The sequence below is a fragment of the Paenibacillus sp. NAIST15-1 genome, assembly GCF_001894745.1.
Classification (GTDB): Bacteria; Bacillota; Bacilli; order Paenibacillales; family Paenibacillaceae; genus Paenibacillus_B; species Paenibacillus_B suaedae.
In genome coordinates this window covers 57,672-288,357 of record NZ_BBYF01000004.1, presented here as the reverse complement: position 1 = coordinate 288,357, position 230,686 = coordinate 57,672, and the positions used below count along the sequence as shown (strand labels likewise).

The 230,686-nt window shown below is 47.9% G+C and carries 188 protein-coding genes, 3 riboswitches and 1 other annotated feature (1 of these 192 running past the window's edge); of the genes, 156 read left to right on the top strand and 32 right to left on the bottom strand.

Features of this window, described 5'->3' with window-relative positions; translation table 11 throughout:
* Nucleotides 1–201 precede the first annotated feature (201 nt).
* Nucleotides 202–1,179 carry an aromatic ring-hydroxylating oxygenase subunit alpha gene (locus PBN151_RS12180; protein WP_072729137.1) on the bottom strand — a complete coding sequence of 326 codons (978 nt, stop codon included), beginning with the start codon at nucleotides 1,177–1,179 and terminating at the stop codon, nucleotides 202–204.
* Nucleotides 1,180–1,466: 287 nt separating this feature from the next.
* Here PBN151_RS12180 and PBN151_RS12175 point away from each other — a divergent pair, with 287 nt between their 5' ends.
* Nucleotides 1,467–2,828, top strand: a complete 1,362-nt coding sequence (locus tag PBN151_RS12175) for a nucleobase:cation symporter-2 family protein (protein ID WP_072729136.1) — start codon at nucleotides 1,467–1,469, stop codon at nucleotides 2,826–2,828.
* Between the two features lie 120 nt (nucleotides 2,829–2,948).
* On the opposite strand, the gene PBN151_RS12170 is transcribed toward PBN151_RS12175, so the two are convergent.
* The 4 genes from PBN151_RS12170 to PBN151_RS12155 form a co-directional block, all read right to left on the bottom strand.
* A complete protein-coding gene (locus PBN151_RS12170) occupies nucleotides 2,949–4,286 on the bottom strand; it encodes a TrkH family potassium uptake protein (protein WP_028533357.1) in 1,338 nt (445 codons plus the stop codon).
* 473 nt (nucleotides 4,287–4,759) lie between these two features.
* The gene (locus tag PBN151_RS12165; protein WP_072729135.1) at nucleotides 4,760–5,716 is read right to left on the bottom strand and encodes a tetratricopeptide repeat protein; all 957 of its coding nucleotides are present in this window, start codon (nucleotides 5,714–5,716) and stop codon (nucleotides 4,760–4,762) included.
* A 405-nt stretch (nucleotides 5,717–6,121) separates the two neighbouring features.
* Entirely contained in the window at nucleotides 6,122–7,417 is a 1,296-nt protein-coding gene (locus PBN151_RS12160) for an MFS transporter (protein ID WP_139295328.1), read from the bottom strand.
* Between the two features lie 283 nt (nucleotides 7,418–7,700).
* A complete protein-coding gene (locus tag PBN151_RS12155) occupies nucleotides 7,701–9,086 on the bottom strand; it encodes a YjiH family protein (RefSeq protein WP_021257277.1) in 1,386 nt (461 codons plus the stop codon).
* Between the two features lie 284 nt (nucleotides 9,087–9,370).
* Between PBN151_RS12155 and PBN151_RS12150 the strand changes: the two genes are divergently transcribed.
* The gene (locus PBN151_RS12150) at nucleotides 9,371–9,664 is read left to right on the top strand and encodes a YciI family protein (protein WP_072729134.1); all 294 of its coding nucleotides are present in this window, start codon (nucleotides 9,371–9,373) and stop codon (nucleotides 9,662–9,664) included.
* Between the two features lie 80 nt (nucleotides 9,665–9,744).
* On the opposite strand, the gene PBN151_RS12145 is transcribed toward PBN151_RS12150, so the two are convergent.
* The gene (locus PBN151_RS12145) at nucleotides 9,745–9,957 is read right to left on the bottom strand and encodes a hypothetical protein (protein ID WP_021257275.1); all 213 of its coding nucleotides are present in this window, start codon (nucleotides 9,955–9,957) and stop codon (nucleotides 9,745–9,747) included.
* 581 nt (nucleotides 9,958–10,538) lie between these two features.
* Here PBN151_RS12145 and PBN151_RS12140 point away from each other — a divergent pair.
* Together PBN151_RS12140 and PBN151_RS12135 are read left to right on the top strand one after the other, a co-directional pair.
* The gene (locus PBN151_RS12140; RefSeq protein ID WP_072729133.1) at nucleotides 10,539–10,817 is read left to right on the top strand and encodes a hypothetical protein; all 279 of its coding nucleotides are present in this window, start codon (nucleotides 10,539–10,541) and stop codon (nucleotides 10,815–10,817) included.
* A 333-nt stretch (nucleotides 10,818–11,150) separates the two neighbouring features.
* Nucleotides 11,151–12,014: an MgtC/SapB family protein gene (locus PBN151_RS12135; RefSeq protein ID WP_072729132.1), complete on the top strand. Its 864-nt coding sequence runs from the start codon at nucleotides 11,151–11,153 to the stop codon at nucleotides 12,012–12,014.
* Nucleotides 12,015–12,147: 133 nt separating this feature from the next.
* On the opposite strand, the gene PBN151_RS12130 is transcribed toward PBN151_RS12135, so the two are convergent.
* The 3 genes from PBN151_RS12130 to PBN151_RS12120 form a co-directional block, all read right to left on the bottom strand.
* The gene (locus PBN151_RS12130; protein ID WP_072729131.1) at nucleotides 12,148–12,861 is read right to left on the bottom strand and encodes an ABC transporter permease; all 714 of its coding nucleotides are present in this window, start codon (nucleotides 12,859–12,861) and stop codon (nucleotides 12,148–12,150) included.
* Nucleotides 12,858–13,712, bottom strand: coding sequence for an ABC transporter ATP-binding protein (locus PBN151_RS12125; RefSeq protein WP_072729130.1), 855 nt, complete (start codon nucleotides 13,710–13,712; stop codon nucleotides 12,858–12,860). The genes PBN151_RS12130 and PBN151_RS12125 overlap by 4 nt, the downstream gene beginning before the upstream one ends.
* 263 nt (nucleotides 13,713–13,975) lie before the next feature.
* Nucleotides 13,976–15,235 carry a LytTR family transcriptional regulator DNA-binding domain-containing protein gene (locus PBN151_RS12120; RefSeq protein ID WP_072729129.1) on the bottom strand — a complete coding sequence of 420 codons (1,260 nt, stop codon included), beginning with the start codon at nucleotides 15,233–15,235 and terminating at the stop codon, nucleotides 13,976–13,978.
* A 314-nt stretch (nucleotides 15,236–15,549) separates the two neighbouring features.
* A riboswitch (purine riboswitch) is annotated at nucleotides 15,550–15,648 on the top strand.
* Nucleotides 15,649–15,748: 100 nt separating this feature from the next.
* Between PBN151_RS12120 and PBN151_RS12115 the strand changes: the two genes are divergently transcribed.
* The 4 genes from PBN151_RS12115 to PBN151_RS12095 all read left to right on the top strand — a co-directional run bounded on the left by PBN151_RS12115 (nucleotide 15,749) and on the right by PBN151_RS12095 (nucleotide 21,646).
* A complete protein-coding gene (locus tag PBN151_RS12115) occupies nucleotides 15,749–17,185 on the top strand; it encodes an NAD(P)/FAD-dependent oxidoreductase (protein ID WP_072729128.1) in 1,437 nt (478 codons plus the stop codon).
* Between the two features lie 299 nt (nucleotides 17,186–17,484).
* A complete protein-coding gene (locus PBN151_RS12110) occupies nucleotides 17,485–18,372 on the top strand; it encodes a formate/nitrite transporter family protein (protein ID WP_072729127.1) in 888 nt (295 codons plus the stop codon).
* Nucleotides 18,373–18,625: 253 nt separating this feature from the next.
* The gene (locus PBN151_RS12105) at nucleotides 18,626–20,536 is read left to right on the top strand and encodes a beta-N-acetylhexosaminidase (RefSeq protein ID WP_072729126.1); all 1,911 of its coding nucleotides are present in this window, start codon (nucleotides 18,626–18,628) and stop codon (nucleotides 20,534–20,536) included.
* Between the two features lie 255 nt (nucleotides 20,537–20,791).
* Nucleotides 20,792–21,646, top strand: a complete 855-nt coding sequence (locus PBN151_RS12095) for a DMT family transporter (protein ID WP_072729124.1) — start codon at nucleotides 20,792–20,794, stop codon at nucleotides 21,644–21,646.
* A gap of 178 nt (nucleotides 21,647–21,824) precedes the next feature.
* Here PBN151_RS12095 and PBN151_RS12090 read toward each other — a convergent pair whose 3' ends face one another.
* Complete coding sequence (locus tag PBN151_RS12090; RefSeq protein WP_072729123.1) at nucleotides 21,825–22,904, bottom strand: FAD:protein FMN transferase; 1,080 nt, start codon at nucleotides 22,902–22,904, stop codon at nucleotides 21,825–21,827.
* A 265-nt stretch (nucleotides 22,905–23,169) separates the two neighbouring features.
* Between PBN151_RS12090 and PBN151_RS12085 the strand changes: the two genes are divergently transcribed.
* From PBN151_RS12085 to PBN151_RS12050, 8 genes are all read left to right on the top strand, one after another.
* A complete protein-coding gene (locus PBN151_RS12085) occupies nucleotides 23,170–23,568 on the top strand; it encodes a NusG domain II-containing protein (protein WP_021257263.1) in 399 nt (132 codons plus the stop codon).
* Nucleotides 23,552–25,051 carry an energy-coupling factor transporter ATPase gene (locus tag PBN151_RS12080; RefSeq protein WP_072729122.1) on the top strand — a complete coding sequence of 500 codons (1,500 nt, stop codon included), beginning with the start codon at nucleotides 23,552–23,554 and terminating at the stop codon, nucleotides 25,049–25,051. The genes PBN151_RS12085 and PBN151_RS12080 overlap by 17 nt, the downstream gene beginning before the upstream one ends.
* Nucleotides 25,039–25,977 carry an ATP-binding cassette domain-containing protein gene (locus PBN151_RS12075; RefSeq protein ID WP_072729121.1) on the top strand — a complete coding sequence of 313 codons (939 nt, stop codon included), beginning with the start codon at nucleotides 25,039–25,041 and terminating at the stop codon, nucleotides 25,975–25,977. Before PBN151_RS12080 ends, PBN151_RS12075 begins: the two co-directional genes overlap by 13 nt.
* Before the next feature lie 4 nt (nucleotides 25,978–25,981).
* Nucleotides 25,982–26,773 carry an energy-coupling factor transporter transmembrane component T family protein gene (locus tag PBN151_RS12070; protein WP_021257260.1) on the top strand — a complete coding sequence of 264 codons (792 nt, stop codon included), beginning with the start codon at nucleotides 25,982–25,984 and terminating at the stop codon, nucleotides 26,771–26,773.
* Between the two features lie 208 nt (nucleotides 26,774–26,981).
* Nucleotides 26,982–28,955, top strand: coding sequence for a peptidase U32 family protein (locus tag PBN151_RS12065; protein WP_072729120.1), 1,974 nt, complete (start codon nucleotides 26,982–26,984; stop codon nucleotides 28,953–28,955).
* A 312-nt stretch (nucleotides 28,956–29,267) separates the two neighbouring features.
* Nucleotides 29,268–30,560, top strand: coding sequence for an aspartate aminotransferase family protein (locus PBN151_RS12060; protein WP_370510416.1), 1,293 nt, complete (start codon nucleotides 29,268–29,270; stop codon nucleotides 30,558–30,560).
* 151 nt (nucleotides 30,561–30,711) lie between these two features.
* On the top strand, nucleotides 30,712–31,584 hold the full coding sequence (locus PBN151_RS12055) for a UbiA-like polyprenyltransferase (RefSeq protein ID WP_072729118.1): 873 nt from the start codon (nucleotides 30,712–30,714) through the stop codon (nucleotides 31,582–31,584).
* Between the two features lie 351 nt (nucleotides 31,585–31,935).
* On the top strand, nucleotides 31,936–32,196 hold the full coding sequence (locus PBN151_RS12050) for a hypothetical protein (protein WP_072729117.1): 261 nt from the start codon (nucleotides 31,936–31,938) through the stop codon (nucleotides 32,194–32,196).
* A gap of 133 nt (nucleotides 32,197–32,329) precedes the next feature.
* On the opposite strand, the gene PBN151_RS12045 is transcribed toward PBN151_RS12050, so the two are convergent.
* The 6 genes from PBN151_RS12045 to PBN151_RS12020 form a co-directional block, all read right to left on the bottom strand.
* Nucleotides 32,330–33,820: a peptide MFS transporter gene (locus PBN151_RS12045; RefSeq protein ID WP_065291503.1), complete on the bottom strand. Its 1,491-nt coding sequence runs from the start codon at nucleotides 33,818–33,820 to the stop codon at nucleotides 32,330–32,332.
* A gap of 435 nt (nucleotides 33,821–34,255) precedes the next feature.
* Nucleotides 34,256–34,783, bottom strand: a complete 528-nt coding sequence (locus PBN151_RS12040) for an ADP-heptose synthase (protein WP_072729116.1) — start codon at nucleotides 34,781–34,783, stop codon at nucleotides 34,256–34,258.
* 365 nt (nucleotides 34,784–35,148) lie between these two features.
* On the bottom strand, nucleotides 35,149–36,144 hold the full coding sequence (locus PBN151_RS12035) for a polyprenyl synthetase family protein (protein WP_072729115.1): 996 nt from the start codon (nucleotides 36,142–36,144) through the stop codon (nucleotides 35,149–35,151).
* Entirely contained in the window at nucleotides 36,131–36,583 is a 453-nt protein-coding gene (locus tag PBN151_RS12030; RefSeq protein WP_021257251.1) for a hypothetical protein, read from the bottom strand. Before PBN151_RS12030 ends, PBN151_RS12035 begins: the two co-directional genes overlap by 14 nt.
* A 97-nt stretch (nucleotides 36,584–36,680) precedes the next feature.
* A complete protein-coding gene (locus PBN151_RS12025) occupies nucleotides 36,681–38,552 on the bottom strand; it encodes an FAD-dependent oxidoreductase (RefSeq protein ID WP_028533364.1) in 1,872 nt (623 codons plus the stop codon).
* A gap of 192 nt (nucleotides 38,553–38,744) precedes the next feature.
* Nucleotides 38,745–39,254 (bottom strand): FMN-binding protein, encoded by a 510-nt coding sequence (locus PBN151_RS12020; RefSeq protein WP_072729114.1) that lies wholly within the window; start codon nucleotides 39,252–39,254, stop codon nucleotides 38,745–38,747.
* Nucleotides 39,255–39,679: 425 nt separating this feature from the next.
* Here PBN151_RS12020 and PBN151_RS12015 point away from each other — a divergent pair, with 425 nt between their 5' ends.
* Nucleotides 39,680–40,390: a queuosine precursor transporter gene (locus PBN151_RS12015; RefSeq protein ID WP_021257248.1), complete on the top strand. Its 711-nt coding sequence runs from the start codon at nucleotides 39,680–39,682 to the stop codon at nucleotides 40,388–40,390.
* Between the two features lie 169 nt (nucleotides 40,391–40,559).
* Here PBN151_RS12015 and PBN151_RS12010 read toward each other — a convergent pair whose 3' ends face one another.
* Nucleotides 40,560–41,621, bottom strand: coding sequence for a sensor histidine kinase (locus PBN151_RS12010; RefSeq protein ID WP_072729113.1), 1,062 nt, complete (start codon nucleotides 41,619–41,621; stop codon nucleotides 40,560–40,562).
* Between the two features lie 3 nt (nucleotides 41,622–41,624).
* Nucleotides 41,625–42,362 carry a response regulator transcription factor gene (locus tag PBN151_RS12005; RefSeq protein WP_227774594.1) on the bottom strand — a complete coding sequence of 246 codons (738 nt, stop codon included), beginning with the start codon at nucleotides 42,360–42,362 and terminating at the stop codon, nucleotides 41,625–41,627.
* A 115-nt stretch (nucleotides 42,363–42,477) separates the two neighbouring features.
* On the opposite strand from PBN151_RS12005, the gene PBN151_RS12000 reads away from it, so the two are divergent.
* From PBN151_RS12000 to PBN151_RS11965, 8 genes are all read left to right on the top strand, one after another.
* Nucleotides 42,478–43,887, top strand: a complete 1,410-nt coding sequence (locus PBN151_RS12000; protein ID WP_072729111.1) for a stalk domain-containing protein — start codon at nucleotides 42,478–42,480, stop codon at nucleotides 43,885–43,887.
* 316 nt (nucleotides 43,888–44,203) lie between these two features.
* A riboswitch (TPP riboswitch) is annotated at nucleotides 44,204–44,317 on the top strand.
* 196 nt (nucleotides 44,318–44,513) lie between these two features.
* Nucleotides 44,514–44,714: a hypothetical protein gene (locus PBN151_RS11995; protein WP_072729110.1), complete on the top strand. Its 201-nt coding sequence runs from the start codon at nucleotides 44,514–44,516 to the stop codon at nucleotides 44,712–44,714.
* Nucleotides 44,684–45,742, top strand: a complete 1,059-nt coding sequence (locus PBN151_RS11990) for an ABC transporter substrate-binding protein (RefSeq protein ID WP_072729109.1) — start codon at nucleotides 44,684–44,686, stop codon at nucleotides 45,740–45,742. Before PBN151_RS11995 ends, PBN151_RS11990 begins: the two co-directional genes overlap by 31 nt.
* Before the next feature lie 162 nt (nucleotides 45,743–45,904).
* The gene (locus PBN151_RS11985; RefSeq protein WP_021258968.1) at nucleotides 45,905–46,198 is read left to right on the top strand and encodes a thiamine-binding protein; all 294 of its coding nucleotides are present in this window, start codon (nucleotides 45,905–45,907) and stop codon (nucleotides 46,196–46,198) included.
* On the top strand, nucleotides 46,195–46,962 hold the full coding sequence (locus PBN151_RS11980) for an ABC transporter permease (RefSeq protein ID WP_072729108.1): 768 nt from the start codon (nucleotides 46,195–46,197) through the stop codon (nucleotides 46,960–46,962). Before PBN151_RS11985 ends, PBN151_RS11980 begins: the two co-directional genes overlap by 4 nt.
* A 16-nt stretch (nucleotides 46,963–46,978) precedes the next feature.
* Nucleotides 46,979–47,833 carry an ABC transporter ATP-binding protein gene (locus PBN151_RS11975; protein WP_072729107.1) on the top strand — a complete coding sequence of 285 codons (855 nt, stop codon included), beginning with the start codon at nucleotides 46,979–46,981 and terminating at the stop codon, nucleotides 47,831–47,833.
* 266 nt (nucleotides 47,834–48,099) lie between these two features.
* Nucleotides 48,100–49,644 (top strand): MDR family MFS transporter, encoded by a 1,545-nt coding sequence (locus tag PBN151_RS11970; protein ID WP_072729106.1) that lies wholly within the window; start codon nucleotides 48,100–48,102, stop codon nucleotides 49,642–49,644.
* A 95-nt stretch (nucleotides 49,645–49,739) separates the two neighbouring features.
* Nucleotides 49,740–50,540: a TatD family hydrolase gene (locus PBN151_RS11965; protein ID WP_072729105.1), complete on the top strand. Its 801-nt coding sequence runs from the start codon at nucleotides 49,740–49,742 to the stop codon at nucleotides 50,538–50,540.
* 225 nt (nucleotides 50,541–50,765) lie between these two features.
* On the opposite strand, the gene PBN151_RS11960 is transcribed toward PBN151_RS11965, so the two are convergent.
* Entirely contained in the window at nucleotides 50,766–52,106 is a 1,341-nt protein-coding gene (locus PBN151_RS11960) for a Na+/H+ antiporter family protein (protein WP_072729104.1), read from the bottom strand.
* 272 nt (nucleotides 52,107–52,378) lie between these two features.
* Here PBN151_RS11960 and PBN151_RS11955 point away from each other — a divergent pair, with 272 nt between their 5' ends.
* The 5 genes from PBN151_RS11955 (at nucleotide 52,379) to PBN151_RS11935 (ending at nucleotide 58,373) form a co-directional block, all read left to right on the top strand.
* Nucleotides 52,379–53,665, top strand: coding sequence for an MFS transporter (locus PBN151_RS11955; protein ID WP_072729103.1), 1,287 nt, complete (start codon nucleotides 52,379–52,381; stop codon nucleotides 53,663–53,665).
* A gap of 151 nt (nucleotides 53,666–53,816) precedes the next feature.
* Nucleotides 53,817–54,127, top strand: a binding site (T-box leader).
* A 91-nt stretch (nucleotides 54,128–54,218) separates the two neighbouring features.
* On the top strand, nucleotides 54,219–55,484 hold the full coding sequence (gene ilvA, locus PBN151_RS11950) for a threonine ammonia-lyase IlvA (RefSeq protein WP_072729102.1): 1,266 nt from the start codon (nucleotides 54,219–54,221) through the stop codon (nucleotides 55,482–55,484).
* Nucleotides 55,485–55,632: 148 nt separating this feature from the next.
* On the top strand, nucleotides 55,633–57,306 hold the full coding sequence (locus tag PBN151_RS11945) for a glutamine--tRNA ligase/YqeY domain fusion protein (protein WP_072729101.1): 1,674 nt from the start codon (nucleotides 55,633–55,635) through the stop codon (nucleotides 57,304–57,306).
* Nucleotides 57,307–57,434: 128 nt separating this feature from the next.
* Entirely contained in the window at nucleotides 57,435–57,773 is a 339-nt protein-coding gene (locus tag PBN151_RS11940) for a DsrE family protein (protein WP_021257232.1), read from the top strand.
* A 228-nt stretch (nucleotides 57,774–58,001) separates the two neighbouring features.
* Nucleotides 58,002–58,373 carry a cytochrome-c oxidase gene (locus PBN151_RS11935; protein ID WP_072729100.1) on the top strand — a complete coding sequence of 124 codons (372 nt, stop codon included), beginning with the start codon at nucleotides 58,002–58,004 and terminating at the stop codon, nucleotides 58,371–58,373.
* A 217-nt stretch (nucleotides 58,374–58,590) separates the two neighbouring features.
* Here the strand turns inward: PBN151_RS11935 and PBN151_RS11930 are convergent, their stop codons facing one another.
* The 3 genes from PBN151_RS11930 to PBN151_RS11920 form a co-directional block, all read right to left on the bottom strand.
* Complete coding sequence (locus tag PBN151_RS11930; RefSeq protein ID WP_072729099.1) at nucleotides 58,591–59,715, bottom strand: Gfo/Idh/MocA family protein; 1,125 nt, start codon at nucleotides 59,713–59,715, stop codon at nucleotides 58,591–58,593.
* A 105-nt stretch (nucleotides 59,716–59,820) separates the two neighbouring features.
* Entirely contained in the window at nucleotides 59,821–60,666 is an 846-nt protein-coding gene (locus PBN151_RS11925; protein WP_072729098.1) for a sugar phosphate isomerase/epimerase family protein, read from the bottom strand.
* Nucleotides 60,667–60,962: 296 nt separating this feature from the next.
* Nucleotides 60,963–61,838, bottom strand: a complete 876-nt coding sequence (locus PBN151_RS11920) for a C40 family peptidase (RefSeq protein WP_072729097.1) — start codon at nucleotides 61,836–61,838, stop codon at nucleotides 60,963–60,965.
* A gap of 401 nt (nucleotides 61,839–62,239) precedes the next feature.
* On the opposite strand from PBN151_RS11920, the gene PBN151_RS11915 reads away from it, so the two are divergent.
* The 10 genes from PBN151_RS11915 to PBN151_RS11870 all read left to right on the top strand — a co-directional run bounded on the left by PBN151_RS11915 (nucleotide 62,240) and on the right by PBN151_RS11870 (nucleotide 76,625).
* Nucleotides 62,240–62,572: an OsmC family protein gene (locus PBN151_RS11915; protein ID WP_175560693.1), complete on the top strand. Its 333-nt coding sequence runs from the start codon at nucleotides 62,240–62,242 to the stop codon at nucleotides 62,570–62,572.
* 324 nt (nucleotides 62,573–62,896) lie between these two features.
* Nucleotides 62,897–64,858, top strand: a complete 1,962-nt coding sequence (locus tag PBN151_RS11910) for a sensor histidine kinase (protein WP_072729095.1) — start codon at nucleotides 62,897–62,899, stop codon at nucleotides 64,856–64,858.
* Between the two features lie 81 nt (nucleotides 64,859–64,939).
* The gene (locus tag PBN151_RS11905; RefSeq protein WP_021257225.1) at nucleotides 64,940–66,511 is read left to right on the top strand and encodes a response regulator transcription factor; all 1,572 of its coding nucleotides are present in this window, start codon (nucleotides 64,940–64,942) and stop codon (nucleotides 66,509–66,511) included.
* A 149-nt stretch (nucleotides 66,512–66,660) separates the two neighbouring features.
* On the top strand, nucleotides 66,661–67,599 hold the full coding sequence (locus tag PBN151_RS11900; protein ID WP_065293760.1) for an ABC transporter permease: 939 nt from the start codon (nucleotides 66,661–66,663) through the stop codon (nucleotides 67,597–67,599).
* A gap of 11 nt (nucleotides 67,600–67,610) precedes the next feature.
* On the top strand, nucleotides 67,611–68,534 hold the full coding sequence (locus PBN151_RS11895; protein ID WP_028533372.1) for a carbohydrate ABC transporter permease: 924 nt from the start codon (nucleotides 67,611–67,613) through the stop codon (nucleotides 68,532–68,534).
* 100 nt (nucleotides 68,535–68,634) lie between these two features.
* Nucleotides 68,635–70,119: an ABC transporter substrate-binding protein gene (locus PBN151_RS11890; protein ID WP_072729094.1), complete on the top strand. Its 1,485-nt coding sequence runs from the start codon at nucleotides 68,635–68,637 to the stop codon at nucleotides 70,117–70,119.
* 271 nt (nucleotides 70,120–70,390) lie between these two features.
* Nucleotides 70,391–71,677, top strand: a complete 1,287-nt coding sequence (locus tag PBN151_RS11885; RefSeq protein WP_021257221.1) for a glycoside hydrolase family 125 protein — start codon at nucleotides 70,391–70,393, stop codon at nucleotides 71,675–71,677.
* A 93-nt stretch (nucleotides 71,678–71,770) separates the two neighbouring features.
* Complete coding sequence (locus tag PBN151_RS11880; protein WP_072729093.1) at nucleotides 71,771–74,488, top strand: alpha-mannosidase; 2,718 nt, start codon at nucleotides 71,771–71,773, stop codon at nucleotides 74,486–74,488.
* Nucleotides 74,489–74,666: 178 nt separating this feature from the next.
* The gene (locus tag PBN151_RS11875; protein WP_072729092.1) at nucleotides 74,667–75,974 is read left to right on the top strand and encodes an MFS transporter; all 1,308 of its coding nucleotides are present in this window, start codon (nucleotides 74,667–74,669) and stop codon (nucleotides 75,972–75,974) included.
* A 12-nt stretch (nucleotides 75,975–75,986) separates the two neighbouring features.
* On the top strand, nucleotides 75,987–76,625 hold the full coding sequence (locus tag PBN151_RS11870) for an ArsR/SmtB family transcription factor (protein ID WP_072729091.1): 639 nt from the start codon (nucleotides 75,987–75,989) through the stop codon (nucleotides 76,623–76,625).
* A gap of 171 nt (nucleotides 76,626–76,796) precedes the next feature.
* On the opposite strand, the gene PBN151_RS11865 is transcribed toward PBN151_RS11870, so the two are convergent.
* A complete protein-coding gene (locus tag PBN151_RS11865; RefSeq protein WP_065293757.1) occupies nucleotides 76,797–77,888 on the bottom strand; it encodes a M24 family metallopeptidase in 1,092 nt (363 codons plus the stop codon).
* 318 nt (nucleotides 77,889–78,206) lie between these two features.
* Between PBN151_RS11865 and alsS the strand changes: the two genes are divergently transcribed.
* Nucleotides 78,207–79,856 carry an acetolactate synthase AlsS gene (gene alsS / locus PBN151_RS11860; RefSeq protein WP_072729277.1) on the top strand — a complete coding sequence of 550 codons (1,650 nt, stop codon included), beginning with the start codon at nucleotides 78,207–78,209 and terminating at the stop codon, nucleotides 79,854–79,856.
* Nucleotides 79,857–79,911: 55 nt separating this feature from the next.
* Nucleotides 79,912–80,712 (top strand): acetolactate decarboxylase, encoded by an 801-nt coding sequence (gene budA, locus PBN151_RS11855; protein WP_083545112.1) that lies wholly within the window; start codon nucleotides 79,912–79,914, stop codon nucleotides 80,710–80,712.
* A 317-nt stretch (nucleotides 80,713–81,029) separates the two neighbouring features.
* On the opposite strand, the gene PBN151_RS11850 is transcribed toward budA, so the two are convergent.
* The 3 genes from PBN151_RS11850 to PBN151_RS11840 form a co-directional block, all read right to left on the bottom strand.
* Entirely contained in the window at nucleotides 81,030–83,597 is a 2,568-nt protein-coding gene (locus PBN151_RS11850; RefSeq protein WP_227774592.1) for a glycoside hydrolase family 38 N-terminal domain-containing protein, read from the bottom strand.
* Nucleotides 83,598–83,803: 206 nt separating this feature from the next.
* The gene (locus PBN151_RS11845; protein ID WP_072729090.1) at nucleotides 83,804–84,763 is read right to left on the bottom strand and encodes an AraC family transcriptional regulator; all 960 of its coding nucleotides are present in this window, start codon (nucleotides 84,761–84,763) and stop codon (nucleotides 83,804–83,806) included.
* A gap of 102 nt (nucleotides 84,764–84,865) precedes the next feature.
* Nucleotides 84,866–85,606, bottom strand: a complete 741-nt coding sequence (locus tag PBN151_RS11840) for a hypothetical protein (RefSeq protein WP_072729089.1) — start codon at nucleotides 85,604–85,606, stop codon at nucleotides 84,866–84,868.
* Between the two features lie 322 nt (nucleotides 85,607–85,928).
* Between PBN151_RS11840 and PBN151_RS11835 the strand changes: the two genes are divergently transcribed.
* The gene (locus PBN151_RS11835; protein WP_021257210.1) at nucleotides 85,929–86,609 is read left to right on the top strand and encodes a TorD/DmsD family molecular chaperone; all 681 of its coding nucleotides are present in this window, start codon (nucleotides 85,929–85,931) and stop codon (nucleotides 86,607–86,609) included.
* 97 nt (nucleotides 86,610–86,706) lie between these two features.
* On the opposite strand, the gene PBN151_RS11830 is transcribed toward PBN151_RS11835, so the two are convergent.
* Complete coding sequence (locus PBN151_RS11830; RefSeq protein ID WP_021257209.1) at nucleotides 86,707–87,291, bottom strand: TetR/AcrR family transcriptional regulator; 585 nt, start codon at nucleotides 87,289–87,291, stop codon at nucleotides 86,707–86,709.
* A gap of 244 nt (nucleotides 87,292–87,535) precedes the next feature.
* Here PBN151_RS11830 and cls point away from each other — a divergent pair, with 244 nt between their 5' ends.
* From cls to PBN151_RS11750, 16 genes are all read left to right on the top strand, one after another.
* Nucleotides 87,536–89,047: a cardiolipin synthase gene (gene cls, locus PBN151_RS11825; RefSeq protein WP_021257208.1), complete on the top strand. Its 1,512-nt coding sequence runs from the start codon at nucleotides 87,536–87,538 to the stop codon at nucleotides 89,045–89,047.
* A 121-nt stretch (nucleotides 89,048–89,168) separates the two neighbouring features.
* The gene (locus PBN151_RS11820; RefSeq protein ID WP_072729088.1) at nucleotides 89,169–90,023 is read left to right on the top strand and encodes an ABC transporter ATP-binding protein; all 855 of its coding nucleotides are present in this window, start codon (nucleotides 89,169–89,171) and stop codon (nucleotides 90,021–90,023) included.
* Nucleotides 90,024–90,179: 156 nt separating this feature from the next.
* Entirely contained in the window at nucleotides 90,180–91,397 is a 1,218-nt protein-coding gene (locus PBN151_RS11815) for an MFS transporter (protein WP_072729087.1), read from the top strand.
* Between the two features lie 161 nt (nucleotides 91,398–91,558).
* Nucleotides 91,559–92,767: an ornithine--oxo-acid transaminase gene (locus tag PBN151_RS11810; protein ID WP_072729086.1), complete on the top strand. Its 1,209-nt coding sequence runs from the start codon at nucleotides 91,559–91,561 to the stop codon at nucleotides 92,765–92,767.
* Between the two features lie 160 nt (nucleotides 92,768–92,927).
* Nucleotides 92,928–93,866: an arginase gene (gene rocF, locus PBN151_RS11805; RefSeq protein WP_083545111.1), complete on the top strand. Its 939-nt coding sequence runs from the start codon at nucleotides 92,928–92,930 to the stop codon at nucleotides 93,864–93,866.
* A 423-nt stretch (nucleotides 93,867–94,289) separates the two neighbouring features.
* Nucleotides 94,290–94,952, top strand: coding sequence for an L-serine ammonia-lyase, iron-sulfur-dependent subunit beta (gene sdaAB / locus PBN151_RS11800; RefSeq protein ID WP_021257203.1), 663 nt, complete (start codon nucleotides 94,290–94,292; stop codon nucleotides 94,950–94,952).
* Between the two features lie 27 nt (nucleotides 94,953–94,979).
* The gene (gene sdaAA, locus PBN151_RS11795; protein ID WP_072729085.1) at nucleotides 94,980–95,870 is read left to right on the top strand and encodes an L-serine ammonia-lyase, iron-sulfur-dependent, subunit alpha; all 891 of its coding nucleotides are present in this window, start codon (nucleotides 94,980–94,982) and stop codon (nucleotides 95,868–95,870) included.
* 88 nt (nucleotides 95,871–95,958) lie between these two features.
* Entirely contained in the window at nucleotides 95,959–97,011 is a 1,053-nt protein-coding gene (fni, locus tag PBN151_RS11790) for a type 2 isopentenyl-diphosphate Delta-isomerase (RefSeq protein WP_021257201.1), read from the top strand.
* Nucleotides 97,012–97,313: 302 nt separating this feature from the next.
* Entirely contained in the window at nucleotides 97,314–97,877 is a 564-nt protein-coding gene (locus PBN151_RS11785) for an ECF-type riboflavin transporter substrate-binding protein (RefSeq protein WP_072729084.1), read from the top strand.
* Between the two features lie 38 nt (nucleotides 97,878–97,915).
* Nucleotides 97,916–99,628 carry an ABC transporter ATP-binding protein gene (locus PBN151_RS11780; protein ID WP_072729083.1) on the top strand — a complete coding sequence of 571 codons (1,713 nt, stop codon included), beginning with the start codon at nucleotides 97,916–97,918 and terminating at the stop codon, nucleotides 99,626–99,628.
* Nucleotides 99,621–100,448, top strand: coding sequence for an energy-coupling factor transporter transmembrane component T family protein (locus PBN151_RS11775; RefSeq protein ID WP_072729082.1), 828 nt, complete (start codon nucleotides 99,621–99,623; stop codon nucleotides 100,446–100,448). The genes PBN151_RS11780 and PBN151_RS11775 overlap by 8 nt, the downstream gene beginning before the upstream one ends.
* A gap of 293 nt (nucleotides 100,449–100,741) precedes the next feature.
* Nucleotides 100,742–102,115, top strand: coding sequence for an ABC transporter substrate-binding protein (locus PBN151_RS11770; protein WP_072729081.1), 1,374 nt, complete (start codon nucleotides 100,742–100,744; stop codon nucleotides 102,113–102,115).
* A 119-nt stretch (nucleotides 102,116–102,234) separates the two neighbouring features.
* Nucleotides 102,235–103,128: a carbohydrate ABC transporter permease gene (locus tag PBN151_RS11765; RefSeq protein WP_028533385.1), complete on the top strand. Its 894-nt coding sequence runs from the start codon at nucleotides 102,235–102,237 to the stop codon at nucleotides 103,126–103,128.
* A gap of 117 nt (nucleotides 103,129–103,245) precedes the next feature.
* Nucleotides 103,246–104,049: a carbohydrate ABC transporter permease gene (locus PBN151_RS11760; protein ID WP_028533386.1), complete on the top strand. Its 804-nt coding sequence runs from the start codon at nucleotides 103,246–103,248 to the stop codon at nucleotides 104,047–104,049.
* Nucleotides 104,050–104,295: 246 nt separating this feature from the next.
* The gene (locus PBN151_RS11755; RefSeq protein WP_072729080.1) at nucleotides 104,296–105,648 is read left to right on the top strand and encodes a sodium-dependent transporter; all 1,353 of its coding nucleotides are present in this window, start codon (nucleotides 104,296–104,298) and stop codon (nucleotides 105,646–105,648) included.
* Between the two features lie 249 nt (nucleotides 105,649–105,897).
* Nucleotides 105,898–107,133 carry a hypothetical protein gene (locus PBN151_RS11750; RefSeq protein ID WP_227774590.1) on the top strand — a complete coding sequence of 412 codons (1,236 nt, stop codon included), beginning with the start codon at nucleotides 105,898–105,900 and terminating at the stop codon, nucleotides 107,131–107,133.
* Nucleotides 107,134–107,238: 105 nt separating this feature from the next.
* Here the strand turns inward: PBN151_RS11750 and PBN151_RS31240 are convergent, their stop codons facing one another.
* On the bottom strand, nucleotides 107,239–107,382 hold the full coding sequence (locus PBN151_RS31240; RefSeq protein WP_021257192.1) for a hypothetical protein: 144 nt from the start codon (nucleotides 107,380–107,382) through the stop codon (nucleotides 107,239–107,241).
* Between the two features lie 505 nt (nucleotides 107,383–107,887).
* Between PBN151_RS31240 and ychF the strand changes: the two genes are divergently transcribed.
* The 22 genes from ychF (at nucleotide 107,888) to PBN151_RS11640 (ending at nucleotide 128,234) form a co-directional block, all read left to right on the top strand.
* Nucleotides 107,888–108,988 (top strand): redox-regulated ATPase YchF, encoded by a 1,101-nt coding sequence (ychF, locus tag PBN151_RS11745; protein WP_021257191.1) that lies wholly within the window; start codon nucleotides 107,888–107,890, stop codon nucleotides 108,986–108,988.
* A gap of 206 nt (nucleotides 108,989–109,194) precedes the next feature.
* Entirely contained in the window at nucleotides 109,195–110,268 is a 1,074-nt protein-coding gene (gene prfA, locus PBN151_RS11740; protein ID WP_021257190.1) for a peptide chain release factor 1, read from the top strand.
* Nucleotides 110,265–111,206: a peptide chain release factor N(5)-glutamine methyltransferase gene (gene prmC / locus PBN151_RS11735; protein ID WP_083545110.1), complete on the top strand. Its 942-nt coding sequence runs from the start codon at nucleotides 110,265–110,267 to the stop codon at nucleotides 111,204–111,206. The genes prfA and prmC overlap by 4 nt, the downstream gene beginning before the upstream one ends.
* A gap of 350 nt (nucleotides 111,207–111,556) precedes the next feature.
* Nucleotides 111,557–112,321 carry a stage II sporulation protein R gene (gene spoIIR, locus PBN151_RS11730; RefSeq protein ID WP_072729078.1) on the top strand — a complete coding sequence of 255 codons (765 nt, stop codon included), beginning with the start codon at nucleotides 111,557–111,559 and terminating at the stop codon, nucleotides 112,319–112,321.
* A 251-nt stretch (nucleotides 112,322–112,572) separates the two neighbouring features.
* Nucleotides 112,573–113,895, top strand: a complete 1,323-nt coding sequence (locus PBN151_RS11725; protein WP_072729077.1) for an L-threonylcarbamoyladenylate synthase — start codon at nucleotides 112,573–112,575, stop codon at nucleotides 113,893–113,895.
* 121 nt (nucleotides 113,896–114,016) lie between these two features.
* Nucleotides 114,017–114,583 carry a manganese efflux pump MntP gene (locus tag PBN151_RS11720; protein ID WP_072729076.1) on the top strand — a complete coding sequence of 189 codons (567 nt, stop codon included), beginning with the start codon at nucleotides 114,017–114,019 and terminating at the stop codon, nucleotides 114,581–114,583.
* A gap of 101 nt (nucleotides 114,584–114,684) precedes the next feature.
* Nucleotides 114,685–115,266 (top strand): low molecular weight protein arginine phosphatase, encoded by a 582-nt coding sequence (locus PBN151_RS11715; protein ID WP_072729075.1) that lies wholly within the window; start codon nucleotides 114,685–114,687, stop codon nucleotides 115,264–115,266.
* 121 nt (nucleotides 115,267–115,387) lie between these two features.
* A riboswitch (ZMP/ZTP riboswitch) is annotated at nucleotides 115,388–115,468 on the top strand.
* A gap of 184 nt (nucleotides 115,469–115,652) precedes the next feature.
* Nucleotides 115,653–116,111 carry a ribose 5-phosphate isomerase B gene (rpiB, locus tag PBN151_RS11710; RefSeq protein WP_021257184.1) on the top strand — a complete coding sequence of 153 codons (459 nt, stop codon included), beginning with the start codon at nucleotides 115,653–115,655 and terminating at the stop codon, nucleotides 116,109–116,111.
* A 76-nt stretch (nucleotides 116,112–116,187) separates the two neighbouring features.
* Nucleotides 116,188–116,757: a TIGR01440 family protein gene (locus PBN151_RS11705; RefSeq protein ID WP_072729272.1), complete on the top strand. Its 570-nt coding sequence runs from the start codon at nucleotides 116,188–116,190 to the stop codon at nucleotides 116,755–116,757.
* Between the two features lie 151 nt (nucleotides 116,758–116,908).
* Nucleotides 116,909–118,159 (top strand): serine hydroxymethyltransferase, encoded by a 1,251-nt coding sequence (locus tag PBN151_RS11700; RefSeq protein ID WP_044353147.1) that lies wholly within the window; start codon nucleotides 116,909–116,911, stop codon nucleotides 118,157–118,159.
* Between the two features lie 472 nt (nucleotides 118,160–118,631).
* The gene (gene upp, locus PBN151_RS11695; protein WP_005544846.1) at nucleotides 118,632–119,261 is read left to right on the top strand and encodes a uracil phosphoribosyltransferase; all 630 of its coding nucleotides are present in this window, start codon (nucleotides 118,632–118,634) and stop codon (nucleotides 119,259–119,261) included.
* Between the two features lie 307 nt (nucleotides 119,262–119,568).
* Complete coding sequence (gene wecB, locus PBN151_RS11690; RefSeq protein ID WP_021257181.1) at nucleotides 119,569–120,723, top strand: non-hydrolyzing UDP-N-acetylglucosamine 2-epimerase; 1,155 nt, start codon at nucleotides 119,569–119,571, stop codon at nucleotides 120,721–120,723.
* A 174-nt stretch (nucleotides 120,724–120,897) separates the two neighbouring features.
* Nucleotides 120,898–121,131 carry an AtpZ/AtpI family protein gene (locus PBN151_RS11685; RefSeq protein ID WP_044353145.1) on the top strand — a complete coding sequence of 78 codons (234 nt, stop codon included), beginning with the start codon at nucleotides 120,898–120,900 and terminating at the stop codon, nucleotides 121,129–121,131.
* Nucleotides 121,124–121,504, top strand: coding sequence for an ATP synthase subunit I (locus tag PBN151_RS11680; protein ID WP_021257179.1), 381 nt, complete (start codon nucleotides 121,124–121,126; stop codon nucleotides 121,502–121,504). The genes PBN151_RS11685 and PBN151_RS11680 overlap by 8 nt, the downstream gene beginning before the upstream one ends.
* A 30-nt stretch (nucleotides 121,505–121,534) precedes the next feature.
* On the top strand, nucleotides 121,535–122,320 hold the full coding sequence (gene atpB / locus PBN151_RS11675; protein ID WP_021257178.1) for a F0F1 ATP synthase subunit A: 786 nt from the start codon (nucleotides 121,535–121,537) through the stop codon (nucleotides 122,318–122,320).
* Between the two features lie 98 nt (nucleotides 122,321–122,418).
* On the top strand, nucleotides 122,419–122,631 hold the full coding sequence (atpE, locus tag PBN151_RS11670; RefSeq protein ID WP_021257177.1) for a F0F1 ATP synthase subunit C: 213 nt from the start codon (nucleotides 122,419–122,421) through the stop codon (nucleotides 122,629–122,631).
* A gap of 90 nt (nucleotides 122,632–122,721) precedes the next feature.
* A complete protein-coding gene (gene atpF / locus PBN151_RS11665) occupies nucleotides 122,722–123,207 on the top strand; it encodes a F0F1 ATP synthase subunit B (protein ID WP_005544831.1) in 486 nt (161 codons plus the stop codon).
* Nucleotides 123,204–123,752: a F0F1 ATP synthase subunit delta gene (locus PBN151_RS11660; protein WP_072729074.1), complete on the top strand. Its 549-nt coding sequence runs from the start codon at nucleotides 123,204–123,206 to the stop codon at nucleotides 123,750–123,752. Before atpF ends, PBN151_RS11660 begins: the two co-directional genes overlap by 4 nt.
* Nucleotides 123,753–123,830: 78 nt before the next feature.
* A complete protein-coding gene (gene atpA / locus PBN151_RS11655; RefSeq protein ID WP_021257175.1) occupies nucleotides 123,831–125,345 on the top strand; it encodes a F0F1 ATP synthase subunit alpha in 1,515 nt (504 codons plus the stop codon).
* A 103-nt stretch (nucleotides 125,346–125,448) separates the two neighbouring features.
* The gene (gene atpG, locus PBN151_RS11650) at nucleotides 125,449–126,309 is read left to right on the top strand and encodes an ATP synthase F1 subunit gamma (protein ID WP_028533393.1); all 861 of its coding nucleotides are present in this window, start codon (nucleotides 125,449–125,451) and stop codon (nucleotides 126,307–126,309) included.
* A 35-nt stretch (nucleotides 126,310–126,344) separates the two neighbouring features.
* A complete protein-coding gene (gene atpD, locus PBN151_RS11645; RefSeq protein ID WP_072729073.1) occupies nucleotides 126,345–127,751 on the top strand; it encodes a F0F1 ATP synthase subunit beta in 1,407 nt (468 codons plus the stop codon).
* A gap of 66 nt (nucleotides 127,752–127,817) precedes the next feature.
* Nucleotides 127,818–128,234, top strand: coding sequence for a F0F1 ATP synthase subunit epsilon (locus tag PBN151_RS11640; RefSeq protein ID WP_005544821.1), 417 nt, complete (start codon nucleotides 127,818–127,820; stop codon nucleotides 128,232–128,234).
* A 100-nt stretch (nucleotides 128,235–128,334) separates the two neighbouring features.
* Here PBN151_RS11640 and PBN151_RS11635 read toward each other — a convergent pair whose 3' ends face one another.
* Nucleotides 128,335–128,988 carry an SDR family NAD(P)-dependent oxidoreductase gene (locus PBN151_RS11635; protein ID WP_072729072.1) on the bottom strand — a complete coding sequence of 218 codons (654 nt, stop codon included), beginning with the start codon at nucleotides 128,986–128,988 and terminating at the stop codon, nucleotides 128,335–128,337.
* A gap of 670 nt (nucleotides 128,989–129,658) precedes the next feature.
* On the opposite strand from PBN151_RS11635, the gene PBN151_RS11630 reads away from it, so the two are divergent.
* From PBN151_RS11630 to PBN151_RS11285, 69 genes are all read left to right on the top strand, one after another.
* Nucleotides 129,659–131,740 carry a serine hydrolase domain-containing protein gene (locus PBN151_RS11630; RefSeq protein WP_072729071.1) on the top strand — a complete coding sequence of 694 codons (2,082 nt, stop codon included), beginning with the start codon at nucleotides 129,659–129,661 and terminating at the stop codon, nucleotides 131,738–131,740.
* Nucleotides 131,741–132,233: 493 nt separating this feature from the next.
* Entirely contained in the window at nucleotides 132,234–132,605 is a 372-nt protein-coding gene (locus PBN151_RS11625) for an NADH-quinone oxidoreductase subunit A (protein WP_005544817.1), read from the top strand.
* Entirely contained in the window at nucleotides 132,590–133,108 is a 519-nt protein-coding gene (locus PBN151_RS11620) for a NuoB/complex I 20 kDa subunit family protein (RefSeq protein ID WP_021257170.1), read from the top strand. The genes PBN151_RS11625 and PBN151_RS11620 overlap by 16 nt, the downstream gene beginning before the upstream one ends.
* Nucleotides 133,105–134,244, top strand: coding sequence for an NADH-quinone oxidoreductase subunit C (locus PBN151_RS11615; protein WP_083545109.1), 1,140 nt, complete (start codon nucleotides 133,105–133,107; stop codon nucleotides 134,242–134,244). The genes PBN151_RS11620 and PBN151_RS11615 overlap by 4 nt, the downstream gene beginning before the upstream one ends.
* A 4-nt stretch (nucleotides 134,245–134,248) precedes the next feature.
* Nucleotides 134,249–135,349, top strand: a complete 1,101-nt coding sequence (locus PBN151_RS11610) for an NADH-quinone oxidoreductase subunit D (protein ID WP_072729070.1) — start codon at nucleotides 134,249–134,251, stop codon at nucleotides 135,347–135,349.
* A complete protein-coding gene (nuoH, locus tag PBN151_RS11605) occupies nucleotides 135,349–136,359 on the top strand; it encodes an NADH-quinone oxidoreductase subunit NuoH (protein ID WP_021257167.1) in 1,011 nt (336 codons plus the stop codon). Before PBN151_RS11610 ends, nuoH begins: the two co-directional genes overlap by 1 nt.
* A gap of 16 nt (nucleotides 136,360–136,375) precedes the next feature.
* On the top strand, nucleotides 136,376–136,828 hold the full coding sequence (gene nuoI / locus PBN151_RS11600; protein WP_021257166.1) for an NADH-quinone oxidoreductase subunit NuoI: 453 nt from the start codon (nucleotides 136,376–136,378) through the stop codon (nucleotides 136,826–136,828).
* The gene (locus tag PBN151_RS11595; protein WP_021258896.1) at nucleotides 136,821–137,348 is read left to right on the top strand and encodes an NADH-quinone oxidoreductase subunit J; all 528 of its coding nucleotides are present in this window, start codon (nucleotides 136,821–136,823) and stop codon (nucleotides 137,346–137,348) included. The genes nuoI and PBN151_RS11595 overlap by 8 nt, the downstream gene beginning before the upstream one ends.
* Nucleotides 137,345–137,656 (top strand): NADH-quinone oxidoreductase subunit NuoK, encoded by a 312-nt coding sequence (nuoK, locus tag PBN151_RS11590; RefSeq protein ID WP_021257164.1) that lies wholly within the window; start codon nucleotides 137,345–137,347, stop codon nucleotides 137,654–137,656. The genes PBN151_RS11595 and nuoK overlap by 4 nt, the downstream gene beginning before the upstream one ends.
* A 20-nt stretch (nucleotides 137,657–137,676) precedes the next feature.
* On the top strand, nucleotides 137,677–139,575 hold the full coding sequence (nuoL, locus tag PBN151_RS11585; RefSeq protein ID WP_072729069.1) for an NADH-quinone oxidoreductase subunit L: 1,899 nt from the start codon (nucleotides 137,677–137,679) through the stop codon (nucleotides 139,573–139,575).
* Entirely contained in the window at nucleotides 139,576–141,186 is a 1,611-nt protein-coding gene (locus tag PBN151_RS11580; protein WP_072729068.1) for a complex I subunit 4 family protein, read from the top strand.
* A gap of 4 nt (nucleotides 141,187–141,190) precedes the next feature.
* Nucleotides 141,191–142,744 carry an NADH-quinone oxidoreductase subunit N gene (locus PBN151_RS11575; protein WP_072729067.1) on the top strand — a complete coding sequence of 518 codons (1,554 nt, stop codon included), beginning with the start codon at nucleotides 141,191–141,193 and terminating at the stop codon, nucleotides 142,742–142,744.
* A 372-nt stretch (nucleotides 142,745–143,116) separates the two neighbouring features.
* On the top strand, nucleotides 143,117–146,002 hold the full coding sequence (locus PBN151_RS11570; protein WP_072729066.1) for a S8 family serine peptidase: 2,886 nt from the start codon (nucleotides 143,117–143,119) through the stop codon (nucleotides 146,000–146,002).
* A 12-nt stretch (nucleotides 146,003–146,014) separates the two neighbouring features.
* A complete protein-coding gene (locus PBN151_RS11565; protein WP_021257159.1) occupies nucleotides 146,015–146,275 on the top strand; it encodes a DUF1146 family protein in 261 nt (86 codons plus the stop codon).
* 296 nt (nucleotides 146,276–146,571) lie between these two features.
* Nucleotides 146,572–147,900 (top strand): UDP-N-acetylglucosamine 1-carboxyvinyltransferase, encoded by a 1,329-nt coding sequence (gene murA / locus PBN151_RS11560; RefSeq protein WP_021257158.1) that lies wholly within the window; start codon nucleotides 146,572–146,574, stop codon nucleotides 147,898–147,900.
* Between the two features lie 419 nt (nucleotides 147,901–148,319).
* The gene (gene spoIID, locus PBN151_RS11550; protein WP_083545108.1) at nucleotides 148,320–149,501 is read left to right on the top strand and encodes a stage II sporulation protein D; all 1,182 of its coding nucleotides are present in this window, start codon (nucleotides 148,320–148,322) and stop codon (nucleotides 149,499–149,501) included.
* Nucleotides 149,502–149,665: 164 nt separating this feature from the next.
* Nucleotides 149,666–150,460, top strand: coding sequence for a M23 family metallopeptidase (locus PBN151_RS11545; RefSeq protein ID WP_021257155.1), 795 nt, complete (start codon nucleotides 149,666–149,668; stop codon nucleotides 150,458–150,460).
* Nucleotides 150,461–150,809: 349 nt separating this feature from the next.
* A complete protein-coding gene (gene spoIIID / locus PBN151_RS11540; RefSeq protein ID WP_021257153.1) occupies nucleotides 150,810–151,097 on the top strand; it encodes a sporulation transcriptional regulator SpoIIID in 288 nt (95 codons plus the stop codon).
* Nucleotides 151,098–151,265: 168 nt separating this feature from the next.
* On the top strand, nucleotides 151,266–152,264 hold the full coding sequence (gene mreB, locus PBN151_RS11535) for a rod shape-determining protein (RefSeq protein WP_021257152.1): 999 nt from the start codon (nucleotides 151,266–151,268) through the stop codon (nucleotides 152,262–152,264).
* A 45-nt stretch (nucleotides 152,265–152,309) separates the two neighbouring features.
* Complete coding sequence (locus PBN151_RS11530; protein ID WP_021257151.1) at nucleotides 152,310–153,191, top strand: flagellar hook-basal body protein; 882 nt, start codon at nucleotides 152,310–152,312, stop codon at nucleotides 153,189–153,191.
* A gap of 23 nt (nucleotides 153,192–153,214) precedes the next feature.
* The gene (locus tag PBN151_RS11525; RefSeq protein ID WP_072729064.1) at nucleotides 153,215–154,039 is read left to right on the top strand and encodes a flagellar hook-basal body protein; all 825 of its coding nucleotides are present in this window, start codon (nucleotides 153,215–153,217) and stop codon (nucleotides 154,037–154,039) included.
* Nucleotides 154,040–154,056: 17 nt separating this feature from the next.
* Nucleotides 154,057–154,530: a DNA-directed RNA polymerase subunit beta gene (locus PBN151_RS30410; protein WP_083545107.1), complete on the top strand. Its 474-nt coding sequence runs from the start codon at nucleotides 154,057–154,059 to the stop codon at nucleotides 154,528–154,530.
* Nucleotides 154,531–154,712: 182 nt separating this feature from the next.
* Complete coding sequence (locus PBN151_RS11515) at nucleotides 154,713–155,246, top strand: CDP-alcohol phosphatidyltransferase family protein (RefSeq protein WP_072729063.1); 534 nt, start codon at nucleotides 154,713–154,715, stop codon at nucleotides 155,244–155,246.
* A 285-nt stretch (nucleotides 155,247–155,531) separates the two neighbouring features.
* Nucleotides 155,532–155,963 (top strand): 3-hydroxyacyl-ACP dehydratase FabZ, encoded by a 432-nt coding sequence (gene fabZ, locus PBN151_RS11510; RefSeq protein WP_021257147.1) that lies wholly within the window; start codon nucleotides 155,532–155,534, stop codon nucleotides 155,961–155,963.
* Nucleotides 155,964–156,152: 189 nt separating this feature from the next.
* The gene (locus PBN151_RS11505; RefSeq protein ID WP_072729062.1) at nucleotides 156,153–158,159 is read left to right on the top strand and encodes a DUF5693 family protein; all 2,007 of its coding nucleotides are present in this window, start codon (nucleotides 156,153–156,155) and stop codon (nucleotides 158,157–158,159) included.
* Nucleotides 158,135–159,325, top strand: a complete 1,191-nt coding sequence (csaB, locus tag PBN151_RS11500; RefSeq protein WP_139295327.1) for a polysaccharide pyruvyl transferase CsaB — start codon at nucleotides 158,135–158,137, stop codon at nucleotides 159,323–159,325. Before PBN151_RS11505 ends, csaB begins: the two co-directional genes overlap by 25 nt.
* Nucleotides 159,326–159,338: 13 nt before the next feature.
* The gene (locus PBN151_RS11495; RefSeq protein WP_072729061.1) at nucleotides 159,339–160,097 is read left to right on the top strand and encodes a WecB/TagA/CpsF family glycosyltransferase; all 759 of its coding nucleotides are present in this window, start codon (nucleotides 159,339–159,341) and stop codon (nucleotides 160,095–160,097) included.
* A gap of 114 nt (nucleotides 160,098–160,211) precedes the next feature.
* Complete coding sequence (locus tag PBN151_RS11490) at nucleotides 160,212–161,345, top strand: MraY family glycosyltransferase (RefSeq protein WP_072729060.1); 1,134 nt, start codon at nucleotides 160,212–160,214, stop codon at nucleotides 161,343–161,345.
* Between the two features lie 643 nt (nucleotides 161,346–161,988).
* Nucleotides 161,989–165,996 carry an S-layer homology domain-containing protein gene (locus PBN151_RS11485; RefSeq protein WP_072729059.1) on the top strand — a complete coding sequence of 1,336 codons (4,008 nt, stop codon included), beginning with the start codon at nucleotides 161,989–161,991 and terminating at the stop codon, nucleotides 165,994–165,996.
* A 612-nt stretch (nucleotides 165,997–166,608) separates the two neighbouring features.
* A complete protein-coding gene (locus tag PBN151_RS11480) occupies nucleotides 166,609–169,635 on the top strand; it encodes an Ig-like domain-containing domain (RefSeq protein ID WP_072729058.1) in 3,027 nt (1,008 codons plus the stop codon).
* Nucleotides 169,636–169,782: 147 nt separating this feature from the next.
* Complete coding sequence (locus PBN151_RS11475) at nucleotides 169,783–172,359, top strand: hypothetical protein (protein WP_083545106.1); 2,577 nt, start codon at nucleotides 169,783–169,785, stop codon at nucleotides 172,357–172,359.
* Nucleotides 172,360–172,423: 64 nt separating this feature from the next.
* On the top strand, nucleotides 172,424–172,975 hold the full coding sequence (locus tag PBN151_RS11470) for a hypothetical protein (protein WP_072729057.1): 552 nt from the start codon (nucleotides 172,424–172,426) through the stop codon (nucleotides 172,973–172,975).
* A 104-nt stretch (nucleotides 172,976–173,079) separates the two neighbouring features.
* Nucleotides 173,080–173,343 carry an alpha/beta-type small acid-soluble spore protein gene (locus tag PBN151_RS11465; RefSeq protein WP_021258874.1) on the top strand — a complete coding sequence of 88 codons (264 nt, stop codon included), beginning with the start codon at nucleotides 173,080–173,082 and terminating at the stop codon, nucleotides 173,341–173,343.
* A 159-nt stretch (nucleotides 173,344–173,502) separates the two neighbouring features.
* Complete coding sequence (metK, locus tag PBN151_RS11460; RefSeq protein WP_005544758.1) at nucleotides 173,503–174,702, top strand: methionine adenosyltransferase; 1,200 nt, start codon at nucleotides 173,503–173,505, stop codon at nucleotides 174,700–174,702.
* 163 nt (nucleotides 174,703–174,865) lie between these two features.
* Nucleotides 174,866–178,816, top strand: coding sequence for an Ig-like domain-containing protein (locus tag PBN151_RS11455; protein WP_072729056.1), 3,951 nt, complete (start codon nucleotides 174,866–174,868; stop codon nucleotides 178,814–178,816).
* Between the two features lie 220 nt (nucleotides 178,817–179,036).
* Nucleotides 179,037–181,769 carry a stalk domain-containing protein gene (locus tag PBN151_RS11450; RefSeq protein ID WP_072729055.1) on the top strand — a complete coding sequence of 911 codons (2,733 nt, stop codon included), beginning with the start codon at nucleotides 179,037–179,039 and terminating at the stop codon, nucleotides 181,767–181,769.
* A 61-nt stretch (nucleotides 181,770–181,830) separates the two neighbouring features.
* Nucleotides 181,831–182,991, top strand: coding sequence for a sensor histidine kinase (locus PBN151_RS11445; RefSeq protein ID WP_021257134.1), 1,161 nt, complete (start codon nucleotides 181,831–181,833; stop codon nucleotides 182,989–182,991).
* 8 nt (nucleotides 182,992–182,999) lie between these two features.
* Nucleotides 183,000–183,719, top strand: coding sequence for a response regulator (locus PBN151_RS11440; protein WP_021257133.1), 720 nt, complete (start codon nucleotides 183,000–183,002; stop codon nucleotides 183,717–183,719).
* Between the two features lie 97 nt (nucleotides 183,720–183,816).
* Entirely contained in the window at nucleotides 183,817–184,254 is a 438-nt protein-coding gene (locus PBN151_RS11435) for a glycosyltransferase (RefSeq protein WP_072729054.1), read from the top strand.
* Nucleotides 184,255–184,527: 273 nt separating this feature from the next.
* A complete protein-coding gene (locus tag PBN151_RS11430) occupies nucleotides 184,528–186,669 on the top strand; it encodes a helicase-related protein (RefSeq protein ID WP_072729053.1) in 2,142 nt (713 codons plus the stop codon).
* On the top strand, nucleotides 186,662–187,564 hold the full coding sequence (locus tag PBN151_RS11425; protein ID WP_072729052.1) for a ComF family protein: 903 nt from the start codon (nucleotides 186,662–186,664) through the stop codon (nucleotides 187,562–187,564). Before PBN151_RS11430 ends, PBN151_RS11425 begins: the two co-directional genes overlap by 8 nt.
* Nucleotides 187,565–187,772: 208 nt before the next feature.
* Nucleotides 187,773–188,186 carry a TIGR03826 family flagellar region protein gene (locus PBN151_RS11420; RefSeq protein ID WP_072729051.1) on the top strand — a complete coding sequence of 138 codons (414 nt, stop codon included), beginning with the start codon at nucleotides 187,773–187,775 and terminating at the stop codon, nucleotides 188,184–188,186.
* 259 nt (nucleotides 188,187–188,445) lie between these two features.
* A complete protein-coding gene (flgM, locus tag PBN151_RS11415; RefSeq protein WP_072729050.1) occupies nucleotides 188,446–188,721 on the top strand; it encodes a flagellar biosynthesis anti-sigma factor FlgM in 276 nt (91 codons plus the stop codon).
* A complete protein-coding gene (locus PBN151_RS11410) occupies nucleotides 188,718–189,233 on the top strand; it encodes a flagellar protein FlgN (protein WP_139295326.1) in 516 nt (171 codons plus the stop codon). Before flgM ends, PBN151_RS11410 begins: the two co-directional genes overlap by 4 nt.
* A 101-nt stretch (nucleotides 189,234–189,334) precedes the next feature.
* Nucleotides 189,335–190,900, top strand: coding sequence for a flagellar hook-associated protein FlgK (gene flgK, locus PBN151_RS11405; RefSeq protein WP_072729049.1), 1,566 nt, complete (start codon nucleotides 189,335–189,337; stop codon nucleotides 190,898–190,900).
* Nucleotides 190,901–190,914: 14 nt separating this feature from the next.
* On the top strand, nucleotides 190,915–191,808 hold the full coding sequence (flgL, locus tag PBN151_RS11400; protein WP_072729048.1) for a flagellar hook-associated protein FlgL: 894 nt from the start codon (nucleotides 190,915–190,917) through the stop codon (nucleotides 191,806–191,808).
* Between the two features lie 11 nt (nucleotides 191,809–191,819).
* Nucleotides 191,820–192,392 carry a DUF6470 family protein gene (locus PBN151_RS11395; protein WP_072729047.1) on the top strand — a complete coding sequence of 191 codons (573 nt, stop codon included), beginning with the start codon at nucleotides 191,820–191,822 and terminating at the stop codon, nucleotides 192,390–192,392.
* Nucleotides 192,393–192,460: 68 nt separating this feature from the next.
* Nucleotides 192,461–192,886 carry a flagellar assembly protein FliW gene (gene fliW, locus PBN151_RS11390; RefSeq protein WP_072729046.1) on the top strand — a complete coding sequence of 142 codons (426 nt, stop codon included), beginning with the start codon at nucleotides 192,461–192,463 and terminating at the stop codon, nucleotides 192,884–192,886.
* A 2-nt stretch (nucleotides 192,887–192,888) separates the two neighbouring features.
* On the top strand, nucleotides 192,889–193,128 hold the full coding sequence (csrA, locus tag PBN151_RS11385) for a carbon storage regulator CsrA (RefSeq protein ID WP_072729045.1): 240 nt from the start codon (nucleotides 192,889–192,891) through the stop codon (nucleotides 193,126–193,128).
* Between the two features lie 158 nt (nucleotides 193,129–193,286).
* Complete coding sequence (locus PBN151_RS11380) at nucleotides 193,287–194,108, top strand: flagellin N-terminal helical domain-containing protein (protein ID WP_072729044.1); 822 nt, start codon at nucleotides 193,287–193,289, stop codon at nucleotides 194,106–194,108.
* Between the two features lie 52 nt (nucleotides 194,109–194,160).
* Nucleotides 194,161–194,523, top strand: coding sequence for a flagellar protein FlaG (locus PBN151_RS11375; RefSeq protein WP_083545105.1), 363 nt, complete (start codon nucleotides 194,161–194,163; stop codon nucleotides 194,521–194,523).
* 14 nt (nucleotides 194,524–194,537) lie between these two features.
* On the top strand, nucleotides 194,538–196,025 hold the full coding sequence (fliD, locus tag PBN151_RS11370; protein WP_072729042.1) for a flagellar filament capping protein FliD: 1,488 nt from the start codon (nucleotides 194,538–194,540) through the stop codon (nucleotides 196,023–196,025).
* A 42-nt stretch (nucleotides 196,026–196,067) separates the two neighbouring features.
* Nucleotides 196,068–196,451: a flagellar export chaperone FliS gene (gene fliS, locus PBN151_RS11365; RefSeq protein WP_083545104.1), complete on the top strand. Its 384-nt coding sequence runs from the start codon at nucleotides 196,068–196,070 to the stop codon at nucleotides 196,449–196,451.
* Entirely contained in the window at nucleotides 196,451–196,750 is a 300-nt protein-coding gene (locus tag PBN151_RS11360) for a hypothetical protein (RefSeq protein ID WP_072729041.1), read from the top strand. Before fliS ends, PBN151_RS11360 begins: the two co-directional genes overlap by 1 nt.
* Before the next feature lie 65 nt (nucleotides 196,751–196,815).
* The gene (locus tag PBN151_RS11355) at nucleotides 196,816–199,980 is read left to right on the top strand and encodes an IPT/TIG domain-containing protein (RefSeq protein ID WP_227774614.1); all 3,165 of its coding nucleotides are present in this window, start codon (nucleotides 196,816–196,818) and stop codon (nucleotides 199,978–199,980) included.
* 68 nt (nucleotides 199,981–200,048) lie between these two features.
* On the top strand, nucleotides 200,049–201,311 hold the full coding sequence (gene fliB, locus PBN151_RS11350; protein ID WP_072729039.1) for a flagellin lysine-N-methylase: 1,263 nt from the start codon (nucleotides 200,049–200,051) through the stop codon (nucleotides 201,309–201,311).
* A 141-nt stretch (nucleotides 201,312–201,452) separates the two neighbouring features.
* A complete protein-coding gene (locus tag PBN151_RS11345) occupies nucleotides 201,453–201,650 on the top strand; it encodes a cold shock domain-containing protein (RefSeq protein ID WP_021257113.1) in 198 nt (65 codons plus the stop codon).
* A gap of 381 nt (nucleotides 201,651–202,031) precedes the next feature.
* Nucleotides 202,032–202,583, top strand: a complete 552-nt coding sequence (gene hpf / locus PBN151_RS11340; RefSeq protein ID WP_021257112.1) for a ribosome hibernation-promoting factor, HPF/YfiA family — start codon at nucleotides 202,032–202,034, stop codon at nucleotides 202,581–202,583.
* Nucleotides 202,584–202,994: 411 nt separating this feature from the next.
* The gene (gene secA / locus PBN151_RS11335; RefSeq protein ID WP_072729038.1) at nucleotides 202,995–205,505 is read left to right on the top strand and encodes a preprotein translocase subunit SecA; all 2,511 of its coding nucleotides are present in this window, start codon (nucleotides 202,995–202,997) and stop codon (nucleotides 205,503–205,505) included.
* Nucleotides 205,506–205,727: 222 nt separating this feature from the next.
* A protein-coding gene (gene prfB / locus PBN151_RS11330; RefSeq protein ID WP_139295337.1) for a peptide chain release factor 2 occupies nucleotides 205,728–206,844 on the top strand; the annotation gives its coding sequence in 2 pieces (ribosomal slippage) (nucleotides 205,728–205,799 and nucleotides 205,801–206,844; 1,116 coding nt in all).
* 338 nt (nucleotides 206,845–207,182) lie between these two features.
* Nucleotides 207,183–208,100: a YitT family protein gene (locus PBN151_RS11325; RefSeq protein WP_021257108.1), complete on the top strand. Its 918-nt coding sequence runs from the start codon at nucleotides 207,183–207,185 to the stop codon at nucleotides 208,098–208,100.
* Between the two features lie 479 nt (nucleotides 208,101–208,579).
* Complete coding sequence (argC, locus tag PBN151_RS11320) at nucleotides 208,580–209,641, top strand: N-acetyl-gamma-glutamyl-phosphate reductase (protein WP_072729037.1); 1,062 nt, start codon at nucleotides 208,580–208,582, stop codon at nucleotides 209,639–209,641.
* A gap of 79 nt (nucleotides 209,642–209,720) precedes the next feature.
* The gene (argJ, locus tag PBN151_RS11315; protein ID WP_072729036.1) at nucleotides 209,721–210,968 is read left to right on the top strand and encodes a bifunctional glutamate N-acetyltransferase/amino-acid acetyltransferase ArgJ; all 1,248 of its coding nucleotides are present in this window, start codon (nucleotides 209,721–209,723) and stop codon (nucleotides 210,966–210,968) included.
* A gap of 209 nt (nucleotides 210,969–211,177) precedes the next feature.
* Nucleotides 211,178–212,014, top strand: coding sequence for an acetylglutamate kinase (gene argB, locus PBN151_RS11310; protein ID WP_072729035.1), 837 nt, complete (start codon nucleotides 211,178–211,180; stop codon nucleotides 212,012–212,014).
* Nucleotides 212,015–212,124: 110 nt separating this feature from the next.
* Complete coding sequence (locus PBN151_RS11305) at nucleotides 212,125–213,336, top strand: acetylornithine transaminase (protein ID WP_072729034.1); 1,212 nt, start codon at nucleotides 212,125–212,127, stop codon at nucleotides 213,334–213,336.
* A gap of 65 nt (nucleotides 213,337–213,401) precedes the next feature.
* Complete coding sequence (gene argF / locus PBN151_RS11300) at nucleotides 213,402–214,355, top strand: ornithine carbamoyltransferase (protein WP_072729033.1); 954 nt, start codon at nucleotides 213,402–213,404, stop codon at nucleotides 214,353–214,355.
* Between the two features lie 40 nt (nucleotides 214,356–214,395).
* Entirely contained in the window at nucleotides 214,396–215,661 is a 1,266-nt protein-coding gene (locus tag PBN151_RS11295) for an argininosuccinate synthase (RefSeq protein WP_072729032.1), read from the top strand.
* Nucleotides 215,662–215,681: 20 nt separating this feature from the next.
* Complete coding sequence (argH, locus tag PBN151_RS11290) at nucleotides 215,682–217,100, top strand: argininosuccinate lyase (RefSeq protein ID WP_072729031.1); 1,419 nt, start codon at nucleotides 215,682–215,684, stop codon at nucleotides 217,098–217,100.
* 268 nt (nucleotides 217,101–217,368) lie between these two features.
* Nucleotides 217,369–218,544 (top strand): KamA family radical SAM protein, encoded by a 1,176-nt coding sequence (locus PBN151_RS11285; protein WP_072729030.1) that lies wholly within the window; start codon nucleotides 217,369–217,371, stop codon nucleotides 218,542–218,544.
* A gap of 286 nt (nucleotides 218,545–218,830) precedes the next feature.
* Here the strand turns inward: PBN151_RS11285 and PBN151_RS11280 are convergent, their stop codons facing one another.
* Nucleotides 218,831–220,258: a VanW family protein gene (locus tag PBN151_RS11280; protein ID WP_072729029.1), complete on the bottom strand. Its 1,428-nt coding sequence runs from the start codon at nucleotides 220,256–220,258 to the stop codon at nucleotides 218,831–218,833.
* Nucleotides 220,259–220,607: 349 nt separating this feature from the next.
* On the opposite strand from PBN151_RS11280, the gene ftsE reads away from it, so the two are divergent.
* The 5 genes from ftsE (at nucleotide 220,608) to PBN151_RS11255 (ending at nucleotide 226,681) form a co-directional block, all read left to right on the top strand.
* Complete coding sequence (gene ftsE / locus PBN151_RS11275) at nucleotides 220,608–221,294, top strand: cell division ATP-binding protein FtsE (protein WP_021257098.1); 687 nt, start codon at nucleotides 220,608–220,610, stop codon at nucleotides 221,292–221,294.
* A complete protein-coding gene (ftsX, locus tag PBN151_RS11270) occupies nucleotides 221,284–222,195 on the top strand; it encodes a permease-like cell division protein FtsX (protein WP_072729028.1) in 912 nt (303 codons plus the stop codon). The genes ftsE and ftsX overlap by 11 nt, the downstream gene beginning before the upstream one ends.
* Before the next feature lie 61 nt (nucleotides 222,196–222,256).
* Complete coding sequence (locus PBN151_RS11265; RefSeq protein WP_083545102.1) at nucleotides 222,257–223,507, top strand: murein hydrolase activator EnvC family protein; 1,251 nt, start codon at nucleotides 222,257–222,259, stop codon at nucleotides 223,505–223,507.
* An 82-nt stretch (nucleotides 223,508–223,589) separates the two neighbouring features.
* Nucleotides 223,590–225,026: a S41 family peptidase gene (locus PBN151_RS11260; RefSeq protein WP_072729027.1), complete on the top strand. Its 1,437-nt coding sequence runs from the start codon at nucleotides 223,590–223,592 to the stop codon at nucleotides 225,024–225,026.
* Between the two features lie 275 nt (nucleotides 225,027–225,301).
* Entirely contained in the window at nucleotides 225,302–226,681 is a 1,380-nt protein-coding gene (locus PBN151_RS11255) for a PDZ domain-containing protein (RefSeq protein WP_072729026.1), read from the top strand.
* Nucleotides 226,682–227,011: 330 nt separating this feature from the next.
* On the opposite strand, the gene PBN151_RS11250 is transcribed toward PBN151_RS11255, so the two are convergent.
* Both PBN151_RS11250 and PBN151_RS11245 read right to left on the bottom strand, forming a co-directional pair.
* Nucleotides 227,012–227,824 carry a flagellar motor protein MotB gene (locus tag PBN151_RS11250; protein ID WP_072729025.1) on the bottom strand — a complete coding sequence of 271 codons (813 nt, stop codon included), beginning with the start codon at nucleotides 227,822–227,824 and terminating at the stop codon, nucleotides 227,012–227,014.
* The gene (locus tag PBN151_RS11245; RefSeq protein ID WP_072729024.1) at nucleotides 227,808–228,620 is read right to left on the bottom strand and encodes a flagellar motor protein; all 813 of its coding nucleotides are present in this window, start codon (nucleotides 228,618–228,620) and stop codon (nucleotides 227,808–227,810) included. The genes PBN151_RS11250 and PBN151_RS11245 overlap by 17 nt, the downstream gene beginning before the upstream one ends.
* A gap of 492 nt (nucleotides 228,621–229,112) precedes the next feature.
* On the opposite strand from PBN151_RS11245, the gene uvrB reads away from it, so the two are divergent.
* Nucleotides 229,113–230,686: the 5' portion of an excinuclease ABC subunit UvrB gene (gene uvrB, locus PBN151_RS11240; protein WP_072729023.1), read on the top strand. 424 nt of this gene lie beyond the right edge of the window; only the first 1,574 of its 1,998 coding nucleotides appear in the window; it begins with the start codon at nucleotides 229,113–229,115; its stop codon lies off the right edge, out of view.

The following is a 230,686-nucleotide window of genomic DNA, read 5'->3' as shown; positions in this document are numbered from 1 at the left end:
CTTGTCCAAGTCTGTACCTGGAAGCTTGAGCTAATCCATATTCATATGTCTAAGCTTATGTTTGTCACAGCAGAAATGATGCGATTGTATGTAACGCTAAAAGCCTGGGAACCCCACTCCCAGGCTTTTCTCTATTTCCCTGCAACAGGAATTAACCGCAACAAGGAATGATAGGATAGGCATCTCAACATTCCGGTTACATTACGCCGTTCCCCACACAACACCAAGCTCTTTCAGGTATTGGCGGTAGGCGATGCTGACACGGTCGCATTTCAGTGACAGCTCGACTTGCAAATCAAGCGGCAGATCCTCTGGTTTCTGATTTTCTACGATTGGCTTGTCCTGTGCGAATATCATGTCTTGGAACTTTACGATCTCTTCGTCTGATAGGCCCGGATCATAACTGAAGGACAGAATCCCGTAAGCTACAGAGGTCGTTGCATCCTTCGGCTGCACCGTAAGAAGAATAGACATGAGATGTCCGGTCTCCTTATCGCGCTTCGTGAACTTCACTGTAAGCGGACGGGCAATCTCGTACGTATAATAGACATTCTTCGCTTGACCGGAACCGTCTGGATCGGGCTGAAATACTTCAATCTCCTCGGAACGGATGCCCTCCGGTACACGATGAACCCGGTAATCTCCAATCTCTGTGTGCGTTTCTACGCCTAAGTAGCCCTCATGGACGACAGCGAGATGACCAACATCTAGGAAGTTTTCTACAATGCGCGGCGGCTTGGCTTCTACGGATTGCGGTCCCCATATCACATTGCGCCAGCCTTCGGCACCGAACTCTTCAAATGGGAACCATGGTGTCTCCGTGTTGCCAAGGTTTACCCAAATAAGGCCATAACGCTCCTCACAACCGTACGTAATCGCATGCGCCTTCTTCGGAATGGCTTGATCCGTTGGCAGCTGTGGAATGCGTGAACAAGCGCCGGAGCCCTCGAACTCCCATGCATGATACGGACAGACAAGCTTCCCATCCTTCACACAGCCTAGCGACAGCGCAGCCCCGCGATGCACACACAAATCCTTGAACGCATGCACGCCTTCTTCTGTCCGAAAAATGACGACACGTTCTCCCATTATCAGCACCTGCTGCGGCTTCTCCTGCACATCCTGTGCACGGCAAGCAACAATCCATTCATTACGCAATACGGCATCATTTACGATCATGATGTAGACAGTCTCCTTTTTAAAGATCCGGGTAATCCATAGCTGAATCCGAATGTAATGTTCTTAATCTATTGGATGAAATAAATGCAATCTTCGTATTATTGCTATTTACACATCTATTTTAGGAAATATATTGGGATGAGTCAACACAAAACACGAACAATAATTAAATATAAATAATAAACATTCGTAATTTATCTATACAAAATGAAATGTTCCCTCTATAATCAGGGTGTGATCAAAATCATAACGAACGTTACAGCATACGTGGGGGGAAATGAGCACACATGGAACAATCAGCGAAGTCGAACACGCTTGTCGTTGGGGTGGATGATAAGATTGGTGCCGGGAAGGCCTTTCTATTAGGACTCCAGCACGTGTTGGCTATGGATTTGTACATCGCACCGATCATTATTGCAGGCTTGCTGTCACTAAATGCAACTGACACATCATTCTTTATTCAAATGTGCTTTATCGGAACAGGAATTGCGACCTTAATCCAAACGGGCTTCGGCTTGCGGCTGCCAGTCGTACAGGGGCCGTCCTATGTGCCTATCGGCGCGATGGGGGCGATTGGAAGCAAGCTTGGATTAGGGGCCATGACAGGGAGCTTAATACCGGGGGCATTGCTCATGATGCTGCTCGGCATGCCGATGAAATGGTTCGCGAAGGCTGTACGCCGTATGATTCCCCCGCTGGTAGGGGGAACCGTAATACTGATTGTCGGTATTTCTTTGATGCCAACGGGAATGAACAATATTTATCGTGCAGAAGGAGACTTGTGGACGAATATTCTCATCGCTGCTGTATCAGCGGGGATTCTTATTGTTTGTATGCTTCTTGGACGGCAATCAAAGAAGCTGGGTACGGTATCGCGCCTCATTTCGGTCATTGTGGCTATTGTCTCGGGTACGCTGTTTGCATCCATGTTTGGCAAGGTTGATTTCTCACGGGTAGCAGAGGCTGACGCATTTTCGATTCCTAGCTTTTTCCCATTCGGTGCGCCTGAATTCAATCTCAGTGCGATTATGACGATGATGTTCGTCTACTTCATCATTCTGATTGAAACAACAGGAACGTGGTTCGTTATTTCTTCCATTACAGGCAAGGAGCTCACGGATGAGCGCTTGAACCGTGCTGCGGCTGGGGAAGGCCTAGGCTGCTTCGTTGGGGCATTGTTCGGAGGAACGCCAATGACAGGCTATTCTTCCAATGCAGGACTGATCGCGGTTACAGGCGTAGGAAGCCGGATGGCAATTATGGCAGGCGGCGGTATCTTGATAGCGCTTGGTCTGATGCCGAAGCTGTCTGCAGCGATTACATGCATTCCAGAGCCAGTTATTAACGGCATATTCGGTGTTGTCTGTGTAGCCATTGTCGTGAATGGATTGAAGGTCATTCAATTCGTTGACTTGGATGAGCGTGCGATGATGATTATTGGCGTGCCAATCCTGCTTACGATGGCTGTAACTGTACTTCCTGAGGGCGCCTTGACGGGTCTGCCTGATTTCGCGGTATACGTATTGTCCTCCGGTATTACTGTCGGGGCGCTGGCGGCATTGATTCTGAATTTGGTTATCCCAAGCGGCAAGAGGAAAGGTATGTCGGAATCCACTGTGGTGGGTTCTGGCGGGGAACAGACGGCCTAGTAGAACCTTGTGTGCTTATGGTTCAATCTGAAGTACGTTTTGCGTAATTCAATAGTAGTCATATATACAGAGAAATAAAGAAGGCAGCAAGCGATGCTTGCTGCCTTTTGCTGTGTTGTTCTATCCAATCATGATCTTGCCCTCTGGGTAACGATACAGAGACTGTTCCTTGCGGTTGCCGAGCGCATAGGCGAGTGTCATTGGACCAATCCGGCCGATGAACATGGTGGCACAGATGACGAACTTGCCGAATGCCGACATTTCAGGTGTAAGCCCCATAGACAATCCTACTGTTGCTACAGCGGACACTGTCTCGAAGAGCAAGGTGATAAACGGCTGGTCTTCCGTTATCGCCAGCAGCATGGATACACCGAGCACCATGAAGATGGCAAGGAAGATAATCGTCAACGCCTTGATGATCTGATCCTTAGCAAGCCGATGACGGAACAGCACCGCATCTTCTCGTCCGCGCAGCATCGCATATACGGCGGCCAAGAGGATAGCGAACGTCGTCGTCTTAATTCCGCCACCTGCAGAGCCTGGAGAGGCGCCGATGAACATAAGAATAATAAGACCGAACTGTGTGACCTGCTTCATATGAGACACATCTACCGTTGTCGTTCCCGAGGAACGAGCGGAGATGGACTGGAAGAAGGAAGCGTATATTTTGCCGTCCCAATTGAGCGATCCTAGCGTGTATGCATTTTGGAACTCGAAGATAAAGATGAAGATGGCTCCTGCGACGACCAGAATACCGGTCATGGATAAAACCACCTTCGAGTGCAGCGTCAATCGTCGCGATTTCGGAAATTCATACAATTCTGCAAGTACGATGAAGCCAAGTCCGCCAGATAGCACGAGGAAGATGGCAACTACATTCGTTACGAAATCATCCACATGCAATTGGAAGCTGGAACCGAACAGATCGAATCCCCCGTTGTTGAACAGGGAGATCGAATGGAACAGTCCGTAATAGAAGGATTGCAGCAGCGGCATGTCGAATGCCCAGCGCAATGTCAGTATAATGGTTCCTGTTCCCTGGATGATAAAAACAAATATAATCACGCGGCGAATGGTCCGCACAATGCCTTCCATGCTATTTGCGTTGATCGACTCCTGCAAAATAAGTCGCTCCCGCAAGGAAATGCGCTTGCCGAGCATGAGATAGAAGAGCAGGGCCACGGACATGAAGCCGATGCCGCCAATTTGTACGAGTGATATAATTACGCCTTGTCCAAATGCAGAGTAGGTTGTCCCAATATCAACAACAACCAGACCGGTTACGCATACCGCAGAAGTAGCGGTGAACAAGGCATCAATGAAGGAAAGGGAGTGTCCAGCTGCCAATGATATCGGCAGCATCAAGATGCATGTCCCAATTGTGATAATGGATAAAAAGCCAAGAACCAGCACACGGGCAGGCGTCCAATGCATCGTCCGTTTTCTCCATGAAGTCATGTGAACGTCTCCTTTAGCCATAAATAAGTAGTGAGGAAGGATCGAATCCTGTTTCAATATCTTGCGTACGTTGGATCATCATTCGGGTCGATCATTTTCCAAAACGTTCACTAGTATATCGTTCCCCAGAGTGGATGTAAATGGTCGATTTTCATTTACGAACATTTTCCTATTTTATAAAGAACATTGCAAGGGCAGTTGAACAGTCGGCGAAGTGAGTTCATAAGGGGTCGAGATGTGATAGATCTGAATGGGAAAGTGGAGAGAAGTTGACGCTGTGGAGAGGCACTGGGAGAGTGCTTATCGAGTCAAAGAAAAATGAGGAACCGGGTTGCATTCGGACTAACATTTTAAATCGAGCCGCTTGAGTTATGAGCTTGTACTTAGGTGTGGAGCGTTGTTCGGATGTTATCTTATGTGCTCAAATGATGGGATGGCATGCTGTCGAGACTTTGAGAAGAGTAGGGTGCCGTTCAAGACACCCATAACTTTCCATATACCTTCCAATTTACGAATCCGCGGCTAATCCAATATGTCGATACATGAAGCACGATAAATGCGATAAGCAATGTGGGTTGAATAATTGCAAATGCAGCCCATAATATGACTAAAATCCATGGAGACAGCTTCTGCAGCATCTGCGCAGGCCACCATACGAAGCGGAACCAAGGGTGAGATTTCTGCAGGGCATCCATATATTCTACTCTTACCTGATTATCTTCAGGATTAAGACGTATGGCATCTTGCATGAATTGCATGGCGCGTTCGGGCTCACCGCGCTGATCCGCTGCCCAAGCAAGCTGCATAAGCGTGTAGGAATGTCTTTCCTGCCATGCTAATGCATTGCGTTCTGCTTCGCGGGATTCTGGATAACGCTTTAATTGCGCCAGTACATAACTATAGGTAGCGTAAGCAATGCCAGCAGGCTCAATGTCAATGCTGCGTTCCAGCGACAGGAGCGCTTGATCCAGTGCGCCTTTGCGCAGCTGGTACTGTGCAAGCAGCAGATGAGGCGTAGGATCTTCCTCAGTTACCGCAGCAAGCTGCCTCGCAGCAGTCTCGAAGGCTGGCCATTCTTGACGCTCGTAATAGATGGACATGCGCACGCGCCAGGCGTCAGGCAGTCTTGTATCGCGTTTCAACGCTTCAGAGGCCCAATAGAGCGCTTGATCGGGTGCGACAGGCTTATGGACGACTGCTGTCAGCGCCATGACGGTCGGGTGCTCTGGATACTGCTGCTGCAGACGCATTGCTTCCTCCAATGCTTCTTTGTATCTCTGCTTCTGATATAATTCATTCACGTGATGAATCGCCTCTTGGAGACGGACTCTAGCCTCTACTTCCTCAGCTGTGGCTTGCTCTTCAGCGGTCTCACTCGGCTGTTCATTCACCGTGGCTTGTTCTCGTTCCTCATTTTCTACTTGTGGCATCCTCCATCACCTCCATGATGTATTCCATTGTTGTCTGTATTGCATTGCAAATCCATGATTGTTGAAATGATGGATTGACGTGTATACCTTATCAGTCCTCATCGTTATGTGTCCGGTTTTGGGTTCATTCCTTCACTTATCTATGGGAGGACATCGTCTCTTAGACTGCAATGAATGGCATTAACCCCTCAAGTGAAGTTGACAATATTGTAGACCTACATCGCGTCTGGGGCAAGGGGAAGCGGGCTTCCATTTTCTAATAATATTCAATTCGATATGCTGCAGGGGAAGGTTCAAGGGTGAATTTGCACGAATAGCCGATGCTACCCAGCACCTGTTCAATCAAGTGCCGGATAGCATCGGGACATAAGAGGTGTGTTGTTCATTGGAGCTGACAACGACATGCTACGATATTTCTTTTGCCCATTGATGGAGCGTGTTGTCGTTTGGCAGCATCCAAGTGAGGAGGCCGATTAAGGGGAGAAATCCACACACGATCATTACAGCTTCAATCCCCCATGTATCAATGAAATAACCAAGTGCCAATGCGCCAATCCCGCCCATTCCGAAGGCAAATCCCGTAATTAGCCCCGATACGGTTCCGATGTTGCCGGGATGCAGCAGCTGCGCGTATATGACGGTAACCGAGAAGCTGGATAAGAGGATGAATCCTGTAATCGCGAGCACAACACCGGCCCAGAACAGCGGCAGATAAGGTAGTACAAGGGCAAGGGGAGCAGTGCCGAGCATCGATGCTAGAATGAGATTGCGTCTTCCAAAACGATCAGCAAGCGGACCGCCGAAGAATGTTCCCACTGCCCCTGCTCCGAGGAATAAGAAAATATAAATTTGCGCATCATCGAGCGTCAAATGATAGGCTTCCATCAAGTAAAACGAATAATAGCTGCCGATGGCGGCAGTGTACCAAGAACGCGCGAAGACGAGCACAACTAAAATAATCGTAGCAGATTGAATACGGCTGCGCTTCGATGGATCCATCGTGCGTGCCTGGTGCCGCTTCTTGAATGCATAACCACTATCGAGCATCGCTCGATACCAGCGTGCAATATAGGTTTGTACCGCGATACCTGCCCCTGCAACGAATGTAAATACGAGTGCGCCTGATTGTCCGAAGGGGATGAATATCCACTTGGTCAGCATCGGTGCAAGGGATTGCCCTGCATTGCCGCCAACTTGGAAGATGGATTGAGCCAGCCCTTTGCGGGCGCCGGCAGCCATATGGGCTACTCTCATCCCTTCTGGATGGAAGGCGGCTGATCCGAAGCCGACGAGCACAACGGCAAGCAGCACCAGAATATAATTCGGAGCATAGGCAAGCAGCAATACACCAGCGAAGGTGAAGCACATGCCGATAGGAAGCAGTGCAGGTGTTGGTCTGCGATCCGCAGCATACCCAACCACAGGCTGAAGCAGGGAGGCAGTCACGTTAATCGCAAAGGAGATCCAACCGATCTGGGCGTATGTAAGATTCATCGATGACTTGAGGATAGGGAAGATTGCTGGAATAACAGCCTGAATCGAATCATTGAACAAGTGAACGAAGCTGATCGCAAGCAGAATGCGGAATATGGTGTCCGCTTGGAGATGTGCTTTTGGCTCCAAGCTTGGGGACTCCGTTCGTGATGGCGAGTGTCCCTGCGAGGATGCTGCAATAGATGATGAAGATGATTTGTTGTCCATGGAAGAACTCCTTTCCTGAGGCGAATCCATAGCAGAGCAGTGATCGACATTGGAAATCAGGCGAAAGAGCTGCCTTGTCGGCTCAGCTTGTGGTTCATAGTTCTAATAAGATGAAGTTTCAAGGATGAGAGAAAATCTATTTCTAAGGTGAACGTTGTCATAAGGATGGAATGATGTAACGATAATCGTTTTTGATCATTGTTGCAATATAGAAAATGGCCCTGATCTTGGAGAAAATTAGAAAATATCTCGCAAGACAGAGCCATATCTTAGATTTTCACAATCAGAACAGTAGATGTGCAGCGATTGCGATAATCGGCAATGTAATTAACGTACGGAGCAGGAAAATAATAAATAGATCCTTCATATTAACAGGCAGCTTGGAGCCTAACAGCAATCCACCTACCTCAGACATATAGATGAGCTGCGTGACGGATAGAGCGGCAATGACGAACCTGGTCATCTCACTTTCGATCCCGGAACCCAGCACCGTAGGCAGAAACATGTCCGCGAATCCAACCAATATCGTCTGCGATGCCGCCGCTGCTTCGGGGAGTCCCAACAGCTGCAAAATCGGGATGAACGGTGCGCCGAGCCATTGGAAGATTGGGGTATACTCTGCAATGGCTACGGCGATGGTGCCGATGGCCATAACAACGGGAATCACGCCAATCCATAGGTCAATCGTATTTTTACAGCCTTCCCGCATGAAGGAACCGGCTCCTTCATGTTGTCTTGCCTTGCTTACCGCTTGACGAAGTCCCCATTGCCAAGGGCTCCACGCAGATGGGATCGATTCATCCTCTGCTGGGGTTGCGCCTGGCGCATACGTGTCTGGCTTGCGCGACAACGGCGGTATGCGCGGCATAATGATGGCTGCAATCATGCCAGCTAATGTGACCGTCACATAGAACGGAAGAAACATATGCGCCAGGTTCACGTTGCTTAAAACGATGAAGCTGAAAGTTATAGATACAGCTGTGAATGTTGTGCCGATTACGGCAGCTTCACGCTTCGTATAGTACCCAGCCTCGTACTGTTTGCTTGTCATCATGACTCCGATTGTACCGTCGCCAAGCCATGATGCCATGCAGTTGATGGAAGAACGGCCCGGCAAGGTGAAGATAGGCCGCATAATCTTGGTCATAAGCGTACCGAAAAATTCAAGAAGTCCGAAATCAACCAATAGCGGCAGGAGCAAGCCAGCGAGCATAAATACGACGAACAAGCCTGGAATCAAGCTCGTAAGCAGCATGCCTCCAGTATGCTCCGACCATATCCACTCAGGTCCAATCTGGAAATAGGTGATGAAGGCAAATATCATGCCTACCGTCCGTGCGGCGAACCAGAAGGGAGAGATGGCGAACAGTGCCTTCCATAATGGAAGCTGCAGCAGATTAGCCGGCTTCCGCAAGTAAGTATAAGCCGTCCCCAGCCACGCCAATACAATGATAACTGTGGCGGCAAGCGGGAGCCACGGCGCAAGCCATTGTCCGATGAGCTTGGCCAGAAATGCAATGGGTACGGTCACTTCACCATTCCATGGAATCGGAATGACGAAGAGAAACAATCCGAGCAAGGATGGAATTGCGAAATGCAGCAGACCACCCATATTCAATTGCTGGGAATGCAAGGGATCTTGCTGATTGTTGTCGTTCTTAGCTATCATGTATGAATAAGTCTCCTTGGAGTGCGGTATATTTATGCAACATCGTTTACTTTAATACAAATAGAGTTGAATTCCAAGAGTTGAATGGTTAGCAAAAAGTGACAATAAAATAAGGTGCAGCACACCTGTATTTTCTATGTTTTGATAATCTCTTCTAAGTCATTCATTGTGAGGTATACCTAGGAGTCAACAGAGCAGTTCTTGACTTCATTCGGTTCGTGCGAAATACTTGATGCATCGGCTGCTTCTATGTTTATGAAGCAGATCAAGGGGGAGTACAAGCAATGTATGTTGTAGAGCTAAGCTATACGAAGCCGATGAGCGATGTGGATGTGCATTTGGATGCCCATCGTGCGTTTTTGGACGAGCATTATGCGAAGGGTGTATTTCTGCTATCTGGGCCGAAGGAGCCTCGTACAGGCGGAATTATCGTCGTTGATGCGCAGACAGAGGAGGAAGCTCGCTCCTATATCGAGCAGGATCCTTTCTATGTACATGGTGTGGCGGAATATCATTATATTGCCTTCCGTCCTACGAAGGCAGATGCGAGCCTGCAAGCGCGTTTATTTCAGAAGTAAGGCGGTTAAGCAGGGCTGATAACACTAAAAAAGCGAGACCGTTCGCCTTATTCGGCAGTCTCGCTTCATTTATGTACAGCTTATCCTTCTGCATGCTGTGTGCTAACTTGTCTCTGATACGTCTTCCACATGGCCTCACCGGTACATAAGCCAACAGCCACGAATGTACCCAGATTATTAGTAAGATGACCCAAAACCGCACCTAATGCGATTCCGGAATATAACCAAAATGCTCTCTTCGATTTCAATGCGCTCCAAGTCCAAGTGTTCTTTTCATTTTGCTTCTTCATCATTTGATTCAACGTCCCCTCGATTGATTTGATACCCTTATTCTATAGGCATCTATATGTTCATTCCTTATATTCCGGTTGAAAAGTACCTTTTGTCGGTTAAAAGGAGCAATAGGAGGGGGGAATGGAAACATATTTGAAATAACGAACAGCGGAGCAGTAGAGCAGAAGCGCTGAGCTGCATAGGCTATAGTAAAAGCACGAGCTGCAGGTATTCCGTATAATTATCGCCAGGAAGGCGACGATTTGTTCAGATTTTAAAACATCGATAAATGCTTCAAGTTCTTCTACGGAATTGAATTTCATTCTTTCCGAAGAATCGGTAGAGTTCAAGAATAACTGTTCTGATCCAATAGAATCAGGAAAGAAAATTTCAACATCGCCGTATACTTTTTTTCAATATCCTTCAATTGCTCCTTCTGCTCGAACGTTAAAACATTTTTTCCTTCTTCAGCAAACGCAGAACTTGCCAGTGAAAAAATCGGTACTAGTGAAAAAACAATGAAGTAAGTTTTTAGACATGTAATACTCTCCTATTTTTTTGTGTATATGTAAATTTCAATGGTAAAAAGGAGATTGTGTTGATGAAAAGTAAATTTATTTTTGTTGTTAGCTTGATCGTGCCTTTTCTTTTATTACTAATTGGAAATAATGGCAAACAATTAGGATTTCCGGTTCCCTTTGTTTTCTATGGTCCAAAGGAGCCGTTAGGTCATGCAAGTGAAGTTTTTTTATGGAGAAATGCAGTAGAATGTTCATGGAGGCTTGATTTATATGCGGTAAATGTCTTTATCGTGTATGGCATTCTACTTTTAGTACGAAATACAGTTAAACAGGTAACAACAAGAATTTTTTGTAAGTGAGAGTATAATCTCTCAAGTGTCACTTATCGAATGAAGAATAATAAACGATTCGTTCTACTTTGGTGACAAGCGCATATAATCCAGATTATATACTCGATTTTCCCGCCTTACTTATATGGAGCAGGAACTCTAAGGTTTAATCGAAGAGACGATGATGTTCAACATGGATATTGCTTGAGAAGCTGCATCCAGATGTAGTGCGGGGGTGAGAGGATTTAACAGATCTCTTACAGGAAGCGCTTACAAAAAATAATAACAATGTGCCCATACTCATTCTCCACTATTTGATCTGCGGTTGGAACCGGGCATCTACGAATGAGGCTGATACGAATTATGGAATTAGGCGTTCATCCAGAAGTATGGCAAATCGGCATGCTGGAGCTTACCCTGCGTGTCGTCACTGCCGTTGTGTTGGGCGGAGCAATTGGATTGGAGCGCGAATTTGGGGAGCATGCGGCTGGATTCCGTACGCATATTCTCGTTTGTCTTGGTTCTGCGCTCATTATGATGTTGTCGAGTTACGGCTTTTCAAGCTTTATTTATGAAACGAATGTACGCATGGACCCTGCCCGGCTAGCAGCTCAAGTGATTAGTGGGATCGGATTTCTTGGTGCGGGAACGATACTTAGGACGGGCATGACCGTATCAGGACTAACGACTGCCGCCTCTTTGTGGGTAGTTGCCGCGATAGGCTTGGCAGTTGGAGCAGGCTTCTACTACGGAGCGCTACTGACCGCATTTACCGCATTCTTCAGCTTATTCATGTTGAACAAGCTGGAGAAAAAATTCTCGCTCTTCTCGAAATCAGCCTCTGTAAGGCAGCTTGCGCTTGTTATTTCGGACGGACCGCTTCATATCGGGAAGGTTCTGTTTATTCTGAAGGAACAGAACATTGCCATATCGGACATTTCCATTGAACCTGTGGATCGAGGAGCGGAGGCTAGAGCAACCGTCTATCCACCATTAGAGGAATCAAGTGAACTAGATAGCCATTGCTGTGTGCTGCTGCAGGTAACATTGAAATGCCGTACATGGCATATCGATAAGCTGCTGGAGAAGCTGCTTTCTGAACCATGCGTGAGGGCTGTGAGGCATTTCGGGATCGATGAATCGACCGCGGAGAAGAGCAGATGGGGTCTTAATGACTTGTTCGAGCGCAAGCAGGAGGGGCAATCTGTAGAAGAGCGATCCAAGTGATACCTGCATTACACAAAGACAGCACAGCCGAGAGCGTGTACTCTTCCAGGGCTGTGCTGTCCGTGTTGCAGCTTGAGTAGAAAGCCGCCGTATATTTCTCGGGAAATAATGGTGTTCCTGTCGGACAAGCTCATTATGCGTCGTAACGCTTGCTGCGATATACAATCAATGTAATGATAATCGCTGCAGCCATCCAGATGGAGATGATGCCAGTATGGATTAAAATGGATGATATTCCTTGTCCGTCCCACAGTTTCTCGGCTGCTGCTGACAATTGAGATGTTGGCAAGTAATCCACAATCGTATTTACTAGGGTGCTATTAAAGATAGACTTGAACATTGGCCCCATCAAGAAGATGATCATCAGCGGCATACCTACAAAAGAAGTTTCCATCATCGTACGGGAAAGCAAACCGGTAAGAGTTCCGAATGCTACATACATGATCAGACTTGGTACAATCAGCATAACAAGACCGACAAGCGGAAGAGCTGGTGTATTTGCAATCAGAAATGTTGCGACAAGCGCACATACGGTCAAGAATACGGAGATTGCGCTCTTGCCCAGCAATACTTCGATCGGCTTGGCAGGGGACAGCATCAGTACGCGCAGCGTATGCTTCTCCTTCTCTTCCGCAACGATCATAGATTGAACAAATAAACAGGTCATGAGCAGCGCCATATTAACTGGCATCATCAGAAGAGTGGCGCCATCACTGGCTTCTCCTTTGCTGAACATAAAAGCGAAAATAAGCGGCAAAGCGGCAGTGATTAAAAGCATTTGATTCTTCAGAGCGTCTTTCCATTCCTTCTGAATCATTGCAGATACACGATTTATCGAAAATGTCATTGTAATACGCCTCCAGTCACTTTAATGAAAATATCGCTTAATGTCGGTTCGTTCGAATGGATCGATACTAGCTTGCCGGAAGCCATCCAGTCATGAATGCGCTTGGCTCCACTCTCGTCGCGCTCAACGGTATGGGTTCCATCTGTTGTAACAACCGTAATGCCATGATCCATATGGGCTAGCCGCAGCTGCTGCGGTGTATCCATGGCAGCAATGCATCCATTATGGAGGAATGCAATGCGATCGCACAGCGATTCTGCTTCTTCCATGTCATGTGTCGTCAGGAAAATGGTTGTGCCCATGCGGTTAAGTTCGCGCAGCGCCTCATGAATTCGTTTCGTATTTGTTGGATCAAGAGCAGATGTCGGTTCATCTAAGAACAAAACATCGGGCTTATGGAGCAAGGCGCGTGCGAGTGTTACCCGCTGCTTCATCCCTTTGGACAACTGTTTAACAGCCGTTTTGCGTTCATTCGTTAAGTTAACCTGCTCCAGCGCTTCCTGTACTCGGCTCGTTGGCACATTATACAGCTTGCAGAACAATACAAGATTGTCTTCAATGGTGAGCCGATCGTACAAGGTACTGTTATCCGTTAATATGCCGATGCGAGACAGATGCTGCTGGCGTTCCGAATCCTTCATCTTTGCGATGTCTACGCCAAATACGCGGGCTGTGCCTGACGTAGGAAGCAGTTGACCAGTCAGTATCTTAACGGTTGTCGTCTTGCCGGAGCCGCTAGGCCCCAGAAATCCGAAGATTTCACCGCGTTCAATTGTGAAGTCAATTGGCTTGATGGCTTGCTTATTGCCGAATGTCTTGGTCATTGCTCTCACTTCAATAATTGGTTCCATGTGAGTCACCCTCGCTTTATATAAATGATATTGTGTACGATATGAATGCCGGTGCCGCTATTATTCGCTTGCGGCTGAGTCGGCTCATTGCCGCGTTGCCGTCCCTGTCGACATCCTTATCGTATCGCGAAAGGGTGATCATCACCTCAAAAACCCCGCGAATAGAGTGCTCCAGAGGTTGAATGGAGCATTTCGCGGGGGGAATGGAACCAATGAGAGAGTGGATAATACAGCTTTTCCTGATGAATGGCGTAGATGACGAATTATCCGATCCCCATAATGGCCTTCATTTCCTCATATTTATTCTTGGAGAGTGGTACCTTGCTCTTATTCTCATCATCGAGGACAAGGCTGTAGCTGTTGCGCGACCAAATAATGACCTCGCGTACACGCTGCAGGTTGACCAAGTAAGAACGGTGGCAACGGAAAAATCCGAATGCCTTAAGCTTGCGCTCCAGTTCCGTCAGCGTCATTGTACAGGGGAGGGAACCCGAATGCATATAAAGTTGGGAAGCCCCGTCTTGGCTTTCAATATAATTCAGTTCCAGTGGATCGATAAGCACGATTTTGTCTTCGATGCGCGCTGGAATCTTATCGAAGCTGATTTGAGGGACGAAGCGTTGTCCAGATGCAGCGGATTCAGGCTCGTCCTCTTCGTTCTCAGCGGCTTGTAATGTGGACTTCTTGTCCTTGGTTGATGGTTGGCTGCTAACATCTTCATTCAGAGACTTCGTCGTTCCGGTACCTTCTTGTCCACCATCTTCGGCTACCGCTGCTAGCACTTGCTGAACAGCATCGGTTGTGTGCTCGTCATTTTCAATGATCTCAACTTCCGGAAGTGCCCCTGTTTCAGGTGCCTCATCCTCAATGATAACGGACTTGAAGCCCGATGGTGTTAAGCGAACGACATGGTTGGTCATCGTAAGCGCGCTTTCTAAGGAAGGCACGGTCATGAAAATTGAAGCGCCTTCTTCGCACATAGTGTTGATCCATTGCCGAAGCAGGTAGCTGCTCTCCAAGTCCATGTGAAATTCGGGATCCTCGATGACGATTAGTTCCGGACGATGAGCGGCGGCTCTCGCCAAGTGGAATCGGCGCTGCTCAGATAACGTACATTTGCCAAGCGGCGTATTCACGCACTCATGCAGACCGGTTAGCTTCAATAGCTGCTCAAGTCGATCTTTATGGTAGGCTCCATACATCTTCATATAGAAGATAAGGGCATCCTTCGGTGTTAATCGCTCGTAGAGGGGATCGCCCTGCCGAATCCAGCCGATTTTGGTGGCGAGTGAGGCAGAAGAGAGTGGCACTCCACGCCAGGTTACACTGCCGGCAGAGGGCTTAGCGCGATTCATAAGCAAATCGATAATTAACTGTCCCGTAATATGGTTGCTTTGCACTGCAATGCATTGTCCGGGATGTATTTGTACGCTCAGCGCATCTAACAGTGTGGAATTGCCCTTCGTCACATATAACTTATCAATAATAAGTCCTTCCCCGTAGGGGGGTTCCTGCGCGTTCATACGCGAACCTCCAATCAGTATGCCCATTCATTGGTGTGAGTTAGATCATATAGGTAAATGATATATCGAGAACCTAGATTTGGGTAGATGCTAACCTGACGAACGATGTATTTACCTTTCTATGGTAAGATGCTTCTCAAAGAGATAATGTTATATTGTTCGGGTTTTGCTCATATATATATCTATAATAGTGAAGTTGAATGGTATTTAAAAAATAATTTACGAACATTGGGCGAAAACGACGTTGACTTGTTCGTCAAATTCCGATACAATAAGGTTGCTCCCACAGAAGTGGGTGGCAAGGATTGATTGGCCATTTTTTTGTTTATCCTGTTCGTATATCCCAGAGATAAGGTCTAGGGGTCTCTACCAGGAGCCGTAAATTCCTGACTACGAGTAGGTATGCTTTGGCATACCTGAACGTAACGGGATATTTTTTTTGCCCAAATAGGTGCAGGCTCATCGGATAGAAGAGAAATAGACCGAGACATCGTGAGCATCGAGGAGGAAACAATGAGTAAATATGATGTAATTGTTGTAGGAGCAGGTCCGGCCGGTATTTTCACTTGTTATGAATTATCTTTGAAGGCACCGCAATTGAAGGTTTTGCTTGTAGATAAGGGACATGATATTTATCGCCGCAACTGTCCGATTTTGGAGGAGAAGATTCAGAAATGTCCTCCAGCGGCAGGGAAGAAGGACTTTGCTGGCTGTCTTCCAGCTTGTTCGATTACGAACGGCTTCGGCGGAGCAGGGGCATATAGTGATGGGAAATTTAACGTAACTACAGAGTTCGGGGGTTGGCTGACAGATTTCTTGCCAGCTTCGCAAGTACTGGACTTGATCAAATATGTAGATGCAATCAACTTGGAGCACGGAGCGACGACGGACATTACCGATCCAACGACAGAAACGGTTCGCCGTATTGAGCAGCTTGGATATTCCGCTGGCTTGAAGCTGCTGCGCGCACAAGTTCGACATCTGGGCACTGAACAGAACTTGGAGATTTTAAAATCCATTTATGAATATTTGAAGACTCGTATCGATATGGCTTATAAGACCGAAGTAGCGGATCTGATTACAGAGAAGCAGGATGGACGCCATATTGTGAAGGGGATTGAACTGAAGAGCGGCGAGAAGCATGAAGCGGATCAGGTGGTCATCGTACCAGGACGTGACGGTTCTGCATGGCTGACGGAGATATTGAAGAAGCGCCGCTTGAAAATGTACAACAACCAAGTGGACGTTGGGGTGCGTGTGGAGACATCGGATATCGTCATGCGCGAAATCAACGAGCACCTGTATGAAGGGAAATTCGTGTTCAACACGTCTGTCGGCACACAAGTGCGTACCTTCTGCAGCAATCCATCTGGCCATGTCGTGGTCGAGAACCACAGTGGGATCATGTGTGCCAATGGGCACTCCTACAAGGATCCGAAGCTTGGTTCTGCGAATACGAACTTTTCATTGCTTGTCTCGCACAAGTTCACGGAACCGTTCGACAAGCCAAATGAGTACGCTCGTGAAATCTGCAAGCGTGCGAATGATTTGTCCGGAGGCGGGATTATCGTTCAGAAGTATGGGGATATCATTCGAGGCCGCCGTTCTACAGAGAAGCGCATCCAAGAAGGATTCTTGGAGCCTACCTTGAAAGAAGCTGTTGCTGGAGATTTAGGTCTTGTTCTTCCGTATAATACGATGAAGAGTCTAATCGAGATGGTTGAAGCGCTTGATCGCGTAACACCAGGCATCGCTTCTGAGCATACGTTATTCTATGGGGTAGAGGCGAAGTTCTACTCCGCTCGCCCGAAGCTGGACACGACGTTGGAGTCTGAAATTGATGGCTTGTACTGCGGTGGAGACGGCGCGGGCATTACGCGTGGACTCGCACAAGCGGGTGCTGCAGGTGTACACATTGCACGGAGCATTGTTGCTAAGCGCGGCGCATAATTTCACATTGCAGGTCAACAACATATACAGCTTAAGGCCAGTGAGTCGATTGTGCGACTTACTGGCTTTTTTGCGTAGATCGGACATGCACGGGGTTATACGCAAAATGGACAATATTTGAAAGATACTTTGTGATAAAATGCACAACATCAGAATTGGGGCTCCGTTACAATGAATTTGCAACCTGTTCAGCTGACATTCCAACTGGAATTATTCGTATCTGAGTAGGTGCGGATGGGGTGTGGCCTTGGAAATGATGGGGCTTGCATTCGAATAAGCATAAGCAGGAGGTCATGTCGATGTCAGGTTATTTGAAGCCGCAGCAAATTGCGGAAGCGACAGTAGATACCGGAACAATTAAAGCGAAGAACCCATTGTCCGCCATGATGATTCTAGGATTCCTTGCCGGCGCATTTATTGCGCTTGGTTATCTCTTATATATACGTGTAACAGCTGGAGCACCTGCGGAATGGGGAAGCATCAATAGCCTAATTGGAGCGTCGCTGTTCCCGGTTGGTCTTATTCTGGTCTTGTTAGCAGGCGGTGAGCTATTGACAGGGAATATGATGGCTGTGCCACTTGCTCGGATGAAGGGACGCATATCTACGGTAGAGGTCATTCGCAATCTTGTCGTCATTACAATTGCCAACTTCTTAGGTGCGCTGTTCGTGGCATACTTCTTCGGTCATGTGGTCGGTTTGACTGGCTCCGGTGTTTATTTGCAGAAGACGGTAGATGTGGCTGCCCATAAGCTGGACGATAGTTTCATTCAAGCCTTTGTCAGCGGCATTGGCTGCAACTGGTTAGTTGCACTTGCGGTATGGCTCGCCTATGGAGCGAAGAGCTTCAGCGGCAAAATCATGGGAATATGGTTCCCAACGATGGCGTTCGTTGCGATTGGCTTCCAGCACGTTGTAGCGAATATGTTCGTAATTCCGGCTGCGATCTTTGAGGGCCATTTTAGCTGGGGACAATATTTGACGAACTTCGTGCCGGTATGGCTGGGCAATTTGGTTGGAGGCGTCGTGTTCGTTGCAGGGGCTTACTATATAGTATATTTGCGTTCGCAGCAAGAGCAGAAGCAGGCAGCTGCGGCAGGTGTCTCAAACACATCAACGAATGTGCAAGAAGTGGGCAATGCAAGCAAGGTGGCATCGTCAGGAAGTGCAAGTGCACCTGTCCATTAGAGGGTATTGGGATTAGAGCATATGTTGAAAAAGAAGATAGGTAAGGTCTAGTCCATCGAGGCTAGGCCTTTTTTGCGTCATCGATATGACGTTTTTTTCATAGGAATTCACGGGCTTGTCACTTTCGCAGGGGATAGATGTGGTAAACTACGGGTGACAAATTTATTTCCGCATTTCGCATTCTATAAAAAGATACCGATACCTCGCTGTATCTGTAAGCGTATCCAACTAACTCGTGGGGAGGGATCTGGCTGTGAAGTTGCATTTTACGGGCAGTATCGAACATGTATTACCAGGGATTCTCGAATTGAAGTCATTATTGAAGGTGGAAGTGGGGACAGAAGGCACTACAGTTCGCGTAGAGCAGGGAGAGGGGTCGCTTCGTGCCGCATGGGATGGTGCAGAAGGCTTGATCCGCTATGAGTCGGATATTCATTTCTTCCGTGCACTGGGCTTGTTCGTTGAGCAGCTGCGCAAGGGGCAGCCATTCGATATTATAGAGCATCCGCAATTCACGTATAACGGAACGATGATTGATGCATCTCGGAACGCAGTTCCGAATGTACATATGATGAAGCAGACGCTGCGCTCAATGGCGTTAATGGGCTTGAACGGCGCAATGATATATACCGAAGATACGTATGAGGTTCCAGGCCGTCCGTATTTCGGCTACATGCGCGGACGCTATACCGCGGAGGAACTCTATGAGATTGACCAGTATGCCGCGTTGTTCGGAATTGAGGTAGTGGCATGCATCCAGACACTTGGTCACTTGGCGCAGGCGCTGAAGTGGGACTATGCGAATGAGATGAAGGATACGGAGGACGTCCTTCTTGTAGGGGAAGAGGAGACCTATCGATTCATTGAGGATATGATTGTAGCGTCAACGAAGCCGCTGCGTTCCAAGCGTATTCACATCGGGATGGATGAAGCGTTCGGGCTTGGTCTAGGCAAATATATGCACAAGCATGGCTTCCGCGAACGATTCGATATTATGAACGAGCATTTGGCGCGCGTATTAGAGATTACGAGCAAACATGGCCTTACGCCGATGATGTGGAGTGATATGTACTTCCACCTGCTTATGAAAAACGGCGGCCACTACTATGATCTCGACATTAACTTCTCGAATGAAGTTGTTGATCAAATTCCGAAGGGTGTACAATTCGTCTACTGGGATTACTACCATGATGATCAAGGCTTCTACGAGGAATTTATCGAGAAGCATCGCCAACTGGGCTCTGATCCGGTATTCGCTGGCGGCGTCTGGGTATGGGGCGCGATGAGTCCGAACTACGGGAAGACGTGGCAGAATACGAATCCGGCGCTGCTTGCCTGCAAGTCGAAGGGCATTAAGGAAGTGTTCGCGACAGCATGGGGCGACAACGGGCAGGAGACAAATCATATGACAATTCTGCCAGGCTTGCAATTGTTCGCTGAGCACGGCTATACCGAAGGGGAAGTCGATGAAGCGAAGATGAAGGAACGCTTCCAGCTGTGCACCGGACAGAGCTTCGATGATTACTGGCAGCTCACTTACTTGGATGAGACACCGGGTGTAACGAAGAACAACATGCACGGTTCGAACGGTTCGAAGTTCCTGTTGTTCCAAGACACACTGATCGGGTTGTTTGATATCTATTTGACAGAAGAGCTGGAGTCGCAGCTGCCGAAGCATTACAGTGAGCTTGCTGAACGCCTCTTGGCTGCACGTGACAATACCGCAGGCGATCATGCGCTCGTGTTTGATATGTATGCGAAGTTGTCCAAGGCTGTTGGCGCAAAGTCGATGCTTGGCGTGCAGGTCACGCGCGCGTACCAGAATGGTGATAAGGATGAGCTTCGCCGCATTGCCGCTGATGTCATTCCGTCCGTTCGTCCGCTGGTCGATGAAGCGCGCAAGGCGCATCGTGCATTATGGATGGCGACAAGCAAGCCATTCGGCTGGGAAGTGCTCGACAGCCGCTATGGTACCGTGCTTGCACGGCTGCAGTCGGCGGAAGATCGGATTCTCGACTTCGTGGAAGGCCGCGTAGATCGCTTGGAGGAGCTTGATGCAGAACGTCTGCCATTCTACAGTGATGATCCAGTGGCAGGGGATCGCATCGCACATCAGCCGTTCTTCCATCGCATGGTGACGGGTACCGTGTTCTCGGCAATCTAATATCGTCAGGCAGCGAAGTCAATGGGATGTAAATACCTTATCGTGCTTGCAGGAGACATGTGCAAGGTTCGATGGCAAGCACGATGCTGCTACAGCGAACTATGGTAATAGGCTGCTGTATACAGCAGCGAGGGGGCCCGGTCGGTTACGACCCGGGTTTTCTTGTTGTTGTGGTGCTAGGCATGATGGAGCTTCACCTTTTATACTATGGGAAATCGGATGATGGAAGATATCTGCTGCAAAGGAGATGCTAGATTGGCTATATACGCCCTCCTGCTAGTTATTGCTTCAGCCTTCGCGCATGCAGCTTGGAATATGTTCGCGAAGCGGAGCATTCATAAGGAATCCTTTTTATTTTGCTTACATGGGTTGGCAACCGTCGTGTTCATGCCATTCTTCATCCATGATCTTGTGATCATGCACTGGACTTGGACGAATGGCTTGCTGCTGGCCGTGTCCTTACTGCTGCAAGGGATATACCTCTGGCTCGTATCCAAGGCCTATCAGATTGGGGATCTGTCCAAGGTATACCCGATGATGCGTGGAACGGCCGCACTCATTGTGCCAATTGTTAGTGTGGTGCTATACCGAGAGAGCCTGTCTCTTGTTGGCTGGCTCGGCTGGCTGCTCATTGTTGGAGGTTTGTTCGCACTTAGCGGCATGTTCTCCGCGAAGGAGCCGCGTGACAGGACATGGTGGCTTACCTTGGCAATTACGACGACGGTAGGATTGTGTACGGCCAGTTATACGCTGACGGATAAGATGGTGGTGCAGTTCTTCAGCCCCTTGGGTCTGATTCAAATTTCGAACTTAGGTGCACTCCTATTCTTAGCGCCTTCTGTCCTGAGAACGCAGCGGCTGCGCGAGGAATGGCGCATCAATTGGCGCACGATTGTACTTGGCTCCGTCGTCTCGCCAGGCTCCTATTTGCTATTCTTGTTCGCGATGACGCTTGGTCCGCTTGCACACTTGGCGCCCATTCGTGAATTCAGCATTGTGATCGGGACATTGCTAGGCATCGTTGTGTTGAAGGAACAGCAGGGCTGGACGAGAATTGCGACTTCGGGGGTCGTAGCAGCCGGTATGGCCTTGATCAGCATGTGGGGATAGCGGGGATAGCAGGAATCTTCCGGTTCGTTGTTCAGCACACGACTCGCTTGTACCTTATTTGTTTGAATGAGTGAATGTAAACCGATAAGCCCAAAAAAGCGCCCGCCCTCAATGATCGTCTGTATGCAGCAGGTCAGTTGAGACAGCGGGCGCTCTATGTTCACGAGGGACTCTCGTGTTAATTAACAATCTTATATTTATCGTTCGTCAGCTCGAAAATTTTCTTAATGCCTGATGTAACGTACACCTTATGATCCGTAGTAATGAAGATGGCTTCAATATTCGGATCTGCCTCGACGAACTTCAATCCCTTCTCTACACCGAGTGCGAATAAAGAGGTAGACAGCGCATCGGCATCCGTCGAGTTGTTCGTCACAATCGTTACACTGCTAAGACCATTGTCAACCGGATACCCGTTAGCTGGGTCAAGAATGTGGTGGTAGTGTTTGCCGTTCTCCACAAAGTAACGCTCATAGACACCTGATGTAACAATCGTCTTATCAGTTACCCTCATCTTGCCGATTTGGTTGCCGCGAGATTCATCCGGGTCTTGGACGCCAATGGTCCAGTCGGAACCGCCAGGCTTCGGTCCAACGGCAAAAATATTGCCGCCAAGATCAATAATGGCGCTAGGGAAGCCGTTCGTGCGCAAGTAGTCAGCAATACGGTCTGCAGCGTAGCCTTTGCCGATGCTGCCCATATCCAGCTCCATGCCTTCACGGTTCAGCTTAATTTCATGCTTGTCCGGGTTGAGCGTAACATCCTTATAATCAACCAGCTTCAAGGTTTCTGCGAGTTTCTTCGCATCCGGCACTTTCGCATTCTCATGGCCAATATTCCATAAGTCCACGATCGGGCCGACGGTTGGATCGAATCGCCCTTCGGTACGCTTCGCGTAATCGAGCGACTTGGCAATCAGATCATAGGATTCCGGCGTAACCGCGACAGCTTGCTTGCCGGATGCAGCATGGATCTTCGCCAGTTCGCTCGTGTCCTTCGTACGGTTCAGACGGGAGTCGATTTCTTTTAACAGGTTCTCGATATCTTTGAATTGTTTTTGATCCGCTCGCTCATCATAAATCTTGACGGTAACGATCGTATCAAAAATAAAGTAGGATTGCTGCTTAATGGCGGATTTCTGGCTTGCAGTATCGCTCGTTCCAGATGCATCTTTACTGCTGCCGCAACCACTCAAAATAAGGGCGCAAGCAGAGAACAGAACGATGGCACTGCGAAGCAGGCTGCGTGAACGTATCATAAGGCGATTCCTCCATATATATGTGTAATGAAATAGACAGGATTTGAACATCCTTGTATTAAGGAAATAGGCTCGTAACCAAGCATTTTATTATAGCAGTTCCCCAAAAAGTTGCAAACCAAGCATATCACAGAAATGCAGACTATCACGTGCATATTCCGTTGAAGTTCACGGTTATGACATGGACGAACATTGAACCTTCTTTCACGAAGAGGTATAATAAAAATAGCTTCAAAATTAAAATGTAACCCGAGGAGTCAACAAGATGAAACGTGGAGATCTGATTCTCATCGGAGTCATTATTGTCGCGGCGCTCGCATTTCTTGTGCCGAAGTGGTTCTTTCAAAACGAAAGTGAAAATTTGCACAATTCCAAGGTGGTCGCTCATATTTCCGTAGATGGGAAACCTTATAAACAAGTGGAATTAACCGAGGAAGAACAAACTATTCGCGTCGAAACCGATCATGGCTTCAACCTATTGAAGGTGCATGATAAGGGGATCGAAATGATTGATGCCGATTGCTCCGACAAGGTGTGCCTGTCGTTCGGCTTCGTATCGAGACCGAATGATACAATCGTATGCTTGCCTCATCGCGTGCTTGTCGAGCTGTTCAGCGAGGGCGATGCTGGCCAGGAGAGTGACATCGATGCCGTCGTACAATAATACGAATCGTATTGCCGTGTCCAAACAGTCCGAAGCGTTGAAGAAGGCGGTCATTATCGCCATATTCAGCGCTGTTGCTGTTGTTCTCGGCTTCGTAGAGGCCATGCTCCCGGTGCAGACGATTCTGCCTATCCCGGGGGCGAAGCTCGGATTAGCCAATGTTATGATCTTGGCATGCTTATACTTCTTGAACGGAAGGGACGCATTGACGCTCGTCATCTTGAAGACACTGCTCATGACGCTCATGCTGGGAACCTTCTCTGCCTTCCTATTTAGTTTCTTAGGATCTTTGTTCAGCTTCATGGTGATGTACGCCATCTTGAAAATTGGCCGCGATAGCGTCAGCCTGATAGGTATTAGCGTCGTAGGCGGCGCCGCGCACAACGCCGGTCAGCTGACTGCGGCGTATATTGTGTTTGGTACGGCAAATATTTTCTACTACTTGCCGGTCTTGCTTATTACGGGTGTTGTAACAGGCATCTTTATCGGCATCGCGGTGAAATATATTGTCGCAGCACTGGCGAAGCTGCCGCTGTTCGACTCGCTTGCTCCGCAAATTGGGGTGGCGCATGGCAAGGAGACAAGTGCAGATAGTGCCGCTAATGTTACTGCTGCTGGTGCGGGCACTGCCAATGATGTTGGTACTGCTCATGCCAGTTCTGCATATGAAAATGCAGTGTTTATGGAGAACATCCATTTCCAATATCCGCACCGCTCTCCGCTATTCCATGGGATATCGCTTCAAGTTCCTCAGGGGCAATGGGTCTCTGTAATTGGGCCTAACGGTTCGGGCAAGTCGACACTGTTGAAGCTTATCAATGGATTGTTCACTCCACATGCTGGGCATATTTATGTCAACGGGGAGCACCTCAATGAAGAGAACGTTGCAGATATTCGCCGCCAAGTCGGCTTTCTGTTCCAGAACCCAGACAATCAGTTCTTCGCCACAACGGTGCGCGATGATATTGCGTTCGGCATGGAAAACCGCCAACTGCCGCTTGCTGACATGGAACGCCGACTTGAGCAGGTAGCAGATGAGTACCGTGTGCGGGAATGGCTCGATCGGCATCCCGCAGAACTGTCGGGGGGACAGAAGCAGCGCGTGGCGATCGCAGGTATGATGGTATTGAATCCGGACATTTTGATATTCGATGAAGCGACCTCGATGCTGGATGAGCGCTCGAAGCGGGAGCTGACCGCTCAGCTCCAGAGCTTGCATGCGTCTGGGCGCTACACGATTCTATCGGTTACGCATGATGCGGAGGAAATACTCGCTTCGGATCGGGTTATTGTGGTTAAGGACGGAACGATAGCGGCGGATCTAACGCCATCTAAGCTGTTCGCAGACGAAGCACTCATGAAGGAGTGCCGCTTGCAGGCGCCATTTACCCTCCAATTGGCGAAGGCGCTGCAAGCAAGAGGCATGGACGTGCCGGATACGAATGACGAGAGAGAGCTGGTGAATGCACTATGGCGATCATAACTGCGGAACGGGTCACGTATCGCTATCAAGGGCAAGGGGTGCATGTTGTCCCCGCACTAGATGAATTGAATGTCGCGTTTGAGCAAGGACAATTCATTGCGCTTCTCGGTTCAACCGGCTCGGGCAAGTCAACCTTGCTTCAGCATTTGAACGGGATCTTGCAGCCGACTTCCGGAAGCTTGAAGGTAATGGAGTTCACCTTCCAAGGAGGCATGCCAGAGCGCGGCTTGAAGGAGCTTAGGCGCCGTGTTGGGCTTGTCTTTCAATTTCCGGAGCAGCAGCTGTTCGAGGAAACGGTGGAGCGGGATGTATTGTTCGGCCCCTTGCAGTTTGGACAGAGCGAGGAGGAGGCGAAGGCATCCGCTCGCAAGGCAATGATGCAGGTAGGTCTGCCTGAATCGCTGCTGCAGGTCAGTCCATTTGAGCTGAGCGGCGGACAGATTCGCAAGGTAGCGATTGCGACCGTACTCGCCTCGAATCCTGAGATTGTCGTACTTGATGAGCCGACGGCTACCCTTGATCCGGTGAGCAGAGCAGAGCTCATTGCGCTGCTGCATAAGCTCTGTAAGGAAGAGGGCAAGACGATCATTATGGTAACGCATCGTCTGGATGAGCTGTTTGCCTATGCAGATTCGTTCGCCTTAATGAAGGATGGGCAAGTAACCTTTCAAGGCACGCGCTCGCAGCTCGTGGCGCAGCCGGAACGACTAGAGGAGGCAGGAATTCTTCTGCCTGCAACGATGCGTCTAGCAGCACTTGTTATGGAGCGATCAGGTGTGCCAATGGATCAGCTTCCTTGCTCGGTAGAGGGATGGACGGAATGGCTCGCTGCCACGATTGCAGGCGTAGGGCTCGAAGGAAGATCACATTTTGCAGGCAAGCAGTTGGAACAGCAGGCCGATTCATTGGAGGAGAAGGAGGAGTAGCCTTATGCAGGCGAAAATGATGCTCGGCCGCTACGTGGCAGCCGATTCATGGATTCATCGTCTTGATCCGCGCGCCAAGCTGACTGCGATGGTCATCTATCTAATCGCGGTCATTCTTGCAGAGCAGTTCGCTGAGCTTGCGGCGCTTACGGTGTTCGCGCTGCTCATGATGATAAGCTCGCGTATCTCGCTATACCGCTACTTCCGCGCCTCCCGGCCGCTGTGGCTCATTATGGCCTTCATGTTTATTTTCTATCTTCTATTTGATTCAAGCGGCAGTGCACTTGTCCAAGTAGGCGGTTTGAAGATTACGACAGGCGGCGTTACTTATGGGGCATATGCCGTATGGAGAATGGCGCTGCTCGTGACGCTGACTGCGATATTAACGTTTACAACAGCACCCGTTGAACTGAATCTGGGTCTTGAGCGCGTACTCAAGCCAATTCGATTCGTAGGAGGCTCTCCGCAGCGCTGGTCGATGATGATAGGGATATCGCTGCGCTTCATTCCAACCATATTCGAGGAAGCGGAGAAGGTAATGAAGGCGCAGGCTTCACGTGGAGCGGATTATGCGGATTTGTCCTTCACGCAGAAGGGCAAGCTGGTCATGACGCTAATGGTGCCAGTAATCGTGAGTGCCTTCCGTCGTGCGGAGGAACTGGTACAGGCGATGGAGGCACGTGGCTATGTATTGAATGCACCGCGTACGTCGCTGCGCCAACTGCAATGGAAGCAGGCTGATACCTGGTTCATGGCGTTATTTATTGGGATGTTAGTACTTATTCTACTATGGTAGATCGGTGCGCAATCCGTTGCTTTCCTCTAAGAAAAAGAGGAGCGGCAGCGGATTGCGCGTATTTATTGTATATATTGTGAAAATTGTCACAATAACAGTTTAAATATGTTATATTTAGAATATAAATATTTGGTTATTCGAAAGAACGCAAGGCGATACCTTAGAAGTGACTACTACTTGAAACGAATGGACTTGGGGGAGAGCGACTGTGGCTAGATATTTTAATGGGAAAGAAATTGAATTGTTGGCACCTGCCGGAACGTTTGACATCTTCAAAGCTGTTATTGATATGAACTGCGATGCTGTATACTTCGGGGGACCGTCTCTGAACATGCGGATGATGCGCAAGGGCTACAATCTTAGCTATGAAGAAGTACGTGAAGCCGTGAACATGGCGCATGACCGCGGCAAGCGCGCCTATATTACTGTGAACAACTTGCTCAATGAAGGTGATCTGGACGAAGCGAAGCGTTACCTGTCGTTCTTGAACGAGGTAGGTCCAGACGCGATTATTGCGCAAGATTTGGCCGTATTCCCACTCATCCAAGACATGAATTTATCAAATGTACCGGTTCACTCTTCAGTTATGATGAACGTGCACAACTTAGAGATGATCGAGGCATTGAAGGAAATGGGCGTTACACGTGTTGTGGCATCCCGCGAGATGGATCTGCATACCGCAGAGCTGCTGCAAGCGAAGACAGGCATGGAGTTTGAATATTTTGTCCATGGGGATATGTGTACGGTGCATGGTGCAAACTGCTTCTACAGCTCGATGTTGTATGGCAATAGTGCGAATCGTGGACGCTGTATGAAGCCATGCCGCTGGGATTACCGGGTGAAGAAGGACGGCAATGTATATCCAACCGAATATCCGCTTGCGGCGAAGGATATGTACATGTATGAGCATATTCCAGAGCTGATCAAGTCGGGCATTACTTCATTCAAGCTAGAGGGACGGATGCGGGATTTGGAGTTCCTGAAGATGATCGTCAACAGCTACGGCGATGCAATTGATCGCTACATTGCGGATCCGCTCGGCTATGATCGGAAGGAGAACAGCGACACGCTGTATCAGAACCGCAAGCGGGACTTCTCGACGGCCTATGCGTTCGGCAAGCCAGGGCTTGATTATATCAACACGCGTTATGAGGGAACCGGGAAATTTTATAGCACAGGTAAAGTGTTCAGTACGCCTACAGCAGAACGTGAAGTGAAACCAGAACGGTTAGAGCAGGTGCAAGACACTTTAGCAGGCATTCGTCAGCCAGAGAAGATGGGACAACCTCAATTATCCGTTCACGTTAACAATGTGGAACAGGCGAAGACGGTGCTCGAAGCGGGTGCAGACATTGTCTATTTGACAGGAGACGTATTCCAGCCAGATATGCCATTCACATGCCATGATATTGAGATGCTGGTTGAGATGAAGGGCTCTTCGCAAATCATTCTTGGTATGCCGCGCATGATGAATGAACTGCACATGGAGCAATACAATCACTTCCTGCGGGGCGGGCAATATGGGCTTGATGGTTTGCTCGTCAGCAATATTGGGGCTATGCATAAGTTCCGTGATATGGGTCTGCCGATGATTGGCGAATTCAATCTAAACGTATATAATCATATGTCGGCGAAGCTGTACCATGAACACTTCGGTTTGGAGCGCGTACATGCGTCTCTAGAGCTTCCGCTGAACGACCTAGCGAATCTGCTGCAAGAGACAGAGCAGGTGCCGGTCGAGATGATCGTTCACGGCTCGCCAATCGCCATGTATCTGGAATTGGATCTGTATGAAAATACAGTCGCGATAGAGCCGATCATGCAGGAGGACAACAAGTACGTCGACAATCAGCACCTAGTGCTGATGACAGACAAGGGCGAGAATCCGGTGTACCGCGATTGGAGCGGACGCAACCACTTGGCATTGGCCAAGGAACTGTGTTACTTGCCGTTCTTGAAGGAGCTGCATGAAGCGGGCGTGAACCACTTCCGTATCGAGGGCAAGTCGTACACAACTGAGCAGCTGCGCAGCATCGTAGGCACGTACCGTACAGCGCTGCAGGACTTGTCGCTCTGTGGTGAATTGTATGCCGGCATGAAGCCGGAATATGCAGGCTACACACTAGGGTCGCTGCAATTCGGCGAAGCGCTGTCGATTGATTTGCAGCCAGTTCATGCTTAGTTTGCATTCTTAATAGATCTATAGCGGTGGGCTTAGGTTTCTTATTTTGCTATTACGGTGTCCTAAATAGTTTTTCTATATCGGTTCTGTACCTGTGGTAGAAAATGCGCTTCTTCTCTTTCCTAATCTCGGATGAACGAATGAGTTGGAAGTACGCATGACATCATGAATAGAGATAAAGTAATGATGGATAAATAAGAGAATAAAGGCAGTAATGGAGTAGAGAGAACAAGAAGCGGCAGGGCTTGACTTGAATGGCCAAGTTACAGCCTGTCGTTTCTTCAGTTCAAGATGAGAAAGGGTGGCTACGACGTGAGCAAGGAGCAAACAACGTATATCGGACCTGAGGGTGTTATAGAGAAGCGGAAGCAATATTTCTTCCCGTGCACGCATCATTTCTATCGCAATCCACCGCAAATTGTACGCGGCTCGATGCAGTATTTGTACGACGAGAAGGGCACACAATATACTGATTTCTTCGCAGGGGTATCAGTCGTGGCGAGCGGCCACTGCAATCCAGCCATTACGGGAGCAACGATCAAGCAGTTGGAGACGCTGCAGCATACGACAACGATTTACTTGACGCAGCCGATGGTCGATTTGGCGGAGCGGCTCGCGAACGGCATCCTGCCGGGTGATCTGAAGCGTACCTTCTTCTGCAACAGCGGCTCAGAAGCGAATGAAGGTGCGATGCTGCTTGCCAGACTGCATACGAAGCGCCGCAATTTCATTGCGCTGGAGTATGGCCTGCATGGGCGCACATTCCTGACGATGGGCGTAACGGGCATCCCGATGTGGCGTGCAGATGATTATTTGGACAGCGGAGTGACCTTCATCCCCCGTCCATATGATCCAGAGACAGACGATGAGACGGCGGCACGCCGCTCGATTGAGGCGCTGAAGCAGGTGCTGGAGGAGAAGGGAGATACATTTGCAGCGATGCTCGTGGAACCGATTCAAGGCAACGGAGGCATGATTGCGCCGCCAGATTGGTATTTCCGCGAGGTGAAGGCGCTTCTTGAGGAGCATGGCGTATTGATGATAGCCGACGAGATCCAAACTGGCTTCGGTCGTACAGGCCGCATATTTGCCATGGAGCATTACGGCGTTGTGCCGGATATTATTTCGATGGCAAAAGCACTAGGCAACGGTGTGCCAATCGGTGCATTTGCGACAACAGATGAGATCGCGGCAAGCTTCAACCGTGCGTCGGCATCGACATTTGGCGGCAACCCTGTATCTTCGGTTACGGCACTGGCTGTGCTCGATTATATTGAGCAGGAAGACTTGGTAGGCCGTGCAGAACGGCTCGGGAATCAGTTGAAGTCAGGCTTGCAGGCACTGCAGGTGAAGCATGCGATACTCGTCGATGTGCGCGGCAAGGGCATGATGCTTGGTGCGGAGCTGCACGGTATAGACGAACAAGATAGCGCAGCACTGACGGATCGCGTATTGGAAGCGATGAAGGATCGCGGCTATATTATTGGGAAGAACGGCATTGGCCGCAACGTGCTAGCCTTCCAGCCGCCGCTCGTGATGAGCGAGCAGGATATTGAGGGGATGCTGAAGGAACTGGACGCAGTATTGGCGGAGGTGGTTCAATAGGCTTCTTCGCCTCGATTCGGAAACGTCCATTTGACTCTGTTGAATAGAGAGCTCCTAGCAGGGCAACATGATCGCATCTAGCAGGTTGGAATTGTGCCTGTTAAGGACAATAGATATAGATATTTGAACACTCATGGGGTGTATGTAAGCTATGGTTATTATTCAAAAGGTTATTCGCAAAACGCGCATGTTCGGAGAACTGGTTATGTTCTCCCATACGCTGTTCTCACTGCCGTTCGCCATCATCTCGATGGTATGGGCAGCAGGAGGGGTTCCCTCCTTCCATGTCATGCTCTGGTCGCTCATCGCGCTCGTAGCAGCCCGTAATGGAGCGAATGCGTTCAATCGCTTGGCCGATTTGCCTTTCGATGCAGCGAATCCGCGCACGGCGCATAGGCATATGCCGCAGAAGCTGCTGCATGGGCGTGAAGTGACGCTGTTCGTCATCATCAACTTTGCGATCTTTATCGCAGCGGCAGGGATGCTGAACTCTCTCTGCCTATGGCTGTCGCCTGTGGCGATTGTACTTATCTGCTCGTACTCGTTTACGAAGCGGTTCACCTGGCTGTGCCACCTGTACTTGGGCTTTACGATTGCATCAGCTCCTATTGGTGCTTGGTTCGCCGTGACTGGGAAGTTCGCCGTGACGCCGTTTATATTGGGCACAATCGTCATGCTGTGGATTGCGGGATTCGATATCATCTATGCGACGCAGGATATTGAGTTCGACCGCAAGACCGGATTATGGTCGGTGCCGAGCATATTTGGCTATGAAGATTCGCTCTTCATCGCGCGTTCATTGCATACGATCATGGTTGTGCTGCTGCTCGTACTGTTCGTCATTCGGGGTCTAGGCACCGTTTACTTAATCGGCATCGGTATCGCGGTCATATTGTTGATGCTGGAGCACAACATCATCAAGCCATCCAGCCGCAAACGGATGAATGTCGCGTCGTACAACTTGAATCAAGTCATCAGTATGACCATTCTGTTCTGTACGATGGCTGACTTTTTCTTAAAATAGGAATTATAGGATATAAAAACAGGAGATTGTCTCAATGACCTTACTCCTGTTTTTTATTTAGGTCACGGTTTAAATTGTATAGAACAGAAAAAACTCCTCTAGAATTTAGTATGAAATGCTGAACGCTAGGGGAGTTTTTTTATAGGCTCCATTTATGAAGCGTCAAACATCCTTAGTGATGCTACATAAATTAGACGAATACAGATTTGAAATATTTCTTTATTGAGTTTGATCATATTCGGCACACGTTTGTTATAATAGTTGCAATAAATAGTAAATATTTGGAACGTGCGGACATCGAGATAATATGAGTAGTTACGGACACGTTTCTTGTAAAAGGGGCGTTAGAAAATGAAGATGAAAGAAGTCGCACTCTCCGTTATTATCTATGCTTTTCTAGGATATTTATGGGTGCTTTTTTCGGAGCGAATGGTCAGCATTGCAAATGCAATGGGCAATATGCTCATTGGTGGTTTGCTCCTATCTGTTGGGACGTTGTTATTCTTCGCTATTGTTAATCGAATTGCACCTTTCCACAATTATAAGCTCACCCACCCTACGAGATTAGTCGGGGCTGCATCTTTTCTAATCGTCGTATTAAGTATTGTATAGATATTCTGCCACCCCACCAGATCTAATCCAAATCTTATACAAGCAATAAGAACCCGCCCCTTTATCTTATGAGGCGGGTTTGTTGACTTTTATGTTGGAATCAACGGATACTTATTTCAAAGGATCCCGATGCTTACTTTACACCTTTCATGTAGCCCTGAATCTTAGGAGATAGCAAATAAAGCACCAGACTCAGTACGAGGGCCACCCCACCAATAACTCCGAAGTATAGCATCTCAGTCTCGGGCGTATAGAACTTCACAATCTGTGCGTTAATGGCTTGAGCAGCGGCGTTGGACAGGAACCATAAGCTCATGGTCTGAGCCGAGAAGGCCGCAGGTGCAAGCTTCGTGGTAGCCGAGAGGCCAACTGGCGACAAGCACAACTCTCCGAGTACAACGACGAAGTAGCTGAGGACGAGCCACAATGGGTTAACGAGCGAACCAGCACCGCCAAAGTAAGCCGGCAGCAAAATGATCAAGAAGGACAGACCAGCAAACAGCAATCCCAGAGAGAACTTCTGCGGTACAGTCGGTTGGCGATTGCCGAGCTTAACCCACAGCCACGCAAATACAGGTGCGAATAGGATGATGAATAGTGGATTCAACGATTGAAACCAAGCCGGTGAAAGATGAATACCCGCGAAGTCCAATTGGGTACGCTTGTCCGCGTAGTTAGCCAGAATCGTAGATCCTTGCTCCTGAATGGCCCAGAACATAATCGCAGCAATAAACAAAGGAATGTACGCAATGATTCGGGAACGCTCAACGGGCGTTGTTTTTGGACTGCGGTACATCACGACAAAATACAAGGTTGGAATCAGTATTCCCAACACGCCAACAAGCTTGATAAAGGTGTCAAACGTAAGTGCGCCTAATAGTATCGCAATCGTAATTAAAGCAGCGAGAACAACAATGCTTACACCAAGAATGGTAAATACCTTTTTCTTCTCGGCAGGTGACAGCGGGTTAACGACGACTGTACCGGCAATACCCAAATTTTTAGGACGAGTTACTACGAAAACAATTAGACCTAGCAGCATCCCGACAGCGGCAAGACCGAAGCCAAGGTGGAAATTATTCATCCCAACTGTTCCTACAACCAGAGGAGCGAGGAAGCTTCCTAGGTTAATCCCCATATAAAAAATACTGAAGCCCGCATCTCGGCGATTATCCTCTTCCTTATAAATATCCCCCACTAAACTGGATACATTGGGTTTCAACAGTCCTGTACCTAATACAATCAAGATCATAGATACAAAGAAAAGCGCGGTATTTCCCGGTATGGCTAGCACGATATGCCCGCACATAATCAAGACTCCACCATAAAAAACCGCTTTCGACGTACCGAATATTCGGTCAGCCAACCAACCTCCAATGATTCCTGACATATATACGAGTGATCCATAAATGGACATGATGGCAAGCGCGATGTCTTCCGGCAACCCAAGTCCGCCCTGCGTCACCTCATAATACATAAAGAATACAAGGATAGCCCTCATCCCATAGTAAGAAAATCGCTCCCAGAACTCAGTGAAAAAGAGGGTGAAAAGGCCCTTAGGATGTCCAAAAAACCCTTGTTGTGGGACACTTTCTATTATCTTCTTCTTATCATAATTGGGCATAACAACTCTCCTTTGATGTCGATATCCTGCTGCAGCGAATTGTATAATAATGAGTGTAAATTAATTATAATACTTGTTGTGGTTTTACAGCAACCATCCACAGATAGCAATATAAGTAAAAATAAATATGCTTCTTCCAATATTACTATTCCACATGACTGAGGTATTCATCACTCTTTTTTCGGTGCTGTTAATTGGGTGTTTTTGGAGGGTAGCTGGGATACGCTTCAGAGCAGAGAGAAGCAAGTGTATGTAAGTGGGGGTGGGATGAATATCCTGGAGTATGGGGGAAACGGATACTCAGAGAAATCGTGGAACAGGTGAGCAGGACGGTTAAGCACTTCATATTCTCAAATGCTGTGGCCATTTGCTCCGAATTGAAGAGCCATATAAAACAAGAAACCCGCCTCCTTAACAATAGGGGCAGGTTTCCTGTTATTTCGTACTTGAATCACCGGACACTTCTTCTTGCTCCATTGCATATTCAAAATCATCGATATCGTAAATGGGAATCGGGATTTCGTTCGTAATCAGGCGGTCTACATATTCGAACTGATCAGTAAGTAAGGGAGCCTGCTCACGTATAGCGGTAAGGATAAGTTCCGTTTCGACGGGGTCAAATGTCTCGCCATAGCGGGCGTTATCCATCGCATTGACGACAATGCAGGATACGTTGCCCTGCAAAATAAGCGGTGGACTGTGGCGCCAAGGGGCTGTCAGTGCACGTTCGATCTTCTTCTTGTTCAGCTCGCTCTCGAAGTAGGAGATGAGCTCCTCAATTTGCTGCTTGGCATATACGTCTTCCTCGGGATCAGGCATGACCTGGTCACCTTCCAGACGCATTTCGTACAGCTCGAGTATCGTCGTGTATGGAATTATATATTCGACTGGACGCGTCGGCACAGACAGTTGACCATAGACCGCCAGCATGACTGCTTCTATTACGAATTGGCGAGGCTTCATCGTCGTACCTCAACCTCCTTCATCTATGGTGTAAGTGACAGACAAGCAGCCTGTACATATTTATAATACCACCTTGCCCTAACGCACAAAAGAGTAAACGGTACAATTTGTAAACAATTGATACTAAAAAAATAGCCAAACCCTTATTTGAACAAGGATTCGGCCATTTAACGTGAGGCAAACTTTTCAGCACCGAGAAGGTTGCAGGAACCCGAAGCGTACGCTTTCGAAGCGAGTTTTGCTCTGCAAAACTTTTAGGGAGGAGCGCAGTGTAGTCGAAACTACATGAGCACCGGACTTCAAGGGTGAGTGCAAGATTCGACGCCGAATTACTCCTCTGATATTGCTTCGTGATCAAAAGTTTACTAGTAGGTGCGGGCTTCGAAATAATGCCACAGTGCCTTCAAATCCCGGTGGGCAGGATAAGAAGACAGCTGCTCCGTTATATTCCAAGCCTGCTTCATGAACTCATGACTCATTTGAAGTGCTTCATCCAATGTACCACTGCGATGAATAAGCGCAATGGCTTCATCGAATGCATCATCTGGTGAATCTGCCTTCAACTCATGTATCTTCGCTGCGATCGATGCGTCACGCATGGCCAGAATGACCGGCAGCGTTGCATGTCCGTTTCGCAGATCGACCCCAGCAGGCTTGCCGAGTGATTCCGAAGATTGGGTGAAGTCGAGAATGTCATCCCGTACTTGGAACGCCATCCCGAGCTGATCGCCGAATGCGTACAACTGATCGATTACGTGTTCATCAGCGCCTGCTGCCTTCGCACCTAGCTGCAGGCAAGTTGCCATCAAGAGCGCCGTCTTGTTGCGCGTCTTCTCCCAATACGCATCAAGCGACAGGTCGAAGTTGTATTTCAACTCCATCTGCTGATATTCACCCAGACACAGCTGCGTCGTTGTAATCGACGCCAGATCATGTGCGTAAGGCTCATGATCCTTGCCGCTAGCTGTTAGCAATTCGATGACACGGCACATAATGTAGTTGCCAATGTGAACTGCGTCATAGATGCCTGTCTTGCAGTGCAGCGCTGGCTGGCCTCGGCGCGTATCAGACTGATCCAGAATGTCGTCGTGAATAAGTGACGCTACATGAATAAGCTCGGCAGCAGAGGCTAGTCGGTAGACATCTTCGGATTCCACGTCTGTGCCGAAGCGGCTGCCTACGATTGTCATCATAGGTCTAAGACGCTTGCCTCCTGCACGGATGAGATCCAACACGCTCTTCGCGACAATGGATCGGGAGGGGACATCCGGATCGTGCAGAATAACGCGTTCCAAATCCCGATTAATTCGCCGTAGGGAGATGTTCAGCTGATCGCTCAGCGTACCGTTAAATGATGCCATAGGAAGCCACCTGCTTATAATGAGTGGACACGAAACGGCCCATTCGTTGATGAAGCATCATATCCGAGGCAGTGCCCTCGACACGGCGAATCTGGATGCGCTTGTTCGTCGTTGCCAAGTCTATAATGAGCTGTGTCATTCCATGGCGAACGGCGAATTGATAGTATAGGCTGAGCAGGAAATCACCGTCCAACACAGCCTTGCCCGCGAGCTGTTCATCCTGCGGGACATGTTGATGTGTACGCAGTGCCTGACGAAGCAGCCAGTAGCAGCCGAGCAGCACTTGACGTTCCTGCTGCTGCATATCGTACGCATTCAGCATGCGAGCCATGTCGAGCAGCAGATGTTCATCCGTTCCAGCCGCCAATTGAATGCCGGTGATCGGCGGGAGATGCTGTGCCAGAAGGTCACTTGTTTGATTCAATAGTTGCCGATTCATGGGAACCCCCCGCTTCCCTCAGAAATAAGGAAAGTAATGTGACACGAAGTACACATTACTTTTCCAGTACACCATACCATCTATTCTTGTTGAGCAATTAATCCGTATACAGGTACCAGCGCTTCACGAACGGAATCTTCTTCCAAATGCGCTTCAGGCGTGGATACAGGTAGTAGTCCAGACCGAACGTGCTGCCGGAACCGCCGATAAGCGCGATGCCGCCGAAGAAGTACCAGAACATTTCATAAGGAGCCATACCGGACGTGTAGATCATGACGCCCATCGCAACAGTTCCGATCGATGCGATCGCTGTGAACAAGCCCAAGATCAACATAATACCGAAGATAACCTCAGCTGCAACCATGCAGCCTTGGAAGATGTAAGCCATTGCTGTATAGCCGCCATCGTTTGTATAGAACATCAAATCCATCGACCAATCGACAATGCCCTTGACGAAATCAGGCACTGGAATCGCCTTGATAGCCGTACTTGCACCTTCAACAGCGGATGCTGCTGTTTGTGCGTCAACCGTTGTATGAACTGCATCAACCGCTTGAGAAGCTGCAGTCACACCATCCATCGCCTTAGGCGGGATGAGGAACATCTGTGAAGGATCCTTCAGCAATTTCGATGCCTTCTCCCAACCTTGGGATAACCACATGAAACCGATATAGATCCGAAGCGGAACAAGCCAGAAATTCGGGGAACGCTTAGCAAAATGTCCACCGACGAAGCTGCGGCGATTCTTCACATGGAAGAATTCGTGCATCATGTAAGACCAGATCTTATGGAAGCCAAGTACTTGCAAGAAGTACACAATATTAATCATATGCTTGAAGAACATGGCCATGAAGCCAGTGAAGTGGAACATTTTCTTCGGCGTGCCGATAGCGGCTACCCCGTAGCGTCCACCGATACATACCATCGTACCGTGGAAGGTTGGCTTATACGACTTATGTGTGCCATTCTTCAAGTCAGCCACGATATTATGTGCGATAAGACCAGCAGAGTGCTCGGCGTTCTCAACCATTTGCGGTACAGGACGCTCTTCGCCTTCCGGAATATAGAAGATGTTGTCGCCGACAACATACACATTTTTGTGATCAACGGACTGCAATTTGTCATTTGTCAAAATGCGCTTGCGTCCTTGCTGCTGAACATCGAGGTTGCCTACAAGGTCAGAACCTTCGACACCAGCAGTCCAGATAACCGTGCTCGATTTAATTTCATTATCGCCAAGGACAACGGAATTCGGCGTAACGCCGGAAATCTTCGCACCTGTGATAATTTCAACTTTCATTTTGCGGAGATACTTGTCCGCTTTGTCAATGAGCTTCTGCGGCAGGATTGGCAGGATTTTCGGAGCCATATCTGCTACGACGAGGCGAACCTCAGATTCGTCCACATGGAACTCATGGCACAGCTCTTCGCGATATTCCGCCAATTCGCCGACCATTTCGACACCAGTGAAGCCGGCGCCAACAACGACGAATGTGAGCATTTGCTTGCGCAGCTCTGGATCTGAAATCTTCGTCCCGTCCATGAACATTTGACGAATTTGTTGCTTCAGTTTAACTGCATCCTCGAACGACCAGAGGGAGAAGGAATTCTCTTCTGCACCCTCGATACCGAAGAAGGATGGCTTACAACCTGTACCGATAACAAGATGGTCGTAATTGTAGGATTTCTTTCTGCCATGCAGCTTCTGTCCGTTGAAATCAATGTTCTCGATCTCATCCAGCACAACGTCTACTTTCAGACCTGCAAAGATTTGCTTCAGGTCCATTTTGATTGCTTCTTCTTCGACGCGGCATGCTGCAACCTCGTGCAGCTCCGTCATCATCGTATGGAAAGGTTTACGGTCGATGAGCGTAATGCGAATGTCTTTGTCTTTCTTCAGACGCTTCGCCAGCTTTTTCGCTGTCAGTACGCCACCATAACCGCCGCCCAATACAACGATCTCTTTCATGGTTTCACCCCGTTGTAATGCTTATTTGTCAATATTTAAAAATTGAACTATCTAATGCGAACAAGGGAGCTCCGCGAATAAAAAAGCGATATATGGCTCTCAAGCATTCATACGCTGCTCGTGCCCATTTTGCTTTCCTACTGCGGAGCTTCCGTGTTATCTCTATGTGATCAAGGAAGGAGTAGACTTATCTTACTTCGCGTTAGCCAGTGCTTCTTGAGCAAGTTTCACGAAGCTGCCAACGTGGATGGATACGCCGGATACAGCGTCTGTTTTACCTTCGTTGTTTACAGCGATCGCAGCTGGATCTTGCTTAGCGATAAGTTCTTGCTCCATTTTTTCAGCTTGCTCGTGCCATTCAGAAGAAGCACCGCCAGCTTTCATACCGTATTTGCCGTCTTGAGATTGCTTTTTCTTGGAATCTCCGCCGTCTTTATGAACGCCATCCCAGTTTACAGCTGTGATTTTGCCGTCTTTAACTGTGATGTCCATTGTTTCTTTCCAACCGGATTTCTCATCGAAATCAGGAGATTCTGCATGGAAGTCGCCGTCTTTCAATGTTACTTGAGCAGCGTCTTTATTCGCTTCTGTTGATGTGTTTGTTTCAGGTTGTTTTGCAGCTTCTTCTTTCTTATCTCCACAACCAGCCAACATACCTACTACCAATACTGCGGATAGTAACAGTACAAGTTTCTTTTTCATAAAGAGTCCCCACCTTTTCTTTAGTTCAAAATTACTTTGTGAAAATTATAACTAACCGATTTACAATGTCATTTTAACATTAACTCCCTCTATTTAATGTGATATATGTCACACATAAAGGGTAAATCTTTAACTAAACCAAACTTTTTCCACGACTGTTTATTAGCTGCGCATTGACGATGCGGCTATGTATGACAATATATTCCCTCCATATCGCTCACAATATACGAGAGGGGCATCGGTAACGTTCATCCATCCATGTAAAATAATAGCTTCCACTTAATATAAGGGATAATTGCATCGCTGTTCAGTGATATTTTTCTATTGGCATGAACGATATGCATATGGTAAAGTTATGGCTTGCGCCTGAGCGCCGCGGTTCGTAACCATCCCGCGTAATCAAAACTAGGGAGGAATTTTATTATATGTTCAACTTTACTTGGGGCATTCTGTTCGTCCTTGCGAACTTTGCCTTCTTCTTGATTTGCTACCGGGCATTTGGCAAGTCGGGACTATATGCTTGGATTGGTGTAATGACGGTCATCGCCAATATCCAAGTTGGCAAGACGATTGAGATGTTCGGCATTGTCATGACGCTTGGCAACACGGCGAATGCAACGCTGTTCTTGACAACGGATCTATTGAATGAAAAGTTCGGCCGTAAGGAAGCGAAGCGCGCAGTGTGGTTCGGGTTCTTCACGTTGATTATGACGACGATTATTATGCAGATGGCTCTTCGCTTTACGCCTGAGGCTTCTGATATGGCGCGTACGGCACAAGCATCGCTGTCGAATATTTTTGATTTGATGCCGCGCCTTGTCGTAGCAAGCTTGACCGCGTATTTCGTCAGTCAGTTCTTAGATGTGAAGCTCTTTAGTTGGGTGAAGGAACGATACCCGAAGGCAGGCCAATTGTGGATTCGAAGCAATGGTAGTACAGGAATTAGCCAAATGGCGGATTCGCTCGTATTTTGTACGATTGCGTTTGCTGGCATGGTGCCTTGGGATGTATGGTTCCAAATCTTTATTACTACTTATGTCATTAAGCTCATCATCTCGGTGTTGTCGACACCAGTTCTATATTGGGCTAGAAGCTTCCCTGTTCGTGAAGATGTAGAAGGGCAGCAAGCGAAGTAGGGAGCGCCAATGGTTGACTTGGTAAAGCGGTTCTAGCTTTCTTAATAAATGAAGACCCCGATACCGATATGAAGTTCTCCCTGTCAAGTGATGGGAGCCTATCACGGTGTTGGGGTCTTTGTATAGGGAGTTTGTCCGAGCGGTTCGCTCCCTGAGGGATTTTCTATGATCATGATTCAGCCGGCAGTTCCGCATGTATCGTCACGGAACCATTCCCGCTTGTTGCCCACACGCGTCCGCCTGCCCGTTCCACGATGTCGCGCACGATCGAAAGCCCAATGCCCGCACCACCGTACGTGCGCGAGCGTGAAGGATCAACTCGGTAAAATCGTTCGAACAAAAGCGTCAGATGCTCGGGTGCAATCTCCGCTCCAGTATTCGTAACCTCCACGCGGAGCATTTTAGCGTTTGCTTGCATCGATAAACGAACCGAATGACCATTCGGCGTATAGCGCATCGCGTTGTCGAACAGATTCTCAAATACGCGTAGGGCGTGAACTTTGTCGATCATGACGCAGACCGGGGAGGAAGGTACATCCTCTTGAAAAACAATTGCTTTTTCCTCCCATTTCGGCATATACCTTGAAGCGGCTTCTTGGGCAACGGATCGGAGATCGACCGGATTTGAGGGAATGGCCGCTTTCAAATCGCTCTCCGCCACAGCCAGGCGGTGAATGTCCTCCACCAGATAAACGAGCCGCTCTACCTCGTGGTAACATTTATCGAGCGTTTCGGGCTTTGCGGAGAGGACGCCGTCTTTCATCGCTTCCATATAGCCCCGTACCGTAGATAGCGGATTTCTGAGCTCGTGGGCTACGTCCGCCACAAGGCTTCTTCGAAGCTGTTCGATCCTCTCAAGTTCCTTGCCCATTTGGTTGAATGAACGAGCCAAATCGCCGATTTCGTCGTTCGATCGAATCTCTGCCCTCACGGTATAATCTCCGCTCGCGACTCGTTCAGTCAGCTTCCGCATCCCGGATAAGGGGCGGACGATCGAACGGGTGAACAGCCAGTTAATCCCAATGGAGAGGGGGATGATGGCTAGACTGGTATATAGAAGATAACGCCCCGTGGCCGATTGGAACATGAGGAAATTTTGGTACACCATCAAGCGGTTTTCTTCTATCAGTTGAAGCGTGTACTGACTAAATCCAATGCTGATTCCGGCTACCAGCAAAATTAAGACTAGCGCGTTAATCGCCAGGAGCTTGTAAATGAGTTTGATTTTCACCGTTTACCCTTCCTTTAACCGGTAGCCGATGCTCCGGACGGTTTCAATGAGATCGAATCCGGGATCAGTATCACGGATCTTTTGCCGGATATTTCCGATATGCACATCCACGATGCGGTCGACAACATCTTTATCGCCCAGCGGATACAGCACGTTCAGCAAATGCTCGCGGGTACAGACTTTCCCTTGCATTTTGAGCAAGGTGATGACAATTTGAGCTTCCTGGTACGTGAATTGCAGGGGTGCTTTCTTCCAATAAAACCGATGGCTTTCGGATTCGTATAACAAATTCGCGTTATTGTTCAAAATGAGCCCCGAAGCTTTCCGCTCCGACGTACGCATCCGGCGTAGAATTGCCTGCATCCGGGCGACGAGTTCTCGCGGGCTGAACGGTTTGCACAAGTAATCGTCGGCTCCACGTTCCAAACCCCGGATTTTGTCCTCTTCCTCGATTTTAGCCGTAAGCATGACGATAGGCGCACTGCTGATTTTGCGTATTTCCCAGCATGCCGTAGTACCGTCCATGAAAGGCATCATAATATCCAGAATGATGAAAGATGGAGCCTCAGTTTTCACCAGTTCAACAGCTCGCTGCCCATCGCTCGCGGCAAGCACTCGGCAGTTCAGTGCCCCAAAGTATTCCTGCAAAAACGAGACGAGCGAAGCATCATCGTCCGCAATCAGAATAGGACCTTCAAGCTGCAGCTTATCCATCGGAACGTTCACCTCCACGGCTATCATTTTATCAGACATGATGCTTTCATGTTCTTTATATGATCTTTACAATTCTCCGTTACATTGGTCAAGAGCCCCATCTTACGTTGGCTCAAAACTTTTCCAGTGAGGCGATGAGTGAATGATGGTAAACAAAATGATAAAACCTGTACTTTTTGCCGGAATGGTACTTTCCGTTATTCAACCGGCGATTATTTTGGCTGCTGATAACAATTTGGCTTCGATCTCGGCTGCGGGAAACAACACCGCTGCGGCAATCCGCCCCTTTGACGGCGAGATTATCAATAACTCATTGGCCGTAAGTCTCGACGAGCAAACTGCGGTTGTCTCGGATAGTCGTCAGCCATGGATTCGAGTCTATGATCTTGCCAAAGGAACTTTGCGTAAGGAGATCCGCGGCTTTGTCACACCAAGAAACATTATGTTCATTAACGGCGGTACGCAGTTTGTCGTTTCGGATAGCACACTGGGCACCCTGCGATTTTACAACACGGAAGACTTGGCATTGAAGGATGAGGTTGCAGTAGGTCAAGGCGCATTTGGAACTGATGTCACCGCGGACGGAAATACCATGTATGTCAACAATGAAGCCAAAAGTACAGTAACGGTTGTAGATCTCGGGCAGCATAAGACGACCGCTGTCATTCCGGGATTCTCCCAACCTCGTCAAGGGATAAAAGTATCTCCCGACGGTCGTTATGTGTTTGTTACTAACTTCAAGGGAGACAAGGTATCGGTTGTGGATGTCAAAACCAATGCAATCATACATGAGATCTCCGGATTCTCGAAGATTCGAGCGATTTCAATATCCGCCGATGGCTCTACCATGTATGCGGCAAACAGCGGGCGTAATAGTATTGCCATAGTGGACATCTCGCAAGGCAAAATCATTGGCGAGGTAAAGGTTGGGCGCGATCCTTACGGCGCATCCCTTTCTCCTGATGGAAAGATCCTTTTTGCCAGCAACAAGCTGGATAACTCCATTAATATAATCAGCACCTCCGATAACAGCATCATCGGGAGTATAAAAGGATTTTTAGAGCCCCGGCAAGCGATCAGCTTCAGCAAGGATGGAAACTTTGCTTATGTCCTTAATCGCGATCTCTCCATTTCTCGAGTGGATGTGAAGGCTGGTATGATTCTTGATACTGTAAGCGATAAAGATGATATTTATTATGATGTCAAGGTCAATGTTAAAGGCAATCCGATTCAAAGTGAAGAGTATCCTTATTATAAATCCAAAGCCGACATCATTTATGTTCCTGTACGTTTCGTTTCAGAGGCTTTGGGTGCAACAGTGGAATGGAATAATGATTTTCAAACCATTCAAATCAACTACAACGGCACAATCAATTCAGTTAACGTGGGAGGTAAAACCGCATTGGCTGGTGATCAACAGATCCAACTCGATGATCCGGTTGAAAAAAACGGGGAACGCACCTTTGTTCCGTTAAGCTTTATTTCGAAAGTCATGGGAGCCAGCGTAAAGTGGGATAATCCAAGCAGAACAGTAAATATTACGCCGGTTTAAGTAATGATATAAAACGCTGCCTAGTCAATTGGTAGCCCTTGCATGAGCTTTGATTCTCTACGCCAAGAAATCAATGAGGTAATTATTTTGAGTTAAAATGGAAGATTGCCCCTTGTTTCACATGGAACTTTTTTCGACAGGAATCTAGTGAATATGAGCAATCTGCTGTCATAAAGCATACGAATAACGAAGTTGATGGGAGATATGAGCATTGCCCCAATGATCAGCGGACACTTTGCAATTTCTGTTTGTCACTGGACTTTCTGATGGATGAGGACTATAATTACCCGTGTAATAGGTAGCTTCGATAACTGCATATGCACGCTAGGGGTGCTGGAATTTGGCCGGCTGAGATTGTATCCCATTAAGATACCGACCCTTACACCTGATCTGGGTAATGCCAGCGTAGGAAAGACGTTGAACCGCGTCATTATTGTTATAATTAGGTTGCTTGCTTATTCGTCATGCTCTGCATGAATGTGCGCTGCTTTGGGCAGAATGGACATGATTGCAGTACGGATGAACGAATGCCGGATGACCTTATTGACGTGATTCATCGTATGATGCACATTCGCATATACGCGTAGAACGGCACACAAAGCGTCCCAGAGGGGGCGCTTTTTTTTGTGGATCTGAATCGTGTTGCAGGACGGCGGGACGGGAACTTGCTCATCCACACATATACGATCGAGCGGATCGTCCAACTGGTGAACGCGGCAGGCGTTATCGAAGCACTTTCTAATTTCATGATCGGCTCTCCACTAGTGAGGGAAGGAAGAAAAGGGGGATTCATCATATGCAACGGACACGCTTTACACGAGGGTTGATGCTGGCGCTCGTTATCATGATGACATTTGCGCTCGCTGCTTGCGGCGGCAAGGGTCAAGAAGCAGGACAAGGGAGTCAGGCAGAGGGGAACACGACTCAGGAGCAAGGAACGGATAAGTCGAAGGAGAAACGCGACATTAAGCTTGTGCTTGATTGGACGCCGAATACGAACCATACTGGCTTGTATGTCGCTAAGGAGAAGGGCTACTATGAGGAAGAAGGTCTGAATGTTGAGATATTGCAGCCGAGTACTGGCGCATCAGAGGCGATGATCGCATCGGGAGAAGCGCAATTCGGTGTTAGTGTTCAGGAAAGTATTACGATGGCTCGACAACAAAATGTTCCGATCGTGTCGATTGGTGCGATCATTCAGCATAATACATCAGGCTTTGCCGCGCCGAAGGACAAGAACATCAAGTCACCTAAGGACTTTGAAGGCAAAACGTATGGCGGCTGGGGCTCTCCGGTTGAGGAGATGATTATCCGCACGATTATGGAAAAGGACGGCGGCGACTACAGCAAGCTGAAGAGCGTCAACATGGGCAATGCCGATTACTTTACAGCCGTGAAGAAGGATATTGATTTCGCGTGGATCTTCTACGCTTGGACAGGTATCGAAGCAGAGCTTCGCGGTGAGCCGATTGATATGCTGTACGTCAATCAATATGCGAAGGAACTCGATTATTATACGCCGGTTCTTTCGACAAGCGAGAAGCTGATCAAGGAAGATCCTGAATTGATTAAGGCATTCATGCGTGCTACGTCCAAGGGATATCAATATGCGATTGACAATCCAGAAGATGCAGCCAACCTGCTGCTTAAAGCTGTGCCGGATTTGAACAAAGACCTGGTTATCGCAAGCCAGAAATGGCTGAGTCCGAAGTATAAAGACGATGCACCTCGCTGGGGCGAGCAAAAGCGTGACGTATGGGCAAATTACATGAATTGGCTCGTGGAGAACAAATTAATGGATAAGAGCATCGATGTAGACAAGGCGTTTACGAATGACTTCTTGCCAGCTTCATAAGCCTATACGGTTATAGGAATAGGCAATGGGCGCATATGCGCCCTTTTGCTGTATATCGTTACCTGTGTATATCGTTACAGGGTATCGATACGAGATAATCGTCACCAAGACCGTTACAAGTTGATCATTACATGAGGATTGAGAAAGAGGAGGAGAAGCAAGATGGCGAACAGTTTAGTAAGTATTCAGATCGTTCCGAAGACGAAAAATGGGGAAGACGTAATTCCCTATGTAGATCGTGCAATCGAAGTCATTCAAGCATCGGGTGTGAAATATCAGGTAAATCCACTGGAGACAACGATGGAAGGCGAACTTAGTGAACTCTTCCGTATTATTGAGGATATGAACAAGGCCATGATTGAGATGGGAAGCATCAATGTATTGTCGCAAGTGAAGATTGTGTATAAGCCTTCCGGCATTACGATGGATGAATTGACGGTGAAGTACCGGCCATGAGTGGACGTCGAATCGCGAAGATCGGTCCTCCGATCATTGCATTTATTCTATTCCTCGCCATATGGCAGGCAGGAGTAATGGTGTCAGGCATTGAGAAGTGGATGCTGCCCAGTCCGCTCGATATTGTACAAGAGGCCGTGAGCAATGGGGGCGGACTGCTTATGCATACATGGGCTTCCGTTCAATTGACGCTCATTGGCTTCTGTGTAGGCACCGCTGTCGGCCTGCTGCTGGCTTGTTCGCTTCATCCGATGCCGTGGCTGAAGCGGGCGATCTATCCGCTTGTCATAGTCAGTCAGAATATCCCGACAATTGCGCTGCTTCCGCTGCTCATGATCTGGTTCGGCTTCGGTCTCATGCCGAAGATTGTCACCATTACGCTGGTATGCTTCTTCCCCGTATGCGTGGCTACCCTGGATGGTCTTGCCCAGACAGACCGCACGATGATGAATTATATGCGTATGGCGGGCGCGAGCCGGTCGCAGCTGTTCTGGAAGCTGGAGCTGCCCCATGCACTTCCATCTGTCTTCTCAGGCTTGAAAATAGCAGGGACGTATAGCGTGATGAGTGCGATTATTTCCGAGTGGCTCGGGACGGACAAAGGGATCGGCTACTACATGGTACTGCAAAAAGCAGCCTATCGCACGGATCGCATGTTCGTGGCAATCGCAGTTGTCATTCTATTGAGCTTGGCCATGTTCGGCCTCGTATGTGCATTGGAACGGCTGCTCATTCATTGGCGCCGTGACAATAAGCAGGGGTGAAGGGGGAGCGTTAAAGATGATTACAACAAACGAACAACAGCCAGTTGCCCAGCGAGATGCTGATCATGTGCATCAGCATGAGGCAGTACAGAAGCAGGCCGCTCTTGAGCTGCGTGATGTCAGCATGTCATTTGACGGTCGAGCGGGACGGCTTCATGTGCTCGATCAAGTATCCATTACGGTGCAAGCAGGAGAGTTCGTCTCAATTATTGGCCCATCCGGATCGGGGAAGAGCACACTGTTCCATCTCATTGGCGGTCTGCTTCGTCCATCAGAAGGGGATATTCTCGTCCATGGGCAGAACGTGGTTGGTCAGACAGGCCATATCAGCTATATGCCGCAGCAGCCCGCGTTGTTCCCATGGAGAACGGTGGAGGACAATGTTATCCTCGCTCCAGAAATTGCAGGCAAGCCGAAGAAGGAGGCGCGGGAGCAAGCGCGCCGCTGGCTAAGCAATGTTGGATTGACGGGTTATGAACGCTCGTATCCGCATGAGCTGTCCGGTGGCATGCAGCAGCGTGTCGCCTTCCTACGCGCAATGATGAGCCCCCATGAGCTGATGCTGCTTGATGAGCCGTTCAGTGCACTTGACGCGCTAACACGCAGTGATATGCAGCGCTGGCTCATTGACCTGTGGGAACGCAATCGCCGCTCGGTGCTGTTCATTACACACAGCATTGAGGAAGCGCTGCTGTTGTCAGATACGATATATGTACTATCCAACCGCCCCGCGCAAGTGTTAGAGCGAGTGGCTGTCCCGTTCGCGCGGCCGCGAACGGAAGCGCTGGCTTCTGAGGCCGAGTTCGTCCGCATGAAGCGCGAACTGTCCGATCTGCTGCGTAGTATACAATCTTCATCTCCTATACGCTGAAGCGTGAAGCTGTCTCTTAATAAGAGGCAGCTTTTTTTGGGGAGAATATAGAGATGAGATGCAGCCCTTTCTAATCCCTTATTGTCTATCCATCTCAAATCTTATATGTGTATCCTGCCCGCTGCCTGGAATGACCCGCTGTTCATTTTCTGGTGGAAAAAGTTAGAGGCAAAGATTATAATTAAATCTCGTTAGACATGGATAGCCGCAACTCTGTGCATTGCTGTATAGAGATGACGGTGTGTCCTGAGGAGGAATGAATTCAAATGATTACGAAAGAAAGCAATCTGCGGATGGTCGTTGCCGGCCTGCTGCTTGGTATCCTGATGGCAGCCATGGACAATACGATTGTTGCAACGGCGATGCCAACGATTGTAGGCGAGATGGGCGGCTTCAATTTGTACGTGTGGGTGACGTCAGCCTACATGGTAGCGACAATGGCAGGGATGCCGATTTTCGGAAAGCTGTCCGACATGTATGGCCGCAAGCGGTTCTATGTGTTCGGTTTGCTCGTCTTCTTGGTCGGCAGTGCGCTGTGCGGAACAGCGGACAGCATGATTCAGCTTGCAATTTACCGCGCGATTCAAGGGATTGGCGGCGGTGCCGTCATGCCGATCGCGTTTACGATTATTTTCGATGTGTTCCCGCCTGAGAAGCGGGGCAAGATGACGGGGTTATTTGGTGCGGTGTTCGGAGTATCGAGTGTGGCGGGCCCTCTGCTTGGCGCATACATTACCCAATATATCGGTTGGGAGTGGGTATTCTACATCAACTTGCCGCTTGGCCTTATCTCCCTATGGTTCATTATGCAGTTCTATAAGGAGAAGACTACGACCAAGAAGCAGCGCATTGACTGGGGCGGAGCCATTACGCTCGTCGTTGCAATCGTCAGCTTTATGTTCGCGCTTGAGCTTGGAGGCAAAGAGTACGCTTGGGATTCAACAGTTATTATAAGTCTATTTGCGATATTCCTTGTGTTCTTGATCGCCTTCTTGATCATTGAGACACGGGTGCAGGAACCGATTATTTCGTTCAATCTGTTCAAGCGCCGCTTGTTTGCGGCAAGCCAGGGTGTCGGCTTCTTCTACGGGGTGTCGTTCGTGATTGCTACCGTATATATCCCGCTGTTTGTCCAATGGGTATATGGAGGCTCGGCAACAGATAGTGGTCTCGTCTTGACACCGATGATGATCGGTTCCGTTGTGACGAGTTCGATTGCCGGTATTATGGTTGCGAAGCGCAGCTACCGCAGTTTGATGATCGTATCCGGTATTTTCTTCATCGGCGGTATGTTCGCGCTCAGTACGATATCGACAGAAACACCTCGTACGTTGTTGACGCTGTATATGGTCTTAACGGGACTTGGTGTAGGCTTCTCCTTCTCCTTGCTCAGCATGTCCTCTATGCACGGCATGGAGTTTCATCAGCGTGGCGCAGCGAACTCGACCGCTTCCTTCTCACGCTCGCTTGGGATGACGATTGGTATCACCTTGTTCGGTACGATCCAGTCGCATATGTTCCAAGGGCGTTTACAGGAGGTAATGCCTGCGGGCGGTCCAGCGATGGAGCTTAAACCCGAGACACTAATGAGCGGGCAGATGGGCGATCTTCCGCCTGAAGTGGCCCGGGGTCTGACAACAGCTCTCGCGGACTCGATTGCTAGCACCTTCCAATGGGCCCTCATCCCAGTAGCATGTGCGCTTGTGTGTATTGCGCTTATGGGGAATGCTCGGATGATTCGAGGGGATCAAGGTCAGGGTCGTGGCGAAAATTCGAATGAGGCAAGTGAATTGAGAGCCGGAGAAATGTAAAGAAAGCAAGGCCGTAGCCTTTGAAGTGAATCGCCGCAGGATACTCGTCTAAGACGTGACGCCTGCGGCGTTTTTTGAGATGGGGGTTGAACACAATGAACGAATATGAAGTGCATGTTGTGGATGCACATATACATATTGATGGATATAAGCAAGCAGCAGTCGCAGAACTGGAAGCGTCACTAAACCATCCATACTTGGATTATGTGATTGCGGTGTCTATGAATCTTGCCTCTTGCCACCACACCGAGCAATGGGCGAATCGTTATCCCGGCAAGGTACTCCCTGCATACGGATTCCATCCTGAGCAAGCACTTCCAAGTGCTGACGAGCAGGAAGGGCTGCTGGCTTGGCTTGAGCTGTATAAGGAGAGCATGATTGCCATTGGTGAGGTTGGTTTGCCGTATTATATGCGGGAGGAGTCGCAGAAGCGAGGTGACTCATTTGACCGCTACCCCTATATAGAGCTGCTTGAATTGTTCGTGCAGCGGGCTGCTGCATGGGATTTGCCAATTGTGCTTCACGCCGTGTACGATGACGCTCCGATTGTCGTTGATTTACTAGAGCGATATAGTGTGCGTCGCGCGCATTTTCACTGGTTCAAAGGAGATGGGAAGACGATATCCCGCATGGCTGACAACGGTTATTTCATCTCATTTACGCCAGATATCCATTATGAGGATGAGATCCGCGCGTTGGCCAGACAGTATCCAGTGGAGCAGGTGATGACGGAAACGGATGGGCCGTGGCCATTCGAAGGGACATATACAGGCCGACATACGATGCCCATTATGGCGTACGATGTTGCCATCGAGTGGGCTGCGCTGCAAGGTATGGACATATTGGAAGCTTCGAGGCTGCTGCGTGCGAATGCGCAGCGCTGTTACGGGGTATAAAGGTAGAAAGGACACATGTTGATGCAGCAAGCATGCTGCTTGGCTTAGTCAATAAGGATAGATGATTGTAGATAGGAATTCGCTGATTTATGTAGATGGCGTATTTATGGGTACTTAACAGGGGATTGTCCATACGAGTCAATGCTCCGACGAAGAACAGACAATCCCTTGCTTTTAGAGGTTGTGGTACCGTGCAGCAGCAGTTGCATGATGCTTTACAATCAATTACAACACCATTGCAGCAATGAAACCTGCGACAAGCAGCGGTACATTGTAATGGAGGAAGGTTGGCACGCAGGTATCCCAAATATGATCGTGCTGTCCATCCGCGTTCAAGCCGGCCGTAGGACCAAGTGTACTGTCCGAGGCAGGTGAACCAGCATCACCCAGTGCACCTGCTGTTCCGATAAGGGCAACAGTGGCTAGCGGGCTGAATCCTAGTCCGATGCACAGCGGTACGAATACAGTGGCGATAATCGGAATGGTGGAGAACGAGGAACCGATGCCAAGTGTAACAAGCAGTCCGATCGCAAGCATTAACAGCGCAGCTATTGCTCGGTTGTCGCCAACTGCCTCCACAGAAGCCCGCACAAGTGTCTCAATATGTCCCGTATCTCGCAGTACAGCGCCGAAGCCAGAGGCTGACATCATGACGAAGCCAATATAGGCCATCGACCGCATGCCGTCTGTTAGGACACGATCTGCTCTGCTCCATGGAATGACACGTGATAGGATGAGGATTGCCAATCCGACGGCTGCCCCATAGATCATAGATCCTGTGCTGAGCTGTACCGTCAGCATTGCTGCGATAGCAGCGAGTCCTGACCAAGCTGCCCACTTGTTTGTCACTCCGTCTTGACCTGGGATGGGAGAAGATCCAGGCTGCGTTGTCCCTTCTATTGTTGTATATTGACGCGGCTTGCGATAAGAGATTGCAAGTGAGACAATAAGTCCGATCACCATACCAACAGCCGGAATCAGCATGGCTCGCGGGAGCAGTGATGCATCGACTGCAAGGCCATTCTTGGTTATATTGCCTGCTACGGTGTCGTGGAAGATTGCCCCGAATCCAACAGGCAGAAGCATGTATGGTGTAATAAGACCGAATGTAAGCGCGCATGCAACGGCTCTCCGATCGATGTGCAGTGAATTGAACAGCACGAGCAGCGGTGGAATGAGCACGGGAATGAAGGCGATATGCACGGGAACGGCATTTTGCGACATGCAAGCAATGAGTGCAATGGCGGCCAACACGAGATACCGTGCAGCGGCACGAGGAGCCTTCGTGCTATCCTTTCCCTGTACTAAGCTTACCGCGCCGCGCACCAGCTTGTCCGGCAATCCTGTTTCCGTCAAGCCAGCGGCGAATGCCCCCAGCAGTGCGTAGCTTAGAGCAATTCCGGCATTGTCTTTCAGTCCTTCTCCGAAGACATCGAGTACGCGAGATATGCTAAGGCCTCCTGCTAGCCCGCCTACAACAGTAGCTGTCAGCATCGCAAGTACAACATGTACGCGAAGCATACTTAATCCGAATAATATTGCCAATGATAGTAGTACTGCATTCATCGTCTGATGCCACCTTTATTTCAACTTTACGTTTGCGTCACTATGATACCTAATTAAAACATTACCACTTTACCATAGCAACGTACAATCATTTCCTGTAACGCTCAACCTCTTTGTATTTTTAATGTACGATGTGTTCTTTACAAAAATTACTAATAATATCCGTCTTCGAACTGATGTGATCTTTGCCCGATTGCTATACACTAATAAAGTTCATGTCAAATAAGAGATAAATGAACTGCTATTTGTTATATATGGAGGGAGAGTTGTCTATGACTCATGCACAATCTGGGAATGTACAGTCGGGCGAGAACAAGTCCGTCTTTAGTTTGTTCCGCAATCGCTTTGTCCAAGCGATTATGGTTGCGGGTCTATTTATGCAAATTGGGGTATGGGTACGGAACTTTGCTGTCCTTTTGTTTGTCATGGAAATGACAAATGGAGATCCGTTCGCCGTCTCAATGGTATCCGTAGCTGAGTTTGCGCCTATTTTTATTTTTTCCTTTATCGGAGGAACATTCGCAGACCGGTGGCGTCCGAAGCGGACCATGATATGGTGTGACTTCCTAAGTGCTTTGTCTGTGTTCGCCGTGATGTGGACGATCGTCTTAGGAGATTGGCATGCCGTTTTCTTCACGACCTTTATTTCAGCTATTTTGTCTCAATTCTCGCAGCCTTCATCCATGAAGCTGTTCAAGCAGCACGTACCAGAGGAGATGCTGCAGGCCGGCATGTCGATATTCCAGACGATGGTAGCCTTGTTCATGGTTCTAGGTCCAGCAATCGGCACGACCATCTTCCAACATTATGGGATACAAGTGTCGCTTGTGATTACAGGGATTGCGTTCATTCTGTCGGCAGTAGCACTTCTGTTCCTTCCTGCTGATCATGCAGAGGACAAAGAGAAGCATAAGCAAACGAATGTGATGCAGGAACTGGCGGCAGGCTTCCGCTATGTCATGAAGAGTCGCCTATTGAAGCCGCTTGGCGGTTGTTTTGCTTTTGCTGGATTGGCAATTGGATTGATTCAACCGATGGGTGCCTTCCTTGTAACGGAACGGCTTGGGTTGCCGAAGGAGAATCTTAGTTACTTGGTGATGGTTAACGGCGGTGCAATGCTTATTGGCGGTGCGCTAGCCATGGGCATTTCGAAGAAGCTGCTTCCGCAGCACATGCTGGCTGTCGGGATGCTGATGAGCAGCGGAGGCATGCTGATGGCAGGCCTCTCTACGCAGTTGTGGCTGACGCTGGTTGCTCAGTTCATCAGTGGATTGTTCTTGCCTTGCATTCAAATTGGGATTAACACGATGATTTTGCAAAATACTGAAGGTGATTTCATCGGTCGCGTTAATGGTATTCTTAGCCCGATGTTCACGGGTGCCATGGTACTGACGATGTCATTATCAGGAGGTATTAAGCAGCTTACTTCTATTGTATTTATATATGAGGTAGCAACCGTGCTCTTCATATTGGGTATTCTCGTGATGCTTCCAATCTTGCTTACGCGCAAGCCATCACCGAATGATTCGCTTCAGCGGACGACAGGTACGGAAGGCTAATGCTGTTCAATACGAGAGATGCTGATTCTATTTGTCCGTAACAGACATACACGAATCCTGCTCGAATAGAATATCGGAACAACTGCGGCGGCCCATTGACATTGGGTACGCCGCGTGTTCATAATATAGGGATAATAGTTGCAAGACAGGTCAACAATTGATGACGAGAACGAGTACGCTATGAAGCAGTCTGAAGAGAGTCGACGGGTGGTGCGAGTCGATGGCTGACATGGCCGAATATCCTCTCCGAGATTCCCTGCTGAATGCGAACTGTGCGCCTCCTATTCTTTGGGGTTGCGGGGCACAGATGTGTGAGTAAGCAAGGACGGCAGTTCCACCGTTACCCGGATTCGCGATGAATACGCGGCCAAGCGCTGCAGCAGAGCAGGTCGATTTCTGAAGAGGAAGCGATGTTCAGCTGTAGAACAAGGGTGGTACCACGAGCTCAAACTCGTCCCTTCTTAGGGATGAGTTTTTTCTATTTGTAGAGGTTGTACTTTCATTATCACTGTGTACAAAATACGTATATTCGATCGAAAGCGAGGAACCGACAATGGAAACGACCCAAGCAGCACCTGCAGTTACTATGGAACATATCGTTCGTGCACATCACGTGCTCAAAGAAGTCATCGTTCGGACACCGCTTCAGCGTGACCCCATATTGTCCGCTAAGTATGACTGCAACGTGTACTTGAAGCGTGAGGATTTGCAGATTGTCCGCTCATTCAAGATTCGCGGCGCCTATAACATGATTCGCCACCTGACGGAGGAGGAGCTTGAGCGCGGTATCGTCTGTGCAAGCGCAGGCAACCATGCGCAGGGAGTCGCCTATTCCTGCCAAGCACTGCAAATTCAAGGCACGATCGTAATGCCGAGCACGACGCCAAGCCAGAAGGTAACGCAGGTGAAGCGTTTCGGTGGATCATATGTCAATGTCGTGCTGACTGGGGATACGTATGACGATGCGTACGAGGCAGCCATGAACATCTGTGAGGAGAAGGGCAGTACGTTCATCCATCCGTTCGATGATCCTTATATCGTGGCAGGCAACGGAACGGTAGGCATGGAGATTATGGAGTCGCTGGAAGGCGCGGCAGACTATGTGTTCGTAACGATTGGCGGTGGCGGCTTGGCGGCAGGGGTAAGCACCTATGTGAAGACCGTTAGTCCAACAACTCGCATCATCGGTGTAGAGCCAGAAGGAGCAGCGTCGATGACTGCGGCATTGGAACGCAAGGAAGTACTTACGCTGGATACGATCGATAAGTTCGTCGATGGCGCTGCGGTCAAGCGGGTTGGACAACTGCCTTATGAAATTTGCTCGAATCTGCTGGATGATGTGATTCAGGTACCGGAAGGCAAGGCCTGTACGACAATTCTTCAGTTGTATAACGAGAATGCGATTGTAGTTGAACCCGCGGGTTCCCTGCCGATTGCAGCCTTGGATCTGTACCGGGAACAGATTCGCGGTAAAAATATCGTATGTGTTATTAGCGGGGGCAACAACGATATTGATCGCATGCAGGAAATTAAAGAGCGTTCTCTCATTTATGAAGGCCTGAAATACTACTTCACGGTGAACTTCCCGCAGCGGGCAGGAGCCCTTCGTGAGTTCTTGCAGGATGTGCTCGGTCCGAACGATGATATTACGCGCTTCGAGTATAATAAGAAGCATAACAAGGATAATGGGTCTGCGCTTGTCGGCATTGAGCTGAAGTATAAGGAAGATTATGAGCCGCTCATTGAGCGGATGAACAAGAGGGGCATCCAATACATTGAGGTGAACAAAGACAAGACGCTGTTCGATCTTCTGGTGTAATCGGATAGTACTTGGATGATAGAAGTGTTCGAGGGTTCAAGTTTGCACTCGCAGTACGCGAGGAGTGGACAATCGGTGTTGAACTCGCTGGACGATACGGGTATATTTATTAACAAAGTGTGTTAGGGCAAAGAAAGGTTGATGACTGGTGGACAATCCGAATCCAAATCATAGCTCCAACTTTATACGCAACATCATTGTTGATGACTTGAAGGAAGGCCGCGTAAACGATATCGTTACACGCTTTCCGCCTGAGCCGAACGGCTACTTGCATATCGGACACGCGAAGTCGATATGCTTGAACTTTGAGCTGGCGCGTGAGTTCAAAGGCCGTGCGCATCTGCGCTTCGATGATACGAATCCGCTGAAGGAAGATACTGAATACGTCGAGTCCATTAAAAAAGATGTGGAGTGGCTCGGCTTTAAGTGGGACGGACTCTTTTTCGCGTCTGACTACTTCGAAGAGATGTACAATCGTGCAGTATTGCTGATTAACAAGGGGCTTGCGTACGTAGACGATCTGTCTGCGGATCAAATTCGCGAGACACGCGGTACGCTCACAGAGCCTGGACAGAACAGCCCGTACCGGGGGCGTTCGGTAGAAGAGAATCTTGATCTGTTTGCTCGTATGCGGGCTGGCGAATTTGGCAACGGCGAGAAGGTGCTTCGTGCCAAAATCGACATGTCGTCACCGAACATTAACTTGCGTGACCCGGTTATTTACCGTATCGCGCATGCTACTCATCACAATACAGGCGATGCATGGTGCATCTACCCGATGTATGCATTCGCACATCCGCTTGAGGATGCAATTGAAGGTGTAACGCACTCGATCTGTACGGTTGAGTTCGAGGATCAACGTCCGTTGTATGACTGGGTCGTCGAGCAAAGCGAGATGGAGAAGACACCGCATCAGTATGAATTCGGGCGCTTGAACTTGACGAATACCGTGATGAGTAAGCGCAAGCTGAAGCTGCTCGTAGACGAGAATGTTGTAGACGGTTGGGACGATCCGCGCATGCCGACTGTTTCCGGTCTTCGCCGCCGTGGATTCACACCAGAGTCGATCCGCACGTTCTGTCGCGAGATCGGGGTAACGAAGTCGAGCGGTGTTATTGATTTTAAATATTTGGAGCACTTCCTGCGGGAAGACTTGAAGCTGAAGGCGCCACGGACAATGGGCGTATTGAATCCGCTTAAGGTCGTCATTACGAACTATCCAGAAGGACAAGTAGAATGGCTGGATGCGGAAGTAAATCCGGAGAACCCGGAAATGGGCGTTCGCCAGATCCCATTCTCTCGCGAGATTTACATCGAGCAAGATGACTTCATGGAGAATCCGCCGAACAAGTACTTCCGCCTGTTCCCAGGCAATGAAGTGCGCTTGAAGCATGCTTACTTCATCAAATGCAACGACTTCGTGAAGGATGAGAACGGCAATGTAGTAGAGATCCATTGTACGTACGACCCGGAGACGAAGAGCGGAAGCGGGTTTACCGGCCGCAAAGTGAAAGGGACCCTTCACTGGGTGGATGCTACACATGCAGTTCCGGCTGAGTTCCGATTGTACGAGCCGCTCATTCTTGATGAGCAAGAGGAAGAGGACGAGTCCGCGTCCTTCTTGGAGCGCATTAACCCGAACTCCCTCGTGGTGGAGCAAGGCTTCATCGAGCCGAATATGAAGGATGTGGAGCCGCATGACAAGTTCCAATTCTTCCGTCACGGGTACTTCAATGTGGATCCGAAAAGCTCAGAACCAGGCAAGCCTGTGTTCAACTTGACGGTATCCTTGAAGAGCTCTTTCGCATTACCGAAGCAGTAAGAAATAACGGGAGTGACCTTGTGTCCCCTATAGCGCCGCATCTTGACGCGATAGACACCTGCTGGTGTGCTGTTGATCGATAGTGAAACAGTGCATCTAGCAGGCGTGAAGATGAAGGAGGTCTTTCGATGAAAGGCAAAGTCGTATTACTAACATCAGATACAATTGGTGCTGCTGAGAATGGCCTTGGGGCAACGATTCTGGAGACGTTCCTGACACTTGTGAAGCAGCAGGAACAGCTTCCAGCCGCAGTGTTCTGCATGAATCGCGGAGTGCTCGCGCTGACTTCTCAATCGCTCGCATCCTTGCAGCTTGCTGAGCTGGAGAAGCTCGGCGTGCCAGTGCTTGCTTGCAAGACATGTGCTGATCATTATGGAATTGCAGACAAGCTGGCAGCAGGACAAATCTCTGGCATGGGTACGTTCGTCGAACTAGCAGCCAGTCATGAAGTGCTGACTATTGGATAGCCGTTAGGCTTAAGTTGCATAGCAACAGCTCATTGATGGAGCTGCCCACAAGACCGGATTCTCTACGGAGGGTCCGGTCTTTGCTTTTTATGTAAGGGGCAAGGATTCTATCTAGTAATGAAATCAGATGTAAAGACAGGCAGAATGAACTTATCAAAGGGTGTGGAATAATAGATTTTCTTCATTCATACGTATAATCACGAGATTATGTATAGGATGGGGATGAGGATGTCAGTCGGAGCGCGATTTATTAAGGTGGCTGCTTTTTATTTCGTTATCGGCGTACTTGCAGGACTGATTGCAGGCGCAACGAAGCAATTTCAATATGCGTCGCTTCATGCGCATATCGGCTTGCTGGGATGGGTATCGCTCGCCATCAGCGGACTTGTATACGTGAAGTTCCCGAAGGCGGGGGATAGTTCGCTTGGCAACGTGCATTTCTGGCTGCACAACATCGGACTTCCAATTTTTCTTGTTGGATTAGCATTAGCGGTTAATGAGGTAGCGGCTGCGACGGCCTTGTTGATCGGGGGCGGAGTGATTTCAGTGCTGGCGGCTTTGGTATTTGCCCTTAATGTATGGAGTAATGTGAAATCATAAGCTGCTTGTACGTGAAAGATGATGCGTGAGATGATGTCGGAGTCCTGAGAGGGAATGGAGTAGCATCTTCATCATGTATACGGAATGAACAGGAAAGGCAGGAACAGCGCTATTAACTGCACCTCCAATCGCTAGATGGTGTCTAACAATTGGGGTGCAGTTCACTACCGATCCTGCCTTTCTGCCATTTATGCAATCGATTATCCGATCCCTATTCCTATAGACGAACTGCGGTAGATACCGATTCGGCGATAATCTCATCGGCAGTGACTTCGCGTCCTAGCGCACTGGACATATAGATGCCCTGGCTGATCAGCATCGTATTCAGTGCCAGCTCTGCGGTAGGAAGCAGCGGTACAATCCCGTTCAGCGCTGCAATCCAATGACCTTGGGAAGAATCATAAGCCCATTCATTCGGATTAAGAAGGTGTCTGCGACGATTCATCGCTTGGACGTCCACTGTTGCGTTGAGATCCATATCTGACACAGTATGATGGAAGCTGAACGGATGCTGTCCTTGGCTCGTTTGGTATGGCATGCGAAGTCCGCCCTTGGAGCCCACTATGCTGCTTCCTTCGAAGCCATCCAAGTAGATTGCCCACGCTTCGATGATATCGAGCGTCAAGCCTCCCTCGAATTTTACGAGACCGAGGCCGAGCTCTTCAACGTCGAATTTGCTAGTTTCCCGGCGTTCCTGGAGCATCTCCATCTCTTGATAGGTCTGTCCGCTAATCCGTGTTACCCGAGGCATACCAAGCAAGTAAAGCAGCTGAGAGATATGGTATACGCCCATATCGTATAGGGCGCCTCCAGAAGCGATGGATTTCTGCGTGAAGGACGGAGTGCCATAGCCGTCAACATAAGGGCGTCCACGACGGCGGAAGCCCGTTGAACGAGCGTGGTACAGCTTGCCTAGCTGCCCATCCTCAATTAGCGTCTTTGCGGCCTTCGTCTCCGCGTTATATAAGGTAGCAAGCTGGATATGCAGCTTGCGTCCGGTTGCCTTAGCAGCTTCAAGCATGGCTGCACCGTCATAATAAGAACCGGCAATCGGCTTCTCGCAATATACATGCTTGCCTGCTTCCAATGCTGCTATGGTGATTGGCGCATGGAAGTTGTTGTGCAGGCATACATCAACAGCCTCGATATCATCACGCTTCAGCAGCTCGCGGAAGTCCGTATACACATGCGGGACTTGATACTGCTCGGCTACTTTCCGAGCTTCTGCTTCATTCACATCGCACACAGCAACGATTTCTGCACCGCTGACGCGGGCGTATTCATCCAGATGATGCTTGCCGATTTGTCCGACGCCAATGATGGCAATACGTCTTGATTCCATCGTTCTCCCCCTTGGTACTCTGTTCTAAGCAGCTAGGCTGCATCTGCATACGGGAGCGCTGTTGCGGGGGCGCAGCGTAACAGGAATTACACGGATCTCTCCTTGTTAAGCGGGCAATGAAGCCAGATGTCCCTTCAGCTTCCCGATAGCCTCTTCCATAGCAGTTAGCTGTTCATGTGGCGCATTGTACTCAATTGCCCAATACCCGTCATAACCAGCGTTCTTCAATGATGCCAATCGTTCCTTGGCCTGCGGTGATTCAATCAAGCGATAATCAACATGGGTATGTCGTACCCATGGCGCAGCCTGCAGGTCGCCTTCCGCGGCATAAGCGTCTAATGTGTCCGATGACGTCATGCGAAGCGAGAAGGAATCTCCCGTAGGCTTCCATCGCCCAAGATGAAGCAGAATTCCGTAGTTCGGGTGATTTACTGCTTCAGATATGCGAACCAGCGTGTCAGGTTGCAGCGCACAGCCGGTATGATTCTCAGGCCCAACCCAGTACCCTCCCTCAGCAGCGCGCTGTGCGTACTCACGGTATCGCATCGTGATGTATTCAAATGCCTCATCGCTGAGCACATCATCTCCATGGTGAACAGCATCAATACGTACAGACTGTGCCCCCATAATTTCGGCTGCGCGCAGATGGGCAAGTGCATTCTGATGCAGTGCCTCGCGTATTTCTGGATCGGGATCCCAGATGTGGGCTCGATCAACCGCAATATTCACGAGAGCCATCTCACGCTCCATAAGTGCGTCACGAATTCGCTGCAGCATATCATCATCCACAACCTGCCATAGCGGGCGTGTCGTATCTGCAAAGAAGGCGTTCCAGAAATCAATGGACTGCAATTGGTACCGTTTATGGACAGTTGCAATATAAGCGAAAATATCCATCTTGCCCTCAACTCGCAAATTATTGAACGAAAATCCGCCAATAGATAGTTTCATGCTGTTCCTCCTTATGCGAAAGGTGATGAGCTTGCTTTCGTATCTTGGGAATAATGACCTTGAAACACGGTATTTCATCTGTGAGAAGGTATGGGAAGTGAGTTTGATTCGAGAGTAGCAGATTGTGTAAGCGTGGACAATGTGCTAAATTCGCCATAATGACACCGTTTTCATATTAAATGAATACTTGAACGCACTGTATCTTCTGAATACGGACGATTGCACATATTGAGATTGGCAGCGGGAAAATAAAAAGCCCGCAAAAGCTGCGGGCTGAAGAATGTCTCGTAGGATGACTATAGAACGCGCTTGGCACCGACATACGTGCGCTTGGACCATGAAGATGACATGCTGGTCACTACGACTTGGTATGCACTGCCTGAAGAAGCATTCAAGTATTGGTTATTGCCGATATAGACACCAACGTGAGAGATTGTGCTGCCATTGTTCGCGAAGAATACGAGATCGCCAGGTATTGGATTGCTTACGCGATATCCGACATTATACATCTCTCGGGATGTCCTTGGCAGCGATACGCCGTTCTTACGGAATATATATTGAATATATCCCGAGCAGTCGAAGCCGCTAGGCGTTGATCCACCCCATACATACGGTACGCCGAGGTAACTGCGTCCGGTGTTGATGATGCGAGAAGCTGCACTTTGTACAGAAGCGGTCGTGACAGACTTCTTTTGCGGAACGCGATCAACGCGAGGAATGCTCTTCAAATAATCGGGTGTCCACTCAAAATCCAAATCAAAAGCGTTCATCAAAAAGCGAAACGGAATATATGTATTATCTCTGTATGTCCAAGGCTTGCTACCCATGTCGATCGTCTCGCCATTCACATCGGCAGAAGCGCTGTCTGTACGAAAACGGACAGTCGTCGTACCATTCGAGAATTCAATGTTGTTCACGCTGGAGTTGACAGCGGACCAAGACAGGGAGTAACCCATTTGCTCCGCGAAGGCGCGGACTGGGACATACATATTTTGATTTTCATCAATAATGGGAATAATATCGGTAAATTGTAAGGCATTACCGTTGACGTGGATCGTGGCTTGCTTAGGCGCGTCGGCAGCAAAAGCCTTCGTACCTAGTGTGCTATCTGCAAACAGCAAGCATCCGATGACTGCGCTTGCTGCAAGAGCAGTCCGTATGGCGGTTTTCACTACATCTCCTCCTCAGCTGTTAAAAATGTAAATTGATTACTAAAAAATCGACAAAACCAGACTAACATAATTTTAAAAAAGCTGGCAATAGTCTGGAAGTATTAAAAATGACAAAAATGTAACTAAACTGTAACCGAAGTGTTAACCCTTATACAGCAAGGGATTTGAGGAATTTGAATTGAATACGAACTGTGAAAAAATAATAATGGAAATGTAAGTAGATGTTATTTCTGTTGCAATTTATTCGATATTCGACTGAAAACAGGCGCAGCAAACTCAGGCCTGGCGCGGAGAACGCTGTAATAGTGAAATAGAACAGAGGAGAGGTGACAGTCTTGCAAGTCCATGTAAAAGAAATGAAACCACATGAATGGATAGGGAGTTGCGGCAACGATCAAATCATGATCAGGAAACAGGCAGAACCGTCTGGTACTACCTCATTAAATAGGCCCTTCGACCTATGGATGATGAGCTTAGCATTCGCGGTTGCGGAATCGATTCGCAGTTATGCAACGGAGAAAGCATGGGATTTACAGTCCCTTCAAGTCGATGCGGTGGATGAAGTGAGTGATCAGGGCAAGCTCCTGTACGTTACATTTCACATAACAGCAGCTGGACTTCAGAAGGAAGAACGCGACGAAGTATTCAGTGCAGTGCGGACTACTTGTACACTGCTAAGACTGGTGAACAAAGAAATTGAAATGTATTTTGCTGATCGGCTTGCGAACGAATGAATGAAGCCGCAATAAAACCCAGCACCCTCTATAGGATGCTGGGTTTCTTCATACACCCTCAATTGGAATATATTAATAATTCTAAAAGATATCGTTTGTGTCTTATATATGTAATCATAGAGGTAGGGCGAAGATCCATCTCATGCAACAATAGATTCACACTTTGAGTTATGTTCAATATATTGATTATGATATTATAAAGCTTGAAGACACGCAGCTGAATAGGGTGATTATCCTTAGCTGTGAATGTGAAGTATAGGAAAAAGAAAGCGGTACCGAACCGCTACCGTGCTCGTGTGCCGGCAAGGGATGGAGGTATAGGCCTTGTTGAAACCGTTTCACCAGATGTATCAGAAGCACTTTAAGAAGAAATTATTCAATAAATTAATTGCGATATATTCACTCATTGCAGTTGCTTCCTTAGTGACGGTATCTGTGTTTGCCTATGAGTTCTTTGCGCGTAAGGATGTCAGCAACGCACTCATGGAGCAGCAGCGCACGGTAGATACCATTAACCGATACATTGATCAGAAGAATGATCTAGCCCAGGCGATCGTCCAGCAGGTGTATCAGGATAATCTGCTCATCCAGGATACCGTCTACTTGCTGAATGAGGGATATGAACAATATATCCGCTATCGCTTGGATGCCTACAGCTCGAGCAATATGTTCTATGTGCGCAAGATGCAGGAATTCTTCATGCTCCAGTTCTGGAAGGATCCCGATTTGCAAAATATTAATCTCATCAGCCCTACGAAGCAGTTCGCTTATATGTATACAAGTGATGGAGTGAAGGGCGGGCTCTATGACTGGAGCCAAGATCCGCAGATGAATACGCAGTGGAAGATGAATCGCTATGGTGAACGCGTCTCTTCTTATACGAATCAGAGTAAAAAGGAAGAAACTTCAGCCGATATACAAGATATACCTTTACTGCGCCACTCGGATCGCTTGGTCGATATGCTTGACCAAGATGGATCCAAGCGATTAGAGAAGCAGGCTCAGGCTTCTATTCCTACAAAGACCAATGTGATTAAGTCAGAGTCGGAGAAGCTGCCGCTTATCAGCTTCACGAATCGAGTGAGCAGTCCAGAATCTTTGCTGACAGCAGGACACATTACGATTGATTTCAATGCGAACGGAATTGGGCGTCAGATTGGGTATTCCCTTCGAGGTGAGCAATGGATTGTACTGGATCAAAAAGGTGAGATCATCTATCCGGCTTCCCAATCACAGGGGACGTCGACATGGGCCGATGTTGAGGAACTGTCCAAGCTCGAGCGCAATAAGCCGCAGTCGATTCAGGTAGATGGGAAGTCCTCCTATGTAACGGTCTCTCAGACGAATAAGCTGGGGCTGTATGTTGTAGGCGCATTGCCGGAGGCAGCCATTACCGATCATTTGTCTGGACTGAAGAATACGATTGGCATTGTGACGATACTCTGTATATTTGCCGTTCTGATGGTGACCTATTTATCGGTACTCCATTTATCCCGCCGTACGCAGACGATTGTGATGGCGATGAAGAAAGTGCAGGAAGGCAATTTGAACGCAAGGTTGCCCGTTACGCGTGAAGATGAGCTCGGTCTCATCGCGGGTAGTTTCAATCAGATGTGTGAGGATTTGAAGCAGTACATTAATAAGGTGTATAAGTCCGAATTGAAGCAGAAACACGCGGAACTGATAGCGCTGCAGGCGCAAATTAAGCCGCACTTCCTATATAACACGTTAGAGGTTATCCGGATGCGGGCAGTATCCAAGGGCGCTCATGATGTCGGGGAAATGATCTACAGCCTGGCAGCGATGTTCCGTCATATGGTCAAGGACAAGACGATCATTACCGTGAACGAAGAGATTGAGAACTGCCGCCGATACTTGGAGCTGACCCGAATACGATATCGAGACAAGCTGCAATTCACCATTCATATGGATGAGCGGCTTGGCGGCTATAATACGATGAAGCTGTCGGTTCAGCCACTCATCGAGAATTATCTCGTACATGGCATTGTCTTGGATCGGAAGGATAATCATATCCGCATTGAGGTTACGCAGCACCAGGGAGATCTGATCATTCGGGTGAGCGATAATGGCAAGGGGATTGAACCAGAACGGCTGCAGGAGATTCAGAATGATCTGGAGCAGCCGCAAATCCAGGATCACGGTTCGCTTGGTCTGAAGAATGTGCAGGAGCGCCTCCGCATTCTGTATGGAAATGAATATGGATTGACGATAGACAGTACCTTGCATGTAGGTACGACGGCAACCGTTCGGGTGCCGCTGCAATAATAGCGTGGTGAACACTTCTAGTACCACTTCATAATGGAAAGCAGACAAACTTTCGTGTGACTAGGGTTGGGGGGGATATAGATGTACGATGTATTCTTAGTCGATGATGAGCCGTTTATTATTGAAGGATTGCAATCTATATTAGAGTGGAATGATTACGGTCTCCGTATTGTTGGGCAAGCGGAGAATGGAGAGGCCGCCTGGGACATTCTGAAAGATCACCCTGTCGATTTGGTTGTGACTGATATTATGATGCCGAAGATGACAGGCTTGCAGTTGATTGAGAAGGTTAAGCAGGCGCATCCGCATACACGTTTTATTATTTTGAGCGGGTACAATGAATTCGTCTACGTGAAGGAAGGCATTAAGCACGGGGTTGAGAACTACTTGTTGAAGCCAATCAACATTGATGAATTCCGCTCTACGCTGGAGAATACAGTTCAGAAGCTGGATCAATCCCGCATGCATCATATGGTGGAGCTGCACAATCGGGACATCCTGCGCGACAACGTGCTGTTCCGCTGGCTGCGTGACCGCATTCATATGGAGGAGCTGCAGCAGCGTGCGGATCTGTTGGATATTCATTTCGTGCATCCTTATTATATGGTCGTTCTTGTTCGTCCTGAGGTTCGGAAGGACAATGAAATGGACTATATGAAGCAGGATGAGGTTGCTTCTCAGGCGAAGCATCTGTTGGATGAGAAGTTCGGTGGATTTTGCGTGCGCGAGTGGGACGGAGAAACGGCGATTGTTCTTGGCTTATATAATCGTGAGGACAAGCAGGAAGCGATAGAGAAGCTGGTGCAATGGAAGGCAGAGACGGAGCAGAATCTGCAATCGGTGCTGGAAGTCACTGTCGGCAGCGTGCAGGAGGGGTATGCCAAAGCCTCTGTCAGCTTCGATCATGCGAAGCAGGTGCAGCCATACCATCTCGTTCGAGTAGATGACAGTATTATAGATTGTGATGAAATTGAGAGTTATCGATCCTCGCGTCCTTCTTCGGTACAGCCGGAGACGGAACCTTACGTGAAGTTGCTCTATGCACGAAATAAGGAAGGGCTGCGCGAACAGCTTGAAGCAGATTTCGAGCGTTTGTCGGATACGGACGGTGTCACGCCGCGCGACATGCGGAACTTCGCTGTAGAACTGCTCATCGCATGGAAACAATCTGTGAAGGGGTCAGCGGTGCTGCAATTGAATGATGAACGCGATTGGTTCGATGACGTGTATCATATTCAGACGCTTGATGCCTTGAAGGATCATGTTCTACAAGTGGCGGCACATGTGATTGAATTGATGAGTGAACCGGAGGACATGAGTCCTGTCGTCAGACAGGTGCTGCATGATATCCAAGAGCGCTACGCGGAAGAACTTTCACTTAAGACACTCAGCCAAGTGTATAATATTAACCCTGTATATCTGGGGCAGTTATTCCAGAAGGAAGTCCAGTCGACGTTCTCTGATTTTTTGAATAAGACACGGATTAACAAGGCGAAGGAAATGCTGACAGGAACAAATTATCGGATGACGGATATTGCAGCCAAGGTTGGATACTGGGATAAAAGCTACTTCTACAAGCAGTTCAAAAAGTATGTTGGCATTTCTCCAAAAGAGTATCGAGAGATCCATAGTGCAGCGAATGAATTGGCATAATAACCAGCATTGGAAAGGGCATCCATGGCGAAGTGACGCTGTGTAAGCCCTTTCTTTATTTTGTACACCAAATCTAAAGTTTATTGACTATTGGAAGCGCATCAGTTGAGTTACCCTATAAGTACAACATAGCAACGGGGGATGATGGGATGCAATTCATCAAAAATGCCTTTCGGAGCTTAAACCGCAATCGAATCTTTCTGCTAATGGTTCTTCCGGGAGCCTTGTGGTTTTTGTTCTTCTCCTACCTGCCGATGTTCGGAACTGTGATCGCTTTCAAGGACTATCGTTTCAGCCGAGACGGCTTCCTTGCCAGCTTGCAGCAAAGCGAATGGGTAGGTTTTAAAAATTTTGAATACCTTTTCAAAACGAATGATGCTTATGTCATCACAAGAAACACGATACTATACAACGTAGTTTTCATCGTTATCGGTCTTGTATGTGCCGTAGCAATGGCAATCATCTTGAGCGAAATTGTGAATAAACGGTTGGCAAAATTGTATCAAACCGGGATGTTCCTGCCTCACTTCTTGTCTTGGGTTATCGTCGGTTACTTTACATTCAGCTTCTTGAGTGTAGATAAAGGGGTAATGAACCAATTCCTTACTTGGATGGGCAAAGACCCTGTATCCTGGTACTCCGATACGACGTATTGGCCTTACATTCTCGTCTTCCTGAATATTTGGAAGGGTGTCGGTTACTCCAGTGTCGTATACTTGGCAGCCATTGTTGGTATCGACAAGACGTATTATGAAGCAGCGATGATTGACGGCGCGAACAAGTGGCAGCAAATTCGCCACATTACGCTTCCAGCGATTACACCGCTCATTACGATTTTAACGCTACTCGCCGTGGGACGTATCTTCTATGCAGACTTCGGTTTGTTCTATCAAATTCCGCGTGACTCCGGTCCATTGTATGCGGTAACGAACGTAATCGATACTTACGTATATCGCGGTTTGAAGGCGACAGGGGAAATTTCAATGAGTACGGCAGCTGGCTTGTATCAATCATTAGTCGGATTCATTCTTGTCATGACCTCGAACTGGATCGTTCGAAAATTCAACAAAGACAATGCGTTGTTCTAGGCTAGGGGGGAATGACTTTGCGTAAGACTAAACATCGCGACGTTCATGAGTTGTCCAGAGGTACGAACCTTTTGTTCAATATTATTGCTGGTGGATTCGCTCTCTTGTGTGTATACCCATTCCTTTTCGTTATCGTCATCTCGTTAACGGATGAAGAATCATTGGCACGTAAGGGATATACACTGTTTCCTGAAAAATGGAGCTTCTCGGCTTATGAGTACATTTTCAAAGCTGGGGATCAGTTGCTCAATTCCTACGGTATTACGATATTTATTACGTTAATTGGTACGTTGATTAGCTTGGTGGTTATCAGCTTGTATGCTTATGCGATATCTCGCAAAAACTTCGAGTACCGGGGATTCTTCTCCTTCATCGCATTCTTTACGATGCTGTTCAACGGTGGTCTCGTACCAACGTACATGGTCATAACGCAAGTGTTGGGGTTGAAGGATTCGATCTGGGCGCTTATCTTGCCGCTCATCATGAACGCGTTCTACGTACTCATCATGCGTACGTTCTATAATACGACGGTACCAGACGCGATTATCGAATCTGCTAAAATTGATGGTGCTGGTGAATTGCGGGCATTCATTACGATTGTACTTCCAATCTCATTACCAGGGATCGCCACAATCGGCTTGTTCGCGACACTTGGCTTCTGGAACGACTGGTTTAACGCTTTGCTCTATATCGACAATCCATCGCTCGTACCATTGCAGTCCATGTTGATGCGTATCGAGAACAGTATGCAGTTCTTGCTGTCGAACGCACAGTTGAACTCTTCCGGTCAATCGCTCGAAATGCTGCGGACATTGCCGCAGGAAGCAACTCGGATGGCGCTTGTCGTACTGGCAACATTGCCAATCGCATGTGCGTATCCATTCTTCCAACGCTACTTCGTTCAAGGCTTGACAATTGGTGCGGTAAAAGAATAACTCTTTACCCTATGGTTATTCCCGGATGGCGGCGATGATCATTGCCGCCTCTGGAAATAATATAAACATTCAGCGTGGTACAAAAAGGGGAGGTAACAAAATGGCTAAGGCAAAAAAAATGCTGATGATGACATTCTGCCTCATCATGGTCGCATCTTTGGTTCTCGCAGGTTGCGGAAATAAAAAAGATGAAGCGGCTGGCACAGCAGGAGACAAAAAAGACGAAAAGCCAGTAGAACTGATCTGGTACACGATCGGTACTCCGCAAAAAGACGTTGACAAGGTAATGGAGAAAGTCAGCGAGTACACGAAAGAAAAAATCGGCGCTACAATCAAAATGAAAATGTTCGACTGGGGCGATTACAACCAAAAGATGCAGGTAATCGCCGCTTCTGGGGAACCTTTTGATATCGCTTTCACGTCCTCATGGGCATTTGATTATGTACAGAACGCTAAAAAAGGCGCGTTCTATGAACTGGATGAGCTGTTAGACAAATACGGTCAAGATATTAAAAAGAACGTTCATCCATCCTTCTTGGAAGGTGCTAAAATCGAAGGTAAAACATACGCGATTCCTGTAAATAAAGAGCTTCCAGCTCAAAAAGTATTCCGCTTCAACAAGAAATATGTTGATAAGTACAACATCGACATCAACTCCATCAAGACTTTGGACGATTTGGAGCCAGTTCTTGCAAAAGTAAAAGCAGGCGAGCCTGGATTGTATCCAGTGTCTGCTGACAAGCAATTCAAGTTCGGTGTTCCTTACGACTTGGTTAACGAAAACTTGCCAATCGGTGTAGCATTGACGGATACGAACGACTTGAAACTCGTCAACGTTCTGGAACAACCAGACATGATGAAGAGCTTCGAGACGATGCATGAATACTACAAAAAAGGTTACGTAAAGAAAGACGCGGCTACAGCACAAAACGGCGATGAAATGAAAACGGGCAAATGGTTCGTTGACATGCCGGACACTCAACCGTTCGCAGACAACCAATGGTCACAAACGCTCGGCTATCCAGTTGTATCTACTCCTTACACAGAGCCTTATGTTTACAACTGGTCTGTAATGGGTTCGATGCACGGTATTTCCGCGAACTCCAAGTACCCAGAGAAAGCAATGGAATTCTTGAACTTGCTCAACTCTGACAAGTACTTGCGCAACCTGGTGAACAACGGTATCGAAGACGTTCACTACAAACGTATTGACGATAGCACAGTGGAATACTTGCCTGCTAAGACAGAAGGTTACGATATGCCAGCATTTACACTTGGTAACTTCTTCATCTTGGATAAGTTGCCTTCTGACCCTAAAGACAAATGGGAACAATTCGCGAAATTCAACGATTCCGCGAAAAATGCGCCGCTTCTCGGCTTCCACTTCAACGCTGACAGCGTGAAAACTGAGATTACGGCTTTGACAAACGTAAAAGAAGAGTTCTATGCATCTCTGTATACAGGTTCTGTAGACCCTAAAGTTTACGTTCCTAAAGCAGTAGAGAAGTTCAAGCAAGCTGGCTTGGACAAAGTAATGGCTGAAATGCAAAAACAATTGGATGAGTGGAAAGCATCCAAGAAGTAATCAATACCGGGGCATGATTGAATTTCGCCCAGCAGCAGATTTGACAACTAGAGCATGGCGACAACAACGTGCAGAGCGAAATGAATAGCCCTTTGTATCCAATCAGGTGGAGCGCTTCGCTTCACCTGATTGTGTACTATTTTGGACAAATAATTGGTTGTTTTTTCACATCCTAATCATTACAATATAATTGATATATTAATTATCTTATTTGCTATAATACAAATAATTCACTTGCGTTGTGATCATAAGTGAAAAGGAGAGAGCCGACATGGAACGTCTACCACAAGCCGTGCTTCGCGTGATGGAAGAAGCAAAGACGAAATTGGCCTATAACCCGAAATTGATGGAGCAGTTCCTGAACTGCTTCCCGAATACGCTGCAAACAACAACTAAGCTGCATGAAGACGGTACATCCTACGTCTTTACTGGAGATATTCCAGCCATGTGGCTGCGCGATTCCAGCGCTCAGGTACGCCAATACATGCCGCTTGCGAAGGACGATGCGGATGTGCGACGCGTCATTGCCGGATTAGTACGCAAGCAGCTGAAATATATTCAAATCGACCCTTATGCAAATGCATTTAATGAACAAGAAGTAGCACTGGATGAAATTCATCACCGTGACCAAACGAAGCTGAACGGCTGGGTATGGGAACGCAAGTATGAGATTGACTCCCTCTGCTATCCGCTTCAATTGTCCTATTTGTATTGGAAAGAGACAGGGGACACTTCCCTATTTGACGGTGAATATAAGACGGTTGCCCATATCATCATGGATCTGTGGACGACGGAACAGCGTCACTTTGCGCAATCGCCATACCGCTTCGAGCGGATGGATTGCCGCAAGACAGATACGCTCAAGAACAATGGCATGGGTATGCCGGTCAACTATACAGGCATGACATGGTCTGCATTCCGTCCAAGTGACGATGCGTGCACATTTGGCTATTTGGTTCCTTCCAACATGTTCGCGGTTGTTGTGCTGCGGTACTTGGAAGAAATCGCAACAACGGTTTATGAAGATGCGCCGTTTGCCGCGAAGGCTCGCGCACTGATGGAAGAAATCGACGAAGGCATTCAAGCGTACGGCATCTTCCACCACCCGAAATACGGCAAAATCTATGCTTATGAAACAGATGGCTTCGGCAACTATAACCTGATGGACGATGCGAACGTGCCTAGCTTGCTCGCGATTCCGTACCTTGGTTATACAACGGCAGACGATCCAATCTATCAAAATACACGCCGCTTCATTCTGAGTGAAGAGAATCCTTACTTCTACTCCGGTAAAGCAGCGAAGGGTATCGGCAGCCCGCATACGCCGGATCAATACATTTGGCATATTGCCTTGTCGATGCAAGGCTTGACAGCAAACTCGCAGGAAGAGATTGCTTCCCTGATCGAGCTACTCACAACGACAGATGCAGGCACAGGTTACATGCATGAAGGCTTCCATGTGGATGATCCTGCACAGTTCACACGTGAATGGTTCGCTTGGTCGAACAGCTTGTTCTCAGAACTGATTTTCCGCGAACATTGGCTTAAAGGGGAATAAGCAATAAGCAAGCCAATCGCTCATGCAGCAAAGTCAGATCATTAGGAATACTGGCACCTCTATCACACACATCATGGAAGAGAGGGAAACAACATGACAAAAAAGACAGCCCATATCATTTCTCATACACACTGGGATCGCGAATGGTATATGCCTTACGAGTATCATCACACTTTATTGATTGAATTGATGGATACGCTCCTTGATACACTCGATAACGATCCAGGCTTCAAGAGCTTCCATCTGGACGGACAAACGATCATGTTGGAAGACTACTTGCAGGTTCGCCCTGAAATGAAGGAGAAGCTGACGAAGTACATTCAAGAAGGCCGCATTCATATCGGCCCTTGGTACATCCTGCAGGATGAGTTCTTGACAAGCAGCGAGGCGAATGTGCGCAATATGCAAATCGGTCATCGCGATGCGAAGCAGTATGGCGGCAACATTTCCAAGGTTGGCTACTTCCCGGATTCATTCGGTAATATGGGCCAAGCGCCGCAGATTTTGAAGCAATCCGGCATTGATGTGGCTGTATTCGGCCGCGGTGTTAAGCCAACTGGATTCAACAACCAAGTATCGGAAGATGCAGCATATGAATCGCCGTTCTCCGAGATGATCTGGGAATCCCCAGACGGCTCGCGCGTCATCGGCATTTTGTTCGCGAACTGGTACTGTAACGGAATGGAAGTACCTGTTGATGAGCCGCAGGCAGTCGCTTATTGGGACAAGCAAATTCCGAATGCGGAGAAATTCGCATCTACACGCCACTTGTTGTTCATGAACGGGTGTGACCACCAGCCGATTCAAACGGATCTGTCCAAAGCGATTGAAGTGGCGAAGAAGCTGTTCCCGGATGTGGACTTCGTTCATTCCAACTTCAACGATTATGTAGATGAGCTTCGCAAGGAGCTGCCTGAGAACCTGCAGACAGTACACGGCGAATTGCGCAGCCAACGTACAGACGGCTGGTATACGCTCGTTAATACAGCGTCCTCCCGTGTGTACTTGAAGCAAATGAACGCAGAGAACCAGACGCTGCTTGAGAAGGTAGCAGAGCCGCTTGCGGCAATTGCGCACCAAGCAGGCAAGCCATACCCACACCACCTGTTCGTGTATGCGTGGAAGACATTGATGCAGAACCATCCGCATGATAGCATTTGCGGCTGCAGCGTGGACGAAGTGCACCGTGAAATGGTGACACGCTTCGAGAAGTCGAAGCATACAACAGAGACAATTATTAATGAGACGGTAGACAGCCTGCTGAAGCAGATTGATACATCCGTATATAGCGGCAAGCAAGCTGTGCCATTTACCGTATTCAACTCGACAGGATACAATCGCGACGGCGTAGTGGAAGTGACAATCGAATTGTCTCGCCGCTACTTCCGCGAAGCTCATCCGATGAAGCTGGCAGCGGAAATGAAGAAGGATCCAATCGTGCCAGGCGCAGTTGTCGACGCAGACGGCAATGTGTTGGATTGCGAATGGGAAGATGCGGGCGTAGTCTTCGGCTATGACTTGCCGAAGGATAAGTTCCGTCAGCCATATATGGCGCGTGCAGTGAAGGTGCGCTTGCAAGTACAAGACATCCCTGCATTCGGTTATAAGACGCTTGCCTGGGTGACAGGTGCATCGAAGGAGCAAGGGGCTAGCCTTGTGACAGGCGAGTTCACACTTGAAAATGATCGCTTAAAGGCAGTCGTTGCGGAAGATGGTTCGCTTACATTGACAGACAAGTCGACTGGCCATACGCATGCTGGCCTGAACGTATATGAAGATGCAGGCGACATCGGGAACGAGTACATGTTCCGCATGCCTGCAGGCTCCAAGCCGCTTACGACGGCAGGGCTGAAGGCAGAGCGCAAGGTTGTAGAAAATACGCCATACCGTGCGGTAATCGAAGTGGCGCATAACTGGAGCATTCCAGTATCCGCTGACGATAAATTGGAAGAAGAGCGCCGCGACATTGTGGACTTCAACCTTCGCAAGGCACAGCGCTCGACTGAATTGGTTACATTCCGCATCATCACTCGCTATACGCTCGATCGCGGTGCCAAGCGCGTTGATGTTCATGTAACGATGGACAACAAGTCCAAGGATCACCGCGTAAGAGCGTTGTTCCCAAGCGGCTTTGAGTCCGAAACACACTTGGCGGAATCGATCTTCGAAGCGGCACGCCGCAACAACATTCCAGCGAAGGAATGGGAGAACCCAAGCAACGATCAGCATCAGCACACATTTGTCAGCGTAAGCGACGGCAAGCTGGGCTTGACGGTTGCGAACAAGGGCTTGTTCGAATACGAAGTATCGCAAGACAACAAGAACACGATTGCAGTTACGCTGCTTCGCTCTTCCGGCGAGCTTGGCGACTGGGGCTACTTCCCGACACCAGAAGCGCAGTGCATCGGCGTTCATACGGCTGAATATGCAATCATCCCGCATGCTGGCGACGTAGTTGCTTCTGGCGCTTACGCGGAAGCACATTCGTTCCAAGTGCCTTGGGTTGTACGCCAAGTAGAAGTGCAGGAAGGCAAGTTCCCAGTGAACCATGCATTCCTGGCATGGAACGGCGAAGGCGTAGCGTTCTCCTCCTTGAAGATGGCAGAAGAGACAGGCGACATGGTCGGCCGTTGGTTCAACTTCAAGCATGAAGAAGCTGCTCTGAACGTATCGCTTCCAGAAGCTGCGAAAGGCTTCTACCGCAGCAACATCATGGAAGAAGTTCAAGAGAACATTGCTTCCACGAATAACCTTGAAGTAAGTGTTGCGTTGAGCAGTGCTGAGATCTTCTCGCTCGGTATCCAAAAATAATACGTATGATCATAGGAAAGACGCTTGCGAAGACTCGCAAGCGTCTTTTTTGTTGTCAGATGAGCTTGCACAGCAATTCATATTTATTTTGCGAACAGGGAAATAACCCCTTTACAAAAACATTTTTATCGCTAAAATAAATTTTAACGATAAAAATAACCTTAGTGGAGGGTTCCTTATGAAGCTGCTCATAAACAATCGCGCATTCCGATTTCTATGGCTTGCCCAAATCATTTCTGAGCTTGGTGACGGTATTACACGGCTCGTTGTTATCTTTCTTGTCGCTCATTTATCGAGCGATCCGCTGGCTATTAGTCTTGTCGTACTCGCTAATGTACTGCCAAGCATGCTCCTTGGAACATTCGTAGGCCCGATCGCTGATCGCTTCCAGCGTAGCCATATCATGATGGCCGCTGATATCTACCGTGCGATCATTGTCATGTTGCTTATCGCATCCCAGAACAATTTATACGGAATTTATGCTTTAGTATTGCTGCAAAATATCGGCACCGTGTTTTTTGAGCCTGCGCGCTCCGCTATAGTGCCCAGTCTTATTGGGAAAGAGAATATCCCGCAGGCCGTTTCCTTCTCGCAGGCTACTTATATGGCTATGAGGCTGGTGGGGCCATCGATTGCGGGGCTGTTAATTCCACTAGGTCATTTTGACCGGCTATTCCTTTTTAATGGACTTACGTTTATGCTGTCTGCTTTGTTTATTTATGCGATGTCCAAAGCAATACCTACTCCTGATCGAACCCATGAAGATATCCAAGATGAACGCGGGGTGCGCAAGCAGTCAGCTGCTGAGAAGGAACCGTACTGGAAATCCTTGAAGGTGGGGCTGCGCACGATTTACCGCCACGATGGATTATTCGCGCTTCTTCTGCTGCTTGTACCGATCATGCTTGTCGTGGGTGTCATCAATACAAACCTGAATGCGGCATTGCTGCAAACCTTCCGCATCCCTGCCGAGCATTTTGGCTTCATTTCCAGCATGGTGGCAATAGGCAGCATATTGGGGGCGCTCGCTGCACCTTATCTCATGAAGCGGATGGCTTCCAATGTTCTGCTGCTCGGGGCAGTCGGGGTTATCGGCCTATTCTGCTTGCTCATTGTGCCGCTGTATTCGCTGTATCAAGAGAGCGGCGTGCTGAGTGTATATGTATGGTCGATTGGTCTTGGCGTATCGACGGCCTGCGCGAACGTGCCGCTTAGCAGTTTGTTTATTACGATTATGCCAGATGAAATGAGAGGCCGCGGATCGGGCGTATTCGATTCTGTGTCGCAAGCTGGCACGGTTCTTGGCATAGGCATAGGCGGGTTATTCGCTTCTATGTTCGGCGTATTGCTTGCCACCGCGCTTGCCGGATTGCTGCTTATTATTGTCGTGGCTATTTTCCCTCTGTTAAAATATAATCAAGCACTTCGAACAACGAACGAAGCGAGTATGGCAGGAGGAGACCTAGCGATGTCTTCTTCAGACTAAGGAGGGGACAGCTTGCAAGAGCAACGAATAATTAACGATGTCGAGCTGTTGAAGATCATGCTAGATCCGCGCCGAATGCAAATATTGCGGCTTGCGCAAAACGAGCCGATTACGGTAAAGCAGATGGCAGAGATAATGGATGAGAAGCCATCCAGACTGTACTACCATGTGAAAAAGCTGGAGGAGGCCGGGCTGCTGGAGCTCATTGAGACGAAGCAGCAGGGGAATCTAATCGAGAAGTATTATCTTGCAAATCAAGAGAAGCGTAGCTATACGTTGGGGAAGGAATTATCACAGGAGCATTCCAGTCTGATTGTACAGGAGCTTCTGCGCATTACTCATCAAGGTATGGACGTAATCGAGGATGGAATGCGAAAAGGACAGTTTGGTGAGGATTTGCCTGCGGATTTGAAGATTGCCTATTCCTCAATGACGCCGATGGAATGGGCGGAGAAGGCGTATTATTTACAGCATGCGATCTCATCCAACTATGCGGCGCCCCCTTTCAATCCGGAACAATCCCTGATTGCCAATGATGAACTGCGGGAGCAGAAGACTAAGGATGAATATGTATTCGTTACGCTTAGCTATCGATTGAAGGATGTTCCGAACCGGGAATCTGTCGAGAAGAGCGAGATGATGGATGATTGACGAAAGCTTTTGTTCCAATTTGGATCTAAGTTGAGTTAATCGAATATGCAGAAGAACACCCACCCTCCATGCTTAAGATAAGCAGGAGGGTGGGTGTTTGTTTTTGGAGGTTTGTACGGTACATACAATGCTTCTCCAAGTTACGTATGGATTCTTTTAGAAGGAAATGCCTTACCCGCCGATGATCGTAAGTTCCTTTGGATAAGAAGTCAATACCTCAACACCGTCTGCGGTTACGATGACATCATCCTCGATGCGCACGCCAGCCACCTTCGGCACATAGATGCCCGGTTCAATCGTGAACAGCATGCCCGGCTCAAGCACATCCTCGTTGCGCTCATGTACAGATGGGTACTCATGGACATCGATGCCGAGGCCATGACCGAGACGATGGGTGAAATAATCGCCGTAGCCTTTGTCCGCAATGACCTTGCGTGCTGTGCGATCAAGGCTGCCGAACGTAACACCTGGCTTCACAGCTTCAATGGCTGCCATGTTCGCGGCGAGCACCGTATTGTAAATTTCCTTGCAAGTATCATTCACTTCACCTACGGCGAATGTGCGCGTAATGTCAGAGGCATACCCGTTCGCGTATACGCCCATATCGAACAAGAGAAGCTCGCCTTCCTTTATTTTGCGGGAACCTGGTACGCCGTGCGGGAGTGCTGCATTCTCTCCAGCCAGCACCATCGTGCTGAAGGATGGGCCGTCTGAACCAAGCTTCTTCATCAAATATTCAAGCTCTGCCACCATTTCGATTTCACTCATGCCCACTTTAACTCGGCTTACGCCTTCCAGCAGAACAGCTTCGACAAGTCGAACTGCTTCTTTCATGCGAACGACTTCTTCTTCCGACTTGATGACACGCATCGCCTGCAGGATTGGGCCTGCATCTACGAAGCTTTTCGCTGCTGTTGCACTCGTTAATGCTTCATAGCGCTGTACGGACATATGTCCCTTCTCGATCGCGAAGCGAGCTGCCTGCTGTGGCAGATGCTGCTTCAGGATGTCATAAGGGTTGTCTGTATCTGTATGGGTAGCAATCTGTTGCACCACAGATACAGCGGCTGCTTTGTCCCCGTCCAGTACAGGTACAATCAGTGTTGGTTCGCCCTGTTGAGGGACTACGATTCCAAGGAAGCGCTCATGCGGATCACAAGCAAAGCCAGTCAAATAATAGACATGTTTGGGATCGGTAATGAGCATCACGTCAATGCCGCTTTGCTCCATGGCGGAATGGAGCTTGTTCCATTTATCATTCATCGAAAATCTATCCTTTCGTTCGGTAGTATAAGGTAGTCTAGGATCATTAGCCAGGCATCTATTCTCGAATGTACCATGACCGATTAAAAAATGCGAATAGACAAAATACAAAAAAGGAGTATTATATATAATACAGACTGATTATTTTCATGTGTTTTCACAACATGTGTTTTATACTGTACTAGTATTATGCCAATTATCGCCATGAGGAAAGGAATGACCGTCATGAACACTACGAAGACTCGCACGAACCATCAAACAAGCGAACGCGTTGAAAACCATCGTGTCGATTCCGTTACCCATTCACAATCATCCACTATGCGTGGAGCAGACATTGTCGTAGACTGCCTGAATCGTCAAGGCGTCACTCATATATTTGGAATTCCAGGGGCTAAGGTTGACAGCGTTTTTGACGCACTTGTTGATCGTGGCCCTTCTTTAATTGTGTGTCGGCATGAACAGAACGCAGCGTTCATGGCTGCCGCGGTAGGGCGATTAACAGGCAAACCAGGGGTGTGCCTGGTGACATCTGGACCAGGGGCATCCAACTTGGCAACAGGTCTTGTTACTGCAACGGCGGAAGGAGATCCAGTGGTTGCCTTAGGTGGCGCTGTATCTCGTGCAGATCGCTTGAAGCGGACACACCAATCCATGGACAATGCAGCACTGTTCCAGCCGGTTACGAAGTACAGCGCAGAAGTGCAGCATCCAGACAACCTGCCGGAGGTGCTGACGAATGCCTTCCGTGCAGCGACCTCGCCGCGTCAGGGTGCAGCCTTCGTCAGCCTGCCGCAGGATGTAATTACTAGTCCGGTACAGGTATCGGCGATTGGGCCATTGCCTTCGCCACGGCTTGGAGCGGCTCCTTCCGAAGGAATAGCCGAGGCGGCTGAAGCATTGCGCAGTGCCCGCATCCCGGTCATTCTCCTTGGGATGCGGGCAAGCTCGCCGGAAGCAGTCTATGCGATTCGGCAGTTGGTCGCACATACCAACATTCCGGTTGTAGAGACCTTCCAAGCGGCAGGTGCCATCTCTCGCGAATTGGAGGCTCACTTCTTCGGCCGTATCGGATTGTTCCGCAATCAGCCGGGGGATGAGCTGATTGAACAATCGGATGTTGTGCTGACCATCGGGTACGATCCCGTGGAATACGATCCGAAGTTCTGGAATCATGATGGCAAGCGCCACATCATTCATCTCGATGATGTCCAAGCCGACATTGATCATGATTACCAGCCTGAGATGGAGCTGCTCGGAAGCATCGATCGTACCGTGCAGGAATTGACGAAGCACTTGGCCGGCTTGCAGCGGACGCCAGAAGCGAAGGTGCTGTGCGATTCCTTGCTTGCGAAGCTGGTAGAGGCGTGCGAGCCGCCGCAGAAGGTGAAGCCGGGAACGGTTCATCCCTTGCAAATTATTCATGGTCTGCGCAGCGTCATCGATGACAACGTTACGGTAACGTGTGACGTGGGCTCTCATTATATATGGATGGCGCGTTACTTCCGCTCTTATGAGCCGCGCCGCCTGCTGTTCAGCAATGGCATGCAGACACTTGGCGTCGCCTTGCCTTGGGCCATCGCTGCTGCCTTGGTTCGTCCGAATGAGAAGGTGGTATCCGTATCAGGGGATGGGGGCTTCTTGTTCTCTGCGATGGAGCTTGAAACAGCCGTTCGCTTGAATCTGCCGATTGTCCATCTCGTCTGGAATGACGGCACGTACGACATGGTTGCGTTCCAGCAGCAAATGAAATATGGCCGGACTGCAGGTGTCGAATTCGGCCAGCCAGACATGGTGCAGTTCGCAGAGAGCTACGGAGCCACTGGCTACCGTGTCACGGATCCTGCCGAGCTGGTGCCGACACTGAAGAAGGCGCTTGAAGCAGAAGGGCCTGTCGTTATTGACATTCCGGTCGATTACAGTGATAATATCGCGCTTGGAGATACGCTGCTCCCAGACCAATTCCACTAAGAATGCATCTGGCAGCGTGGGAAAGTACAGCTTGCAACAAGGAGGAACAGATAAGATGAATGCCGTATTGGAACATCCAGTCAACACAACATTACGTCCATCGGACTCATATACAACAACGGAACGAGAAGCGGAACACCGCTCAGAGCAGCCAAGCACCATTTTCCAGACATCTACCATGAGCGCCCTGCTCGACGGTGTATTCGAGGGAAGCATGACAATGGCTGAGCTGAGACAGCATGGCGACTTCGGTATAGGCACATTCAATGAATTGGATGGGGAATTAATCGCCTTCGATGGAGACTATTATCGCCTGCGCTCCGACAGCAGTGTAACGCCCGTGCAGCCGGAAGACGGAACTCCATTTGCTTCCGTAACGTTCTTCCAGCCAGTCAAGACATTCCGTGTGAACCAGCCAATGAGCCGCAGCCATCTAGAGCAGCTGATAGACAGCCTGCTCCCGAGCCTGAACCTGTTCTATGCGATTCGTATTGACGGGGAGTTCGAGCGTGTAGTAACACGTACCGTTGCGAAGCAGAAGCCGCCATTCCGCCCGTTCTTGGAGGCAATCGAATCTCAGCCAACATTCACATTGGAGAAGAAAAAGGGAACTGTAGCAGCGTTCCGCATGCCGGCATTTGCTCAAGGGATAGCTGTAGCAGGCTACCACCATCACTTCGTTGATGATGCACGTACAGGCGGCGGGCATGTGCTGGATTTGCAGCTCAAATCAGGCATCGTGCAGATAGGCAAGCCGTCAGAGGTGCATATGCATTTCCCTGAGACCGAAGCGTTCATGAACGCTGACCTGACGAGCCGCGATCTCGATGCAGAAATTGCGAAGGCAGAAGGTTAATTCAGGAGTCAATCATGCTGGTAAAGCATACGTAGAACCCGCACGTTGAACGAACGAATCGTACCCCCGTACAACGTACTCGTACATTCATAGTACCCGTACAGTGTGCATTTAAATTGCAGCATCAGCGTGTACACGAGTAAGTTTACAATATGCCAAGAAGGCCTGAATGGGAGAGAAAGGAGCCCGTTTGGGTCTTTTTTTGTTAAGGAGACAAGGTTGTGTGTGATGGCTAATGAAGGGTAAATCCCCTGATGCCTTGATGGGAGCGGACATCAGGGGGCGGATGATACTGCACTTTGAAAGATGCGGCAGCCTTAACTCATGCGAGCGACAGTAAACGATGTGGCAAGCGTAGAAATTTCATTGGACAATTGCGCTGCGCTTACATCATGACGCAATTCCACAGCATAACAGAATTCGTAGAAACCTCCGAGTGTGGCTTTGAAATTCGTTTCCCAATAGTTCGTCATTAACCAAGCATAGGTAGACGGCTTAGCGTCCAGCGACTGCTGGGTATGAACAAGTCTGCGGCCATGCTCAAGCGATCCCAGTTGCAGCAGCGGTGTATCGGGCATAGCGAGAAGCAGTGTAAGCTCTTCGGACTGTGAACCTGTATAGTCTGTCACTGGAGGTTTATCGCTAGGATCAGCTGAATTAGGATGCGATGCATGCGTATGATTGCACCATGCCAGACCTTCTTGAATGCACGTATAATCCAGGCACGTGCCTGGCAGCTGATCGATCCATGGACGTACGATGGCTCCTGCTTTCTCTACATACAAGGTATCTTTGTGATGTTCGCCAGTCGTGAACGGCAGTGCGACATATACGTTCTCGGGAAGCCATACGCTGTCTTTGTGAAGCCGAACAGATATCTCGACCCGATTCGATGCAGCATGTACCTTCAGGAATAGTGCGTAATAGCTCATTCCTTCGATCACGTAAGTCAGCTCTATTGTCGCATATAACGGACCATTCTCGATTGGACGTGCACGGACGAGGCGACCGGTGCTTCGCTCTACGTTTATACCCTTGCGATTGCGTCCCATCCGGCTGCGAACAGCCCAGACTTGGCTCTGATCGCTTGAATCAGCAGCCGGAGTGACCTCGTAAATGGGTGTGAATGCACCGTGCTCGCGATTGGCTGCCAGCATTTCGCATCCCGTTTGTTTATCGATCCAAGAGATAATGCCCTCGTTTTCCTTCCATTCAATCCGTACATAGGGTGATTCAATCGAATGCTGAGCAATACGAATAGGACCATGTGCAGACTCTTCTGCATGCAAGTCCTCCATATCATAGACTCGATCACTTCCCATCAGGCGGGTATTGGATGTTGTCAGATTTGTAGGGCGAGCTGATGCCTTACGAAGGTTCAGGAAGCACTCTTCACCTGGACCGAGCGTGACTTGAACGACAACGGACTGTGGGTGAGGGGACTGGTGCGGAAGCACATTCCCGGTTCCTTCATGTACGACTTCCAATCCACCTTCGAATAGAGCAGGCTCCCATCCGTCCAAGGATAGGGTGACAAGCTTGGCAGCGGGTGCAAGCTCCGTGTTCACAATGCGATAGCGGAATGGACGCTCAGGATATAGAGGTGCAGCACCTTGCGCGAACAGCACCTGATCCAGCGCTTGGTGCGCGAGGCGGCTGGCTTCGGCTGCATAGGCCTGCTTGCGTACTTCGAGCAGCTGTACGTTCGGGTGCCATGGCTCATAGATGGAGGAGTGGTAGCCCCATGTATGTTCCGCATACATGACAAGTGCTTGCTCGACTTGATTCAGCTTCGAGATGTCCACGATGCTAGCCTTAGGATCGAGGCGCTTCATCTTGCGCAGTGTGCGCTGTGCGTCACGGAACAGCTGTGTATGCATGGCAGTTGAGCTGACGCCGTCAGACCACCAATCCGGCCAATCTCCTGTATAGACCGGTAATTGGTCTACATCTTCCTGCTTCAATCTAGCAAAGAAATCATGAAGCGTCGTCATCTCAATGCGAATTGTATCGCCGTATTGGGCATTCCAGTCGCGAATGAATTCCATAATTCGGCCGTTGGGTGCAGCATTGTCTGTGCCTAAACCAGACAGCATGACCGGTGCAAAGTCATAGGGGTACCCTTCTTCCTCAAGCCGGTTTACATAACGGTGCATACGGATGCGTGCAATATCGTCATGATGCGCATCGATTAACTGGTTATCGAATTCGTCTTGGATCATATACTTGCCGAGTGCACCGGGACATAAGCCAAGCTCGTTGCCGAACATGTAGTGCTCTCCGTTCCAGACGAGCAATCTCTCGCCATTCGGCGCCTGCCACCAGAAGGGCGTTTGCTTGCGGCCAAGTGCGAACATGCCGTGGTGGGTGTGGATGCAGCTGAATAAATGCTTGATGCCATTGTCGAGGAGGCTCTGGGCATACCCCCATCCATAGCCGTTAATGTCAGCAGTCATCGCTGAGTCCACATGTTGCCCGATCGACTCTGCGTATGTCTGTGCTTTACGATGAATGCTATGCAATAAGGAATAGTCCGGCAGCTCGGTCATGTTCAAGTACGTACCGGACAGCTCGATGCTGCCACTGCGTACAGCCTCGGCGAATTGCTCGCGCTCCTGCTCCGAAGCTTGCTCCAAGAACCGTTCTACTGCCCAAAATGTCTCGCAGGTCCAACGAAATCCCTTCCATTCCGGCTTCGTTCCGTTCGATGCTTGCTGTACGATGTTCAGCGCCTGTCGAATAAATTCAACGTGATAACGCTCGATCTTCTCCTGGCGTTCCGTATATCCGATGTCCGTATGGGAATGGTGTATCGCATAAATGGTCCAAGTCCGCTTCGGGGATGGGGTTATCGCACGCGCGATATGCTGTTCGTTGTTCATCATGTAAGGCCTCCAATTCCATTTCAGCTAGGTAACAAGTAATGAAAGAAACCTTCCGCTCCATTCCGGCTTCAGAAGGTTAGTGACATGGCAGCGAAGAGCTGAGATTGTGTACCCCTGTCTTCTCTCCTGTATGCCCTCATTGTAAGGAATGGTGGGAAGGTTGTATTTGGACTGGTTGGCTTTGTTTTTGTAAAATACGGACATCATTATGCGTTCGGACGTTGACTCGGATCTGTATCGGGATGAGCGCGATGGAGATCACGGCGACGGTAACGTGCAGGAGATACTCCGAGCAGCTGAGTGAATACTCTTGTAAAATAATGCACCGACTCGAAGCCACACTGCGCAGCGATATGCTTAATGGCTGCATCAGTATCGAGTAGAAGCTCCTTCGCCAATTGGATGCGCCGTTCTTGTACATAATGGACGAACGTCTGACCGCCATGCTGCATGAACAGTCGGGATAGATGACGGGGAGAAATGTGCAAATGCTGTGCCACGATCTCAAGCGACAGCGGTTCACTAAGGTTATCCGCTAAGTATAGACAGGCTCTGCGGAACAGATCATTCGTGCCGACAGAAATGTTCGCGGCGCCTATGGACACTTCCGGGAGCTGGTAGGAATGCGGCGCGAATAGCGGCAGCATCGAATACAGCAGTGCCCCAACTGTCGATTGCAGCACCGCAATCGGGTAAGCGGCTTGTCCCTGCCCATTCGCGTTATCGAACATGTACAGCAGGGCGCCCCACAGCGCTGCTGTTGCTGACTTCTCAGCTGAAGGAATAACAGGGACGGCATCTTGCGCCAGTACTTGATAGGCACGAGCGTAAGCATCTGCCGAATCTGATTCGATGATGTCGAAGGCGACGTAACATAGCGCAAGACCCTCGTCACTGCGAATCTGATGCCAGATGCCAGGTCGGGAACAGAAGGCGGTTCCTGAGGATAGCGGATAATGCTTGCCATCGTCGATATATTCTCCGCTCCCTTCCATGACGTAGCACATTTCAAAAAAAGAATGTCGATGCAGCGTGTTATGGTAATGTTGGGGCATGAAGCCCCAGTAATGGACACGATAGCGCACAGGCCCGCAGTCGATCTGGGTGGCGTATATATTGAGCGCATGATTTGCTTTTTTGTATGCTATAGGACTCGCATTCATCATATGTACTCCTTTGTGTACCATACGTATGTCTAACATGATGCTTGGTTGAAATGCAGCTGCGTAGCGAAGTTCTGATTCTTCGCAGTATGGCCCTGATCTCTCTTAATCCTCCTTATTTGACGAAAGGATATGCTTGCCAATGGCGTAGAGGAAAATTATTGCGAAAACACCTGCCCCCACATACCACGAAAGAGTTTGATTAGCATCCTCCTCTAGCTGTGCTAGCAGGGTAGCTTGATCGGTAGAGACGAGAATGGTTTTGTTCTCCTTGAGCGGGACGAGCTGTCCCTCTTGCACGTGGACGGCAATAATTGAGCTTCTGCCGGGCCGAATGCCTCGATAGGCACATCTATTTTCTTTTGAAAAGACTCCGTCATTGCATATCAGGTATATTTCATCTTGAATCTCCGCTCCATGCACCATCGCTGGTCTTAATATAAGATGTCCAGTCAGCAGCAACCATTCATTAGAACGAATCGGGTAACCAGCTACGGCTGCATCTTTTGCGAGCCAGTAGTTAATCTCATCGGGATTACTAGGATAGTTTCTGTTTCTCCTTTTGTTGGGGACGTAAGTTTCTCTTTGCAGCAGCGCAAATTCAGGCTGAACGTAATCGGAATCTCCTGTTGGAGCCGCAGCTGTCATTTTTCCTTCAATAATTTGATAACCGTTCTGTGACAAATCAATCGTCGTTTCTGGCCTTATATTTTCCAGCTTCGAAATCAGGCTGCGAGTCTCTCTTTCTTTACCTGTTCCCAGTAGGAAAATAATGATGAGAATCAATGCTAGGGAGGCTACAACAATAAGATCAAATAGAAAGCCTTTATTACGTGTTTTTTTCATGGTTTCTCCTCTGATTTCTTCCCTGGAAAATGTGAAGATCAACTGTAAAGTGAGGCAACAATTGGAACTGTCTCTTTGGTATGACGTTTGTTACAATAAAATTTACCAGTATTTTAGTATCTAAATAAATCGGTTTTACGAACAAAGTATGTATGCAGTTGAATCGTATCAATTTACCGGGCAATTGAGTTCGAATTCACATAAGTGTCACATATAACGCTTTCAGCAGCCATGTTGTTCACAATTCGTCACAGCAATTGATCGTCCGGTTATGGGACAATATGGATGGAAGCTGGAAATCATCATATGGAGGGGACGGACGATGTTGTTAACGGCAGAACAGCTGGAACAGTGGAGTGGTGATACCGTGGAGCGAATGGAGACGCGCAAGGCAGCTTATCAATTGCTGGCTGATTTCCTGGGAGAAGTTCCAACACTAGATGTCATCATGGCATGGCGGAACGGGCAGGAGCTTAAGTTGTTGTCATCCAGTTCCGAAGGAGCCCAGAAGCTGTGCAGTATGCTCACGAACATGTCGATTAACGAAATGTACGCCGTATACTCCTCGCTGCGAGACGAGTATTTGCGCTTGTTCGGCTCTTCAGGCCAGCTGCCTGTAGCGCCTTGCGAGACCATGTATCGTGCGAGCGAGCAAATGTTGCCTAAGTCATACGCTCATGATGTGCGGCAAATGTATGCTGAATTCAGTTTATATTTCAAGAAGATGAACGGAGAGCCTGACGACCATATTTCCATAGAATTGGAATTCATGGCTGTTCTCATCGAGAAGATGATGAACAATGTGGCCTCGAAAGAGCGTTATGAGCGTTATATGAATGGCCAGCGCGAATTCGTGTTGGATCATCTGAAGAGCTGGGCGCCACGCTTCGCAGAGGACTTGGCACAGCATGCTGAACATCCAATTTATAAGGCAATTGGAATGCTGCTAAGAGAGTTCATCGCTAAAGAAGCCGCATGGGCAGAACAGATGAAGATCGCATAGTTGCACATTCTGTATCGATATTGATGCAGTGAGATAGAACGAAATCGAGATCTATGCATATGACAAGGGACCTTTCCACACAAAGGTCCCTTCTTCTCTATACGGACTTGCACGTAATGCCGCGCCAATAGATCGTCCAAGCGGCTTCAAGATTGCTCTCGAATCGGCTTACGCCTCCGTACAGAAGCTGTACGAACAGCCCGTCCAATATCGAGATGAATGCCTTGGCTGCCTGCTCGGGATGAACACCGTGAATTTCTTGTGAGCGCAGCGCCTGTGCCATGCGGGGGATGAGCCCCTTCTCCAGCCGCTCGATGAAGGAGTGCATGCGTTCAAGGACAGGCTCTTGCAGCGATGGAGGCGGGAAGAAGGCGACCCGCAGCATAAATTTGAGCACATCATACTGGCTGTACCGGTGACGGTAGGAGTCAAGCAGCAGCTTCAACTGATCGTAGAGCGGCAAATGCTCATGCTTGTGGAAAAAGTCCGTGATCCAGTTTAACTCATCGACAAATACAGATTGCAGCACGTGCAAAAACAGATCTTCCTTGCTCTTATAATGCGCATAAATAGATGGCTTCTTAATGCCGACTTCCTCGGCAACTTTGGACAAGGAAGTCCCGGCATAGCCATATTTGGCAAAATGGGATAGAGCGATAAGTTGAATGCGGTTGGCAGTCAAAGGGAAACCCTCCATTCTTCGCTGTTCCATAACTACCTATCGTTCGTTCGACGAAATTATGTCACACGGTTGAAATCGTTGTCAATGACATATTTGAAAGCGGAGAATTCGGGTATAGTAATTCAATATGGATTGTTCTTCCTTCACCTCTTGATTAAGACATATTGCAGGATTATATAGTAGGATGCTGTATAAGGATAGAAGCATGTTAGATACAGATATTTAGAGATGGGGGAGCATGCGGATGAGGAGAGCATTGCAGGTAGGTTTGTTTCTGATCTTATTGATGACGCTAGGTCTATACATAAACGATACGTTCGGGCATACCATCGCTACATCCTTAAGTATTATGACGACACTCGCGGTCATCACGCTTGCCGTTATTATTTTTATGGAAAATCGGCATCCTTCCAGCACGGTTGCATGGATTCTGGTGCTGGCACTCGTTCCTGTAGTCGGATTTATTTTCTATATGCTATTTGGTCAAAATTATCGCAAGCGGCGCCGTTATGCCCGCAAGGCTGTCCAGGATCGGCAGGGGTATGCCTTCATTGATAATGAATCGCTGACACGAAGGGAGCAGGTATTCGCTACCTTCAATCCTGATGAGCGCCAGCTTCTGCGACTGACGAGCCGACTTAGTAAGAGCCCGATATCCTTCGGCTCCGATACGCGGATTTTGAACAATGGGGAAGAGACGTTCTCTGCGCTCATTACGGAATTGAACCAAGCGCAGCATCATATTCATATGGAGTATTATATCTATCGGGATGACGACATCGGACGATCGCTTAAGCGAATACTGATTGATAAGGCAGCTGCTGGGGTTAAGGTTCGCTTCATGGTGGATGCGGTCGGAAGCATGCATCTGCCGAAGACATTCTTGGCGGATCTGCGAAATGCCGGGGTCGAGGTGGCGGTGTTTGGTGCTGTGAAATTCCCGCTGTTCTCGAATCGGGTGAATTATCGGAACCATCGCAAAATTGTTGTCGTGGACGGAAACGTCGCTTTTATCGGCGGATTGAATGTAGGAGATGAGTATTTAAGCCGCAGCAAGACGTATGGCTTCTGGCGCGATACTCATATGATCGTCCGAGGCGAAGCGGTGAAGACGATGCAGATCATTTTCCTACAAGATTGGTGCCATACGACAGGATGTAAGTTGTACGATCCAGAATACTTGACACCACAGCCAACGGAGTCGGCCTCAGGCGCGGTTCAGATGATCGCAAGTGGCCCCGATCAAGAATTCAAAACAATGAAAAATGTATTCTTCTCGATGCTGACTTCGGCCAAGAAATCAATCTGGATCGCAACGCCGTACTTTATTCCGGATGAGGATATCTTTACAGCCTTGCGTGTAGCAGCATTGTCTGGTGTGGACGTGAAGCTGCTGTTCCCGGCTAAGCCGGATAAGTGGCTGCCGTTCCTGGCATCGCACTCCTATTTCCCGGGACTCATGGAGGCGGGGGTTCGCATCTATGAATATGAGAAGGGCTTCCTGCACTCGAAGCTCATTATTGTGGACGGAAAGATGGCGACGATCGGAACGGCCAATATGGATATGCGCAGCTTCCACTTGAACTTCGAGGTGAATGCACTGCTGATGCGTACAGAGAGTGTTCAGCAGCTCGTAGAGGAGTTCGAGCTTGATCTGCAGTCGGCCGCACCGATCGTAGAAGAACAGTTCGCACGCAAAAAAGTGTTCATGCGCTTTCTTGAATCGGCCGCACGTCTATTCTCACCGCTGCTGTAGGCCTAAGTGGACTATAGTGGTAGTTGGAATAGATTGACTCCATGTGTGGTTTGTGGCATGATTAGTTAGAACTCCTTTTGAGAACGATTTTCATTATCTGTGGAATGCGGGAGGAACGATCATGTCTGTATTGAACACACGCTCTCTTACGTTATCGTACGGGGAAACCTCTATTATAGAAGATTTAACGGTAAGCATACCTGAAGGCAAGATTACGGTGCTGATTGGAAGCAACGGATGCGGCAAGTCGACGCTGCTTCGCTCCCTTGCCCGCTTGCTGAAACCTACGCTTGGTACGGTTCTTCTGGACGGTAAAGATATTCATCGTTCCAGAACGAGGGAAGTTGCGCGTAAGATGGCGATCTTGCCTCAGGGGCCAACAGCGCCAGAAGGGTTGACGGTTCATCAGCTTGTGAAGCAAGGACGTTATCCATACCAGACCTGGCTGAAGCAGTGGTCGGAAGAGGATGAGCAGCTTGTACGCCATGCGCTGAAGGTGACAGGTCTTGAGGAATTGGCTGATCGGCCAGTAGATGCCTTGTCCGGCGGTCAACGACAACGGGCGTGGATCGCCATGACGCTTGCGCAGAATACGGATATCGTTCTGCTCGATGAGCCGACAACGTATTTGGACTTGAGCCATCAGATCGAGATACTGGATTTATTGTATGATTTGAACCGGAATGAGGGCCGTACCATCGTGATGGTTCTTCATGATTTGAACTTGGCTTGCCGTTATGCCGATCATATTATAGCTGTGCGCAATAAGGGCATTCATTCACAGGGAGCTCCAGAAGATGTGCTGACGGTCGATATGGTGAGGGACGTATTCTGCATGGAGTGCATCGTATGCGATGATCCGCTGTTTGGTACACCGATGTGCGTGCCGCGCGGCAAAGGGCGCATCTGCGGCGAACGTTGTGAACGCAAGGATGAGTGCGCAGCGAACACAATGCTGCAATCAAGCGCTGTATAAAGGAAATACGGACTTTAGAAAGATGTGGATGGAGAAATCTAAGAAGCTGTTTGGCGTTGCCAGACGGCTTTTTTTGCACCCTTATTGCCCCTTCTTTTTCCAACTGATATGCTTGGACTAGCAATTATGACATATGATCATCGGAGGGAAATTCATTTGTGGAGTAATCGTAACGTATGGATTGTGCTCTGTGGCGAATTTATCGCCGGCCTGGGGCTTTGGACGTCCATTATCGCGAATTTGGAATTTATGCAGCATTATGTGCCATCAGACTTTATGAAGTCATTGATTTTATTCACTGGCCTTCTCGCAGGTGTGCTCATTGGGCCATATGCAGGGAAAGTGATCGATTCGCATCGCAAGAAGAGCGTCCTTATCTGGGCGGGTATCGGACGGATGGTAAGTGTCTGCTTCATGTTTCTCGCCATTGCACAAGGCTCGGTCTGGTGGATGATTCTATTTGCAGTGTGTCTGCAAATATCCGCGGCCTTTTATTTTCCGGCGCTTCAATCGGTCATTCCACTTATCGTTCAAGATAAAGATCTTATCGCTTTGAACGGGGTTCATATGAACGCATCTACGATTGCTCGTATTATCGGAACGGTGGCAGCCGGTATGATGCTGTCTGTCATGAGTTTGTCTGCCTTGTACACGGCATCGCTCGTCGCCTATGGACTTCTGCTTGTCTCCACATACTTCCTTGATATTGATGAGGAGGCTAAGGAAGAGCGCGGCCAGAAGCGTAAAGAGAAGCAAGGCGGCGGATTTAAGGAGATTGTCCCGATGCTCAAAGGGATGCCAGTTGCTCTTATGGCGCTCTGTCTATCGATTATTCCAGGATTCTTTATTGGGAGCTTCAACTTGATGGTCATTAATATTAGCGAAATGCATCAGGATACGCAAATTAAGGGATGGCTCTACGCAGCTGAAGGCGTTGCCTTCATACTGGCTGCATTCTTCGTGAAACGCTTATCCGGTCAGCGCGATCTATTAAAGCAATTGTTCGCGCTGTCCTTCATTATCGCAGCTGCGCAAGGGCTGCTGTTCTTCGCTCATGTGAAATGGATGACGCTTGTGGCGTTCGGACTCTTTGGCTTTGCAGCTGGATTCTTCTTCCCCTTGTTGTCTACGTATTTTCAGAAGTCGATTCCGAAAGAACTGCATGGCCGATTCTTCTCATTCAGGACGATGCTGGATCGGGTCATGTTTCAAGTGGTGCTTCTTGCGGCAGGGTTCAGTCTGGATACGATAGGCTTGCCTTACATGGTACTGATTTTCAGCGTGCTATCGCTAGCTATCCTTTTGTATGGAATGGCTCATACCGTTGGCTCGACGTCCAAGCGCAAGCAGGACACCGAGAAATCGGCGATTTGAAAGTAAGATATTCGTAAATGGGCTGTGTACAGGAGGGTTCCCAAATGTTCCGTAGAAGGAATATGATGGGAACTTTTTCTGTATGAGAAAAGGAGAGTGTACACCCCTTGTGGAATAGGATGTAGGGAAGTATCGATTTTGAGGACAGAGGAGGACGGAACATGAAACGGTCAGAGGAAATTATACAGACAGCGGAACGATTCGGAGCGAGGAACTATCATCCGCTTCCTGTCGTAATCGAGAAGGCAGAAGGAGTGTGGGTTGAAGATCCAGAAGGGCGCCAATACATGGATATGTTAAGCGCTTACTCTGCCTTGAACCATGGTCATCGCCATCCGAAGCTGATCGAAGCTCTTGTGAATCAGGCGAACCAATTGACGCTGTGCTCACGCGCCTTCCATAGCGAACCGTTATCTCGTCTGAGCGAACAGTTGGCAGCATATACAGGCAAGTCCAAGATACTGCCTATGAATACGGGTGCTGAAGCAGTTGAGACTGCTCTCAAGGCGGCACGACGCTGGGCATATCGCCATAAGAGCATTCCACGCGACCAAGCGGATATTATCGTATGCAGTGGCAATTTTCATGGTCGTACCATTACCGTTACCTCATTCTCTTCCAGTGAAGAATACAAAGAAGACTTCGGCCCCTTTACACCAGGCTTCACGATCATTCCATACGGCGATGCCGAGGCACTGGAAGGTGCAATTACGCCGAACACGGCTGCATTCCTCGTTGAACCTATTCAAGGAGAGAATGGAATTGTAATGCCGCCAGATGGGTATTTGCGCAAGGTGCGAGAGATTTGCACCCGTCATCATGTGCTGTTCATTGCAGATGAAATTCAGACGGGATTCGGGCGCACCGGCAAGCGCTTCGCCTGCGATTGGGAGCAAGTGATACCGGACATGTACATTATGGGCAAGGCACTTGGCGGAGGTGTGCTTCCGATTTCTGCTGTAGCAGCAGACGAAGCGATCTTATCCGTCTTTGAGCCAGGTTCGCATGGCTCAACCTTCGGCGGCAATCCGCTAGCTTGTGCGGTGGCCTCAGCGGCGCTTACCGTACTTGACGAAGAAAAGTTGGCAGAGCGCGCCGAACGGCTCGGGGCATATTTCGAGAAACAGCTCGCCAGCATATCCAGCCCGATTGTGAAGGAAATTCGTGGTCGTGGCCTGCTGATTGGCATGGAGCTAACGGAGGGGGCCAGACTCTACTGTGAGGCTCTTATGCGTCTTGGTCTGCTCTGTAAGGAGACGCATGGCACGGTCATTCGCTTTGCGCCGCCGCTGGTCATCACGGAGGAACAGCTGGATTGGGCAGTAGAGCGTATTCGCAGTGTGCTGGTCTCAGGGGCGATTATTGCTTGAACAACAAGAGGGTGACAACATCGCAATCTGCTTACTCGATAGAAGGTTTAAGTCATGCCTATTTAGTTAGAGAAGGTAATAGATATGATCATAGACGCAGTGAATAAGTAGAAGTTCGAACGGATATTCCAGGATTGTCATATCGAAGGGAGCGATCAGTATGACAGCACAGGACAGACAGATGAACATGCCATTATCTATTATTCAAGTACCATTCGGTCTAGGGGCAGGACGGCGTGGTGCGGAGTTGGGACCGGAATGCCTGATGCAGATTGGACTGGTGCGGCATCTCAATCAATTAGGGATTACTGTGGGTGAGGAATGCCGTGTGGGCTGTACGGCTGCCGCTATACATTCGGAGGCAGCAGCAACCGCAGCCCCGGTACGCAAGGCCAAGTATGTTGATGAAGTCATTGCGATGAGCGACGCCTTGTCCGAGCAGGTACAGGCATCTATAGAGTCGGGACGCTTCCCTCTGGTGCTGGGCGGAGATCATAGTATCGCCATTGGAACCTTGGCAGGCCTGACACAGCAATATCAGCAATTAGGTGTGATCTGGTTCGATGCACATGCAGACTTGAATACAGAAGAGACTAGTCCGTCAGGCAATGTGCATGGAATGTCACTGGCTGTGGCGCTGGGACGAGCAAGTTTGACCGAAGGTCAATGGAATTGGCCTGGCAAGTCGCTAAATCCGAAGAACATTGTACTTGTTGGCTCCCGAGATTTAGATCCTGGCGAGCGCTCCTATATTCGTGAGCAAGGAATTGCATGTTTTACGATGCATGATATTGATCGCTATGGCATGCTGCATGTGATGAAGGAGGCCATCCGAATTGCCAGTGATGGCACAGACGGGGTTCATTTAAGTTTCGATGTAGATAGTGTGGATCCTGTTGAGGCTCCGGGAACGGGTACACCGGTACGGGGTGGGGTAAGCTATCGGGAAGCCCATCTTGCGCTCGAACTTCTGCATGAGTCTGGTATTGTGACTTCCGCTGAATTCGTCGAGGTGAATCCTTCGCTGGATACAGACAATCGCACGGCACGGCTCGCGCTGGAGTTGATTGGCACCCTGCTTGGAGATCGAATCCTATAGGCTTCGACCCTATTGTTTTCGCATGACATGAACAGTTATACGATGGCATCCAAGTGAGGGCAGCATGTAGAGAAATTATCATAAACAAATTCGTGTCCACATTCTGATCCTTTATTGTTCCGAAGCAGGGTTGTCATCCGGCGATAGCCCTGCTAGGATGAGTTTTGAATAAGCTGGTATTGGATGGTTTTAGCCGTAGAGAAAGCTGCCGTGATTGCGTACAATATAGAAGGTAGTGGAACCTAATCCTAGCACGGAATGATAACGACAGCATTGCAGCGCATTAGCAGATAGGTAAGAAGCAGAAGCGGATCTTATTGCATCTCAATCCTACGCTGTTCGTGCGCTAATAGCTATGTAATGATAGATCGTGACCAAGCGTGTGCATGATGAGAAGGGGATGTCGACGAAGGGGGAAGCGCGATGAAATATCGCAGTGTATTTGACATTATCGGCCCAATCATGGTGGGGCCATCCAGCTCGCATACAGCGGGAGCAGCAAAGATTGGTCGATTGGCACGAAGTATTTTCGGCAGACAGCCGAAGCGAGTTCATATCTCCCTATACGGCTCATTCGCTGAGACTTACCGGGGGCATGCGACAGATGTTGCCATTGTTGCTGGCGTGCTCGATTACGATACGAACGATGCAAGATTGCCGGACTCATTGAAATATGCAGAAGACGCAGGAATGGAAGTCATCATCACACCTGAGGAAGCTGTACCGGAGCATCCCAACACTGCCCGCATTCGGATGACGGACGAGCACGATGAGATGGAGGTTGCAGGAATCTCAATCGGTGGCGGGAAGGTTGAAATTACAGAGCTGGACGGGTTCCGTCTGAAGCTCTCTGGACAGTGTCCTGCGATACTCGTTATGAACCATGACCGGTATGGAGTCATTGCAGGTGTGACCAATATCTTGAGCGGAGAACAGGTGAATATCGGACATATGGAAGTAAGCCGCAAGGAGAAGGGGAAGATGGCGCTCATGGTCATTGAGACGGATGAGGCGATTGCCGAACCAATCCTGCAGCAAATTCGAGAGCTCCCTGGAGTAAATCGTGTGCTTCGAATGGAAGACTAAATACGATAGAAGGAAGGAGGAGCAGTTATGTTTCGCAATGTGGCGGAATTAATCGCAATTACTGAAGAACGGCAATGTAAAATCTCCGATGTGATGATTGAGCAGGAAATGGAAATGCGTCAATGCTCGCGTGAGAAGGTGATCGAGCAGATGACGCGGAACTTGGATGTGATGGAGCAGGCAGTTGAGCGCGGCTTAGCAGGCGTTCGTTCCCATTCTGGGCTGACCGGCGGCGATGCGGTAAAGCTTCAACAATATATTCAATCTGGACAGTCCCTCTGTGGGGACACGCTGCTGGATGCCGTGAGCAAGGCGGTCGCAACGAATGAAGTCAATGCTGCGATGGGGCTTATCTGTGCCACGCCGACCGCGGGTTCGGCGGGGGTCGTTCCGGGTACCTTGTTCGCATTGAAGGACAAATTAAATCCTACCCGCGAGCAGATGGTGGAATTCCTGTTCACCTCCGGAGCGTTCGGACTTGTCGTTGCGAACAATGCATCGATCAGCGGAGCAGCTGGCGGCTGCCAGGCAGAAGTCGGATCAGCAGCTGGGATGGCTGCGGCTGCCATTGCTGAATTGGCAGGGGGAAGCCCCAAGCAATCCGCGCATGCGATGGCAATTGCGCTGAAGAACATGCTGGGGCTCGTCTGCGATCCTGTTGCAGGTCTCGTGGAAGTGCCGTGTGTGAAACGAAATGCCATGGGCGCAGCGATTGCCATGGTCGCAGCAGATATGGCACTGGCGGGTGTAGAGAGTGTCATCCCGTGCGATGAGGTGATTGAGGCGATGTTCCGCATTGGGCAGACGATGCCATCGACGATGCGGGAGACGGCGCGCGGAGGGCTTGCGGTTACGCCAACGGGAGAGCGATTGAAGCGGCAAATTTTCGGTGCAGAAGAACCGAAGGAAGAGGGTTAATCGGGGCTTGAACGGCGGATGAAGGAGAATTGCAAACTGTAGCTGACAGGCCATAACTGCACATACGATCAGGTGAGGAGGTGCGCCGATGCGGGAACGTCAGCCAGATTCGGCATCGTTGACCGAGCAGCGCAAGACAGAGCATATTCGAATATGCCTCGAACAACCAGTGAATGGAGTAGGGATAACAACAGGGCTGGAGCAATATCGCTTCGTCCATCAGGCACTGCCCGAAGTTGATTTTCGGGAGATCGAATTGAAGACAGAATGGCTTGGCAAGGAAGTTCGCACACCGCTGCTGATTAGCTCTATGACTGGAGGAAGCAGTCATGCGGCACCAATCAATCGCAGGCTGGCTGCCGTGGCTGAAGCCCGGGGCTGGGCGATGGGGGTAGGCTCCGTACGCGCTGCGGTGGAGAATCCCGAGGTCGCGGGTACGTTTCGCATCCGCGACCTAGCCCCTACCATTCCGTTATACTCCAATATTGGTGCCGTTCAGCTTAATGTTGGGATGGGAATTGAGCAGTGCCGCCGTGCGGTAGAGCTCGTCGAGGCGGACGGGCTTATTTTGCATTTGAATGCGATGCAGGAAGTGTTCCAGCCGGAGGGGGATGTCAATTTCTCCGGTCTGCTTCGCCGTATCGAGCAGCTATGCCGCGAGTTGGACGTGCCGGTCGGCGTGAAAGAGGTTGGCTGGGGCATTGCGCCGGATACAGCGAAGCAGCTTGTGGAAGCAGGCGTAGCCTTCATCGATGTTGCAGGGGCGGGTGGAACCTCATGGAGCCAGGTTGAGAAACTGCGTGCTCGCGATGCTGTCATGCAGCGTGCCGCGGAGGCCTTTGCCGATTGGGGCATTCCGACCGCAGTCAGTGTGCAGCAGGTACGCAAAGCGCTGCCGAATCAGCCTGTTATCGCGAGCGGCGGATTACATACAGGAGTCGATGCGGCCAAGTCGATTGCTCTTGGTGCCGACGTGGCTGGTTTCGGGCGCTCACTGCTTGCTGCAGCAGCAGATTCCGAAGAAGCGGTTGATCAGGTTCTGGCTCAGGTGGAAGCTGAGCTGCGGATTGCCATGTTCGGCATTGGGGTGCGTACAATACAAGAACTGCGTCATACAGAACGTTTGGTTCGGCTGCTGTAATCGTCACCGTGGATTGAATATCTGATCGGCATAATTCGGGATAAACGGAATAATATCGTTATATCTATTGCTTTTATAGATAAAATATATGGTTTCCTCCCAATAATCCCTAGTTTTCGGTGCAAAAGGCTAGAAAAACTCGGTTTTGGTAAATAAAACCTGTATCCATACTATGGAAAATCCTTTATATTATGATTGGAATCACAATCTAACGTTCGGATTTAATAAATCGTGATGAGGCCACCTCTCGAACGGGCGAGCGTCGATACCTATTTTGAGTGAGAAGGAAGGGTTGCATAAGGATGAAGCAATCAATTTTCGACTTTAACACCAAAACGGTAGTCGCCATCGGCATCGGGGCAGCATTGTACGGCTTGCTAAGCACAGTCACTATTCCGTTAGTGCCGCAGACCGGATTGCGTCCGGCAATTGCCATTCTGACCATCTTCGGTGCCATGTTTGGACCGATCGTTGGACTTTTGAGTGGAGCCATCGGGCATATCATTACTGATTTGACTTGGGGCGGCGGAACAATCTGGTGGACATGGGTGCTCGGGTCGGCTATTTCCGGCTTTGGGATGGGACTTGTGTATTTGAATTCGTCATTCAACATTAAGGAAGGACGCTCCTCGAAGGGCAGCATTGTAGCATTGGCGATAACCGGATCGCTTGCGCTTGCTGTTGGCTTTGGTGTGTCCAGTATTTTAGATGTGTATTTGTTCGGAGAGCCGGCAGATAAGATGTGGGTACAGTTCACGGCTTCCACGCTGGCGAATATTGGCGTTCACTTGGTGCTTGGATTGTTGGCTGTGCTGGCACTACTTCAAATGAATCGCAACAACTCGAATCTGCGAGTGCAGAAATAATGCAGCGCCCAAGTTTGAAGACAGGAGCTACAGATTCAATGAAAGAACCGCTTATCTCGTTTCGAGATTTTAGCTTTCAATACCGCAGTTTGTCCGAACCGACATTGCGAAATGTGAACCTGGATATTTACCCAGGAGAAAAAATATTAATTGCCGGCCCAAGCGGCTGCGGCAAATCGACTTTGGCCCATTGTATGAATGGGCTAATTCCTTTTACGTACAGTGGAACGATAACGGGAGAGTACACGCTTAAGGGGAAGCGTCCCTCAGAGCTTAGCATTTTTGAGATTAGCCGCAGCGTTGGGACGATCCTGCAGGATCAGGATGGACAGTTCATTGGTCTGTCGGTAGGGGAAGACGTAGCGTTCGCTTTTGAAAATGATTGCATGAAAACGGCGGATATGAAGCCTAAGGTGACGAAGGCATTGGAAGTCGTGGACATGCTTCCTTATATCGATCATAGTCCGCATGAACTGTCGGGCGGTCAGAAGCAGCGTGTGTCGCTGGCTGGTGTGCTGTCGATGGATGCGGATATTTTGCTGTTCGATGAGCCGCTTGCGAACCTGGATCCGGCAAGCGGCAAGCAGGCCATCGAGTTGATGGATCATATTCATAGCGAGACAAATAAGACGATTATTATTATTGAGCATCGGATTGAGGATGTACTGGAGCAGCATGTTGATCGCATTGTCCTCATGTCAGAAGGTCGTATTGTTCAGATCGGAACGCCTGATGAGATGCTGGCTTCTTCGATCATGCAGCAGCATGGATTAAGAGAGCCCTTATATGTCTCTGCGCTGAAATACGCTGGCTATGTATGCAAGCCTGAGGACAAGCCTTCTTCTCTACTTGCGATTAGCAACAATGATGAGGCAAGGGAATGCCTATCCGATTGGGTCGCTGGGGAAGGAGTTGCCTCTCGCCAGACAGAACGGACTTCGATGCTGGAGATGGATAATATTCGCTTCTCTTATGACGGCGAACGGGAAGTGATTCGGGGAGTATCGCTGACGATCGGTGCTGGCGAGCGAATTGCACTGCTCGGGAACAATGGCGCAGGCAAGTCCACGCTATCGCATTTGTTGACGGGAATAGCTGCGCCGACGGCGGGCACGATCAAGCTGAATGGGGAAGATATCCGCTCGTGGTCGATTCGGAAAAGGGGCGGACATATCGGATATGTGATGCAGAACCCGAACCACATGATTACACAGCCTATGATTCGTGAAGAAGTGGCCTTCGGACTGCGCATGCGAGGCATGAAGGAAGAAGAGGTCATGGCGCGCGTTGAGGAGACACTGCGTATATGCGGTCTATACGGATATCGGGAATGGCCGGTATCTGCGCTCAGTTATGGACAGAAGAAGCGGGTGACCATTGCTTCGATTTTAGCAATGAAGCCGAATCTTATGATTCTGGACGAGCCGACAGCAGGTCAAGATCATAAGCACTATACGGAGTTTATGAGTTTTATTTCTGAGCTGGCGAACAGCGGTATGTCCTTCCTGTTCATTACCCATGATATGCACTTAGCTTTGGAATATACGGAGCGTGCAGCTGTATTATGCAATGGGGAGCTGATTGCAATTGGCGATACCGCTCATGTGCTGACCCATATGGAGGCGATTGAACGAGCCAATGTGAAGGAGACTTCACTTGGCACGCTTGCCCGTCTGACTGGCGTGTGCGAGCCGGAGGCGCTTGTGCGCAAATTCATCGACCACGAGAAGCGGGTGAAGCATCATGAGTAAATCAGGTATGCTCTATATTGAACGGGATACGCTGTTCCATCGTATGGATGGAGCAGCGAAGATGCTTGTGCTGGCTGTGTGGACCGTAATCGTATTTTTATTTCAGGATTTGCGAATTTTCGTGCCCCTGTTTGGGATTGGTCTTGTCCTTCTTATCAATGCGCAGTTGCCATGGAAGCGAATTCGGCTGCTCGTCTGGCTGATGATCGTATTTAATATATTCAATTCTTTATTCAGTTTATTAATTACACCGGCTTATGGCAGTACATTGACAGGTACGACTACTGTGCTTCTCGATATGGGCTACAACGTATTGACATTGGAGACCGTTATCTATGTATTTACATTGTCCATGAAGTATATGTCTCTTATGCCGATAACCGTCTTGTTCATCTATACGACGCATCCGACACGGATGGCGAGCAGCTTGAATCGAATCGGCGTTCCTTACAAAATCGCCTACGCGTTCAGTATCGCATTTCGCTATATTCCAGATTTGCAGGCGGAATTCCGGCATATCTCGAATGCCATGCAGGCGCGTGGACTTGGATTCGGCAAGGGCGAGGGCACGATTGTGCAGCGGCTTAAGCATTTTGTATCCATTACGACACCGCTCGTACTCTCCTCGCTGCATCGCATTGAGACAATATCGAATGCAATGGACTTGCGCGGTTTCGGGAAGCATTCGAAGCGTACGTGGTTCTCGTCGACGGAGTGGCATCGTGAGGATTATATCGTGGTCATCGTCAGCATACTCGTGCTTGCTGCAGCGATTATATGGCGAGTGCAAGGGTTCGGGACATTTTGGTATCCATTTTAACGAATTCGTAACGAAGGAATCGTAATGTATATACACCCTCTTGGGTTCCTCTAGGATAGAGCATGCATGATGCTGTGCATGACTATCTGGGACACCTGGGAGGGTGTTTTCTTTTTTTGATACCGGATCATGGAATCAATGGAATCGTAGGAATCTACTTGAGAATCTATCATTAACAAAACATTTATATGGAATTAACACTCTCTTGCTAGAGCAAGGTTATGGTATGAAAGGGTGGTGTGAGACATACCATCTCAATAAGGACGATATTGGAAAAGGGGAGAATACGGAATATGCAAATGCGCGCTAAGTGGATGCTACTTCTGTTTATGTGTTTTACGCTGCTGGTAGGCTGCGGCCAGTCAGGGACAGCAGGAGGAACAAAGACGCCAGAGAAAGGTGCGACGCAGGAGGGGGCGACAACAGCTCCAGCCGATAACGCAACCACACCGAAGGATGAGAATGTGGAGTTGACATTCTATTTTCCTATCGCAGTTGGTGGTCCACTGACGAAAGTGGTTGAGGGTATGACGGCGAAGTTCACCGAGAAGCACCCGAACATCACAGTGAAGCCTGTTTATACAGGCAGTTATGCAGATACGACGACGAAGATTCAAGCTGGCATCCAAGCCAAGCAGCCGCCGGATGTAGCGGTTATGCTGTCTACGGAACTGTTCAGCATGCTGGATACGAATGCAATCCTTCCGCTTGATGACTTTATCGCGAAGGAAGGCAACGGTTTCCTTGATGATTTCTACCCGGCTTTCATGGCGAACTCGCAAGTTGAGAACAAGACATACAGTATCCCTTTCCAACGCAGTACTATCGTTCTTTATTACAACAAGGATGCTTTCAAAGAAGTTGGCCTAAACCCGGATCAACCGCCGAAGACTTGGGCTGAGCTTACAGAATATGCAACGAAGCTGAAAAAAGACGGCCGCCAAGGCATCGAGGTGCCAGGATCCGGATTTGCTTATTGGATGTTCCAACTGTTCTCCCTGCAGAACATGGCTGATCCAAAAGGCAACCTCATGTCCCAAGACGGCAAGAAAGTATTCTTCGATACACCAGAGAATGTAGAAGCATTGCAGTATTGGCAAGACCTGTCGAAGAAGCATAAGGTAATGCCGGAAGGTATTGTAGAATGGGCAACGGTTCCTACAGACTTCTTAGAGCAGAAGACTGCTATGATGATTCATACTACGGGCAACCTGACGAATGTGAAGAATAACGCTAAATTCGACTTCGGTGTTGCATTCCTGCCGATGAACAAGCAGTACGGTTCACCTACAGGCGGCGGCAACTTGTATATCTTCAAGGACATCGATCCGAAGAAACAAGCAGCAGCCTGGGAATTCATCAAGTTCATGACAGAGCCGGAGCAAGCTGCTCAATGGAGTATTGATACGGGCTATGTTGGCGTTCGCAAGTCAGCGTACGACACAGATGTGATGAAGAAATATGCAGCTGAGTTCCCGCAAGCAGTTGTTGCACGTGATCAATTGGAGCACGCTTACGCGGAATTGTCTACGCACAACAATGGTAAAGTCTCCAAAGCATTGACGGATCAAGTGCAAGCGGTGCTGACAGGCACGACGGATCCGGCATCTGCATTGAAGAAGGCGCAGGAAGAGGCTGATCGCGCACTGAAGCCGTTCAACAAGTAATACACGCTCAAGATGCAATCGCATGCCTTATGTGCGTGCTGTATCGGCAGGGCTTAGGCCCTGCCGATTTATATACATCATGAACTTACTAGAATTCATTGGAGAAGGAGGTCAGGATGATGACCGCCAAATGGAAAGAACGTCTATCCCGCAATACATTGGCATGGGCGCTGCTGCTCCCATCCCTGTTGTTCCTCATGCTCTTCACCTATTATCCAATGCTGAAGACAGCCTGGCTCAGTATGTATCAATCCGATCTGGCTACACCAGAGCCGATATTTGTAGGGCTTGATAACTTTACTGCACTGTTCCAAGACCCTGTATTCCAGAAAGTATTCAGCAATAATATATGGTTTGCGATTGGCACAGTGCCTACTTCCATGGCGCTTGCTTTCATTATGGCGCTGTTCGCTGATAAGGCACTAGCGGGACGTTCATTCTCTCGTGTGGCATTTTTCTATCCGAATATGATTCCAATGATCGCGGTAGCGAATATTTGGCTGTTTATATACACACCTCAGTATGGTTTGTTGGCTCAACTGGCGAAGTGGGTTGGACAGTCGGCGGACATGAATATGTTGGGGCATCCCGATACGGTCATGTGGGCTATGATCGTCATGATGATATGGAAGGAAGCAGGATACTTCATGATCTTCTACTTGGCCGGACTTCAGAATATTCCGAAGGACTTATATGAATCGGCCTCGGTAGACGGCATTGGTACTTGGAAGGTAACGACACGGATTACAATCCCATTGACGATGCCTACTACGCTGTTTGTAGCAGTTGTAGCGCTGACGAATGCATTCAAGCTTGTGGATCATTTGTGGATTATGACCAAGGGTGGTCCAGACAATGCGAGCAGCCTGCTTCTGTATCACATTTATGACACAGCCTTCAGCTTCTACGATCAAGGAATGGCGGCGACCATGACTGTCATTATGATCGCACTGCTCTTGGTACTATCATCACTACAATTTTTCGGCTGGGATCGCAAGATCCATTATCAATAAAGGAGGCGCCTTATGGACAAATCAGTTGGGATCAACACAGAATTTAGTACAGGCGCCGTAGGCCGTAGGCCGCCTTTATCGGATCGAGCCTTGAAGATCGAACGGACGAAGCGACGGATGAAGCAGTGGCTCTGGCATGCGATTATGCTCGTGGTCAGCGTCGTGTGGTTTGTGCCGCTCATCTGGATGTTATGGACGGCGTTCCGTCCCAAGGATGCGGGCATGAATTCATTCTGGTCATGGGAGTGGACGTTAGCTAACTTTGCAAAGGTATGGGAAGGTGCTCCATTTGCCCAGTATTATTTGAACACCTTCACGATTGCAGGAGGAGTGCTGCTTGCGCAGCTTCTCAGCCTAACACTGGCTGCTTACGCATTTGCACGCCTGCGCTTCTTCGGGAAAGACGCTGTATTTATGCTGTTCTTGGTACAACTTATGGTACCAGCGGATGTTCTTATTTTCTCGAACTACCATGTATTGAAGGAGTTTGGTTTGCTGGATACGAAGCTGGGCATCATGCTGCCATACTTCGCATCAGCATTCGGGATATTTCTGCTCCGCCAGACATTTAAGCAGCTGCCGCTTGAATTGGAGGAAGCAGCGATGGTGGAAGGCTGCTCTCGCCTGGGCATTTTGTGGCGCATCTTCGTGCCGTTGTCTGCGCCTGTATATATCTCATTTGCGGTTGTATCGGTCAGCTATCAGTGGAATAACTTCCTGTGGCCGCTGATTGTGACGAACTCCGTAGAGAATCGTCCGCTTACTGTAGGGCTTGCTATGTTTGCTCAGTCTTTCGAGACGGGGGCGCAGTGGGCAGAAGTAAGTGCAGCAACATTGCTTGTTGTAGGGCCGCTGATTCTTGGATTTTTGCTGTTCCAGCGCAAATTTATTAGCAGCTTCATGCACTCAGGAATTAAGTAAGAGCCACTCTTGGCTGCACGGATGTGAATAGCTCGATCTAAGGCGCTCTTTGGCTGCTCACGCAGCACAAGGGGTGCCTTTTTTCATATGGATGCTGCATGGAGGTTGGTATGCTTGAAGTAGGTTGGAGGATTTGAGAAATATTACATTCGATTCGGAGCGCATTTTTGAATAAAATGGAGTTTATCTCAGTCCTTGGGGCACCCTAGAAAATACAGCAGGAAAGAAGGAGTGGCATACCCATTTATGTCAAATAAGCAATCAAAGCAGGATCCTCAGAAGGGAAATAAGTCGGAGCAATTCAGCTCTGCAGGATTTATATTGGCCGCTATCGGCAGTTCAGTCGGGCTGGGCAACATGTGGAAGTTCCCATACGTTACGGGGCAAAATGGAGGAGGAGCATTCTTCCTATTATTCATCGCCTGTCTCTTAATTGTTGGCTTGCCAGTATTGCTTGGCGAACTGGCTGTTGGACGTGGCGGACGCGGTGACGCAGTCTCTGCTTTCACCACTTTATCACGCAAAAGAGGATGGGGCGTACTGGGATTTATCGCCGTATTGGCTGCCTTCCTGATTATGACGTATTACAGCACGATTGCGGGATGGACGCTCCATTATGCAGTTGAGTCGGTATCCGGAATCTTGTTCCAAAGCGGCGATTATGCGGAACACTTCAAGCTCTTCACCGGAGGGATGATGCCGATTGTCTGGCAGATCGTCGTGTTTGCCTTAACCGGATTCATCATTGCCAGAGGGATATCTGGTGGTATTGAGAAGTTCAATAAGATTGTTATTCCGGGCCTGCTCATCATTTTATTGGTTATGATGGTGCGTACGCTTACGCTGGACGGCGCTGCTGAAGGAATCTCTTATTTCCTGAAGCCTGACTTCTCACAGTTGACCTTCCATTCCGCACTGATGGCATTGGGGCTTGCATTTTTCTCCTTGTCGCTTGGTATGGGGGCCATGCTGACGTATGGTGCATACGTAGACAAGCATCAATCGCTGCCACTAGCGACTGTCGCAGTAGGAGCGGGTGATTTAATCTATGCGCTTATTGCAGGGTTGATCATCTTCCCAACGATATTTACATTTGGAATTGAACCGGATTCAGGGCCGGGACTTGTCTTCGTTGCTCTCCCTGCAGCATTTGCCTCGATGCCTTATGGGGCATTGTTCGGCGGCTTGTTCTTCTTGCTCCTGGCAATTGCTGCAGTTACGTCTTGTTTGGCTCTTGCGGAAGTGCCTGTAGCCTATATCATGCGCCGCTACAACTTGGGGCGTGGCAAGGCAACCTTTTATGTGATTGCTGCCATGTACATCATCGGTCTTCCGTGCACGCTGGCAGCAGGAGGGGTTCTGGAGGAAGCGACGCTGGGCGGCCGTAACTTCTTCCAATGGATTGATTTCCTGACCTCGAATGTAATGCTGCCACTGGGCGGTTTGTTCGTAACGCTGCTTGTCGGATACGCATGGAAGCAGTCCGGAGAAGAGACGGGTCTATCTCCCGTGTGGAGAAGTATATGGCTGTTCACGATGCGCATTATAGCTCCTGTGCTCATAATATTGATTTTCTTGTCGTCGATCGGCTTGGTCTAAATTAGAAATGCCGAACAACGCCCCAGATGGCTGGATGAGCCTTCCGGGGCGTTGTTTTATATTGCCTATTCATCTAAAGGGGGAGAATGTCATGCTACTTATCATTCACCAATCAGTGATGATTTGAATCATCTTTGAATATGATTTCTTAACATACACTTGCACGGCTGCGGGCTGTTTCGGCTATTGTATTCTTTTTTTTCGACATATTTCGATAAAACTATTCCAAAGTTGACATGAGATGATATAATGGAAATTAAAACCACAGCCCCTGTAACTCGGGCGGCTTATGGAGGCGTAGAGAAAATGGGCTTGGCTAATGGGGCAGGATCGGTATATTCGTTCGGCTCAGAAGACAATGTGCCGGAATTGCTCTGTGTCATGGAGAACGGATCGATGGAGCAATCGGCGGAGGCGGCTCAAGCATTATTCGAGCAGCTGTGCATGGAGCATGGTGTCCATGAAGCAACTAGTGCGCTAATCGAGCCGCTCTTGGATATTTTGACCGTACGATATAAGTCGGTTGCGAAGGCATCCATCTTGAATGGGATAGCGCAAGTACTGCGAACGGTGATGGACTGCCATCTTCCATTTGGGGTGACACCCTCTCGATATCGCCATGCTGATGATGCGGAGACTAGAGATATTGCCTCCCAGGTGGAGCAGAGCTGGCTTCACGTACTTCGTGAGCGCTATGCAGACTGGACGTCTCTCATTCACGAAGATGATCGAACAGCAGTGCAGGTGATTTATGTACTGCATTTGCTCCAATGGACAGATGAGGCTGTTGAGGATACGCTGCAGGAGGCTTCCTTCCATGGCCTTACAGCACGTGTGCGCCTTAATGGCTTGCTTGCGTTGGCAGATTATCGGCACCGTATCGGTAAGCCATTCAACCCATCCATAGCGTTCGGACAGCATCAAGACGATGAGCTTCACGAAGCGATTCGCGCTGTATGCGTAGCTGTTACCGCTCCTGAGTCACTCGGTCTTCTGGAGATGAGCAAGCTCATATCGGGGTGTACGCTGCCTCGTATGGATCGCATTCAGTTTCCGTGGGCGGACGGCGCTATTGCGTCGGTATGTGCGCAAGCTGCATGTCGCTCCTTAAGTAAGGGGACAACCTTGGACGAACGAGCTGCTTTTTGGAAAGAAGCACTGGAGAAGACGATATCTGCTCATCAGCGCCGCTCACGGCAGGTAGTATGGGAGATAGGTGAGTCAACGGTTCAGTGGGATGAGGAGTGGCTGCAATGGAACTGGAACAGCCCGATGCTTGTCGCAGATGGGATGCTGTATTCTTTATTCCAGACGCCAGGTCAAGACGGTGGCGTTATGCAGAAGCAGGAAGATGGAACGGTATCGATCCATCCTGCAGCTGCACGTGTCATTAAGGTATGCTTGCAAAATCAAGTCGATATGCCGAATGCAGAACGCTACGGAGCGGGTATGACGATTCGTTCGCTGTATCGATTCATCACATAAGAGAAGCCTTGCTAGGTTAAGCCTACCTTCGGTGAAACAGGTAGATCGATTGGACAAGTTATGATGTGAATACACAATTGGACATTTGAAGCTGGCAAGACGGAACTAGTCCGTCTTTTTCTTTTTCTCGGAGAAAGGTGTTACGGATTTTGCTCCTTCAATAGTGTCATTTACGAACGCCATATCTTGATTTTTCGCTTTCATTGCCGTGGTGCCTTTATAATTGCCACGATGCGATTTATTCTCCATAGTTGTACCCCTCACTTTACTCAAAAATGATGGAAATTGAATGTTGGATCCAGCTACAGCAATAGTATGTTCGGTGCACAGTCTCCTTATCCGAGAAGAGCCAAAGCAAGGTAAAGGAAACAGTTGACATAGATAACTAACAGACAACGCTACCTCGAAAATTTCAGATCTGGCTGCAAGTGGATGGATATGTACTTGGCTTCAGACAAGCAGCTCTTGAGTAAGGATTTATTATTCCGAACAATAAAAATTGCTAAGATCGCAGAAGTCTTTAGTGCTTTTCTGCTCTCCTGAAGTGAGCAAAAGTTGACAATACGGAAAAAATCTAGTCGATGACTAGGTTTTTTTTGCGTTGTTGGTTATAATGGTTAAGGAATTTTTGCGTGTTTTTTACACGCATCTTAACGATACATGAAACATAATTGATAGACTAGGTTTATGATAGTAAGGTAATGTTCGAAACAATGGTTATTCAAATATACGGTCTAAGGAGTTGTACTTATAAATGGCATTAAAAGCAGGTATTGTTGGGCTGCCTAACGTCGGCAAATCGACGTTGTTCAATGCGATTACACAAGCAGGGGCTGAATCGGCGAACTATCCGTTCTGTACGATCGATCCGAATGTCGGCGTGGTAGAGGTTCCAGATGAGCGCTTGGATAAGTTGACGGAGTTGGTTGTTCCAAACCGTACAGTTCCAACAGCGTTTGAATTTGTTGATATTGCCGGTCTGGTACGTGGTGCGAGCAAGGGCGAAGGGCTTGGGAACAAGTTCTTGGCTCACATTCGTGAAGTAGATGCAATCGTACACGTTGTACGCTGCTTCGAAGACGAAAATATTACGCATGTTGACGGAAAGGTTGACCCAGTTAGCGATATTCAAACGATCAACTTGGAGCTCGTTCTGGCGGATTTGGAATCGGTCGAGAAGCGTCTTGATCGCACAAAGAAGAACATGAAGAGCGGCGACAAGAAGTATGCGGCAGAGGCTGCTGTATTGGAGCGCTTGAAAGAGGCGTTGTACAATGATAAGCCAGCACGCAGCTTGGAACTGAGCGACGAAGAAAAGGTGCTTGTACGCGACATGCACTTGCTCACGATGAAGCCAGTATTGTATGCGGCGAACGTAAGCGAAGATGGCGTGAAGGATGCGGATAGCAATCCATATGTACAGCAGGTACGTGACTTTGCCGCAGCTGAGAATGCAGAAGTTGTGCCGATTAGCGCAAAGGTAGAAGCAGAAATTGCTGAGCTTGAGGGCGAAGATAAGGAGATGTTCCTTGAAGAGCTTGGACTGGATGAGTCCGGTCTGAACCGCTTGATTAAGGCAGCCTATCGCTTGCTTGGTCTGTATACGTACTTTACTGCTGGTGTACAAGAAGTACGCGCTTGGACGATTCGCAAAGGGATGAAGGCCCCGCAAGCGGCAGGTGTTATCCACTCCGACTTCGAGCGCGGCTTCATTCGTGCCGAAGTGGTCTCTTATAATGATCTAGTTGCTGGCGGTTCTATGAATGCGGTGAAGGAACAGGGTAAGCTAAGATTGGAAGGTAAGGAATACGTTGTTCAAGACGGCGATGTTATGCATTTCCGCTTCAACGTATAGCGCTTCTGCTTCTTCGCTTGCTTAGCTAATGCAGTGAGATCATCTGCGCATTGTAATGCAGGTTGAGCGAGGGAATGGTTGCGGAAATGGTTATGGTGGAATGCCGTAATCATTCATTTATTGAAGCACGAACCATGATTGCGCAAATCAAGGTTCATGAATATACGTGGTAGTATCGAATTGGAGAAGAGAGGTGAGCGTGTATGATGTTAGATAGACTGCAATCCCTTGCGGATCGCTATGAGAAGTTGAGTGAATTGCTATGTGACCCGGATGTGGCGAACGAGCCGAAGAAGCTTCGTGAGTATTCGAAGGAGCAATCCGATCTGCAGCCAGCTTATGAAGCATTTATGGAATTTAAAAATGTACTTAGCGAACTGGATGCGGCGAAGGTAATGATGCAAGAGAAGCTTGACGATGAGATGCGCGAAATGGTGAAGATGGAAATCGAGGAACTGAGTGCGCGTCAAACGGAACTTGAGGAACGTATTCGTATTTTGCTGCTGCCGAAGGATCCGAATGATGACAAGAACGTGATCGTGGAAATTCGCGGTGCGGCAGGCGGTGATGAAGCTGCGCTCTTCGCTGCTGATTTATACCGCATGTACACGCGCTATGCGGATTCACAAGGATGGCGTACAGAGCTGATGGAAGCGAACATGAGCGATCTGGGCGGATTCAAAGAAGTTATCTTCTCGGTATCCGGTAAGGGTGCTTACAGCAAGCTGAAGTATGAGAGCGGCGCGCACCGCGTTCAACGCATACCGGCAACTGAATCAGGCGGACGTATTCATACGTCAACTTCGACTGTAGCTGTAATGCCAGAGGTAGATGAAGTAGAAGTCGAAATATTCGATAAAGATATTCGTGTTGATACATTCTGCTCTTCTGGTGCGGGCGGCCAGTCCGTCAACACAACGAAGTCGGCGGTACGTGTTACACATATTCCAACAGGGATCATGGCTACGTGTCAGGACGGGAAGTCTCAGAACGATAATAAGGCGAAGGCATTGCAAGTCTTGCGTGCCCGCATCTATGAAATTAAGCGTCAAGAGGAAGAAGCCAAGTACGCTGGCGAGCGCAAAAGTAAGGTTGGAACGGGTGATCGCAGTGAACGGATTCGGACGTACAACTATCCGCAGAGCCGTGTGACAGATCATCGTATCGGCTTGACTCTGCATAAGCTTGATCAAATTATGAACGGCGATGTGGAGGAACTCATCCAAACGCTTACGTTGACTGAACAAGCGGAGCTGCTGGAAAGGGAGAATCAAGCATGAGTGAGCCTTGCGGACGGAATGAGGAGCGTAGTCAGCTAAATGCGGCAGACAGAGCTCCATATCGCCTCGCATGGCCTGCAACAATAAGAGAAGCCTGGGTACAGGCTTCTTCTTTTTTAGCAGAGAATGGAGTCGATGATGCTGCACATCATGCCGAACTGCTGCTGCGGCATGTGCTGGGTATGGAGCGAGTCGCTTACTTGGTTGCATTGACAGAGCTGATGCCTGAAGATGCAATCCATGCTTTTGAATCGGCAGTGACACGGCGATCTGCGGGTGAGCCGACCCAATATATTATTGGGGATGCTTACTTCTATGGTTTGCCGTTCGAAGTGACGTCGGATGTGCTTATCCCAAGGCCGGAGACAGAGCTCCTCGTGGAGGCAATTCTGACTGAAGCTGACCGGATCTGGTCGCAAGATGAATCACTTCATGTTGTGGATATTGGTACCGGCAGCGGTGCAATTGCTTGTACATTGGCACATGAGCGTCCACATTGGCATATCACGGCTGGCGATATCTCGCCAGCGGCGCTTGCTGTCGCGAAGCGAAATGCGGGGCGGCTTGGCGTTGCAGAGCGGATGTCGTGGAAACAGGGGGATCTGCTGGCGCCGTTCGCTGGTAGTGAATTGGACATTCTCGTATCCAATCCACCTTATATTCCGGCTGGTGATATCGCGGATCTGATGCGTGAGGTGCGCGACTATGAGCCGCGTACGGCGCTGGATGGTGGAGCGGATGGCTTGGATCCGTATCGACGGCTTGTCACCATGCTGTCCGAGCTTGGCAAGGCTCCACGAATGATTGGCTTTGAAGTGGGTCAAGGACAAGCGCAAGATGTGGCGGCAATGCTCGCGCAAGCTGGTTATGATGAGAAGCTTATCATTGTGCCTGATCTCGCAGGGATAGAGCGTCATGTGATCGGTGTACGACGCTAAGACAAGCGGCATGCTAATTCAGGAAGCATCGGGGATTGTGAGCGTGCGCGGATATAAAGTAGATAAACCGACGATACGGAACAAATAGGTGAATCGAATCTATAAGGACTGTTCTATGAAGCAGAATGCATCTGCGGATAGACGGTCCTTTTTTATTGGAATGATACAGTTCGAACATGATGGAGAAGCAAAGGAGTTGTTGTATTCAGATGGTTCTTAGAGACTATCAGCTCCCTAAGACTTTGACGAATCTATCTATCAAAAAAACCTATTGATAGGTTTAAGGATCCTGTTCGCGGACATACTGATAGACAAGAGGCGCGCCCAACCTCACAAGGAGCAGGATGAACATGAACTTACGCGTGTTCGTACTCGGTCTCGCGATTGCCGTACTGGCGGCGGGAGCTTTGATGCGTTGGGAAAATGGCCATGCGGAGGCCATTGATAATCAAAATATTCAGAAGCAAAAGATAGAGAAGCAGGATCATATTCCCGAGGATGCGATTCGGCTGCGAATATTGGCCAACTCAGACGTTGATAACGATCAGCGTGTGAAGCGCATGGTCCGGGATCGGATTGTGGAGCAGATTAACGGCTGGCTTAAGACAGAAGAGAAGCCGGATACTCGTGAAAAGGCACGCGAGCTGATAGCAGGGCATTTGGACGAACTGAAGCAGACGGCAGAGCAAGTGTTAAACGAAAAAGGACTGGCGTATGGAGTCAAGGTGAAGCTTGGAGAAGTATCCTTCCCGGCCAAGTGGTATGGAGGCGAAGTATATCCTGCCGGGATGTATGAAGCATTGCTCGTTACATTAGGCGAGGGAAGCGGACAGAATTGGTGGTGTGTCCTGTTCCCGCCGCTCTGCTTCGTCGATGGGAGTACGGCTCAAGCACAAACTGGTGATGCGAGGTCCAAGTCATCTGCGCCATCTAAGAGTGGAGAACAAGACAAGGGCGCTCTATCAGCTGAGGGAGATGCTCAGGCTGCAGACGGGAAGGCTCAAGCCCATGCCGCGATGGAATCAGGCGAGACAGAAGTGAAGTTCTTCCTGTGGGAGGCTCTAGAGGCATTGTTTCGTTTGATTGGTTCCATTTTCAGTGCAATATTTGGGTAATCTAATCGAGTAGTTGTATGCACTAGGTGTGCCTTCCACTCGTCTGGACGTGTTGCCGTCATTATGGTACAACTAAAATAAGCAACAGTTATTTATAGATTTGAATTAAGTACGAATACGTGTGAAACTTCAATTTATGAAGATGCCGAAGCTCCTTCGGCATCTTTCTTGCGTTGCTTCCGCCTTTTCTTTTTTTAGTGTCGATGTCGGCATCGGGGCGGGAGAGCATACACTCTATATCGAAGTAAGGGATGTACTCAATGAATACTCGACATGAACGGGAACAGAAGGACAGCGCGACTGCCGTGACGGAAGGAAGCGCTCAACGATTGCACACGAAGTGGTGGTCGGTAGACGAACATATGCCGCTCGAACAGCAGCATGGAATAACAGAGGGGGCGGCAATTCTAGCTGCCGGCGGCACCGTTGCCTTCCCAACGGAGACGGTATACGGGCTTGGCGCGGATGCCCGTGATACGAAGGCAGTTGAACGTATATTTGCTGCCAAGGGGCGTCCATCCGACAACCCGTTAATCGTTCATATTGCTGAACGGAACCAGCTTGATGAGCTTGTCCTGCCTTATAGTGATATCGCTGCTCGTCTTATGGAACGCTTTTGGCCGGGTCCGTTGACGATCGTGCTGCCGGTGCGAATGGGGGCTGTATCCCCTCGCGTGACGGCGGGACTGGATACGGTTGGTGTACGGATGCCGGGTCACGATACAGCTTTGGCTCTTATACGTGCTTCTGGATGTCCCGTGGCAGCTCCAAGCGCCAACCGTTCAGGACGTCCTAGTCCGACGCGTGCGGAGCATGTACGGGAGGATTTGGACGGTCTTATCGACGGTATTGTCGATGGCGGTGCGACAGGCGTAGGGGTAGAGTCTACTGTTGTAGAATTAATAGGCAGTCGTGTGCATGTCCTCCGCCCGGGTGGGATAACAACAGCGATGCTGCAAGAGGTGGCCTCCGAGGTAACGATTGATCCAGCGGTCGATCCCAATGGGGGAATGATCCATGCACAGGTTCCACAAACTCCAGAATCTGCGCTGGGGGATCGAGATTCCTTGTCTACGCCGCTGGTGAACAAGGAAGCAGATCCTTCGGCAGCAGCGAGCGGCATGATTAGCGAGGAGTCGTTATCTCCTCAAGCTGCTTCGGGGCATACGGGGCAAGCGAAAGACATCCAGATGAACGCGCCTCGCTCACCTGGAATGAAATATACCCATTATGCTCCCCAAGGTCAGCTGCATATCGTGCAAGGGAAGTCTGCGGAACAAGTGACCGAATGCATGAAGCGTATGCTGCATGAAGCGCAGCAGCGTGGGGAGACAACGGGTGTCCTTGCCTTCGCAGAGCATGCAGAACAATACCGAGCTGATATTGTAGCAACGATTGGCAGTGTGCATGCATTGGAAGAGGCAGCCGCACTGCTATATGATGCCCTGCGGCATTTCGATGAAGCGGGCGCAACTTATATACTGGCAGAAGCTTGCACTACAGAAGGCATCGGTCTTGCAGTGATGAACCGTATGATGAAGGCAGCAGGTCATCGTATCATTTGGTGTGAATGAACCTTGTTTGGGTAATGTAGCTTATAAGAGACAAGCCTTGTTATCTCTTTGCTGCTTGTCATGAAACTATCCTTGTCCGCATACGTTGGATACAGACGCTATGGGACGAGGAGTGGGGGCAATGTGGGAAACGGCAGCGCCAATCGGCCAATGGATCACGATTTTTTTGATGGCGGCAGCATTGGGCTCAGATGCCTTTTCACTGTGTCTAGGTATCGGTATGAGAGGGGTACGGCGAAGAGATGCAGTTCGCATTAGCGGGGTTATCGCATTGTTCCATGTACTGATGCCGCTGGCGGGTGTTGCAACAGGCATGTATATGAGCATGCTGCTCGGTGAAGTAACCACATGGGCAGCGGGAGGCCTTCTTATTTTGCTAGGAGGGCATATGATATACAGCTCATTGAAGGGTGAATCCTCGCAAATGATTAATACTTCAACGGTATGGGGGATGCTGCTGTTCGCACTCAGTGTAAGTGTAGACTCCTTTTCCGTTGGAATATCGCTCGGGATGTTCGGCTCTGATTTGTTGATGACGATCATTGCCTTTGGACTGTTCGGCGGTGCGATGTCGATCTTTGGCATATTTCTTGGCCACCACGCAGGCAAGCATTTCGGTGAGTACGGGGAGGCTGCAGGTGGGGCGATCCTGCTTACCTTTGGGGTATTGTTTTTGCTGCCTTTCTAAGCTTTCTAAGCTTTGGAGCGAAGTCAAAGCAAGCAGGAATGAGATTGATGAAGATGCGCGACCCTATAGATAGGTTTCATGGTATGAAGGGAGGGGGTCATATGATACGCATTTTATTTGTATGTACAGGCAATACATGCCGAAGTCCAATCGCAGAGGCTATGCTGAAGCATATGGCAGAGGAACGCGGCTTGGACATTCATGTTCAATCAGCAGGTGTAGCAGCATGGGACGGCACACCGATGTCACAGCACGCTTCTACTGTACTGGAGGAGCAGAATATTGCCAATCATCGAGATTTTCGATCGGCTGCACTGGATGAAGAGCGTGTGCATTGGGCAGATCTTATATTGACATTGACGACTAGCCACAAGCGTCATGTGCTTCAACAGTTCCCGGGTGCAACGAGCAAGACATTTGCGCTTAAGGAATATGTGAGCAATCCGGATTCAGAGCAGGAGCAATATCAACAGCTGCAATCATTGGCTGCGGATCTTCAATTGAAGCTTGCTATGGGACAAGCTCCAACGGAAGACGAGCTGGTACAGCTTGCTGAATTGCAGCGGCTTATGCCGAATCAGGATGTGGCAGACCCGTATGGCGGTTCTTTGGAGCAGTATCGGATGACAGCGGCGGAGATTCAGGCTGCGCTGACTAGGTTGCTTGATAAGCTTCAGCCATAGACGGTTTAAGTGTTGGGTTTATGGCACTGCCAAATGCAGCAGTAGGATGCTGTGTGTGAGTGGGCAGGAAAATAACGGTTGCAATTGGTTGCGACATCCATTATGATCGTTCTATATGGAGAGGATCCGATGTAACTGGCGACGGAAGTGGGGAACCACGGTGGAGCATCGGAGCATACGGCCGGTCGCCTGGGCAGAAGAGCAGTGTACGGATAGAGAGCCGTGCTATGCTCTTTTTTTCAATCAATGAGACATGTTACACTGGGAGTAACGTGCAATTGGCTCGTCTAATTTGCGGGAAATTCGTTATAATAGACCCGTAGCATACCGAGCATGGTAACATGGACGGAGAGCACAATTGAAGACAACGGATGGAGGGTACGACAATGAAAATTGCCATTGGTGCAGACCATGCTGGCGTACGACTTAAGGAAGGGATTGTACAAGTCATCAAGGAGCTTGGTCATGACGTCATTGATGTAGGCTGCGATTGTACAACATCAGTAGATTATCCGGATTATGCGGTACCTGTTGCAGAGATGGTTGCCTCAGGCGAAGCAGATCGAGGCGTGCTCATATGTGGTACCGGGATTGGGATGTCCATCGCAGCGAATAAGGTGCCAGGCGTCCGCTGCGGGCTTGTTCATGATTTATTCTCTGCTAAGGCAACGAGAGAGCACAATGATACGAATGTACTTGCTATGGGTGAGCGTGTCATTGGACCTGGACTTGCTGAAGAGATTGTACGTGTATGGCTGGGTACAGAATTCAGCCAAGGAGAGCGCCATATTGGACGTCTTCGCAAAGTCGCGGACGTAGAACATAAATATCACTCGCAAGCGTAGCGAGTGGAGGTGAATGGGCAGGATGAATGAGATCGAGAAGAACGAACATCAAGGGCCAGCATCGTCATTCTTGAAAATGGGGCAGGTTCGCGAGCAAGCAGAGGCAGCTGCACATGCCCTCGTTCGCGAGGCAGGGCTCAAGCCCGGGCAGCTAGTCGTCATTGGCTGCAGTACAAGCGAGGTGGCAGGTGCGCGCATTGGAACTTCGGGCGCAACGGATACCGCGCAGGCGATATTTGCCGGTCTCGACGTGCTCCGCTCAAGCTATGGTCTCGAGATTGCATTCCAATGCTGTGAGCATTTGAACCGCGCACTTGTTGTTGAACGCCGCACATTGGAGCGGCTCCGGCTGGTGGAAGTATCGGCAGTTCCGGTTCGGAAGGCGGGCGGATCGATGGCCGCTTATGCGTATCGCCAGCTGACTGATGCATGTCTCGCAGAAGAGATATGTGCCCATGCTGGCATCGATATCGGCGAGACGCTTATTGGCATGCATTTGCACCGGGTAGCTGTTCCTCTGCGTACAGAAGTACGATATATTGGCAAGGCGCGTGTCAATATGGCGAAGACGCGGCCGAAGCTTATAGGCGGGGAGCGGGCAGTCTATCAGCTTCCAACTGAGGATGGATTGTCTTCATGTGAATAGGAGCAGTGCTTGAATGCAGGCTGTTCACAATTATTTGCAGTGGGGCGGGAGAGCCACTGTTGCACTTTTATTACTGCTACGATAGAACCTTAACGCAGATGCGTTGTCATACATTGCAATAAGGGAATGAAAATGTGGGAGGGCTATGCCAATGGTAGATCATTTACGACAAGCAGATCCTGAAGTGTTGAAAGCAATGGACTTGGAGTTGCAGCGTCAGCGCAACAATATCGAGCTGATTGCTTCTGAAAACATCGTCAGTGAGGCGGTTATGGAAGCGATGGGGACGGTTCTGACGAACAAATACGCGGAAGGTTATCCAGGCAAACGCTACTATGGCGGCTGCGAGCACGTGGATATTGTTGAGGATATTGCCCGCAACCGTGCGAAGGAACTCTTCGGCGCTGAGCATGTCAATGTACAGCCGCACTCCGGTGCGCAAGCGAACATGGCTGTGTACTTGGCAGCATTGAAGCCAGGAGATACCGTGCTTGGCATGGATTTGGCGCATGGTGGACACTTGACTCACGGAAGCCCTGTGAATGCATCTGGTTTGCTGTACAACTTTGTGGCTTACGGCGTGGAAGAAGATACGTTCCGTATTGATTATGATAAAGTGCGCAAGGCAGCATTCAAGCATCGTCCGAAAATGATCGTGGCAGGCGCAAGCGCTTATCCACGTATTATCGATTTTGAAGCACTCGGCCAAATTGCGAACGATGTAGGCGCTCTGTTCATGGTAGACATGGCGCATATCGCAGGATTGGTTGCCGCAGGACTTCATCCAAGCCCAGTACCGCACGCTCATTTCGTTACGACGACAACACATAAGACACTGCGCGGTCCGCGCGGAGGTATGATTATGTGCCGTCAAGCTTGGGCACAAGCGATCGACAAGGCTGTATTCCCAGGCACACAAGGCGGCCCGCTTATGCATGTGGTGGCTTCTAAGGCTGTTGCATTGGGCGAAGCACTGCAGCCATCGTTCAAGCAGTATGCTGAGCAAGTGATCAAGAACGCGCAAGTATTGGCGAGTACGCTGGTTGAGGAAGGTTTGAGTATTGTATCTGGCGGTACAGACAACCATCTGATGCTGATCGATACGCGCAATATCAATATCACGGGTAAAGATGCGGAGAAAGTATTGGATTCCGTTGGCATTACCGTGAACAAGAACGCCATTCCATTCGATCCGACAAGTCCGTTCATAACGAGCGGTATTCGTATCGGAACACCAGCGGCGACATCCCGAGGCATGGATGAAGCAGCAATGCGCGTTATTGGCCAAGTCATTGCTATGACATTGAAGCAGCCACAGGATGAGGCTGTATTGAACAAAGCACGCGGTATGGTCAGCGATCTGACAGCTCAGTTCCCGTTGTACTCTACATTGAAATATTAATTAGGTAGGAAGACACGCCCTTTTGGCGGGTAGGACTCTTTTATTGCATATTTAATGGACAGAGCAGGTAATCACTCTTGAAGATGATCACCTGCTCTTTTTTGCGTAAATAGGCAGGGAGAACTCTCGATTTCAGTATAGGATGCCTAGGTAGTGTGCGAGAGCCTCAGCAGAGTAGAATCTCGACAATTTCCGATGTTTGCTGCATGACCATGTATAAGCTGTCTTCAACATGCTTAGAAATAGTACAGTGTGATCCTTTTGCACCGAGTTGTCGGAAATGTGAAAAATACCTCAAAAGTGCCTGTAAAACGTGCAGTGATAGGCTCGGAATGTTATAATAGAGCCTGTTTAGCTTAGATGAAGCCGGATAAGCTTGGCATGTACGGCTGTTCAAAGTAGGAATATCAGTTCAAATCATCACGTATTGAGATGAAAAGCAACGAGAGTAAAAGGCGGAGGGACACGAAATATGGGTAAACTGGTCATTTGCGATCATCCACTGATTCAACACAAATTGACATTGATTCGAGACAAAAAGACAACGACGAAGGACTTCCGCGAGCTCGTGGACGAAGTAGCAACTTTGATGGCGTATGAGATTACACGTGAACTGCCATTGCAAACGGTGACAGTCGAAACGCCAGTTGCCGAAACAGAGAGCAAAATGATCGCTGGCCGCATGCTGGGACTAATCCCTATTTTGCGTGCTGGACTAGGTATGGTAGAAGGCGTTGTAAAGCTGATTCCAGGTGCGAAGATCGGACATGTGGGCTTGTTCCGCGATCCTGAGACGCTTCAACCGGTTGAGTACTATACGAAGCTTCCTACAGACGTGACTGAGCGTCAATTGATCGTTATTGATCCAATGCTTGCTACAGGCGGATCGGCGATTGCGGCTATTGACGTGCTGAAGAAGCGCAGCTGCACGCAAATTAAATTGATGTGCCTCATTGCAGCGCCGGAAGGTGTCAAGGCTGTTCAAGAAGCACATCCGGACATCGACATTTATTTGGCGGCATTGGACGAGCGTCTGGACGATCACGGCTATATTGTTCCAGGTTTGGGTGACGCCGGCGACCGCTTGTTCGGCACAAAGTAGAAGAATTCGCTTTTGATCACGAAGCAACTCAAGAGGCAATTCGGCATCGAATCTTGCATTCACTCTCGATGAACTTATGCTTACGAAGTATGTTTCCTGCGGAAACATTTTATCTGCTCATGTAGTCTTTGTCTGCACTCTGCTGCTCCTTACAAGTTTTGCTCGGCAAAACTCGCTTCGGAAGCTCGGCTTCGAGTTCTTGCAACCTTCTCGGTGCTGAAAAGCGATCTTTTTGAGGTTAAAAAAATGATTTTAGAGCCAATAATGTATTGACTATTATGCAAGAAGAAAGACGGAGGATAAGACTATGTCCAAAGTGAAAGTAATGACGGTATTCGGTGTTCGTCCAGAAGCAATTAAGATGGCGCCGCTTATTCTGGAATTACAGAAGCATCCGGAACACATCGAATCCATCGTATGCGTCACGGCCCAACATCGTCAGATGTTGGACCAGGTGCTCGATGTGTTCAATATTAAGCCAGACTATGATCTGGACATTATGCAGGCGCGTCAGACGCTGAATGATATTTCCGTGCGTGTCCTTCAAGGATTGGAGCCTGTATTGCGTGAAGCGAAGCCAGATATTGTGCTTGTACATGGTGACACATTGACGACGTTCCTTGCCAGCTACGCGGCATTCATGCAGCAGATTAAGGTAGGGCACGTTGAAGCGGGACTTCGTACATGGAATAAGCTTTCTCCGTTCCCGGAAGAAATGAATCGCCAATTGACAGGCGTTTTGGCTGATTTGCACTTTGCGCCTACCGATTGGTCGGCAAGCAATTTGCGTAAAGAAAATAAGCAAGATGCATCGATATTTGTCACAGGCAACACGGTTACAGATGTGTTTCAATATACAGTACGATCTGACTACAAGCATGAGGTGCTCGATTGGGCGCAAGGCAAACGTCTAGTATTGATGACTGCACATCGCCGCGAATCACAAGGTGAGCCGCATCGCAACATTTTCCGTGCTGTTCGCCGTATTGCAGACGAATTTGAAGACATCGCTATCGTATATCCGGTACATCCAAGTCCGGCTGTACGTGAACCGGCTCATGAGATGCTGGGAGATCACCCACGCATTAAGCTGATAGAACCGCTTGATGTGGTTGACCTCCACAACTTCTATCCGCACACGCACCTCATCCTTACCGATTCAGGCGGTCTTCAGGAGGAAGCACCGTCATTTGGCATACCTGTGCTTGTCCTCCGCGAAACTACCGAACGACCGGAAGGCATTGATGCAGGAACACTGGAATTGGTCGGCACGGATGAAGAGAAAGTGTACGCGCGAGCGAAGGCGCTGTTGTCGGACGAAACGACATATGCACGCATGAGCAAGGCTGCAAACCCTTATGGGGATGGCAAAGCGTCCCAAAGGATCGTCAGTGCGATTCTTCACAGTTTTGGGGTTCAAGAAGAGCGCCCGGAGCCATTTCACACAAAGTTCACAAATTGATAGATGACACTCTTCTATGAGGGAAGGCACCAGCATACAGTGATACTGTACGGTTTACGCGGATTTTCAAAGCTTGAAAGCGAATGTATATCGTTTTCATCCTTGTTGTTACGCGGTTTTTATCAATTGACAAAGACTCGTAATCTTAAGTAAAATGAATGGGAATTATAGGCTATGAAAATGTCGAATCGTAACGATCGCCCATGGCTGGTCGCCCTCTCTATTAGTGGAGCGGGTGTCTTGCTTGCCTTGTACATACTCTTAGGCTTTTACGCGGGGAAGTGGATCGCGAATGCGTCTAATGGGTCCAAGCTCTGGCTTGGAGTAGGGAGTATCGTCGGGCTATGCCTTGGCATCGTCAATATCATCTACTTAGTAAAGAAGTTCATGGGGGAACAAAATGAATGATATGGCTTCCATGGTTCGTGCCGTTACGAGAGTAACGCTCCTCTTGTTGTCTGCGTTCATCCTCGGTTGGGCTGTAGCGCCGGAATACCGGATATATACGGCTGGACTGACACTGGGAACTGCGGCAGGGCTGGCTTATGCTCACTATTTGTCTATCAAAGTTAGACAGATTGCAGAGATGGCTGCTAGTCAAGAGAAGAGGCGGTACAGCTTTGGATTTGTAACTCGGATGTGCATTGTACTCTTGGCAGTCATGTTCGCCATTAAGTTCGAACAGCACATATCCCTTGTGGCGACAATTGTCGGATTTTTCATTACTCAGTTATTGTCGATTTTCGTTAGTATAATTTGGGCAAGCAAAAAGAAAGTGTAAGCAGTCTATTGGAAAGGGGTGAACACATTTATGCACTCAGCACCGATTATCGAGGTTATGGGACTGCACCTGGATTTGTCCATCATCTTCACGCTACTTCTTAGCGGAATCATTACCTTTATTATTGCCCGGCTCGCTGTTCGCAATCTTTCGGTTGAAAAGCCTTCCAAGATGCAGAACTTCTTGGAGTGGGTTGTCGAATTCGTGCACGGCATTATCGGTAGTGCGATGCCGCTGAAGAAGGGGAAGGCATTCATCTCATTAGGGATGACGCTTATCTTGTTTATTTTCGTATCTAACGTACTAGGATTGCCGTTCGCAGTGATTACCGAAGCGCACCATCCGGTGTCTATCTTCGGTCACGAGATTGTAGCAACTAGTCAGGCGGCATTCGATGAGCTTGCAGCTAAGGGTAAACCTGAACACGTCCACTTGTTGTGGTATAAGTCGCCAACGGCTGACGTATCCGTAACATTCGGTCTGGCGTTCTTGGTTTTCATTCTCGTGAACTACCTAGGCCTCAAGAACAATCGGAAGCACTACTTGAAGCACTATATCGAGCCATTCCCAATCTTCCTTCCATTGAACATCGTGGAGAACTTGGCGAAGCCAATTGCGCTTGGTATCCGGTTGTACGCGAACATCTTCGCGGGTGAGGTACTGATATCCACGCTCATTGGAGCAGGGGTATTCGGTCTACCATTCCTCGCGGCATGGCAAGGCTTCAGTATATTTATCGGCGCGCTCCAAGCCTTCATCTTCACGATGTTGACAATGGTATACATCGCGCAGGCATCTGTACATGAAGAACATTAACAAACTCTGCCGAGACCCATACTCGTATGGGCAACTTCGGGTGAGACATATAAACAAAGCAATTCAATAATACATGAATTTTGAGGAGGACTTTTCTAATGAATTTGATCGCAGCAGCAATTGCAGTAGGTTTGGGCGCTTTGGGCGCAGGTCTTGGTAACGGTATGATCGTTAGCCGCACAGTTGAGTCGATTGCTCGTCAACCAGAAGCTCGTAACATGTTGCAAACGACAATGTTTATCGGTGTTGGTATCGTCGAGGTTATTCCGCTCGCCGCTACAGTTATCGCGTTCTTGGCAATGTTCTCTTAATGAATAGACAAACGGTTTGGCGGGGAAGGCCGATGCCATCCGCGCCTTCGTTTTGTTAGCACGTCATGTTAACGGAAAGGAGTGACTGTAGTGAGTTTTGTTTGGGAAAATTTCGTGTGGGCGATCCTTGCTTTCTTAATCCTATATTTCTTACTTCAAAAGTACGCGTTCGGACCATTGTTCGACGTGATGGAGAAACGCCGCGAGCTCGTGCAGCAGCAATTGGATGAAGCGGCGAATAGCCGTTCACAGGCACAAGTATACGTAGAAGAACAGAAGGAAGCTCTTGCTACAGCGCGCAAAGATGCGTATGACATCATCGAGCAAGCGAAACAAACGAGCGTTCGTCAAGCAGACGAGATTATCGGCGGCGCGAAGAGCGAGGCTGTTCGTCTGAAGGAAGAAGCAGCTCGCGATATCGAGAGCGAGAAGAACAAGGCAGTTGCCGCTCTTCGCGAAGAAGTGGGCAACATGTCCGTGGCAATCGCATCGAAGATCTTGGAGAAGCAAGTTGACGAGAAAGATCAAGAGCAATTGGTCGGCCAATACCTGAAAGAGGTAGGAGGCAAACAATGAGCCAGAACATCGTAATCGCCAAGCGTTATGCCAAAGCGTTGTTCGAACTTGCTCAGGAGCGTCAACTGGTCTCAGAAACGGAACAGCAGTTGAAAGATACTGCGGAATTGGTGAAAGCCAATCATGAATTGTACCTTATTCTGACGTCGCCGAATATTGGTCATGCCGAGAAGTCAGCAGTACTTAGCAAAGTACTGGACGGTCACGTATCTGATATCGTGTTGAACATGGTTCAGCTGCTTATCGAACGTGGGCGCATTGACGCACTACGCGAGATCGCGGACAGCTATGTTCGCATTGCTGGCGAAGCGCTCGGCGTCCTGGATGCAACAGTGACATCCGCTTATCCGCTTGATGAATCGGAGAAGGAAGCTGTCGCTGCTGAATTCGGTCAGAAACTAGGCAAGACGATTCGCGTTCATAACGTTGTTGACGCAGCCGTAATCGGAGGCTTGCAAGTCCGCATTCGGGATCACCTGTATGACGGCAGCTTGTCCGGCAAGTTGGAACGCCTAAATAGATCATTGAAATCGCAAGCGCAGTAGTTCTTATCGAGACTGTTCAAGAAGTCCGTTTTTGAACACTCATTTACTATTTAGCACGGAAGAATGGGGTGAAGCGAGTTGAGCATCAGACCTGATGAAATCAGTACACTGATTAAAAGTCAAATCGAACAATATAAATCGGAGATCGAAGTGGCGGAAGTCGGTACGGTCATTAATGTTGGTGACGGTATTGCCCGTGTACACGGACTAGAGCAATGTATGTCCGGCGAGTTGCTCGAATTCTCTAACGGCGTTATGGGTATGGCCCTCAACTTGGAGGAGAATAACGTTGGTATCGTAATTCTTGGACCTTACAAAGACATTCGCGAAGGTGACCAAGTAAAGCGTACAGGCCGCATCATGGAAGTTCCAGTCGGTGAAGCGCTGCTTGGACGCGTTGTCAATCCGCTCGGCCAGCCAGTAGACGGCAAAGGCCCAATCGCTACGACGGAATTCCGTCCAGTCGAATCCAATGCACCAGGCGTTATCGACCGTAAATCGGTACATGAGCCGATGCAAACGGGTATTAAAGCGATTGACTCCATGGTTCCAATCGGCCGCGGTCAGCGTGAGCTGATCATCGGTGACCGTCAAACAGGTAAGACAACGATCGCAATCGATACGATCATTAACCAAAAAGGCAACGGCGTGAAATGTATTTACGTCGCAATCGGCCAAAAGCAATCTACAGTTGCACAAGTTGTAGAAACACTTCGTCGTCATGGCGCATTGGAGTACACGATCGTGGTTACAGCATCGGCATCCGAGCCAGCACCGCTTCTGTTCTTGGCTCCATATGCAGGCGTCTCCATGGGCGAGTACTTCATGTACAAAGGCGAGCACGTGCTCGTAATCTATGATGACTTGTCGAAGCAAGCTGCGGCTTACCGCGAATTGTCCTTGCTCCTTCGCCGTCCTCCAGGCCGTGAGGCATATCCTGGTGACGTATTCTACTTGCACTCCCGCTTGCTGGAGCGCGCTGCGAAGCTGAGCGACGAGAATGGCGGCGGTTCTTTGACTGCATTGCCATTTATCGAAACACAAGCATCTGACGTTTCGGCTTACATTCCGACGAACGTAATCTCGATTACCGACGGACAAATTTTCTTGGAAGCTGACCTGTTCTATTCCGGTCAACGTCCAGCGATTAACGTAGGTATTTCCGTATCCCGTGTTGGTGGTTCCGCACAGATCAAGGCGATGAAGAAGGTAGCAGGTACACTTCGTCTCGACTTGGCACAATATCGTGAATTGCAAGCCTTCTCCCAATTCGGATCCGATTTGGATAAGTCAACGCTTGCCCGCTTGAACCGTGGTGAGCGCTTGATGGAAATTCTGAAGCAAGGTGTCAACCAGCCGCTTCCAGTAGAGAAGCAAGTTGTCAGCTTGTATATAGCGACGAGAGGGCACCTGGATGAAATTCCAGTTGCAGATATTCAACGCTTCGAGAATGAATTCCATGCTTACTTGGCAAGTAACCAAGATAGCATCTACCAATCGATCAGCGATACGAAAGACTTGGTAAAAGAAAACGAAGACGCACTGGTTGAAGCGGTAACGAAATTCAAAAAGAGCTTCGCCGTGTCCGTGTAATAGATAGAAGTTGACTGCAACTGGGAAGCCTCAGGGCTCCCGGTGCGCATTCGAAGAAGTCCGCTTTGCCCTGCGCAAAGCGCTAAAGGCAGGTGAGATGGAAGTGGCTAAAGGAATTCTCGAGATTAAGCGCCAGATCAAGAGCGTGCAGAGCACGAAGCAGATCACGAAGGCGATGGAGATGGTTGGTGCGGCGAAGCTGCGCCGCGCACAATCGAAGGCTGAGGCAGCTCGTCCTTATGCGGATAAGCTGAAGGAGGTCGTCTCCAGCATTGCGGCTGGTACGCAAGGGATTTCCCACCCGATGCTAGAGAAGCGTCCTGTGAAGAAGACGGGATATCTCGTTATCACATCCGACGGTGGCTTGAAGGGCGGCTACAATGCCAACGTGCTTCGTAAGGTCATGGTGACGATGCAGGAAAACAAGCTGACGAAGGATGATATCGTATTATTCGTCATCGGACGCAAGGGTCGTGATTACTTCCGCAGAAGAGGATTTAATATCGTGGAGGCTGTTACGGAGTTGCCGGACACGCCTACATTTGCAGATATTAAGTCTATCGCATACAACGCCGTGAAATATTTCGAAGAGCACAAGTATGATGAACTGATTCTGTTCTATAACGAATTCGTGAACGCAATCACACAGGTGCCGGTAGAGAAAAAACTCTTGCCGCTTGATGATGAAGCGTTTAACGGTCCAGTAACATCGTATGAATATGAGCCTTCTGCTGAAGAAGTGCTCGGGCAGTTGCTGCCGAAGTATGCGGAGACACTCATTTACAGTGCGCTCCTCGATGCGAAGGCAAGTGAGTTCGGCGCGCAGATGACCGCGATGGGCAGTGCGACGAAGAACGCAACGAAGATGATCAACTCGCTGACGCTCGTGTACAACCGTGCACGCCAAGCGGCGATTACGCAGGAAATTTCGGAAATTGTAGCAGGGGCAAACGCTCAGGCTTAATCGGAAATGCATGTTTGACAGTAGGAGGGAACGAGATGAGTAAAGGACGCGTGATTAGCGTAATGGGTCCGGTTGTCGACATTGAGTTCGAACGTGGACAACTGCCTGAAATTTTGAACGCGATCAAGATTGAGCAGAAGTCGACAACTGCCGGCGCGCCTGACATCAACTTGACGTTGGAAGCATCGGTTCACTTGGGTGACAACGTAGTTCGCTGCGTTGCGATGTCTTCTACAGACGGCTTGATTCGCGGCATGGAAGCGTCAGATCTTGGCGCTCCAATTACAGTACCGGTAGGCGAAGTGACGTTGGGTCGTGTATTCAACGTGCTTGGAGAAGCAATTGATAATGCGGGCGAGGTTGTGAAAGAAACAGTTAGCCCGATTCATAAAGAAGCTCCTAAGTTTGACGAGCTTTCCACGCAAGCGGAAATTCTCGAAACAGGGATCAAAGTAATCGACTTGTTGGCTCCTTATGTGAAGGGCGGTAAGATCGGTCTGTTCGGCGGTGCTGGCGTAGGTAAGACGGTAACGATCCAGGAGCTGATCAACAACATCGCACAGGAGCACGGCGGTATTTCCGTATTTGCAGGTGTCGGCGAGCGTACGCGCGAAGGTAACGACTTGTACCATGAAATGAAGGATTCCGGCGTTATCAGCAAAACGGCGATGGTATTCGGTCAGATGAATGAGCCGCCAGGAGCACGTTTGCGCGTTGCCTTGACGGGTCTGACAATGGCTGAACATTTCCGTGATGAAGAAGGCAAGGACGTTCTCTTGTTCATCGATAACATCTTCCGCTTTACACAAGCGGGTTCCGAAGTATCCGCCTTGCTCGGCCGCATGCCTTCCGCGGTAGGTTACCAACCTACATTGGCTACGGAAATGGGTCAGTTGCAAGAACGTATTACTTCAACGAAAAAAGGTTCTGTTACATCCATCCAGGCGATCTACGTTCCTGCGGATGACTACACAGACCCGGCTCCAGCTACGACGTTTGCTCACTTGGATGCAACGACGAACTTGGAGCGTAAAATTTCCGAGATGGGTATCTTCCCTGCGGTTGATCCGCTTGCATCCTCATCCCGGATCTTGGCACCAGACATTGTAGGTGAAGAGCACTATCATGTCGCACAAGGTGTTAAGCGCCTCTTGCAGCGCTATAAAGAGCTTCAAGATATTATCGCAATCCTTGGTATGGACGAGTTGTCCGAAGAAGATAAGTTGACGGTTGCGCGCGCGCGCAAAATTCAACGCTTCTTGTCTCAACCGTTCCACGTTGCGGAACAATTTACGGGTCTTGCTGGTAAATACGTACCTGTTAAAGAAACAGTACGCAGCTTCAAGGAAATCCTGGACGGCAAGCATGATGACCTTCCAGAAGCAGCCTTCTTGTACGTTGGTACAATCGAAGAAGCTGTGGAAAAAGCAAAGACGCTGTAAGCGGCTTGACGTGAAACGGGCTGTCTATTGCTAAGGCATGGACAGAACGGAAGGAGGAAACCGCAGTTGAGCACCTTTTTGTTGGAAATCGTTACACCGGAGCACAAAGTGTTCGAACAGCAGGTGGACATGATTAGCGTCAAGGGCGTCGAAGGAGATCTCGGTATTTTGGCGAACCATATTCCGATGGTTACGCCGCTTCGCATTGGTCCAATGAAGATCAAAGAAGGCGGCAAGGAGCATTGGATTGCGGTTCATGGCGGATTTGTTGAAGTACGTAAGGACAAAGTCGTTGTGCTTGCAGAAAGCGCGGAAATGCCGGAAGACATCGATGTGGAACGTGCCAAGGCAGCGAAAGCCCGGGCGGAGCAACGTCTGGCGATGGCTGCACGGAGCAAGCAGGATTCCCTGGACTTCCGTCGTGCGGAATTGTCGCTCCAACGTGCCGTGACGCGGATTAAAGTCTCGCAAAAAGAATGGTAATCATGATATAAATCGAAGAAGAGCTGTTCCAGAACCCCTCAGGTTTTGGAACAGCTCTTTTTTCATAAGGATTATTTTTTCATCATTCATATGAACTTGATTATGGCTTCAACATAACCTCAGCCTCAGAGCGCTTCGTATGCATGCTGTAGAAGGCTTCTCCGACCAATTGTGGGTCAAAGGAGGTATTGGGCTGGACGAAGCCGCAGACGGTCAATGTGCCAGCATAGAGACCGTATTGCTTGAACTCATCATGTAGGCTGAGGGCAAGGCTGCGCAGACCAGATTTCCCGACACCGAGAGATGCCAGTGATGCTGTCGGCTGCAGTGCTTGTCCACCACCCGTCAGCAGGTATGAACCTGTACCGCGTGTTTTCATGCCCGGAAGAATACATTGGGCAGTCGTCAACGCTCCTACTACGTTTACCTTGAAGTCTTCGATCATATCAGAAGGCTGTACTTCAGAGGGAAGTCCAGGTGCATGGGCGGAGGCGTTGTATACGACGGCCTCAGGCGTGCCGTACTCTGTTTCAAGTGCTGACAGTGTTTGACGAATAGCAGTTTCGTCGCTAGTAAGTGCGACAGCCCCTGTCGCTTCAATATTCATATCATGCAGGATGTCTTTCATTTGCTCTAGCGTATCTGCTTCTCGCGTAATGAGAACAGGAAGGTAACCACGTTGTCCAAATGACTTGGCAATGCCAAGTCCGATGCCGCAGCCGGCGCCGACGATCCAAATCATCGGTTGTGTCATATTATCGTTCAACCCCTTGTTGTATGATCCGATGTATGGATATTGTAAACCGAATATGTAGCAGAGTTCAAAACCATTTTTCACATAACCCGTCATTCATCGGAAAATAAATTTTGGAAAATATCATTTTATTGCTTGACGCATGTACGGGGTCTGATTATAATAAAGACAGTTAATATTGATAATCATTCTCAAATGAAGGTTATCAATTAACCTCATCAAGTGTACGTTCGGGAAGGCTGCTTCTTGAACCGTCACATCAAGTGAAATATCCTTCTTCTTGGTTCTTTTGATTTTCAGTAGGTTGGTTAATTGTAGGTAGTTTCCTCATCCTCCGTGAGCTGTGGCCGGATCGCAGCTCTCTTTTTTTTGCCCTCATTTCCACGCCCAGCTAAATGGATGGTCACTGCTCAATAGAGTGAATCTAGGTTAGGGCTGAGCTGAATTGAAAATGAGCTATATGAGTTGAATATAAGTTGGATATAAGTTGACTGTAACTTGTACTGGAATACGTCGAAGCTGGCCCGTGGAATACGGGCATTCATTGGCCCCTTTTTTGATCTGAGGATCAGAAAGGGGCTTTATTGTTTCTCTGTTTTTACTTTTGTAATGAACGAATCAAAAAGGAAAATCGTACTAACTACAGATTCGCAATAAGGAGGAATTTGTAATGAGAAAAAGATTCCCTAGGATACTTGCACTAACCCTTGCGCTGTCGATGATTGTTCCGTCAGCAGTAATGGCGTCCCCAACAGGCAATAGTAATGTCGCAGCAGTCACTCAGAGACTAGAACAGATCGCGGCGGAGAAAGCTGCTCTTCTCACTGAAATGGGGACAGTCAGTGTACAATATGCACTGATTGACAACGGCAAGATTACGGTGTCCGGCCAGGCTGGCATCAACGATAGAGAAGGGAAGAAGCCGTTGACCAAGGATACGATGTATGGCATCGGCTCAACGAGCAAAGTGTTCACGGCCGCAGCCGTCATGAAGCTGGCAGACGAGGGAAAGATTGACCTCGATGCGCCCTTGATCGACTATATTCCTGACTTCACAATGAAGGATGAACGGTACAAGCAGATTACTCCGCGCATGCTGCTAAACCATTCCTCCGGCCTGCAAGGCACCAGCATGGGAAACGCCTTCCTGTTCGAGGATAATGACACTTACTCGCATGATACGCTGTTGAAACAATTATCAACACAAAGCTTAAAAGCGAACCCAGGCGCGTTTTCTGTTTACTGTAACGATGGCTTCACATTGGCTGAGATTCTGGTAGAGAGAGTTAGCGGCATGAGCTTTACAGCATTTATACACAACAATTTTACGGAACCATTGAAGTTGAGCCATACGAAGACATCGCAGGACGTACTGGAACAAGACAAGTTGGCGGGGCTCTATTTCCCTTTCTACCCAGGTCAGCTTCCTAATGAAACTGTGAATATGATTGGTACAGGGGGGATATACTCCACGGCGGAAGATTTGGTGCGATTCTCGCAACTCTTTACAGGTGAGACGAAGGGTATCCTCTCTGATAAAGCGGTGCAGGCGATGGCAAATGAGGAATACAGGAAAGGTTTATGGCCAGAAGATACAGACAATAGTTTCAACTACGGACTCGGCTGGGACAGCGTGAAGCTGTTTCCATTCAATGAATATGGCATGAAGGGATTAGCCAAAGGCGGCGATACGATGCTGTATCATGCTTCCCTCGTAGTGCTTCCAGAACAGAAGATGGCGGCAGCAGTGTTGACTTCTGGCGGTTCAAGCATGACAAATGAGATGCTGGCGAACGACTTGCTGCTGCAAGCGCTGAAGGAGAAGGGGGCAATTAAAACGATAAAACCGGAGAAATCCTTCGGCAAGCCGGTAAAGGCGGGAATGCCTGCTGAGGTGGCGAATCAGGCTGGTTATTATGGTACTAGAAATCAGCAAGTGAAGGTTGAGATCAAGAAGGACGGTGAACTGACTTTGCCGTTAATGACTCTCATTGACCATTCGAAAGAAAAGTATGTGTACACATCGGATGGAAGCTTCATCAATGAGAATGGAACTTCCAAGGTCAGTTTTGTAACCGAGAAGAATGGCCGCACATACATCTGGGTGAGAGAATATATGACAATGCCAGGTCTGGGACAGTTTGTACTGTCGCACTATGCAGCAGAAAAATTGGAAGAGAACAAGCTCTCTAAGGAGACTGCTGAGACTTGGGAGAAGCGAAAAGGCATTACGTTCTATCAAGTAAACGAGAAATATACCTCCATTCTGTATTTCTTGATGAAACCTACGATACAAATAGCCCTTACTGATGAACTGCCAGGTTATCTAGGGGACAAAAAAATTACAGGTTCAAACACGGCCGAAAGCGAGCTTAATATTCCGGGCATGCTGGGCGGTCGGGATCTGGCGGAATCCAGATTCTTCTCTCAAGACGGAGTCGAATACATGGAGGAAGCCGGCAAATTGTATATCAGCGGTGCGAACGTTAATCCCCTCTATGCAGGAAAAAGTTCAACTGCCACGCTGCAAGCGAACGGGCACGCCAGATGGTATACAGTTCCGGATGCAGCTGCAGGCAAGACGATGACTGTTGCGCTACCGGCGAAGGGTGGATTCGTGGTCTATAACGAGCAAGGCCTACCAGTTAACTTTACAGTTGTCAGCGGCAAAAACGAAGTGACGCTGCCTAAGAATGGCACAATCGTCTTTGCTGGTACACCGGGCTCGGAATTTGGCATTACATTGAAATAAACCAAACGATAGATAATGGAACGGCGACAGCAGCATGCATGCGATAGTTGAAGTAAGCTGAGCCGCTTCTTGGATCTGCTAATCTGAAGTGCACTCTTCATAGTAGTCATTGGGTAGACAGCTCTGTGTCATATCTAATGAATGTCTATAAGGAGTGCATTTTTGGTTTTTACAAAATATATTCCATAGCTCTGCCAGTGGTCGCATTCAGTGAGAGGAAAGAAGCATATCTGCAGATTGGTTACTCTCCTGAGACTCCAGAGCTGCTCGAGCTCCCAGATGTTCATAAAACATTCACCAGCTGATCTTCTATCGTTCTGCTTATGTGAATATGTATATAACCAAAACCGAACAACTTTTCATAAAACTGTCCAAAAGGTGGTATTAATTGCATAGACGGAGTTGGTAGGTTTTGTTATAATTGTGGCGGGTTTATTACAAAATTCTCTATTTTTTTGCAAAATGGCAGTTGCTGCGGCGGAGGGGATGACTTTTGGAACAGTACATCAACAATTACGTCATTGTGGCCATTTTTATTGCACTCGGTATTTTATTGCCGGTTGTCGCACTGACGGTAGGGAGATGGCTTAGACCAAAGAAGCCGACAGATATGAAGCAAACAACTTATGAAAGCGGTAACGAACCTGTTGGTGTCGGACAAGTCCGATTCAACGTACGGTACTATTTGTTTGCGCTCATGTTTGTCATTTTTGATGTCGAAACCGTTTTCTTGTATCCATGGGCGGTTGCATACAATCAGCTTGGATTGTTTGCACTTGTCGAAATGTTGATTTTCGTCGGATTGCTGTTGGTTGGATTAATTTACGCCTGGAAAAAGAAGGTGCTTCAATGGGACTCACTTTAGAATCAATTACGCCGGAAGAACGGCAGGAGTTGGAACGCAATGTGTTCTTTGGCACGCTTGAACAGTTGAAGGCATGGGCTCGTAGTAATTCATTATGGCCGCTTACGTTCGGTCTTGCCTGCTGCGCAATCGAGATGATGGGTACGGGAGCGTCGCACTACGACTTGGATCGCTTCGGCGTTATCTTTCGAACGTCTCCAAGACAATCGGATGTTATGATCGTATCTGGTACAGTCACGAAGAAGATGGGGCCGCTATTGAAGCGTCTGTATGATCAAATGCCTGAGCCGAAATGGGTCATCGCAATGGGATCATGCGCGACGGCTGGAGGGCCGTACGTGAAGTCGTATTCAGTCGTCAAAGGCGTGGATCAGATAGTGCCTGTTGATGTTTATATTCCAGGCTGCCCGCCGAATCCTGCGGCCCTTATCTATGGCATCAACAAGCTGCAAGAGAAAATCCGCTATGAGGCGAAAACCGGAAAGCGGGTGACGAATCGATGAGCGAGGAACAAGAGAAGGACAAGACAGCTGAAGAACAATCCTCTGAGCAACGATCGAAGCAAGAATCAAATACGGAATCTAATTCGATTCCAGAATCAAAATCAGAATCGAATCTAGGTTCGAAACCGGATTTAGATGAAGCAACTGCAAGTGAAGGACACAAGACCGCAGCAGGAGAACAGTCCGAAGTGAAAGCGGATGAACCGCAAGTGCCAGTTCAGGCGGCATCAGATGTGGAGACCGTCCCTGAAGTGCCAGCGCAGAAGCTAGAGACGGTCGAAGGGACAGTAGAAGAGCAGAAGGAAGCGGCAGCACTACAAGATGATCCAGTGGCTCCTGCATCTGCTGAATCCCAGGAGCATGCGGATGCGACGAAGGAGGTTTCCGTTACAGCGGAAACGGAGAAGCCGAAGCGTGCCCCTTTGACGGAAGAGGAGAAGGCTGCGCGAATTCAAGCGGCTGCTGAGGCGCGCGCGGCGCGGGCGAAGGCAGCAGAAGGCGGTAGTGAAACATCGACTACAGCCGATGCAGTAGCTCGTCCACCAAGAGCGCGTGCGAAGGAAGACGGTGCAGGGGATGCTGCGGAGAAGCCAGAACGGCCCGCACGAGCGCCTCGGGCTAAGGCAGACGAAGAACCGCCAAAGCCGAAAGAGCCCTCACCCAAACAGCCAGTTCTTGATCAGCTCATAGCCTTGCTTAAGGCCGAAGTCGCAGAGGATGCGGTTGAAGAGGCGGCTATCAATGAAGTCAATGATCATTTGCCAACGGTAACGGTGAAAAATGAACATTGGCAGGTAGCAGCTCAGCTGCTTCGTGAACATAAAGATTGGTCGTGTGACTATTTGCGTAATTTATCCGGCATTGACCAGGAAACTCATTTAGAAGTAATCTATCATCTTATCAATTTAAGCACGAAAGCAGAGGTTGCTGTTCGTGTAAAGACAGATCGCGAGGTGCCTTCCATCGCATCGGTAACGCCTATATGGCCTACTGCGAACTGGAATGAGCGCGAAGTTTACGACTTGTTGGGCATTTCGTTTCCGGGACATCCCGACTTGCGTCGCATCATGATGCCGGATGACTGGGTTGGACATCCGCTTCGCAAAGACTACGTGCCGTTAGATTCGGAGGTGTAACCCTGTGATTCGTACAGAAGAACTATTGCTTAATGTTGGACCGCAGCACCCGAGTACTCACGGTGTATTCCGCATCGTCGTCAAGATTGATGGCGAGGTGATCAAGGAAGCGACCCCGGTAATGGGATATTTGCACCGCGGAACGGAGAAGCTTGCGGAAAACTTGAACTATACGCAAATTATTCCTTATACCGATCGTATGGATTATGTGTCCGCCATGACGAACAACTATGTACTCGTGCATGCCGTTGAGAAGCTGATGCAGCTGGAAGTTCCGGAGAGAGCAGAGTTTCTCCGACTTATCGTTATGGAATTGCAACGCGTAGCAAGCCATTTGGTATGGTGGGGGACGTATTTGCTTGATATTGGGGCGATGAGCCCGTTCTTATTTGCGTTCCGCGACCGGGAGATCATTATCGATTTGTTCAACGAACTATGCGGGGCACGGCTGACATACAACTACATGCGGGTCGGCGGCGTCAAGTGGGACGCGCCTCCAGGCTGGATCGACAAAGTCCGCGAGTTTGTTCCATACATGCGCAAAAGGCTGGATGAATACAACAAGCTCGTAAGCGGCAACGAAATTTTCCTGACCCGCATTAAAGGAATCGGTACTTATGATGCGGAAACGGCAATCGCATATGGACTTAGCGGTGCCAATCTACGCTGCACGGGAGTGAATTGGGATTTGAGGAAGCAGGAGCCTTACAGCCTGTACGATCGATTCGAATTCGATGTTCCACTTGGAACCCGTGGGGACTGCTATGAACGGTATTTAATTCGTGTTGAAGAGATACGGCAAAGTTTACGCATTTTGGAGCAGGCTGTGGAGCAATTCCCGAACGAGGGAGAGACAATGGGCAAAGTGCCGCGCGTCATACGTCCGCCTGCTGGTGAAGTATACGCTCGTATTGAATCTCCACGCGGAGAGATTGGCTGCTATATCGTATCCAAGGGCAAGGCGGAGCCGTTCCGGTTGAAGTTCCGTCGGCCGTCCTTCGTTAATTTGCAAATACTGCCGAAGCTGCTCGTAGGCGAAACGATGACGAATATGATTACCATACTGGGCGGGATTGATATCGTCGTCGGGGAGGTGGATGCATAGTGGGGGACTTGTTGAATCAGACGCTCACGTGGCAGAATGGTCTAATTTTTATTGCATGGGGAGTTGTTCTTCTTTTCGTCGTCCTTGGCTTCGTAACCTATGCGATTTACTTCGAACGCAAGGTCATCGGCTGGATGCAGCTGCGTCATGGTCCTACACGGGTAGGTCCGCTGGGACTGCTGCAGACGGTTGCTGATATATTGAAACTACTACTCAAGGAAGACACAATACCTCGCAAGGCTGATAAAGCACTATTCATCTTGGCTCCAGTCATCACGTATGTACCGGCATTTGCGGTCATTGCGACGATTCCTTATGCCGCTAATCTAGGCTTTGCTGATCTAAATGTAGGATTGTTATATTATGCCGCATTGTCCAGCATCTCTACCATTGGTATTATTTTAGGAGGGTGGGCGTCCAACAACAAATACTCGCTACTTGGCGGAATGCGCTCAGCGGCGCAAATGATTAGCTATGAAATTCCGCTCGTTATCTCAGTCGCGGGTATAATCATGTTGAACGGATCGCTCAGCTTGCGTACCATTGTAGAAGGGCAAGGGAACTATTTTTGGGAATGGAACTTTATCCCGCAAATCATCGGATTCATTGTCTTTATTATCGCGGGGGTATCCGAGTTGAATCGTACCCCATTTGATTTGCCAGAAGCAGAATCAGAGCTTGTTGCGGGTTATCATGTTGAATATAGTGGCTTCCGATTCGCCTTCTTCATGTTGGCGGAATACGTGTATGTATTCGCACTCTCGGCACTGACGACGGTCTTGTTCCTAGGTGGTTGGCATCCACCGCTCCCGTTCCTCGATTTCATTCCGGGGCTGCTGTGGTTCATCCTGAAATTTTCATTCTGCGTCTTCTTCCTATTCTGGCTGCGTGCAACGATGCCACGTATACGCGTAGACCAATTGATGGGCTTTGGGTGGAAGGTGCTGCTGCCGCTTGCCCTGCTTAACGTCTTCTTGACGGCGTTTTACATCGAAATTTTCAACAAATAGGCTAGGGGTGAGATCCGTGAAAGGACTGTTGAAGGGTCTAGGCGTTACATTCAAGGCGATGACGTCGAAGAAGGTCACCTACAAATACCCAGATGTTCCGCTTGAAATGCCTGACCGTTTTCGCGGCATACAGCATTTCGATCCGGATAAGTGCATCGTATGCAATCAATGTGCCCGCATCTGTCCAACGGAATGCATTACGTTGACAGGCAAACCGAATCCAGATCCAGAGAAGAAGGGCAAAGTGATCGACACGTACGATATTAACTTTGAGATTTGCATTTTGTGCGATCTTTGTACGGAAGTATGTCCGACCGAAGCGATTGTCATGACCAACAATTTTGAACTGGCGACATACAGTCGCGATGACTTGTTCAAAAATTTGAACTGGCTGAACGACAATAATGTCAATGTTCGTCAAGAGAACAACTCCGCCATGCCGAAGGGGGGCGCGAAGAAAAATGTTTAACTTCTCTTTGGATTGGACGGGGGAGACGATTGTCTTCTTCGTGTTGGCCATCTGCATTATTTCCGGCGCGGTATTGATGCTTAACTTTACGAAGGTTGTACATATGGTCGTCTCTGTTGCCTTCTCCTTCCTAGGGTTGGCAGGGATGTACGTGCTGTTGGATGCTGAATTTGTTGCTTTTGTGCAGGTACTTGTTTATACAGGCGCGATATCGATACTCATGATTTTCGGAATTATGATGACCAAGCACGATAAGCAGGATGAGGCATTCGTCAAGCCGTGGAAGGAAGCGTTGGCCGCGATAGGCTGTATTGCCCTGTTTGGAGTGCTATTCTTCTCTATTCGCAGCTCTGAGTTTCCTGTACATCAAGACGCTGCATTGGTTCAGGATAATACGCTGAATATCGGGAAGCAACTGTTCACAGAGCATGTCATTCCGTTTGAGCTGCTGTCTGTTCTGTTGACGGTGGCCTTTATCGGAGCAATTGTGCTGGCTAAGAAGGAGGCGGATGAAGGATGAGTACGATGCTTGCTTCCTTTTTAACACTTGCTGCTATATTGTTCTGTATTGGTTTATATGGTGTATTAACAAAGCGCAATGCAGTTATTGTGCTGCTGTCCATTGAGTTGATGCTCAATGCGGCGAACTTGAACTTGATTGCCTTTTCGAAATACGGGGTCGTACCGAGCCTGAAGGGGCAAATTTTCTCTCTTTTTACAATTGCGATTGCAGCTGCAGAAGCGGCAATTGGTGTCGCCATCCTTATCGCGTTGTACCGGAATCGCGGAACGGCCAACGTGGACGAATTTGACGACTTGAAGAGATAATCGGTAGGGAGGATACGACAATGGAATCCGTCTTTTCGCAATTCGCATGGGCTATCCCGGTCATTCCGCTGCTCGCGTTCCTCATACTGACGGCATTTGGCCGCCAGATGAAAGGCGCAGCCGTTCTGCTCGGTGTCATCAGCTCTCTTGCTGCGTTCATTCTGTCTGCGCTCCTCTTGTGGGAGCGGGTGTCCGGAACGATGGAGGACTATACCCGGAGCTTTGATTGGATTCGCTTCGGTGACATCCGCCTGGAGTTCGGATTCGATGTGACGAACTTGAACGCGCTAATGCTCGTCATTGTCACGCTGGTCAGCTTACTAGTAAATGTATATTCCAAAGGCTACATGCATGGTGATGAGCGGCAAACGGTGTTCTACGCCTATATTGCGCTCTTTACCAGCTCGATGCTTGGACTTGTGCTGTCTCCAAACTTACTCCAGCTCTATATCTTTTGGGAGCTTGTAGGGGTATGCTCATTCCTCCTCGTTGGATTCTGGTATGAGCGTCCTGCAGCACGTGCTGCGGCTAAGAAGGCCTTCATCGTCACACGGATCGGAGACGTTGGTTTATTTATAGCACTGCTGCTTCTGTTCTGGTACATGCCGGGTCATGCGCTTGACTTCGGATCGATCAGCAATGTGTTCAGCAATGCAGATACACTGGCACAGAGCGGTATATCTGCCGGACTGACGACATGGATTGCATCTCTCATATTCGTAGGAGCGGTTGGCAAGTCGGGTCAATTCCCGCTGCATACCTGGCTCCCAGATGCCATGGAAGGGCCGACACCGATCTCAGCACTCATCCATGCGGCTACGATGGTTGCGGCAGGGGTATATCTCGTTGCACGTACGTTTGATATTTTCCACATGTCGCCTACGGCAATGACGATTGTCGCGAGTGTTGGAGGATTTACTGCGATCTTTGCAGCGACGATTGCAATCGCACAGCGCGATTTGAAGCGCATCCTTGCATACTCAACGGTTAGTCAGCTCGGCTACATGATGATGGCGCTTGGTCTTGGGGCTGTGACCGCAGGGGTGTTCCACCTGTTTACGCACGCCTTCTTTAAGGCGCTTCTGTTCCTCGGAGCGGGAAGCGTCATTCATGCTGTACATACACAAGATATATTCAAGATGGGCGGCGTTGGCCGCAATATGAAGGTTACAGCTTGGACATTCGGTATTGGCGCACTGGCACTGTCTGGTATTCCGCCTCTGTCCGGCTTCTGGTCTAAGGATGCGATCTTGACAGCGGCTTGGGATCAGAATAATTGGCTCTTATTTATTATTGGTGCAGTTGCTGCATTCTTTACCGCTTTTTATATGGCGCGTTTGTTCTTCCTCGTATTTACGGGGGATCCATCAGCAGACAGCGAGGCTTCCAAGGCACATGAATCGCCATTGTCTATGACAGTGCCATTGATCGTGCTTAGTGTACTGGCTGTGGTTGCAGGATTCGTCAACACTCCGTTCGGGGGCAGCTTCGGCACCTGGCTCACAGGCGAAGAAGTAGGTGAGCACGCAAATATCATGGTGATGATTGTATCGGCGCTTATCGGTGTATTGGGTATTGGACTTGGATATGTCATGTACGGACCTGGTCGCAAGCGTCAAGATACGCTCGAACATACGGCGGCACCTGTCTATCGTCTGCTTGCCAACAAATATTATATTGATGAACTATATCAAATCGTATTTGTTCGTAGCCTATCGGGTATTGGGCAACTGCTGAAGGCAATCGATAAATGGGTAATAGATGGTCTGGTACGCTTGGTAGCATGGTTTACAGTCAGTGTTGGCCGAACATCGCTGCGTGTGCAGAACGGTCAACTGCAAACCTATGGCCTGGTATCCCTGTTTGGCTTTGTCGGATTAATTCTGCTCGTGCTGGCACTTGGAAGGAGGTTCTGGTAGATGCTGAATATACTTTCTTCGATGCCGCTGCTAACGCTGCTGACCTTCTCTCCGCTTCTTGGAGTCATTGTGCTTCTGTGCATTCCGCAGGGGCGTACACGTGCGATTCAGGTGACAGGCATTGTAACGACATTCGTGCCTCTTCTACTGGCGCTTATCATTTATGGCAATTACGATGCACTCGAGCAAGGCAAAACCATAGCAGAGCAATGGTCATGGATATCGATTCCGCTCAATTCAGAATTGATTGAAGGGCTAAGCTCATGGGCATTTACGATTCAATATCATTTGTCGATAGATTCCCTATCGTTGCCGCTCGTGGTAATGACCACGATCGTAGCTTCGATGGCGGCGTTTGCTTCCTTGTATGTGAAGAAACGCTGGAAGTCGTATTTTATTCTTTTCCTGCTGCTTGAAGTTGGAATGCTGGGTGTCTTTATGGCACGTGATTTGTTCTTATTTTTCATGTTCTTCGAATGGACGCTGGTACCGACTTACTTCCTTATTGGTATCTGGGGCTATATGCATCGCGAGAAGGCTGCGAATCAATTTCTGCTGTACAATGGGCTCGGTTCTGCGCTTCTCTTAGTTGCCTTCATTGTACTTACGGTGACAGCAGGCTTTGCACCTAACCCGGACATGGCGGCGAATGGCCATTACGTATATACGGGCAATCTTGATGTCATTATGAAGAACATTAATGATGCGACTTCTTTTATATATCAAGAGCAGAGCGGCGTATATTTGTCTGACAGCATGCGGACGTTTATCTTTTTCTTGCTCATTGTAGCCTTTGGTGTGAAGCTCCCGATCTTCCCATTCCACACATGGATGCTGCGCGTGCATGCTGAAGCTCCGGCACCTGTGGTGATGCTGCACTCAGGAATATTGCTGAAGATGGGTGCTTACGGTCTTATTCAGTTCGGAACAGCATTGCTTCCGAAGGAGACCGCATCTTGGGCTGTACTACTAGCAGTACTGGGTGTTATTAATGTGCTGTATGGGGCCATACTCGCCTTTGTGCAGACAGAATTTAGACTTATCTTAGCTTATTCTAGTATTAGTCATATGGGCTTCGTTCTGCTTGGTATCGCAGCGATGAATGATATTGGGCTTCAAGGTGCTGTTGTGCAGATGGTCTCGCATGGATTTATCTCTGCGTTGTTCTTCCTGCTGGTAGGCGCATTATTGGAGCGTACAGGAACAACAAAAATTGGCGAACTGGGTGGATTAGCGAAGGGCATGCCATTCTTGTGCGGCATCTTATTGCTGTCAGGCTTGGCATCGTTAGGCTTGCCAGGCTTGTCGGGATTCGTAGCAGAGCTTCTGTCCCTGCTTGGTCTGTTCGGAACGATGAAATGGGCATCCATACTTGCTGCACTTGGGATTATATTAAGCAGTGTCTATGTGCTTCGTGGGGTACTGGCAATCTCTTATGGGCCAAGAGACGATCGCTATGCAAGCTTGAAGGATGCCAGACTTGTCGAAGCTGTGCCGATCATGGTGCTGACGGCATGCATTATTTTAATCGGATTGTTCCCATCATTCGTTACGGCTCCGATTGATAATGGCGTCGAGCATGTCATTGAATTATTCAAGGTGAGGGGGTAGGCCCATGGAAGCGACTACAGTTAAACTGCTGCAATTGGGCGATCTCGCACTGCTGGCACCCGAGCTGACGCTTGTTATTGCAGCGATTGTGATCTCGCTCATTGATTTGGCGCTGCCCCGTCGTGTGAACCGGGATATTATCGGGGGGCTGTCCCTGCTGGGCGTTCTAATTTCGCTTGGCTTCGTCGTATGGAAGTTGTATCAACGAACATTACTTAACGAGGAAGCGGCTCGATCAATGCAGCTGCTCAATCAAAGCTATCGCGTTGATGATTTTGCCCTGCTGCTCAAAATTGTATTTCTTACCGGTACGGCACTCATACTACTAATGAGTATCGGCAATATAAGAGATAAGGAGATTCCGCATCGCGGCGAATATTATTACTTGCTGCTTCCAGCTGCACTTGGCGCGATGATCATGGCTTCATCAGGAGATCTAATTACGCTTTATGTTGGTCTGGAATTGTTGAGCATTACTTCCTACATTCTCGTTGGGTTGAAGAAGAATGACCGGAAGTCATCAGAAGGTGCATTCAAATACGCAGTACTGGGAAGTGTAGCGTCTGCATTTATTTTATACGGGATGTCCTTTGTATACGGCATGACAGGAAGTACGCAGCTTGGTGCGATTGCAAGAGGCTTGGCGGATCAAGTTCATTCCTTCGAACCGCTCATCTATGTCAGCTTTTTACTCATGCTGGTGGGCTTCGGTTTTAAGGTTGCAGCAGCACCATTCCATGCCTGGTCACCTGATGTATATGCGGGTGCGCCAACACCTGTCGCTGCCTTCTTGGCAGTTGTATCCAAAGGTGCGAGCTTGGCAATTTTGTTCCGCGTATTCTATAGTCTGTATTTTGGTCTGGGTGCCAATAGGGATATGCTCATCTATCACGACTTCGCAACGATTCTTCTCGTGCTAGCAGCGGTGTCTATGGTGATCGGGACAACAATGGCGCTCAAGCAGTCGAATGTCAAGCGGCTCCTAGCCTTGTCTGGTATTGCGAATGCAGGTTACCTGCTTGTGCCGATTGGGCTCGATATGTTGGATGGATCGTGGCATTCATCGAACTTCTCGGAGTTCCTATTCTACTTGTTGGCCTATTTATTTACGACGATCGGTGCGTTTGCCGTCCATACGGTTATGGAGCGTGCTGCAGGGCATGATGAAATGAAGGGATATGCCGGCCTGTATTATCGTTCCCCGTGGCTAGCTGTAGCGATGACCGTACTTGTGCTGTCACTTGCAGGAATCCCAGTTACAGCCGGATTCATGGGTAAGCTGTACATCATTTTTGGAGCAGCTGCCAGCCATGCGGTATGGCTCTCTGTGCTCATGATGGTAACAGGCGTAATCTCCTTCTACTTCTACTTCGGCTTCATACGCCAGATGTATATGCGTGCTGGCAATGAGGATGAAGTTCGTATATCGATTACTCAACGAGCAGTCATCGCCTTATGCGTATTGATTGTACTGCTGCTCGGTGTGTTCCCTGGCTTCGTCGTGAAGGTCATTCAACATGTGTTCTCAATTGGAGTAGATTTGCTGATCCGCATGTAATCGGAACACAGGTAGTTGGAGCATACAATGACGTATAGGCTAGTATGTGCTAGCGGAGAATCGAGGTCTCTCACGAGAGACCTCGATTCTTTTTTGTAAATGTAGGACTCAGGACTCAAATTGATCAATACGAACAGGAAAGCATGTCTCCATGGCGAAACTTTATAACGTTTAACGTGTAAAGGTATATTGTGATTGAATGGATGGGAGAAACGTCGGTTGCTTGTCTTTACCATTCATTGACGTGAATAAAGAGCAAGGTAGAGGTCGGAAGAATTGGATTCGGTGACGAATTTGGTCATCTTCTCGTGAAATCATGTTTTAACACCCTCTAGCACAGGCCTTCGGAACAAGAATAGGAAGGGATTCATTATGAAACGATTGCCTCGCGTCGTCGTGACTGGCACCATCATTGTACTATCAAGCATGCTGCTAATAGAATCGTCAGGCATGCGCCAAGCGATCTCGCCGATATACGAGGTAAGGTTGGAGGAGGCGACGCAGCGAAGCTGGACGAATGTGCAGCTATCGCCATCTGCGAGTCTTGTCAGGAATGAGAACCATGAGGAGGAAGCAACCTCAACCTCATGGATTATTAAGTGGAAACAAGGGGCACAGGATGACGTATTATTGCGTCGAAGTATAGTAGAATCAGAACAGGAATCAGTAGGAATTATGGTTGTTCGACCTAAGGAGGAAGAGAAGTCGGAAGATTGGCTTCGCGATGCCAAGCGCTCGGACGATATCGAATACATCCAGCCGAATCATACGGTTCGCACGCTGCAATCGGTGATAAAGCCGAATGATACTTTATACGGGCAGCAGCACTATTTGCAGCAAATCGGAATTGAAGCGGCATGGACGAAGACAAGGAGCAATTTGTCTACTACAATTGCGCTGGTTGATACGGGGGTTGACTTTAACCATCCCGATTTGAAGCCGAATATCGTGAAGGGGGTTAACCTGCTAGATACAGGTATCCCACAAGATGATAACGGTCATGGTACTAGCGTTGCCGGCGTCATCGCAGCAGTAGGTAATAATAATAAAGGGACAACCGGAATTCTATGGTCAGCCAAGATCATGCCTATTAAGGCACTTGATGCTAGAGGCTATGGCGATGAGGATAAATTAGGTGCGGGCATTCTATACGCTGTCGATCACGGTGCCAAAATCGTTGTCATGTCGGTTGGACTGTACCGATATTCAAAGTACATGGAAGAGATTGTGAATTACGCCGAGCAGAAGGGCGTTCTACTCATTGCAGCTACTGGAAATGATGGCAAACGCTACGGAGAGAAAATCGCGGTCAAATATCCAGCTGCTTATCCTACGGTGCTCGCCATCGGTGGAAACACAAGACAGCAGCGGGTAGAGCCGCGTTCGAATACGGGGCCAGAAGTGGATCTCGTTGCACCGTGGCATGTATTTACCACAGCATTAGGTGGTGGCTATGCTGCTGAGGAAGGCACCTCGATGGCGGCTCCCCAAGTAGCTGGAGTGGCGGCATTGCTGTGGAGCCAATATCCTGAACTGAAGCCATATCAAATTCGTCAGCATTTACGGAAGACGGCGAAAGATATCGAAGCCCAAGGCTGGGATCAGCTTAGCGGATACGGGATGCTGCGTGCCGATCAAGCGCTCTTGAATCCGGTAGAGAAGGATCCATTTGGGACGAATACAACTCGTGATAAGGCAAGGATGTTCCCGATTGACACTTCCTTAGCAGCAGAATTGAACGGGAAGAAGAAGAATAACTGGTTCGTCGTAGATGCACCCTACGATGGAACACTAGAGTTGAACGTGCAGCGAATTCAAGGAACTAGCAAAATCGGAATCATACATTTCTTAGCAGATAGTCGTTCGGGTACCGCGTATAGTCACCCTATTAGCAAGCCGCTCACCGTTCCAGTTAAAAAAGGGAAGAATGTGTTTCGATTCTATGCGGAAGAAGCTGGCGCAGCCATATCTTATAAACTGTCGTCACGCTTTCTCATTTATGAGGATCCGTTCGAACCAAATGACAAGCAGTTTCAAGCATATGCCCTGCCTGCACGGACGCAGGATATTGTAGGGACATTCAGTCATGCTTCCGACTTGGATTGGTATACGATTCAACTGCCGACCAAGGCGACACTTCGGTTGAAACTAGACACAGACACCGTGCGTATTGACCCAGCGATAGAGATTCGCGGTTCACAGATGGAAACGCGATGGGTGGATGAACAGAAGGAAGGCCAAGCTGAATCGGTAGTTCTGCCTGACTTGCCCGCGGGCAAGTATTATATATTGGTGCAGAATGCAGTAACAGCTCGTCCTGAAGCAGTGGCGGGAGAGTATAAGCTGCATATTGAATACCTGACTCAGTTCACGGATCCGAATGAGCCGAATGATAAAGTATACGAAGCGATCACAATGAGTGAAGGAACGGAATATAAAGGTGTCTTTCATGAGGATAATGATGTGGATTGGTTCCAATGGAAAGTGAAGGAGCAGGCGTATGGGCACTTTCGGATAGGCAATGTGCCTTCGAATCGTGTGGTGACGATGTCCGTTCTGTCGAGAGAGCAGAAGTTGCTTGCCTCAGCACGCAACCGGTTGGGTGAATCCGCTGTAGAATTGGGCACTGAGCTGGAGCCGGGCACGTACTACGTTCGACTCACGACAAGCGATAAGTTCGATACACAGTTCTATTCCTTATCTGTGCAGGCAGATCCACTTGTGGCTGGGTTCCGAGACATAGGGGAGCATTGGGCTAAGGATTCAATCGTCCGAGCAGTCAAGTCAGGCTGGATTAACGGTTATCCTGAAGCGGAATTTGGCCCGGATCGGCCGATCACTCGTGCAGAGGCTGCGTCCATTCTCGCCAATGCGTTTAAGTTGAATGCGAAGGGAAAGCAGACAACTTCATTCAAGGATGTCACTTCGAAGCATTGGGCGTATTCTGCGGTATCACGAGTTGCCAATGCCGGTATTGCGGGGGGTGTTGGTGGCCAGCGCTTCGCGCCCAACCAGAAGGTGAAGCGTTCGCAGATGGCGGTAATGATCGGCAATGCACTTCATCTGAAGGCTGGAGCGATAAGCACGGGGCCGTTTGCGGATGTTCCTGCTGTCCATTGGGCAGCCCCTATGCTGGCTGAGATGAAGCGACAAGGGTACGTGCATGGTTATGAAGGCAATACGTTCGAGCCGGATCGCGATGCGACTCGGGCTGAGTTCGCAGCGATGCTCCTCGTTGCCTTGGATAGGAAATCGTAAGGAGGAGTCTAAGTGGGCGGAAATGAAACATGGACACAGGTCACCTCGTCTGTAGGCTGGAGTGGTGCGATTCAAATGATCATTACACTGATGTGCATTGCACTCGCGTGGTGGGCACTGCAAAATGTAAAGATCGATTTGTTCATTCGGCATCCGCAGAGCCCACAAGGCAAAATGGTTCATTTGATTTTAGCCATTTTGGTTGGCCGGGCAGTGGCACAGTTTTTTGTCGATTATTGGAGCTGGACACAATCACTGCGTTTTTTGTTTTGAAACCATCAATAATGGTTAAGAGGAATTGGACGGCGGTACACCGACGGGGTTAATACCGTGATTTCCTCTTGATTAAACCCCGTCCGGCAAGGGTTCAAGCACTTGTCGAATAACATCGAATGAAGATGTCAACACTGGATGATAGCCCCAAGGAAAATGTGGAAGGGTCTGTCGAAAAATATCGCTTGTCCATAGCTGTAAAGCAGTGGTATGATGTAATTTGGAAATCAAAAGAACGTACCATTTTTTACAGATATACGGATAATGGGGCGAAATAAAGCGCGGAGGGAAACATGATGAGTAAATTTATCGTCCGCGGAGGCAACCGATTGACGGGTACTGTGCGTGTTAGTGGCGCGAAGAACTCTGTACTTCCGATCATCGCTGCTTCGTTACTGGGAGAAAAAGGCGTTAGCGTAATTTGCGATGCACCTCCACTTGACGATGTGAAAACGATACACAATGTACTAGAAAAATTAGGTGCAAGCCTTACATATGCCGACGAAACCATTCGTGTGAATGCGGAGAACCTTCATTCTTTTGAAGCCCCATATGAGTTGGTACGTAAGATGCGAGCATCATTCCTCGTCATGGGCCCATTGTTGGCTCGCGCAGGACAGGCGCGTATTTCTCTGCCTGGTGGATGCGCTATTGGGAGTCGTCCGATTGATCAGCATTTGAAAGGCTTTGAAGCTATGGGTGCGGTTATCGGTCTTGGACAAGGATATATTGAAGCGAAAGTGAACGGCCGACTGAAGGGTACCAAGATTTACTTGGACTATGCGAGTGTCGGTGCGACGGAAAATATTATGATGGCCGCTACATTGGCCGAAGGTACAACAATTATTGAAAATGCAGCTCGTGAGCCGGAAATCGTCGACTTGGCGAACTATCTGAACAAGATGGGCGCAGTCGTTCGCGGTGCAGGAACAGGCGTTATCCGCATTGAAGGTGTGGATCATCTGCATGGTGCTGAGCATACGGTTATCCCTGACCGCGTCGAAGCAGGAACTTATATGGTTGCTGCAGCGATGACAGGCGGAGATGTGTATGTGGAAGGTGCGATTGCAGATCATCTTGGTCCTGTTATTGCGAAGATGGAAGAGATGGGCATTACGATTGATCCGGATGAGAATGGTATCCGCGTCCGTGCGGAACAGCCGTTGAAGGCTGTCGACGTAAAGACGCTTCCATACCCTGGATTCCCGACAGACATGCAGTCGCAAATGATGGCATTGCTGCTTGCAGCAGAAGGCACATCTGTAGTGACCGAAACGGTATTCGAAAACCGCTTCATGCATGTGGATGAATTCAACCTGATGAATGCAAACATCAAGGTTGAAGGCCGTACTTCTGTCGTAACAGGCCCGGCTAAGCTAAGAGGTGCTAAGGTAACGGCAACTGACTTGCGTGCTGGAGCTGCATTGATCTGTGCAGGGTTGATTGCGGAAGGCACAACAGAAGTCGGAGGCGTTCATCATATTGATCGTGGTTATGTGCACTTAGCAGAGAAGCTGTCATCGCTCGGAGCAGATATCTACCGCGTGAAGATGAATGAAGAGCCACAAGGCGTGAAAGAAGAGAAGGAAGAAGGGACTTTTCGAGCACAGCCAACTTGGGCGTAAGCCTATCGTGAGCTAAAGCTGGAGAAGAAGCTTCCACCCGGATCATATAGACAATTGCATCGATAGAAAAGGTGTACCGGCTAGACATAAAGCCGCCTCGTGAAGAGGCGGCTTTTTTGCGTGTATATGATTTTGGGTGCAGATGTTTTGAGTATGTGCTGTTTTGCATGAAGATGTCCTGGTACGCAAACGATTTTTCGAATGTATTCGCATGTGTAGATGACGAGTTGCTGGTAGTTATCCGTATCGAACCTAGAAACCTTCTACAAGTAATCAGGAAGGGATACGAGGGTATGTGGTTCTGTCTTCTCTTAAAAAAGCATAGGGTAGAGAAAGAGGAGGATTGATTCTGTTCTTTTCGTGAAATGCTAGATAAGAAAGTGAGAGGAATCGTTAAAATAGAAAGAGGAGTGAGACCAATGGCAACGCAACCGATGTTATCTGCGCAGGCGCGGCGGCTCGCACGTTGGCTGAAGCCGCGCCTGCGCCTTGGCGGCAGGGGCCGCTGGGGCCTGCGAAGACGCCCCCTGCCGCTGCTAGCGCGCACCGCCCTATGGGCTGGCGCGCTTATTGCGCTCGCGCTGCTCGTGCCGCTCCTGCTGGTGCAAGAGCACCAGCAGGGGGTAAGCACGAGCGCTCGTAGCGAGCGCGCGGCGCCGCAGGCGCCGAAGGTGTCGCCGCCGCCCAGCACAGCGGCGGCGCAGCCCATGGTGCGCGTGTACCTGAGCGGCACGCGCCAAGTTGAGAGCGTCGCGCTGGAGCAGTATGTGCGCGGCGTCCTCGCAGCAGAAATGCCGAGCAGCTTCGAGCTCGAAGCGCTCAAGGCGCAGGCGATGGCCGCCCGCACGTACATTATGCGCCGCCTGCTGGCGCAGGATACAAGCGGCGCACCTGAGGGGGCCGATGTAACCGATACCGTCGCCCATCAAGCCTATAAGCCGCTCGCGGAGATGGAGCGGCTGCCGAAGGAAGCGGCGGCGAAGCTGAGCCGCGCCGTAGAGGAAACAGAGGATCAGATCATTACGTATGAAGGCAAACCGATTATGGCTGCATTTTTCTCCACAAGTAATGGATATACCGAGAATGCCGAGGATTATTGGGGAAACCCGGTCGCTTACTTGAAAAGTGTGGCAAGCCCTTGGGATGAACGGGTAGCGCCGCGATTTGCGGAGAGCACTACATATAAGGTAGAGGCGCTTCTATCAGAACTAGGTGTATCCGCGCAAGCATTGAAGCTGCAATCCGGTGGCGGGACATCAAATAAGTCCGGATCCGCGCAAGTCATTCGGAATCAGCTCCGGATCTTATCCCGTACCCCCGGTAAGAGAGTTGGTCAAGTTCAAGTCGGTACAGAACAGTTCACAGGTCGCGAAATTCGAGAGAAGCTAGGGCTGCGATCGAGTGCATTCGATTGGAGCATGGTGGATGGAAAACTAGTCATTACTACGTACGGTTTCGGGCATGGTGTTGGCATGAGCCAATACGGTGCGCAAGGAATGGCCAAAGAAGGGGCTACTGCGGAACAAATCGTAACGTACTATTATAAAGGTGTGAAGGTGGACAAAGCTTCGAAGTTAGCATCGGCTAAACTAAAAGGATAGTACAGCAAGACGCAGATCAATTATGCAGAGAGGCAGGGAAAACCCTTGTTATATAAGGAGCTAGACTTCTTGCAGAAGCATTGGTAGCTTCATATCTTAAAAATTAGCATTTCTACGTATAAAAGTACTAGCCTCGGTAACAATGGTTACTGAGGTGATCACAAATGAGTGAACAAAACCAAAATCAAAACTCAAAAAACAAAACAACGATGAATACATCTACGACAAGCACAGCAAATCCGTCTGAAGCCTCCAAATCGATGCAAGGGGCTCAAGCGGTTCACACATCCTCATGGAGAAAGCTGTTGTCGAAGAAATGGGTATTCCCCGCTTTGTACATGGCCGCAGCAGCAATTATCCTAACTCTAGTCTGGGTCTATCAAGACTTGAATCACAAACCGCTCGACCCAAACAAGGATGCGACGCAAGCAGGGCAAACAATCAAGCAAGGCGAATCAACTGCAGGTACAACAGCTGGAACCAAAGAGGACGCAGTCGAAGTAGTTGCAACCAACGAAACACTCGGATGGCCAGTGGCGAATTCTGGTGATGTAGATGTCGTCATGCCGTACTATGACGAGAAGGCTTCGAAGGAAGAGCAAGCGGCAGCAATGGTGCAGTACAAGCAAACCTTTACTCCGAATGTAGGTATCGACTTGGCGCGCAAGGACAAGCAGGCATTTGATGTAGTAGCTGCAATGAGCGGTAAAGTAACACGTGCTGAACAGCATGCGACGAATGGATTTGTTGTCGAAGTGGATCATGGCAATGGCATGAAGACAGTATATCAGAGCTTGGCTGATGTGAAAGTGAAGCAAGGCGATGTTGTGAAGAAGGGCGACGCGCTAGCTACAGCAGGTCGCAGTGAATTGGAGAAGGAACTGGGCGTTCATGTTCACTTTGAGGTGTACAATGAGAATAAGCCAGTAAATCCGACAACGGTTCTGGTTAAAAACTAATTCAGTTAAACATGGTAACAACATCGGGCGTATGTCTTAAGGGCATTCGTCCGTTTTTTATTTGTAGGAGGAATAGCGGAATTGAAACGAACTTTTTCTAATATTTTTTTGCTCTCGCCACTCCAATGATGAATGATTGAATTCACGGATTACCAAGAAGCGGAATTCCGCTTGACTAAGCTTTTTTTCCTGTTTTAACTTTGCTTGGATTGCCTTGTTGTTCGACTTGTCCGATGAGAGCCTTGGCAAAAATATCGGCTAAGCCAAGCTTGTCAGGCTCGGTTACAACGCATAAGTGTGCGACCCACTCATATAATGTACCAATTAAACCGAGTAGGGAGGCGGGAACGTGCACGACTACATCAAAGAACGGACCATCAAAATCGGCCGCTGCATCGTCGAAACGAAGCATACGGTTCGTACAATCGCTAAAGAGTTCGGCGTGTCTAAAAGCACGGTGCACAAAGATTTGACCGAACGGCTGCCTGAGATTAACCCCGATCTGGCTGATCAGGTGAAGCACATTCTCGAATACCATAAGTCCGTTCGTCACTTGCGTGGTGGAGAAGCAACGAAGATCAAATATAAGAAGACGACTTCAAAAAAACGTGAGGTGATGACGGCCGGTAAATCCTAAACCACCACCCCATTCCAATAACTTTTTAAAATGTGAGCTGCCCTCCAATCTGTCATTGAACGTAGCAGAGAAAGTATGATATGGTAAACGATGAGTAAATATTTTGCAGAAAACGGTCGTAATTTCTCGATTTAGACATGAAAAATGAATGTGGAGGCTCTCGAACTTATGCTTAGCAAGGATATTGGAATTGACTTGGGAACGGCAAACGTTCTCATCCATGTCAAGGGGAAGGGGGTCGTCTTGAACGAGCCTTCGGTTGTAGCAATCGAAAGCGATTCAAAGCGAGTCCTCGCCGTGGGTGAAGAAGCCCACAGAATGGTTGGTCGGACACCGGGCAATATCGTACCCATCCGCCCGCTTAGAGACGGAGTCATCGCTGACTTCGAAGTTACGGAAGCAATGCTGAAGCACTTTATTTCACGAGTCGGCGGTCGCAAATGGTACTCGCACCCACGCATCTTGATTTGCGCGCCGACAAATATTACTTCAGTAGAACAGAAGGCAATTCGCGAAGCGGCTGAGAAGAGCGGTGCCAAAGATGTTTTCCTGGAAGAAGAACCGAAGGCAGCGGCAATTGGCGCGGGTATGGATATCTTCCAACCGAGCGGCAACATGGTCGTTGACATCGGCGGCGGAACGACGGACGTGGCGGTATTGTCCATGGGAGACATCGTTACCGCCTCTTCTATTAAAATTGCTGGGGACAAGTTCGACAGCTCCATCATGAAATATATAAAATCCAAGTATAAGTTGCTAATCGGAGAGCGTACGTCTGAAGATATTAAGATTAACATCGGGACGGTGCGTGAAGGTGGACAACGGGAAATGGACATCCGCGGACGTGACATGGTTTCGGGCCTCCCATATACCGTAACGATCACATCCGATGAAGTTCGAGAAGCTTTGTGGGATCCAATTTCTTCGATTGTCGCTGCTGCGAAGTCGGTATTGGAACGGACACCGCCAGAATTGTCGGCGGATATTATCGATCGCGGCGTCATTTTGACTGGCGGCGGGGCGCTTCTTGATGGATTGGACGAGCTGATGGCTGACGAATTGAAGGTTCCTGTGCTTATTGCAGAGGATCCAATGCACTGCGTCGTCAAAGGTACCGGAATCATGCTGGATAATTTGGACAAGGTCGTTAAGAAATCATTCGTTTAATCCGATATACATTGTATATGCTTTGACAGATCGGGAGGAAACGACATGATTAGAGGTTTGTATACAGCTGCCTCGGGCATGATGACCCAACAACGGCGGCATGATACGGTTACGAATAATATAACGAATATCAATACGCCCGGGTTCAAGTCAGTAACAGGGGCAGTGCGTTCATTTCCTGAGATGATGCTGTCCTTACAGGGCGGCGATCAAGGGGCAGGTCGTACCATTGGCCGCTTGAATACAGGGGTATTCGCGGAAGAGAGCCGTATGCTGTTCAGCCAAGGCGATCTGATGCAGACGAATCAATCAGGCGACTTTGCATTATTGACGGATTTGGGCGTCCCGGGCGTGGTCTTTGATGCTTCAGGCAAGGGACGGGATGCGCAAGGCAATATTGTTTATAAGCCGGAAGCATTCTTTACGGTTCGGGAAGGCAATGAGTTGCGTTTTACGCGTGATGGCCATTTTCGCTTGAATGCACGCCATGAGCTGACGACGGCAGACGGAGCACTTGTGCTGAACCGGAATCAAGCTCCAATTGTATTGCCGGCGAATGTGTCGATAGATGATATCAAACTGGATGGGACAGGCCGGATGTATGATGCGCGAACGAACGCTGCGATTGGAGGGGCAGATCTGCTCATTTCCCGTATCGACAATCCGAATCAGCTTATTCGGACGGGAAATGGCCGCTTCCGACTGGACGCAACAGGGGCTGGTCAAGCAGCAGCAGTCGCGTGGACAGCTGGTGATCAACAGCAAATTCAGGTACAACAAGGTTATTTGGAGCGTTCTAATGTAGATCCTACGCAATCGATGACGGATATGATGACGGCATTCCGTGCCTATGAGGCGAATCAGAAAGTCGTTCAATTCTTTGATAAGACGCTGGAAAAGACGGTCAATGAGGTAGGGCGCGTCTAAGCGCTTAGAATAGGAGGAACGATATGAACCAGTCTATGATTTCTGCAGCCTCTTCGATGAATGGCATTCAGCGCAAGCTGGATATCGTCGCGGACAATATGGCGAACTTAAATACGAACGGTTATAAGCGGAAGTCAGCGACATTCGCTGATGTGCTTACGAATGTAAGACAGCATGATAAGGATTACCGCCAACCAGGAAGAGCGACCCCGATGGGATATACGCTTGGCTATGGATCTTATTTGACTGCATTAAGTCGAGACTTCACCCAAGGGGCATTGAAGCAAACAGGTGTAAGCACGGATTTTGCGCTGGAAGGCAACGCGCTATTCGAGCTCGAACTGGACAATGGTCAATCTGCTTGGATTCGAGAAGGCGCTTTTCATTACACGATTGATCCGAATACGAAGGAAAAGGTGCTTGTGACGGCTCAAGGGGATAAGGTGCTGGACAAAGACGGCGCTGAGATCCGAATTGGGCTGGATCAAGAGATACAGGTTAATGACAAGGGGCAAGTATTCGCGACGAAGAACGGCTTGACGGTTGTTCCGAATCCGATCGCTACGCTGAAGGTAGTAAAGCCGATCAGCCCAGAACTCCTTATTCAGACAGAGAACAACTATTACGTAATGGCCCCAAATACGAACCGCAATGCTGTTGTGGAGGATCTTGATCTTACACAAAACCAAGCGGTTCACGTTCGGCAAGGCATGATTGAGCAATCGAATGTATCGCTGATCGACGAGATGAATGACTTGATTCAAGCGCAGCGAGCGTATCAGATGTCCGCTCGGGCCTTGACTTCCGGAGACGCGATGTGGGGGCTTGCGAATAACCTTCGCGCGTAAACGAAGCAGGTGAGATAATGAGTGACCAAGAAGGGAAAGACAAGAAGCTGCTCGATTATGAGTACGAGCCGCTGCAACAGGATATATCGTTAGCGCGTCTGCACCGCTCTCATTCCGGCTCGGAACCAGAGGATGTGGAGACGAAGACGGAGGCCGAATCCGACGTTCATGAGGAATTGCCGGTAGTGGGCAAGCCTGCTCAGCAGCCAGTATTCGAAGAGCGGCGCAAGCAGCGTCTGCGCAAGGGTAAGGATGCTGCTAAGCCAGCGTCTGAGGTGGAGCAGGAAGAACCTCAGCCACCTCAGCAGAAGCCGGTTCGTCGTTCGAAGGCAGGGAAGTGGATTTTTCGACTGGCCATTGTCCCACTGTTATGCGTGCTAGCCACATTCGGCGGAATGGTTGCCGGATTTGTCGTGTTAGGTAAGGGCTCTTTTACAGATGCACTGAATATAAACACATGGACACACTTGTTCCAACTTGTGTTCGGATAGCGGAGTCCCCACTTTGTGGGGATTTTTTGCTTGTTTGGTGGCCGAAAGGACTTTGTCCGTCATCGCTCCCCCCTTGAGGGCTATAGGGAGCTATACGATTTGATAAAGTTTCATTTTTGTTTTCGGGCATGTATAATGAGTTGGAGGAACAATGAAAATGGGGGGAACTGGGGGTTTTGAGGTTGAATTTACCGAATATGTTGACGATGATTCGATTCGTTCTCATCCCCGTATATGTGGCTTTGTTCTTCATAGGTGAGCGGTACGCCGCATTCGGAGTTTGGTTGCTCGCTGGACTGACCGATATTCTGGACGGGTATATCGCGCGCAAACATAATTTAGTAACGAATATCGGCATGATGTTGGATCCATTGGCAGATAAGCTTATGATGTTGACCGTCATGTTTTCTTTGCTATGGTCTGGAGATATGCCATGGATGGCTGCTGTAGCGATGCTGATTCGAGATGCAGGGATGATTGCATGTTCCGCTTTATTTCATTTCAAGGGAAAGAAGACAGTGCCTGCGAATTGGATGGGGAAATTGACGACAGTCTTCTATTATATCGCGATCCTGTTCGTCTACTTCCAATGGACTTATGCAGTTGAGCTCTTATGGGTGGTTATCGTATTCTCATTCCTTACATCCTTTATGTATGCGCTCTTGTTTATTCGAATCAATCGCAAGGAAGAGGCAGAAGCTGAGCATCGGATATGATGCAGGCATGTCTCTTGTGGGACAACGAAAGAAATGTTTATTTTTACCTTGATGACGATTCATCATTTGTTTTACGTTCAAGTTACTTGTCTTTACGTGTCTTGCTAAGACAGAATGACTTGCATGGAAGTTGCGCATTCTGATTCTAAGAAGAGAGCTCCCCGAACAGCCGAAGCTGCGGGAAGCCCCTTATCTCAACCTTCAGGCCTGCAGTCATGAAGGATGATCTTAGTATTGACGCATAGCTGTCGTCTTATACGGCAGAGGAAGAGAGGAGATTGCATTATGTTGACAGTTGAGCAAATCCAGGAAATTATTCCACACCGTTACCCTTTTCTGCTCGTTGACCGTATTCTTGAAGTAGAAGAAGGCAAGCGTGCCGTCGGAATTAAGAATGTTACAATGAACGAGCCGCATTTTGCAGGTCACTTCCCTGGTTATCCGGTTATGCCGGGAGTTCTCATTGTTGAAGCGCTCGCACAGGTTGGTGCAGTAGCTATTTTGAAATTGGAGCAAAATCAAGGGAAACTTGCTTTCTTTGCTGGAATCGACAATTTCCGTTTTCGTGGACAAGTCGTACCTGGCGATACGCTTACACTTACAGTAGAGATTACACGATTGAAGGGGACGATCGGCAAGGGACAGGCTACAGCCAAGGTTGGCGATAAGGTCGTTGCTGAAGGTGAATTAATGTTCGCATTGTCGGATCGCGAGTAGAATACAGCATAGGTGGAATCATTTGCAATGAATGCAGAGAGTTCGGTTATTCTAAGGATAACCGGAGCTGAACATTAGCTGTGTGCCATCGGTGTCGAATGGACTCGGAACTCATCGAATGATGCACGGTAGAAGTATTGTGATATTCCACATGATGATGTATTCGGAATGGCTTAAGGAGGGAAACAAGTGTTTCAACAGGTAGAGAAATGGAACCGACAAATGAAAAAGTGGCTATGGCTTGTGGTCATTGTCGGACTGGTAGCTGCTATTCCTGTAGCAGTGCAGCGCGTACAGACAGAACAGTCGGCGAATAAGGTTGAAATTGTATTCAATTATCGTAATTTGGTCGATATGTCTGCGCTGATGCCCAAGCCAAATGAATTTATTGATGAGCAGTTGGGACGCTTAAAAGATGCAGGCGTTCACACGATGGCGTTGTTCGAAAGCAATTTGTCGGATATGAAGTCCGCACGAAGATTGTTGATTTACAACTCTAGCGATGCAGCAACGCTGCAGAAGAAGCTTCCGCCTCTGAATGAAAATTATACATATCTTTTGTTCACGTCATCTGAGAACGAACAGAAGCTTTCTCCTATGATTGAGAAGACTTTCCTTCGTTTGGGTGTAGAGGTTCGTACGTGGCAGTATGAAGGCCACAATGGATTGATCTTGGAAACTCCGGTTGAATCCGCAGTAATGAAGTCAATGCCACAGGATCCAATCACAATTCAGATGCTTGTGGATAAAGGATATACAATTATGCCGCGTTTGTCCGACAGCTCGGAATATGATCAAGAGCAAATGGATGAGCTGCTGCAATACTACAATTCATTGGGCGTAACGCGTATTCTCTTTGATGGCGATGCAGTTAAAGGCTTTAATGATGATGCAGAGAAAAAAAGTTTGACAGGCTTTGCTGATCTATTGAATAAGCACAACATCGGTATTGCTGCCATTGAAGGCTTGAAGAAGCCGCAGCAGGGGATGAACAAGCTTGCTTATTTGACGAAATATAATGTAGTTCGACTTCATTCGATTAACGATCAGGAGTCATTCAATGAAATCGATGTATTAGCTGATCGCTTCTCGCTTGCTACGAAGGATCGCAATATTCGGATGATTTATTTGAACGCAGGTGTGAAAAAAGATATGAAGAAGTCTGAGATTGTGACTTCCATTGATAATCTGATTCACACACTGAAAGAGCCTGGAGATGCAATTGCATCGATTGAGAAAAACGGATTTACAATGGGTACAGCTGAACCATTTACGGTATTTGACGCTTCATGGCAGAAAATTGCGAAGATTATCGTAGTTATTGGCGGCGTAGCATTAATCGCGCTGATGCTTTCTTATTTTGTGCCGGCTGTGATGCTTCCTGCCTTCGTTCTGGGCTTGATTGGAAGCGCAGGAATGTACGTATTGAAGCCAGCCTTCTTCGAGCAAGTGCTTGCCCTTGGGGTGGCGATAAGTGCGCCAACGATTGCGATGGTGCTCGCTGTTCGAAGAGTGGACATGAGTCCTCCGGTTACAAGCTTCAAGGCTCGCTTTGGCAAATCGGTTGGATTGTTCTTACGCACGACGGTGTTGTCGCTGATGGCTATTCCGTTCGTCATTGCATTGCTTAACAACATTACGTACAGCCTTGTAATAACTCAATTCCGTGGAGTCAGTCTGCTGCACTTCCTGCCGATTGGCCTTACCGCATTGTATATCTTCCTCTACCGTGGAGATTCTGTTGTGAAGGAAGCCAATCGTTGGCTTAAGATGCCGGTTACGGTATTGATGGTCGTGGCTGCTGGCGTCGCGGGCGTAGTGGGATTGTACTACCTGTCGCGTACGGGGAACGCAGGTAACGTATCTTCCTTGGAAAAATCGTTCCGTTCCTTGCTTGAAAATACGTTGGGAGTTCGGCCACGAAATAAAGAGTTCTTGATGGCGCACCCGTTGTTCTTGATTGCGGCATTTGCAGCATATCGTTATCGGATAGCTCTATATGCATTCATCATCGCGGTTATCGGCCAGTTGTCCATGGTTGATACATTCGCTCATATCCATACGCCGATCATCATGTCGACACTTCGTACACTCCTTGGTCTTGGCCTTGGACTGGTTATCGGGATCATTGGCATTTTCGTGTGGACTATCATTGAAAGGTGTTGGGATGCATGGCGTCCAAAGCTACAAGAATAGTACTGTCCGGATATTACGGATTCAATAATAGTGGTGACGAGGCGGTTCTGTTGTCGATACTGACCGCCTTGGAACGTGCTGGCGAAGAAGCTGGCATGGCAATCGAGCCTGTCGTATTGTCTGGTGATCCAGAGACAACGACTCGGTTGTATGGGGTAGAAGCTGTGCATCGAATGAAGCCCGGAGCCTTGCTGGGTGCGATTCGCAGCAGCGATGGGTTGATTAGCGGCGGCGGAAGCTTGCTGCAGGATGCGACCAGTTCGAAGACGATTCCTTATTACTTAGGTGTGCTGAAACTGGCACAGTGGTTCCGTAAGCCGACGTTCATTTATTCGCAAGGAGTTGGTCCGGTAAACCGCCAGTCTTTCTATCCGTACATTCGTCACGTATTCAACCGAGCTGCTTATGTGTCTGTACGTGATCGTGAGTCTGCAGAGCTTTTGATGCGAATGGGAGTGGGCAAAGAAGCGATCCATGTTGTACCTGATCCAGTAATGGGTCTTCGGTTGCCGTCATCTAAGCCTGGGCAGCCCGCACTCGATCATGGGACAGGGTTCGATGCGGCAGGCCGCCCCTATGTTGGGGTTTCCCTTCGATTCTGGAATCAAGATCGATCCGATATGGATGCGATCGCTGATATGCTGCTTCAGCTTAGTCGGATGCGGAAAGTCCATTTACGGTTTTTGCCGTTCCATGGAGCAAGTGATGAAGAGGCATCCCGTTATGTCATGAAGAAGCTTGAGGATGAGGTTTCCGAAGTAGATGGATTGTGCGGCGGCCCATCAGCTGCTGCTTCTGAAGCTGGCACGGTGATGAGCTTATGCGCTCCGCTTGAGCATCCTCAGTCCATGCTGCAGGAAGTAAGTCAATGCAGGGTGTTAGTCGGAATGCGATTGCATTCTCTTATTTATGCGGCCTCCCAAGAGGTGCCGCTTGCGGGTATTTCTTATGATCCGAAGATCGACCAATTCCTGCATCGATTGCAGGAAGAGGCGATTGGCACAACAGCCAAGCTAGATGCTGCTCGTGCTGCATCTCATATGTGCTGCTTGCTCGATGATGTAGATGGCTGGCGCGAGAAACATCAAAAAGCAATAACTTTATTGAAGCAAGAAGCAGAACAGCCAGCGCAACAAATTGTGCAATGGCTGCGTCATAAGGCGTAAGGTGGTTTGTGATATGTTAGAAATGAAGGATGTACCTAAGGTTTCGATTTACGGCATTCCCTTTTCCAAGTTGAATATGGAAGATACCGTAAAGCTTCTTGTTGATCATATTGACGCTGGGCGCTCCATTCAGGTGATTACAGCGAATCCCATCATGGTGATGGCCGCCTTGGAGAATGATAAGAATATGGCCGTCATGAAGCAGGCGGACTTGGTTGTTCCAGATGGAACAGGCATTGTCTGGGCAGCAAATAAGTTCGGTGATCCTGTCGTTGAACGAGTAACGGGCTTCGATCTGCTGCATGAGCTGCTGAAGATGGGTGAACCGCGCAAGTGGAAGGTGTATCTCTTGGGTGCAGCTCCAGAGGTGGTTCAAGCGGCAGCAGAACGGTTACAAGAACAGTATCCGTCCATCTCCATTGTCGGATACCGAGATGGCTTTTTCAAAAGTGATGAAGATGAAGAGGTTATTGCACAAGTTCGTGCGGCGAATCCTGACTTGCTGTTCGTTGCTCGCGGAGCCGACACACAAGATCCTTGGATTGCAAGATATCGCCAACAGCTAGAAGTTCCCTTTATGATGGGTGTTGGGGGCAGCTTTGATGTTATTTCAGGCAAGGCCAAGCGGGCACCAATGTGGGTACAGAAGCTGCGTATTGAATGGCTGTATCGCTTAGTTAAGGAGCCAAAGCGCTTCATGCGAATGATGGCATTGCCTAAATTTGCTTGGAAAGTGATGCGGGATAAAGATAAGCCCACAAAAGTGCAGTAAAATGACGCTTAATCTTTCATTTTCGTAAGTTTTCACATGAATCCGGCATTGGTGTTTCCATTTTGAACGGAGTATAATTCGATCCGGTAACATAAATGGGGGTTGAAACTACCGATGATGACCGTATACGCAATTGGTGGCTGCCTGGCAGCTCTGCTGCTTGCCACAGGATTAACGCCTTTAGTGAAGAAGTTTGCGATCAAAGTAGGTGCGGTTGACGTACCGAATGCGCGGAAAGTGCATACGCGCATCATGCCCCGCATGGGTGGTTTGGCTATTTTTGCGGCGTTCGTACTGACGCTGCTTGGACTTATGTTATTTATCCCTGATACACTGCTTGGTTCATCGCGAGATGCGAATCTTGTGAAGGCACTGCTTGCCGGAGGCTCCATCATTATACTGATTGGTGCACTGGATGATCGTGTTGAGCTGTCCGCGAAAGCGAAACTGCTCGGTCAGATTGTAGCTGCGTGTGTCGTGGTATTCGGATTTGATTTAACTGTAGACTTTGTAAATGTGCCGTTTGGCGATAAATATTTATTTATTGAAACATGGGTTGCAATTCCGCTTACGATCTTCTGGATCGTTGGTGTGACGAATGCAATTAATTTGATTGATGGCTTGGACGGACTGGCTGCTGGTGTTTCTGCTATTGCCATTGCTACCATCCTCGTCATGGCGATCTTTATGGGCAATCCGGTAATCATCTTGCTCTGCGCGATCTTGCTTGGAAGTATTATTGGATTCTTGTTCTTTAACTTCCACCCAGCTAAGATCTTTATGGGGGATTCCGGTTCCTTGTTCTTAGGCTTCAGCTTGGCTGTCTTGTCCATGCTGGGCTTCAAGCAGATTGCAATCATGTCGTTCATTACACCATTGCTTATTATTGGTGTGCCGCTGTCCGATACATTCTTCGCGATTGTACGCCGCTGGCTGCAGAAGAAGCCGATCTTCGCACCAGACAAAGGTCACTTGCACCATTGCCTGCGCGAACTGGGCTTCAGCCATCGCAAGACAGTGCTCATCATTTACGGTATTGCCGCATTCTTCGGAGTGCTGGCGGTTATCCAATCCGTAGCCGCATCGCATGATGCGAACTGGGTAACGCTCGTGGTCATCTGTGTGTTGCTCGTATCGCTCCAGCTTGGGGCTGAGGTGATTGGTATCGTAAGTAAGACAAGAAAGCCGATGCTGAACATCCTGCACCGCTTGCGCATGAAGGTACACGCTGAATCACGTTCGAAATAACGATAGCCACAAGTCTTTTATGGGGACTTTGATGAAGTAAGAACGCAATTATAATGTATGTTGTAAATAGAACCTTTGCTCTTGAGTGGATCAGGCTTGTCCTGAACTACTCGAGGCAAAGGTTTTTTTATACTCGTCTATAGTGACTAAAATGCATTTCAATATGATATGTACTTCTATGTCGCGCTGCTGGTTCTATATCGACCATTAGAATCCTTCCTTCTATTGAGTTAATTTTCCTATTTCTTAACAACCTCATATAGGATCGTTTATGAACTTCTTTAGTAAACCATTGAAGTGTGGATCTATTCAATTCAACTACTTAGCTATTCCCTTTTAAAAACACCTCAAAAAGGACCTCTACAAGTATCTTGTAAGTAGGTCTGTTAAATCTCCTTTTTATCATTTTTAAGTGCTTAATAATTCCCCTCAATGTGTGCCTCTTAACTAAAGTCTTCTGAAAGTTCTACTTCCGTGAGCACCACAGTAAATGTCCTTTCTCTTCTCTTTGTCTGTTCTCAATACAAACTTCGGAGTTTTGACTAAAATTTAGGACGAAATTAGCCGATAACAGAAATAACAAGTAAGAACGAGCCGATGGAGGCAACTCAACTACGGTTCTATAATAAGGAGGCTATTAGCGTTGAAGAAACTGGTATCCATACTGTTGACGCTCGCGCTTGTCGTTACGCTTATCCCGGCATCTCTCGGTACAGCAGTATCGACGGCATTCGCAGCAAGCGCCAACCACTTCGTATTTCCGAATGAACAGTATTCTCCTACATCTGCACGTATAACAAATAGTGAACGTGTGACGCTTGAGGGAACATTGAATGGCGTTAACGGAAATTCGATCTCTTATAGCGTGTACAAGCTGAACAAGAATCCTGATCCAACCGCGACGGATAAATATTTAGTGGATCAAAACGACAAACGTGAAGGCCAAACGGCCAACATTATGATCAATGGTTCGAAAATCCAATTGTATAATTTGCAGTTGTATCCTGGATTGAACCAAGTTACATTCAAAGGCTTGCAAGGCATGTCGGATGTGTATGACTCCATCTTCATCGAGTATCGCAATGGTCCAACGATGTACGACATGTCCGTATCCTTGGATGGGAATGTGTATAACTTAAAAGAAGATGAATCGACAATTGTTTACTCCGATGCTTCCCAAGGGAAAAAGTCGGTGAACGTCAGCATCTCGGGTAAAGCACCGAATGCGGATAAGGTACAAATCGAAGTGAACGGACGAAGCTGGTCCTTTGGTGTGTCCAAGAGCAATGACTGGACGTTCTTTGCTTCTCCAATCGCGATTGAGCAAGGCCGGAACTTAGTTAAAATTAAAGTATTTAACGGTACGCAATCGGTTGAAACAACAAGAGAAGTGGCATTTTTCAATGGTGATGTGACGTTCCATGACGTTCACATGAAGGAAACTGGTGGAACAACAAAATATGATTTATCGCAAAGTCCTACGATTACTGCCAATACTGACGGTGTAATTTATGGTCGTGTCCTTATTCCTTACGATGCTACAAAGACGAAACCGACTAGCGTCGGTGTCGCATATGAAATGATTGAAACGGGCAGCGGTAATAAAACAAACGGAAATGCAACGAATGTGGTTGAGGTTTCCTCGAATCCGAAATTTGTGGAGTACTCATTTGAAATACCAGGCGCTGTTAAACAAGATGTTCGTACTAACATTACTTTGACTTCGACGAACTATGCCCTATCTACTCCATCACTTCAGAGCATGTCCGGATTCTCCGTGTTGTTGAAGGATGCGGGCAAACCATATATTTACGCTGCTAATTACTTGAGCGGATATAACAATGCAATGACACCTGGGGAAGCTGTGGCGCTGCAAGGTGGAAAGCTGGATGGTGCGCAGTTATTCTCCATGCCGGCTGCAATCCAATTTTTGGTTCCTAACGGTAGCAGTCCTAGAATCTCGATTAAATCTGTAACAGATGCATTAGGGAAAACGCAAGATGCTAGTACTTACCATTTAAACCCTACGATTGTTGCCGAGGATGTTACGGTTCAAAATATCAATGGGGTTCCGACATCGATGAGTCGGGTTGTATACCTGATTGACAAGCTGCCAAGCACAGGAAAACAAACGATTGTGTTTGGTTTGGATGGCTCTTCGGAAACATATACGGCAACAGTTACTCTTTTATATGGACCATATGTGAAATACGACGGTGCATTTGATGGCCAAAAGATTTATACGGATACGACAGATGCTCAACGTCAAGCGCAAGTAATGAAAGAATTACAGGACTTGGCAGGTCAAATCTATAATATTGCAAACGAAAATGAGCTTGATTACTCAGGGCCGAAACAAACAGTATTCTTCAGTATCAACAATACAACATTGGAACTAGCCAAAGGTACAACAAATAGTCAGTTCAAATTAGTAGATCCGAAAAAAGCATTCGAAGCGTTGTATATGGGAGACAACAAAATCAAATTTGTATTCCGTTCCCAAAAATCACATTACGAGAACACGATCACAGTAACGCTCATTCCGACTAACTTACCGGTTATTCCAGCACCTGAGACAGACGGAATCTATCCATACAGCACAACGTATCCGGATCCGAAGCCTAATGATCCTCGTTTTGAGAAAAAAGGCGGCGTTTATCTGACTCGTGAAGCGCAGATGAATGTGTACGGGACATTCGACTTTGTTGATCTTGGAAAAAACAAGGCTGAAATTGAAGGGAAAATTGCAAGCCTGCGAGGAAGCGGTACTGCTAACGAGCTTCAGAATTATAAGCTAGTCATTCAATCGCCTGTATTGAAAAACGACAAAAACCCATTAGGTAAAATCGAGTGGACATTGGAGAATATGTTCACCGACAAAAATGGGGATACGTATAATTCGAGTGCAGTAGTTAACGGCATATCGGTGTACTACGATAATGATAAACAATTCTTTAGCTTTATTATTAAGGGCATAAATCTTCCTGGTGATGGAACTCCTGTCGCAATGAACATGACTGTATTTAACAGTGGCGAAGGTGGCCCTCGTGCAACATACCGTTTGGAAGTTGTGCCGGTAGATGTGCCTTACACGATTTTGAAGCCAGCGCTTGAAAAGCGAGTGGTTAACCAAAACTTTGTTGAAGTCATTATTGACTCGCCAGGTGCAGAAAAGGTAGTTATTAATAAAATTCCAGCAGAAAAAATTATTTACTACCCAAGCTATGACAAGACACAAAAGCCTTATGAAAATGCCTATCGTGCATTTGTCGTAGGACTTAAAGCAAATAAAGATAATAAGATTGAAATTGCCATTTCAAGAGGCAAGGATACCTTCAAAAATACGATTACGGTGAAGTACGTACCTACGTCAATTCCAGGGGCTCAGTATATGGAGCCAATGAAAAAATCACATAAGGTATTTGAAGGAATAGTAAACTTGACCTTCGAAAAAGGTGCAAATCTCGTAAGACGCGACTATAACGTGCCGCAAAACTTCAAAAACCAAGTATTTAGTGGTCACAACCTACTGTTCGCGATTGCGAATTCATTCGATGGTGAAGTAGATCGCCGTGAGTTTGAGTATCAGCCAGCGAACTATGACTTGGCGAAGATAGAAGCAAAGAACATTTTCGAAGCAAGCTTCCCTGAACGCTTTATTAAGGCTGGTCCAGTTATTTGGATGGATCCAGGTCAAGCGGATGACATCAAGACAGAGTCTGTTTATGACCCAATTAAGTATGGTGTTGAGCCTTATCAGTATCCAGGTTCGCCAATTGAGATGTTCTATAAGCGCGACCTTCGCAATGAACTGATCATGTCTAAACCGGGTAAATTGACATTGAGTTATGATAAAAACGTAACCGATGATGGTGGTCGCACTGTGAGTGTGTTCCGTTTTGATTCGGAATTACAGCAATGGGAGAACATTGGCGGTGTTGTAGATTCGAAGAAACATACCGTAACCGTTCCAATTACGCGCTTTGGATACTATGTTGTTGGTAAGATGTCTTACTCTTATCATGATGTGGTACAACATCCATATGCACGTGATTTCATTGAAACGATATTTGCAAAAGGCGTTATGAATCCATTTGATCCATTCTCCATGTTTGGTACAGATATGTATGTATCTCGTGGTGAATTCACTCGTATGATTGTTCGTGCGAAAGAGATGCCATTGAATTATGACGGTAAGAAACATTTCAATGACGTCGTTGTACCGGCGGCTGATAAGATGAATACGATTAATGTGAATCAGCTGTGGGACTTCCGCTATGTGGAGACGGCTGCACGTGATGGTATCGTTCGTGGTGTTTCACCGAATGAATTTGGTGGGGACTACTCGATTATCCGTCAGGATGCTGCGGTTATGCTTGCGAAAGCTTTGAATATGAAGCTTGAGACGAAGCGTGATAAAGTTCGCAAGGATCTGTTGAAGTATTTCCAAGATGCGGACAAGATAGATTACTATGCACAGCCAGCGGTACTTGCTATCGCGAAGAAAGGCTTCATTACAGGAGTTCCGATTGACCCATCTGATCCGAAGAAGGGTTATGTATTCCAGCCATCTGCGAATATGCTCCGTGGCGACGCTGCTCTCATTATGGCGCGTGCTATGATTGATTTGAAGAAGCTGCCGAAGATGTAACATAGATTCAACGTGTACATCTTTGGGTAATAAGGAGAGAGCCGATTTTGCTCGGCTCTCTTCCTTATATAATAGAAGATATTCATTTTATTAGGATCATTGATCTGGTAAACATGTAATGAATCTACCTATGATCATATTCATGGGTGATCTGTCATTCAGTGGAAAACATTAGCCAGTGACTCCTTCTTAGCTTGGAGCTATACTAGGAGATGTATTCGTTAATGCATACATATAGATGAATTCAAGTATTGCAATATGTATAGCATATCCGTGTATATGCGTTACTGAATGTAATGAGCAAGACATTGTCTGAAATCTGCGAAAAAATTTAAAAATAATTTTCCGTAGAGCGCAACTTTTTCGAAACCTGTGCGTTTAATATGATGAAGCTCGAATACAGTGGTTAATTTAATTATTGTTCCCTGTATTTCACAAAAATATACTTTACGCTAGGCAGTTGACATTGTATAATGTCTAGAGTGGTATGAGCATTTCTATTTATTTTCATTTGTTCCTAATCGATTACTAGTTTCTGTGGCATGTCCTTATGTTGCAGACTTCTTTTTAGATTACATTTCGCTCACTCTGAGGAAGGGGGTGAATCGGCGAATGAGGGAAATGAACTATCAAACTTCTACGCAACAAACTAAACAAACGAAGCAATTTAGAGGAGGAGAAAAAAAGGTTATGAAGAAAAGATTGGCCCTTCTGCTTTCCGTTGCTATGGCGTTCTCTATGTTCGCAAACGTAGCTTTCGGTGCTGACGCAGCTAAAACAACTCAAGAGAAATTTGATGCATTGAAAACTCAAGGTGTATTCAACGGTTATCCAGATGGATCCGCTGGCCTTGATAAAGACATGACTCGTGCAGAATTCGCGAAAGTACTCGTGAAATTGTTCGGTCTGAAAGAAATCCATGGTGAATATTCTTACAAAGATAAAAACTATGGTAAAAATAACTGGGCAGCTCCATTCATCGAAGCTGTAACTAAAGAAGGCTTGATGCAAGGTAAAGACTTGGAGAAGAAGTTGTTCGACTTTAACGGCAAAATCACAGTTGAAGAAGCAGCTAAAACTTTGGTTACTGCTTTGAAACTTGAAGAAGTTAAAGATGCTCAAAACAACGCTTCTTCATGGGCTAAAGGTTTCTTCCAAGCGGCAGTTGACGCTGGTTTGTTCTCCAAAGATGCAAACCCTAAAGCGAACGCAACTCGCACTCAATTGGTAGAAGCAGCATATGCAGCTGACGAATTGACTAAAGGTCCTAAAGTAGTTTCCTACAAAGTAAAGGACTCCAAAACAGTTGAATTCACTATGTCCGACAAAGAAGTTAAGACAGTAACTTTGGAAAAAGCTCTTGAAGCTAACAAAGAAACTGAAGTAACATTCACTTACAAAGACAAAGCAGGTAAAGAGTTCAAGATCACTACTAAAGTGACTTATACTATTACTTCTGCTCAAAGCATCAAATCCGTTACAGCTGAAAACTTGAAAGAGGTTGTTGTAACATTTGACGGTTCTCTCGAGCAAAAAACTGCTGAGAACAAAAACAACTACGAAGTTAAAGATATGAAAATCGAGAGCGTGACAATGGCGCAAGACAAAAACTCTGTCACAATCTTGCTTGAAGAAAATGGTTCCGAAATGAAGAACCAAAAAGAAACTGAAGTGAAAATCAAAAACGTGAAGAACGAAGATGGTTCCAAAACGTTTAACGAAACAAAGAAATTCACTCCAGTTGACGTAAAAACACCTGAAATCAAAGAAGTTGTTGGCTTGGGTACGAAAGCATTCAAGATCGTATTCTCTGAGCCAGTTAAACGTGGCGATGCAGTTGCAGCAAGCAACTACAAAGTTGATGGCAGCTCGGCATCCGGTAGCGTTGACTACATGTATCCAAATGTAGTAATCGTGAAGAAAGATTTGTCCGTTGGTACTCACAAAGTGAGCGCAAGCAACATCACAGACTTCTCCGGTCTGAAGAGCATTCCAGCAGATAAAGAATTCACGATTGCTGAAGATACAGCAGCTCCTGAAATCGTGTCCGCAAAGACAACTGATTTGAATGAGCTTGAACTTGAATTCAACGAAACTGTTCGTTCGATCGAGAAAGTGTACCACAACACTTCCGGCAACATTGGTAAGATTACTTACAAAGACAACAAAGTTAAAGTTGAATTCAGCAACAAAATGTACAATGGCGACAACACAATCTATGTTAAAGGTGCAACTGATTACAGCGGCAACAAAGCTGACCGCGAAATCAAAGTGAACCCAACATTGGATCAAACTCGTCCAGAAATCGTGAAGTTGGAAGTTAAAGAAGTTGGCGCGTTGAATAACCATCAGTTGGTATTGGAATTCAACAAAAAGTTGGATGCGGCAACTGCTAAAGACAACAAGAACTACACATTGAAAGATAAAGACGGTAAAGTATTGGATAAGTTCGTTGGTACAGACCGCAACGGGCATCCAGTATCTAGAATCGATTACAACGAGTCCAACTACAAGGTGACAATTGACCTGAATGCCCAATTGTCCAACGAAACAGATTACATCTTGGAAGTAACTGGCGTTCGTGATACGGCTGCTTTGCAAAACACAATTATGCCTTATACACAAACGTTCACAGCAAAACAAACTGCTACAACAGGAATCGTTCGTTCTTGGATCGTTGAAGGAAACAATGAAGAGAACCTGTACGTTCAATTCAAAGAAGATGTTAAAACTGATGGTGACGGAAGCGCATTGATTAAAGAAAAATACGTCTTTAACAACAACTCCATCACAGATCATGATATTTCTATGATGACTGGCGATACTGTTCGCATTACTGCGAAAGCTGGAAAATTGGGTATCAAGAGAACTGGAGAAAACGTTTTGAGTGTTAGCCAAGTGGCGAATGCTAAGGGCGATTACATCAAACAAAACGGTAATTACACGCTTACTTATAAAGGTACTTTGGAAAATGACTTTGCTAACAGCATTAATGTAAAAAAAGTTAGCGCAGTTTCTACTAAAGAACTTAAAGTTGAATTTGGCGGCAAGATCAACTATGTTGTTCTATCTGACTTCTCCGTAGTCACTAACTACGGAACATTCACGCCAAATGACTATGAGAAGAGCAATGACGGTTCTGTTGTTACTCTGAAATTCACTGACAGAAACGAGCTTCCATCCAGCCTTTCTGGAGCGGTTCTCAAAGTTGCACCAAATGCATCAACTGCTGATGTATTGAACGTTCGCGTTAAAGCAGGACAATACAATGTTGAGGACTACGGTAAAGTTAGACCTACAGCAGAAGTAAGCTCTTTGAATGTTAAATCCGTAACAGATACAACTTACTTGGCGGACATTCGCGTTGACACACCACTCTTTGTTGATACAAAAGAAATTGGCAAAGTAGTTAAGGTATATGTTAACAACAAAGAAGCTCAAGTAGAGAAAGTATTTGTTGAAAAAGGATATGAAAAGTTGCTTCAAATCCAATTCAAATACGCAGCAATTAACGATGGAGATACTGTTCGCGTAGAAGTATTGGAAAAAGAAAACGATGTATATAAATCCATCGTTGATTTACTAGATCACAATGTTGCTTTGGATGGATTCAATACATCCTTGAAATTCAAGAAATAACATTTCAAAAGAAAGCCCTTCGGGGCTTTCTTTTTTTATATAAAGCTTACAACAATGTAACCCTCCAACTTGCTGAAAATCGCAACTTTCTCTTATCATTATGCGTTATACTATATATGTAGATTCTACGCATAGGAGGAAAGTAGATTGAAAAGAACAACCGCCATTGCGACAATGTTATCGTTGTCCCTCATTTTAGGGGCGTCAGCCTTCCCTACGGCAAATATTTATGCTGCAGATACAAAAGCTTCTAAACAACAAAGCACGAGCAAGCAAACAAAACCTGCGGCTAAACCGACGCCAGTACATACGCTTAGTGAGTTAAAGCCGATTCGGTTGACTGCTAAAAGTGCAGTTAAACTGACGGATGTAAACATGTATAAACAAGATGAAAGTAATATTTTGACGTATACGTTAACTTATTATAATAATGAGCAGCGCAGCGTTCCTCTTATTGATTACTGGACAAAGGTTCGTACAAAAGGCGGTACGGTGTACTCTAGTGTATTGACAACAAAGGATAAAGAGAAAAAAGTAGTACCAGGTTTGTCTGAGATGAGTGTTACCTATTATGCAAAAGTAGCGAAGGGTCTCACCATTAATGATTTATTTTTTGATATCATAAAGTGGGATTTTAGCAAATCTGGTTTTGAAAACAGATTGGGTTCTTTTCAAATTCCAACATGGATGACTGCATCGACTGTTGTTGGAAAAAGCAGCACAGTACGAATGAATGACATTCCTATAAAAACAAGCATTGATCGAGTAACCTCGATGCTTAATGAAGACATGAATTATGTAAATGTTGCAGTAAATGTAGAAAATTTAGGCTTTAAAGCGTTGGAGAATCCAACTTACAAATACGTAATTAAAACAGCAAGCGGAAGCAGTTACCCTCTTGTACCAGATAGCGCAAGTAAGGAGTATAAGCTGCAGCCTAGCGAGAAAAAGACATTGAATTTCATGACGGCAATTCCTAAGAGTGTCGTTATCAAAAACTTGGAGCTTCAACTACTGACAGAGGATGAGACTGCAAAAATTAATCTGCCTGTAGCAACCTTAAAGTTGCCAGCTTCGAATGCAGCCACTTCTGTTATTCCAGCGAATAAAGAGCAAGTGATAACGATCGACAAGGCAAAGGTAAGCACTAAAATTTTGAACGGTTGGGCAAACCAAAGTTTTGAAGATAATGATATTACATTGACCTTCCAATTTGAAAATTTATCGAATCGTCCAGTGACGATACCAAAATATGAATTTGTTTTGAAAGGGCCAAACGGATTATCCGTGCCGATCCCTACAAAATCACTAGATAATTTGACATTGAAAGCGATGGAGAAACGACCAATTACATTGAGTGCAATGGTATCTACTGACGTACCTCTTGAACAATTAAAACTTCAACTCAATAAGCCTGGAGATTCCGAACAAAAGGATCCAACGAAGCCCGAAACGAATCAAAAGGACTCGAATTTCAAGTTCCCAGAAGGAACTTATAAATTGCCTGATCTTCAATCCATGCGTAATCAAACGGGAATTGAATACGATGTGCAGCATAGCAAAGGCAACCTTGGAATTACAATAGAGTCTCTACAACGTCTACCTTGGTTAGACGGGGATGTACTGTCAGCAAAATTAAAAATTAAAAACAAAGAAACGAAAACAATTCAGTTGCCAGCTTTAGAAGGTGTCTTTAAATTGGATACTTCCGGTGTATCTGGTAAAACACAAGTGATAAGCTCGAATGGTGCTTTAATCATCGGAGCGAGGGAAGACGTCGATGTATACATCGTAACGAAGGTACCAAGTTATATGGACTTCTCCCAAGTCCAAACGGCGCTAATGGAGAAAATAGGGGAGACGGATAGTGCCCCAATCATTCAGTTCACGAATGGAGGCAAGTTAAGCAAGTTGCCTGTCGTTGAATTTGGTAAAGTATACAATCTTACTACTCAAGGACGCAAAGCTGATATTGAAGTAAAGAACAGCAAGGTGTATGAAGGTGCCGTTGAACAAATCATTTATACGGATCTTGTTATGAAGAGCCAGGAAGAGCGCCAGACGATTTTATCTCAAATGGTAGCATACTATCGATCAGATGATGGACGCTACTATAAAGCAAATCTTTCCCAAGTGCAGGGTCCTACGAGTCCGCAAGGATTGAATGTCGTAACGGCATGGGTGAAAGTACCGAAAACGGTTAATAAAACAGATTTGCAGCTTATTATCGGTGAAGGAATTACCGAGAATAAACTGACACCTCCAAAGGGTGAGTCTGATGGATATATCAATGCAGTAGCAATGGATTTGAAAGTCGTACAGCCTACGGTTCAACGAGACTTTGTAAATCTTGATCTATTCCCTTATTCGTTGACTTTATACAATTTCTACGTGACTGCTAACAGAACATCCAACTTGTCCATCGAGTTCTCTTATGATATGACTCGTCAACTCGAGTACAATTTTGGTGAATACGGACACAAGCTAGTCATTGAAATTGTAGATTCTAGTGGCAAAAAATTCGAGAAAGAGGTTGATTTTGTTAAAGAATTTAAAGAGGGCAAGAACCAGTCATTCTCAACATCTATACCAGATGCCTTCTTTGAGAAAATCGAGAACGGTGGCTTCCAGCTAACCTTGTATGATGTATTCGATAAAGAGAAGATCAAGCTAGCTAGCCATGGTAGTGCATACAACATTAGAAACGCAAAAACAGCGGACTAAAACAATAAAGAAAACTCCCCTCGTAGAGGGGAGTTTTTGGCATAAGAAGTAGGAGGAGGAAAAAATGAACAAATTTACGAAGGTTATTTTATCTACAACATTAATAACAGGGGGAATTGTGGCAGGTTCTATTTTGGGTGTGAATGCATTCGCAGCAGATACAACCCCAGGAACATCTTCAGATCCACTTGTAACGAAGAGTTATGTGGATCAACAAGTTAAATCCCTTATCCAAGCTGAATTGAAGAAAGGCAATACAGGTAATGACACTACGAGCAAGGACAAAGATAACCCGAAGAAGGATCAGCCTGAGGGGGATACAACAAGCAATACGGAACTTAAAGTCGTAACGGTTAAAACTGGCCAGAAGCTTATTGCTAAGGCTGGAACTGAAGTCATTGTCCGCAACGGAAAGGCAGTCATCACAAGCCCGGATGAGAATGGGGTGCCGGATGTAACGGAAGGCACAGATATCAAGAGCGGGCAAGCGGTTGCGACGAACCACTTGCTGTTGTTCCCGCGTGATGGACGCGGTATGATGCCAGATCCGCAGCAGGAGAATGGTTTGATTGTTATGGTACGCGGGGGCTATTCAGTCGTACAAAAAGCAGAGTAATTAACATGAGCTGGCAGGGCGGGCAACATTTCCTGCGGGTGTATCCTTCTGAAAGAGGCACAATAATTATCACTGATGCATATATAACGAGGGAGGATATTACCGTGAGCAAAAAAACGTTAGTGCCAGCCAGCAGAGACGCCCTGCACCGTATGAAATATGAGATTGCAGCCGAGTTCGGACTTCCGGTTTCTCATCACGGAGCACATATTGGAATGGATACAGAGTTCGCTTCCGAACTCGGCAGCGTTCCGGTTCAACATACGACTAGTCATGCTGATTGGGGTACCTTATCTTCACGTGATGCTGGTTCGGTAGGCGGCGAAATAACAAAACGTCTCATTGCCACCGCACTGCAGCAAAAATAGGTAATCCAACTTTTGACGCTTTCATTGACAGGACCGGACAAATACAGTAATATGATTTTTCGAAGGCTGCTATAACAACCTTTTCCATTCGGGAAAGGTTCATTTTTTGTTTAGGCTGCTCATGGGAGAGCCATATTATAGGTTAGGAGGTCGAGTCCTATGTCATTGAAAGGACGCCACTTGTTTACGTCCGAGTCCGTTACTGAGGGACACCCGGATAAAATATGCGACCAGATTTCGGACGCGGTATTGGACGCCTTTTTGGCGAACGACCCGAATGCTCGGGTTGCATGTGAAGTATCCGTAGCCACGGGATTAGTTCTCGTCATAGGAGAAATCAGCACAAAGGCAGATTATGTTGACATTCCATCTATCGTACGCAACACGATCAAAGATATCGGGTATACGCGCGCCAAGTATGGTTTTGATTATAATACCTGTGCAGTATTGACCTCGCTTAACGAACAATCTCCAGACATCGCTCAGGGGGTTAACGCTGGCATTGAAACACGTACTGAAGATGCCAAGCAAGAAACCGAGAATATCGGTGCAGGCGACCAAGGCTTGATGTTCGGCTTTGCAACGAACGAAACGCCAGAACTTATGCCACTTCCGATCGCATTGTCACACCGTATTGCTCGTCGTTTGTCCGAAGTACGCAAAGACGGCACATTGCCTTACCTTCGTCCAGACGGTAAGACACAAGTGACGATTGAATATGATGGAGATAAGCCAGTACGTGTAGATACGATTGTTGTGTCCACACAGCATGCTGAAGATACAACATTGGAGCAAATCCAACGTGATATCAGAGAATTAGTTATTACTCCAGTCGTTCCTAGCGAATGGCTCGACGATAAGACGAAGTACTACATCAACCCAACTGGCCGCTTCGTAATCGGCGGACCACAAGGTGATGCAGGTTTGACTGGGCGTAAAATCATCGTGGATACGTACGGCGGATATGCACGCCATGGTGGCGGAGCGTTTTCCGGCAAGGATCCAACGAAGGTGGACCGTTCTGCAGCTTATGCAGCGCGCTATGTTGCGAAGAACATCGTAGCAGCTGGCTTGGCTGACAAATGTGAAATCCAATTGGCTTATGCCATTGGTGTAGCAACTCCAGTATCCATTAACGTGGACACTTACGGAACAGGCAAAGTAAATGAAGAGAAGATTGTTGAACTGATTCAATCTCATTTTGATCTTCGTCCTGCAGGCATTATTAAAATGCTTGATCTGCGCAAACCAATCTACAAGCAGACTGCTGCTTACGGACACTTTGGCCGTACAGATTTGGATTTGCCTTGGGAACGTACAGACAAAGCAGATGCTCTGCGTGAGCAAGCGGGTTTGTAATCTAACCCTTTATTATTTGAGCGCTTATACAAGACCTCTTTCTAGGCTATCAGGCTTAGGAGGAGGTCTTTTTTGCGTACCGGTGGTGATGAATCTAAACTATTTCCTCCTTTTTACCGACAAATAGAGTACAACTGTCTTCGGAATGAAAGGAGCATATAGAATGAAGAAATGGATTGCGGCTACAATGGCCTTTGTCCTTTTTTTAGGAGTGTTCGGATGGGGAGGTGTGCCCGAAGTGCACGCAGCTACCCCTCTTGCGATAGTCAGCTCATTGCCAGCTAACGGTGCGCAGGAAGTCTCGATCAATCCATCAAGCATACAATTTACGTTCAACGAAAAAGTATCCATGACGAATGGGTACATTACGGTAACGAACGAAAAAACAGGAGCACAGCAGCGCTTTGCTGAAACAAGTTCGAATGGAATCGGAAAAATAGTAACAACTGATAACGTAACATTCCAGCTGGAAGGGTTGCAGCCTTTTGAAGCTGGAACAAGATATGTTGTAAAAGTTGATGGAAAGCTCTTTTTGGGCGAAGCCTCTAAAGAATTGTCCACACCTGCAGAATGGGCATTTTCCACTAAATCCCAGCAGGAAGCGGCATCCTTCTCGCCACAAGGCCAAGGAATTTCTTTGCCTGCGGATGCACAAATTACGTTTAACCGTCCTGTCCAAGCGGGCCAAGGCAGCATCAAGATCAATAAGTTCAGTGACAACAGTGTCGTGAAGACAATCGCTGCGAAGGATTTCGTAGTGAATGGACTTACAGCAACGATGAAATTGGATGGATTAGAAGCCGGAACAGCGTACTATGTCACGATGGATGCAGGCGCTTTTTTGGATTTGGATGACGGGACTCCCGTAGCAGGCTTCTCAGGCAAGACGTATTGGAACTTTACAACGACGCCTGGTGTTGATACGAATCCACCGAAAATAACAAAGCGCTCGCTGGATGGGACAGCTGTCCCCCCACAGACACGCTTGGAACTAACATTCGATAAGTCGGTCTATCAAGTAACAGGCAATATTGTGATTAAATCAGATGGACGCCAAGATATTGTGCTCCCTGTTACCTCAGCGATAACGGGAGGCGGCTCTGCGGTTATTCAGTCCACGAATGTTCTGTCTTTAGAACCAAATCGCACATATGTAGTCTCAATACCCAAGGGAGCATTCCGTGATGCTGCTGGAAACCTGATGGAGGCTGTGGAATGGTCGTTCCGTACGCAATCAACGGATACAACCGCGCCAACGATTGTCAGCTTCGATCCATCGTCCGGCAGTGTGACTGTACCGGCGAACAAGACGTTAATTATAACCTTTAGTAAGCCAATTGTGTATACGGGAAAAGGTGTTGACTTGCGACGCAAATCCTACTCCTATTCAGAATCAGCCAGCGTATACGTGCGCAATTCGAAGGAGCTGTGGATTTATCCTGCCTCCAGCTTGCAGGAAAACACTGTGTATACGGTCAGCATTGCAAGGGGCGCCGTTAAGGATACAGCCGGCAATGAATTTGCAGGACTATCTGAATGGGCGTTTTCTACGGCAATTACTGACCGGAATCCGCCAGCAGTAGAAGATGTAACGATGTACAGCAACTCGTTAATTCAAATTCGATATAACAAGACGCTCGACAGCAACGTGAATCCGCCTTCCAACGAATTCACCGTACTAGTGAATAACGAGGAGCGGCGTGTCAGCAGCGCGTATACCTCTAGTAATTATGTCTATGTATCGCTAGAGAGCGGCGTTGCTGTAGGTCAAGACGTCAAGATTAGCTATGCGGCACGCTTCCGCGCGGTGCGTGATACGGTAGGCAATGTAGCTTCCAGCTTTAGCTCCCGTGCGGTAGAGAACAAGGTAGACACGACATTAACGAAGCTGCGAGATGGGTATATTTCCGGTTCTACTTTGTATTTATATTTTACAGATTCTCTGAAAAGTGTTTCTTCCTATGCAGACGGTCAATTTACCGTCACATACAATGATTCCACTGTAGGAATTGATAAACTATCGCATAACAGCAGCTCGTCTACCGTGACCTTGTCATTAAACCGTTCGGTATCGAACGGAGATATTGTCAAGGTCAGCTACACACCGGGCAATTATCCACTAGAGGATACCCGTGGCAGCAAGGTAGGAACAATCGATGAATTTTTCGTACGGAACAGCTATGACAATAAGCCGCCGGAACTGAAAGAGGTAACGGTACTTGGAACGAAGATGATTCTGAAGTACAACAAACCAATGGATAAGAACAACATTCCGATGAAGAACCAATTCTCGGTACTCGTGAATGAAAAGGCACGTTACGTCACGAAGGTTGAGATTAAGGAAAATCGAGTGGAACTGACTCTGCAATCGGCGGTATCGAAAACAGATCATGTAACCGTATCGTATGTAAGAGGAAATCCGCCGCTGCGCGATTGGAATTACAACTATGCATCCAACTTGAACCTTGTATCTGCTTCGAATTCGACTGATAGCGAAGCTGCGACTGTCCAATCGATAACCTGGAAGTCCCCATCAATCATCTTGACGTTTAACAAGCGGCTTGAATCGATGTCGTCGTCCTATTATCCGCAGTTTCTGGTCATGTCAGGCAGTCAGGCGATGAGTATTAAACAAGTAACTGCCAGTGGAACGCAAGTGACGATCGAGTTAATGTACCCGCCAACAGATGGAAGCAACTTAAGTGTGACCTACAATACAGGTTCTAAAGCACTTCAATCAGAGGCCGGAATCGAAATCAAGACATTCTCGAACTTAAAAGTAGGAACAACGGGCACAGGCACAGGTGGAACAACAGCAGGGTCGCTGGATAGCTATTTTGTAAAAAGCGACAAGGACAGCTCCTTCGGAGACTATGCGTATGTTCTGCTTCAGAATACAGCTCAAATTACTACTGACCGGACAAGCAGCGGAGTAACGGTCAATCGTTATACGCTTGATACTACTAAGGTGAAGACGGCATTTGAGTTTGCTGGCCAATCTCTGGATTCGGATAAGCAGCTTCGATTCGAAGTGCCATCCACAGAAGCGGGTGCGCGGGTCGTAGTGCCGTTAGCCGCTTTTGAAAAAGCATATTCGCGAACCGATGCGATCTGGTTTACCGTGAAGTATAAGGAAGCTATATACGGAATATCGCTTAATCGTGATACGATGAGCAAGATCATCCAAAGAACGCAAGGATCAATCACGAATTCTTCGCTTCTCTTTGAAATCGATCCGGTCAATGAAACAGCGACGATTACGAACGAGCTTGCAAGTGCACAAGCAACAGCAATGGTGAAGGCTTATCAATTCTCGTTGTTCAATGTAGTAAACAATGGCACTGGTAGCGCGCTGAATATCGATACCGTTGTAAAAATGAAGTCTTCCCAATCAGTAACTGCCAGCCGGGCAGCATTAGTAGAGTGGATGAAGAATTACTCGAAATTAGGATACTTGCCAACCAAGGTGTCACGTGCAGGATTAGATACCGTAGCCATTACAAACATGGTTGGCACAAAGATTATTCTCTTTACGGTAGGGAAGCAATCCTTCATCGATTTGCAGGGACATTGGGCACAAGCGGATGTGACTGCCCTCGTATCCAAAATGATTATGAGTGGACGCAGCAGCACCAAGTTCGAGCCGAACAAGCCGATTACGCGTGAGGAATTTGCTGTCTCGATTGCTCGAGCGTTAGGTCTTGAACCAGATAGTGAAGCTGTCAAGCGTTTCCGCGATGTGAATCAAGGAGATATGACAGGAGCCTACATTGGTGCGGCCATCCGTTCAGGTGTAATTACGGGCTTCCCAGATGGAACATTCAAGCCGAAGCAATTTGTGACACGCGAGCAGATTACGCTTATGATGGTTCGTGCTGCACAAGCAGCAGGATATCGGATGTCCGCTGCATCGACAGATGTGCTGAAGTCATTCAAGGACAATAAGGAATTTACACGTGCAGGCGCAACAATCGTGGCACAGGCCGTACAGGATGGACTCATTCAAGGGGTTAGCACGAACCGCTTCCAGCCTAAGGGTTCAGCAACACGTGCACAGGCAGCCATTCTATTAGTTCGATTATTGAAAAAAGTAGATTATATTACGTTGGATTAATAAATAACAAGAAGGAAGTCCTGTCTACTAACGGCGAATAGCCCGGAAGGCAGGGCTTCTTTTTTCATCCTGGCTTTGCTCAGGCATTATATCGTAAAATCCACCAAATACGTAACAAAATCGCAACTTTTTGTCGATTTTGGTAGTCTATATAATAGTAGAGTTGACACGCGAACATATTGACATTTATACATAATAGGACGAAATGGGAGAGAGACACATGGGCAAATCAAATCAAACTGTCCGCCACATCAACACAAGACGGATGGGGAAAAAGGCGGCAGCAGTCGTGCTATCCGGCGCACTGTTCATTCAGCCTGCATTTGGATGGGGAAACTATGTTTATGCGGATGCACCAATAGATTCGACTAGTGGGGATACATATGCAGCACCATTGAATTCATTGCAAAAGCTCAGCGAAGAGATACTTACCTCAGGTGCTAGATTGGTTACCTACCAATACGCGCTGCAGCGGGGCACGAAAACGTATAAGACTCGAATGAATGTGATTGAGGCCGACTTAAGCAATCCCTATATTAAGCTGGATGTCATGACAGGGAAGGACGGCAAGACAGCTACCGGGAACCCAGTCACGAAGATGACGAAGGAAACTGGGGCAGTTGCTGGTGTAAACGGGGACTATTGGATGATGGGCTCCGACCAAGTTCCAATGGGAGGCTCCATTTCGGACGGAGTCATGATTACAAGCCCTGCAGAGCTGACAGGCATGTATGCCTTTGCCGTCACGAAGAGTGGTACGCCTACCATCGATCAGTATCGCTTCACAGGAAATGTGGCCGTGGCGGACGGTCAATCGTTCCCGCTGTCAGGCATCAACAAGATGAAATATGATAAAGAGCCTGGGAAACAGCATAGTCATATCAATGCGATGTACATCTACACAAGCGCTTGGAAAGGAACGAAGCGGCCGAATGATACGACCACAACGCCTACCGAAGTACTTGTACGCAATGGGGTCGTAGAGCAAATCTCTAATATGGGTGCTCTGCCGATGGAGGTTCCTGAAGATGGCGTTATTTTGCGTGGACACGGGCAGGCTGCGGAATTCATGCGCCGCACAATGCAGGTAGGCACATCTCTCAAGATTGATTACAAACTGTTGTCTCAGTCGACAGGCCAATCCGTAGATCCGTCCTCCTTCCAAATGATGATAAGCGGTCATACGCTGCTCGTTGAGAACGGCAAGGCATCCAGCTTCACGCGTGATACGAGTGGCATTAGCGGCAGTGGTGTAACAGCTCGTACAGCAGTCGGCTACTCGAAGGATGGTCGTTACGCTTACATCGTAACAGCTGAATCGAACAGTGTAAGCTCGGGCTTTACATTGAAGGAATTCCAGCAGGCGCTTGTACAGGCAGGTATCTGGAAAGCGGTAAACCTGGACGGCGGTGGTTCCACAACGATGACGAATCGGCCATTAGGCGATTTCGATACGAAGCTGACACATGAAACCAAAGAAGGAGGTAACAATGTTCGTTCTGTTGTCAACGGTCTCGGTGTGTTCACGACAGCTCCAGCAGGCAAAGTGAAGGGCATGACCCTAAGTGGAGAAAAAACGCTATTTATCGGGCAGCGTGCAACATACAGCATGAAGGCCTATGATGAGCATTACAATCCGGTAGATGCTTCTAACTTGGATGTGAAATGGAGTGCTGCGGACGGCAAGATGAAGTGGGATAAGGATGCCTTCGTCGCTCAATCCTCAGGCAAGGCTACCATTGTAGCTACATCCGGAGGAGCGAAAACGACTGCAGAGGTAACGATCATCGGAGCGAAGGACTTATCAAGCCTGCAAATCGCTACCGGCTCAGCTCCACTAAGTGCCGGCGCAAGTGTTCCTGTTCCCGTGAAGGCTACCTTGCTGAATGGCAATCAGGCGACAGTACCTTCATCTGCTGTGAAATGGGAGATTCGCGGCTTCAGCGGTAAGGTTGAGGATGGCGTGCTTAAAGTGAATTCGGTTCCAGAAGGAACGAAGATTGGCTATGCCATTGCAAGCTATGATGGCTTGAGAACAATGATACCTCTGACACTTGGATCGGAGAAATTAATAGAGAATTTCAATCAAACAAATATGGGTGTCTCCTTCTCTGGATTGCCGAAGGGCAGCACGAAGGGGCAAGTCAGCATCGAAGGCGGATTTGGTGGCCGCGGTGCGAATGACAAAGTATTGAAGCTGTCCTATGATATGAATGCAGGCGGCAGCGCTGATAAGTTTGCCTATGCAGAATTGAATGGTTCTACAGGCATGGAACTTCCTAATGGCACTAGCGGTCTGAAGTTCGACGTCTATGGAGACAAGAGCTTTACCAATTTGCGACTAGAGATCCATGACGCGAATAAGAAAATTCACTATGTAAATGTAGTAGAATCGATCAATTGGGAAGGTTGGAAGACGGTAGAAGTGGATTTATCGTCATTGGGTATTTCTTATCCGGCTAAGCTGAAACGAATGTATTTGGTTAACTTCAAGGAAGATCAGGACGAACGTGCAACAGAAGGAACAGTTGCATTCGATAACCTGATCGCACAGCTTCCCGCTGGTTCATCGGATGTTTTCCCTACAGCTACAATGAATTTGACTGTGAACAGCAAGTCTTCCAAGGTGAACGGCGCTGTGAAGAAGCTGGACGTGGCACCAATCGTGTTGAATGGTTCTACCTACGTTCCGGTACGAGTTGTACTTGATGCGTTTGGGGGAGAGGCGCTCTGGAACGGTCCAGCGCAGACGGTTACGATTATGCGCGGCGAACGTTTCCTTGAAATGATCGTGAACCAAAAAGCATTCGTTCGCAACGGCTCTCGACTTGCATCGGATGTCGCACCTATTATTCGACAAGGACGGACTTTAGTCCCGCTTCGCTTTGTATCGGAACAATTAGGCCTAACTGTAAAATGGGAGCAAAATACGAAGTCCATTACTATCCATTGATGTGGTATCATTAAGGATGAAATTCCATTCATCCTTTTATGAACGAGGAGACCGAACGTTAGTGGATAATCAAGTCGATGTCATTGATCGCGTCATTAAGAACGCCATCAAAGTGATGGAAGAGAGCAAATATCAGATTTACGAAATATTGGATTCGTCTCGGAATGAAGCGATAGCTATGAACGCAGAACTGCAGATGGTTATGGATCAGACTGCTGAAATTTGTGATAAGGTGGACGAGCTGGAGCGGAACTATCGTCTAGCTCGTCTGCGTTTGACAGATGTGAGCCGTGATTTTGTCCGGTACACCGAAGAAGATATCAAGCAGGCCTATGAAAAGGCGACGCAGATGCAGCTTGAGCTGATGATGTATCGGGAGAAGGAAGGTTACCTGAAGACACGGCGGGACGATATTCAGAAACGATTGCGCGCGATTGAGGGCTCTGTGGAACGAGCAGAGACAATTGGCTCTCAGATGAGCGTTGCGCTTGAATATTTATCCGGTGATTTGAGTCAGGTAACACGTATTTTGGAATCCGCCAAAACTCGGCAGCTGCTCGGATTGAAGATCATTCTGGCACAGGAAGAAGAGCGGAAGCGGATCGCGCGTGAGATTCATGACGGCCCCGCACAATCCCTTGCTAATCTAGTGCTTAGGACGGAAATTGTAGAAAGAATGCTAAATAAGCAGGAATTTGAAATGGTGCAGAACGAAATAGTAGATTTAAAATCGCAGGTTCGTTTCGGCTTAGAAGAGATCCGCAAGGTGATCTTTAATTTACGTCCAATGGCATTGGACGATTTAGGGCTTGTACCGACTCTGCGCAAATTTATACATGACTATGAAGACAAGCACAGAATTAAGACTTCATTCGAGGTTAGAGGGCTGGAACGCCGGCTGCGCTCTGCGATGGAAGCAGCTATTTACCGGTTGGTCCAGGAGGCCTTCACCAATGCAGCGAAGCATGCGCATCCTTCTTACGTTACATGTGAATTGACGTATGACGAAGAGGAAGTACGCGTGATCGTTCGTGACAATGGCTTTGGTTTCAAGGTAGAGTCCCTGGAAGAAAAATCGAAAGAGCACGCTCATTTTGGCCTCCTGGGCATGCAGGAGCGGGTGGAGCTGCTCGAAGGCCGTATGGAAATTCATTCGGCGGAGAACCGTGGAACTCGCATCGTGATACAAATTCCGACGAATGTGGAGAAGAGAGAGGAGTAAGCAACCTTATGGAGAATCGTAAGAAGGACATAGAAACAATAAAAGTACTCCTTGCTGACGATCACCAGCTCTTTCGTGAGGGCTTGAAGCGTATATTGAATATGGAGGACGATCTGGAGGTCATCGGCGAATGCGGAGATGGCATTCAGGTGCTGGAATTTTGCAATAAGGAAGTGCCGGACGTTGTTCTGATGGATATTAATATGCCAATTGAGAATGGTGTGATCGCTACAGAACGATTGCGTGATATTTTTCCGGATGTAAAGGTAATCATCCTTTCGATACACGATGATGAGAGCTACGTATTCGAAACGCTGCGCAAAGGCGCCTCTGGCTATCTGTTAAAGGATATGGAGGCTGAGTCTTTAATTAATGCTATTCGTTCGGTTGTAACGGGGTATGCTTACATCCATCCGAAGGTAACGGGCAAGCTTATTCAGCAGCTTCGACGGATGACACTGCTTGACGGCAACGGAATCGTGAGCAGTCAATCGAGAGATGCAGGCGTGAAGTTCATTGCTGCGGAAGATAATCCACTGACAAGACGTGAAGCCGAAGTACTTCGCTTGATGGCGGAAGGCAAGAGCAACAAGATGATTGGCGAGTTCTTATTTATTAGTGAGAAGACCGTTAAAAATCATGTCAGCAGCATCCTACAGAAAATGGAGGTCGATGATCGAACCCAAGCGGTCATCAATTCCATTAAGAACGGCTGGGTAACCTTATAGTACACCGTCCCTAGAACTGAATCACAAGGCTAGCTGGCGTTTGTCCGTCACCTCGGCATCTATTGCGGCATACACTTGGTAGTAAGGAGGTGGCCGCATGATCGCAATGCTATGTTGGATTGTGGGATGCTTCGGAATCGCGGTAGCAGCCGTTCATCTGGCTCATCAATGGAGGCAGCTCGTACGCGGCGCTAGACCTGCGCCTTGGATGCATGTCGTGCTTGTGACGGAAAATGATGAACGCCATATCGAATGGGTGATTCGTGCGTATAGTTGGTTTGCTTGGCTGAAAGGACGCAAGCTGCATTTCACGTTTGTCGATGGCGGTTCCACGGACGCTACGTTTCCAATTGCTTCACGTGTAATGAGCGGCTACGATGTGAGCTGGAACTTACTTGTGATTCAAAGGAATGAGCTTGAAGCAACACTGCAAGGATTGAAGCAGCGAGCAGCGGAAGAGACATTAATTGTAATTGAGCCACGGAGTACAGAAGATTGGCGGAAAATTCCCTTCAAGGCTCGAAGTGCCTTGTAAGCGGTGTTGTTCGGGGAGATATGGAATATATTGAACCGAAAATACTACAAATACAGTTAAATTTGGGAAGTTTTCTGAAGTTTAGGGTTGTCAGAATCCGTCGATTCGTATACAATTTTATACAAATACGATAAGGCGCTGGGCATGAAGCACATGCCACCCGATTCCACGGGTGGGGTGTGCTTTTTTTGCGTAATTTGAGCAGATGCGCATCCAGATATCAAGCAGCAAGCATGCTCCGGTGAGCCGTATGGCGAAGGAGAGGGAATAGTCATGCAAGTAAGAATTTATGCCGTGCGCACGGAGTACGGATGGCACTCGGGCATCACTGTAGATTGGCGTGTTGATGTACGCTATTGGTTAGCAGGGGAAGGGAGCCTGTCCCGTGGGTCAAAACTCGTTGTTTTGCATCAGCAGCTGCCGATTCAAGTTGGCCTCGCTGTGCTGGAACAATTCAAGCCAAGCGAAGCTATGGAGCGTTGGGGAGAGCAGGGCTGGGTTCGTTATTTTGCTGATATTCTTTCCCCGTGTGTGGAGGAGTTTGAAGAAGAAGCTAAGCGGAGGCTGATGCAGGAGCACCTAGCTGTTGCGATTATCGAAGCGCCATATTCGGAGCCGACCTCCAAGCTGTTCGTCATGGAAAAGCAGAAGCCTATGTATCGGGTCGCAGAACAATCCGTAGCCTATGCAACAACACAATGGGATGCGAATTCATCTGGGCTGCCTGCTTCTTTCCTTGGGGAAGGTGTGTCTCAGGCAGGAGTATGGTCCGCATTGCATGCTGATGCTTATCGTATCGCCTATGGAATTTGTGGTCGATTGCTTTTGGATGAAGAATTGATTCAATTCCTGCGGGATGCGGGAGCGGAACATTTAATTGCGAGCAGATATTCGCTCATCCAGTGGGGGTGGCTGCATGGCTGGGTGGAGCTGAGGGCAGGGATGTCATTTACTCGCCGGGATGACGGCGGTAAGCTGCCTACTACTGCTAGCCGTATTTCCCCGCTGAAACGAGTCATGCGATCCCTCTATAAAGCCTCGGTTACGATTTGCTGCGGACGCTGTGGGGGTTCAGAGGGTTTAAGCAGCTCCACTTGCTCGACTTGCCATTCTTTACAATGCTGGACGTGTACACAATGCTTGAATGTGGGGCGCTGCCGGTCTTGTTCTATTTTGATTGCTGGCAAGCTGTATCGAGGTGACGACAGTGCCGCAGCGCTTATTTCGAATCGAGAGGAGCAGTTAGAGAAGTGGGGGCTGGCTCCAGCACAGTTAGAGGCGAGTAGACAGGCATTGAATTATATTGATGGAGTTCGTGCAAGGAACCAAGTTGTTAGGCTGTCTGAGATGAATACATCTGGAAGTAGAAGTACGGTACAGGGAACAAGGGGCAATTTGCGTAAGGGCGCCTTTTTATTATGGGCCGTAACTGGGGCTGGAAAGACGGAGATGATTTTTCCGCTCGTGGAGGACACGCTGCTGCATGGTGGACGTGTATTGATTGCCACGCCGCGACGTGATGTTGTACTGGAATTGAAGCCTAGGATAGAGAAGGCGTTTCCTGCACAGAAGGTCGTTACGTTGTATGGAGGCAGCCCGGAACGGTGGCGAGATGGAGATATTACTATCGCGACCACCCATCAGCTGATTCGTTTCGAGGAAGCCTTCGAATTAGCTATTATCGATGAGCTGGATGCATTCCCTTATCATAATGATCCGATGCTGCAGCGTACAGCAGAACGCGCTTGTACGCCCGGGGGTGTGTTCGTCTATTTATCCGCGACACCGCCAGAGGCGATGCAGCAGAATGTTCGAAGAGGCAAGCTCTCTCATGCTAGGGTGCCAGTGCGTTTCCATCGTCATCCACTTCCTATCCCGATGAGAATCACAATGCCTTCGGTTGCTCAGTGCTTATCTGCACATGGGCTGCCAGCACTACTGCTGGCACGCATGAATCATTCGGTAAGTAGAGGTGCCCAGCTGTTTGTGTTCCTTTCTCGTATTCGTCAAGTAGATCCGCTTGTACGTCTGCTGCGCGAACGTATTCCCGGTGTCCATATCGATGGAACGTCAGCGGCAGATGAGAGCCGAGGGGATAAAGTAATTCAATTTCGAGAACGGAACATTCGTGTGCTCGTCACGACAACGATTCTGGAACGAGGTGTGACGGTACCGATGAGCGATGTATTCATTCTTGATGCAGACGATCGCTTGTTCGATGCAGCTTCACTAGTACAGATGGCGGGCAGAGCAGGGCGTTCGAAGGATGATCCTGCAGGATTGGTCGTGTTTGGCTCCCCGCAGTGGAATCGATCACAGCGGTCAGCAGTTCGGCAAATTCGGGACATGAATCGGATTGCAGCCAGAAAAGGATATTTGTTGTCAGGAGCGGTCAGGAGACAGCGGATTGGGTAGAAGAATGAGATGGGGTGACTTGCTGGAGAAGATATATGGCGGGATGCTTAGTCCGAGTCAGCAGGCATGTATCATTTGCAAAAGATCCATTCGGATGAACGATACAGCTCTACGTCCACTTTATCCCTACGAACAGAGCCTTATGTCTCTGGTGTGCTATAAGTGTGTCAATCTAATCCCATGGATTCGTGAATTAGGCTGTGCATATTGCGGGCGAGCGATCCGCTGTCCAGATTGTCAGCGCCATCCTTTGCGAAATGACGGTCTAAGAGCCAATCGAAGCGTGGTGCGATATGACGAACAAATGAAGCAATGGCTGTCTCAGTATAAATTCAAGGGGGATCGAGTGTATGAGTTGGTCATGGTCAGGATGATGCAGCTTGCCTATGAACCGCTGCTGTCCACCGTGTGGGAACGGCGACCAAGCATTAGAGATGGTGGGATCACTGCGTTGTTCCAGGGCAAGTTGGATGCGATTCTGCCAGATCTCATTACATATGTACCATCTACTCGGGAGCGTATCCAAGTTCGCGGATTCAATCAGGCAGAGCAATTCGCATGGGCGCTGGGGAGAGAATGGGGGAGGCCGGTCGTAGAGCTTCTGGCGCGCACACAGGATGCAGAGAAGCAGAGCAAGCAATCTCGAATAGGCAGGGAGCGAAGCATATCTAATGCGTTCAAGCAGCATCAATGGGCGGGGAGAAGCCTGCAAGAGGCCTGGGGTGCTTGTAAGGGGAGAGAAGGGAGCAACGCAGCTGAATTGCGGGTACTTCTTATTGACGATGTATATACAACAGGGAGTACGATAAGAGCCTATTCTCGCAAGCTATCGTCCTTATGCAGGGATCTTGACTGTCCGGTCTCGATTGTCAGCTATACGTGGGCGAGGGCATAGACGAAGAGGAGCGCAGTACGACTACTCGTCTCGGAGATGAGAGGCGATTACGGTTTGGAAGGCTGAGAATGAGATGCGTCCTCAAGCTTATAAGAGGCTGTTCCAGCTGGTATGTAAAGTGTGCAAGGCTTATGAATAAAAATTTGCTCGTCATCTGCCGAATATTGCGATATGATGAAGAAATGAAGCATCGTAGGAGGCGAATGACATGGAGCTGAGCAATTGTCTGCGCTGCGGAGTTCTTTTTGCCAAGGCGTTCCGAGATCTCTGTCCAAATTGCTTGAAAGAAATCGAACAGGAGTATGAACGCTGTGCTGCTTATCTGCGTGAAGCACGTCAAGCCACGATGCATGAGCTGAGTGAAGCAACAGAAGTAAGCGTTCGTCAAATCACGCGTTTTATTAAAGAAGGGCGCATTTCCATATATCAGGCACCGAATCTGACTTATGAATGTGAAATATGCAGCCAGCCGATACGCGAAGGGAATATGTGCGAATCTTGCCGAACTCGCCTTGTGAAAGAGCTTACACAGACAGTAGTTGGTACAGATGAGAAGAAGGAAGCTTCTCGCATGGGGGATGGCGCCTATCGTGTCATTGATACGAAACGGACACGCGAATAATTCAAATTTGGAGTTTGTCAATAACAAAACTCTCTGAAATGAGATTTTTTAGATTAAGTTCATAATATTCATGACAATACATCTAAATAATTCTTGACACTGCGCCGATAATCTTAGTAAAGGTTATCGGCTTTTCTTATTGATAAGATGGAATGAAGCAGTAATGAAGCAGTCAAAAGGCAATATTGAAAGATGTAATGGGTGCTTCATCAATGATGGATAACGATATAAGTTTGTCTTATGGAACGAGGTGAATGGGATGAAAATTAATGAAACACAGCGTCTTGGCGCGATCCAATATTCTCAGAAACAACAGGCAATGAATCGTGCATCGCAGAAGCCTTCCCGCAAGGATGAGCTGATCATCTCGACTGAAGCACAGGAAATGCTAGAAGCACAGAACCGGGTACATGATCCTGCTCGCAGTGAGCGCATTGCAGATTTGAAGAAGGCGGTATCTACCGGAACCTATCATGTGGAAGCGGACAAGATTGCAGAGAAGATGCTTCCATTGTTCCGTAAAGAGAACAAATGAGCGGAGGAACAGGTGTGAGTGTGCAGCGAATCATTGGATCGCTAACGCTTCTGAACGACTTGCACAAGCAGCTGCTTGATATTGCAGAAGAGAAGAAGCAAGTGATCATCAAGAACGACGTGGAAGGCTTGTCGCAGCTTATGACGAAGGAATCCAGACTGTTGAAGCAGGTTGCGGAGGCGGATGAGGAGCGGTTGCAGGCAACACAGGAGTTCATACAGGAGAAGGGCATACGATCCCAGTTGAATTTGACGGTGACGGAAATTGCTCGGCTTGTATTCCAAGCGGAGGAACGCGTGGAGCTGCTGAATATACAGCGGGATTTGTCCGATACCCTGCATAAGCTGAAGGAAAGCAATGTCATTATCCAGGAACTGTTGCAGCAATCGTTGTCCTTTGTCGAATACTCCTTGAATCTGTATATGAGCCGACCAGAGGATGAAGTTGTGTATCAACATCCAGCACAAGCCAGCTCGAGCACACCGCGCAGCATGTTCGACACAAGAGCGTAGAAGCAAGGATGAAAGCAGGTTATAAAGGTACAGCTTTACCTATTTAGATAACAGATAGAAAGCTGAAGTGCGAAGCTACGGAGAAAGTGAGGAAGCGAGCGATGCGTTCGACTTTTCATACATTAGAAATTGGTAAACGGGGCATTATGGCCCACCAGACGTCCATCAGCACAACAGGTCACAATATTACGAATGCGAATACGCCTGGCTATTCGCGTCAAGTCGCAAGGTTGACGGCTGCACGTCCGATTGATTATCCAGGGATGTATAACTTGTCTAAGAACCCGAACCAATTAGGAATGGGTGTCGAGGTGGATAGTATCCGCCGAGTGCGTGACTTCTTGCTGGATATCGAATATCGAAACCAGAATACGGTACATTCCACATGGAAGGTGAAGCAGGAGACGCTTGGCAATATTGAGGGCGTATTCAATGAGCCTTCGGATAACAGCTTGGCAAAGAGCGTATCAGAGTTTTGGAATGCTTGGCAGCTGCTCAGTAAGAATCCGGGTAACTCTGATCTCTCCGCACGTACCGTTGTACAACAAAAAGCGGTTGCATTGACGGAAACGTTCAACCATATCTCAAACCAGTTGAACACGCTGGAGAGTAACTTGACTGAGCGAATAAATGTAAAGATTGGCGAGGCAAACAACTATATTACCCAGATTTCTGATTTGACTCAGATGATTAAGCGTATCGAAGGTCTTGGCGACAATGCCAACGATTTGCGGGACAAGCGGGATTTGCTGGTCGATCAGCTCTCCGGGCTTGGCAACGTGAATGTTGTTGAAGGAGAAGAAACGTATCAAGTATCCTTTGGTGGCACACTTGTTATTGATAATATGGCGATGACGCCAATTACGGACGGCGACATAGGTGCGTTAACAGATGGTGAAATTAAAGGCTACGTGGAATCGAGAGATATTCATGTTGCCGAATATAAACGTCAATTGGACATTATCGCGAACACGATTGCCAATGGCCCAGTAGAGGTTACCATCCCAGCGGGTACGATATTGCCGCCTGGGGTATCCATACCAAATGCAGTAATGGATCCATCCAATCCGCGTAAGCTGATGAACGATACGAAGTACACCGTAAACGGTCTGAATGGTTTGCACAAGATGGGCTATGCTCTGTCTGAACCTGCGAAGCAAGGCGGAGACTTCTTTGTATCGCAGAATGGCGGCCCGATCACGGCTAACAATATGAGAGTAAACGCAGATATATTGAGTGACGTGAAGAACATTGCAGCTTCGATGCGTACAGAAGTGCGTCAAGGACCTAATGGTACAACGCAAGAAGTACCGCTGCAAGGGAACGGCGATATGGCTTTGCTTATTGCGAGCTTGGCAGAGAAAGTATACAGCTTCTCTGAACCGGGCGCAGTTACGAAGTCAGCGACGATTAACAGCTATGTACAGTCGGTCGTAGCACAACTTGGTACAGATGCTGACCATGCGACAAAGATGGTAGAGAACAGTTTGCTGCTGGCGGATCATGCGGACAGCTTGCGTCAAGCAGTTAGCAGCGTATCGATGGATGAGGAAATGTCGGACTTGATCAAATTCCAACATGCATACAGCGCTTCATCACGGATTATTACAACGATGGACGAAATGTTGGACAAGCTCATTAACGGCACCGGCGTCGTCGGCAGATAAGGAGGAAGAGTAACATGCGTATAACACAATCGATGATGAGCAGCTCCATGATGAAGAACTTGCAGAATAACTATAAGCGGCTGGACAAATATCAAGAACAACTCATGACGAACCGCCGCCTGAACCGCCCTTCTGACGACCCTGTCGGCGTGGCAAGTGCACTGCATTATCGTGCGGAGATTAGTTCTACAACACAGTTTACGGAAAATGTGGAAGATGCGGATTCATTCATGAAGTTTACAGATACCGTAATGAATGAAGCTACTCAAATTGTTCAGAAGCTGTCTGAGTTGGCTGTACAGGGTGGTACAGATACGGTTCCAAAGGATGCTCGAGAAAATATTGCACGTGAAGTAGAGCAATTGTACACACATTTGGTTTCTTTAGGGAACTCCCAATTTAAAGGGCGCTATATATTCAACGGGCAACGTACGAATCAGCAGCCTTATCCGGAAGATCCAGCTAACGAAAAATATACATTAGATGATGGTGTAGTTCAGTATCAAGTAGGTGCAGGGATATACGTGGATGTTAATATGTTAGGCGATAAGGTGTTCGGGAAGTTTGGGGATGCCGACAACTTATTTACAATTGTTAATGATATGAAGAAAGCTCTGCTTAGTGACAATACAGGTGGGATTGCAGGCGCAATTCCGAAGCTACAAGGAGCTTTGGAAAAGTTGGTCATTGGACAAGCGGAGGTCGGGGCTAAGCAAAATCGATTGGAATTTACAACAAGTCGTCTGGAAGACCTTAACATGAATTATGTTTCATTACAGTCTGCTACCGAGGATATTGATATGCCAAAGGTAATAACAGAATTGAAGACCGCAGAAAGTATATTCCAAGCGTCTCTCGACACAATTGCTCGTATTTCACGTCCAAGCTTGCTAGATTTCTTACGATAGGGTGATGTGATGTGAATATACCTCATATCCAGATAAATCAGCAATTCTCAAGGGTCGGGCTAGAACGTGAGGCGGGTGTATTAAATATTGAAACACCGCCTCCTCAACTAGAGATCTCTCAACAACAAGTAGTCGTTCGTATGGATCATAGTGATAGCAAATTAGAAATTGATTCACGAAAAGCTTGGTCAGCCCTGGGGAAAGCAAGATTTGAGGAAGTGACGGATCGAATTGCTCAAGAATCACTTCAAATCTCCATGCAGAATATTGCTAACTTGGCTAGTGAAGGCGATCGTATGATGGCATTTCATAAGAAAGAAAACGCATTTTCCGAGATTGCTAGAGAGCGGATGTTCAGACAGTACCCAATTGAAATTTGCGGGCCGCCGAGCTACGATAATGTCGAGGTGGAGTTTACTCCAGGTGAATTGAAGACAGAGTGGAACCCTGGAGGTGTACAGCTTAATTTCGAGAGCACCAAACCGAAAATTGATTATTATCCTGGCAAGGTAAATCCGTATTTGATTCAAAAAAACTACATTTTTTTCTCCAGTAGCGGCAAACAATTGGATGCAGTAGTATAATGAGGGTGAAGTAGCTATATAGAACGCAAGATGTTCTTTATAGCTATTTTATTTTGGGAGGGATACAGATGGAAGTGAAGTCTTCACGTCTTGGAATATTACGAGTAAAAGAGGAAGATATCATTACGTTTCAGAACGGCATTTTAGGGTTTCCAGAATCGAAGGAGTATGTATGGGTGCATTCTATTGAGCCTGATTTGCCAATCGAGTGTTTGCAGTGCACAATAGACGAACAATTTTCATTTATGATCGTAGATCCATTTTTGTTTGCTCCAGAGTATGTGTTCGATCTCAGTGAAGGAATCAAGCAGTCGCTGGAAATCACCTCAAAAAACCATGTTATTGTCCGGGTTATCCTTACAGCAAGACCAGACAATAAAACCACTTTAAATTTAAGAGCGCCTCTTATTATGAACGTAAATAATAACCGTGCCACACAAATTATTTTAGACGGCCCTCAATATCAGTTGCAATATCCAATAGGGAGGGGATAACTATGCTGGTTCTGACAAGAGCCAAGGGTCAGAAGATTATGATTGGACAAGATATTGTTTTAACCGTTGTAGAGGTGAATGGTGATCAGGTTCGACTTGGGATTGCAGCTCCTTCAGATGTCCCCGTCTATCGAGAAGAAATTTATCAAAGTATTAAGGAGCAAAATGAGATTGCTGCAAATTCAAATATCTCGAAGGAGCAACTCCAAACTATTGAAGAATTATTAAAGAAAAAAAGTTGAATAAAAAAGTCAATTAGCTATAAATTTCGACTAATAGATGCCGATATATATATTAGAAGGTCATACGAATGATTCTATCGGCCGAAGAACTACGTTGACCAATAGGGTGTGAGCAAGGAAGCGAACACCATAACACGATTCCAGGGAGGAACTTAATCATGCGTATTAACCACAACATGGGTGCCTATAACGCGCACCGCCAATTGACTACCAACAACACTCAACAAGGGAAATCCCTTGAAAAATTGTCTTCCGGTTACCGTATTAACCGTGCAGCGGACGATGCAGCAGGTCTTGCTATCTCCGAGAAAATGCGCAACCAAATCCGCGGTTTGGAGCAAGCTTCCAAGAATGCTTTGGATGGTATCTCCTTGATTCAAACTGCTGAAGGTGCATTGAACGAAACTCATGCAATGTTGCAACGTATGGGTGAATTGTACACTCAAGCTGCAAACGAAGTGTTGACTGATGAAGACAATAAGAAAATCGATTCGGAAGTAAAACAATTGACAGAACAAATCTCTGCAATTGCTAACCAAACAAGCTTCAATACTAAAAACTTGTTGGGAGACAGCGCTCCAACTGACATTACATTCCAAGTTGGTGCGAACAAAGATGAAACTATCAAGTTGACATTGTCAAAAGCAACTGCTGCTGAACTTAAAGTTGATAGCTTGACAGCACTTGATGGCAAAAATGCTACAGCAACTGGCAACCTTGAAAAAGTTCAAACGGCGATCGACTCTGTTTCCAAGATTCGTTCCGACTTGGGTGCTGTACAAAATCGCTTAGAGCATACAATTAACAACTTGGGAACAACTGCTGAAAACTTGCAAGCTGCTGAATCCCGTATTCGTGATGTTGATATGGCTAAAGAAATGAGCGAGTTCACGAAGAACAACATTCTTCAACAAGCTGCTACAGCAATGCTGGCGCAAGCTAACCAACAACCACAAGGCGTACTTCAATTGCTTCGTTAAGATGTTTCTGGGAAGCCGGCCGGTATCAACCGGTCGGCTTCTTTAATATTCGATGAAAACAAAAAAAGGGGTATTGAAGATGAGGGTGGCGCAACATTTTACCGTATGGCCAACTCTTTCGCAAATTCAGACTGTACATATTGAAAAATCGGATCAACATTCTCTGCAGGAATCAAATTTTATCCCTATCGGGATGCGGAAACTTGACAGTGTCGTCGAGCAGGGGAATAAAGCTTTGAAGAGCGTAGACACCTACTTAAAAGTGTCAGTTCATGAAAAAACCAATCAGATAGTTGTGAAGATAATTGATACAGCTACGGACGAAGTGATCAAAGAAATACCACCTGAAAAATTTTTAGATCTTGTTCACAGTTTGTGCGAGCAACTTGGAATATTTGTTGATGAAAAGAGATAGGAGGGAAGGAGAAAATGATTAATCCAATCCGTCTTTCTGGAATGTCATCCGGTTTAGATACAGATAAAATGATTAACGATTTGATGAAAGCAGCGCGGCAACCTGCCAATAAGCTGAAACAGCAAAAACAAACGCTAATGTGGCAGCGTGAAGAATATCGAAACATGAATTCCATGATGTCTAGCTTTAAAAATTTGGCAGATAAGTTACGCTTTTCTTCTACATTTAATAAATTATCAGCTTCAAGCAGCAACAATTCCGTAATCACTGCATCGGCCAATTCGTCGGCAGGGAATGGAAGTTATGTTGTAAAAGTTGATCAACTTGCGACTTCCTCCACTAACGTTGGAGATGCATTTAGTTCGGCAGTAGATTTAAAAGCGAAGGGCTTAACGCCAGGGGAATTTTCAATTACGGTAGACGGGAAGGAGCAGAAATTCGAAATTAATGCTGATTCTACGCTCGAGTCCGTAATGAATAGTGTGAATAAGGCTAATATTGGCGTACGCATGAGCTTTGATAGTATAAACAAAAGGTTCATGTTAACGTCGGCGAGTACTGGCGATATCTCTACTTTCTCCATAAACGATAGTTCTGGAGCGCTTTCTACAAATTTCAATATACAAGCAGCTAATACTAATGTAGGTCAAAACGCTAAGGCAACAATAAATGGCGTAGCTATGGAGATGGCTAATAATTCGTTTGAATTTAATGGTGTGAAATTTGATCTTAAAGGTGTTTCCACATCAGAAGTAACGGTTACGGTAACTAGAGATACGCAGGATCTGGTGTCCCAGATCAAAGATTTCGTTGAGAAATATAATGAAATTGTGGATAAAATTCAAGCAAAAACAACAGAAAGACCAAACCGGAACTATTATCCACTAAGTGACGAGGAAAAGGAAAGCATGAAAGACAGCCAGATTCAGTTGTGGGAATCTAAGGCTAAAGCGGGTTTGTTATATCGGGATGATATTTTGCAAGACGCGATGAATTCACTCCGCAGAGATTTAACGAGTCCCATAAAAGACATTTCTGGCTCTATTAAATCTTTAAAAGATATCGGAATAACTTTTAAACCATTTGTTCAAGGAAACACGAAGGATTTAGCAAAAATCCAATTAGATGAACAAAAGCTTCAGGATGCAATAAATTCAAATCCTGACGAAGTCATGAAATTGTTTACCAAGTCTAGTAATCTAGACTCCAAGGATCCGAATTACAGATCAGAAATTGGATATGGTGAGCGACTGTACGACACCTTGGGCAACTCAATGAAAAAGATTACAAAAAAAATCGGATCGGGTTCGGTTTCAGATGCTGTCGATGGCAGTATTTTTGGTAATAGATTACGTGATATGAACAAAAAGCTGGATTCCCTTGAAGACAAACTTAAAATGACAGAAAATCGTTACTACAAGCAATTCACTGCAATGGAAAAGGCTATTCAGAAATTAAATAGCCAAGGTTCATGGTTAGCGCAACAATTGGGACAAGGCTGATTATAACAATTCGGAAATTATTTGTGTAAAGGGAGATGCTTCATGAAACCGATGAATTACCAACAACAATACTTGAAAACCAAAGTAGAGACTGCTAGCCCAGGTGAATTGACACTCCTTTTATACGAAGAATTGTTTAGGAAATTGAGTATGGCCAAAAAATCATTTCATATGAATCAATTCGATGAAATGATGCCTAAAGTTCATGGAGCGCGTGAAATATTATTTGAGTTAATTTCTACATTGAATATGCAATATGATATTTCCAAACAGCTTTATGCATTATATGAATATTATTTGTATTGCATTAATCAATTTATTATCTCCAAGGACGAAAAATTTCTTGAAGAAGTTATCCAATTTGCAAAGGATTATGCCGAAACATGGAAGCAGGCATTGCTAATTTCCAAAAAGGGTAACAGCTAATGAACAAGTATGAAGTAGGAAAACGTATCATTGATATTTACAACTTATTTCTGAATACAATGAAGACAGAGTTATATTTGCAGCATGAAGAAGAGTTGGATGAATTATATAAATTATTGCAACTTGACGGTGAAGTAACGGAATCTTTACTTGAACTCTATAAAGAAATATTGATTCTAAATCAACAGGTGGCACAATTACTTCAGCAACTGCAGTCAACGAATCGAAAGATGCAACAAGTATCGTATAATTCATATGCCCAAGCTACGGATTCTTATTTTATGGATAAAAAATGGTAAATATACTTTAGTTCAATGAATGTGGAGGAATTATTGTGAGAAAGGTTAAGCGCATTTTGGCTATTGTGCTCACATTGCTAATTGTAACTGCACAGCTCCCTATCCAGGATGCATATGCAGCGAGTGATTATGTAACAATGACCAGAACAATCAATCCAGCTAGTATTCTGGTAGGAGAGGAAGCAGAGGTTCAACTTGGCATACAAGGTACGCCGCCGGTAAACGTCGTAAAACCAAATGATGTAATTCTTGTTATTGACAAGTCAGGAAGTATGGGCCCTGACTATGGTCCAAATAATGGCGAGAATAAGATGAAAAATGCAGTTGATGCTGCCAAAGGGTTTGTAGATTTAATGGATTTCAAGAAGCATAGAGTTGGGGTGGTTGATTTCAGTTCAAAAGCCGACTCTTTTGAATTAACTTCTGATCCTCAAGCTGCAAAAAATTACATTGATACTATTAAAGCAAATGGTAGTACGGCAACAGGGGATGCAATTGATAAAGCAATCAAGTTGCTAGAAAATCATCGCCCAGATGCACAGCCTGTAATTGTCCTGATGACAGATGGTGCAGCCACAGTAGGCGGAGATGGCTTGGATGCATACAAATATGCATTGAAAAAAGCGGAACAAGCCAAAGATGCAGGTATTGTATTTTATACGATCGCATTGCTTTCACCAAAGGAAGATCCTATAACTAGTGCCCCTAACAAGTTGATGATGGATATGGCAACGACTGCACATCATCATCATTTTGTTCTGGGATCAACGGGATTATCTGAAATTTATTCAGCCATTGTAAAAGAAATTGGTCTTGCCAGTGCATATGATGTGACTGTAACTGAAGTTGTAGACGACGCATTTGAAATTGTACCAGGTTCATATGAACATAATATACCTAAACCACAGGTTAACGGCAACACCTTGGTATGGAACTTTTTGGAGTTAAAAACAGATAAGCTTCAGTTTACCTATAAAATCAAACATAAATCCGATAAGGGGGCTGGAAAGTTCTCTGTCACAACCCCCAAATCTATTATCACATACAAGGATTATACTGGTGCACCTAGAAACTATTCACCAGATAAGACGGTTCTTGAAGTCAAGTACCCAGCACCAACGATAACATCCGTTACTCCAGATAAAGCCAAAATTGCTGGCGGAGAAAAAATAAAGATTGCTGGAGAGCATTTTAGACCAGGATTGAAAGTATTAATTGGAGGCATCGAAGCTTCTGATGTATCATTGGTTAATGATAAAGAGATTGATGCAACGGTTCCTGTAGGCAAGCAGGGACAGACAACATTACAAGTAATCAATGATGATCGCCAAGCAGCAACTGCACCCTTTAATTATCTTGCAGATCCTGAAGTTTTAAAGATTGACCCAACATCTGGCCCGCTTGCTGGCGGTACTAAAATAATGATTACTGGCAAATATTTTTTACCTGGAATTAAAGTGAAAGTTGGCGAGAATTATTCCCCAACTGTGACTTATCATAGTGATGTTTACTTGCACGCAGTAACACCTGCCGGAGTAAAACCTGGCTTGGTTAATATCACAATTGAAAATCCAGATGGCACACAATCTGAATTGAAAGATGCATTCCGATATAATGAGCCGCCGAAATTGGAATTAAAATCGGTTTCCCCAGCAGAAGGGATAACTACTGGGAATGAGACCGTTACTTTAGAGGGCCAATTATTCGAAAAAGGCACTAAAGTATTTTTTGGAGATAAAGAAGTTGAGAAAGTTATTTACTACTCGGGAGAAAAGTTAACTATTCAAACGCCAGTTTGGGCAAAAGAAGATGCTATTGACGTAAAAGTCGTTAATCCAGACGGTAGTAAGTCAGTGCTCGCACAAGGCTTCAAATATCTTTTACCTCCGCCTCCGAAAGCACCTTCTGTAAGCAGTATTACGCCAAAGAATGGTCCAATGGAAGGCGGAACAATGGTTTATATTGACGGTAGTGATTTTGTAGAGGGTGTTAAAGTCCTATGGGGTGGAATTGAACTTCCTACAACTTTCATAGGGAAGAATAGACTCTCAGTTCGTACGCCAAGCTGGAACGCTCCAGAGAGCATCTCGATTAAAATAACTAATCCAGATCTTCAATTCGTTGAAGTTCCAAACGCATTTACGTATGATGCACCACCTGAGTATCCAGCTCCAGTTGTTACGGCTGTGAACCCGAATCATGGGCCGATGGCAGAACCAACGATTATTTATGTCGATGGTAAGGATTTCCAAAAAGGTGCAAAGATGTTCTTTGTACATAATGGAAAAGAAATAGAACTTAGTGCAAACTATGTAAATGCTGGTCGTATGTCGGCTCGTACTCCAGTGGTAGACTTTAATGGAACTGTTAGTATTAAAGTGGTTAATCCAGATGACAAATCAGGCGAACTAGCGGATGGCTTTACCTATGATGCTCCACCTGTATTTCCGGATCCTGTGATTCAAAGCATTACACCGAACAGCGGCAATAAAAATGGTGGTGTCCTTGTAGAAATCGTCGGCACGGATTTCCAAAAAGGTGCAACTGTTACTTTTGGTACGACAACGGTAAAATTGGCTGCATTTATGAGTCCAACTACAGTAAGGGCTTACGTTCCTGCTGTAACTGATGCTGGAAGTGTTGATGTAACTCTAACTAACCCAGATGGGAAGTCGTTTACTCTACCAAACGGATATACGTATGAGGAATTCAAACCGGAGATTACGAAAGTGTCCCCTAATCATGGACCAATGTCTGGTGATACAATCGTTTATATTGACGGCATGTATCTGGAGAAAGGACTTAATGTAACCTTTAATAATAGTCCGGTAAATTACACATATGTAAATAGTTCCCGTATTTATTTCCGTACTCCTGCAACGACAACACCAGGAAAAGTTGAAATCGTGATAACGAATCCATCAGGGGTTTCAACAAATGCGGAATTTACTTACGACGAACCGCCTGCACTACCGAGTCCGACATTGCGTTCTGTATCTCCTTCTTCTGGAGCATTATCTGGAGGTACGATCATCTATATTGACGGATCAAATTTCGTTAAAGGAATAAAAATTGTATTTGATGGAGTAGAGTATCCAGCTGATTACGTCAATTCTGGAAGAATAAAATTTAGAGTTCCTGCTGCAGGTGCTCCTGGAGTAGTAAGCTTTAAAGTTATGAATCCAGATGGAAAAGAATCAGATACTTCATTAAACTTTGAGTACAAATAATGGGAAAGGGATCTTCTTAGGGGAAGATCCCTTTCTTTAAGCAATAGATGGTTTAAGGAGTGAAAAGAGTGAAACAAGTTACGCTACTGCCTGTTTACATGAAACAATTCTCCTGTATTGGTGGGGATTGTGAAGATACATGCTGTTCAGGTTGGAGAATTGACATTGATAAAGCGACATACAAAAAATACAAAAATGTCAGGGAACCTGGAATGAAAACCAAGCTTAGCCAAGGACTGAAAAGGAATAGAGCTCAGGCAGATACGTCTGGAAGCTATGCCTACATAAACTTGGATAGTAATTGCATGTGCCCGCTATTGAATGAAAAGGGGCTTTGCGGGATTCAGGAGAAGTTAGGCGAGCATATGTTATCATCAGTATGCGCAACTTATCCAAGAGTATTAAACAGTGTAGACAGTATTGCCGAATTGTCTGCAAAACTATCTTGTCCAGAAGCAGCAAGATTAGCATTATTAAATCCTGGGGGCATTGATTTTGAAGAGTTTGAACAAGATATTAAATCCGAATGGATTGTTACAAAAAGTATTGGAAAGCAAGAGCCAACTTTTAAGAAAGAATTGCTCTGGAAACTTAGGGTTCTTGCGATAGATATTATTCAAAATCGTAAAATGGCGATTAGCGATCGATTGATTATGCTAGGTTTGTTTACTGACAAATTGCAAAAATATCTTGGAGAGAAACAGTACGATCAAATAAGTGAACTGATTAAAGAATATTATGTGAAAATGAATCATGAAGGTTACATTGATAGTTTTAATCAAATTAAAATAAACTTGAAGCTTCAAACTAGAATAATTACAGAATTGGTACAAATAAGAGCAACTATGGGTTATTCTACAGATAAAACCACGGTTTTCCATAATAATATGGTTGCAGGACTAACTTTAGGGAAAAACGAAGATGATGATATACGAGAATTGATTGAACGGAATTTTTCGTTAAATTATAAAAATCACTATCAACCTTTTTTGGAGAAATATGAATTCATACTTGAAAACTATCTTGTAAATTATATTTACAGCTCTTTGTATCCGAATATAACTAAGAATGATGTGTTTGATGAATATGTCCAAATGTGTGTTTTATATTCTATTATTAAAATTTTTATGATCGGTATAGCAGGATATAATAAAGGTTTGACATCAGACGACGCGGTGAATGTTATTCAAAAAATTTCCCGGCAAGTTGAGCATAATTCCAAGTACCTGAATCATGTTAAACAACTTCTCAAGGAACATCATTTTGATACATTAGGGCATCTAGCCACGATGGTGAAGGACAGTGAGGTTGAATCGCTTAATTTTGATTAATTTGATTTGAGATTTTTTTTAATAATTATAAAGGGAAAATTTCCAATAATCTCATTGACAACGCTTCCATCCGGTGATATAGTCGAACTTGTGAAGGATAAAAACTTCACGGCATTTGAAGATGAAGGGAATGTTATCGACATGCAAGGTAAAGTAAAATGGTTCAATGCTGAAAAAGGTTATGGCTTCATCGAAACTGCAGAAGGCAACGACGTATTCGTACACTTCTCCGCTATCCAAACTGACGGTTTCAAGACTTTGGAAGAAGGTCAATCCGTAGAATTCGATATCGTGGAAGGCGCTCGCGGTCCACAAGCGGCTAACGTAATCAAACTGTAATCATACCGACGTGAGTCGAATTATATATGATTCCGATTAGCTACACACCCCTGGCTTGATGCCAGGGGTTTTTAGTTTTTTCATGGTCTGTTATTTCGAATTGCTACTGTTTATGTTCAGTGGTTGTCCAAGATCCTCTTTATAGCTGTTTAATGAGCTTCAATGAGCTGTAAAGCGCAACCACATGAACATGATTTAACAAGACTTGCCGGTACCTTTCCCAATGTTCTGATTCCAGCTCATTGACAACCATATAAGCCGTTTTATAACCTGAGGATAAGGGTAAATAAAGATACGGAATTGTAAACGGATTGTAACCGTTTTTTTGATTCCTCCATCATAGCTATGGTATAATAAAGGTATCCAAAGGAGGAGTGCTATATGGAATATAAAGTTCGAGGTCAGAACATTGAAGTCACAGACGCACTGCTTGACTATGTCGAGAAGAAATTGAGCCGACTGGAACGGTATTTTGAAACTCCCCCTGCTTCAGGCGCTAACGTTACACTCAGCGTCATTAAGGATGTACACAGTATTGAAGTAACAATTCCATTACCGGGTTTGCTGCTGCGGGCCGAACATCGAAGCAAGGACATGTATGCATCGATCGATGGCGTCGTAGACAAGTTGGAACGGCAGATCCGCAAGCATAAAACGAAAGCCAACCGCAAGTTCCGTCAGGTTGGTGCAGCGGCAGAGCAGCTGTTCCGTGAACAGTCTACAGCAGCACCAGTTGCGGTGGAGGAAGAGGATGAGCTGGAAGTCGTACGGACGAAGCGATTCACACTGAAGCCGATGGACGTAGAAGAAGCAATCCTGCAGATGAATATGATTGGCCATAACTTCTTCGTATTCTCGAATGCGGAGAGCAAGGAAGTCAATGTTGTATATCGCCGTGATGACGGTCGTTACGGATTGATTGAACAAGGCTAAGAACGGGCACATTGAGTTCTCAGCTGCCATGTAGGGCAGAGAGCTCACCCGATTACCAAAAAAGGACTGAGCCTATTTCCACAACGGAATGGGCTCTTTTCACGTATATATAATAGTACGAGTTTTCAGAAGGTGCGATTTGTACCTCATTTTCAAATGCCTTCTATTAATATAGTGTAAATTTTCTTTTTGTTGCTGGAAGCAGGATAGCCCACGGTATGCCGCTACATTCGTGTGAAAATGTGATGAAAGATCGCCGAAAACATGCCCAGCGGCGGTTGCGGGACCCTGTTGAAACTGTTACAATTTATTGCAAAACGAGTCGATGTTACCGTTCTTGTGTAGAAGCTTGAATGAAGGATAGAGAACGGCCATAAAATCACGATCGGATTTGCGTGAAAGGGGTTAAGCATGCTAGGACTTGTAAAGAAAATATTCGGCGATGCCAACGAACGCGAAGTTAAGCGGCTCTTGAAGACGGTTGAGGTTATTAACGGTCTGGAACCCGAATTCGAGAAATTATCCGATGAACAATTACAATCGAAGACGGTGGAATTCCGTGAGCGTCTTGCAAAGGGCGACACATTGGATCAGCTCTTGCCAGAAGCATTTGCTACAGTGCGTGAAGCTGCAAAGCGTACGCTGGGCATGCGTCATTATGATGTACAGCTGCTCGGTGGTATGGTGCTTCATGAAGGCAAGATCGCTGAGATGAAGACAGGGGAAGGTAAGACACTCGTCGGAACACTTCCTGTATATTTGAATGCGTTGGAAGGGAAAGGCGTTCACGTCGTTACCGTCAACGATTACTTGGCATCCCGCGACAGCGAGATTATGGCTCAAGTATACAATTTCCTGGGGATGACAGTTGGTTTGAACCTCTCTGGTATGGACCACAACATGAAGCAGGAAGCATATGCGTGCGATATTACGTATGGTACGAACAACGAGTATGGGTTCGACTATCTGCGTGACAACATGGTGCTTTATAAAGAGCAAATGGTTCAGCGTCCACTGAATTTCGCAATCATTGATGAAGTGGACTCCATCCTCGTTGACGAAGCGCGTACGCCGCTTATCATTTCTGGACAAGCTGCTAAGTCGACAGAGCTGTACTTCGTTGCAGACCGGTTCGTTAGCCGCTTGAAAGGTGAAGAGGACTATACGATTGATGTGAAGACGCGTCAAGTTGCACTTACAGAAGCAGGTGTGGCTAAGGCGGAGAAAGCACTCGGCGTGGAGAACCTGTTCGATGTGAAGAACGTAACATTGAATCACCATATCCAACAAGCGTTGAAGGCTCACGCGATTATGCGTCTGGATGTTGACTATGTCGTAAATGACGGCGAGATTGTTATTGTCGACGAATTCACAGGCCGTATGATGGCTGGCCGTCGCTATAGCGACGGCTTGCACCAAGCAATCGAGGCGAAAGAAGGCCTTGAGGTGCAAAATGAGAGCATGACGCTCGCAACAATTACATTCCAGAACTACTTCCGTATGTATCGCAAGCTTGCCGGTATGACGGGTACTGCGAAGACAGAGGAAGAAGAATTTAAGAGCATTTACGGCTTGGAAGTTATCCAAGTGCCGACGAATAAGCCGAACCAACGTAAAGACATTCCGGATGTCGTCTATAAGTCGGAAAATGCGAAATATAACGCGGTTGTAGAGGAAATCGTGAAGCGCCACAAAAATGGCCAGCCAGTCTTGGTTGGTACGGTGTCGATCGAGAACTCGGAGCGCTTGTCTGACATGCTCCGCCGCAAGGGTGTGAAGCACCAAGTCTTGAATGCGAAGTACCATGCGGAGGAAGCGAATATCATTTCTAGCGCAGGTCAACCGAACCAAGTAACTATCGCCACGAACATGGCGGGTCGCGGTACGGACATTATCTTGGGTGAAGGCGTACAGGAAACAGGCGGCTTGCACATTATCGGTACGGAGCGCCATGAGAGCCGTCGTATCGATAACCAGCTTCGTGGACGTGCTGGACGTCAGGGCGATCCAGGTTCCTCGCAGTTCTATCTGTCCTTGGAAGACGAATTGATGCGTCGTTTCGGTGCGGATAACGTGCTTGGCATGATGGAGCGTCTTGGATTTGAAGAGGATCAGCCTATCGAGTCCAAGCTGATTACGCGTGCTGTGGAATCTGCACAGAAGCGAGTAGAAGGCAACAACTTCGACTTGCGTAAAGTCGTCCTTCAGTATGATGACGTTATGAACCAACAGCGAGGTATCATCTACAAGCAGCGCTTTGAAGTGCTTGATTCCGAGAATATCCGCCAAATCGTGTTGGATATGATCAAGCCATGCATCGAGCGCGTCGTAGATGCGCACTGTAATGAAGATGATATCCCAGAGAACTGGGATCTGGACGAAGTCGTGAACTACATGCATCGTCAAATGCTTGACGAGGGTACAATTACGAAGGATGACCTGTGGGGCAAGGAAAAAGAAGAAATTACGGAATTCCTGTTCAGCAAGGTTATGGAGAAATATACAGAACGCGAAGAGCGCATCGGGCCAGAACTTGTGCGTGAATTTGAGAAGGTTGTCGTGCTTCGTGCCGTAGACTCCAAGTGGATGGATCATATCGATGCGATGGATCATCTGCGTCAAGGGATTCACCTTCGTGCGTACGGCGGTACGGATCCGCTGCGTGAATACCAATTCGAGGGCTACGAAATGTTCAACAGCATGGTAGCTTCTATCCAAGAAGAAGTGTCCACATACATTATGAAGGCTCAAGTAGAGCAGAATGTAGAACGTCAAGCTGTCATAGAAGAGAGCAAGATGTCTACGAATGCAGAACCTGCTGAGAAGCGTCCTGTTGTAAAGGGCGAAGTGGTTGGCCGCAACGACCAGTGCCCTTGCGGAAGCGGCAAGAAATATAAGCAATGTCACGGTAAGCAAGACTAATTGGCTGAACGAGTTTTATGCCGATTATAGTCATGAATACTCTTGCATCGGATATACACCGCTGCATAGACAGTAATAAACAGCATATTCATGGTGGATAGAGGCCAATGCGCAGCTCTCCACATGATAGACCCGAACGGGCGGCCGTATAGCCGCCCGTTGTTCGGGAGAAGGAAGCGACACTGCTCCCTTCCTAACCAATTTTGCCGAGGTGGTATTATGATGATCGACGCAAGTGTACGTCACAATATGCGCAGCATCGCAGCTAAACTTACAAACCTTAGGGGGTCTCTTTGACTTCGATCTGAAGCAAGAGATGATTGCCAACTTCGAGGAGAAGATGGCTGCACCGGACTTCTGGGATGACAATGACAAAGCGCAAGGACTTATCTCCGAGATGAATGCAATCAAGAGCATTGTTGACCAGTATGGGAAGCTGAAGCAGGATTATGACGACAATGAAATGATGCTCGAGCTGGCAGAGGAAGAAGACGATGAATCACTAGCTGAGGAACTGACAGCGAATGTTGAACAACTCTTGGCTAGTATTGAGAATTTCGAGCTTCAGCTTCTGCTGAGCGAGCCTTATGATAAAATGAACGCCATTTTGGAGCTGCATCCAGGTGCAGGCGGTACCGAGTCTCAAGACTGGGGCCAAATGCTTCTGCGCATGTATACACGCTGGGCAGAGAAGCGCGGCTTCAAGGTCGAGGTACTGGATTATCTGCCAGGCGACGAAGCAGGCATTAAGAGCGTGACGCTGCTTGTTAAAGGATATAACGCTTACGGTTATTTGAAGACGGAGAAGGGTGTGCATCGTCTCGTTCGTATCTCGCCATTTGATTCCTCTGGCCGGAGACATACTTCATTTGTATCCTGCGACGTCGTGCCTGAGATTACAGACGACGCGGAAATTGAAATCCGTACAGAGGATTTGAAAGTTGATACCTACCGTGCGAGCGGTGCGGGTGGTCAGCACATCAATACGACGGATTCTGCTGTTCGTATTACCCATATTCCAACGGGCATCGTCGTGACATGTCAGACGGAGCGTTCGCAGATCAAGAACCGTGAGCGTGCCATGACTCATCTTCGTTCCAAGTTGTATGAGCGCAAGATTGAGGAACAACAGAAGCAGTTAGCAGAAATCCGTGGTGATCAGATGGAAATCGCATGGGGAAGCCAAATTCGCTCCTATGTATTCCATCCGTACAGCATGGTCAAGGACCACCGGACGCAGGTGGAAACCGGAAATGTCGGCGCCGTGATGGACGGCGACTTGGATACGTTTATTGACGCGTACTTGAGAACCTTAATTCAACCATCATCTGAAGCATAAATATGTTGGTACCGACTGCGAAAACCTGCGCCGATCTTTGATTGGGGCAGGTTTTTTGTTGTGCTTGAATGCTTTACCATGCTAGAGAGTGCACATAATAAGATAGGTTCATGGCACAGGATACAGATTTCTTGCCAAGTAATTCGACACCGCGGAGTTCTGGGATACTGTGAAGTAGTGTGACTCCGCTAAGTACTACGGCACTGCCAAGTATTGCAACAACGCCAAATGGTTCAACACTGGCAAAACGGCAGCACTGCAGAGAATTATGTGACACCACCGAGTACCACGTTACCATAGCTGCAATACCATACTGTGTATTACGAAGGAGAGACATTATGCCCCATACATCGGATTCATCTATTTCTCAATCGAGGAAACCTCGGCGTAACAACAATGGCTTACTGCTTCCATATGATCATCCCATGCGGGCAGTAATGGATTACGCCCTGCTTTTCCTTGGAGCCTTTATTATGGCGCTTACGTTCAATACATTAATGCTGCCGAACAAGATCGCATCAGGGGGCATTTCGGGTCTATCCATCTTGCTGGAGAGTCAATTTGGGTGGAACCCTGCAATTACGCAGTATGCATTCAATATACCGCTCTTCATTTTAGGGGTATGCTTGCTAGGCAAGCAGTTCGGGATTCGGACACTTGTAGGTTCCGTTTCCTTGCCGACCTTTATCTATCTCACACAACATTTAGGGCCTGCTACGGATAATCCGCTGCTTGCGGCTATTTTCGGTGGAATAGGGATTGGCTTGGGTCTAGGTATCGTATTCCGCGGTCGTGGCTCTACCGGAGGCAATGCCATTACCGCACAGTTGCTGAGTACTTTCGGTAAAATCAATATTGCACTGTCTGTCGCGATTTGTGATGGGGTTATCATTTTGCTTGCCGGATTCATGCTTTCCTTTGAAAACGCCATGTATGCACTCATCGCTTTGTTCGTCACGAGCAAGACGATCGATGTGGTCCAGGTAGGCTTGGGTTATACGAAGGTTGCATTCATTATTAGTGATGAAGCCGATAAAATTACGGATACGATTCTGCATGATCTTGATCGGGGATTGACGAAGCTGCAGGGCGAAGGCGGCTACACGGGCGAAGGACGCACCGTTCTCATGGTCGTCGTCGGTCAGAGCGAAGTATATAAGCTGAAGGCGATCGTCCGCTCTGTGGATCCGCAGGCATTTGTCATTATTAGTGATACGAATGAGGTATTAGGCGAGGGATTTAAGGTGCAAGCGTAAAAAGAGCAAGAAGAGCAAGAAGAGCAAGTCACACTTATGCCTAATAAGGTCTACAAGATATTCATTCGTTGCATAAGCTGTTCGATTTTATTCATAAAACGCAGTTCTACTCTGCATATCATGCCCCGCATGTATGTAGAGGGAGCTGCGTTTTTTATTTGCGTTCAAGTTATCCTCATTGTAAAATCCGCTTATTTATCTCCGCTATCCCTATGTATCATGGGTTCTGGCCGATATCTCCTCTTAGTTTCATGATCTATCTTTTTATCTTTTTCGTAAAGAAAATGAAATTTCATGGAAAAATCATTGTATTTATATAAATACAGACGTATAATGATACATATTATTCATGAGGGATCATTTTCCTATACGTGGCAGCCGTTTTAGGGCAGCAGCAGTACCTCGAAGTTTATACCTATCACAACGAAGCATACTTTCAAGAGTTAATACGAGAGCAGTGAGGAATGGAGAGAGTGGAAATGAATCTAGAGAAGCATGTACGAGTAGCCATTGTTGGTTCTACTGGCTACGGCGGTGTCGAACTTATCCGGTTGTTATTGAATCATCCGAATGTCACAATCACATCGGTCATTTCAGCATCAAGCGCAGGAGCACCCATTGCAGAAGGCTACCCGCATTTGCATGAAGTGATGTGCGATACGTTGGACGGGGTGGATGTGGAAGAGATGCGAAGGAAGGCAGACGTTGTGTTTACAGCAACTCCTTCCGGTGTGAGCGGACAGTTGGTGCCGAAGCTGCTGGAGGCAGGACTTGCCGTCATCGATTTGTCCGGGGACTTCCGCATCAAGGATGGCGAGCTATATACGACATGGTATAAGCACGCTGCTCCACCGGAAGAGTGGCTAGCGGAAGCCAAGTACGGCTTGTGTGAGTTGTACCCAGAACGTGGATATGCAGAAGGGCGTAAGTTCATTTCCAATCCAGGCTGCTACCCAACGGCAACGCTGCTCGGACTCATTCCAGCACTGCAAGCAGGATGGATTCAACCTGACAGTCTCATTATTGACGCGAAATCCGGCGTTTCCGGAGCTGGTCGAGGCGTAAACTTAGGCGTTCATTATGCGGAGATTAATGAAAACTTCAAGGCCTACAAAGTTAACAAGCATCAGCATATCCCGGAAATCGAGCAGGTTCTTAGCGAGGTTGCACAGCAGCCAGTAACGGTGACGTTCACCACGCACTTGGCGCCGATGACTCGCGGCATTATGTGCACGATGTATGCGACGCTTGCAGGGACATATATCGAAGAGGACTTTATATCCCTCTATCAAGAGTATTATGCAGGACGGAGATTCGTTCGCATTCGTCCACAAGGACAGTGGCCGGCAACGAAGGAAGTGTTCGGATCGAACTTTTGTGATATCGGTTTTGCCGTAGATCGGAGAACAAAGCGGGTAACGATTATTTCCGTTATCGACAATGTCGTCAAGGGCGCGGCAGGCCAAGCGATACAGAATTTGAATCATATGATGGGATGGGGCGAGGCGACGGGGTTGATGCTCACACCAGTGTACCCATAACGTGAACATAAATACGGATAGCATGAAGCTATCCAATGAAAAAGATGTACGACTTTGATAAAGAAGAAGGTTGATAGGGATGCAAACGCAAGCTCTGAGCACAGAGACGCAATTATTTAACATTATCGATGGATCAGTTACAACACCTCATGGATTTCTGGCCAGCGGGCTGTATTGCGGCTTGAAGAAATCCGAACGTAATGATTTGGGAGCTATCGTATGCGATGTGCCTGCTACAGCAGCTGCTGTGTACACAACGAACGTATTCCAAGCGGCGCCGCTTGCCGTAACGCGTGCTAGTTTGAAGGAAGAGGGCAAGCTGCAAGCCATTATTGTGAACAGTGGAAATGCCAATGCCTGCACAGGAAAGCAAGGGGAAGCGGATGCTTACCGTATGCGCAGTGCATTTGCAGAGCAGCTTGGCATTGCACCACATTACGTGGCTGTTGCATCCACAGGCGTCATCGGCGAGCCGCTAAAGATGGATTGCGTGGAAAGAGGGATTGTGGAGCTTCCTGAGAAATTGACAGCACTTGGGGAAGGTGCGGAGCAGTTCTCTCAAGCGATTTTGACAACGGATCTGGTAAAGAAGGAAGCATGTGCGGTCGTCATGGTCGATGGCAAGCAAGTTACGGTTGCGGGGTGTGCCAAGGGATCAGGAATGATTCATCCGAACATGGCTACGATGCTTGGATTCGTAACGACCGATGCATCAATCGGCCAAGAGGCACTGGCAGGCTTGCTTCGTTCCACAACGAACAAGACATTCAATATGATAACGGTGGATGGAGATACGAGCACGAACGATATGCTTATCGCACTGGCGAGCGGCATGGCAGGCAATGAATCTCTCCATGAGCAGCATGAAGCATGGCAAGCGTTCGCAGCAGCATTCCACTATGTGTGTGAACAGCTTGCTAAAGCGATCGCTCGCGATGGAGAAGGAGCGACGAAGCTGATTGAGGTGCGTGTCACTGGAGCTGTATCAGATGAGGCGGCATCTGCGATTGCCAAGTCGATTGTTGGATCAAGTCTTGTGAAATCAGCTGTATTTGGTGCAGATGCGAACTGGGGGCGGGTTATAGCAGCTGTGGGTTATGCGGGGCAGCCGGTTAATCCCGATACGGTGGATATTCATATGGGGCCAATCACTGTGCTTCAGCAGTCAACACCGGTTGCATTTGATGAAGAGGCGGCGCTTGCCTATTTGAAGGGAGATACAGTCATCTTCCACGTTGATTTACATATGGGAGCTGGCGAATCCAAGGCATGGGGTTGTGACTTAACTTATGATTACGTGCGCATCAATGCGGCGTACCGAACATAGAGCGAGGCAAATGGAGGTCGTGATCTGTTGCAGTAACTGGACTGCAGTGACATAGCAACAGCAGCGCTACGAGCAGCGGATTTCTTTTTGCGCACAGTATTGGGATAGGAAATCAGAGAGAGACATCGGAGAGGCTAGATAAGCTGCAAGCAAGTGTAAAGTTTCATTAAGCGGTGTAAAGCAAGAGTGGGAAGGAGCGGCGTCGGAGTATGGCAACGACAGAAACTCAGGGCATAGAGCAGTCATCGGCGGCTACAGCTGTAAAGCTGTTCGTCATGAAGTGCGGAGGAAGCACCTTGGCAGCATTGCCGAATTCGTTCTATGAACAGCTTCATCAGCTTCAGGAGGACGGTATAGTTCCTGTAATCGTCCATGGGGGTGGACCTGCGATATCAGGCATGCTGGATAAGCTCGGCATCAAGTCCGAATTCATCGGCGGGCTTCGTAAGACCGATGAAGCCGTGCTTGACGTCGTCGAAATGATCCTTGCCGGACAGATTAACAAGCAAATCGTACGGCGCCTCACACAAGTAGGGGCTAAGGCGATTGGGCTGTCGGGAACAGATGGTGGACTCATTCAGGCGGAGCCGGTACCTAACGCGGCACAAGTAGGCTTTGTCGGAGATGTGACCCATGTCAATGCATCCTTGCTAGCTGGATTAGTCGACTTGAATCACATGCCAGTCATTGCGCCAGTTGGTCTGGATCGTGCAGGCCAACGCTATAACATCAATGCTGATACTGCAGCAGGTGCTGTAGCGGCTTATCTCGGATCGGAGCAGCTTATTGTGATAACGGATGTACCCGGCATTATGAGGAACGGCCCAGAAGAGAAAGTTGTACTTCCCGTTGTGACGACTGAGGAAGTTGAGGCGATGATCGAGAGTGGCGATATTTACGGAGGGATGATCCCGAAGGTGCAGGCTGCAATGAAATGTCTGGAGGGCGGCGTGCAGGAGGTTGTTATTGCTGACGGATCTGAACCTGATGTGCTGCGCCGATTGATGGCCGGGGAAGCGATCGGAACTCGAATTGTTAGGTCATAGATGACCTATTAAGACATGGAATAAATTGAAGGTTGGATCTTTTAGATGGAAGAATGCAGCAGCTGAGAGGCTGTGAACAGAGTAACAGACTGAACGAAGGGGTGGAGACGATGACGAAGAATATAGATGCTGGGAAGGAAGCTAGCGCTTTGTTCCCAACGTATGCCCGCTATCCAATTGCACTGGTCAAGGGGCAAGGGAGCCGCGTATGGGACAATGAGGGGAAATGCTACTTGGATTTCATGAGCGGCATAGCCGTAACGAACTTGGGACATGTGCCGGAGAGGGTCAAGGCGCGTGTACAAGAACAGCTAAATACGTTATGGCACGCTTCGAATCTCTTCCATATCCCACAGCAGGAGCAAGCGGCGGAACTGCTGACCGCGAATACATGTGCAGATGCTGTATTCTTCTGCAATAGTGGAGCGGAAGCGAACGAGGCAGCTATTAAGCTGGCGCGACGCTATCATACAGCAGTTGCTAAGACAGGGCGGTCGGAAATTATTACGTTTCATCAATCCTTCCATGGCCGCACTTTGGCGACGCTGACAGCAACTGGTCAAGACAAGGTGAAGGATGGATTCGCTCCGCTGCCAGCAGGATTCCGTTATGTACCGTTTAACGATAGTGAAGCGCTGAAAGCTGCGATAACGGACAATACCGCAGCGATTATGCTTGAAATCGTGCAGGCAGAAGGTGGTGTCTTCCCGATCAAGGCATCATTCGCTCAAGAAGTAGCTGCATTGTGCAAGGAGCACGGGCTTCTTCTCATCGTGGATGAAGTACAAACGGGAATGGGGCGTACAGGAGCATTGTTCGCACATGAGCATTACGGCCTTCAGCCTGATGTCTTTACCGTGGCCAAGGGGCTCGGGAGCGGCTTCCCAGTAGGAGCTATGCTAGCGCAGGAATATCTGCGGGCAGCGTTCAGTCCGGGCACACATGGCTCGACCTTCGGCGGCAACCCGCTCGCGATGTCAGCTGTAGTAGGCACATTGGAGACGATGCTGGAAGAGAAGGCTGCGCAGCGGGCGGCGGAGAAGGGGACGACCTTGCTTAACGCGCTGCGGGTGAAGTTGAGCGATGTACCGCTAGTGAAGGATATACGAGGTCTCGGGCTTCTTGTTGGTATCGAGTGCGCGGAACCTGTGGCGGATGTGATTAAGGAGGCACAGCAGGCAGGCTTGCTATTCATTAGCGCTGGTCCGAATGTGATTCGTTTGCTTCCGAATCTGTTCGTAACTGACGAAGAAATCGAAGAGGCTGTGGCAATTATCCACGATGTATTAGTGAAGCGTTCAGAGGTTGTTGCTACGGCATAGATGGCAATCGGAGCGTGTGCACAGATCGGATGGGAAGACAGCGACTATATACGGAGGTGGCCTTGATGGCAACAACAGCATCTACAATTGATTTGCGCGGACGCGATTTTATTGCGCTCGCTGACTATACAATGGAAGAATTGCAATACTTGATCGATCTCGCGATTGAGCTGAAGCGGAAGCAGAAGGCAGGCGAGGTGTATCAGCCGCTGAAGGGGAAGACACTCGGCATGATCTTCGAGAAGTCATCCACCCGCACGCGTGTATCGTTCGAAGTAGGGATGTACCAGCTCGGCGGCCAGGCATTGTTTTTGAGTAAAAATGATCTGCAAATTGGCCGCGGGGAGCCAATATGGGATACTGCCCAGGTGCTGTCTCGCTACGTGGATGGCATTATGATCCGAACGTTTGCCCATCGCACGGTCATAGATTTGGCGCGCGGCGCTACCATACCGGTTATTAATGGATTGACGGATATGAATCATCCATGCCAAGCGCTGGCCGATTTCCAGACGATATATGAGAAAAAAGGAACGCTGCAAGGCTTGAAGCTGGCCTATATCGGGGACGGCAATAATATGGCGAATTCACTGCTGATGGGAGCAAGCAAGCTGGGGATGCATGTCGCTGTCGCATCGCCCGAAGGATATATGCCGGATGAAGGCATTGTGAAGCAAAGCCGCGAGCAGGCGCAGCAGTCAGGATCTCAAGTGCTCATTACGAGTGATCCGAAGGAAGCAATCGCGAACGCCGATGTGGTCTATACAGACGTATGGGCAAGCATGGGGTTCGAGGCGGAGCAGTTGAAGCGTGAGCAAGCATTCCGTAACTTCCAAGTGAATGAAGAATTAGCTCGGTATGCGAAGCCTGATTATATATTCCTGCACTGCTTGCCTGCACATCGTGGTGAAGAAGTCAGTGAAGGTGTTATTGATGGAGGCCACTCTTTTATTTTCGATCAAGCGGAGAATCGTCTGCATGCGCAGAAGGCGATTATGGCTTCCTTGATGGGAGCGTAACCTCTACAGCATCTGAAGCATATTGAACGGGGGAGTCATCGTGGCAAAGAACAAAATTGTGCTGGCCTATTCAGGCGGCTTAGATACATCCGTCATTCTAACATGGCTAAAGGAAACCTATGACGCAGAGATTATTACGTTTACCGCGGACATTGGGCAGAAGGAAGAACTAGAGGGCCTTGAAGAAAAGGCAATCGCAACAGGTGCATCCAAAGTCTACATCGACGATTTGCGTGCAGAGTTTGCGCAGGACTTCATCTTCCCAATGTTCCAGGCAGGTGCGCTGTATGAAGGGCAATATCTGCTCGGCACAAGCATTGCGCGTCCGCTCATTGCGAAGCGGATGATTGAGATTGCTCGTATGGAAGGCGCAACGGCGATTGCTCATGGTGCAACTGGCAAAGGGAATGACCAAGTCCGCTTTGAACTGACGGCAGCGGCGCTGGCACCGGACATTCAAGTCATTGCGCCTTGGCGCTCGGAGCAATTCCGCGCTGACTTTCCAGGACGCGCTGAGATGATCGCCTATGCAGAGAAGCATGGTATTCCGGTGCAGGCTTCTGCGGCCAAACCATACTCGATGGATCGCAATCTGCTCCACATTAGCTTCGAGAGCGGCATGCTGGAGGATCCTTGGTTTGACGCAACAGCAGATGCGAATAAAGGCATGTACGTACTGAGTGTCTCTCCAGAGGATGCGCCGAATGAGTCTGAACTCATCGAATTAACATTCGAGCAAGGCAATTGCACTGCGGTTAACGGAGAGGCGCTCTCCCCTCTGCAGGTAATGGAGACACTGAATGAGCTTGGCGGCAAGCACGGCATTGGTCGTGTTGATATGGTAGAGAACCGCTTCGTTGGCATGAAGAGCCGCGGCGTCTATGAGACACCGGGCGGTACGATTCTATTTACGGCACACCGCATCATGGAATCGTTGACGATGGATCGCGAAGTAATGCATATCCGTGACTCGCTTATTCCGAAGTACAGTGCTGCAGTATACAACGGGTTCTGGTTCGCACCGGAGCGGCTTGCGATTCAAGCACTCGTTAACGAAAGCCAGAAGCATGTAACGGGCAGCGTGCGGCTTAAGCTGTACAAGGGCAATGTGATGGGCGCTGGCGTACAAAGTCCGGTGAGTCTATACAATCCAGATATCGCAACGATGGAGGCAGACCCATCTCAGGCATACGATCAAAATGATGCAACAGGCTTTATTCATTTGAACGCCTTGCGTCTTAAAGTCGCTGCCGGCGTGCATGGTACGAAGGTTCATGGGGCTTCCTTGCAAGAAGCGGGCGTGTAACACAGGAAGGGGAGAGCATCGTGAGCAAACTATGGGGCGGTCGGTTTACGAAACAGACGGATCAACTCGTTGAACAATATACAGCTTCGATTACTTTCGATAAAGCAATGGCAGAAGAGGATATACAGGGCAGCCTTGCTCACGTGGCGATGCTGGGGGCTTGCGGTATATTGCCGCAGGGGGATGTAGATCAGATAACGGATGGACTTCATCAGGTCGCGAGTATGATCCGCCGTGGGGAGCTGGATTACTCCGTATCCGATGAGGACATTCACATGAATATTGAAAAAGCGCTCATTGAGCTTGTTGGCCCGGTGGGCGGCAAGCTGCATACTGGACGCAGCCGCAACGACCAAGTGGCGACCGATATGCACTTGTACTTGCGCAAGCGTGTGATCACCTTTGTTGAGCTGCTTGTGCAGCTGCAGGAAGCACTTATTGCGCAGGCGAAGGAGAACGTAGAGGCAATCGTGCCTGGCTATACGCATTTGCAGCGTGCGCAGCCGATTCTATTCGCCCATCACTTGATGGCGTATGTTGCAATGTTCGAGCGCGATATCGAGCGTTTGACGGACAGCTATAAGCGCATTGATATGCTTCCACTTGGAGCGGGTGCGCTCGCGGGGACGACATTTGCGATTGATCGTCACTACACCGCGAAGCAGCTTGGCTTCAACCGCGTATATGAGAACAGTCTTGATGCAGTGAGCGATCGGGATTTCATCGTGGAATTCCTGTCGAACGCTTCCCTGATTATGATGCACTTATCCCGCTTGTGTGAGGAGCTTGTGCTCTGGTCGAGCACCGAATTTCAATTCGTGGAGCTGGACGATGCGTTCTGCACGGGTTCAAGCATTATGCCGCAGAAGAAAAACCCGGATGTGGCGGAACTAGTTCGCGGAAAGACAGGGCGGGTTTACGGCAATCTCATGGGCATGCTGACGGTACTCAAGGCACTGCCGCTAGCCTATAACAAGGATATGCAGGAAGACAAGGAAGGCATGTTCGACACTGTGCATACGCTGGACGGGGCACTGCGCCTATTTGCACCGATGATCGCTACGATGAAGGTGAATCGCAGCCGCATGCGGGAGGCGGTGCGTCAGGACTTCTCCAATGCAACTGACATTGCAGATTTCCTTGTTGGCAAAGGATTGCCATTCCGTCAGGCACATGAAGTTATCGGCAAGACGGTGCTGTACTGTATTGAACAGAACAAATACCTGCTTGATCTGACCCTGGATGAGTTTAAGCAGTTCTCTGAGCTGTTCGATGATCGTATCTATGCTGTCCTTCAACCTGAGCAGGTTGTCAATGCACGCAACGTATACGGCGGAACAGCAACGGTGCAGGTGGAGGCCGCCATTGGGCGGGCAGAACAAGCATTGGCACAGAAGGCGCTCTGGATTGAAGCCAACGTTGGGATCAAATTAGCTTAAGGGTAAGAGTTGACGGTAGGCTGATTTCTGTTGGATTGGATGATCAGCGATAGTATTCAGCATCGCCATGAAAGCATGCAGTTCAACTTATCGAAGAGCACTGCGCGTTAATAGTGTCCTGTGAGGCGCTGACGCGCTTGTGCTTTTTTTGCATTTGAAGGGAGGTTTCGCTTCGTAGACTTCACCCCTTCCATTGCCTGAATATGTAAACATGTGTATAATTAACAATGTGCATATGCACGATCAAACTTCAGAAGGAGGAATGCTAATGCCTCAGCCGAAGTACGTCACCGATATCGACAAGGTCACACAGTTGCCCGAGACGGAAAGGAAACGGCTCAAGCAGATTACCGAGAAATTTGTATTCCGCGTCAACGATTATTATTTGAACCTCATTGATTGGGACGACCCCAATGACCCGATTCGGAAGCTTGTTATCCCGAATACCGGGGAACTGAAAGAGTACGGACGATGGGACGCCTCAGACGAGGACACAAACTACGTAGTCCCTGGCTGCCAGCATAAGTATTCATCCACCGCATTATTAATTGTATCGGAAGTATGCGGCGCCTATTGCCGATACTGCTTCCGTAAGCGACTATTCCGCAACGATGTCAAAGAAGCGATGTCCGATGTGAATCCCGGACTCACTTACATTGCCGAACATCCCGAGATCAACAATGTCCTGCTTACCGGTGGAGACAGTCTGATTCTAGCCACCCCGAAGCTGCGCATGATTTTACAACGTCTGCGCGATATCCCTCATGTTAAGATTATTCGATTAGGCTCCAAGCTGCCCGTTTTCAATCCGATGCGGATTTATGAAGATGAGTTATTGCTGGAGACGATTCGTGAATTTTCAACACCTGACCACCGGATTTATGTGATGGCCCATATTAATCATCCACGAGAAATTACAGAAGAAGCGAAGCGCGGATTCCAAGCACTGCACGAAGCTGGAGCTATCGTAGTCAATCAGACGCCGGTATTGCGGGGGATTAATGATGATGCGGATGTACTCGGAGAACTGCTAGATAAGCTGTCATGGGCTGGGGTAACCCCGTATTATTTCTTTATTAACCGGCCGGTTGCTGGCAATAGTGAATTCGTCCTTCCACTAAAGGAAGCGTACCAACTCGTTGAAGCAGCCAAGGCGAAGACCTCAGGTCTTGGTAAGCGGGTCAGGTTATCCATGAGTCATACATCAGGCAAAATTGAAATTCTAGCGATTGAGAACGGAAAGGCTTTTCTAAAGTATCATCAATCAAGAGAGGGCAATTATGGCGCGTTCATGGAGCTTGATTGTCCTGATGAAGCTGCTTGGTTCGATGACTTGCCAGGAAATGAACAGTTTTGGACACCACCACGCAAAAAACGGCATGACATCGTATCTGTCAATCAGCTTACAGATATGCCGCAGCAGCGAACGAAGCGGGATGCGTAATGCAATGTTCTGTACCTCGAAAGGGAGAAACTCCTTTCAATGCTGGGTACGGCGGCGTAGATTGAATGATCTCGCCTTGCATCCGGATCCAACTTCATTCTATAAGAGGACGTGGCGCTTGGCCGATGCCTCACCGCATTTTCTAATTCTGCATAGATGGTGATTGATTTACGTCCATCATTGGTTTTCCGCAATATAGTTTTATGCTTACACGAATAAGAGCCCTCCTTATCAATGGCTGAAGGAGGGCTCTTACTATTGAACCTCAACATATTTCCCCAGTTAGCTAATCGTTGAATACTGGCCCGTTTACACCGTCCTCTAAAATCGGGCTCTGATCCTTTTTCGAAGAAGACTGATCCGATCCGCCTGTATTGACTGCTATAAGTGTCGGCTGTGGTCTGTACGTATCCACGAACATCTTTTTGCGCTCGACCTCTTTGCCGTTAACGAGCTTGATTCGGTACGATTCTACCGTATAGCCCTGTTTCCCCTTCTGGATTGTCTCGTGGCTGCCGATAGGGAGATTTGGATTTTTCACATATTTAATCGTTGGCTCCAGTACCTTCAAGGTTTTGGTCTCCATCCGATAGGATAAGTCCTTATCCATTGTGCCGAAAAATTTAATAATGAGCCGATTGTCCTCAGCAGCAGTTCGAATAATAAGATGCTTGCCGGTTGTGTTTTTGAAGCGGAAATTAATATAGCCCTGAGAGAAGGTGGCATCTAACCCAATTGGTAAGTAAGAGACAGGTAATGAATGATTGCGTCGCTCGACGATTTCCAGACCAGTACGAAGTACTGCATTGTATAAGGTGCTCGATACTTGGCAAATGCCACCGCCAATGCCGGGCACAAGCTTGCCGTTGAAGATGACGGGAGCTTCCTTGAAGCCGTATTTTTTTTCCGTTTCAGCAATGACTTTATCATAGTCGAAAACCTCACCAGGCTTCAGCACCATGTCATGAATGGTCTGGGCAGCTGCGTTTACATTATGGGTGCGGCCGTCACTGGCTTGCACGAAGCTAGTTGAGAACTCAATAATCTTTCTTTCAATCCCCTCCGCTTTCAGCGATGCTATCGTGACTGGTGGGGCTGTTTTTTGTAATGGTACCTGTAGTGCAATGGATTGCCCTTCATTCCACGTGTGTGGGATGGAGGTGCGGATGAGTTGTTCCAGCTGTAATCGGTCGATGCGAAGAACCGTTTTTTCGGCTGTATAGCGTATGTTGTCGTCTTTAGTGATTTCCCGCTGTGCATTTACGGGCTTGCCGAATGTATTTTCCTCCCAGTCTGGCGTCAAGCGCTTCGTCCACACGTCCTTATTCCAGCGGAATTGAAGTGTCCACGATGTCGGGAAATAGTAGCGTGCTTGAATTCGTTCCCAGAGAGAGCCTTCCTTCATCTTGTCGAGTGCGCGTAAAATAGGCTCCGCATCATATGTAACGCCGAGATTAGCAAGTGTAGTTTTGACTGGTTCAACGTTCGTTTCTTCGAAGGAGAATTCGAATGGCGTTTGCTCCAACTGCTCAATTTTTGCTTTTAATTGCTCGCGGAAGGCGTCCATGGATAGAGAGCCGATATTCCAAGTGGACAGATGTACGTTGGGAGGGATTGTCGGCTGTGAAGCATAGCTGTGAGCCAAGCCCCATACCGCAGTACCTACCAACAAGAGCGAGGCAACGGTTATAAATAGTGCATGGATTTTTTTCACTGCAATAGCCTCCTGCTTATGAAAAAATGAAGAAGAGCGTCCTTGCTTGAAGCAAGCCTAAGGACGAGAAGATTGGATTTATTCATTTTCATACTATATGCGACTTGCATAGCAAACTTGACTCTATGAGTGTAGAGAACACGGGAACAATTGCGTTAGCTTGTCGGAGGGGAGAACTACAGCAAGGGCCGGACTGCTTCCGACGGCGTTAGCTGCTATAGAAGGCTGAATGATAGCTGAATGTGGTGCAATGCGTAAAAAGATGTTGAAATTTCCTTTCTTTTAAAGGAATTAGAGCACTTATGTCGAATGTATATAAGCTGATCTTTTAAACTTAGGGTGTGATCATTTGATAGAAATGCAAGATGTATGGAAAACGTATCAAGACGGCTCTCACGCATTGCGCGGCATATCCGTCCAAATTGATAAGGACGAATTCGTCTATTTGGTTGGACCGTCGGGAGCGGGAAAATCGACATTCATGAAATTGATCTATAGAGAAGAAGTGCCTACGAAGGGGCAAATTTTCGTAAGTGGATTCAATATCGGCAAGCTGAAGCAGCGCAAGATTCCGTTCGTTCGGCGCAATATCGGTGTCGTGTTCCAGGACTTTCGGCTTTTGCCGAAGCTGACTGCTTATGAGAATGTTGCCTTCGCGATGGAAGTTATCGAAGCGCCGAAGAAGGTCATTAAGCGCCGTGTGCCTGAGGTGCTGGAACTGGTTGGATTAAAGCATAAGATGAGCAGTCTGCCGGCACAACTGTCTGGGGGAGAACAGCAGCGAATCGCGATTGCAAGGGCAATCGTGAATAATCCATCAGTGATTGTTGCTGACGAGCCAACGGGGAACCTCGATCCAGAGACATCATGGGGAATTATGAAGCTGCTTGAGGAAATTAATTTCCGCGGCACGACGATTGTCATGGCTACTCATAACAAGGATATCGTCAACTCGATGCGCAAGCGGGTTATTGCGATCGAGCAGGGACTTATTGTTCGTGACGAGGCACGGGGGGAATACGGCTATGATTTTTAATTCACTTTCCCGCCATGTCAGAGAAGGAAGCAAGAGTATTTTCCGCAATGGATGGATGTCTTTCGCATCGATTAGTACGATAGTGATCTCGTTGTTTATATTAGGTGTGTTCATGTTATTGTCGTTGAATGTAAACGAGATGACGAAGCAAATTGATAACAAGGTTCAAATTCGAGTCTATTTGAAGCTTGATGCAACACAAGAGCAGAAGGAACTAGTCGCTACAGATATTGGCAATATGTCAGAGGTAAGCAAGGTTATCCCGATCTCCAAGGAAGAGGGCATGAAGCTGCTGGAGAAGAACTTGGGTGAAGATGGCAAGGAACTGCTTAACGGGTATACGAAGGATACCAATCCGCTTCCGGATTCCTTCACGGTTGAAGTATACGATCCAGCAACGATTGGCATAGTCGCGAAGAAGATTAGTGCCATTAATGATACGAATAGCGCGAAGCCGCTGTGGAAGGTCAATTACGGGAAAGGAACGGTCGATACCTTGCTGAAGGTAACGGCAACCGTACGTAACTTCGGCCTTGTTATTGTAGCCGGCCTAGCCGTGACAGCGATGTTCCTTATTTCGAATACGATTAAAGTTACGATTATGGCTCGTCAGCGCGAGCTTAGCATTATGAAGCTTGTTGGGGCAACCAATTCCTTCATCCGAGGACCGTTCTTCGTCGAGGGGGCTCTATTAGGCATTGTAGGGTCACTGATTACCGTTGGACTGCTATTTTACGGATATCAGCAGCTCGTGACAAATTTTGAGCTGGGCTTGCAGATGGTCAAGCTTATTCCACTGCAGGATGCGTGGCTGCTTGTTGGCAGCACTCTAGTGGGACTAGGCATTTTGATTGGTGCGTGGGGAAGTACGATATCCATTCGTAAATTTTTGAAAGTATAGCATCGACGATATGCAGAACGTGAACGACAGGCCCGAATCGGGGAAGATAGGAGGAACCGGATTGAAACGGAGTACTGGATTGAAGAAGTGGATTATGTTAATCGCAAGCTTTGCAATTCTCTTCTCGATGGCGCCGCCTTCAACGGGACAAGCATCTGAGTTGGACAAGGTCAATCAACAGTTGAAGCAGCTTCAGAGCGAGATGCGTCAAGCGGAGAATAAGCAGCAAGAAGCGAAATCCATGAAGGCCGAAGCAACAAAGTTGCTTGGGAAGACGCAGAAGGATATGGACTACCTTCTGTCTGAGATTGATAAGAAAGCTAATGAGATGGCGAATGTCGCTCATCAAATAGATGAAACAGAATTAAATTTGGCTGAGGCAGCAGATGAACTGCAGAAGGTCAACAAACGAATTGATGAACGTGAGGATTTGCTGGATACGCGTGTGCGATTGATGTATACGAACGGCGTCGTGTCCTACATAGATGTATTGTTTAGTGCGACAAGCTTCTCTGATTTCCTGGATCGATTCGATTCATTGCAATCGATCGCTGAACAAGATAAGGAAATATTGGCGGAGCATAAGCGTGACAAGCAGCTTGTTGTCCAGAAGAAGCAGGAGATCGAGACGAACCTGAAGCAAGTAAAATTGCTGTATGCGAAGCTCGATAATGCGAAGAAGGACTTAATGCTGAAGGAAAAAGAAAAAGAAGTCATGATTGCAAGCTATAATAAGCAAATTGACGAGTCAGATGACGCGAGTGAGGAGCAGGACAGACTGCTCGTTGAGTTTGCGAAGAAGCGTGCCGAGCTGCTCCGTAAGAAGAATGAGCTGATGAAGCCGAAGGAAAAGCCAAAGCCGAAGGCGAAGCCAAGAAGCAATTCGAACTCGTCGAACTCAGTGTACTCGGGCGGCAAATTTGCAGTTCCTCTTCATGATGATTATTATATCTCTTCACGATTCGGTTCGCGCACGGATCCGATTACTGGGAAACAAGGAGCGTTCCATAGCGGTCTCGATATGGCCACTCCGGGAGGTACAGATATCTATGCTGCTGAATCAGGTACAGTTCTGATTGCAGAATGGTGGTCTGGATACGGCAACTGTGTCGTCATCGATCATGGAAATGGCGTTTGGTCCCTGTATGGACATATCCGCAACGGTGGAATTAAAGTATCGAAGGGTGACCAAGTTTCACGTGGCGACAAGATTGCAGAGGTAGGAGCAACAGGCCGTGCAACAGGCAACCACCTCCACTTTGAGGTTCGCGTGGATGGAGAACGCGTTGATCCAGAACCATATTTGAAATAAAAATGGCAGTTTCGACATATACTAAGATGAATGTTGACTGAGTAAGCGTAGGGAACATAGGGAAGACAAAGGCGGTGATTCGATGTCATTCAAAGGGCGAACCGTCGCTCTGCTCGTCGGAGCGGCTATGCTGACAGGCAGTGCCTTAACGTTTACAGTAATGGACTTGCCGATATTTGCGAGTGGTGGACAAGCTGCATCGACAGGCAATGGTTTATCAGCGAGCGAGATGCAGAAGCTGAACTCGGCGTTAGGCATTATCGAGAATAAATACGTTACCGCCGTTGAGCGCAACAAGATTGTAAATGGCGCAGTTCATGGCATGATCGCCGCGCTTAATGATCCTTACTCCTCCTTTATGGAGAAAGAAGAAGCGGAGCAATTCAACCATAGCATTGAAGGTGCTTTTACTGGGATTGGCGCGGAAGTGACGATGGAGAATGGCGAAGTGACGGTAGTATCGCCGATTAAGGGATCTCCTGCTGAGAAGGCTGGCGTCAAGCCGAAGGACGTGCTGATTTCCGTAAATGGCGAGAGTCTGGAGGGCAAAAACCTAAACGAGGCAGTAGCGAAAATCCGCGGCCCGAAGGGTACGAAGGCTAAAATACTTATCAAGCGGGCAGGGCAAACAGTTCCACTTGAGCTCATCGTTGTGCGAGATGAAGTAGACATGGAGACTGTATATCCGAAGATGCTGGATGGAAGCATTGGCTATATTGAGATTCGTCAATTCTCATTGAATACGTTCGATCGTTTCAAGGAAGAGCTTGAGAAGCTGGAGAAGCAGGGAATGAAGGGGCTTGTTATCGATGTGCGTAACAATCCGGGCGGGGTGCTCGATATTGTGCAGAAGATGACAGAGCTGTTCGTTCCAGAAGGCAAGTCCATTGTTCAAGTGGAGGATCGGAACAAAGAGCGCAGCAGCTACTTGTCTAAGGGGACTGCGAAGCTGAAGCCATATCCCGTCACGATGCTGACGAATAAGGGCAGCGCCAGTGCTTCTGAAATTATGGCAAGCGCGTTGAAGGAATCTGCTGGAGCGAAACTCATCGGTGAGCATACATTCGGCAAGGGAACAGTACAGACGAGCTATAATTCTGGAGATGGCGGTCTGATCAAGATTACAATTGCGAAGTGGTTAACGCCGCAAGGCAATTGGATTCATCAGAAGGGCATCGAGCCGGATATTGCGGTTCAGCAGCCTGACTTCTATTATGTCGCTCCTGTTCCGAAGGATAAGATGCTCGCATTTGATATGAATGATGCGAATGTCAAGAATGTTCAGATTATGCTTGATGGACTTGGTTACAAGCCAGGTCGTAAGGATGGCTATTTCTCCAAGGAGACTGAGGCAGCCATTAAGGAGTTCCAGCAAGCATCCAAACTGACCGTCACGGGCAAGGTTGATGCGAAGACGGCAGAACAGCTTGAGCAGGCGATTGTTAAGGCGATGCGGGATCCGAAGAACGATGCACAGCTCCATAAGGCGGTTGATGTACTGAAGAAGGAAATCCGCTAAATGCTGTCGAATATAAAGAAGGTCGTAAGCTTCGGCTTCGGCCTTCTTTTTCTTTTGATTGCATGAATGGGTTTTCGGGTAAATGGATACGTGTGAACGTAAAAGTTCGTCTCCATTAAAGTTATAAAGGGTTATAGAAAGTAGGTATTTGGTTTGAAGGCAAGATGGTTAGTAAGCTTGAAGACAAGGATGGCTGCAGGTGGGCAGCTTAGAGGGAACGTGTTCAGCATAGATAGAGTGCGTAGTCTAATTGGTGATGGAGAGGGGCGAATCATGTGAACCTGCTGTTGGATATCAGTATTCGGGTAGGCGAGGCTGTATTGCAATGGCTTATCTCGCCGTTTTATTGGCTGTCCATTCTACTCATTGCCATGCATTATCGCAGGCAAGTGATCCTGGAGCGAAGACTGTTCGCCGTGAAAATGCACAGCTGGATCACCCATACCTGGCATGCATGGCTTGGTGGCTTGATTTCAGGCATCCTCGTAACGTTCGCTGCAATTGGACTCGGCGTGTCTCTGACACGGGAAGTGATCGTGCTGCTGTGGATCATTGCTCTCGTACTGCTGCTTATCCGTGTTCGATTTCTGTGCCTTGCTTATGCGGCAGGCTTGCTTGCCATTATACAATTTGTACTAAATACATGGGTGACAACATGGAATCCAGATGGCTGGCTAGGGGATGCCGTTGCTTCAGTGCGTGGGATGGACGCTGCTGGGCTGCTGGTGCTTGTCGCACTTCTGCATGCGGCTGAAGCTGTCCTTATTCGCAAGCAGGCAGCGCGTATGGCTGGGCCGATGTTCATGGAGAGCAAGCGTGGACGCGTCGTCGGTGCCTATCGCATGCAGAGCATGTGGCCAGTTCCGCTTCTTCTACTCTTTCCAGCGGGTGAGGGAGCAGCTTTGCCTTGGACGCCGCTGTTCGGTGGAGAACTGTGGCAGCATGGCTGGTCGCTCATTGCATTTCCGATCGTGATTGGCTTCTCCGAGCTGACGTTTACGAAGCTTCCACAGCAGAAAGCAGCGCTAAGCAGTACGCGTTTGTTCGCGTATGCGTCACTGCTGCTTGCGATTTCATTAGCTGCTGCTTGGTGGTCGCCGCTTGTGCCTGTGGCCGCAATTGCAGCCATCGGCATGCATGAGGGCTTAATCTGGTTGAGTCGCAGAGAAGAAGCGGAACATAGTCCGGTGTTCACGCAAGATGCTGGAGGACTCCGCATTTTGGCTGTCCTGCCGAATAGTCCAGCAGCGGAACTTGGTATTATGCAAGGTGAAGTGATTGTGAAGGTGAACGGTGTGAAGGTAAGGACGAAGGCGGAGCTGCATCAGGCACTCCGTATAAATTCCGCGTTCTGTAAGCTGGAAGTGAACAACTTATCAGGTGAGGTTCGTTTCTTGCAGCGGGCTATTTATGCTGGTGAGCACCATCAGCTGGGCGTGTTGCTTGCTCCTGATGATCGGGTCGAATATGTAGCAGTTACACAAGCTCCGTCATTATTTTCATACTTGTTAGTGCCTTGGACACGTTCCAAGCGTGGAGCAAAGCGTAAGCTGCGTGAGCAAGCAGAGAGCGATGTGCAGTCTGCAGACCACATGAGTGAGGCTGCGAAGACGTTGAATGCATCAATGCCTACAGATGTGGATAATCGAGCATAGTAAGGATAATAATTTTCGGGAATCCAATCTACTCAATTGATTTTGGGGATATACAGCAAACTGAGTGGGATTTGTATACAAGAATCGAGATTAAGCATTTAACAAAAAGGGATTAATCAGGTCAGTTTTGCAGCTGCTCTGATTAATCCCTTTGTTTTTGAACTCAAATATATTTAATCTTGTGGATTGTGGATAATAGGATTGGAATATATGATTTTGTCGACAAGTTGTTAACATTCTGTAGATAAGTCCGTGAATAACGTGGATAAGTACTGTTTATCCTGTGAATAACTGTTGGATAACCATACGCTTGAATCAGCTAACGAACGTCTATTGCACCATTTTCCGCAGAACAATGATTTCTACGCGTCGATTTTGTTGACGATGTTGCTCTGTGTCGTTATCCACAAGTGGACGAGTTTCGCCATAGCCGGCAATTTGGAATTGTGCGGCATCGAGCTTGTTATCATCTACGAAGTAACGAAGAACGGATAGGGCTCGTGCAGCGGATAGCTCCCAGTTATCCTTATAGCGGCCGCCCTGGGCGAACGGTAGGTTGTCCGTATGTCCCTCAATGCTGATGGATGTACTCAGCTTCGGAAGTAAGGTAGCAAGCTTCTTCAGTGGAGGGAATGCATTTTCCTTCAATTCTGCACGACTCAAATCGAACAGCAGTCGATCGCTCATTCGAATAGCGATTCCTTTTGGTGTATCAGATACGGTAATTTGGCTGCCCAGTTTGTTCTCATCGATATATTGCTGGATGACACCCATGAAGTTTTTCAGCTCTGCCTCTTGCTTGCGGAAGGCCAGATCCTTGTTCGTAATTGTACCTATTGCCACGGCTTTTTCTTCCTTGTCCTTGCCGTCGGCTCCGTCTTGCTTGGTTTGTTTGTCTCCTGTTTGTCCTGGCTTTGCATAGGATCCATCCAGAATGGTGGAGCCCTTTAAGGACGTATCCGTATTGCGGAAGGATACCTGCAGTGTTTCAGACAGAGACTCATATTTATCCACATCAATCTTACTCATGGCATACATGACGACGAAGAAGATCATGAGCAGGGTGATGAGATCCGCGTACGTAATGAGCCAGCGCTCGTGATTCTCAGCGCGTGCTCCTGATTTTCTATTTCTGCGTCTCATGAATCATCCCCCGCTTTGCTTCTGGAACCAACTTGAGCGGTTCGAAGGAGTCTTCGGCGAGTAGGAATGAGCCAAGTTTTTTACGAATAATTTGCGGGTTCTCGCCAGCTTGTACCGCTAAAATTCCATATTCGATCATTTCCATGACACGTAATTCTTCCATGCTGCGCGCTTTAATTTTACTCCCAATCGGCAAGTAAATGATATTCGCGGTTGCAACCCCGTATAGGGTGGCTGTGAAGGCAACGGCAATGGATGGTCCAAGCGAAGACGGATCTGACAAATTGCCGAGGACGTGGATTAGACCCATAACGGTTCCGATAATCCCCATTGTCGGCGCATAACCACCAGCTGCTTCAAATATTTTTGCATAGCCTTCATGTTTTTCTTCGATGGCGTCCATCTCCAGCTCCATCATTTGCTTCACGAGCTCGGGATCAGTTCCGTCTACAATCATCATGATGCCATCACGCAAATACCCGTTCTCGTGAGTGTGGGCTTGGTTCTCCAAAGCGAGGACACCTTCTCTGCGAGCGACAGTACTCATGGCGACGATGTCGTCGATTAATTGCTGTGCATTTGTTGATTTGCGGCCGAATGCCATTTTAAGTGCGTTCGGGATACTTCGCAGCCGATTGCCTGGGAAGCTGATGACGACAGCGGCAATCGTTCCGCCGAAGACGATGAGTGCAGCCGTTTTCTCCCATAAGCCACCCATCTGTCCACCTTCCCACAGGAAGCCTCCGATGAGTGCAGCTAAGCCGGCAAGAATGCCAATTACAGTTGTTTTGTCCATAGATAATCCTCTCTCCCGTTCATTGTTTCCCATTTGCATCCAATCGATGAAAAGAGTATAATGGAAAAGGGAACAAACATTCTTATTTTTCATATGTAAAGATGATGTCCGCCTCATGCGGGATCCTTCTTTGCAACGATTTTAGCATCCATACTATCATGGTAACAGACCTGAGCGAACCAATTGTTTCGCCATGCTGTACCTGATATGTTTATCGGGTGGAAATTGGGTAAAGTTTAGGGGAAGAGGGCGCTTGTGGGGCTGTACCAAAGTTTTGAGCCAAGAGTCCTAGAGTGTCCCAGAGCGATCGCTTTTTGCGCGAATAAGCAGGATGAAATGCCTATAAACAGAGAATGAGGCAGGAATTTATTTTCATTACAGTAGTGTTTTGCTGTACGGGTTGGAGTACGGCTGCTTGATGCATTACGAGCTCTGACAGATACAGTTCATCATATAAAATGTACATGATATTAAGTAGAAAGTGGTGAGGTTGTGACGGACTTTGAAAGGGAAGACAGACCTTTTGAGCTAGTATCCGAGTTCTCCCCTCAAGGAGATCAGCCTAAGGCGATTGAACAATTGGTTGAAGGCGTCCATCAAGGGAAACGGTATCAGACGCTGCTCGGAGCGACAGGAACAGGGAAGACCTTTACCATCGCCCAGACGATAGCTCAGTTGAATCGTCCTACGTTAATTATTGCTCACAATAAGACACTCGCTGCACAGCTGTGCAGTGAATTCAAGGAATTCTTCCCGAACAATGCTGTGTCTTATTTCGTCAGCTACTACGATTACTATCAGCCTGAAGCCTATATTCCTTCTTCCGATACGTATATTGAGAAGGATTCCAGTATCAATGAAGAGATCGACAAACTTCGTCACTCTGCTACCAGCTCCTTGTTCGAACGCCGTGATGTGATTATTGTAGCGAGTGTATCGTGCATCTATGGCTTGGGTTCCCCGATGGAGTACGGCAACCTCGTATTGTCGCTTCGGGTGGGGATGGAGAAGCCGCGGAACGCGATTCTTAGTAAGCTAGTTGACATTCAATACCAGCGTAATGATATGAACTTCACACGCGGCACGTTCCGCGTGCGGGGCGATGTTGTTGAAATCTTCCCAGCCTCGAATGGTGAAAACGCAGTTCGGGTGGAGCTTTTCGGTGATGAAATCGAGCGAATTACTGAAATAGATGTGCTGACCGGTGAAATTATTGGTGAACGAGAACATATCGCGATCTTCCCGGCGTCTCACTTCGTAACGCGAGAAGAGACGATGAAGGTGGCCCTCGTCAATATAGAGCGTGAATTGGAAGAAAGGTTAGAAGAATTGCGCAGTATGGGCAAGCTGTTAGAAGCACAGCGTTTGGAGCAGCGTACTCGCTATGATATCGAGATGATGCAGGAGATGGGCTTCTGTTCGGGGATCGAGAACTACTCTGGACCGCTCACATTCCGTGAACGCGGTGCAACACCGTATACATTGCTTGACTATTTCCCAGACGACTTTCTTGTCGTGGTCGATGAGTCTCATGTTACGCTCCCACAGGTACGTGCGATGTACAACGGGGACAGAGCGCGGAAGGAAGTGCTTGTTGAGCATGGATTCCGCTTGCCGTCGGCGATGGATAATCGACCGCTCAAGTTTGAGGAGTTCGAGCAGAAGGTAGGTCAGGCTGTGTTCGTATCAGCGACGCCGGGGCCGTTCGAGCTTGAGCATACTCCGAAGATGGTAGAGCAAATTATTCGTCCGACGGGCCTTCTAGATCCAGTTATTGAAGTACGGCCTACGAAGGGGCAGATTGACGACTTAATTGAAGAAATTCGCATTCGCTTGGATAAGGATGAGCGTGTCCTTGTAACGACGTTAACGAAGAAGATGTCCGAGGATTTAACCGACTACTTGAAGGAAATCGGCATTAAGGTGCGTTATTTGCATTCTGATATTAAAACCTTGGAACGGATGATGCTGCTGCGTGATTTGCGGTTAGGTGTGTACGATGTGCTTGTCGGCATCAACTTGCTGCGTGAAGGGCTCGACTTGCCGGAAGTATCGCTGGTTGCGAT

Bases quoted from the DNA above. Each gene is read 5' to 3' on its own strand.
- upp (WP_005544846.1), top strand. From the start codon at position 118,632: ATGGGTAAACTGGTCATTTGCGATCATCCACTGATTCAACACAAATTG.
- PBN151_RS11360 (WP_072729041.1), top strand. From the start codon at position 196,451: ATGAACAAGTATGAAGTAGGAAAACGTATCATTGATATTTACAACTTA.
- PBN151_RS11525 (WP_072729064.1), top strand. From the start codon at position 153,215: ATGAACCAGTCTATGATTTCTGCAGCCTCTTCGATGAATGGCATTCAG.
- PBN151_RS12075 (WP_072729121.1), top strand. From the start codon at position 25,039: ATGGCGATCATAACTGCGGAACGGGTCACGTATCGCTATCAAGGGCAA.
- PBN151_RS11635 (WP_072729072.1), bottom strand. From the start codon at position 128,988: ATGACACAACCGATGATTTGGATCGTCGGCGCCGGCTGCGGCATCGGA.
- PBN151_RS11760 (WP_028533386.1), top strand. From the start codon at position 103,246: ATGAAGCAGTGGCTCTGGCATGCGATTATGCTCGTGGTCAGCGTCGTG.
- prfA (WP_021257190.1), top strand. From the start codon at position 109,195: ATGTTAGATAGACTGCAATCCCTTGCGGATCGCTATGAGAAGTTGAGT.
- PBN151_RS11595 (WP_021258896.1), top strand. From the start codon at position 136,821: ATGTTTAACTTCTCTTTGGATTGGACGGGGGAGACGATTGTCTTCTTC.
- PBN151_RS12055 (WP_072729118.1), top strand. From the start codon at position 30,712: ATGGTTATTATTCAAAAGGTTATTCGCAAAACGCGCATGTTCGGAGAA.
- PBN151_RS11780 (WP_072729083.1), top strand. From the start codon at position 97,916: ATGAAAGAACCGCTTATCTCGTTTCGAGATTTTAGCTTTCAATACCGC.
- PBN151_RS11580 (WP_072729068.1), top strand. From the start codon at position 139,576: ATGCTGAATATACTTTCTTCGATGCCGCTGCTAACGCTGCTGACCTTC.
- atpD (WP_072729073.1), top strand. From the start codon at position 126,345: ATGAGTAAAGGACGCGTGATTAGCGTAATGGGTCCGGTTGTCGACATT.
- PBN151_RS11570 (WP_072729066.1), top strand. From the start codon at position 143,117: ATGAAACGATTGCCTCGCGTCGTCGTGACTGGCACCATCATTGTACTA.
- PBN151_RS11905 (WP_021257225.1), top strand. From the start codon at position 64,940: ATGTACGATGTATTCTTAGTCGATGATGAGCCGTTTATTATTGAAGGA.
- PBN151_RS11685 (WP_044353145.1), top strand. From the start codon at position 120,898: ATGAAAATGTCGAATCGTAACGATCGCCCATGGCTGGTCGCCCTCTCT.
- PBN151_RS12090 (WP_072729123.1), bottom strand. From the start codon at position 22,904: ATGATACGTTCACGCAGCCTGCTTCGCAGTGCCATCGTTCTGTTCTCT.
- PBN151_RS11250 (WP_072729025.1), bottom strand. From the start codon at position 227,824: ATGAGACGCAGAAATAGAAAATCAGGAGCACGCGCTGAGAATCACGAG.
- argJ (WP_072729036.1), top strand. From the start codon at position 209,721: ATGCAAACGCAAGCTCTGAGCACAGAGACGCAATTATTTAACATTATC.
- PBN151_RS11845 (WP_072729090.1), bottom strand. From the start codon at position 84,763: ATGATGAATGCGAGTCCTATAGCATACAAAAAAGCAAATCATGCGCTC.
- PBN151_RS11990 (WP_072729109.1), top strand. From the start codon at position 44,684: ATGCAACGGACACGCTTTACACGAGGGTTGATGCTGGCGCTCGTTATC.
- PBN151_RS30410 (WP_083545107.1), top strand. From the start codon at position 154,057: ATGAGTGACCAAGAAGGGAAAGACAAGAAGCTGCTCGATTATGAGTAC.
- PBN151_RS12025 (WP_028533364.1), bottom strand. From the start codon at position 38,552: ATGAAAGAGATCGTTGTATTGGGCGGCGGTTATGGTGGCGTACTGACA.
- PBN151_RS11835 (WP_021257210.1), top strand. From the start codon at position 85,929: ATGTTGTTAACGGCAGAACAGCTGGAACAGTGGAGTGGTGATACCGTG.
- ilvA (WP_072729102.1), top strand. From the start codon at position 54,219: ATGGAAACGACCCAAGCAGCACCTGCAGTTACTATGGAACATATCGTT.
- PBN151_RS11490 (WP_072729060.1), top strand. From the start codon at position 160,212: ATGATGACCGTATACGCAATTGGTGGCTGCCTGGCAGCTCTGCTGCTT.
- PBN151_RS11260 (WP_072729027.1), top strand. From the start codon at position 223,590: ATGTCATTCAAAGGGCGAACCGTCGCTCTGCTCGTCGGAGCGGCTATG.
- PBN151_RS11985 (WP_021258968.1), top strand. From the start codon at position 45,905: ATGGCGAACAGTTTAGTAAGTATTCAGATCGTTCCGAAGACGAAAAAT.
- PBN151_RS11630 (WP_072729071.1), top strand. From the start codon at position 129,659: ATGAGAAAAAGATTCCCTAGGATACTTGCACTAACCCTTGCGCTGTCG.
- PBN151_RS12110 (WP_072729127.1), top strand. From the start codon at position 17,485: ATGTCAGGTTATTTGAAGCCGCAGCAAATTGCGGAAGCGACAGTAGAT.
- PBN151_RS12130 (WP_072729131.1), bottom strand. From the start codon at position 12,861: ATGACATTTTCGATAAATCGTGTATCTGCAATGATTCAGAAGGAATGG.
- PBN151_RS11435 (WP_072729054.1), top strand. From the start codon at position 183,817: ATGATCGCAATGCTATGTTGGATTGTGGGATGCTTCGGAATCGCGGTA.
- PBN151_RS11575 (WP_072729067.1), top strand. From the start codon at position 141,191: ATGGAAGCGACTACAGTTAAACTGCTGCAATTGGGCGATCTCGCACTG.
- PBN151_RS11495 (WP_072729061.1), top strand. From the start codon at position 159,339: ATGTTAGAAATGAAGGATGTACCTAAGGTTTCGATTTACGGCATTCCC.
- PBN151_RS11895 (WP_028533372.1), top strand. From the start codon at position 67,611: ATGACTTTGCGTAAGACTAAACATCGCGACGTTCATGAGTTGTCCAGA.
- PBN151_RS11620 (WP_021257170.1), top strand. From the start codon at position 132,590: ATGGGACTCACTTTAGAATCAATTACGCCGGAAGAACGGCAGGAGTTG.
- rpiB (WP_021257184.1), top strand. From the start codon at position 115,653: ATGAAAATTGCCATTGGTGCAGACCATGCTGGCGTACGACTTAAGGAA.
- PBN151_RS11810 (WP_072729086.1), top strand. From the start codon at position 91,559: ATGAAACGGTCAGAGGAAATTATACAGACAGCGGAACGATTCGGAGCG.
- PBN151_RS11755 (WP_072729080.1), top strand. From the start codon at position 104,296: ATGTCAAATAAGCAATCAAAGCAGGATCCTCAGAAGGGAAATAAGTCG.
- budA (WP_083545112.1), top strand. From the start codon at position 79,912: ATGAATGCCGTATTGGAACATCCAGTCAACACAACATTACGTCCATCG.
- nuoL (WP_072729069.1), top strand. From the start codon at position 137,677: ATGGAATCCGTCTTTTCGCAATTCGCATGGGCTATCCCGGTCATTCCG.
- PBN151_RS12125 (WP_072729130.1), bottom strand. From the start codon at position 13,712: ATGGAACCAATTATTGAAGTGAGAGCAATGACCAAGACATTCGGCAAT.
- ftsX (WP_072729028.1), top strand. From the start codon at position 221,284: ATGATTTTTAATTCACTTTCCCGCCATGTCAGAGAAGGAAGCAAGAGT.
- PBN151_RS11345 (WP_021257113.1), top strand. From the start codon at position 201,453: ATGCAAGGTAAAGTAAAATGGTTCAATGCTGAAAAAGGTTATGGCTTC.
- PBN151_RS11450 (WP_072729055.1), top strand. From the start codon at position 179,037: ATGGGCAAATCAAATCAAACTGTCCGCCACATCAACACAAGACGGATG.
- PBN151_RS12050 (WP_072729117.1), top strand. From the start codon at position 31,936: ATGAAGATGAAAGAAGTCGCACTCTCCGTTATTATCTATGCTTTTCTA.
- PBN151_RS12145 (WP_021257275.1), bottom strand. From the start codon at position 9,957: ATGATGAAGAAGCAAAATGAAAAGAACACTTGGACTTGGAGCGCATTG.
- fni (WP_021257201.1), top strand. From the start codon at position 95,959: ATGCGGGAACGTCAGCCAGATTCGGCATCGTTGACCGAGCAGCGCAAG.
- PBN151_RS11850 (WP_227774592.1), bottom strand. From the start codon at position 83,597: ATGATGAACAACGAACAGCATATCGCGCGTGCGATAACCCCATCCCCG.
- flgL (WP_072729048.1), top strand. From the start codon at position 190,915: ATGCGTATAACACAATCGATGATGAGCAGCTCCATGATGAAGAACTTG.
- PBN151_RS11700 (WP_044353147.1), top strand. From the start codon at position 116,909: ATGGTAGATCATTTACGACAAGCAGATCCTGAAGTGTTGAAAGCAATG.
- PBN151_RS11480 (WP_072729058.1), top strand. From the start codon at position 166,609: ATGAGGGAAATGAACTATCAAACTTCTACGCAACAAACTAAACAAACG.
- PBN151_RS11325 (WP_021257108.1), top strand. From the start codon at position 207,183: ATGCCCCATACATCGGATTCATCTATTTCTCAATCGAGGAAACCTCGG.
- PBN151_RS12140 (WP_072729133.1), top strand. From the start codon at position 10,539: ATGAAAAGTAAATTTATTTTTGTTGTTAGCTTGATCGTGCCTTTTCTT.
- PBN151_RS12035 (WP_072729115.1), bottom strand. From the start codon at position 36,144: ATGGCATCATTTAACGGTACGCTGAGCGATCAGCTGAACATCTCCCTA.
- PBN151_RS11935 (WP_072729100.1), top strand. From the start codon at position 58,002: ATGTCAGTCGGAGCGCGATTTATTAAGGTGGCTGCTTTTTATTTCGTT.
- PBN151_RS12180 (WP_072729137.1), bottom strand. From the start codon at position 1,179: ATGATCGTAAATGATGCCGTATTGCGTAATGAATGGATTGTTGCTTGC.
- PBN151_RS12165 (WP_072729135.1), bottom strand. From the start codon at position 5,716: ATGCCACAAGTAGAAAATGAGGAACGAGAACAAGCCACGGTGAATGAA.
- PBN151_RS12080 (WP_072729122.1), top strand. From the start codon at position 23,552: ATGCCGTCGTACAATAATACGAATCGTATTGCCGTGTCCAAACAGTCC.
- PBN151_RS11285 (WP_072729030.1), top strand. From the start codon at position 217,369: ATGCCTCAGCCGAAGTACGTCACCGATATCGACAAGGTCACACAGTTG.
- PBN151_RS11765 (WP_028533385.1), top strand. From the start codon at position 102,235: ATGACCGCCAAATGGAAAGAACGTCTATCCCGCAATACATTGGCATGG.
- PBN151_RS31240 (WP_021257192.1), bottom strand. From the start codon at position 107,382: ATGGAGAATAAATCGCATCGTGGCAATTATAAAGGCACCACGGCAATG.
- PBN151_RS12115 (WP_072729128.1), top strand. From the start codon at position 15,749: ATGAGTAAATATGATGTAATTGTTGTAGGAGCAGGTCCGGCCGGTATT.
- fliW (WP_072729046.1), top strand. From the start codon at position 192,461: ATGGAAGTGAAGTCTTCACGTCTTGGAATATTACGAGTAAAAGAGGAA.
- mreB (WP_021257152.1), top strand. From the start codon at position 151,266: ATGCTTAGCAAGGATATTGGAATTGACTTGGGAACGGCAAACGTTCTC.
- argB (WP_072729035.1), top strand. From the start codon at position 211,178: ATGGCAACGACAGAAACTCAGGGCATAGAGCAGTCATCGGCGGCTACA.
- PBN151_RS11930 (WP_072729099.1), bottom strand. From the start codon at position 59,715: ATGGAATCAAGACGTATTGCCATCATTGGCGTCGGACAAATCGGCAAG.
- flgM (WP_072729050.1), top strand. From the start codon at position 188,446: ATGAAAATTAATGAAACACAGCGTCTTGGCGCGATCCAATATTCTCAG.
- fliD (WP_072729042.1), top strand. From the start codon at position 194,538: ATGATTAATCCAATCCGTCTTTCTGGAATGTCATCCGGTTTAGATACA.
- PBN151_RS12160 (WP_139295328.1), bottom strand. From the start codon at position 7,417: ATGGACAACAAATCATCTTCATCATCTATTGCAGCATCCTCGCAGGGA.
- PBN151_RS12030 (WP_021257251.1), bottom strand. From the start codon at position 36,583: ATGAATCGGCAACTATTGAATCAAACAAGTGACCTTCTGGCACAGCAT.
- PBN151_RS11725 (WP_072729077.1), top strand. From the start codon at position 112,573: ATGTACTCAATGAATACTCGACATGAACGGGAACAGAAGGACAGCGCG.
- PBN151_RS11530 (WP_021257151.1), top strand. From the start codon at position 152,310: ATGATTAGAGGTTTGTATACAGCTGCCTCGGGCATGATGACCCAACAA.
- PBN151_RS11785 (WP_072729084.1), top strand. From the start codon at position 97,314: ATGAAGCAATCAATTTTCGACTTTAACACCAAAACGGTAGTCGCCATC.
- PBN151_RS12085 (WP_021257263.1), top strand. From the start codon at position 23,170: ATGAAACGTGGAGATCTGATTCTCATCGGAGTCATTATTGTCGCGGCG.
- murA (WP_021257158.1), top strand. From the start codon at position 146,572: ATGAGTAAATTTATCGTCCGCGGAGGCAACCGATTGACGGGTACTGTG.
- csaB (WP_139295327.1), top strand. From the start codon at position 158,135: ATGGCGTCCAAAGCTACAAGAATAGTACTGTCCGGATATTACGGATTC.
- prmC (WP_083545110.1), top strand. From the start codon at position 110,265: ATGAGTGAGCCTTGCGGACGGAATGAGGAGCGTAGTCAGCTAAATGCG.
- PBN151_RS11885 (WP_021257221.1), top strand. From the start codon at position 70,391: ATGGAACGTCTACCACAAGCCGTGCTTCGCGTGATGGAAGAAGCAAAG.
- hpf (WP_021257112.1), top strand. From the start codon at position 202,032: ATGGAATATAAAGTTCGAGGTCAGAACATTGAAGTCACAGACGCACTG.
- ychF (WP_021257191.1), top strand. From the start codon at position 107,888: ATGGCATTAAAAGCAGGTATTGTTGGGCTGCCTAACGTCGGCAAATCG.
- PBN151_RS11715 (WP_072729075.1), top strand. From the start codon at position 114,685: ATGATACGCATTTTATTTGTATGTACAGGCAATACATGCCGAAGTCCA.
- PBN151_RS12005 (WP_227774594.1), bottom strand. From the start codon at position 42,362: ATGATAGCCGTGGAGGTGAACGTTCCGATGGATAAGCTGCAGCTTGAA.
- atpB (WP_021257178.1), top strand. From the start codon at position 121,535: ATGCACTCAGCACCGATTATCGAGGTTATGGGACTGCACCTGGATTTG.
- PBN151_RS12020 (WP_072729114.1), bottom strand. From the start codon at position 39,254: ATGAAAAAGAAACTTGTACTGTTACTATCCGCAGTATTGGTAGTAGGT.
- PBN151_RS11770 (WP_072729081.1), top strand. From the start codon at position 100,742: ATGCAAATGCGCGCTAAGTGGATGCTACTTCTGTTTATGTGTTTTACG.
- fliS (WP_083545104.1), top strand. From the start codon at position 196,068: ATGAAACCGATGAATTACCAACAACAATACTTGAAAACCAAAGTAGAG.
- PBN151_RS11750 (WP_227774590.1), top strand. From the start codon at position 105,898: ATGGAAATTAAAACCACAGCCCCTGTAACTCGGGCGGCTTATGGAGGC.
- PBN151_RS11975 (WP_072729107.1), top strand. From the start codon at position 46,979: ATGATTACAACAAACGAACAACAGCCAGTTGCCCAGCGAGATGCTGAT.
- metK (WP_005544758.1), top strand. From the start codon at position 173,503: ATGTCATTGAAAGGACGCCACTTGTTTACGTCCGAGTCCGTTACTGAG.
- alsS (WP_072729277.1), top strand. From the start codon at position 78,207: ATGCGTGGAGCAGACATTGTCGTAGACTGCCTGAATCGTCAAGGCGTC.
- PBN151_RS11955 (WP_072729103.1), top strand. From the start codon at position 52,379: ATGACTCATGCACAATCTGGGAATGTACAGTCGGGCGAGAACAAGTCC.
- argF (WP_072729033.1), top strand. From the start codon at position 213,402: ATGGCAACAACAGCATCTACAATTGATTTGCGCGGACGCGATTTTATT.
- PBN151_RS12175 (WP_072729136.1), top strand. From the start codon at position 1,467: ATGGAACAATCAGCGAAGTCGAACACGCTTGTCGTTGGGGTGGATGAT.
- atpE (WP_021257177.1), top strand. From the start codon at position 122,419: ATGAATTTGATCGCAGCAGCAATTGCAGTAGGTTTGGGCGCTTTGGGC.
- sdaAA (WP_072729085.1), top strand. From the start codon at position 94,980: ATGTTTCGCAATGTGGCGGAATTAATCGCAATTACTGAAGAACGGCAA.
- PBN151_RS11375 (WP_083545105.1), top strand. From the start codon at position 194,161: ATGAAAACAAAAAAAGGGGTATTGAAGATGAGGGTGGCGCAACATTTT.
- nuoK (WP_021257164.1), top strand. From the start codon at position 137,345: ATGAGTACGATGCTTGCTTCCTTTTTAACACTTGCTGCTATATTGTTC.
- PBN151_RS11980 (WP_072729108.1), top strand. From the start codon at position 46,195: ATGAGTGGACGTCGAATCGCGAAGATCGGTCCTCCGATCATTGCATTT.
- PBN151_RS12070 (WP_021257260.1), top strand. From the start codon at position 25,982: ATGCAGGCGAAAATGATGCTCGGCCGCTACGTGGCAGCCGATTCATGG.
- PBN151_RS11970 (WP_072729106.1), top strand. From the start codon at position 48,100: ATGATTACGAAAGAAAGCAATCTGCGGATGGTCGTTGCCGGCCTGCTG.
- argC (WP_072729037.1), top strand. From the start codon at position 208,580: ATGAATCTAGAGAAGCATGTACGAGTAGCCATTGTTGGTTCTACTGGC.
- PBN151_RS11775 (WP_072729082.1), top strand. From the start codon at position 99,621: ATGAGTAAATCAGGTATGCTCTATATTGAACGGGATACGCTGTTCCAT.
- PBN151_RS11820 (WP_072729088.1), top strand. From the start codon at position 89,169: ATGTCTGTATTGAACACACGCTCTCTTACGTTATCGTACGGGGAAACC.
- PBN151_RS12120 (WP_072729129.1), bottom strand. From the start codon at position 15,235: ATGAACGCGCAGGAACCCCCCTACGGGGAAGGACTTATTATTGATAAG.
- PBN151_RS12155 (WP_021257277.1), bottom strand. From the start codon at position 9,086: ATGATAGCTAAGAACGACAACAATCAGCAAGATCCCTTGCATTCCCAG.
- sdaAB (WP_021257203.1), top strand. From the start codon at position 94,290: ATGAAATATCGCAGTGTATTTGACATTATCGGCCCAATCATGGTGGGG.
- PBN151_RS11245 (WP_072729024.1), bottom strand. From the start codon at position 228,620: ATGGACAAAACAACTGTAATTGGCATTCTTGCCGGCTTAGCTGCACTC.
- secA (WP_072729038.1), top strand. From the start codon at position 202,995: ATGCTAGGACTTGTAAAGAAAATATTCGGCGATGCCAACGAACGCGAA.
- PBN151_RS11380 (WP_072729044.1), top strand. From the start codon at position 193,287: ATGCGTATTAACCACAACATGGGTGCCTATAACGCGCACCGCCAATTG.
- rocF (WP_083545111.1), top strand. From the start codon at position 92,928: ATGACAGCACAGGACAGACAGATGAACATGCCATTATCTATTATTCAA.
- PBN151_RS11660 (WP_072729074.1), top strand. From the start codon at position 123,204: ATGAGCCAGAACATCGTAATCGCCAAGCGTTATGCCAAAGCGTTGTTC.
- PBN151_RS11890 (WP_072729094.1), top strand. From the start codon at position 68,635: ATGGCTAAGGCAAAAAAAATGCTGATGATGACATTCTGCCTCATCATG.
- PBN151_RS11410 (WP_139295326.1), top strand. From the start codon at position 188,718: ATGAGCGGAGGAACAGGTGTGAGTGTGCAGCGAATCATTGGATCGCTA.
- PBN151_RS12000 (WP_072729111.1), top strand. From the start codon at position 42,478: ATGATGGTAAACAAAATGATAAAACCTGTACTTTTTGCCGGAATGGTA.
- PBN151_RS11840 (WP_072729089.1), bottom strand. From the start codon at position 85,606: ATGAAAAAAACACGTAATAAAGGCTTTCTATTTGATCTTATTGTTGTA.
- PBN151_RS11900 (WP_065293760.1), top strand. From the start codon at position 66,661: ATGCAATTCATCAAAAATGCCTTTCGGAGCTTAAACCGCAATCGAATC.
- PBN151_RS11430 (WP_072729053.1), top strand. From the start codon at position 184,528: ATGCAAGTAAGAATTTATGCCGTGCGCACGGAGTACGGATGGCACTCG.
- PBN151_RS11420 (WP_072729051.1), top strand. From the start codon at position 187,773: ATGGAGCTGAGCAATTGTCTGCGCTGCGGAGTTCTTTTTGCCAAGGCG.
- PBN151_RS11305 (WP_072729034.1), top strand. From the start codon at position 212,125: ATGACGAAGAATATAGATGCTGGGAAGGAAGCTAGCGCTTTGTTCCCA.
- PBN151_RS11880 (WP_072729093.1), top strand. From the start codon at position 71,771: ATGACAAAAAAGACAGCCCATATCATTTCTCATACACACTGGGATCGC.
- PBN151_RS11615 (WP_083545109.1), top strand. From the start codon at position 133,105: ATGAGCGAGGAACAAGAGAAGGACAAGACAGCTGAAGAACAATCCTCT.
- PBN151_RS11545 (WP_021257155.1), top strand. From the start codon at position 149,666: ATGAGTGAACAAAACCAAAATCAAAACTCAAAAAACAAAACAACGATG.
- cls (WP_021257208.1), top strand. From the start codon at position 87,536: ATGAGGAGAGCATTGCAGGTAGGTTTGTTTCTGATCTTATTGATGACG.
- PBN151_RS11455 (WP_072729056.1), top strand. From the start codon at position 174,866: ATGAAGAAATGGATTGCGGCTACAATGGCCTTTGTCCTTTTTTTAGGA.
- PBN151_RS11440 (WP_021257133.1), top strand. From the start codon at position 183,000: ATGGAGAATCGTAAGAAGGACATAGAAACAATAAAAGTACTCCTTGCT.
- PBN151_RS11940 (WP_021257232.1), top strand. From the start codon at position 57,435: ATGAAAGGCAAAGTCGTATTACTAACATCAGATACAATTGGTGCTGCT.
- PBN151_RS11965 (WP_072729105.1), top strand. From the start codon at position 49,740: ATGAACGAATATGAAGTGCATGTTGTGGATGCACATATACATATTGAT.
- PBN151_RS12170 (WP_028533357.1), bottom strand. From the start codon at position 4,286: ATGACTTCATGGAGAAAACGGACGATGCATTGGACGCCTGCCCGTGTG.
- fabZ (WP_021257147.1), top strand. From the start codon at position 155,532: ATGTTGACAGTTGAGCAAATCCAGGAAATTATTCCACACCGTTACCCT.
- csrA (WP_072729045.1), top strand. From the start codon at position 192,889: ATGCTGGTTCTGACAAGAGCCAAGGGTCAGAAGATTATGATTGGACAA.
- PBN151_RS12150 (WP_072729134.1), top strand. From the start codon at position 9,371: ATGTATGTTGTAGAGCTAAGCTATACGAAGCCGATGAGCGATGTGGAT.
- wecB (WP_021257181.1), top strand. From the start codon at position 119,569: ATGTCCAAAGTGAAAGTAATGACGGTATTCGGTGTTCGTCCAGAAGCA.
- flgK (WP_072729049.1), top strand. From the start codon at position 189,335: ATGCGTTCGACTTTTCATACATTAGAAATTGGTAAACGGGGCATTATG.
- PBN151_RS11875 (WP_072729092.1), top strand. From the start codon at position 74,667: ATGAAGCTGCTCATAAACAATCGCGCATTCCGATTTCTATGGCTTGCC.
- PBN151_RS11915 (WP_175560693.1), top strand. From the start codon at position 62,240: ATGATCAGGAAACAGGCAGAACCGTCTGGTACTACCTCATTAAATAGG.
- PBN151_RS11680 (WP_021257179.1), top strand. From the start codon at position 121,124: ATGAATGATATGGCTTCCATGGTTCGTGCCGTTACGAGAGTAACGCTC.
- spoIIR (WP_072729078.1), top strand. From the start codon at position 111,557: ATGAACTTACGCGTGTTCGTACTCGGTCTCGCGATTGCCGTACTGGCG.
- PBN151_RS12040 (WP_072729116.1), bottom strand. From the start codon at position 34,783: ATGAAGCCTCGCCAATTCGTAATAGAAGCAGTCATGCTGGCGGTCTAT.
- PBN151_RS11705 (WP_072729272.1), top strand. From the start codon at position 116,188: ATGGGGCAGGTTCGCGAGCAAGCAGAGGCAGCTGCACATGCCCTCGTT.
- PBN151_RS12045 (WP_065291503.1), bottom strand. From the start codon at position 33,820: ATGCCCAATTATGATAAGAAGAAGATAATAGAAAGTGTCCCACAACAA.
- PBN151_RS11470 (WP_072729057.1), top strand. From the start codon at position 172,424: ATGAACAAATTTACGAAGGTTATTTTATCTACAACATTAATAACAGGG.
- spoIID (WP_083545108.1), top strand. From the start codon at position 148,320: ATGGCAACGCAACCGATGTTATCTGCGCAGGCGCGGCGGCTCGCACGT.
- PBN151_RS12135 (WP_072729132.1), top strand. From the start codon at position 11,151: ATGGAATTAGGCGTTCATCCAGAAGTATGGCAAATCGGCATGCTGGAG.
- PBN151_RS11960 (WP_072729104.1), bottom strand. From the start codon at position 52,106: ATGAATGCAGTACTACTATCATTGGCAATATTATTCGGATTAAGTATG.
- PBN151_RS11865 (WP_065293757.1), bottom strand. From the start codon at position 77,888: ATGAATGATAAATGGAACAAGCTCCATTCCGCCATGGAGCAAAGCGGC.
- PBN151_RS11925 (WP_072729098.1), bottom strand. From the start codon at position 60,666: ATGAAACTATCTATTGGCGGATTTTCGTTCAATAATTTGCGAGTTGAG.
- PBN151_RS11720 (WP_072729076.1), top strand. From the start codon at position 114,017: ATGTGGGAAACGGCAGCGCCAATCGGCCAATGGATCACGATTTTTTTG.
- PBN151_RS12015 (WP_021257248.1), top strand. From the start codon at position 39,680: ATGTTCAACTTTACTTGGGGCATTCTGTTCGTCCTTGCGAACTTTGCC.